The sequence below is a fragment of the Luteimonas pelagia genome (genome assembly GCF_054776035.1).
The window spans coordinates 223166-443651 of the sequence record NZ_BAAHCG010000002.1 but is presented as its reverse complement, the minus strand read 5'-3'; the positions used below and the strand labels follow the sequence as shown (position 1 = coordinate 443651).

Annotated in this window: 214 protein-coding genes, 9 tRNA genes, 1 other RNA gene, 1 pseudogene and 2 riboswitches (2 of these 227 cut by a window edge); of the genes and pseudogenes, 98 read left to right on the top strand and 127 right to left on the bottom strand. The window is 72.5% G+C overall.

Features of this window, described 5'->3' with window-relative positions:
- From tmk to ACYU7H_RS07235, 11 genes are all read right to left on the bottom strand, one after another.
- Nucleotides 1-220: the 5' portion of a dTMP kinase gene (gene tmk / locus ACYU7H_RS07285; RefSeq protein ID WP_460813518.1), read on the bottom strand. Its footprint begins 422 nt before the window's first position; the window shows 220 of its 642 coding nt (coding positions 1-220); the start codon lies at nt 218-220; the stop codon falls past the left edge of the window.
- Nucleotides 217-1278 (bottom strand): endolytic transglycosylase MltG, encoded by a 1062-nt coding sequence (gene mltG / locus ACYU7H_RS07280; protein ID WP_460813985.1) that lies wholly within the window; start codon nt 1276-1278, stop codon nt 217-219. Before mltG ends, tmk begins: the two co-directional genes overlap by 4 nt.
- Nucleotides 1257-2099: an aminodeoxychorismate lyase gene (pabC, locus tag ACYU7H_RS07275; RefSeq protein ID WP_460813517.1), complete on the bottom strand. Its 843-nt coding sequence runs from the start codon at nt 2097-2099 to the stop codon at nt 1257-1259. The genes mltG and pabC overlap by 22 nt, the downstream gene beginning before the upstream one ends.
- Nucleotides 2096-3451, bottom strand: a complete 1356-nt coding sequence (locus ACYU7H_RS07270; RefSeq protein ID WP_460813516.1) for an aminodeoxychorismate synthase component I — start codon at nt 3449-3451, stop codon at nt 2096-2098. The genes pabC and ACYU7H_RS07270 overlap by 4 nt, the downstream gene beginning before the upstream one ends.
- Before the next feature lie 48 nt (nt 3452-3499).
- A complete protein-coding gene (fabF, locus tag ACYU7H_RS07265) occupies nt 3500-4747 on the bottom strand; it encodes a beta-ketoacyl-ACP synthase II (RefSeq protein ID WP_460813514.1) in 1248 nt (415 codons plus the stop codon).
- Nucleotides 4748-4911: 164 nt separating this feature from the next.
- Nucleotides 4912-5151: an acyl carrier protein gene (gene acpP, locus ACYU7H_RS07260; protein WP_460813513.1), complete on the bottom strand. Its 240-nt coding sequence runs from the start codon at nt 5149-5151 to the stop codon at nt 4912-4914.
- A gap of 150 nt (nt 5152-5301) precedes the next feature.
- Nucleotides 5302-6048: a 3-oxoacyl-ACP reductase FabG gene (gene fabG, locus ACYU7H_RS07255; protein ID WP_460813511.1), complete on the bottom strand. Its 747-nt coding sequence runs from the start codon at nt 6046-6048 to the stop codon at nt 5302-5304.
- A gap of 38 nt (nt 6049-6086) precedes the next feature.
- Nucleotides 6087-7028 carry an ACP S-malonyltransferase gene (gene fabD / locus ACYU7H_RS07250; RefSeq protein ID WP_460813509.1) on the bottom strand — a complete coding sequence of 314 codons (942 nt, stop codon included), beginning with the start codon at nt 7026-7028 and terminating at the stop codon, nt 6087-6089.
- A gap of 103 nt (nt 7029-7131) precedes the next feature.
- Entirely contained in the window at nt 7132-8112 is a 981-nt protein-coding gene (locus ACYU7H_RS07245) for a beta-ketoacyl-ACP synthase III (RefSeq protein ID WP_460813507.1), read from the bottom strand.
- A 127-nt stretch (nt 8113-8239) separates the two neighbouring features.
- On the bottom strand, nt 8240-8434 hold the full coding sequence (gene rpmF, locus ACYU7H_RS07240) for a 50S ribosomal protein L32 (protein ID WP_460813505.1): 195 nt from the start codon (nt 8432-8434) through the stop codon (nt 8240-8242).
- A gap of 74 nt (nt 8435-8508) precedes the next feature.
- Nucleotides 8509-9042, bottom strand: coding sequence for a YceD family protein (locus ACYU7H_RS07235; protein WP_460813503.1), 534 nt, complete (start codon nt 9040-9042; stop codon nt 8509-8511).
- A 157-nt stretch (nt 9043-9199) separates the two neighbouring features.
- Between ACYU7H_RS07235 and ACYU7H_RS07230 the strand changes: the two genes are divergently transcribed.
- Together ACYU7H_RS07230 and ACYU7H_RS07225 are read left to right on the top strand one after the other, a co-directional pair.
- Nucleotides 9200-9562 (top strand): hypothetical protein, encoded by a 363-nt coding sequence (locus tag ACYU7H_RS07230; protein ID WP_460813501.1) that lies wholly within the window; start codon nt 9200-9202, stop codon nt 9560-9562.
- Nucleotides 9562-10158: a Maf family protein gene (locus ACYU7H_RS07225; RefSeq protein WP_460813500.1), complete on the top strand. Its 597-nt coding sequence runs from the start codon at nt 9562-9564 to the stop codon at nt 10156-10158. Before ACYU7H_RS07230 ends, ACYU7H_RS07225 begins: the two co-directional genes overlap by 1 nt.
- 9 nt (nt 10159-10167) lie before the next feature.
- On the opposite strand, the gene ACYU7H_RS07220 is transcribed toward ACYU7H_RS07225, so the two are convergent.
- Nucleotides 10168-12018 (bottom strand): glycosyltransferase family 39 protein, encoded by a 1851-nt coding sequence (locus ACYU7H_RS07220; RefSeq protein ID WP_460813498.1) that lies wholly within the window; start codon nt 12016-12018, stop codon nt 10168-10170.
- A gap of 80 nt (nt 12019-12098) precedes the next feature.
- Here ACYU7H_RS07220 and ACYU7H_RS07215 point away from each other — a divergent pair, with 80 nt between their 5' ends.
- Genes ACYU7H_RS07215 through ACYU7H_RS07200 form a run of 4 tightly spaced genes read left to right on the top strand, consistent with a single transcriptional unit; the run spans nt 12099 to nt 16518 of the window.
- Nucleotides 12099-13025, top strand: a complete 927-nt coding sequence (locus ACYU7H_RS07215; protein WP_460813496.1) for an AAA family ATPase — start codon at nt 12099-12101, stop codon at nt 13023-13025.
- Nucleotides 13006-14004 (top strand): DUF58 domain-containing protein, encoded by a 999-nt coding sequence (locus ACYU7H_RS07210; protein ID WP_460813494.1) that lies wholly within the window; start codon nt 13006-13008, stop codon nt 14002-14004. The genes ACYU7H_RS07215 and ACYU7H_RS07210 overlap by 20 nt, the downstream gene beginning before the upstream one ends.
- Nucleotides 14001-15995 carry a transglutaminase family protein gene (locus ACYU7H_RS07205; protein ID WP_460813492.1) on the top strand — a complete coding sequence of 665 codons (1995 nt, stop codon included), beginning with the start codon at nt 14001-14003 and terminating at the stop codon, nt 15993-15995. The genes ACYU7H_RS07210 and ACYU7H_RS07205 overlap by 4 nt, the downstream gene beginning before the upstream one ends.
- Before the next feature lie 37 nt (nt 15996-16032).
- Nucleotides 16033-16518 carry a Slp family lipoprotein gene (locus tag ACYU7H_RS07200; protein WP_460813491.1) on the top strand — a complete coding sequence of 162 codons (486 nt, stop codon included), beginning with the start codon at nt 16033-16035 and terminating at the stop codon, nt 16516-16518.
- A 66-nt stretch (nt 16519-16584) separates the two neighbouring features.
- Here the strand turns inward: ACYU7H_RS07200 and ACYU7H_RS07195 are convergent, their stop codons facing one another.
- Genes ACYU7H_RS07195 through dnaX form a run of 4 tightly spaced genes read right to left on the bottom strand, consistent with a single transcriptional unit; the run spans nt 16585 to nt 19814 of the window.
- Complete coding sequence (locus ACYU7H_RS07195) at nt 16585-16950, bottom strand: histidine triad nucleotide-binding protein (protein WP_460813489.1); 366 nt, start codon at nt 16948-16950, stop codon at nt 16585-16587.
- Nucleotides 16951-16996: 46 nt separating this feature from the next.
- The gene (gene recR, locus ACYU7H_RS07190; RefSeq protein ID WP_460813488.1) at nt 16997-17590 is read right to left on the bottom strand and encodes a recombination mediator RecR; all 594 of its coding nucleotides are present in this window, start codon (nt 17588-17590) and stop codon (nt 16997-16999) included.
- Between the two features lie 43 nt (nt 17591-17633).
- Complete coding sequence (locus ACYU7H_RS07185; protein WP_460813486.1) at nt 17634-17960, bottom strand: YbaB/EbfC family nucleoid-associated protein; 327 nt, start codon at nt 17958-17960, stop codon at nt 17634-17636.
- 45 nt (nt 17961-18005) lie between these two features.
- Nucleotides 18006-19814 (bottom strand): DNA polymerase III subunit gamma/tau, encoded by a 1809-nt coding sequence (gene dnaX / locus ACYU7H_RS07180; RefSeq protein ID WP_460813484.1) that lies wholly within the window; start codon nt 19812-19814, stop codon nt 18006-18008.
- Nucleotides 19815-19989: 175 nt separating this feature from the next.
- Between dnaX and ACYU7H_RS07175 the strand changes: the two genes are divergently transcribed.
- A tRNA-Ser gene (locus tag ACYU7H_RS07175) sits at nt 19990-20082 on the top strand.
- Nucleotides 20083-20130: 48 nt separating this feature from the next.
- Nucleotides 20131-20227, top strand: an RNA gene (gene ffs / locus ACYU7H_RS07170) — signal recognition particle sRNA small type.
- Nucleotides 20228-20270: 43 nt separating this feature from the next.
- Here the strand turns inward: ffs and ACYU7H_RS07165 are convergent.
- From ACYU7H_RS07165 to ACYU7H_RS07140, 6 genes are read right to left on the bottom strand one after another with little or no spacing between them, the layout of a single operon-like run.
- Nucleotides 20271-20696 carry a molybdenum cofactor biosynthesis protein MoaE gene (locus ACYU7H_RS07165; RefSeq protein ID WP_460813482.1) on the bottom strand — a complete coding sequence of 142 codons (426 nt, stop codon included), beginning with the start codon at nt 20694-20696 and terminating at the stop codon, nt 20271-20273.
- Between the two features lie 38 nt (nt 20697-20734).
- The gene (locus tag ACYU7H_RS07160; protein ID WP_460813480.1) at nt 20735-20986 is read right to left on the bottom strand and encodes a MoaD/ThiS family protein; all 252 of its coding nucleotides are present in this window, start codon (nt 20984-20986) and stop codon (nt 20735-20737) included.
- On the bottom strand, nt 20983-21471 hold the full coding sequence (gene moaC, locus ACYU7H_RS07155) for a cyclic pyranopterin monophosphate synthase MoaC (RefSeq protein ID WP_460813478.1): 489 nt from the start codon (nt 21469-21471) through the stop codon (nt 20983-20985). Before moaC ends, ACYU7H_RS07160 begins: the two co-directional genes overlap by 4 nt.
- A gap of 52 nt (nt 21472-21523) precedes the next feature.
- Nucleotides 21524-22558, bottom strand: a complete 1035-nt coding sequence (moaA, locus tag ACYU7H_RS07150) for a GTP 3',8-cyclase MoaA (RefSeq protein ID WP_460813476.1) — start codon at nt 22556-22558, stop codon at nt 21524-21526.
- Nucleotides 22555-23313, bottom strand: coding sequence for an MBL fold metallo-hydrolase (locus ACYU7H_RS07145; RefSeq protein WP_460813475.1), 759 nt, complete (start codon nt 23311-23313; stop codon nt 22555-22557). Before ACYU7H_RS07145 ends, moaA begins: the two co-directional genes overlap by 4 nt.
- Before the next feature lie 7 nt (nt 23314-23320).
- Nucleotides 23321-24070, bottom strand: a complete 750-nt coding sequence (locus ACYU7H_RS07140) for a 3-deoxy-D-manno-octulosonic acid kinase (protein ID WP_460813474.1) — start codon at nt 24068-24070, stop codon at nt 23321-23323.
- A 22-nt stretch (nt 24071-24092) separates the two neighbouring features.
- On the opposite strand from ACYU7H_RS07140, the gene ACYU7H_RS07135 reads away from it, so the two are divergent.
- Nucleotides 24093-25160 (top strand): glycosyltransferase family 9 protein, encoded by a 1068-nt coding sequence (locus ACYU7H_RS07135; protein WP_460813472.1) that lies wholly within the window; start codon nt 24093-24095, stop codon nt 25158-25160.
- A gap of 6 nt (nt 25161-25166) precedes the next feature.
- Here ACYU7H_RS07135 and ACYU7H_RS07130 read toward each other — a convergent pair whose 3' ends face one another.
- The gene (locus tag ACYU7H_RS07130) at nt 25167-25574 is read right to left on the bottom strand and encodes a DUF6165 family protein (RefSeq protein ID WP_460813471.1); all 408 of its coding nucleotides are present in this window, start codon (nt 25572-25574) and stop codon (nt 25167-25169) included.
- Nucleotides 25575-25709: 135 nt separating this feature from the next.
- On the opposite strand from ACYU7H_RS07130, the gene ACYU7H_RS07125 reads away from it, so the two are divergent.
- Both ACYU7H_RS07125 and ACYU7H_RS07120 read left to right on the top strand, forming a co-directional pair.
- A tRNA-Ser gene (locus tag ACYU7H_RS07125) sits at nt 25710-25800 on the top strand.
- A 162-nt stretch (nt 25801-25962) separates the two neighbouring features.
- Nucleotides 25963-26667 carry a PP2C family protein-serine/threonine phosphatase gene (locus ACYU7H_RS07120; protein WP_460813469.1) on the top strand — a complete coding sequence of 235 codons (705 nt, stop codon included), beginning with the start codon at nt 25963-25965 and terminating at the stop codon, nt 26665-26667.
- 20 nt (nt 26668-26687) lie between these two features.
- On the opposite strand, the gene dnaQ is transcribed toward ACYU7H_RS07120, so the two are convergent.
- From dnaQ to ACYU7H_RS07105, 3 genes are read right to left on the bottom strand one after another with little or no spacing between them, the layout of a single operon-like run.
- Nucleotides 26688-27437, bottom strand: coding sequence for a DNA polymerase III subunit epsilon (dnaQ, locus tag ACYU7H_RS07115; protein ID WP_460813467.1), 750 nt, complete (start codon nt 27435-27437; stop codon nt 26688-26690).
- The gene (rnhA, locus tag ACYU7H_RS07110; RefSeq protein ID WP_460813983.1) at nt 27434-27883 is read right to left on the bottom strand and encodes a ribonuclease HI; all 450 of its coding nucleotides are present in this window, start codon (nt 27881-27883) and stop codon (nt 27434-27436) included. Before rnhA ends, dnaQ begins: the two co-directional genes overlap by 4 nt.
- Before the next feature lie 34 nt (nt 27884-27917).
- On the bottom strand, nt 27918-28583 hold the full coding sequence (locus tag ACYU7H_RS07105; protein ID WP_460813466.1) for a methyltransferase domain-containing protein: 666 nt from the start codon (nt 28581-28583) through the stop codon (nt 27918-27920).
- A 47-nt stretch (nt 28584-28630) separates the two neighbouring features.
- On the opposite strand from ACYU7H_RS07105, the gene gloB reads away from it, so the two are divergent.
- The 3 genes from gloB (at nt 28631) to ACYU7H_RS07090 (ending at nt 31586) form a co-directional block, all read left to right on the top strand.
- On the top strand, nt 28631-29398 hold the full coding sequence (gene gloB / locus ACYU7H_RS07100) for a hydroxyacylglutathione hydrolase (RefSeq protein ID WP_460813465.1): 768 nt from the start codon (nt 28631-28633) through the stop codon (nt 29396-29398).
- A gap of 32 nt (nt 29399-29430) precedes the next feature.
- A complete protein-coding gene (locus ACYU7H_RS07095; RefSeq protein ID WP_460813463.1) occupies nt 29431-30693 on the top strand; it encodes a lytic transglycosylase domain-containing protein in 1263 nt (420 codons plus the stop codon).
- 95 nt (nt 30694-30788) lie between these two features.
- Complete coding sequence (locus ACYU7H_RS07090; protein ID WP_460813461.1) at nt 30789-31586, top strand: enoyl-ACP reductase FabI; 798 nt, start codon at nt 30789-30791, stop codon at nt 31584-31586.
- Between the two features lie 46 nt (nt 31587-31632).
- Here the strand turns inward: ACYU7H_RS07090 and ACYU7H_RS07085 are convergent, their stop codons facing one another.
- The 9 genes from ACYU7H_RS07085 to ACYU7H_RS07045 all read right to left on the bottom strand — a co-directional run bounded on the left by ACYU7H_RS07085 (nt 31633) and on the right by ACYU7H_RS07045 (nt 41747).
- Nucleotides 31633-33612: a SurA N-terminal domain-containing protein gene (locus tag ACYU7H_RS07085; protein ID WP_460813460.1), complete on the bottom strand. Its 1980-nt coding sequence runs from the start codon at nt 33610-33612 to the stop codon at nt 31633-31635.
- Between the two features lie 143 nt (nt 33613-33755).
- A tRNA-Asp gene (locus ACYU7H_RS07080) sits at nt 33756-33832 on the bottom strand.
- Between the two features lie 69 nt (nt 33833-33901).
- Nucleotides 33902-33976, bottom strand: a tRNA-Val gene (locus ACYU7H_RS07075).
- A 137-nt stretch (nt 33977-34113) separates the two neighbouring features.
- Nucleotides 34114-34422, bottom strand: a complete 309-nt coding sequence (locus ACYU7H_RS07070) for an HU family DNA-binding protein (RefSeq protein ID WP_460813982.1) — start codon at nt 34420-34422, stop codon at nt 34114-34116.
- Between the two features lie 217 nt (nt 34423-34639).
- Nucleotides 34640-37072: an endopeptidase La gene (gene lon / locus ACYU7H_RS07065; RefSeq protein WP_460813458.1), complete on the bottom strand. Its 2433-nt coding sequence runs from the start codon at nt 37070-37072 to the stop codon at nt 34640-34642.
- Nucleotides 37073-37351: 279 nt separating this feature from the next.
- Nucleotides 37352-38638 carry an ATP-dependent Clp protease ATP-binding subunit ClpX gene (gene clpX, locus ACYU7H_RS07060; RefSeq protein ID WP_460813457.1) on the bottom strand — a complete coding sequence of 429 codons (1287 nt, stop codon included), beginning with the start codon at nt 38636-38638 and terminating at the stop codon, nt 37352-37354.
- Nucleotides 38639-38801: 163 nt separating this feature from the next.
- On the bottom strand, nt 38802-39428 hold the full coding sequence (clpP, locus tag ACYU7H_RS07055) for an ATP-dependent Clp endopeptidase proteolytic subunit ClpP (protein ID WP_460813455.1): 627 nt from the start codon (nt 39426-39428) through the stop codon (nt 38802-38804).
- A gap of 73 nt (nt 39429-39501) precedes the next feature.
- Nucleotides 39502-40815: a trigger factor gene (gene tig / locus ACYU7H_RS07050; RefSeq protein WP_460813453.1), complete on the bottom strand. Its 1314-nt coding sequence runs from the start codon at nt 40813-40815 to the stop codon at nt 39502-39504.
- 173 nt (nt 40816-40988) lie between these two features.
- Nucleotides 40989-41747: a Bax inhibitor-1/YccA family protein gene (locus ACYU7H_RS07045; protein WP_460813451.1), complete on the bottom strand. Its 759-nt coding sequence runs from the start codon at nt 41745-41747 to the stop codon at nt 40989-40991.
- 210 nt (nt 41748-41957) lie between these two features.
- Between ACYU7H_RS07045 and ACYU7H_RS07040 the strand changes: the two genes are divergently transcribed.
- From ACYU7H_RS07040 to ACYU7H_RS07020, 5 genes are all read left to right on the top strand, one after another.
- Nucleotides 41958-42034 (top strand) — tRNA-Pro (locus ACYU7H_RS07040).
- 46 nt (nt 42035-42080) lie between these two features.
- Nucleotides 42081-42157: transfer RNA gene (locus tag ACYU7H_RS07035), tRNA-Arg, on the top strand.
- A 22-nt stretch (nt 42158-42179) separates the two neighbouring features.
- Nucleotides 42180-42256 (top strand) — tRNA-His (locus ACYU7H_RS07030).
- A gap of 57 nt (nt 42257-42313) precedes the next feature.
- Nucleotides 42314-42389 (top strand) — tRNA-Lys (locus ACYU7H_RS07025).
- Nucleotides 42390-42497: 108 nt separating this feature from the next.
- Nucleotides 42498-42583 (top strand) — tRNA-Leu (locus tag ACYU7H_RS07020).
- Between the two features lie 63 nt (nt 42584-42646).
- On the opposite strand, the gene ACYU7H_RS07015 is transcribed toward ACYU7H_RS07020, so the two are convergent.
- The 3 genes from ACYU7H_RS07015 to grxC all read right to left on the bottom strand — a co-directional run bounded on the left by ACYU7H_RS07015 (nt 42647) and on the right by grxC (nt 44460).
- Nucleotides 42647-43654 carry an isocitrate dehydrogenase gene (locus ACYU7H_RS07015; RefSeq protein ID WP_460813450.1) on the bottom strand — a complete coding sequence of 336 codons (1008 nt, stop codon included), beginning with the start codon at nt 43652-43654 and terminating at the stop codon, nt 42647-42649.
- A gap of 129 nt (nt 43655-43783) precedes the next feature.
- Nucleotides 43784-44185: a carboxymuconolactone decarboxylase family protein gene (locus ACYU7H_RS07010; protein ID WP_460813448.1), complete on the bottom strand. Its 402-nt coding sequence runs from the start codon at nt 44183-44185 to the stop codon at nt 43784-43786.
- Entirely contained in the window at nt 44182-44460 is a 279-nt protein-coding gene (gene grxC / locus ACYU7H_RS07005) for a glutaredoxin 3 (RefSeq protein WP_460813446.1), read from the bottom strand. Before grxC ends, ACYU7H_RS07010 begins: the two co-directional genes overlap by 4 nt.
- 173 nt (nt 44461-44633) lie before the next feature.
- Between grxC and ACYU7H_RS07000 the strand changes: the two genes are divergently transcribed.
- The 15 genes from ACYU7H_RS07000 to ACYU7H_RS06930 all read left to right on the top strand — a co-directional run bounded on the left by ACYU7H_RS07000 (nt 44634) and on the right by ACYU7H_RS06930 (nt 62207).
- Entirely contained in the window at nt 44634-46217 is a 1584-nt protein-coding gene (locus ACYU7H_RS07000) for a M48 family metalloprotease (protein ID WP_460813445.1), read from the top strand.
- Between the two features lie 119 nt (nt 46218-46336).
- A complete protein-coding gene (gene phoB / locus ACYU7H_RS06995) occupies nt 46337-47041 on the top strand; it encodes a phosphate regulon transcriptional regulator PhoB (protein WP_460813443.1) in 705 nt (234 codons plus the stop codon).
- A 47-nt stretch (nt 47042-47088) separates the two neighbouring features.
- Nucleotides 47089-48429: a phosphate regulon sensor histidine kinase PhoR gene (phoR, locus tag ACYU7H_RS06990; RefSeq protein WP_460813440.1), complete on the top strand. Its 1341-nt coding sequence runs from the start codon at nt 47089-47091 to the stop codon at nt 48427-48429.
- A complete protein-coding gene (gene ppk1, locus ACYU7H_RS06985; protein ID WP_460813438.1) occupies nt 48422-50515 on the top strand; it encodes a polyphosphate kinase 1 in 2094 nt (697 codons plus the stop codon). Before phoR ends, ppk1 begins: the two co-directional genes overlap by 8 nt.
- The gene (locus ACYU7H_RS06980) at nt 50512-52071 is read left to right on the top strand and encodes a Ppx/GppA phosphatase family protein (protein WP_460813437.1); all 1560 of its coding nucleotides are present in this window, start codon (nt 50512-50514) and stop codon (nt 52069-52071) included. Before ppk1 ends, ACYU7H_RS06980 begins: the two co-directional genes overlap by 4 nt.
- Before the next feature lie 87 nt (nt 52072-52158).
- Complete coding sequence (locus ACYU7H_RS06975; RefSeq protein WP_460813435.1) at nt 52159-53313, top strand: glycosyltransferase family 4 protein; 1155 nt, start codon at nt 52159-52161, stop codon at nt 53311-53313.
- A complete protein-coding gene (locus tag ACYU7H_RS06970; protein WP_460813434.1) occupies nt 53291-53842 on the top strand; it encodes a phosphatase PAP2 family protein in 552 nt (183 codons plus the stop codon). The genes ACYU7H_RS06975 and ACYU7H_RS06970 overlap by 23 nt, the downstream gene beginning before the upstream one ends.
- Before the next feature lie 51 nt (nt 53843-53893).
- Nucleotides 53894-54751 carry a 23S rRNA (adenine(2030)-N(6))-methyltransferase RlmJ gene (locus ACYU7H_RS06965; protein WP_460813432.1) on the top strand — a complete coding sequence of 286 codons (858 nt, stop codon included), beginning with the start codon at nt 53894-53896 and terminating at the stop codon, nt 54749-54751.
- An 86-nt stretch (nt 54752-54837) separates the two neighbouring features.
- Nucleotides 54838-55383: a GNAT family N-acetyltransferase gene (locus tag ACYU7H_RS06960; RefSeq protein WP_460813430.1), complete on the top strand. Its 546-nt coding sequence runs from the start codon at nt 54838-54840 to the stop codon at nt 55381-55383.
- An 83-nt stretch (nt 55384-55466) separates the two neighbouring features.
- The gene (gene mfd / locus ACYU7H_RS06955) at nt 55467-58967 is read left to right on the top strand and encodes a transcription-repair coupling factor (RefSeq protein WP_460813429.1); all 3501 of its coding nucleotides are present in this window, start codon (nt 55467-55469) and stop codon (nt 58965-58967) included.
- Between the two features lie 17 nt (nt 58968-58984).
- The gene (locus ACYU7H_RS06950) at nt 58985-59518 is read left to right on the top strand and encodes a SixA phosphatase family protein (RefSeq protein ID WP_460813427.1); all 534 of its coding nucleotides are present in this window, start codon (nt 58985-58987) and stop codon (nt 59516-59518) included.
- A complete protein-coding gene (gene nfi / locus ACYU7H_RS06945) occupies nt 59518-60219 on the top strand; it encodes a deoxyribonuclease V (RefSeq protein ID WP_460813425.1) in 702 nt (233 codons plus the stop codon). The genes ACYU7H_RS06950 and nfi overlap by 1 nt, the downstream gene beginning before the upstream one ends.
- Nucleotides 60220-60284: 65 nt before the next feature.
- Nucleotides 60285-60683 (top strand): hypothetical protein, encoded by a 399-nt coding sequence (locus tag ACYU7H_RS06940; RefSeq protein WP_460813423.1) that lies wholly within the window; start codon nt 60285-60287, stop codon nt 60681-60683.
- A gap of 84 nt (nt 60684-60767) precedes the next feature.
- Entirely contained in the window at nt 60768-61631 is an 864-nt protein-coding gene (locus ACYU7H_RS06935; RefSeq protein ID WP_460813422.1) for a pirin family protein, read from the top strand.
- Nucleotides 61632-61736: 105 nt separating this feature from the next.
- On the top strand, nt 61737-62207 hold the full coding sequence (locus ACYU7H_RS06930) for a hypothetical protein (protein WP_460813420.1): 471 nt from the start codon (nt 61737-61739) through the stop codon (nt 62205-62207).
- A 37-nt stretch (nt 62208-62244) separates the two neighbouring features.
- On the opposite strand, the gene ACYU7H_RS06925 is transcribed toward ACYU7H_RS06930, so the two are convergent.
- From ACYU7H_RS06925 to ACYU7H_RS06910, 4 genes are all read right to left on the bottom strand, one after another.
- Nucleotides 62245-63102, bottom strand: a complete 858-nt coding sequence (locus ACYU7H_RS06925; protein WP_460813419.1) for a pirin family protein — start codon at nt 63100-63102, stop codon at nt 62245-62247.
- A 118-nt stretch (nt 63103-63220) separates the two neighbouring features.
- Nucleotides 63221-65380: a bifunctional 23S rRNA (guanine(2069)-N(7))-methyltransferase RlmK/23S rRNA (guanine(2445)-N(2))-methyltransferase RlmL gene (gene rlmKL / locus ACYU7H_RS06920; RefSeq protein WP_460813418.1), complete on the bottom strand. Its 2160-nt coding sequence runs from the start codon at nt 65378-65380 to the stop codon at nt 63221-63223.
- A gap of 2 nt (nt 65381-65382) precedes the next feature.
- Nucleotides 65383-65907, bottom strand: a complete 525-nt coding sequence (locus tag ACYU7H_RS06915) for an alpha/beta hydrolase (protein WP_460813417.1) — start codon at nt 65905-65907, stop codon at nt 65383-65385.
- Nucleotides 65908-65917: 10 nt separating this feature from the next.
- On the bottom strand, nt 65918-66424 hold the full coding sequence (locus ACYU7H_RS06910) for an MOSC domain-containing protein (RefSeq protein WP_460813416.1): 507 nt from the start codon (nt 66422-66424) through the stop codon (nt 65918-65920).
- Between the two features lie 6 nt (nt 66425-66430).
- Here ACYU7H_RS06910 and ACYU7H_RS06905 point away from each other — a divergent pair, with 6 nt between their 5' ends.
- The 5 genes from ACYU7H_RS06905 to ACYU7H_RS06885 all read left to right on the top strand — a co-directional run bounded on the left by ACYU7H_RS06905 (nt 66431) and on the right by ACYU7H_RS06885 (nt 70918).
- Nucleotides 66431-67012 (top strand): N-acetylmuramoyl-L-alanine amidase, encoded by a 582-nt coding sequence (locus ACYU7H_RS06905; protein ID WP_460813415.1) that lies wholly within the window; start codon nt 66431-66433, stop codon nt 67010-67012.
- Nucleotides 67013-67185: 173 nt separating this feature from the next.
- Nucleotides 67186-68106 (top strand): acyl-CoA thioesterase, encoded by a 921-nt coding sequence (locus ACYU7H_RS06900; protein ID WP_460813414.1) that lies wholly within the window; start codon nt 67186-67188, stop codon nt 68104-68106.
- Nucleotides 68106-68915, top strand: coding sequence for a hypothetical protein (locus tag ACYU7H_RS06895; protein ID WP_460813413.1), 810 nt, complete (start codon nt 68106-68108; stop codon nt 68913-68915). The genes ACYU7H_RS06900 and ACYU7H_RS06895 overlap by 1 nt, the downstream gene beginning before the upstream one ends.
- Before the next feature lie 30 nt (nt 68916-68945).
- Nucleotides 68946-69701 carry an arginyltransferase gene (locus tag ACYU7H_RS06890; protein WP_460813412.1) on the top strand — a complete coding sequence of 252 codons (756 nt, stop codon included), beginning with the start codon at nt 68946-68948 and terminating at the stop codon, nt 69699-69701.
- A complete protein-coding gene (locus ACYU7H_RS06885) occupies nt 69698-70918 on the top strand; it encodes an endonuclease/exonuclease/phosphatase family protein (protein WP_460813411.1) in 1221 nt (406 codons plus the stop codon). Before ACYU7H_RS06890 ends, ACYU7H_RS06885 begins: the two co-directional genes overlap by 4 nt.
- 14 nt (nt 70919-70932) lie before the next feature.
- Here the strand turns inward: ACYU7H_RS06885 and ACYU7H_RS06880 are convergent, their stop codons facing one another.
- Entirely contained in the window at nt 70933-71421 is a 489-nt protein-coding gene (locus tag ACYU7H_RS06880) for a hypothetical protein (protein WP_460813410.1), read from the bottom strand.
- 22 nt (nt 71422-71443) lie between these two features.
- Nucleotides 71444-72685, bottom strand: coding sequence for a formate-dependent phosphoribosylglycinamide formyltransferase (gene purT, locus ACYU7H_RS06875; RefSeq protein ID WP_460813409.1), 1242 nt, complete (start codon nt 72683-72685; stop codon nt 71444-71446).
- 81 nt (nt 72686-72766) lie between these two features.
- Here purT and ACYU7H_RS06870 point away from each other — a divergent pair, with 81 nt between their 5' ends.
- The 8 genes from ACYU7H_RS06870 to ACYU7H_RS06835 all read left to right on the top strand — a co-directional run bounded on the left by ACYU7H_RS06870 (nt 72767) and on the right by ACYU7H_RS06835 (nt 78257).
- A complete protein-coding gene (locus ACYU7H_RS06870; RefSeq protein WP_460813408.1) occupies nt 72767-73690 on the top strand; it encodes a hypothetical protein in 924 nt (307 codons plus the stop codon).
- A gap of 85 nt (nt 73691-73775) precedes the next feature.
- Nucleotides 73776-74642 (top strand): SPFH domain-containing protein, encoded by an 867-nt coding sequence (locus ACYU7H_RS06865; RefSeq protein ID WP_460813407.1) that lies wholly within the window; start codon nt 73776-73778, stop codon nt 74640-74642.
- Nucleotides 74643-74652: 10 nt separating this feature from the next.
- Nucleotides 74653-74991 carry a hypothetical protein gene (locus ACYU7H_RS06860; protein ID WP_460813406.1) on the top strand — a complete coding sequence of 113 codons (339 nt, stop codon included), beginning with the start codon at nt 74653-74655 and terminating at the stop codon, nt 74989-74991.
- Entirely contained in the window at nt 74988-75176 is a 189-nt protein-coding gene (locus ACYU7H_RS06855; protein ID WP_460813405.1) for a type II toxin-antitoxin system antitoxin, read from the top strand. The genes ACYU7H_RS06860 and ACYU7H_RS06855 overlap by 4 nt, the downstream gene beginning before the upstream one ends.
- On the top strand, nt 75173-75343 hold the full coding sequence (locus ACYU7H_RS06850; RefSeq protein ID WP_460813404.1) for a hypothetical protein: 171 nt from the start codon (nt 75173-75175) through the stop codon (nt 75341-75343). The genes ACYU7H_RS06855 and ACYU7H_RS06850 overlap by 4 nt, the downstream gene beginning before the upstream one ends.
- 1 nt (nt 75344) lies before the next feature.
- Complete coding sequence (locus ACYU7H_RS06845; RefSeq protein ID WP_460813403.1) at nt 75345-76697, top strand: alpha/beta hydrolase; 1353 nt, start codon at nt 75345-75347, stop codon at nt 76695-76697.
- 129 nt (nt 76698-76826) lie between these two features.
- Complete coding sequence (locus tag ACYU7H_RS06840) at nt 76827-77429, top strand: PH domain-containing protein (protein ID WP_460813402.1); 603 nt, start codon at nt 76827-76829, stop codon at nt 77427-77429.
- 9 nt (nt 77430-77438) lie between these two features.
- Nucleotides 77439-78257: a M15 family metallopeptidase gene (locus tag ACYU7H_RS06835; RefSeq protein WP_460813401.1), complete on the top strand. Its 819-nt coding sequence runs from the start codon at nt 77439-77441 to the stop codon at nt 78255-78257.
- Nucleotides 78258-78264: 7 nt separating this feature from the next.
- Here the strand turns inward: ACYU7H_RS06835 and ACYU7H_RS06830 are convergent, their stop codons facing one another.
- The 6 genes and pseudogenes from ACYU7H_RS06830 to ACYU7H_RS06805 all read right to left on the bottom strand — a co-directional run bounded on the left by ACYU7H_RS06830 (nt 78265) and on the right by ACYU7H_RS06805 (nt 83027).
- Entirely contained in the window at nt 78265-78939 is a 675-nt protein-coding gene (locus ACYU7H_RS06830; protein WP_460813400.1) for a DNA-3-methyladenine glycosylase family protein, read from the bottom strand.
- Between the two features lie 2 nt (nt 78940-78941).
- The gene (locus ACYU7H_RS06825; protein ID WP_460813399.1) at nt 78942-79271 is read right to left on the bottom strand and encodes a DUF423 domain-containing protein; all 330 of its coding nucleotides are present in this window, start codon (nt 79269-79271) and stop codon (nt 78942-78944) included.
- A gap of 157 nt (nt 79272-79428) precedes the next feature.
- Entirely contained in the window at nt 79429-80622 is a 1194-nt protein-coding gene (locus tag ACYU7H_RS06820; protein ID WP_460813398.1) for a polyketide cyclase, read from the bottom strand.
- Nucleotides 80623-80796: 174 nt separating this feature from the next.
- Nucleotides 80797-80865: pseudogene (locus ACYU7H_RS06815) on the bottom strand (DNA-binding response regulator); the annotation flags it as partial.
- A gap of 235 nt (nt 80866-81100) precedes the next feature.
- Nucleotides 81101-81742: a response regulator gene (locus ACYU7H_RS06810; RefSeq protein WP_460813397.1), complete on the bottom strand. Its 642-nt coding sequence runs from the start codon at nt 81740-81742 to the stop codon at nt 81101-81103.
- A gap of 85 nt (nt 81743-81827) precedes the next feature.
- The gene (locus ACYU7H_RS06805; RefSeq protein ID WP_460813396.1) at nt 81828-83027 is read right to left on the bottom strand and encodes a sensor histidine kinase; all 1200 of its coding nucleotides are present in this window, start codon (nt 83025-83027) and stop codon (nt 81828-81830) included.
- A gap of 177 nt (nt 83028-83204) precedes the next feature.
- Between ACYU7H_RS06805 and ACYU7H_RS06800 the strand changes: the two genes are divergently transcribed.
- From ACYU7H_RS06800 to ACYU7H_RS06770, 7 genes are all read left to right on the top strand, one after another.
- A complete protein-coding gene (locus tag ACYU7H_RS06800; protein ID WP_460813395.1) occupies nt 83205-83840 on the top strand; it encodes a GNAT family N-acetyltransferase in 636 nt (211 codons plus the stop codon).
- On the top strand, nt 83837-84619 hold the full coding sequence (minC, locus tag ACYU7H_RS06795) for a septum site-determining protein MinC (RefSeq protein WP_460813980.1): 783 nt from the start codon (nt 83837-83839) through the stop codon (nt 84617-84619). The genes ACYU7H_RS06800 and minC overlap by 4 nt, the downstream gene beginning before the upstream one ends.
- A gap of 25 nt (nt 84620-84644) precedes the next feature.
- Nucleotides 84645-85454: a septum site-determining protein MinD gene (gene minD, locus ACYU7H_RS06790; RefSeq protein ID WP_460813394.1), complete on the top strand. Its 810-nt coding sequence runs from the start codon at nt 84645-84647 to the stop codon at nt 85452-85454.
- 3 nt (nt 85455-85457) lie between these two features.
- Nucleotides 85458-85742, top strand: coding sequence for a cell division topological specificity factor MinE (gene minE, locus ACYU7H_RS06785; RefSeq protein WP_460813393.1), 285 nt, complete (start codon nt 85458-85460; stop codon nt 85740-85742).
- 52 nt (nt 85743-85794) lie between these two features.
- On the top strand, nt 85795-86268 hold the full coding sequence (locus ACYU7H_RS06780; RefSeq protein WP_460813392.1) for a hypothetical protein: 474 nt from the start codon (nt 85795-85797) through the stop codon (nt 86266-86268).
- A gap of 12 nt (nt 86269-86280) precedes the next feature.
- The gene (locus ACYU7H_RS06775; protein ID WP_460813391.1) at nt 86281-86958 is read left to right on the top strand and encodes a YrbL family protein; all 678 of its coding nucleotides are present in this window, start codon (nt 86281-86283) and stop codon (nt 86956-86958) included.
- A gap of 97 nt (nt 86959-87055) precedes the next feature.
- A complete protein-coding gene (locus ACYU7H_RS06770; RefSeq protein ID WP_460813390.1) occupies nt 87056-89137 on the top strand; it encodes a M2 family metallopeptidase in 2082 nt (693 codons plus the stop codon).
- A 71-nt stretch (nt 89138-89208) separates the two neighbouring features.
- Here the strand turns inward: ACYU7H_RS06770 and ACYU7H_RS06765 are convergent, their stop codons facing one another.
- The gene (locus ACYU7H_RS06765; protein ID WP_460813389.1) at nt 89209-91113 is read right to left on the bottom strand and encodes a transglycosylase domain-containing protein; all 1905 of its coding nucleotides are present in this window, start codon (nt 91111-91113) and stop codon (nt 89209-89211) included.
- Nucleotides 91114-91222: 109 nt separating this feature from the next.
- Here ACYU7H_RS06765 and ACYU7H_RS06760 point away from each other — a divergent pair, with 109 nt between their 5' ends.
- Nucleotides 91223-92341, top strand: coding sequence for an aromatic ring-hydroxylating oxygenase subunit alpha (locus tag ACYU7H_RS06760; RefSeq protein ID WP_460813388.1), 1119 nt, complete (start codon nt 91223-91225; stop codon nt 92339-92341).
- 171 nt (nt 92342-92512) lie between these two features.
- On the opposite strand, the gene ACYU7H_RS06755 is transcribed toward ACYU7H_RS06760, so the two are convergent.
- Entirely contained in the window at nt 92513-93781 is a 1269-nt protein-coding gene (locus ACYU7H_RS06755) for a multidrug effflux MFS transporter (protein ID WP_460813387.1), read from the bottom strand.
- Between the two features lie 154 nt (nt 93782-93935).
- A riboswitch (glycine riboswitch) is annotated at nt 93936-94022 on the top strand.
- A 6-nt stretch (nt 94023-94028) separates the two neighbouring features.
- Nucleotides 94029-94133: riboswitch (glycine riboswitch) on the top strand.
- Between the two features lie 64 nt (nt 94134-94197).
- On the opposite strand from ACYU7H_RS06755, the gene gcvP reads away from it, so the two are divergent.
- A complete protein-coding gene (gene gcvP / locus ACYU7H_RS06750) occupies nt 94198-97110 on the top strand; it encodes an aminomethyl-transferring glycine dehydrogenase (RefSeq protein WP_460813386.1) in 2913 nt (970 codons plus the stop codon).
- Nucleotides 97111-97438: 328 nt separating this feature from the next.
- Entirely contained in the window at nt 97439-97642 is a 204-nt protein-coding gene (locus tag ACYU7H_RS06745) for a hypothetical protein (RefSeq protein WP_460813385.1), read from the top strand.
- A 78-nt stretch (nt 97643-97720) separates the two neighbouring features.
- Here the strand turns inward: ACYU7H_RS06745 and ACYU7H_RS06740 are convergent, their stop codons facing one another.
- From ACYU7H_RS06740 to lexA, 5 genes are all read right to left on the bottom strand, one after another.
- Nucleotides 97721-98347: an alpha-ketoglutarate-dependent dioxygenase AlkB family protein gene (locus tag ACYU7H_RS06740; protein WP_460813384.1), complete on the bottom strand. Its 627-nt coding sequence runs from the start codon at nt 98345-98347 to the stop codon at nt 97721-97723.
- A gap of 157 nt (nt 98348-98504) precedes the next feature.
- Entirely contained in the window at nt 98505-101654 is a 3150-nt protein-coding gene (locus tag ACYU7H_RS06735) for an error-prone DNA polymerase (protein WP_460813383.1), read from the bottom strand.
- A 100-nt stretch (nt 101655-101754) separates the two neighbouring features.
- On the bottom strand, nt 101755-103221 hold the full coding sequence (locus ACYU7H_RS06730) for a Y-family DNA polymerase (protein WP_460813382.1): 1467 nt from the start codon (nt 103219-103221) through the stop codon (nt 101755-101757).
- A 10-nt stretch (nt 103222-103231) separates the two neighbouring features.
- Nucleotides 103232-103879, bottom strand: a complete 648-nt coding sequence (imuA, locus tag ACYU7H_RS06725; RefSeq protein WP_460813979.1) for a translesion DNA synthesis-associated protein ImuA — start codon at nt 103877-103879, stop codon at nt 103232-103234.
- A 26-nt stretch (nt 103880-103905) separates the two neighbouring features.
- Nucleotides 103906-104559 carry a transcriptional repressor LexA gene (gene lexA / locus ACYU7H_RS06720; protein WP_460813381.1) on the bottom strand — a complete coding sequence of 218 codons (654 nt, stop codon included), beginning with the start codon at nt 104557-104559 and terminating at the stop codon, nt 103906-103908.
- Between the two features lie 413 nt (nt 104560-104972).
- On the opposite strand from lexA, the gene ACYU7H_RS06715 reads away from it, so the two are divergent.
- Complete coding sequence (locus ACYU7H_RS06715) at nt 104973-105791, top strand: spermidine synthase (RefSeq protein WP_460813380.1); 819 nt, start codon at nt 104973-104975, stop codon at nt 105789-105791.
- A 183-nt stretch (nt 105792-105974) separates the two neighbouring features.
- Nucleotides 105975-106433, top strand: coding sequence for a hemerythrin domain-containing protein (locus ACYU7H_RS06710; RefSeq protein ID WP_460813379.1), 459 nt, complete (start codon nt 105975-105977; stop codon nt 106431-106433).
- A 134-nt stretch (nt 106434-106567) separates the two neighbouring features.
- Here ACYU7H_RS06710 and ACYU7H_RS06705 read toward each other — a convergent pair whose 3' ends face one another.
- The 14 genes from ACYU7H_RS06705 to rlmE all read right to left on the bottom strand — a co-directional run bounded on the left by ACYU7H_RS06705 (nt 106568) and on the right by rlmE (nt 123020).
- Nucleotides 106568-107110, bottom strand: coding sequence for a lipocalin family protein (locus ACYU7H_RS06705; protein ID WP_460813378.1), 543 nt, complete (start codon nt 107108-107110; stop codon nt 106568-106570).
- A 70-nt stretch (nt 107111-107180) separates the two neighbouring features.
- Entirely contained in the window at nt 107181-108704 is a 1524-nt protein-coding gene (locus tag ACYU7H_RS06700; protein ID WP_460813377.1) for a sensor histidine kinase, read from the bottom strand.
- A gap of 204 nt (nt 108705-108908) precedes the next feature.
- Nucleotides 108909-110201, bottom strand: coding sequence for an adenylosuccinate synthase (locus ACYU7H_RS06695; RefSeq protein WP_460813376.1), 1293 nt, complete (start codon nt 110199-110201; stop codon nt 108909-108911).
- Nucleotides 110202-110469: 268 nt separating this feature from the next.
- Nucleotides 110470-110658, bottom strand: coding sequence for a DUF2065 domain-containing protein (locus tag ACYU7H_RS06690; protein ID WP_460813375.1), 189 nt, complete (start codon nt 110656-110658; stop codon nt 110470-110472).
- Nucleotides 110659-110660: 2 nt separating this feature from the next.
- Nucleotides 110661-111524, bottom strand: a complete 864-nt coding sequence (gene hflC / locus ACYU7H_RS06685) for a protease modulator HflC (RefSeq protein ID WP_460813374.1) — start codon at nt 111522-111524, stop codon at nt 110661-110663.
- A complete protein-coding gene (gene hflK / locus ACYU7H_RS06680; protein ID WP_460813373.1) occupies nt 111521-112648 on the bottom strand; it encodes an FtsH protease activity modulator HflK in 1128 nt (375 codons plus the stop codon). Before hflK ends, hflC begins: the two co-directional genes overlap by 4 nt.
- Before the next feature lie 114 nt (nt 112649-112762).
- On the bottom strand, nt 112763-114088 hold the full coding sequence (gene hflX, locus ACYU7H_RS06675; RefSeq protein ID WP_460813372.1) for a ribosome rescue GTPase HflX: 1326 nt from the start codon (nt 114086-114088) through the stop codon (nt 112763-112765).
- Nucleotides 114089-114485: 397 nt separating this feature from the next.
- On the bottom strand, nt 114486-114773 hold the full coding sequence (hfq, locus tag ACYU7H_RS06670; protein WP_460813371.1) for an RNA chaperone Hfq: 288 nt from the start codon (nt 114771-114773) through the stop codon (nt 114486-114488).
- Between the two features lie 182 nt (nt 114774-114955).
- Nucleotides 114956-115912, bottom strand: coding sequence for a tRNA (adenosine(37)-N6)-dimethylallyltransferase MiaA (gene miaA / locus ACYU7H_RS06665; protein ID WP_460813370.1), 957 nt, complete (start codon nt 115910-115912; stop codon nt 114956-114958).
- Nucleotides 115913-115938: 26 nt separating this feature from the next.
- Nucleotides 115939-117453 (bottom strand): sodium/proline symporter PutP, encoded by a 1515-nt coding sequence (gene putP / locus ACYU7H_RS06660; protein ID WP_460813369.1) that lies wholly within the window; start codon nt 117451-117453, stop codon nt 115939-115941.
- Nucleotides 117454-117664: 211 nt separating this feature from the next.
- On the bottom strand, nt 117665-118564 hold the full coding sequence (folP, locus tag ACYU7H_RS06655; protein ID WP_460813368.1) for a dihydropteroate synthase: 900 nt from the start codon (nt 118562-118564) through the stop codon (nt 117665-117667).
- Between the two features lie 56 nt (nt 118565-118620).
- Nucleotides 118621-120270: a TPR end-of-group domain-containing protein gene (locus ACYU7H_RS06650; RefSeq protein WP_460813367.1), complete on the bottom strand. Its 1650-nt coding sequence runs from the start codon at nt 120268-120270 to the stop codon at nt 118621-118623.
- Between the two features lie 133 nt (nt 120271-120403).
- A complete protein-coding gene (gene ftsH, locus ACYU7H_RS06645) occupies nt 120404-122254 on the bottom strand; it encodes an ATP-dependent zinc metalloprotease FtsH (RefSeq protein ID WP_460813977.1) in 1851 nt (616 codons plus the stop codon).
- A 109-nt stretch (nt 122255-122363) separates the two neighbouring features.
- On the bottom strand, nt 122364-123020 hold the full coding sequence (gene rlmE, locus ACYU7H_RS06640) for a 23S rRNA (uridine(2552)-2'-O)-methyltransferase RlmE (protein ID WP_460813366.1): 657 nt from the start codon (nt 123018-123020) through the stop codon (nt 122364-122366).
- A 63-nt stretch (nt 123021-123083) separates the two neighbouring features.
- Between rlmE and yhbY the strand changes: the two genes are divergently transcribed.
- Both yhbY and ACYU7H_RS06630 read left to right on the top strand, forming a co-directional pair.
- Nucleotides 123084-123401, top strand: a complete 318-nt coding sequence (gene yhbY / locus ACYU7H_RS06635) for a ribosome assembly RNA-binding protein YhbY (protein WP_460813365.1) — start codon at nt 123084-123086, stop codon at nt 123399-123401.
- 28 nt (nt 123402-123429) lie between these two features.
- A complete protein-coding gene (locus ACYU7H_RS06630) occupies nt 123430-123810 on the top strand; it encodes an Mth938-like domain-containing protein (protein WP_460813364.1) in 381 nt (126 codons plus the stop codon).
- A 19-nt stretch (nt 123811-123829) separates the two neighbouring features.
- On the opposite strand, the gene ACYU7H_RS06625 is transcribed toward ACYU7H_RS06630, so the two are convergent.
- The 4 genes from ACYU7H_RS06625 to surE are packed head-to-tail and all read right to left on the bottom strand — an operon-like array spanning nt 123830 to nt 126691.
- On the bottom strand, nt 123830-124627 hold the full coding sequence (locus ACYU7H_RS06625; protein WP_460813363.1) for a peptidoglycan DD-metalloendopeptidase family protein: 798 nt from the start codon (nt 124625-124627) through the stop codon (nt 123830-123832).
- A gap of 7 nt (nt 124628-124634) precedes the next feature.
- Complete coding sequence (locus ACYU7H_RS06620; RefSeq protein ID WP_460813362.1) at nt 124635-125216, bottom strand: YqaA family protein; 582 nt, start codon at nt 125214-125216, stop codon at nt 124635-124637.
- Nucleotides 125217-125897 (bottom strand): protein-L-isoaspartate(D-aspartate) O-methyltransferase, encoded by a 681-nt coding sequence (locus tag ACYU7H_RS06615; protein ID WP_460813361.1) that lies wholly within the window; start codon nt 125895-125897, stop codon nt 125217-125219.
- Nucleotides 125894-126691 (bottom strand): 5'/3'-nucleotidase SurE, encoded by a 798-nt coding sequence (gene surE, locus ACYU7H_RS06610; protein WP_460813360.1) that lies wholly within the window; start codon nt 126689-126691, stop codon nt 125894-125896. Before surE ends, ACYU7H_RS06615 begins: the two co-directional genes overlap by 4 nt.
- A gap of 166 nt (nt 126692-126857) precedes the next feature.
- Here surE and ACYU7H_RS06605 point away from each other — a divergent pair, with 166 nt between their 5' ends.
- Nucleotides 126858-127436 (top strand): Smr/MutS family protein, encoded by a 579-nt coding sequence (locus ACYU7H_RS06605; RefSeq protein ID WP_460813359.1) that lies wholly within the window; start codon nt 126858-126860, stop codon nt 127434-127436.
- Nucleotides 127437-127554: 118 nt separating this feature from the next.
- On the opposite strand, the gene ACYU7H_RS06600 is transcribed toward ACYU7H_RS06605, so the two are convergent.
- The 9 genes from ACYU7H_RS06600 to ACYU7H_RS06560 form a co-directional block, all read right to left on the bottom strand.
- The gene (locus ACYU7H_RS06600; RefSeq protein ID WP_460813358.1) at nt 127555-127764 is read right to left on the bottom strand and encodes a hypothetical protein; all 210 of its coding nucleotides are present in this window, start codon (nt 127762-127764) and stop codon (nt 127555-127557) included.
- A 140-nt stretch (nt 127765-127904) separates the two neighbouring features.
- Complete coding sequence (gene truD, locus ACYU7H_RS06595) at nt 127905-128969, bottom strand: tRNA pseudouridine(13) synthase TruD (RefSeq protein ID WP_460813357.1); 1065 nt, start codon at nt 128967-128969, stop codon at nt 127905-127907.
- Nucleotides 128966-129385 carry a 2-C-methyl-D-erythritol 2,4-cyclodiphosphate synthase gene (gene ispF / locus ACYU7H_RS06590; RefSeq protein ID WP_460813976.1) on the bottom strand — a complete coding sequence of 140 codons (420 nt, stop codon included), beginning with the start codon at nt 129383-129385 and terminating at the stop codon, nt 128966-128968. Before ispF ends, truD begins: the two co-directional genes overlap by 4 nt.
- A 59-nt stretch (nt 129386-129444) precedes the next feature.
- Nucleotides 129445-130143, bottom strand: a complete 699-nt coding sequence (ispD, locus tag ACYU7H_RS06585; protein WP_460813356.1) for a 2-C-methyl-D-erythritol 4-phosphate cytidylyltransferase — start codon at nt 130141-130143, stop codon at nt 129445-129447.
- Nucleotides 130140-130487 carry a cell division protein FtsB gene (ftsB, locus tag ACYU7H_RS06580; RefSeq protein WP_460813355.1) on the bottom strand — a complete coding sequence of 116 codons (348 nt, stop codon included), beginning with the start codon at nt 130485-130487 and terminating at the stop codon, nt 130140-130142. The genes ispD and ftsB overlap by 4 nt, the downstream gene beginning before the upstream one ends.
- Nucleotides 130488-130506: 19 nt before the next feature.
- Entirely contained in the window at nt 130507-131793 is a 1287-nt protein-coding gene (gene eno / locus ACYU7H_RS06575) for a phosphopyruvate hydratase (RefSeq protein WP_460813354.1), read from the bottom strand.
- A gap of 127 nt (nt 131794-131920) precedes the next feature.
- Nucleotides 131921-132751, bottom strand: a complete 831-nt coding sequence (gene kdsA, locus ACYU7H_RS06570; protein ID WP_460813353.1) for a 3-deoxy-8-phosphooctulonate synthase — start codon at nt 132749-132751, stop codon at nt 131921-131923.
- On the bottom strand, nt 132748-134436 hold the full coding sequence (locus tag ACYU7H_RS06565; RefSeq protein ID WP_460813352.1) for a CTP synthase: 1689 nt from the start codon (nt 134434-134436) through the stop codon (nt 132748-132750). The genes kdsA and ACYU7H_RS06565 overlap by 4 nt, the downstream gene beginning before the upstream one ends.
- A gap of 180 nt (nt 134437-134616) precedes the next feature.
- Nucleotides 134617-135222, bottom strand: coding sequence for a hypothetical protein (locus tag ACYU7H_RS06560; RefSeq protein ID WP_460813351.1), 606 nt, complete (start codon nt 135220-135222; stop codon nt 134617-134619).
- Between the two features lie 195 nt (nt 135223-135417).
- Between ACYU7H_RS06560 and parE the strand changes: the two genes are divergently transcribed.
- Nucleotides 135418-137307, top strand: a complete 1890-nt coding sequence (gene parE, locus ACYU7H_RS06555; protein WP_460813350.1) for a DNA topoisomerase IV subunit B — start codon at nt 135418-135420, stop codon at nt 137305-137307.
- 287 nt (nt 137308-137594) lie between these two features.
- Here the strand turns inward: parE and hutG are convergent, their stop codons facing one another.
- The 4 genes from hutG to ACYU7H_RS06535 all read right to left on the bottom strand — a co-directional run bounded on the left by hutG (nt 137595) and on the right by ACYU7H_RS06535 (nt 142381).
- Nucleotides 137595-138374: an N-formylglutamate deformylase gene (gene hutG, locus ACYU7H_RS06550; protein WP_460813349.1), complete on the bottom strand. Its 780-nt coding sequence runs from the start codon at nt 138372-138374 to the stop codon at nt 137595-137597.
- 47 nt (nt 138375-138421) lie between these two features.
- A complete protein-coding gene (gene gorA / locus ACYU7H_RS06545; RefSeq protein WP_460813348.1) occupies nt 138422-139777 on the bottom strand; it encodes a glutathione-disulfide reductase in 1356 nt (451 codons plus the stop codon).
- A gap of 64 nt (nt 139778-139841) precedes the next feature.
- Complete coding sequence (locus ACYU7H_RS06540) at nt 139842-141095, bottom strand: NAD(P)/FAD-dependent oxidoreductase (RefSeq protein ID WP_460813347.1); 1254 nt, start codon at nt 141093-141095, stop codon at nt 139842-139844.
- 26 nt (nt 141096-141121) lie between these two features.
- Nucleotides 141122-142381 carry a DUF418 domain-containing protein gene (locus ACYU7H_RS06535; RefSeq protein WP_460813346.1) on the bottom strand — a complete coding sequence of 420 codons (1260 nt, stop codon included), beginning with the start codon at nt 142379-142381 and terminating at the stop codon, nt 141122-141124.
- 255 nt (nt 142382-142636) lie between these two features.
- On the opposite strand from ACYU7H_RS06535, the gene ACYU7H_RS06530 reads away from it, so the two are divergent.
- Entirely contained in the window at nt 142637-143620 is a 984-nt protein-coding gene (locus tag ACYU7H_RS06530; RefSeq protein WP_460813345.1) for an FG-GAP repeat domain-containing protein, read from the top strand.
- A 181-nt stretch (nt 143621-143801) separates the two neighbouring features.
- Here the strand turns inward: ACYU7H_RS06530 and ACYU7H_RS06525 are convergent, their stop codons facing one another.
- Nucleotides 143802-144296 (bottom strand): FKBP-type peptidyl-prolyl cis-trans isomerase, encoded by a 495-nt coding sequence (locus tag ACYU7H_RS06525; RefSeq protein ID WP_460813344.1) that lies wholly within the window; start codon nt 144294-144296, stop codon nt 143802-143804.
- 96 nt (nt 144297-144392) lie between these two features.
- Here ACYU7H_RS06525 and ACYU7H_RS06520 point away from each other — a divergent pair, with 96 nt between their 5' ends.
- Together ACYU7H_RS06520 and ACYU7H_RS06515 are read left to right on the top strand one after the other, a co-directional pair.
- On the top strand, nt 144393-145010 hold the full coding sequence (locus ACYU7H_RS06520; protein WP_460813343.1) for a C40 family peptidase: 618 nt from the start codon (nt 144393-144395) through the stop codon (nt 145008-145010).
- Nucleotides 145011-145131: 121 nt separating this feature from the next.
- Nucleotides 145132-145809 carry a C40 family peptidase gene (locus ACYU7H_RS06515; protein ID WP_460813342.1) on the top strand — a complete coding sequence of 226 codons (678 nt, stop codon included), beginning with the start codon at nt 145132-145134 and terminating at the stop codon, nt 145807-145809.
- Between the two features lie 74 nt (nt 145810-145883).
- Here ACYU7H_RS06515 and ACYU7H_RS06510 read toward each other — a convergent pair whose 3' ends face one another.
- The gene (locus ACYU7H_RS06510; protein ID WP_460813341.1) at nt 145884-146369 is read right to left on the bottom strand and encodes an acyl-CoA thioesterase; all 486 of its coding nucleotides are present in this window, start codon (nt 146367-146369) and stop codon (nt 145884-145886) included.
- Nucleotides 146370-146494: 125 nt separating this feature from the next.
- On the opposite strand from ACYU7H_RS06510, the gene ACYU7H_RS06505 reads away from it, so the two are divergent.
- Complete coding sequence (locus tag ACYU7H_RS06505) at nt 146495-148111, top strand: alkaline phosphatase (protein ID WP_460813340.1); 1617 nt, start codon at nt 146495-146497, stop codon at nt 148109-148111.
- Between the two features lie 15 nt (nt 148112-148126).
- Here the strand turns inward: ACYU7H_RS06505 and ACYU7H_RS06500 are convergent, their stop codons facing one another.
- Nucleotides 148127-148549 carry a CopD family protein gene (locus tag ACYU7H_RS06500; protein WP_460813339.1) on the bottom strand — a complete coding sequence of 141 codons (423 nt, stop codon included), beginning with the start codon at nt 148547-148549 and terminating at the stop codon, nt 148127-148129.
- A gap of 239 nt (nt 148550-148788) precedes the next feature.
- Between ACYU7H_RS06500 and ACYU7H_RS06495 the strand changes: the two genes are divergently transcribed.
- The 6 genes from ACYU7H_RS06495 (at nt 148789) to ACYU7H_RS06470 (ending at nt 156162) form a co-directional block, all read left to right on the top strand.
- Nucleotides 148789-149388, top strand: coding sequence for a class I SAM-dependent DNA methyltransferase (locus ACYU7H_RS06495; RefSeq protein WP_460813338.1), 600 nt, complete (start codon nt 148789-148791; stop codon nt 149386-149388).
- Nucleotides 149389-149487: 99 nt separating this feature from the next.
- A complete protein-coding gene (locus ACYU7H_RS06490) occupies nt 149488-150750 on the top strand; it encodes a polyhydroxyalkanoate depolymerase (protein WP_460813337.1) in 1263 nt (420 codons plus the stop codon).
- Between the two features lie 187 nt (nt 150751-150937).
- The gene (locus ACYU7H_RS06485; protein WP_460813974.1) at nt 150938-151756 is read left to right on the top strand and encodes a peptidylprolyl isomerase; all 819 of its coding nucleotides are present in this window, start codon (nt 150938-150940) and stop codon (nt 151754-151756) included.
- 153 nt (nt 151757-151909) lie between these two features.
- A complete protein-coding gene (locus ACYU7H_RS06480; protein ID WP_460813336.1) occupies nt 151910-152203 on the top strand; it encodes a hypothetical protein in 294 nt (97 codons plus the stop codon).
- A gap of 27 nt (nt 152204-152230) precedes the next feature.
- A complete protein-coding gene (locus ACYU7H_RS06475; protein ID WP_460813335.1) occupies nt 152231-155185 on the top strand; it encodes an EAL domain-containing protein in 2955 nt (984 codons plus the stop codon).
- A gap of 65 nt (nt 155186-155250) precedes the next feature.
- Nucleotides 155251-156162, top strand: coding sequence for an SDR family oxidoreductase (locus ACYU7H_RS06470; RefSeq protein ID WP_460813334.1), 912 nt, complete (start codon nt 155251-155253; stop codon nt 156160-156162).
- 12 nt (nt 156163-156174) lie between these two features.
- On the opposite strand, the gene ACYU7H_RS06465 is transcribed toward ACYU7H_RS06470, so the two are convergent.
- Entirely contained in the window at nt 156175-156528 is a 354-nt protein-coding gene (locus tag ACYU7H_RS06465) for a GFA family protein (RefSeq protein WP_460813333.1), read from the bottom strand.
- Between the two features lie 113 nt (nt 156529-156641).
- Here ACYU7H_RS06465 and ACYU7H_RS06460 point away from each other — a divergent pair, with 113 nt between their 5' ends.
- The gene (locus ACYU7H_RS06460; RefSeq protein WP_460813972.1) at nt 156642-158459 is read left to right on the top strand and encodes a DUF885 domain-containing protein; all 1818 of its coding nucleotides are present in this window, start codon (nt 156642-156644) and stop codon (nt 158457-158459) included.
- A gap of 31 nt (nt 158460-158490) precedes the next feature.
- Here the strand turns inward: ACYU7H_RS06460 and ACYU7H_RS06455 are convergent, their stop codons facing one another.
- Nucleotides 158491-159381 (bottom strand): DMT family transporter, encoded by an 891-nt coding sequence (locus ACYU7H_RS06455; protein ID WP_460813970.1) that lies wholly within the window; start codon nt 159379-159381, stop codon nt 158491-158493.
- A gap of 205 nt (nt 159382-159586) precedes the next feature.
- Here ACYU7H_RS06455 and ACYU7H_RS06450 point away from each other — a divergent pair, with 205 nt between their 5' ends.
- The 4 genes from ACYU7H_RS06450 to ACYU7H_RS06435 all read left to right on the top strand — a co-directional run bounded on the left by ACYU7H_RS06450 (nt 159587) and on the right by ACYU7H_RS06435 (nt 163612).
- Nucleotides 159587-160546 (top strand): EamA family transporter, encoded by a 960-nt coding sequence (locus ACYU7H_RS06450; protein WP_460813332.1) that lies wholly within the window; start codon nt 159587-159589, stop codon nt 160544-160546.
- A 236-nt stretch (nt 160547-160782) separates the two neighbouring features.
- Complete coding sequence (locus ACYU7H_RS06445; RefSeq protein WP_460813331.1) at nt 160783-162414, top strand: ExeA family protein; 1632 nt, start codon at nt 160783-160785, stop codon at nt 162412-162414.
- The gene (locus tag ACYU7H_RS06440; RefSeq protein ID WP_460813330.1) at nt 162414-163169 is read left to right on the top strand and encodes a general secretion pathway protein GspB; all 756 of its coding nucleotides are present in this window, start codon (nt 162414-162416) and stop codon (nt 163167-163169) included. Before ACYU7H_RS06445 ends, ACYU7H_RS06440 begins: the two co-directional genes overlap by 1 nt.
- 44 nt (nt 163170-163213) lie before the next feature.
- Nucleotides 163214-163612 (top strand): DoxX family protein, encoded by a 399-nt coding sequence (locus ACYU7H_RS06435; RefSeq protein WP_460813329.1) that lies wholly within the window; start codon nt 163214-163216, stop codon nt 163610-163612.
- Nucleotides 163613-164152: 540 nt separating this feature from the next.
- Here ACYU7H_RS06435 and ACYU7H_RS06430 read toward each other — a convergent pair.
- The gene (locus ACYU7H_RS06430; RefSeq protein WP_460813328.1) at nt 164153-165925 is read right to left on the bottom strand and encodes a DEAD/DEAH box helicase; all 1773 of its coding nucleotides are present in this window, start codon (nt 165923-165925) and stop codon (nt 164153-164155) included.
- A 113-nt stretch (nt 165926-166038) separates the two neighbouring features.
- Here ACYU7H_RS06430 and ACYU7H_RS06425 point away from each other — a divergent pair, with 113 nt between their 5' ends.
- Genes ACYU7H_RS06425 through ACYU7H_RS06415 form a run of 3 tightly spaced genes read left to right on the top strand, consistent with a single transcriptional unit; the run spans nt 166039 to nt 168612 of the window.
- Nucleotides 166039-166257 carry an RNA-binding S4 domain-containing protein gene (locus ACYU7H_RS06425; RefSeq protein ID WP_460813327.1) on the top strand — a complete coding sequence of 73 codons (219 nt, stop codon included), beginning with the start codon at nt 166039-166041 and terminating at the stop codon, nt 166255-166257.
- Between the two features lie 55 nt (nt 166258-166312).
- A complete protein-coding gene (locus tag ACYU7H_RS06420) occupies nt 166313-166861 on the top strand; it encodes a LemA family protein (protein ID WP_460813326.1) in 549 nt (182 codons plus the stop codon).
- Nucleotides 166858-168612, top strand: coding sequence for a DUF2207 domain-containing protein (locus ACYU7H_RS06415; RefSeq protein ID WP_460813325.1), 1755 nt, complete (start codon nt 166858-166860; stop codon nt 168610-168612). The genes ACYU7H_RS06420 and ACYU7H_RS06415 overlap by 4 nt, the downstream gene beginning before the upstream one ends.
- On the opposite strand, the gene ACYU7H_RS06410 is transcribed toward ACYU7H_RS06415, so the two are convergent.
- From ACYU7H_RS06410 to ACYU7H_RS06395, 4 genes are all read right to left on the bottom strand, one after another.
- Nucleotides 168609-169925 (bottom strand): hypothetical protein, encoded by a 1317-nt coding sequence (locus ACYU7H_RS06410; protein ID WP_460813324.1) that lies wholly within the window; start codon nt 169923-169925, stop codon nt 168609-168611. The two genes, ACYU7H_RS06415 and ACYU7H_RS06410, sit on opposite strands and share 4 nt — an antisense overlap.
- Nucleotides 169926-170036: 111 nt before the next feature.
- Entirely contained in the window at nt 170037-171137 is a 1101-nt protein-coding gene (locus ACYU7H_RS06405; RefSeq protein ID WP_460813323.1) for a WD40/YVTN/BNR-like repeat-containing protein, read from the bottom strand.
- A gap of 10 nt (nt 171138-171147) precedes the next feature.
- Nucleotides 171148-171453 (bottom strand): MoaD/ThiS family protein, encoded by a 306-nt coding sequence (locus ACYU7H_RS06400; RefSeq protein WP_460813322.1) that lies wholly within the window; start codon nt 171451-171453, stop codon nt 171148-171150.
- 74 nt (nt 171454-171527) lie between these two features.
- Nucleotides 171528-172349, bottom strand: coding sequence for a DUF1206 domain-containing protein (locus ACYU7H_RS06395; protein ID WP_460813321.1), 822 nt, complete (start codon nt 172347-172349; stop codon nt 171528-171530).
- A gap of 144 nt (nt 172350-172493) precedes the next feature.
- Between ACYU7H_RS06395 and ACYU7H_RS06390 the strand changes: the two genes are divergently transcribed.
- Nucleotides 172494-173375 carry a substrate-binding periplasmic protein gene (locus tag ACYU7H_RS06390; RefSeq protein WP_460813320.1) on the top strand — a complete coding sequence of 294 codons (882 nt, stop codon included), beginning with the start codon at nt 172494-172496 and terminating at the stop codon, nt 173373-173375.
- Nucleotides 173372-174670, top strand: coding sequence for a GGDEF domain-containing protein (locus ACYU7H_RS06385; protein WP_460813319.1), 1299 nt, complete (start codon nt 173372-173374; stop codon nt 174668-174670). The genes ACYU7H_RS06390 and ACYU7H_RS06385 overlap by 4 nt, the downstream gene beginning before the upstream one ends.
- Here the strand turns inward: ACYU7H_RS06385 and ACYU7H_RS06380 are convergent.
- Nucleotides 174667-175350, bottom strand: coding sequence for a GNAT family N-acetyltransferase (locus tag ACYU7H_RS06380; RefSeq protein ID WP_460813318.1), 684 nt, complete (start codon nt 175348-175350; stop codon nt 174667-174669). The genes ACYU7H_RS06385 and ACYU7H_RS06380 overlap by 4 nt on opposite strands.
- Nucleotides 175347-176198: a class A beta-lactamase gene (gene bla / locus ACYU7H_RS06375; protein WP_460813969.1), complete on the bottom strand. Its 852-nt coding sequence runs from the start codon at nt 176196-176198 to the stop codon at nt 175347-175349. Before bla ends, ACYU7H_RS06380 begins: the two co-directional genes overlap by 4 nt.
- A 178-nt stretch (nt 176199-176376) precedes the next feature.
- Between bla and ACYU7H_RS06370 the strand changes: the two genes are divergently transcribed.
- Complete coding sequence (locus tag ACYU7H_RS06370; protein ID WP_460813317.1) at nt 176377-176859, top strand: META domain-containing protein; 483 nt, start codon at nt 176377-176379, stop codon at nt 176857-176859.
- Nucleotides 176860-176868: 9 nt separating this feature from the next.
- On the opposite strand, the gene ACYU7H_RS06365 is transcribed toward ACYU7H_RS06370, so the two are convergent.
- Together ACYU7H_RS06365 and ACYU7H_RS06360 are read right to left on the bottom strand one after the other, a co-directional pair.
- A complete protein-coding gene (locus tag ACYU7H_RS06365; RefSeq protein WP_460813316.1) occupies nt 176869-178335 on the bottom strand; it encodes an MATE family efflux transporter in 1467 nt (488 codons plus the stop codon).
- A 311-nt stretch (nt 178336-178646) separates the two neighbouring features.
- The gene (locus ACYU7H_RS06360; RefSeq protein WP_460813315.1) at nt 178647-179408 is read right to left on the bottom strand and encodes a glutaredoxin family protein; all 762 of its coding nucleotides are present in this window, start codon (nt 179406-179408) and stop codon (nt 178647-178649) included.
- A gap of 221 nt (nt 179409-179629) precedes the next feature.
- Here ACYU7H_RS06360 and ACYU7H_RS06355 point away from each other — a divergent pair, with 221 nt between their 5' ends.
- Nucleotides 179630-180055 carry a hypothetical protein gene (locus ACYU7H_RS06355; protein ID WP_460813314.1) on the top strand — a complete coding sequence of 142 codons (426 nt, stop codon included), beginning with the start codon at nt 179630-179632 and terminating at the stop codon, nt 180053-180055.
- Between the two features lie 68 nt (nt 180056-180123).
- Here the strand turns inward: ACYU7H_RS06355 and ACYU7H_RS06350 are convergent, their stop codons facing one another.
- Nucleotides 180124-180519, bottom strand: a complete 396-nt coding sequence (locus ACYU7H_RS06350) for a SpoIIAA family protein (protein WP_460813313.1) — start codon at nt 180517-180519, stop codon at nt 180124-180126.
- Nucleotides 180516-180986: a PepSY domain-containing protein gene (locus ACYU7H_RS06345; RefSeq protein ID WP_460813312.1), complete on the bottom strand. Its 471-nt coding sequence runs from the start codon at nt 180984-180986 to the stop codon at nt 180516-180518. Before ACYU7H_RS06345 ends, ACYU7H_RS06350 begins: the two co-directional genes overlap by 4 nt.
- 202 nt (nt 180987-181188) lie before the next feature.
- On the opposite strand from ACYU7H_RS06345, the gene ACYU7H_RS06340 reads away from it, so the two are divergent.
- Nucleotides 181189-181665: a hypothetical protein gene (locus ACYU7H_RS06340; protein WP_460813311.1), complete on the top strand. Its 477-nt coding sequence runs from the start codon at nt 181189-181191 to the stop codon at nt 181663-181665.
- Between the two features lie 129 nt (nt 181666-181794).
- Nucleotides 181795-182754 carry an SOS response-associated peptidase family protein gene (locus tag ACYU7H_RS06335; protein WP_460813310.1) on the top strand — a complete coding sequence of 320 codons (960 nt, stop codon included), beginning with the start codon at nt 181795-181797 and terminating at the stop codon, nt 182752-182754.
- Between the two features lie 22 nt (nt 182755-182776).
- Here the strand turns inward: ACYU7H_RS06335 and ACYU7H_RS06330 are convergent, their stop codons facing one another.
- Entirely contained in the window at nt 182777-183211 is a 435-nt protein-coding gene (locus ACYU7H_RS06330) for an Lrp/AsnC family transcriptional regulator (protein WP_460813309.1), read from the bottom strand.
- 100 nt (nt 183212-183311) lie between these two features.
- Here ACYU7H_RS06330 and ACYU7H_RS06325 point away from each other — a divergent pair, with 100 nt between their 5' ends.
- Both ACYU7H_RS06325 and ACYU7H_RS06320 read left to right on the top strand, forming a co-directional pair.
- Complete coding sequence (locus ACYU7H_RS06325) at nt 183312-183890, top strand: cysteine hydrolase family protein (RefSeq protein WP_460813308.1); 579 nt, start codon at nt 183312-183314, stop codon at nt 183888-183890.
- A gap of 120 nt (nt 183891-184010) precedes the next feature.
- Nucleotides 184011-184370 (top strand): DUF1428 domain-containing protein, encoded by a 360-nt coding sequence (locus tag ACYU7H_RS06320; RefSeq protein ID WP_460813307.1) that lies wholly within the window; start codon nt 184011-184013, stop codon nt 184368-184370.
- Nucleotides 184371-184389: 19 nt separating this feature from the next.
- Here ACYU7H_RS06320 and ACYU7H_RS06315 read toward each other — a convergent pair whose 3' ends face one another.
- The 4 genes from ACYU7H_RS06315 to ACYU7H_RS06300 all read right to left on the bottom strand — a co-directional run bounded on the left by ACYU7H_RS06315 (nt 184390) and on the right by ACYU7H_RS06300 (nt 188415).
- Nucleotides 184390-185043 (bottom strand): hypothetical protein, encoded by a 654-nt coding sequence (locus ACYU7H_RS06315; protein ID WP_460813967.1) that lies wholly within the window; start codon nt 185041-185043, stop codon nt 184390-184392.
- A gap of 197 nt (nt 185044-185240) precedes the next feature.
- A complete protein-coding gene (locus ACYU7H_RS06310; protein WP_460813306.1) occupies nt 185241-185510 on the bottom strand; it encodes a hypothetical protein in 270 nt (89 codons plus the stop codon).
- Between the two features lie 358 nt (nt 185511-185868).
- On the bottom strand, nt 185869-187110 hold the full coding sequence (locus tag ACYU7H_RS06305) for a threonine synthase (RefSeq protein WP_460813305.1): 1242 nt from the start codon (nt 187108-187110) through the stop codon (nt 185869-185871).
- Between the two features lie 72 nt (nt 187111-187182).
- Complete coding sequence (locus tag ACYU7H_RS06300) at nt 187183-188415, bottom strand: saccharopine dehydrogenase family protein (protein WP_460813304.1); 1233 nt, start codon at nt 188413-188415, stop codon at nt 187183-187185.
- Here ACYU7H_RS06300 and ACYU7H_RS06295 point away from each other — a divergent pair.
- Entirely contained in the window at nt 188402-189196 is a 795-nt protein-coding gene (locus ACYU7H_RS06295; protein ID WP_460813303.1) for an alpha/beta hydrolase-fold protein, read from the top strand. The two genes, ACYU7H_RS06300 and ACYU7H_RS06295, sit on opposite strands and share 14 nt — an antisense overlap.
- On the opposite strand, the gene ACYU7H_RS06290 is transcribed toward ACYU7H_RS06295, so the two are convergent.
- From ACYU7H_RS06290 to ACYU7H_RS06275, 4 genes are all read right to left on the bottom strand, one after another.
- On the bottom strand, nt 189177-190040 hold the full coding sequence (locus ACYU7H_RS06290; RefSeq protein WP_460813302.1) for an RluA family pseudouridine synthase: 864 nt from the start codon (nt 190038-190040) through the stop codon (nt 189177-189179). The two genes, ACYU7H_RS06295 and ACYU7H_RS06290, sit on opposite strands and share 20 nt — an antisense overlap.
- A 19-nt stretch (nt 190041-190059) precedes the next feature.
- On the bottom strand, nt 190060-191733 hold the full coding sequence (gene hutU / locus ACYU7H_RS06285) for a urocanate hydratase (RefSeq protein ID WP_460813301.1): 1674 nt from the start codon (nt 191731-191733) through the stop codon (nt 190060-190062).
- A gap of 127 nt (nt 191734-191860) precedes the next feature.
- Nucleotides 191861-192244 (bottom strand): hypothetical protein, encoded by a 384-nt coding sequence (locus tag ACYU7H_RS06280; protein ID WP_460813300.1) that lies wholly within the window; start codon nt 192242-192244, stop codon nt 191861-191863.
- A 444-nt stretch (nt 192245-192688) separates the two neighbouring features.
- Entirely contained in the window at nt 192689-193240 is a 552-nt protein-coding gene (locus tag ACYU7H_RS06275) for a YybH family protein (protein WP_460813299.1), read from the bottom strand.
- Between the two features lie 132 nt (nt 193241-193372).
- Between ACYU7H_RS06275 and ACYU7H_RS06270 the strand changes: the two genes are divergently transcribed.
- From ACYU7H_RS06270 to ACYU7H_RS06260, 3 genes are all read left to right on the top strand, one after another.
- Complete coding sequence (locus tag ACYU7H_RS06270) at nt 193373-194617, top strand: alkaline phosphatase family protein (RefSeq protein ID WP_460813298.1); 1245 nt, start codon at nt 193373-193375, stop codon at nt 194615-194617.
- Between the two features lie 353 nt (nt 194618-194970).
- On the top strand, nt 194971-196572 hold the full coding sequence (locus tag ACYU7H_RS06265) for an AlkA N-terminal domain-containing protein (protein ID WP_460813297.1): 1602 nt from the start codon (nt 194971-194973) through the stop codon (nt 196570-196572).
- Complete coding sequence (locus ACYU7H_RS06260; RefSeq protein WP_460813296.1) at nt 196569-197072, top strand: methylated-DNA--[protein]-cysteine S-methyltransferase; 504 nt, start codon at nt 196569-196571, stop codon at nt 197070-197072. The genes ACYU7H_RS06265 and ACYU7H_RS06260 overlap by 4 nt, the downstream gene beginning before the upstream one ends.
- 335 nt (nt 197073-197407) lie before the next feature.
- Here the strand turns inward: ACYU7H_RS06260 and ACYU7H_RS06255 are convergent, their stop codons facing one another.
- Nucleotides 197408-198682, bottom strand: a complete 1275-nt coding sequence (locus tag ACYU7H_RS06255) for a formimidoylglutamate deiminase (RefSeq protein WP_460813295.1) — start codon at nt 198680-198682, stop codon at nt 197408-197410.
- A gap of 297 nt (nt 198683-198979) precedes the next feature.
- On the opposite strand from ACYU7H_RS06255, the gene hutI reads away from it, so the two are divergent.
- Entirely contained in the window at nt 198980-200200 is a 1221-nt protein-coding gene (hutI, locus tag ACYU7H_RS06250; protein ID WP_460813294.1) for an imidazolonepropionase, read from the top strand.
- A gap of 67 nt (nt 200201-200267) precedes the next feature.
- On the opposite strand, the gene ACYU7H_RS06245 is transcribed toward hutI, so the two are convergent.
- Complete coding sequence (locus ACYU7H_RS06245; RefSeq protein WP_460813293.1) at nt 200268-200465, bottom strand: 30S ribosomal protein THX; 198 nt, start codon at nt 200463-200465, stop codon at nt 200268-200270.
- A 75-nt stretch (nt 200466-200540) separates the two neighbouring features.
- Nucleotides 200541-200942, bottom strand: coding sequence for a MerC domain-containing protein (locus ACYU7H_RS06240; protein WP_460813292.1), 402 nt, complete (start codon nt 200940-200942; stop codon nt 200541-200543).
- A gap of 95 nt (nt 200943-201037) precedes the next feature.
- Between ACYU7H_RS06240 and ACYU7H_RS06235 the strand changes: the two genes are divergently transcribed.
- Complete coding sequence (locus ACYU7H_RS06235; protein WP_460813291.1) at nt 201038-203221, top strand: TonB-dependent receptor domain-containing protein; 2184 nt, start codon at nt 201038-201040, stop codon at nt 203219-203221.
- Nucleotides 203222-203609: 388 nt separating this feature from the next.
- On the opposite strand, the gene ACYU7H_RS06230 is transcribed toward ACYU7H_RS06235, so the two are convergent.
- Genes ACYU7H_RS06230 through gltX form a run of 3 tightly spaced genes read right to left on the bottom strand, consistent with a single transcriptional unit; the run spans nt 203610 to nt 206777 of the window.
- Entirely contained in the window at nt 203610-204902 is a 1293-nt protein-coding gene (locus ACYU7H_RS06230; protein ID WP_460813290.1) for a succinylglutamate desuccinylase/aspartoacylase family protein, read from the bottom strand.
- Nucleotides 204881-205369 (bottom strand): transcriptional repressor, encoded by a 489-nt coding sequence (locus ACYU7H_RS06225; protein ID WP_460813289.1) that lies wholly within the window; start codon nt 205367-205369, stop codon nt 204881-204883. The genes ACYU7H_RS06230 and ACYU7H_RS06225 overlap by 22 nt, the downstream gene beginning before the upstream one ends.
- A 1-nt stretch (nt 205370) precedes the next feature.
- A complete protein-coding gene (gene gltX / locus ACYU7H_RS06220) occupies nt 205371-206777 on the bottom strand; it encodes a glutamate--tRNA ligase (RefSeq protein WP_460813288.1) in 1407 nt (468 codons plus the stop codon).
- A 221-nt stretch (nt 206778-206998) separates the two neighbouring features.
- On the opposite strand from gltX, the gene lpxH reads away from it, so the two are divergent.
- Nucleotides 206999-207730 (top strand): UDP-2,3-diacylglucosamine diphosphatase, encoded by a 732-nt coding sequence (lpxH, locus tag ACYU7H_RS06215; RefSeq protein ID WP_460813287.1) that lies wholly within the window; start codon nt 206999-207001, stop codon nt 207728-207730.
- A 161-nt stretch (nt 207731-207891) separates the two neighbouring features.
- Here the strand turns inward: lpxH and ACYU7H_RS06210 are convergent, their stop codons facing one another.
- From ACYU7H_RS06210 to ACYU7H_RS06175, 8 genes are all read right to left on the bottom strand, one after another.
- Nucleotides 207892-208713: a ferritin-like domain-containing protein gene (locus ACYU7H_RS06210; RefSeq protein ID WP_460813286.1), complete on the bottom strand. Its 822-nt coding sequence runs from the start codon at nt 208711-208713 to the stop codon at nt 207892-207894.
- Nucleotide 208714: 1 nt separating this feature from the next.
- Nucleotides 208715-210184, bottom strand: a complete 1470-nt coding sequence (gene purF / locus ACYU7H_RS06205; RefSeq protein WP_460813285.1) for an amidophosphoribosyltransferase — start codon at nt 210182-210184, stop codon at nt 208715-208717.
- An 18-nt stretch (nt 210185-210202) separates the two neighbouring features.
- Nucleotides 210203-210799: a CvpA family protein gene (locus ACYU7H_RS06200; RefSeq protein ID WP_460813284.1), complete on the bottom strand. Its 597-nt coding sequence runs from the start codon at nt 210797-210799 to the stop codon at nt 210203-210205.
- Nucleotides 210800-210806: 7 nt separating this feature from the next.
- A complete protein-coding gene (locus ACYU7H_RS06195; RefSeq protein ID WP_460813283.1) occupies nt 210807-211817 on the bottom strand; it encodes an SPOR domain-containing protein in 1011 nt (336 codons plus the stop codon).
- 106 nt (nt 211818-211923) lie between these two features.
- A complete protein-coding gene (gene folC, locus ACYU7H_RS06190) occupies nt 211924-213225 on the bottom strand; it encodes a bifunctional tetrahydrofolate synthase/dihydrofolate synthase (protein WP_460813282.1) in 1302 nt (433 codons plus the stop codon).
- A gap of 150 nt (nt 213226-213375) precedes the next feature.
- Nucleotides 213376-214020: a histidine phosphatase family protein gene (locus tag ACYU7H_RS06185; protein WP_460813281.1), complete on the bottom strand. Its 645-nt coding sequence runs from the start codon at nt 214018-214020 to the stop codon at nt 213376-213378.
- Nucleotides 214020-215585, bottom strand: coding sequence for a phosphoglycerate dehydrogenase (serA, locus tag ACYU7H_RS06180; protein ID WP_460813280.1), 1566 nt, complete (start codon nt 215583-215585; stop codon nt 214020-214022). Before serA ends, ACYU7H_RS06185 begins: the two co-directional genes overlap by 1 nt.
- Before the next feature lie 385 nt (nt 215586-215970).
- Complete coding sequence (locus ACYU7H_RS06175) at nt 215971-218058, bottom strand: S46 family peptidase (protein WP_460813965.1); 2088 nt, start codon at nt 218056-218058, stop codon at nt 215971-215973.
- Nucleotides 218059-218296: 238 nt separating this feature from the next.
- Between ACYU7H_RS06175 and tdh the strand changes: the two genes are divergently transcribed.
- A complete protein-coding gene (gene tdh / locus ACYU7H_RS06170) occupies nt 218297-219322 on the top strand; it encodes an L-threonine 3-dehydrogenase (protein WP_460813964.1) in 1026 nt (341 codons plus the stop codon).
- Between the two features lie 160 nt (nt 219323-219482).
- A protein-coding gene (gene kbl, locus ACYU7H_RS06165; RefSeq protein WP_460813279.1) for a glycine C-acetyltransferase crosses the window boundary here: on the top strand, nt 219483-220486 show its 5' portion. 190 nt of this gene lie beyond the right edge of the window; only the first 1004 of its 1194 coding nucleotides appear in the window; it begins with the start codon at nt 219483-219485; its stop codon lies beyond the right edge, outside the window.

Genomic DNA, 220486 nt, shown 5'->3' with positions numbered 1-220486 from the left:
GCAGCAGTTCGGTCTCCGGCGCGGGCGGCTCGTGGCGCGGGTCGAGCAGCAGGTCGCGGATCATCTCCGCGAGCGGCGTGCCGCCGGGCTCGCGCGTGCAGACCACCGGCATGCCGTCGGCGGCGAGCGCCTCGCGCAGCGCGGCGAGCACCGTCGACTTGCCGGCACCCTCGCCACCTTCGACCGTGACCAGTCGCGGCTGCGTCCGCAGGGCCGTCACTGGTTCCGCTGCCGGTAGCGCCGGACGTATTCGCGCACCGCGGCCTGGTGCTCGGCCAGCGTGCGCGTGAACACATGGCGCCCGCTGCCGTCGCCGACCGCGACGAAGTAGAGCTCCTCGCCGGGCGCGGGTGCGACGGCGGCGCGCAGCGCGTCGACGCCGGGCATCGCGATCGGCGTCGGCGGCAGGCCGTCGCGGGTGTAGGTGTTGTAGGGCGTGTCCGTCTCGAGGTGCCGGCGCGTGATGTCGCCGTCGTAGTCCGCGCCGATGCCGTAGATCACCGTGGGGTCGGTCTGCAGCCGCATGCCACGCTGCAGCCGGCGCGAGAACACGCCGGCGATGCGCGGCCGCTCCTCGGCGATGCCGGTCTCCTTCTCGACGATCGAGGCGAGGATCAGCGCCTGCTCCTTGTCGGCCAGCGGCGTGCCCTCCGCGCGCGCGGCCCACGCCTCGTCCAGCGCCCGCGCCATCGCGTCGTGCGCGCGCCGCAGGATGTCGAGGTCCGTGTCGCCCCGCGTGTAGACATAGGTTTCCGGCAGGAAGCGGCCCTCCGGGTGCTGCCCGGGCTGGCCGAGCGCGTCCATCAGGGCCGCGTCGTCCATGCCCCGGCCCGACTGCACCAGCGGCTCGGCGCGCGTCAGCGCCGCGCGCAGTTCGCGGATGTTCCAGCCTTCCACGATCGTGAAGCGGTAGTTGAGCACCTTGCCGTCGCGCATCGCCACCAACAGGTCGCGCGGCGTCGTGCCTTCCGGCAGCGGGTACTCGCCGACCTGGATCCGCCCCGCGGCGCCCATCTGCCGCGCCAGCAACTGCCATTCCAGGTCATGGCCGGCGTGGATGCCTGCCGCGCGCAACTTCCCGAGGACCGTGGCGAACGAATCGCCCTGCGCGACGACGAGGCTCTGTCCGGTCGCGCCCGGCAGCGGCGCGGCGACGAAGCCGTGGTAGCGGTCCCACAGGGAGAAGGCGAGGAAACCCGCGACCAGCGCGGTCAGGGCGAACAGGACGCGGAAGCGGCCCAGTTGGCGTCGGCGGGTCACGGAACCTCCGGGACGGATGGCGCGGAAAACGCGGGATGGGCCTGCGAGAGCGCCCGTTGCAGGGTGGCCACGCCCGGGTGCGTCGCCCGGTCGCGCCCCCCGAGGCGGGCCACCGGGAGGATACCGCGCACCGCATTGCACAGCGCCAGCGCGTCCGCCCCTTCGACCGCTTCGCGCGAGAGGACGCGTTCGGCCACCAGGCCGCGTTCGAGCAGCCAGCCGCGGCACGTGCCGGCGACGCCGCAGCCGTCCACGGACGGCGTCGTCCATGCACCGTCCCGCAGGACCAGCAGGTTGGCACTGGTGGCGGACACGACATGGCCATCGGCGTCCATCACCAGGCCCTCGTCGCAGCCGTCCGCATCGCACTCGGCGCGCGCGAGCACCTGCTCGAGCCGGTTGCAGTGCTTGATGCCTGCCAGCCGCGGCTGCCTCGCCCAGCGCAGGTCGCACCATCGCAATGCCAGCCCCGGGCCGGACGACACGGGGGCCGGATGGTGGGAGAGGATCCACGTGGGCACGGCCGCAGGCGGCGGCTTGTAACCCCGCCCGCCGCCGCCACGGGTCACGACGAGGCGGATCACGCCGTCGCCGCCCCGCGCCGCGAGCAACCCATCGATCCCGTCCTGAACGGCGCCCTCGTCGGGCAGGCGCAGGCCGAGGCGTTCCGCGCCCTCACACAGCCGCCGCCAGTGGCGCGGCCACCAGGGCAGCCCGCCGCCGTGCGCGCGCATCGTCTCGAACAGCCCGTCGCCATAGGCGATCCCGCGATCGTCGCCACGCACGCCGTCGACGAGGGCGTCGCCGGAGTACACGCGGATGGCGGTGTCCGCGGTCACCCCTCGACCCCCAGCGCCCGCAGCATCCCGCGCGCCTTGGCGCGTGTCTCGTCGAGTTCGCGCTCGGGATCGGAGTCGATCACGATGCCGGCACCGGCGCGGAAGCGCAGCGTCGCGCCCGACAGCTCGGCGCTGCGGATCAGGATGTTGAGGTCGAGGTCGCCGTCGCGGTTCAGCCACCCCATCGCACCCGTGTAGGCGCCGCGGCCGACCGTTTCCAGCTCGGCGATGATCTGCATGCACCGGACCTTCGGACAACCGGTGATCGTCCCGCCGGGAAAGGTCGCACGGATGACCTGGCCGGGCGTCGTCCCCGGCTTCAGGCGCCCGCGCACGTTGCTGACGATGTGGTGCACGTGGGCATAGCTTTCGACCGTCATCAGTTCGTCGACCTCGACGCTCCCCGGCACGCACACGCGGCCCAGGTCGTTGCGTTCGAGGTCGATGAGCATCACGTGCTCCGCGCGCTCCTTGGGGTGGCCGACCAGTTCGCCGATGCGCGCGGCCTCGTCGTCGTCGGGCAGCCGGGGGCGCGTGCCCGCGATGGGCCGCGTCTCGACCACGTCGCCACGGACCGACACCAGCCGTTCCGGTGATGCGCTGGCCACCGCCCAGCCATCGCCGGCGAACAGGCCCGCGAACGGCGCCGGGTTGTGCGTGCGCAGGCGATCGAACACGGCCGCCGGTTCGGGCGCGGCGTCGAAACGGGCCTGCCACGCGCGCGACAGGTTCACCTGGAACACGTCTCCCGCGGCGAGGTACTCGCGCACGCGCCGCACGCCCGCGAGGTAGCGGCCGGGTGGATCCTCGTCGATCCCGGCGGGGACCGCCCACGCAGGCAGGGGCGGATGGTCGCGCGCCCCAGCGGCGTCGCGCTCGATCAGGTCGAGCCAGTCGGCATGCGCGGTCTCAGCGACCGCGACGCACTCCCCGGTGGCATGGTCCCGCAACACCGCCGCGGGACACCGCAGGGCGATCGCGACGGGCGCCCTGCCCCCGGCGGACGGCAGGTCGAGCACGCGCTCCACCTGGCCGGCAACCTCATACGCGAGGAACAGGGCCCAACCACCGCGGAACGGCCAACGCGGTTCCTCGCGCGGCAGGCGCGACGCCTGCCACGCGGCGTCGAGCACGTCGAGGAAGTCGGTGCCGGCGCCGTTGCCGTCGAGGTCGCGCACGCGCCCGTCGGCATCGAGCCTGAATCCCTCGCCGTTCGTCCGCATGAGGATGTCCCAGCGTCCCTGCGCCGTGCCGTGCGCCGCCGAGGCGAGCAGCAGCGGCCAGCACGCCGGCGCCCCGCGGTGCAGCGCCAGCAGGTCGACGCCGGGGTCGAGCGGTCGGGTGGCGAGCATGGCGTCGTTCGCGCGGCCGTGCCAGAGCGGGCAGGCCGCGCGCGGGCGTCACATCCGGCGGAACACCAGCGTGCCGTTGGTGCCGCCGAACCCGAACGAGTTGGACAGGACCACGTCGACCTTCTTCTCGCGCGCCGTGTGCGGCACGTAGTCGAGGTCGCAGCCCTCGGACGGGTTGTCGAGGTTGATGGTCGGCGGGATCACGCCGGAATGGATCGCCATCGTGCTGAACACGGCCTCCACGCCGCCGGCCGCGCCGAGCAGGTGGCCGGTCATCGACTTGGTCGAACTGACCATCGTGCGGTACGCGTGCTCGCCGAGCGCGGCCTTCACCGCCATCGTCTCCGCCAGGTCGCCCGCCGGCGTCGAGGTGCCATGCGCGTTGATGTAGCCCACGTCGCCGGCGTTGATCCCGGCGTCGCGGAGCGCGTTCGCCATGCAGCGCGCCGCGCCCTCGCCGCTCTCGCTCGGCGCGGTCATGTGGAAGGCGTCGCCGCTCATGCCGAAGCCGGCGATCTCGGCATAGATCCGCGCGCCGCGCGCCTTGGCGCGCTCGTACTCCTCCAGCACCAGCACGCCGGCGCCGTCGCCCATGACGAAGCCGTCGCGGTCCACGTCCCACGGACGCGACGCCTTCTCCGGCTCGTCGTTGCGCGTGGACAGCGCCTTCATCGCGCAGAAGCCGCCCACCGACGTCGGCGTGGTCGCGAACTCCGCGCCGCCGGCGAGCATCGCGTCGGCGTCGCCGTGCTGGATCATGCGCACCGCCAGGCCGATGTTGTGCGTGGCCGTCGTGCACGCGGTGACCGCGGCGATGTTCGGGCCCTTGGCGCCGGTCATGATCGACACCTGGCCGGCGATCATGTTGATGATGGTGCTCGGCACGTAGAACGGCGAGATCTTGCGCGGGCCGCCGCTGGCGTACTTGAGGGTGGTTTCCTCGATGCCCTTCAGCCCGCCGATGCCGGCGCCCACCGCCACGCCGATGCGCTCGGCGTCGGCGCCGTCGATCTCGCGGCCCAGGCCGGCGTCGTCCATCGCCATCAGCGACGCGGCGACGCCGTAGTGGACGAACGGGTCCATCTTCTTGACGTCCTTGGGCGCGATCCACTGCGTCGGATCGAAGCCCTTGACCTCGCCGGCGATGCGCGTGGCGAAGCCGGACGCGTCGAAGTGCGTGATCGGCCCGATGCCGGACCGGCCGTTGACGATGCCGTCCCAGCTCGAGGCCAGGTCCAGCCCGAGCGGGGACAGGATGCCAAGCCCGGTGACGACGACGCGACGCGGATGACTCATGGAACGCTCCTGGAAGACTGTCGCCGGGCACCGCGCCCGCGGCGGACGCCTGCCCTGCAAACGCGCGAGGCCGCTCTCGCGGCCCCGGCATGGCGTGGCGTGTCCGTGGACGGGGGTCCGCGATCACGCCACCGATGCGACGCGGGCGCGGGCCCGCGGCGCGGTCACTCCTTGACGTGGGCCTTGACGTAGTCGATGGCCTGCTGCACCGAAGTGATCTTCTCCGCTTCCTCGTCGGGGATCTCGCACTCGAACTCTTCCTCGAGGGCCATCACCAGCTCGACGGTGTCCAGCGAGTCGGCGCCCAGATCGTCGACGAACGAGGCGCTGTTGGTCACGTCCTCTTCCTTGACGCCAAGCTGTTCGACGACGATTTTCTTGACGCGCTCTTCGATGCTGCTCATGGGTGTTCGCTCCTCCTGGGAGTCAGTTCAGACGCATAGTGTAAGGGAAAGCCGGGGCCGTCGCGCAGGTGCACAACACCTTCCGGGTCAAGGGGTTGCACGCGCCCGGAGCAGCCGAAGCCGCCCCTTCCGGACGTCGCGCGCGAAGCGTCACGGCATGTACATCCCGCCGTTGACGTGCAGGGTCTCGCCGGTGACGTAGGCGGCCGCGGGTCCCGCCAGGAAGGCGACCGCACGCGCGATGTCCGCCGGTTCGCCGAGGCGGCCCAGCGCGATCTGCTGCAGCATGCCGGCCTTGGCGTCCTCGGGCAGGTCGCGGGTCATGTCGGTGGCGATGAAGCCCGGCGCGACCACGTTCACCGTGACGCCGCGGCTGCCGATCTCCCGCGCCAGCGACTTCGAGAACGCGATGATGCCCGCCTTGGCCGCTGCGTAGTTGGCCTGGCCGGCGTTGCCGGTCACGCCGATCACCGACGCGATGTTGACGATCCGGCCCTTGCGCGCCTTCATCATGCCGCGTATCACCAGCTTCGACATGCGGTAGACGCTGGTCAGGTTGGTGTCGAGGATCGCCTGCCAGTCCTCGTCCTTCATCCGCATCAGCAGGTTGTCGCGGGTGATGCCGGCGTTGTTGACCAGGATGCCGACCGGGCCGACGTCCTTCGCGATCGCGTCGACCAGCGCCTCGCACGCGGCCGCGTCGGTGACGTCCAGCACGCGGCCCTGGCCGCCCTGCGCAGCCAGGCGCGCGCCGATCGCGTCCGCGCCGGACTGGGTGGTGGCCGTGCCGATGACCGTGGCGCCCTGCGCGGCCAGTTCGTCGGCGATCGCCGCGCCGATGCCGCGGCTCGCGCCGGTGACCAGGGCGATCTCGCCGGAAAGGGGAAGCGTGCTCATGCGTGTGTCCTCGTGTGCTGCCGGAAGCGGGGCGCGGTTCAGCGCCAGGCCGCCAATGCGGCGTCGAAGTCGTCGGGTTCGCCGATCGCGCGCGCGTCGAGGCCCTTGTCGATGCGCTTGGCGAGCCCCGCGAGCACCTTGCCCGGGCCGCACTCCGCCATGCGCGTCGCGCCATCGGCGGCGAGCGCCTGCACGCACTGGGTCCAGCGCACCGGCAGGTAGAGCTGGCGCACCAGCGCGTCGCGGATGGCGGCCACGTCGTCGTGCGCCTTGGCGTCGACGTTCTGCACGACCGGCAGCGCGGGCGCGCTCCACTCGACGTCGGCCATCGCGCCGGCGAGCCGGTCGGCGGCCTCGCGCATCAGCGGCGTGTGCGAAGGCACGCTGACCGGAAGCTTGACGGCCTTGCGCACGCCGCGTTCGGCCAGCAAGGCGATCGCGCGGTCGACGGCGACCGAATGCCCGCCGATGACGACCTGCCCCGGCGAATTGAAGTTGGCGGGCACGACCACGCCGTGGTCGGTCGCCGTGTCGCACGCCGCCGCCACGACCGCGTCGTCGGCGCCGAGGACGGCGGCCATCGCGCCCACGCCCGCCGGCACCGCCGCCTGCATGAGGCGGCCGCGCTCGCGCACCAGGCGCGCGCCGTCGGCGAGCGACAGTGCGCCCGCCGCGACCAGCGCGGTGTACTCGCCGAGGCTGTGGCCGGCCAGGCGCGCCGGGCGCGGACCGCCCGCGGCTTGCCAGGCGCGCCACGCCGCGATGCCCGCGGCGAGCAGCGCGGGCTGCGTGTACTCGGTCTGGTTCAGCCGTTCGTCGCCGTCGGCCGACGCGATCGCCCACAGGTCGACGCCGGCGCCTTCGGACGCCTCGTCGAACGCGGCGCGCACGTCGGCGTGCTGCTGCGCGAGCGCGGAGAGCATGCCGGCGGACTGGGAGCCCTGCCCCGGGAACACGAAGGCGAGTTCGGCCTGGTTCAAGCGGCGATCCTGTGTCGGTGCGGAAAGCCGGCCATGATACGCGGACGCGCCGGCCGGGCGTCTGTACCGCGGCGTAGGGTCGCGGGCTGCGCGCGGCCCCGCGTCAGTAGCGCAGCAGCGCGCTGCCCCACGTGAATCCGCCGCCGAACGCCTCGAGCAGCAGCAACTGGCCGCGCTGCACGCGACCGGACCGCACCGCCTCGTCGAGCGCGAGTGGCACCGAGCCCGACGACGTGTTGCCGTGGCGGTCGACCGTGACGACGACGCGCTCCATCGGCATGTCGAGGCGCTTGGCGGTCGCTTCGATGATGCGCAGGTTGGCCTGGTGCGGGATCAGCCAGTCGATGTCGTGCCGGTCCAGGCCGTTGGCCTCGAGGGTCTCCTCGACGACCGAGTCCAGCGCCTTGACCGCGTGCTTGAACACCTCGTTGCCCGTCATGAGCACGCGCACGCCCGCGTTGGGCTCCTCCGGCCTGAATCCGGCGGACACGCCGACCGGGTTCCAGAGCAGCTCCTTCTTGGCGCCGTCGGCATGCATGTGCGTGCTGAGGATGCCGGTCTCCGCGTCCGCCTTCAGGACCACCGCGCCCGCACCGTCGCCGAACAGCACGCAGGTGCTGCGGTCGTTCCAGTCGAGCATCCGGGTGAGCGTCTCCGCGCCGACCACCAGCACCGTGCGCGCGCTGCCGGCGCGGATGAACTTGTCGGCCACGCTCAGCGCGTAGACGAAGCCCGAGCACGCCGCGTTGACGTCGAACGCCGGGCAGCCGTTGGCGCCCAGCCGTGCCTGGAGCAGGCAGGCGGTCGACGGGAAGATCAGGTCCGGGGTGGTGGTGCCGACCACGATCAGGTCGAGCTCGCCGGCGTCGACGCCGGCCGCCTCCATCGCGCGCGTGGCCGCGTGGAAGGCCAGGTCGCAGGTCGTCTCGCCTTCGGCCGCCACGTGCCGCTGGCGGATGCCCGTGCGGGTGGCGATCCATTCGTCGCTCGTGTCGACGCGCTCGGCCAGTTCCTGGTTCGTCACCACGCGGGATGGCAGGTAGCTGCCCGTGCCCGCGATGCGCGCGTAAGTCGGTTCGTTCATCCCGTCCCCGTGGATCCGGTGGCGTCCCGGAGGACACGTGCGCGCCGCCACGGCGGGCGGGGCGCGGGGAGCGCGGCCGACGGCGCGGACCGCGCGATGCGGCGCCATGCAGGCGCCGCCAGGAGGGTCACTCCTCGTCGACGACCTTGCCGCGGACGTCCACGACCTTGCGGCCGCGGTAGTAGCCGTCGGCGGTGACGTGGTGGCGCAGGTGGGTCTCGCCGGTCGTCGGGTCGGTCGCCAGCTGCTTGGCGGTCAGGGCGTCGTGCATGCGGCGCATGCCGCGCTTGGACGGGGTCTTGCGGGACTTCTGGACGGCCATGGTGCTGCTCCGGCGTGTTGCTTTCGTGTGTGGATGTCGATGTCGCGGGTGTCACGCGGCCGCGGCCGCCGGGCTCAGTGCCCGTCTTTCTTGAGCGAGGCCAGCGCCGCGAACGGGCTCGCCTTGCGTTGTTCCTCGTCGTCCGGCGCCCAGTCGCGTTCCATCGCGTCCGTGCCCGGGGCCACCGGCACCACGGGCACCGCGAGGATCAGTTCGTCCTCGACCAGCTCCGCGGGCCGCAAGTGGCCGTCTTCCGGCACCAGCAGCGGCTCGTAGCCCTCCGGCAGCGCCGATTCGCCCGACTCGTCCCGCAGCAGTCCGAGCCGCTGCACGACGCGGACCGGCAGGTCGAAGCGGCGCAGGCTGCGCTGGCATTCCAGCGGCAGCGCCGTCTCGATCCGCAGTTCCACGTACGGCACGCCGAGCGTGTCGCGGTCGAAATCGAGCGTGAACCGCACCTCGCCCCCGCGGCCGTCGGGATGCAGGCTGTCGCGCAGCCGCCCGAAGGCGGACAGCGGCAGTTGCCCCTCGAAGCCGCGCCGTGCCGCGACCATGCGCCAGGCGTCCAGCACCTCGGGGACCGAAGTTCCGGGCAGGTCGGCGGACATAAGACGCGGAATGGTAGGCATGGGGCGGTGGGCTGTCAAACCGGCCCCACGGGCCAACTGCTTGGCCCGGCGGGGAAATCCCCATCCCCGGGCCGCCGATTTGCCCGGCCCGAGCGCCGCGGGGCAGACTGCCTGCCGCTTCCGCCGGATGGTGCCCGTGTCCCTCGTCCTCGCCCTGCTCTCGGCAGCCGCCCTCGTCGCCCTGGGGGCCTGGTACATCCGCCGGCGGGCGGCACGGCACGAGCGTGCCGTCAGCAACGTCCTCGATGCCGCCGATGCGCTGGAGGCCCGCCTGAGGGTGGCCCGGGCCGAGATCGAGGCGGTCGCGGGCGACGGGCGGGAGGACCCGGTGGGCGCCGCCCTGCGCGAAATGCTGCGCCAGCGGCTCTGGTTGCAGGAGCATGGCGCGCGCGCCTCCGTCCGGGAACTGGACACGGTGCGCGCGTCGATCGACACGGCCCGCGACCGCATCGAGCAGCAGCTGGACCGCATCGAGCGCGCCCGCGCGCCCCTCCACTGATGGGCGGCGCGCGCCCCCGGGGCGGCGGCCTGGTGCTGGCGTCCACGTCGCGATACCGCCGGGCACTGCTGGAGCGGCTCGGCCTGCCCTTCGAAGTGGCGCGTCCCGAGGTGGATGAAACGCCCGGGGCCGGCGAATCCCCCGCGGCACTCGCGATGCGCCTGGCCATCGGCAAGGCGCGGGCGGTGGCTGGCACGCATGGCGGGTGCTGGGTCGTCGGCTCCGACCAGGTCGCCGACCTGGCCGGCACGCCCCTGGGAAAGGCCGGCGGCCGGGATGCCGCCATCGGACAGTTGCTGTCGATGTCCGGCCGGACGGTCGACTTCCACACCGCGGTCTGCCTGGCGCATGGCGATGCCCCGCCCCGCACCGCGCACGACGTCACGCGGGTGGTGTTCCGCACGCTGGCGCGCGAGGAGGTCGAGCGCTACGTTGACGCCGAGCAACCCTGGGACTGCGCCGGCAGTTTCAAGTGCGAGGGCCTGGGCATCGCCCTGTTCGAACGGATCGAGTCGCGCGACCCGACCGCGCTCGTCGGCCTGCCGCTGATCGCGACGGCCGGCCTGCTGCGCGACGCGGGGTTCGCGGTGCCCTGACGCCCGCGGTCAGCGCAGGCGCAGGGGACGCGCCGGCCAGTCCTCGACGCTGCCATCGGCGCCGTGCAGGCGCAGCCCAAGCCAGTGCGTGCCCGCGGGCACGTCGTCGGGCACGACGACCTCGGCATGGAAGCCGACGCGTGGATGGTTGGGATCGGTCGATATCCGCCAGTAGGCGGCCACGCCGGGGTTCTCGATCCCGTACGTCGCCTCCGCCACCACGCGCCCGTCGAGCGTGGCCTCCACGCGCTCGATGCCCACGCCGTCCTTGAAGGCCCAGCCCGTGAGCTCGAAGCGCCGGCCGACGGAGGCGCCCGGCGCGGGCGTGTCCAGCCAGGCCATTGCTGGCAGCGTGCAGGCCCCCGCGGTCGCGGACTCCAGCGCGAACAGGAGGAAGCGCTGTCGGCCATGGTCCACGCTCACCACCGTCGGCGGCGGCAGCGGGCCGACGCGTTCGCAGAGCCCGTGCCAGTGCCGCAGCAGGTTCTTGTACTGGAGCTCGCTCGCGCCGACGACGAGGAGCACCGGCGCGTCGCCCCAGTCCTCGCGTCCGCGCGACTCCAGCTTCCAGAGCCGCAACTGAGGCGCGCGGCCGTGGGCGCGGTTCAACGGGTGGTCCAGCACGGCGATGCGCGGGTCGCCCAGCGCGAAGCCGAGTTCGGCGCCGATCTTGAAGTTGTCCGCGACCACCCGCGTGCCCGCGGGCATCTCCGACAGGCGCGCCGCGACAGCCTCCGACAGCGCGTCCCAGCCGGCGAAGTTGGCGGGGTACCACTTCGCGTCGGCCACGCGCGCCCGCAGGCCCGGGTCGGAGACCGCGGCGTAGTAGGCCAGCACCAGCACCAGCCCCGACGCCGCGAGGGTCCACGTGGCGGCACGCAGCCAGCGCGGCCAGGCCGCCAGCACGCCGGGCACCAGCGGCAGCAGGGCGAGGTAGCCGGGCAGCGGCCAGTGGAAGCTGACCCGCTCGACGTCCGCGAAGAAGCCGAGCACGAAGAAGCCGGCGATCACCATCCCGCCGAGCAGCGCGAAGTAGCGCGTGCCCGCGGCAGGGGACCGCCAGCCGCGCCATGTCGAGGCGAGCAGGGCGACGAACAGCAGCGGCGTCACCAGCAGCGACTGGACGAGCAGGAACCAGGCCCCCTCGCCGTGCAGTGCCCACGGGTGTCGCTCGACGAGCTGGAAGCGCAGCCCCGCCTCGGCATTTTCGATGTTCCAGAAGATCAGCGGCGCCCAGGCCGCCGCACCCAGCGCGATCGCGATCCACACGCGCACGTCGCGCAGCACGCGACGGCCTTCCGGCAGCGCGAGCAGGGCGATCGCGCCGACGCCGATCACCGCGATGAAGCGGTAGTGGCTCAGCGCACCGATCGACAGGCCGACCGCGAGCTGCAGCGCACCGGCGGCATCCACGCGTCGCAGCAGGCGCGCGCCGGCGTCGAGGCAGAGCAGCGTGGCGAGCGCCAGGCTCGCATCGGGCAACGCGAGCACGCCCAGGCTCCCCGCCAGCGGCAACACCATCGCCAGCAGGCCGGCCCGCCATGCCGGGCGCGGGCCGAACTCGCGCGCCGTGATCCGCACCACCAGCCACGGGATGGCCGCGGAGATCGCGAGGAACGGCAGTCGGACGCCCAGCGCGTGGCCGCCCAGCAGGGTCGTGCCCAGCCTCGTCAGCCACGCGGTGAGCCCCGGCAGATCGGAATAGGCGGCGGCGAGGTGCCGCCCCTCCTGCCAGTAGAACGCCTCGTCGACGAACAGGGGCAGTCGCGCGGCGACCACCAGCTTCACCGCGATCAGGGCGAGCCAGGCGGCGATGAACACCATCCGCGCATCCGGGCGCGACCGATCCGGGCTCCGCATCCTGTCGGGGACCTCGCTACACTCGACGAAGGGTTCCGCGAGGGCGAACGATGTCCGCACCCCCGGCGACGAAGGCGCCGATGCTATCCGATCGCCTGCGCGACTCGGTGAAAGCCGCGCAGGCGCAGGTCAACACGCTGGTGCTCGGGAAGCGGCGCGAGGTGGGGCTGGCCTTCACCGCGCTGCTGTCCGACGGCCACCTGCTGATCGAGGACCTCCCCGGCCTGGGCAAGACCACGCTCGCTCACGCGCTCGCGGCCACGCTGGGCCTCGGGTTCCAGCGCGTGCAGTTCACCTCGGACCTGCTGCCGTCGGACATCGTCGGCGTGTCGGTGTTCGACGCGCAGACGCGCCGGTTCGAGTTCCATCCGGGGCCGGTGTTCGCGCACGTGCTGCTCGCCGACGAGATCAACCGCGCCCCGCCCCGCACGCAGAGCGCGCTGCTCGAGGCGATGGCCGAGCACCAGGTGACGGTCGACGGCGCCACGCACCGGCTGCCCGACCCCTTCTTCGCCATCGCGACGCAGAACCCGGTCGACCTCGCCGGCACGTATCCCCTGCCCGACTCGCAGCTCGACCGCTTCCTGCTCCGCCTGGCGCTGGGGTACCCGGACGAGGACGCCGAACGGTCCCTGCTCGCCGGCGAGGACCGGCGCGCACTCATCGCGCAGGCCAGCCCGGTGCTCTCCGCGGATGACGTGCGCGCGCTGCGTCGCGTCGTGCTCGACGTGCACGCGAGCGAGGCGCTCGTCACGTACGTGCAGGCCCTGCTCTCGCGCAGCCGGCGCCACCCGGGGGTCCGCGTCGGGCTGTCGCCACGCGCGGGCATCGCGTTGCTCCGGGCGGCACGCGCGCACGCGCTGCTGGCCGGGCGCGACCACGCACTGCCCGAGGACGTGCAGGCGCTGTTCGTCGCGGTCGCCGCGCACCGGATCGTGCCCGAGGCCGACGCCGGTGACGGCCTCGCGCTCGCGAAGTCGATCCTGCATGCCGTCCCGGTGGACTGAGGGCGCGAAGGCCGCCGGCGGCGCGTGGCGCCGGCGGCTGGAACTGCTCGCGCGGCCGCGCGCGCCCGAGGCGCTGCCCGTCCGCCTGGACAGGCGCCGCATCTACGTCCTGCCGACCGGGTTCGGGCTGTTCTTCGCGGTGCTGGTGTCCGCGATGCTCGCCGGCGCGCTCAACTACAACAACAACCCCGCGTTCCTGCTCGCGCTGGCGCTCGCGGGCGCGGCGCTCTCCGGCCTGTTCCAGGCACACCTGCAGCTCAGTGGCCTGCAGGTGGTCGCCGCCAACGCGGACCCCGTGCCGGCGGGCACGCCGATCGGCGTGAAGCTGCACTTCCGCGGGGACGACGGCCGCCATCGCCGCGGCCTGTGCGTGGACGGTGCGCTGGAGCCGGTCGCGCTCTCGCTCCAGGACGGTGCCGGCGAGGCTTTGCTCTCGCTGCCCACGGAGCGGCGCGGCTGGCTGCGGTTGCCCCGACTGCGCATCTCGAGCACGCGCCCCCTGGGCCTTGTGCGTGCGTGGTCCTGGGTCTGGCCGGCCACGCCGGTGCTGGTCTATCCACGGCCGGAAGCCGGCGGCCCGCCACTGCCCGACGAGGGCGGGCAGCCGGTGCGCGCCCGGCTGCATCCGGCCGGCGAGGACGTCCACCACCTGCGCGTCTATCGCCGCGGCGATGCGCGCCGGGCGATCGCCTGGAAGCCGTCCGCCAAGCGCGACCAGCTCCTCGTGCGCGAATACGAGCAACCACTCGGCGCGGATGCCGAGATCGACTGGGCGTTCACCGACGGCCTCGCCTACGAGGACCGGATCGGCCGCCTCGCGCGCTGGGTCGAGGAGGCCGAACGCGACCGCCGGCGTTACCGGTTGCGCGTTCCGGGCCAGGCCGATGTCGGCCCGGGTCGCGGCGCGCCGCACAGGCATGCCTGCCTCCGCACGCTGGCGACGATGCCGCCCGCGCGCCACGGGACGCCGGCGCGATGACCGGGTCGGTGCCGGCCGCGACGATCGCCCGGCATGCGGGCCGGCTGCCGCTGGACGATGCGACGCGCGGGTGGACCTTCGCGGCGACCGCGGCGTGCCTGGCCCCGCTGCTCCTGCAATTGCCATTGCGGTTCGCGCTGCCGATCGCGGTCGTCTGCCTCGCGATGATGGCGGTGGCCTGGCGTCGCACGCTGCCCGGTGCGTTGCGGATGCTGCTCACGCTGCTGCTCGTCGGTGCCGTGCTGGTGCTCGCGGGCTTCTCGGTCGGCCGCGACACCGGCAGTGCGCTGCTGGCCGCGATGCTCGCCGTCAAGCCGCTGGAGACGCTGCGCCTGCGCGACGCGCGAAGCCTGGTCGGTTTCGCGCTGTTCGCACCGTTCGCCACCTTCCTGCTGGACCAGGGTCCGCTGTCGCTGGTCCTCGGGCTGGTTGCGGCGACGCTCGCGCTGGCGGCGATGCACCGGCTCGCCGATCTCGCGTCCGGCGTGGCCGGTCCGCGCCGGTCCGTGGCGCGCCAGGTCGTCCGCGTCCTGCGCCTGGCCGCGATGGGCCTGCCGCTCGCGCTCGCCGTGTTCTGGCTGTTCCCGCGCCTGTCGGCACCGCTGTGGGGCGTCCCCGACCGCGCCCTGTCGCGACCGGGCCTGTCGGGCGAGATGTCGCCCGGCGGCTGGATCGACCTGCTCAACGACGACACCCCCGCCCTGCGCGCCGAGTTCGACGGCGCGGCACCGGATCCCGCCGCGATGTACTGGCGGGGCCCCGTGCTCTGGGACTTCGACGGACGCACCTGGCGGCAGCCGGAATGGCTGCAGGGACGACCCGCGCCCGACGTGGCGTTCGGACGGCCGACCTGGTCCTACCGGCTCGAGCTGGAAGCCACCGAGGGTCACCAGCTCGTCGCCCTGGACGTGCCGCGCGCGGCGCCGGAGGGTGCGCGACTGTCGGCGGACTTCGGCCTCTACGTGCCCCGGCCACTGGTGTCGCTGACGCGCTGGGAGCTGCAGTCCGCGCCGGTCACGTCCCACGCGTCGCCCCTGTCCGCGCTCCAGCGCCGGCGCGCGCTCGCCCTGCCCGACGGCCTGAACCCGAGGGCGGTGGCACTCGGCCGGCAATGGCGCGAGGAGGCGGGCCCGGACGACCGGGCGATCATCGGGCGCGCGCTCGAATGGGTGCGGAACGACTTCGCCTACACGCTCGCCGTCGACCTGCCCGGACGGCATGCGGTGGACGAATTCCTGTTCGAAAGCCGCGAAGGCTATTGCGAACACTTCAGTTCCTCGTTCACGGTGCTGATGCGTGCGGCGGGCATCCCCGCGCGCGTGGTGACCGGGTACGCCGGCGGCTACTACAACCGGATCGGCGGCTACTGGCTGGTGCGGCGTGCGGACGCGCATGCCTGGAGCGAAGTCTGGCTCGACGGCCGGGGCTGGGTCCGCGTCGATCCCACGGCCGCCGTCGCGCCGGAGCGCGTGTTCGACACGATCGCGGACCGCGACCAGGCGGGCGGCCTGGCTGCGCTGGGTGGCGTGGGCGGCAGTCCCGCCCTCGACGTCGCCGACTGGCTGCGGCGCGGCTGGAACAACTACGTGCTCGGCTTCGACGCCGCGCGACAGCGCGACCTCCTGCGCCCGTTGGGCGTCGGCGCGTCGACCACCCAGATCGCGATGCTGTTCGTGCTGGCCGCCGTGCTTGCGCTCGGGGCCATGGCGTGGCTCGTCGCGCGCGAGCGGCGCGAATCCGACCCGGTCCTCCGCGCGTGGCACCGGCTGGGCGGACGGTACGGGGCGCTCGGGCTGGCGCGTCGCCCGGACGAGCCCGCGCTGCAGTGGGCGCGACGCGTCGCCGACGCCCGTCCGGGCCGGGTCAGCGAACTGAACGCGCTCACCCGTCGTTTCGTCGAATGGCGCTACGCTCGCGATGCCGGCGACGCCCGCGCGGCGCGCGACCTGGTCCGCGACCTGCGATCGCACCGCCCACGACGCACCGACTGAAGCCAACGACCACACGAACCCCGCACGGAGCCGAACCATGCGCATCCTCCAGTCCACCGCGATCGTCGCCCTGGCCGTGCTCGCCGGCTGCGCGAGCGTGCCCGCGCCCCTGCAGGGCGAGTACGCCACCGTCAGCCCGCGCGAGGCCATCGACACCGGCCGCACCGGCGTGCCCGTCCGCTGGGGCGGCCGCATCGTCAAGACAGAACCGCTCGCCGACCGCACCTGTTTCGAGATGGTGTCCACCCGGCTCGACCACACCGGCCGGCCCTACTGGGCCGCGGACGACACCGGCGGCCGCTTCATCGCCTGCCGTGCCGGCTTCTACGACCCCGCGATCTTCGCGGCCAACCGCGAAGTGACCTTCACCGGCAACCTGGCCGGCTTCGAGGACCGCCGCATCGGCGAATACTCCTATCGCTTCCCGCGCATGGATGCCAGCGTCGTGTACCTCTGGCCGGTGCGCGAGCGCGTGGACGTGATCACCCGTCCGGCGCCCTGGCCGTGGTGGGGGTACTGGTGAGCGGTCCCGCGTGAAAGCAGGAGCCCGCCGAACGGCGGGCTTCTTCGTTCCGGTTGCGCCGCGACGTCAGGCGGGCTTCGCGCCCTGCGGGGTGCCGAAACGCCCCAGCGGCGCGCCGGCCAGCAGGTGCAGGTGCAACTGGAACACGGTCTGCCCGCCGTGGTCGTTGCAGTTCATCACCAGGCGGTAGCCGTCCTCGGCCAGTCCTTCCGCCCGCGCCCAACGCGTCGCTTCGTGGACCAGCCGTCCCACGATCGCGGCGCGTTCGCCATCCACGTCGTCCAGGGTCGGGATGTCGACCTTGGGCACGAACAGGACGTGCACCGGCGCCTGCGGCGCGATGTCGCGGAACGCGATGACCTCGTCGGTCTCCAGCACGATGTCGGCCGGGATCTCCCGGCGGATGATGCGGTGGAAGATGGTGTCGCCCATCGCGGTGCCTCCGTTCGCGAAGATTGGATGCCGGGGACGCGCGCCGTCAGGCGAGGTCGCCGCGGCTGCCGAACGCATGCGCCAGGGTGCCGCGGTCGACGTACTCGAGTTCGCCACCCAGCGGCAGTCCGTGCGCGAGCCGGCTGGGACGCACGCCATGCCGCCGCGCGAGCTGGCCCAGGTAGTGCGCCGTCGCCTCGCCCTCCACGGTCGGGTTCGTGGCGACGATCAGTTCCTGCACCTCGCCTTCCGCCAGTCGCGCGTCCAGCCGGTCGAGGCCGAGCTCGGCCGGGCCGATCCCGTCGAGCGGCGACAACCGCCCCTGCAGCACGAAGTAGTGCCCGCGGTAGCCCGTGGCCTGCTCGATCGCATGCCGGTCCGCGGGGGTCTCGACCACGCACAGCAGGTGCGCGTCGCGCGCTGCACTGGCGCAGGTCGCGCACACCGGCGTCTCGCTGAAGTCGCGGCAGCGCTCGCAGTGGCCGATGCGCTCGATCGCCTGCGACAGCGCGTCGGCGAGGCGCCGCCCGCCGTCGCGCTGGCGCTCGAGCACGTGGTAGGCCATCCGCTGCGCGGACTTGGGGCCCACGCCCGGCAGGACGCGCAGCGCCTCGACCAGCTGCTCGAGCAGGGCGCTCATCGCGACGGCCCGTGCCCGCGCGGCGCCGGCACGCGGCGCGGCATCAGAACATCCCCGGCAGCTTCATCCCCGGCGGCAGCGGCATGCCCGCGGTGAGCGCGCCCATCTTCTCCTGGGACTGCTGGTCGACCTTGTTGGACGCGTCGTTGAACGCGGCGGCCACCAGGTCCTCGGCCATCTCCGGGTCGGACAGCACGCTCGGGTCGATGCGCACCTTGCGGCACTCCTTCCGGCCGGTGAGCGTGACGCTGACCATGCCACCGCCGGCGGTGCCGGTGACCTCGAGCTTCGCGATCTCCTCCTGCGCGCGCTGCATGCCCTCCTGGAGCTTCTGGGCCTGCTGCATCATCTGCGCGATGTTGCCTCGCATGGGTGGTTCCTCTGTCGTGTCGGGGGGATGCCCGTCGCGCCTGCCTCAGCCGGTCGCGTCGAGCGGACGGATGGATTCGGGGACGATCCGCGCGCCATGCCGGCCGACGAGGGCGCGGACGCCGGGGTCGCGCTCGAACGCCACCTCGGCCTGGGCCTGCCGCGCATCGCGCTCGCGGGACTGGCGCTGGTGCAGCGTCTCGCCCGTCGCGGGCGCGGATTCGAAGCGGATGCACGGCGCGGCACCGAGGCGCGGCGCGAGCGCCCGGGCCAGTTGTTCGACCAGCGACGGCGCCTGCAGGTGGTCGTCGCCCGGTTGCAGCGACAGGCGCAGGACGCCGTCTTCGTGACCGACGAAGACCGCGTGCGCCGCGAGCTCGCGGACCGGCCCGCCCAGGCCCGCGGCCTCGACGGCCTCGAGCCAGGCGTCGGCATTCGCGAGCGTCGCCGTCCGCTGCGGCGCCTCGCGCATCGTGTCGACCGGTCGAGCGTCGGCCTGCCGGTCCTGCGCCGCGACCGGCGGCGCCTCGAGCGAGGGCGCCGCGCGCGCCGCGTCACCGGCCGTCGATTCGACGCGTGCTGCAACGACCTGCCCGGCCGGGGGACGGGCTGGCGACGGCGGCCCGGCGTTCGCCCCCGCGGGCGGCGACGCCTGCAGTGCGGCGCGCGCGGCGGCCGCGGCGTCGCCCGCCGGGCGACGGGGCGCGGGCGTGCCCTTCGGTGCGGCCCCCCTGGCGCCGCCCGCCGGTTCGTCGTCGGCGCCCGGGCGGAACGCCAGCATGCGCAGCACGCCCATCTCGAACCCGGTCCGCGGCGACGGCGCAAAGGCCAGGTCGCGGCGGGCGGCGAGCGCCATCTGGTACCAGAGCTGGACGAGTTCCGGGTGGACGCGCGCGGCGAGCCCGGCGACGTCGATCCGGCCATCGCCTTCGTCGCCGGCGCCGGGGACGAGCTGGCGTACCTGGATGCGATGCAGCGCCGCGGCCATCGCGTCGAGGACGGCGGTCCAGTCGGGCGAGAACCCGGCCAACACCTCGACTTCGCCCAGCAGCGCGTCGCCGTCGCCGTCGGCGAGCGCGTCGAGCAGCGCGCCGACGCGCGTGCGGTCGACCGTGCCGAGCATCGCCTCGACGGCGTCGGCCGGCAGGCGGACGCCGTCCGCGTTCGCGCCGGTGTAGGCGATCGCCTGGTCCAGCAGCGACAGCCCGTCGCGGAGGCTGCCGTCCGCGGCCCGGGCGATGTGCGCGACCGCGGCGTCGTCCGCGTCGATGCCCTCGGCCGACAGGATCTTCCGGACCTGCCCCTCGATCTGCCCCTCGTCAAGCCGCTTGAGGTTGAATTGCAGGCAGCGCGACAGCACGGTGACCAGCAGCTTTTCCGGGTCGGTGGTCGCGAACAGGAACTTGACGTGTTCCGGCGGCTCCTCGAGCGTCTTGAGCAGGGCGTTGAACGCCGCCTTCGACAGCATGTGCACCTCGTCCACCAGGTACACCTTGTAGCGGCCGCGCGAGGGCATGTACTGCGCGTTCTCGATGAGCTCGCGGACGTTGTCCACGCCGGTGTTGGACGCCGCGTCGATCTCGAGCAGGTCGATGTACCGCCCGGCGTCGATCGCCAGGCACGTCTCGCATTCGCCGCAGGGGTCGCTGGACGTCCCGCGCTCGCAGTTCAACGACTTGGCGAAGATCCGCGCGATGGTGGTCTTGCCGACACCGCGGGTGCCCGTGAACAGGAACGCATGGTGGACGCGGCCGCTGTCCAGCGCGTTGGTCAGCGCGCGGACCACGTGCTCCTGCCCCACCAGTTCGGCGAAACGCTTGGGCCGCCACTTGCGGGCGAGGACGAGGTAGGACATGGGCCGGGGAGGTCTCGACGGTCCCGCGGGACCGCGCGTGAACGGACGGACCGCTAGTGTGCCACGCCGCCGGCGCGCGCCCGTGCCGCGCCGGCCTCGCTTGTCCGCCCCACCGCCCCCCGCTAGACTTGCGGCCCCTTGGACCGCGCACGAGCGGGGTCCGGGCCAGGTTCCCGGAGAGGTGTCCGAGTGGTTGAAGGAGCACGCCTGGAAAGTGTGTAAGCGGCTAAACCCCGCTTCGCGGGTTCGAATCCCGCCCTCTCCGCCAGTCAATCGATGGATGCCGGTCCCGCGGCATCCATGTCCATGGTGGCCCCGTTGGCGCCTCCGCGACGATAGATCGAAAACCCCGCCAGGGCCGGAAGGCAGCAACGGTATCGGTCGATTCGGGCGCCGGAGTCACGCTGGCGGGGTCGCCGCCTTTTCGCGACCCGCCTGCCCCTGCACAGCCCGTCCTCAGCCGCCCGGGCCCGGGTGCAGCCAGCGGTCGTCGCCCGCCGCGTAGCGCTCCCGCTTCCAGATCGGCACGCGCGACTTCACCTCGTCGATCACGTACCGGCAGGCGGCGAAGGCCGCGTCGCGGTGTGCCGCGGTCGCGCCGACCCAGACCGCCAGCCCGCCGATCCCGAGCTCGCCGACCCGGTGCACGCAGCGTACGTCGATCACCTCGAAGCGCGCCATGGCCTCGTCGATGATCCGCCCGCCTTCCGCGCGCGCCATCGCCCCGTACGCGTCGTAGGCCAGGCCGGAGACGGGCCGGCCGTCGTTGTGGTCGCGCACCCAGCCCTCGAAGCTCGCATAGGCACCCACGCGTGCATCGAGCATCGCCGCGCGCAGGCTGGCGGTGTCGAACGGCGTGGGCGAAAGGCTGAAGCGGTCCATGCGGGGATTGTCGCACCCGCCGCGCGGACGGCGACCGGTCAGCCGCCGGACACCGGCGGGATGAAGGCGACCTCCGCCCCGTCCGCCGGACGATCTTCCCAGCGCGCGAACGCGCCGTCGACGGCCACCCGCATGCGTTCCTCCGGCAGCGCGAACCCGTGCCGCCGGCGCAGCGCGTCGTACAGCGCGCGCAGGTCCAGGCCATCGGCATCGACCCGTTCGGACGCGATGCCCGCCGCATCGCGAAGGCTCGCGAAATAGAGCACGGTCACCGTCGCGGCGGCGCTCATCCCACGTCCGCCTTGCCGCCGCGCTTGGCCACCAGCCGTGCGGGACCGATCTCGATCGCGTGCGACAGCGCCTTGCACATGTCGTAGACGGTGAGTGCCGCCACGGTCGCGCCGGTCAACGCCTCCATCTCGACGCCCGTGCGGTGCACGGTGCGCACGCGGCATTCGATCCGGAGCGCCTCGTCGCCCGCCCAGTCGATCGTCAGGCTGCAGCCGTCGATCGGCAGGGGGTGGCAGAACGGGATGAGTTCGTGCGTGCGCTTGACCGCCATGGTGCCGGCGATGATCGCGGTGTCGACGATGCCGCCCTTCGCGCTGCGAAGGCCCGCGTCGCGCAACTGCAGCGCGACGCCGGCCGGGAAGCCGACCCGGCATTCGGCCGTCGCCTCGCGCGCGGTCGCGGCCTTGCCGGACACGTCCACCATGGCCGGCCGGCCATCGGCATCGATGTGCGTCAGCCCCTGCGTCTCGGGTCCGCTTGCCATGCCAGGTCCATGTGTCCGGGAGCGTGATCGTAGCGCGGGGCGTGCACCCGCCTCACCCGCCGACGAGGAACATCTCGACGTGGCGGCGCGGCGCCTTCGGCTGCCCGCGCAGCTCGCTGTAGCGATCGCCGCGGCGCGACCAGCGCGCCGCCACGTGGGCCGCCAGCGCGGACTCGCCCGCCTGCAGCACGCCGCGCAACGGCGTGCCGCGCGCCGCGAACAGGCACGTGTACAGCTGCCCGTCGGCCGACACGCGCGCGCGATGGCAGTCGCCGCAGAACGGCGCGCTGACCGAGCTGACGAAACCGACCTCGCCGCCACCGTCCTCGAACGCATGGCGCTCGGCCACTTCGCCGCGGTACGCGGGCGCCAGCGGGCGCATGGGCCAGCGCGCATGGATCCGCGCGTGCAGCTCGTCGGACGTGACGACGTCGTCGCGCCGCCAGCCGTTGCAGGTCCCGACGTCCATGTACTCGATGAAGCGCGGCGACAGCTCGTGCTCACGTGCATACGCGACGAGCGGCAGCACCTGGTCCTCGTTCACCCCGCGCTGGACGACGCAGTTGAGCTTCACCCGGCCGAAGCCGGCGGCTTGTGCGGCGTCGATGCCCGCCAGCACGGCGGGCAGGTCGCCGCGACCGCCGGTGAGCCGGCGGAACAGCCCAGGCTCCAGGGCATCCAGGCTCACCGTCACCCGCCGCAGGCCCGCCTGCTTCAGCGGCGCGGCGAGCGGCGCGAGCAAGGCGCCGTTGGTGGTCAGCGCCAGGTCCTCAATCCCGTCGATCGCGGCCAGCCGCGCGACGAGGTCCGGCAGCCCCTTGCGCAGGAGCGGCTCGCCACCCGTCAGGCGCAGCTTGCGCACGCCCAGCCGGACGAACGCACGCACCAGCACCTCGATCTCGTCGAACGTCAGGCGAGACGCGGCGTCCATGCCGTGGTCGTCCGGGATCCGGTCGGCCGGCATGCAGTACGGGCAGCGGAAGTTGCAGGCCTCGATGACCGACAGGCGCAGGTCGCGCAGCGGGCGCCCCAGCAGGTCGAGTGGCCGGGCATCGTGCGCCGCGCCCGTGTGGCGCACCGCGTTCATACCGTCTCCAGCACCACCGGGCGCGGTTCGCGCAGCGCGACGACGTCGCCCGGGCGGGCGACGCGGTACCCGCGCGCGGCCAGCGTGTCGCCGTCGCGGGCGCTCTCGTAGTGGTACAGCAGGCAGCGCTCGAGCAGCTCCCGGGGGTATTCGCGCTCCAGGTCCTCGATGCCCGAGTGGGAGGGGTTGCCTTCGACCGCGCAATCGTGCGCGACGAGTTCCCCGTCGTCGGCGAAGCGCGCGAGCTGCTCCGGGATCGGGCGCGTGTCGCCCGTCCACACCACGCTGCCGGGCAGTCGCAGGCCGAAGCTGGTGCCGGGCCAGTGGTGGCGCGTCGGGAACACCTCCAGGCGAAGGCCGTCGAGCCAGAAATGGTCCGACACGGGAGTCACGTGGAAGGCGTCCCAGAAGTTGACGCCGCCCTCGGCGAGCGCGTTGGGGTAGCTGGCGACGCGATCATGGAGCAGCGGCAGCAGGGTCACGGGCACGAACAGCCGGGTGCGCCCGCGCCATTCCGGATCGAACCACGACGAGACGAACAGGCGCTCGAAGCCCGCGATGTGGTCCAGGTGCGCGTGCGTCATGAACAGCACGCGCGGCACGCTGCCGTGATGCCGCTGGTAGGCGGTCAGGCCTTCCGCGCCGCAGTCGACCGTGAGCCAGGGCACGCCATCGCGTTCGATCGACGCCATCGCCGAACCGAGTTCCACCGCCGAGGCATTGCCCACGCCGTGCAACCGCAGCGACCAGCCCATACCGTCCTCAGTATCCGCGCGCCCAGTTGCCATCGTACGCGTTCCGCAGGCGCCGGAAGTCCGCCAGCACGTCGGCGGCGGCGCGCGGTCCGCGGAGCTTCAGCAACGACCGGCGCAGCCGGGCCAGGTTGCGCTCGCGCCAGCCCGTGGCCGGGATCCGCCGCCGCCCGCGGTCCAGGTCGATGAGCCACCCGCGGCCGGAAGGGTCGAACAGCACGTTGTGCGCGTTGAGGTCCGCATGGTCCAGGCCCGCGCGGTGGAAACGCGCCACCAGGCGCCCGGTTTCCTCCCAAGGCGCGTCGCGCCCCGCCGTCGCCACACGGTCGGCCAGCGAACGGACGCCGTCGATGCGCTCCACCAGGATCGCCGCGCGATAGGTCGCCCCCTGCCGCTGGTACCAGGCCGCGACGGGACGGGCGACGGGCAGCCCGTCGCCGTGCAGCTCCCGCCCGAGGCGGAACTCCGCCACGCTCCGCACGCGGTCGACGCCCCGCCAGAGGTACGCATCGCGACTGACATGGGCCGCCCAGCCGCCCCGCAGGTAATGACGCAGCACCATCGCGCCCATCGGCGCATCCACGAACCAGGCGCCGCCGCGCCCGCCACTGTCGACCGGTCGCGCGCGCTCGCCCCACCACGCGGGCGAGAACCATTCGGGACGTGCTTGCCCGATATGCGCGACGTCGTGCAGGATCGCCCCGAAGCCGCGGCCGTCGCGGAAGGGCGTCAGGCTCTCGGCGGCGTCGAAGGCGACCATCCCGCCGAGTCTAGCAAGCACCATGCCGCCACTTCCCTCGCCGCCCGGGTCGGTGTGCCTGCTGCGCCTGTCCGCGCTGGGCGACGTGACGCACGTGCTGCCGCTGGTGCATACGCTCCGGTCGGCCTGGCCGTCGGTCGACGTCACCTGGATCATCGGGCGCGGCGAACACCGCCTGCTCGCCGGCCTGCCGGGCGTCCGGTTCGTCGAGTACGACAAGTCGTCCGGCCTCCGGGGCATGGCTGCGGTCCGGCGCCAGCTGCCCGGCCGGCACGACGCGCTGCTGCAACTGCAGGTCGCGCTCCGGGCGAACGTGCTCTCGGCCTTCGTGCCCGCGCGCCGACGGATCGGTTACGACCGGTCGCGATCGCGCGACCTGCACGGGCTGTTCGTAGCCGAGCGCATCCCGGACCGGCCGGGCATCCACGTGCTCGACGCGATCGGCAGCTTCTGCGAACCGCTCGGCCTGCGCCAGGACACGGTGCGCTGGGACCTGCCCGTGCCCGACGCCGACCGGGCCTGGGCCGCGGCGCAGTGGCCGGACGATGGCACCCCGACGATGGTGGTCTCGCCCTGCTCGAGCCACGTGCTGCGGAACTGGCGGCCGGAGCGGCATGCCGCGCTGGCCGACCACGCCGCGTCGCGGGGCTGGCGCGTCGTGCTGTGCGGCGGCCGCAGCGCGCTCGAGCGCAAGACCGCGGATGCGATCACCGCGTCGATGCGCGCGACGCCGCTCGATCTCGTCGGCCGGGACACCCTCAAGCAGTTGCCCGCCCTGCTCGAGCGCGCCGACCTGGTCGTCTCGCCGGACTCGGGCCCGATGCACATCGCCAATGCCATGGGCACGCGGGTGCTCGGGCTGCATGCGGCCAGCAACCCCGCCCGCAGCGGGCCCTATTCGGACCGCCGCTATTGCGTCGACCGTTACGACGACGCGGCGCGGCGTTACCTCGGCCGCCCGGCGGCGGACCTGCGCTGGGGCACGAAGATCGAGCGCGAAGGCGTGATGGACCTGGTGACCGTCGACGATGCGATCGCGGCCTTCGAGCGGTTCACGGCCGACCAGGCGACCGGCGTCGCCACGGGCTGAGCCGGGTCAGCGTCCTTCGCCGGTCCCGTAGTCCTGGTAGGACTTCTCCTCGACGTAGGTCGAACCGAGCGCGAGATTGATGTCCTTCTTGATGCGCGCGCGGGTGTCGTTCTCGAAATAGACGCTGCGGGCGAGACGGATGAACCCCTCGTCGAAGGCCTGCGCCTTCTCCTTCACCCGGATGTCGTCCTCGATCTCCCACAGGCGCTCGTTGACCGCCTTGAGTTCGCTGCGGAGGCGAGAGATGTCGTGGCCCGCCGCCGGGTGGGCCATCCAGGTGGTCTCGAGCGCGGACAGCTCGCGGCGCACGTTGGCGAGCTTGCCGGGGTCGGTCATCCGCTCGGACTTGATCTGCAGGATCGCGATCTTGTCGAGCAGTTCGCCGTAGGAGACGGGCACCAGCAGTTCGGACATGGCGGCAGGCGGGCTGTCGGGGGCCTGCGAGTCTAACCGCTGCCCGCCGACGGGGTCCGCGCGGCTTGTGGCGCCCCGCCCCGGCCCGTATCATTTGCGCCCCCGCGCGGCCCCGCCGCCGTGCGGCCACCTTCCGGAGAGGTGGCAGAGTGGTTGAATGTACCTGACTCGAAATCAGGCAGGCGTTTATAGCGCCTCGGGGGTTCGAATCCCCCCCTCTCCGCCAGACATGCGAAGGCCCCCGGCAACGGGGGCCTTCGCGCATCCGCGGCCCGCCCCCCCGGGTCCGACCGCCCCGGCGGCGTCCTGAACGGAACCCCGTTCACGTTTCTCCCTGCATGGGCCGTCGGCGCCTGACGCGCCACCGCGAACAGGGCATGATCGCCGCATGATCGAATTCGGACACCTGACCCACGTCGGCCTGTGCCGGGAACTCAACGAAGACACGTATTACGGCGACAGCGAACTCGGGCTGTGGCTGGTGGCCGACGGCATGGGCGGCCACGAGTACGGCGAGGTCGCCAGCGCGCTGGCGCGCGACACGATCGTGCGCGAGGTGCGCGCCGGCAGGGCCCTGGCCGATGCCATCCGGATCGCCGACGAGGAGATCATCCGCGTGTCGCGGGGGCGGAACGACGCCTTGCCGATGGGCACGACCGTCGTTGCCGCGCGCGTTTCGGGCAACCGGTTCGAGGTCGCCTGGGTCGGCGACAGCCGTGTCTACCTGTGGCGCGACGGCCAGCTCGCGCAGTTGTCGCAGGACCACAGCTACGTGCAGGAGCTGATCGCCCAGGGCGCGATCACGCATGAGCAGGCCCGCAGCCATCCGCATCGCAACGTGGTGACCCAGGCCCTCGGCGTGACGGAGCCGGCCAACCTCAACGTCGAGACCATGACCGGCGAACTCAGGCCGGGCATGCAGCTGTTGCTGTGCAGCGACGGCCTCACCGAGGAGGTCGAGGACGGTGCGATCGCGCAGGTGCTGGCACACGACGACTGCAGCGCGCAGGAATGCGTGGACACGCTGGTCGCCTCGGCGCTGGACGGCGGCGGCTCGGACAACGTCACGGTCGTCCTCGTCCGCCGCAACTGAGCGCCCACGCCGGGCCCGCGTCAGGCCTCGGCGGTCGTCCCGGCGTCCGCGTCCTCGAGCGCCTCGCCCCAGAGTGCCCGCACCTCCAGGCGCGAAGCGCGCGCGATGGCGTCCAGGCGTTCGAGATGGCGGGCATGCTCCGCGGCCGGGACCACCACGCGCGGGCGCGGCCCCATGGGCGTGGCGGACAGCACGATCGCCGAGGCGGCGCGCGTCGTCCCCGCCGCCTCGGCCGCGAAGCCGATCTCGCATTGCCCCGAGGTGAGCGCGAGCCAGGCCTCGGCGAGCAGTTGCGCATCGAGCAACGCGCCGTGCAACTGGCGATGGGAATTGTCGACGCCCAGCCGCCGGCACAGGGCGTCGAGGGAGTTGCGCTGGCCGGGGAACCGCTGGCGCGCGAGCAGCAGCGAGTCCTCGATCCGGCACCGGTCCGCCAGGCGGCCGCGGTCCGCGCCGAGCCGCGAGAGTTCGTAGTCCAGGAAGCCGACGTCGAACGCGGCGTTGTGGATGATCAGTTCCGCGCCCTCGATGAAGGCGAGGAACTCGTCGACGACCTCTTCGAACCGTGGCTTGTCGGCGAGGAAGTCCAGGGTCAGCCCGGTCACCTCCTGCGCGCCCGGCTCGAACTCGCGGTCGGGATTGAGATAGCGCTGGAAGGTACGGCCGGTCGGCCTGCGCTCGACCAGTTCGACGCAGCCGATCTCCACGACCCGATTGCCCTTCTCCCACGACAAGCCGGTCGTTTCCGTGTCCAGGACGACCTGCCTCATGCCGCGCGCGCCTCCTTCTGCCGGACCGCCTCGTCCCGCGCGAGCTGGTCCACGCGCTCGTTGTCCGGGTCGCCGGAATGGCCCTTCACCCAGTGCCAGGCGATGCGGTGGCGAGCGCACGCGGCCTGCAGGCGTTCCCACAGGTCGCGGTTCTTCACCGCGCCGCCGCCCGCGGTCTTCCACTGGCGCCGTACCCACCCGGGCAGCCATTCGGTGATGCCCTGGCGGACGTACTGCGAATCGGTGGTCAGGTCGACGCGGCACGGCTCGGTGAGCGTCTCCAGCGCGACGATGGCCGCCATCAGTTCCATCCGGTTGTTGGTGGTCGCCGCCTCGCCGCCGGACAGTTCGCGCTCGCGGCTGCCGTAGCGCAGCAGCGCGGCCCAGCCCCCCGGCCCGGGATTGCCCAGGCACGCACCGTCGGTGTGGATCTCGACCCGTTTCATGTCCTCGCCCATCACGGGAAGTATGCCCGCCCGGTCAAGCCGGCAGTCCGGGTTGCCAGCGCAGCGCCGGCAGCGGGTCGGGCATGACCGGCGACGACACGCGCTTGCGCGCGCGGACGACGTAGGCGGCGCGCAGCCCCGCGCCCTCCTGCCGGTCGAGCGAAGTGGCGATCTTCCAGCGCGGCCCCAAGCCGGTGGTGACCGTGTCCGGGTGCAAGCCGGCCGCGCGCAGGCGCCGCCGCCAACCGATCGGCTCGCGCGAACGGATGCCCGTCCCCGACCAGTGCCGTCGATAGGGCGTCAGCGGGTTCAGGCCCAGCAGCCAGAGCGTTCCGCGCGGTTCGAGCACCCGCGCCGCCTCGGCCAGCAGTGCCTGCGGGTCGATGGCGAGGTCGGCGACGTGCTGGAGCACGACCGTGGCGATGCTCGCATCGGCCAGCGGCAGCGCCGAATCGCATCGGAGGGCGCCATCCCAGCCGTTGCCGTCCCCGAGCAGCGCCAGTCCGGCGCCGACGCCCTCGGGCCGGGGGCTCGCCGCGGGTGCGCACCACAACCAGGGCCGCCCCGGCCAGCCATGCAGGGCTTCGGACACCACCGCCGACTCGCTCTCGAGGATCGCGCGTCCGGCGGGTCCGTCGAACCAGCCGGCCGGGGATGCGGGCCGTGGCCCGGGTTGACGATCGGAAAGGGGGCCCGGCATGGTCGCGATTCTGCGGGAGCGCGCCCGCCGCCGCCACCGGACCGATCATGCGCCTGACACCGCTGCCGGCCTTCGAGGACAACTACATCTGGACGCTCGACGACGGGCGTGGCCACGGCATGCTCGTCGTGGACCCCGGGGATGCCGCTCCGGTCCTCGACGCCGTGGGCACGCACGCGCGGCCCGCGGCCGTGCTCCTCACCCACCACCACGGCGACCACGCGGGGGGCATCTGGGCCTTGCGTGAACGCTGGCCCGCCCTGCCGGTCTTCGCGCCGGCGGACGACCGGATCGGCCTGGACTGCACCCGCGTCGGCGCCGGCGACGTCGTGGCGGTGGCCGGCTTCCGGTTCGACGTGCTCGGGATCCCGGGCCATACCGTGAGCCACATCGCATTCCACGGCCACGGCCTCTTGTTTTGCGGCGACACCCTCTTCAGCCTCGGCTGCGGCCGGAGGTTCGAGGGCACGCCACCGCAGATGCTGGCGTCGCTGGACCGCCTGGCCGCCCTGCCCGGCGACCCCCAGGTCTGCTGCGGCCACGAATACACGTTGGCCAACGCCGCGTTCGCGCGCACGGTCGATCCCGCCAACGCCGCCCTGCGGCGCCATACGGAGCACGCTCGCGCCATGCGCCAGTCCGGACGCCCCACCCTGCCGAGCCGCCTGTCCCTCGAGCGCGAGGCCAACCCGTTCCTCCGCTGCGACGCGGAACCCGTGCGTTCGGCCGTGGCCGCGCGCCTTGGCCGCGCGCCCGTGGACCGCGTGGAGGTCTTCGCCGAGCTCCGGCGGTGGAAGGACGGATTCCGCGCATGAAGTGCGTGGCCCGGTCGCGGACGGCGCGACGCATGGCCCTCGTGGCGGCCCTGTTCGCGGTTGTTGCGCCCGCCGGCGCGGAGACCCCGGCCTCGCCGGAAGACCTGCCGGTCGGTGGCACCGTGGCCACGGCCGGCGACGCCGCGCCGGAGCACGCCGATCGGACCGCCGGGGCGACGGAATCGGTCACCTTCGTGGACACGCCGCCTGCGAACGTCCGCAGCGGCACGCAGATCGTGGACGCCTTCCTGGCAGGCCTGTCGGACGATGACTGTTCCGCGGGCGAATCCAGCGCGCGCTGGCGCCGCCACTTCGCGGCCAGTCCGCGCAGGCTGGCCGAGGACGACGACAAGCTGGCCCTGTTCGGCTACGTCGTCGAAGCGCTGGGCGACGCGCACCTGCCCAGCGAATACGCGCTCATCCCGTTCGTCGAGAGCGGCTACGCGCCGGGCGCGCGCAGCAGGGGCGGACCGGCGGGCATGTGGCAGTTCATCGCGCTGACCGCGCGCAACCACCGCATCCCGGTCCGCGCGGGCTACGACGGCCGCCTGTCGCCCGTCGCCTCGACCCGCGCGGCGGTCCGCTACCTGCGGACCCTTCACGGCATGTTCGCCGGGGACTGGCGGCTGGCGTCGATGGCGTACAACGCGGGCGAGTACCGGATCCTCGGCGCGCTGCGACGGGGCGGGATGGCGGCCGCCACGGCCGAGGCGGCGAAGCTGCCCGGCCTGTCCGGGATCACCTACGCCTACCCCCGCAAGATGCACGCACTCTCGTGCCTGCTGCAGGAGGCCGCGCGGGATCCCGCGTGGCGCGCGGCCCTGGACCGGCCGGTGCCGCGACTGGAAGCGGCGGAGCTGCCAGGCGACGTCCGCGACCTCGATGCATGGGCCCGCGAGCGCGGCCTGGACGGGGCACTCGTGCGCCGGCTCAACCCTGCCTGGCGCGGCCGGCACGTCCCACGTCGCGCCGGCGAGACGTTGCGCGTGCTGGTGCCCGCCGGCGTCCCGGTCCTGGCCGCGACGCAGGACACGGTGCCGTTGGCGGATCCGGCCGCCACCGCGGGGGCGGCGACCGTCGCGAACGACGCCGCAACGACGCACGCCGCCACATCGCCCGGCGACGCCACCGCGCGCACGCACGTCGTCCGCCGCGGCGATTCGCTCTGGACGATCGCACGGGCGCATGGCGTCACGCTCGAACAGTTGCGCGCACTGAACACGATCGGCGAACGCGCCATCCTGCAGCCGGGCATGACGCTGCGGATCGACGCCCCGGGCGCCGCGGGCCACTGAACCCGCGGGCCGCGGCCCGCCCGCGCCGCTACACTTGGCGCCCCCCACGGCCGCGGCGACGCGGCCAGGCAACGGCAGACGCACACGGAGGCACCATGGGATTCCTGCAGGGCAAGCGCGCGCTCGTCACCGGCATCGCGAGCGAACGCTCGATCGCCAGCGGCATCGCCGAGGCGATGCATCGCGAGGGCGCGCAGCTCGCCTTCACCTACCAGAACGAGAAGCTCAAGGGGCGCGTCGAGAAGGCCGCCGCGCAGTACGGCAGCGACATCGTGCTGCCGCTTGACGTGGCCGACGACGCGCAGGTCGCCGCGTGCTTCGACGGCCTGGCCGGGCACTGGCCCGACGGCTTCGACATCCTGGTGCACGCGATCGCCTATGCGCCGCGCGAGGCGATCGCCGGCCAGTTCCTGGACGGCCTGACGCGCGAGAACTTCGCGATCGCGCACGACGTGTCCGCCTACTCGCTCGCGGCGATGGCGAAGGCCGCGCGCCCGCACATGAAGGACCGACACGGCAGCATCCTCACGTTGACCTACCTCGGCGCGGAGCGCGCGCTGGCCGGCTACAACGTGATGGGCGTGGCCAAGGCGAGCCTGGAGGCGACGGTGCGCTACCTCGCCTACAACCTCGGGCCGGAAGGCATCCGCGTGAACGCGATCTCCGCCGGCCCGATCAAGACGCTGGCGGCCGCCGGCATCGCTGGCTTCAGGAAGATCCTCGGGCACGTCGAGGAGAACGCGCCGCTGCGGCGCACGGTGACCATCGAGGACGTCGGCAACGCCGCCGCGTTCCTCTGCTCGGACCTGGCCGCGGGCATCACCGGCGAGGTGACGTACGTCGACGCGGGCTACAACATCCTCGGCATGACCGGGATCGGCACCGACGACTGAGCCGTCGTCGCGCCCGTCACCTCGACGGGCGCGGCCTCCGGGGCGGCTAGAGCCGCTCCTCCGCGATCGACACCGACATCCGCTTGCGAAGCGCGTCGGTGAACGCCTGCGCGTCCGCCATGCCGTGGATCTCCGCGAGCTGCGCGCGCAGCCCTTCCCGCTGTTCCGGGGTGGCCGCCGCCGGGTCGCCCGGGGTCACGCCGCGCACGACGAACACCACCACGCTGCCGTCGTCGCGCGCCAGGCTGCCGGCGGCGACTTCGCCGGCGGCCGGCGGCGCGAGCGCGAACATGGCTTCCGACGTCGCCGCATCGGGCACCGGCGCGCCGCGCGGCACGCCCGGGACCTCGGCGACCTCGATGCCCTCGCCCGCCGCTTCGGCCAAGGAACCGCCGGCGCGCACCGCCTCGAGGATCGCGTCCGCCCGGGCCTGGGCGGCCTTCGCGGCGCGATCGGCGCGCACCGCCGCGACGACCTCCGCGCGCACGTCCTCCAGCGGACGTTCGCGCTGCGGCGTGTGCGCGGCCACGCGCAGGAGGACCCGTCGCCCGTCGGGCAGCTCGATCGGGTCGCTCACGGTCCCGTCCTCGATGAGCGCTTCGGAGAACGCGGCGCGCTGCACTTCCGGCAGGGCGGCGATGCCCTCGCCCCCGCCCCGCGCGAACGGGCCCGCCTTGGCCACGGTCTGCCCGGCCACCCGCGCCGCCGGCGCGAGGCTGTTCGGGTTGGCGTAGACCTCGTCGACCACCTTGCCGGCCATCTCGCTGAAGGCCCGGGCGCGGTCCGCCTCGGCCTGCTCGGCCGCGAGGGTCTCCCGCACGTCCTCGAACGACGCGCCGTCGCCGCCACGCACCTGCTCGAGCCTGATCACGTGCCAGCCGAAGTCGGTCCTGACCGGGGCGCTCACCTCGCCGGGCGACAGGGCGAACAGGGCGTCGTCGAAGGCATCGCTGCCCATCGTCCCGCGCTCGACCCACCCCAGTTCGCCACCGCTCGCCCGCGAGCCGGTGTCGTCGGAGTGTTCGCCCGCGATCGCGGCGAAATCGGCGCCCTCGGCGCGTGCCTGCTCCGCCAGTGCCGCGGCCTCGGCGCGCGCGGCTTCGACGGCCGCTTCGTTGTCGCCATCCGGAGTGACCAGGATGTGGCGTGCGAGGCGCTGCTCCGCATCGACGAACCGGCTGCGTTCCTGCTCGTACCGCTCGCGCAGCGCCGCTTCATCGGGCGCGGGCATCGCGGCCATGGCGGCCGGGTCGAGCACCAGGTACTCGATCGCCACGGTTTCCGGCGCGAGGAAGTCGCCCCGGTTCGCGTCGTACCAGGCCTGCAACTGGGCGGCGTCGACCTGCTGCCGCGCGGCATCCAGTTCCGGCGCGGTCACGGTCGCGAACGCGACGTCGCGCTGCTCCCCGAGCAGGGCGAGCAGGCGATCCACCTGCCCATTGGTGACCACGGCCGACTCGGCGATGTCGCTGGCCACCAGCGTCCGGGCCAGGCCGTCGCGGACCATCTGCTCGAACTCGCGCGGCGAGCGCTGCGGCACCTGCGCGGCGAGCGCCAGCCGGTAGCGTTCCGGGTCGAAGCGGCCGTCGACCTGGAAGGCGGGGATCCCCGAGATCGTCTCGCGCACCAGCCTGTCGCCCACGGCGACGCCGGCGACGTCCGACGCCAGCTTCAGGACGCGGTCCTCGATCATCGTGTCGAGCAGGCGGCGACGGTTCTCCGGCGTGTCGAACGCGGTCGGGTCGAACCCCTCGCCCTGCGCCGCCTGTGCCTGCTGGCGCGCCTGCGCCAGCCGTTCGTTGAAGTCGTCGACGTCGATGACCTCCTCGCGCCACAGCATCGACGCCGGCCACCACGACGGCGCGCCCGCCCACCACGACGGCGGCGCCTCGACCTTCGCCACCCAGGTGTCCACGCGCTGGGTCATGTACTGCTCCATCCCGAAGAAGGCGAACGGGACCGCGAGCAGCACCAGGATCACCTTGGCGATCCAGCTGGAGGACTTGTCGCGCAGTTTCTGCAGCATCGTGCGTTCCGTCGGGGCGTGGGCCGGGGATTCTATCGCGGGCGCGGGGCCGTGCCCGGCCGCCACGCGGGCACGGCGCGCGGGCACAAAAAAAGACGCCGTCGCCGGCGTCTTTTCCTGACCACTCGAAGGTGGTTCGCAAATGGCGGAGTGGACGGGACTCGAACCCGCGACCCCCGGCGTGACAGGCCGGTATTCTAACCGACTGAACTACCACTCCGCTGTCGGTTGCGAGCCGCGCATGATACAGGCGGTTTCGCGGTCGTGCAATGCCCGGATCGCTGTCGGATGGTGGGTGCTGAGGGGATCGAACCCCCGACCCTCTCCTTGTAAGGGAGACGCTCTACCGCTGAGCTAAGCACCCGCCGGGCGGCGCAAGGATAACCCGCGCCGGAGACACCATGACCGGCGCCGGCCGCCGCGCGCGACGGCGCCCCTGGAAGCGGAAAGCCCGGCACAAGGCCGGGCTTTCCGTCTCCTGGCGCATGGCGCCGGATGCGCTCAGTTGACCGCGTCCTTCAGCGCCTTGCCGGCCTTGAACGCCGGGTTCTTCGAGGCCTTGATCTTGATCGTCTCGCCGGTCCGCGGGTTGCGGCCGGTGCGGGCGCCGCGCTTGCGCACGTCGAAGGTCCCGAAGCCGACCAGGGTCACGCTGTCGCCCTTCTTCAGCGCCTTGGTGATCACCGCCACCATCGCGTCGACCGCACGGCCGGCGTCGGCCTTGGTCAGTTCCGCGGCGTCGGCCACGGCCTCGACGAATTCGCCTTTGTTCATTCTGGAAACTCCCTGAGCGGACGCGGTCCGCTGGATGCGTGTCGCTGGATGTTTTGACCAGTCGGCCGCGCTGCATGCGCGATGATGCACGCGTCCCCCCGGTCGACCTGGCCGCGTGCACGCACTCGGGTGCCGCGGGCCGGTTCGTTATACCAGCGGCCCCGCCGAAGGCGCAACACGGAAAGCAAGCACCGGCGCGGGTTCCAGCCGCATCGCGCGTCGCGCGCGTTACGTGGAAACCCGCGCGGAGCGGTCAGTGCTTGAGGTCGGTGCGCGCCACCGCCGGATCACCCTCGCGGACCGGCAGTTCCGGCGCGCCGCCCGGCGCGGGTGGCGCGAGCGGGCGTTCCAGCGCCAGGTCGAGCACTTCATCGATCCAGCGCACCGGCACGATCTCCATACCCTGCGTGACGTTGCGCGGGATGTCGGCCAGGTCCTTCCGGTTCTCCTCGGGGATGATCACCGTGCGGATGCCGCCGCGCAGCGCGGCCAGCAGCTTCTCCTTGAGGCCGCCGATCGGGAGCACGCGGCCGCGCAGGGTGATCTCGCCAGTCATCGCCACGTCCGCGCGCACCGGCACCTTGGTCAGCACCGACACGAGCGCGGTCGCCATCGCGATGCCCGCGCTCGGGCCGTCCTTCGGCGTCGCGCCCTCGGGCACGTGCAGGTGGACGTCGAGCTTCTGCAGGAAGTCCAGGTCGATGCCGAGGCGCTCGGTGCGGGCGCGCACCACGCTCAGGGCGGCGCTCGCCGACTCCTTCATGACGTCGCCAAGCTGGCCGGTGAGGATCAGCTGGCCCTTGCCCGGCACGAGCGTCGACTCGATCTGCAGCAGGTCGCCGCCGACCTCCGTCCAGGCCAAGCCCGTGACCAGACCGATCTCGTTGTCGGCCTCGGCGCGGCCGTAGTCGTAGCGGCGCACGCCCAGGTACTTCTCGACGTTCTTCGAGCTCACCGAGGTGGCCTTCGCCTTCTTCGCCTTCGGGCCGGCCAGCGCGATCTCCTTGACCACCTTGCGGCTGATCTTGGCGATCTCGCGCTCGAGGTTGCGCACGCCGGACTCGCGCGTGTAATAGCGCACGATGTCGCGGATCGCGCCCTCGGCGATGCGCAGCTCCCCTTCCTTCAGCCCGTTGGCCTTGAGCTGCTTGGGCACCAGGTAGCGCATGGCGATGTTGATCTTCTCGTCCTCGGTGTACCCCGGGATGCGGATGACCTCCATGCGGTCCAGCAGCGGGCCGGGGATGTTGAGCGAGTTCGAGGTGGCGACGAACATCACCTCCGACAGGTCCAGGTCGACCTCGAGGTAGTGGTCGTTGAACGCGTTGTTCTGCTCGGGGTCGAGGACCTCGAGCAGCGCCGAGGACGGATCGCCACGGAAGTCCATCGACATCTTGTCGATCTCGTCGAGGACGAACAGCGGGTTCTTCGTCCCCGCCTTGTTGAGGTTCTGCACGATCCGCCCGGGCATCGAGCCGACATAGGTCCGGCGGTGGCCGCGGATCTCGGCCTCGTCGCGCACGCCGCCCAGCGACATGCGCACGAACTTGCGGTTGGTCGCCTTGGCGATGGACTGGCCGAGCGAGGTCTTGCCCACGCCGGGCGGGCCGACCAGGCACAGGATCGGCCCCTTCATCTGCTTCACGCGCGTCTGCACCGCGAGGTACTCGAGGATCCGCTCCTTGACCTTCTCGAGGCCGAAGTGGTCGGCGTCGAGCACGTCCTGCGCGGCCTTCAGGTCCTTGCGGACCTTGCTGCGCTTCTTCCAGGGCACGCCCAGCAGCCAGTCCAGGTAGTTCCGCACGACCGCCGCCTCGGCGGACATCGGGGACATCTGCTTGAGCTTGTTGAACTCGCCCTTCGCCTTGGCCTCGACCTCCTTCGGCATGCCGGCCGCGGCGATCTTGCGGGCGAGCTCCTCGAGGTCGTTCGGCGCATCGTCCAGGTCGCCCAGTTCCTTCTGGATCGCCTTCATCTGCTCGTTGAGGTAGTACTCGCGCTGCGACTTCTCCATCTGCGACTTCACGCGGCCGCGGATGCGCTTCTCCATCTGCTGCACGTCGATCTCGCCGTCGACGAAGCCGACCAGCAGCTCGAGCCGGTCGCCGACCTCGAGGGTCTCCAGCAGTTGCTGCTTGTCGGCCAGGCGCACGCCCAGGTGCGCGGCGATGGTGTCGGCGAGTCGGCCCGGCTCCTCGATGCCGGACAGGGTCTGGAGCAGTTCGGGCGGCAGCTTGCGGTTGGTCTTGACGTACTGCTCGAACAGGCCCATCAGGGAGCGGACGATGGCTTCGACCTCGCGGGCCTCGCGGCCCTCCCCCGATTCGACGACCACGCCCGTGCCGGTGAGCGCCCCGTCGACCTCGGCCACGTGGTCCACGCGACCGCGCGCCACGCCCTCGACCAGCACCTTGATGGTCCCGTCCGGCAACTTGAGCAGTTGCAGCACCTGGGCGAGGGTGCCCACGCCATAGAGGTCCTCGGCCGTCGGGTCGTCGGTCTCGGCCGACTTCTGGGCGACCAGCCAGATGCGCTTGTCGCCCTCCATCGCCACGTCCAGCGCGCGGATCGACTTGTCGCGGCCGACGAACAGCGGGATGACCATGTGCGGGAACACGACCACGTCGCGCAACGGCAGGACCGGGAGGTCGAGGCTGTCGTGCACGGTGTGGAGGTGGTCGGTCATGGTGGTCTCCCTGGTTCTGGCTGGGCGGATCGGTCCGTCCGGGCGCCGCGCCCGGGCACCCGGCGGGATGGCCACCCGGCCGCCTGTCCCCGGTACGGGCAGCGACGCCGGATGGATGCCGAGGCACAGGTTATGGGGATCGGGGCCCGGTGTTGCAAGCAATGCGTGACGGGCGCGCGCGCGGGCGGCGGATTCCCTCGGGGAATCAAAAGGTTGCGGCGCGATCGCGCCGTCCGTTCAGGGTGTCGCCAAGGGGGCCGGCGGACGCCGGCCGCGACCCTACTCCGCCGAGGCGACCTTGGCGGCCGGGGGCGGGGTCTGGAAGATCAGGTACGGGTCGGACTTGTGCTCGATGACCGACTCGTCGACCACGACCTTGCTCACGTTCTCCTGCGACGGCAGGTCGTACATGGTGTCCAGCAGCACCGACTCGACGATGGTGCGCAGGCCACGCGCGCCCGTCTTGCGCTTGAGCGCCTTGCGGGCGATCGCGGTGAGCGCGTCGGGGCGGAACTCGAGTTCCACGCCCTCCATGTCGAACAGCTTGCGGAACTGCTTGGTGATCGCGTTCTTCGGTTCGGTGAGGATCTTCACCAGCGCGGCCTCGTCCAGCTCCTCGAGGGTGGCGACGACCGGCAGGCGGCCGACGAACTCGGGGATCAGGCCGAACTTGATCAGGTCCTCCGGCTCGACGTCGGCGAGGATCTTGCCGACCTCGGCCTTGCGCTCGGCGCTCTTGACCTTGGCGCCGAAGCCGATGCCGCCCGCCTCGGTCGAGCGCTGCTGGATGATCTTCTCCAGCCCCGCGAACGCGCCGCCCACGATGAACAGGATGTTGCGCGTGTCCACCTGCAGGAACTCCTGCTGCGGGTGCTTGCGGCCGCCCTGCGGCGGGACCGAGGCGATCGTGCCCTCGATCAGCTTCAGCAGCGCCTGCTGCACGCCCTCGCCCGACACGTCGCGGGTGATGGACGGGTTCTCGCTCTTGCGCGAGATCTTGTCGATCTCGTCGATGTAGACGATGCCCTGCTGCGCCTTGTCGACGTCGTAGTCGCACTTCTGCAGCAGCTTCTGGATGATGTTCTCGACGTCCTCGCCGACATAGCCGGCCTCGGTGAGCGTCGTGGCGTCGGCCATGGTGAACGGCACGTTGAGCATGCGCGCCAGCGTTTCGGCCAGCAGCGTCTTGCCCGAGCCCGTCGGGCCGACCAGCAGGATGTTCGACTTGGCCAGCTCGACCTCGTCGTTCTTCTGGCGGCTCTCGATGCGCTTGTAATGGTTGTAGACGGCGACTGCGAGCGTCTTCTTGGCGCGCGCCTGCCCGATGACGTACTGGTCCAGGACGTCGAGGATCTCGCGCGGCTTGGGCAGCGAGCTGCGCGCGGACTGCGCCTTCTCCTCGAGTTCCTCGCGGATGATGTCGTTGCAGAGCTCGACGCATTCATCGCAGATGAACACGCTGGGGCCCGCGATCAGCTTGCGGACTTCGTGCTGGCTCTTGCCGCAGAACGAGCAGTACAGGATCTTGTTGTTCTCGCCCGAACGGCCCTGGCGGTCGTCGCTCATTCCACGGAATCCCAGTGTGGCTGCGGGCCCTGCGCCCGGAAGGCGGCCGCCATCCGGCCGGTCCGGCCCGAGAATAGCACAGCGCCCGGGGCCGCGAACCCGGCCCAAGGCGGTGCGATTTCGTTATTCAGATCAATCGCTTGCGCGATCCCGGCCAACCCGGTCAAGCGGGCTGGATCGAATCGTCGGGTCGACGCTCGAGGACCTGGTCGACCAGGCCGTACTCGCGCGCGGCCTCGGCGGACTTGAAGTTGTCGCGCTCGGTGTCCCGCGCGATGGTCTCCAGCGCCTGCCCGGTGTGCTTGGCCAGGATCTCGTTGAGGCGCTGGCGCAGCGACAGGATCTCTCGGGCGTGGATGTCGATGTCCGTCGCCTGCCCCTGGAAGCCGCCCAGCGGCTGGTGGATCATCACCCGCGAATTCGGCAGCGCGTAGCGCTTGCCCGCCGCGCCCGCCGCCAGCAGCAGCGCGCCCATCGACGCGGCCTGCCCGACGCAGATCGTGCTCACGTCCGGCTTGATGTACTGCATCGTGTCGTAGATCGCCATGCCCGCGGTGACGATGCCGCCCGGCGAGTTGATGTACAGGCTGATGTCCTTCTCGGGGTTCTCCGCCTCGAGGAACAGCATCTGCGCGACGATCACGTTGGCCACGTGGTCGTCCACCCCGCCCACCAGGAAGATCACCCGCTCCTTGAGCAGGCGCGAGTAGATGTCGTACGCGCGCTCACCCCGGCTGGTCTGTTCGACCACCATCGGGACCAGGTTCAGGGCCTTCTCTCGGTTGTCCATCTGCATTCGGATCCTGCGGTGGTCACTGCTGCCTGCAACTTGCGGCCGCGCGCGGCGGAACGCAAGGGGCGGGTCAGCGGATGGCGTCCTGGAAGCTCAGCGCCTGGTCGGTGTGCGAGGCGCGCTCGGCGATCCAGTCGATGACCTGCTCCTCCATCACGCGGTTCTGCAGGCCCGCCATCAGCTGGCGGTCGTTGCGGTACATCTCGACCACCTGCTCGGGCTCCTCGTAGGTGGAGGCGATCAGGCGCAGCGTCTCCGCGACGCGGGCCTGGTCGAGCTTCAAGTCGTTGCGGCGCGCGACCTCGGTCACCAGCAGGCCGACCAGCGCCCGCTTGCGGGCGGCGTCCATGAACCCCTCGTGGGCGTTCGCGGGCAGTTCGCCCACCGCGCGGCCCAGGCGACGCGCCTGCTGCTCGTGCGCCTGGCGGGCCATCGCCCGGGCCTCGTTCTCGACCAGGCGGGGCGGCATGTCCACGCCGGCGTGCGCGGCCGCGAGCTTCTCGCTCACCTCGCGGCGCAGCTTCGCCATCAGCGCACCCTTGAGTTCGCGCTCCAGGTTGCTGCGGATCTCGGCGCGGAAGTCCGCCATGTCGCCCGACTTCACGCCGAAGCTGCGGATGAAGTCCCCGTCCGCCTCCGGCATCACCGGCTCGCTGACCTTCAGCGCCTTCAGGTGCACCCGGGCGGTCTGGCCGGCGAGCGGCTTGACGCGCCAGTCGGCGGGGAAGGCCACCTCGGCGGCCTTCTCCTCGCCGGGCTTCATGCCCTTGATCTGGGCGTCGATCGCTTCGAGCATCTGCCCGCTGCCCACCACGCTCCGGCCCTTCTCCATGCCCTCCTCGGGCAGGCGGGTGTCGCCGACCTGGCTCCAGGTCTCGATCTCGACCGCGTCGCCGTCCTTCGCGCCGCGTTCCACCGGCTGCCAGGTCCGGCGCTGCAGGCGCAGGTTCTCGATCATGCGGTCGATGTCGTCGTCGCCGACCTCGGCCACCGGGCGGACGACCTCGAGCTTCGAGACGTCGATCTCGCCGAACTCCGGCATCACCTCGAAGGTGGCGACATAGGCGAGTTCGTCGTCGCCGGCCGCGGGGTCGGGCTCGACGCGGGGGCTGCCGGCCAGGCGCAGGTCGTTGTCGCGAACCGCGCTGTCGAGGCGCTCGCGCAGCAGGCCGTCCACCACCTCGGCGCGCACCTGCTGGCCGTACCGCTGCTCGATGACCTTCGCGGGCACCTTGCCGGGACGGAAGCCCTTGATGCGCGCGGTCCGCGCGATCTCGCGCAGGCGGCCGCCGACGGTGGTGTCCACCTGGTCGGCCGGGAGCCTGAGGCTCACGCGGCGTTCGTGCTGTCCGAGGGATTCGACCGAGACCTGGCCTTGCGTCATTGCCCACTCCTGCCGCCGCGGCGCCGGCCGCGGCCTGAAATACCGGAAAGAAAGATGTGAAGTCCGCCCGCGCCCGGCTGGGGCCGAAGCCCGCCCCGCGGCACGACGGAACGCGATAGTTTCGCCGATTCCGGCGCCCGCCGCCAGCGACGTTGCCGGGTCGCCCGCCCCCGTCAGTCCCGGGACTGGAGCTTGGCCAGCAGCCTGAGGATCTCCAGGTACAGCCAGACCAGCGTCACCAGCAGGCTGAACGCGGCGAACCACTCCATGTGCTTCGGCGCGCCCTGCGCGACGCCCTGCTCGATGAAATCGAAGTCCAGCACCAGGTTCAGGGCGGCGACCACGACGACGACCGCCGAGAAGCCGATCCCGAGCCAGCCGCCCTCGTGGATGAAGCCCATGCCGTCGAAGCCCAACAGCCGCATCCCCAGGTTGACCATGTACAGCAGGAAGATCCCGCCGGTCGCGGCGACCACGCCCAGCTTGAAGTTCTCGGTGGCCCGCACAAGGCCGCTGCGGTAGGCGACCAGGAGCGCGGCCATGGTGCCGAAGGTCAGGCCCACGGCCTGCAGGACGATGCCGGGATAGCGGGCCTCGAAGAACGCGGACACCGCGCCGATGAACAGCCCCTCGAGGACCGCGTACGCCGGCGCCGTGTAACGCGCCCATGCCTTCCGGAAGATCGTCACCAGCGCGACCGCGAGGCCGCCCAGCGCACCGCCCCAGATGTAGGGGGCCAGTTCCGACGGCGTGGCGCCGCCGAAGGCCTTCGCCCAGGTGAACATCGCCGCCGCAAGCGTCAGCACCAGCAGGAATCCCGTCTTGTTGACGGTGCCTTCCAGGGTCATCGCCGCATCGCGGCTGCCGACCACCGCGCCGGTGCCGAGGTCGAGGAAGGTCCTGTCGTTCAGGGCTGGATTTCCGCTGCGCATGCTGCTCCCCGGGGCGAGGCCCGATTGTCCGAGTGGTGGCGCCGCCCGTGCCTGCGCGGCGCCGCCCGGAGCATACAGGCAGCCGCGGACCGGCCGCGCCGCGGTGCGCATGCGTTGACACGGTGCGGGGCGCTCCCGACAATACCCGCCCTTTCGCGGCGCTGGCGCGCAACGGAAGCCCGGACAGGCTCCATCGGGTCATGGCTCAATCGGGGCATAGCGCAGCCTGGTAGCGCATCTGCTTTGGGAGCAGAGGGTCGGGGGTTCGAATCCCTCTGCCCCGACCATCCCCGGACAGGCCGCCGGCACGGCATGCGAGAATCGCCGCGCGCCGCGCCCGTAGCTCAACCGGATAGAGCACCGGCCTTCTAAGCCGGTGGTTGCAGGTTCGAGTCCTGCCGGGCGCGCCAGCAACCCGCAAGTGTTCCCGTGGTGGCTGTAGCTCAGTTGGTTAGAGTACTGGATTGTGATTCCAGTGGTCGGGGGTTCGAATCCCCTCAGCCACCCCACCTTTTCCACCCGGCGGCATGCCACGCGGCGCGCGGTTCGGGTACAATGCGCAGTTCGGGCCGTTAGCTCAGTTGGTAGAGCAGCTGACTCTTAATCAGTAGGTCCAAGGTTCGAATCCTTGACGGCCCACCACCTACGCGACGCCCGGCCACGTGCCGGGCGTTTTCTTTTTCCGCGTTCTTTTGCGCGCGTCACGGCGCGCGGCGCGGCAGCGCTAGAATCCGCGTGCGCGGATCCCGGGCGAAAGTGGCGGAACTGGTAGACGCACTGGATTTAGGTTCCAGCGGGTAACCCCCGTGCGGGTTCGAGTCCCGCCTTTCGCACCATCCGGAAAGCAGGAAGGGCGCCTCGCGGCGCCCTTCTTCGTGTCCTGCCGGCCGACCGTCGCGTCACACGCGGCTGGCGATCGCCCTCGCGAAGGACATCGTGTTGCCGTCGCCACCCAGGTCCGGCGTCAGCGAATCCTTCGCCTCGAGCGTGGCGACGATCGCCCCGCGCAGGCGCGTCGCCTTTTCCGGCATGCCCAGGTGGTCGAGCATCTGCGCGGCCGCCAGCAGCAACGCGCACGGGTTCGCCTTGCCCTGCCCCGCGATGTCGGGCGCGGTGCCGTGGACCGCCTCGAAGATCGCCGCGTCCGCGCCGATGTTGGCGCCCGGCGCCAGGCCGAGCCCGCCGACCAGGCCCGCGCACAGGTCCGAGAGGATGTCCCCGAACAGGTTCGTGGTCACGATGACGTCGAACGACTCCGGCTGCATCACCAGCTTCATGCAGCACGCGTCCACGATCATCTCGTCGGAGGCGATGTCCGGGTACTCGGCGGCGACCTCGCGCGCGACCTTCAGGAACAGGCCCGAGGTCGACTTCATGATGTTCGCCTTGTGCACGATCGTGACCTTCCTGCGGCCGGTCCTGCGGGCCAGTTCGAAGGCGTAGCGCACGATCCGCTCGCAGCCCCGGCGCGTGGTGCGGATCAGCGAGGTCGCGGTCTCGCCGTCGGCCGACAGCTCCTGCCCTTCCGCGATGTACGCGCCTTCGGTGTTCTCGCGCACGGTGACCAGGTCCACGCCTTCGCTGAAGCGCGAGCGCGTGTTCGGGTGCGAGATCGCCGGACGCACGTTCGCGTACAGGTCGAAGCGCTTGCGCAGTTCGACGTTGATCGAGGAGAAGCCGCCGCCGACGGGCGTGGTGAGCGGGCTCTTGAGCGCGACGCGGTTGCGCCGGATGGAGTCCATCGTCGCGGCCGGCAGCAGTTCGCCGCTGGCTTCCTGCGCGGCCAGGCCGGCCTCCACGAACTCGTACTGCAGCCCGAGGTCCATCGCCTCTAGCACGTGCAGGGTGGCGTCCATGATTTCCGGGCCGATGCCGTCGCCGCGGATGACCGAGATCGTTTGCGTCATGGGGGATGTGTTCCGGCTGGGGGCGGCGTCGGGCGAGCCCTGGGCTTCCGTACGGCGCCGTGTGTGAGCCGGCCATTATGCCAAAGCCCGTCCCGCGGCCGGGCCGCGGGCGGGCGCCGACCGGCCGGATCAGGCGTGCTCGTGCGCGGCGGGCGCCTCGGCGCCCTGTTCCAGCTGGTCGAGGAAGTCCACCGCGCGCCGCAGGTGGGGGATCACGATGCTGCCGCCGACCACCAGGCCCACGGAGAACGCCTCGAACATCTCGTCGCGCGCCACCCCGGCCTCCCGGCACTGCGCCACGTGGTAGCTGATGCAGTCGTCGCAACGCAGCACCAGCGAAGCCACCAGGCCCAGCAGTTCCTTGGTCCGCAGATCCAGCGCGCCGGGCTGGTACGCCTGCGTGTCGAGCGCGAAGAACCGGCGGACGACCTGGTTCGGCTCGGCCAGGATCCGCTCGTTCATCCGCTTGCGGAACTCGGTGAAGTCCCGGACGCGATCGCTCGGCCCGTCCCCGGCGGTGGCGGTGCTCATGCGACGCCCGCGACGAGGGGCTCGAAGCGACCGTCCCGGTGCATCGCGATCATGTCGTCGTAGCCGCCCACGTGGGTCTCGCCCACGAAGATCTGGGGGACGCTGGTGCGGCGTGCGCGCGACATCATCGTGGCGCGGGCATCCGCGTCGAGGTCGATGCGGACCTCGTTCCAGGACAGGCCGCGACTCTTCAGGAAGTTCTTGGCGGCGACGCAGTACGGGCAGATGGCCGTGGTGTAGAGGGTGATCTCGGGGGACGACTCGGACGCGGACAAGGGGGGCTCCGGAACCTTCAAGGGAAGCGACGGTCGCAATATGCGGTCGCTTGGCGCGCATTTCCACCCGTGGCGCGCCACGCGACCGCCCATCCGGTTAACAGCCTGTTCACGCGCCCCCGGAGGCGCGCGTTCATGCTGCCGGCGTCCTCCGCGACAGACCCGGGAATCCCGTGCGCCTCCTGACCCTTGCCGCCGCCCTGACGCTTGCGATCGCCGCGCCCGCGTCCGTCCGGGACGCCCGTGCCCAGGACCTCCCCGACATCGGTTCCTCGGCCGGCACGCTGATCACGCCCGCCGAGCAGCAGCGCTACGGGCAGATGCTGCTGAGCCAGCTGCGCCACTACGGCTACACCCTGGAGGACCCTCTGCTGGAGGGCTGGCTCAAGCAGGTCGGCGCGCGCCTCGTGGCCTCCGGCGACCGTCCGGGCGACCCCTTCACCTTCTTCCTGCTCGACGACCGCCAGATCAACGCCTTCGCGACGCTCGGCGGCTACATCGGCGTCAACGCGGGCCTCGTCCTGCGTGCCGAACGCGAGGACGAGGTCGCGGGCGTGCTCGCGCACGAGATCGCCCACGTGACCCAGCAGCACGTGCTGCGCGGCGTGGAGCGCGCGCAGAAGGACCAGATCCCGATCCTGCTGGCGATGATCGGCGCGGTCGTGGCGGCGAACGCGGCGGGTGGCCATTCGTCCGACGACGCCGCGCAGGCCGCGATCGCCACCGGCATGGGCCTGATGCAGCAGCGCCAGATCGACTACACGCGGTCGAACGAGTCCGAGGCGGACCGCATCGGCATCCGCACGCTCGACCGGAGCGGCTACGCGCCCGAGGCGATGGCCGGCTTCTTCGAACGTCTGCTCGCCGCCAGCCGCGCGAACAGCGGCGGCTGGCAGGCACCGGACTTCCTGCGGACCCATCCGGTCACGACCACCCGCGTCAGCGAAGCGCGCCAGCGCGCGCGCCAGATCGGGCAGGCGCGGAAGCCCTATGTCCCGCAGGTGGCGCGAAGCGACAACCCCCTGCTCCCCGGCGGACTGTCGTTGCCGTCGGCACTGTCCGCGGCACCGGGCGGCGACCGATTCGAGTTCGCCCGCGAGCGCCTGCGCGTCCTCAGCGCGGAGACGCCGTCGGCCGCGATCCGCGAACTGCGCCAGATCGGCGACGCCGCCGACGGCCTTTCCACGGCGCAGACCTACGGCCTGGCCGTCGCGCACCTGCGCGACGGGGACGGCGAGGCGGCCGCCCGACTGCTTCGCCCATTGCACGAGGCCGACCCGGGCAACGCGTGGATCGAACTCGCGCTGGCCGAGGCGGACGCGCGCGCGGGACGCCGGGCGGCGGCCGACCAGCGGTTCGAGTCGCTCGTGTCGCGCATGCCCCACCATCGCGCGGTCGCGGTGACCTATGCCTCGCTCCTGGGCGAGCGCAACACCCCGGAGGCCGGGCGGCGGGCGCGCGACGTGTTGCGGCCGCTCATCCCGACATCGTCGGACGACCCCACGTTCCAGCGCGCGCTGGCGCGTGCCAGCGAGATCGCCGGGGAGCCGGTGCGCGCCGGCGAGGCGTGGGCCGAGGTGGCCCTGCTCACCGGCCGCCCGGAACAGGCCCTGCTCCAGCTGCAGACGCTCCGGCGGCATCCCGACGTCGACTACTACGCGCGGGCGCGGATCGACGCGCGGATCGCGGCGATCACCCCGGTCGTGCTCGAGCTGCGGCGCCAGGGCGTGCGCGACGAGACGCTGGAACGGGGCTGAGGACCCGCGGGCCGGGGCACGCCGGGCGCGTGTGACGCTGTCACGTCGCCGTCATAGAATCGTCGTCTACTGGCCCGGTCCCAGGGAGCAACGCGCCGGAACGCGCGCGAAGGGCCTGCATGCAGAAGCGCATCCTGATCGTCGACGACGAACCCGCCATCCGCGAGATGGTCGCGTACGCCCTGCGCAAGGGCGAGTTCGAGCCGGTCCACGCGGGGGACGCCCGCGAAGCCCAGACCGCCATCGCCGACCAGGTGCCCGACCTGATCCTGCTCGACTGGATGCTCCCGGGCACCAGCGGCCTGGAACTTGCCAGGCGCTGGCGCCGGGAATCGCTGACCCGGGAGGTCCCCATCATCATGCTCACCGCGCGCGGCGAGGAGAACGACCGGGTGGGCGGCCTCGAAGCCGGCGTCGACGACTACGTGGTCAAGCCGTTCTCGGCGCGCGAGCTGCTCGCCCGCATCCGCGCGGTCATGCGCCGCGCACGGGAGGACGACGAGGACGGCAGCGTGCAGGTGGGCGGCCTGCGCATCGACGGCGCGGCGCACCGGGTCTACGCCACGACCGGCGGCGGCGACGGACAGCCCGTGCAGATCGGACCGACCGAGTACCGCCTGCTGCACTTCTTCATGACCCACCCCGACCGGGTCTACTCGCGCGCCCAGCTGCTCGACCACGTGTGGGGCGGCAGCGTCTACGTCGAGGAGCGCACCATCGACGTCCACATCCGCCGGTTGCGCAAGACGCTCGAACCCCACGGCATGGACGCGATGGTGCAGACGGTCCGCGGCGCCGGCTACCGCTTCTCCGCCTCGTCCTGACGCCCCCGCCCGCCACGACGCGGGCCCCGCTCTGCCACAATCGCCCGATGACCCGCGACATCCGCTCCGCCTGGTCCAGGACGCTCGGCACGCTCGTGCTCGTGCTCGCCGTCGCGGTCGCCGCCGGGCTGTGGGCGGGCATGCTCGCGCCGGCGGTGGCCGTCGCGGCGCTGGCGATCGTGGCATGGCATTACTGGAAGCTGCGCGCGGTCATGGCGAGGCTGGGCGCGCGCAAGCGGCTCCCGCCCCCCTCGGGCAGCGGGATCTGGAACGAACTGGACCGAACCCTGCACGCGCGGCAGGCCGACATGCGCGACCGCAAGCGCCGGCTCGTCGACATGCTCCGCGCGTACCGCGCCGTCGCGGCCGCCCTCCCCGACGCCGTGGTGGTCATCGAGCGCGAAAGCCAGCGCGTGCAGTGGTTCAACGAGGCCGCGACGCGCCTGCTGGGCCTGCGCTATCCCAACGACATCGAAGCGCCGCTCGGCGACAGGCTGCAGCCGCTGGCCGTGGCGCGCTGGCTCGGGGCGGGCCGGCATGCGGAGCCGATCCTGGACGCCCCGTCGCCAGTCGATCCCGCGGTGCGCCTGTCCCTGCGCCTGATCCCCTACTCCGACCAGCACTGGCTGCTGGTCGCGCGGGACGTCACCAAGCTGATGCGGCTCGAGCACGTCCGCCGCGACTTCGTCGCCAACGTCTCGCACGAGCTGCGCACGCCGCTGACCGTCATCCACGGCTACCTGGAGATGCTCGAGCCCGAGGAGCACCCGGAACTGGGCGCGTTGCTGGGCGAGATGCAGCGGCAGTCGCAGCGGATGACCCAGCTCGTCGAGGACCTCCTGACGCTGTCGCGGCTGGAGGCGCAGGAGGGCCTGGACGAGGAGCCCGTCGCCATGGCACCGATGCTGTCCACGCTGCGCCGCGAGGCCGAGGCGCTCAGCCAGGGCCGGCACACCGTGACCGTCGAGGACGAGGCGCGGGTCGACCTGCTCGGCTCGACCCGGGAACTGCACAGCGCGTTCTCCAACCTGGTGAGCAACGCCGTGCGCTACACGCCCGCGGGCGGGCGCATCGCCATCGCCTTCCGGCTCGAAGCCGGGGAACCGGTGCTGAGCGTGCGCGACAGCGGCTACGGCATCCCCGCCGCGCACCTGCCGCGCCTCACCGAGCGCTTCTACCGCGTTTCGACCAGCCGCTCCCGGGAGTCAGGCGGCACCGGCCTGGGCCTGGCGATCGTGAAGCACGTGCTCAACCTCCACCAGGGCCGGCTCTCGATCGAGAGCCACGTCGGCGAGGGCAGCGTGTTCGCCTGCCACTTCGGTCGCGAGCGCGCGGTGGCGCGCGAACCGCACCTGGGCGCCGGCGCGCCGGAGCGCGCGCATGGATGACCGCACCCTCCCGCGCAACGACGACGCATCGCTGGCGGACCCGCTGCGGGACCCGGCGCTGTACCTCAACCGCGAGCTCTCGCACCTCGCGTTCAATTTCCGGGTGCTGGCGCAGGCGCGCGAAGCGCAGGTGCCGCTGCTCGAGCGGCTCCGCTTCCTGTGCATCAGTTGCACCAACCTCGACGAGTTCTTCGAGATCCGCGCCGCCACCGTGCGCCACGCGCACGACTTCGGGATGCCCGCGGCGGCCGACGGGCTCGCCCCGGCCGAGGTGCTGCGGCGGATCCACGACGATGCCGCCGAACTGGTCGCCGCCCAGTACGCCTGCTGGAACGACGAACTGCGCCCGGCGCTCAACGACGCCGGCGTGCGCATCTTCGCGCGCGACACGTGGACGGACGCGCAGTCGGACTGGCTGCGGCAGCACTTCCGCGAGGAGATCCTGCCGGTCCTGTCGCCGCTGGGCCTGGATCCCGCGCACCCGTTCCCGAAGATCCTCAACAAGTCGCTGAACATCGTCGTGGAGGTGCACGGTCGCGACGCCTTCGGGCGCGCCGGGCACCTGGCGATCGTGCGCGCCCCGCGCTCGCTGCCCCGGATCATCCAGCTGCCGCGCGAAGTGTCCGGCGGCCCGCACGACTTCGTGTTCCTGTCGGCGGTGCTCGCCGCGTTCGTGGACGAACTCTTCCCGGGCATGGAGGTCCGCGGGGCGTACCAGTTCCGGGTGACGCGCAACTCCGAACTGGTCGTGGACGAGGACGAGGTGGAGAACCTCGCGCTCGCCCTGCGCGACGAACTGATCGGGCGCGGCTACCTGCGCGCCATGCGCCTGGAGATCGCGGAACAGTGCCCGGACGACATCGTCCAGTTGCTGCTGGCGAACTTCGACCTGCCCGAGCACGCGGTCTACCGGATCAACGGCCCGGTCAACCTCAACCGCGCCATCCAGGTCTACGACCTGGTCCAGCGGCCGGACCTGAAGTACGCGCCGTTCCAGCCGCGCGTGCCGCGAGGCACCGACGCCATGTTCGACCGCCTCGCCGAGGGCGACATGCTGCTGCACCACCCGTTCGACTCGTTCGCGCCGGTGCTGGAGCTGCTGCGGCAGGCCGCCGAGGACCCGGGCGTGCTGGCGATCAAGCAGACGCTCTACCGCGCCGGGCGCGACTCGCCGATCGTCGAACAGCTGGTGCAGGCCGCCCGCAACGGCAAGGACGTGACCGCCGTGGTCGAGCTGCGCGCGCGCTTCGACGAGGAGGCCAACCTCGGCCTCGCCGACCGGTTGCAGGAGGCCGGCGTGCAGGTGGTCTACGGCGTCGTCGGCTACAAGACCCACGCCAAGATGCTGCTGATCGTGCGCCGCGAGGGCGCGCGCCTGCGCCGTTACGTGCACCTGGGCACGGGCAACTACCACGCGGGAACGGCGCGCGCGTACACCGACCTGGGCCTGCTGACGGCGGACCGGGACATCGGCGACGACGTGCACCTGGTGTTCCAGCAGGTCTCCGGCCTGGCCCCCGCGATCCGCACCCGCTGCCTGCTGCAGTCGCCGTTCACCCTGCACGCGGGCGTGCTCGAACGCATCGCCCGCGAGGCCGCGCACGCGCGCAGCGGCCGCGAGGGCCGGATCATCGCGCGCATGAACGCGATCAACGAGCCGCAGGTCGTGCGCGCCCTGTACGCGGCCTCGCAGGCGGGCGTGCAGATCGACCTCGTGGTGCGCGGGGCCTGCACGCTGCGCCCAGGCGTGCCAGGCGTCTCGGACAACATCCGCGTGCGTTCGGTCGTGGGCCGGTTCCTGGAGCACGGGCGCGCCTGGTGGTTCGCGAACGACGGCGACCCCGAACTGTTCTGCGCCAGCGCCGACTGGCTCGAGCGCAACCTGCTGCGGCGCGTCGAGGTGGGGTTCCCGGTGCGCGACCCGGGGCTGGCCGCGCGCGTGCGCGACGAGGCGCTCGACAACTACCTGGCCGACAACACCGATGCATGGCTGCTGCAGCCCGACGGCAGCTACGTGCGCGCCGCGCCCGGTGGCGATCCGCCGCACTCGGCGCAGGGCGCGCTGCTCGAGGCGGTGACCGGATGAACGACGCCGACAGCCCCTCCGTCGCCGCCCACGTCCGCGCAGGCGCGAGCGTGGCGCCGCTCGCGGAGGGCGAGCTGCTGGCCGCCGTGGACCTGGGCTCGAACAGCTTCCACATGGTCGTCGCCCGGCACCTGCTCGGCCAGTTGCGGGTCGTGGACCGGCTGCGCGAAGTCGTGCGCATGGCGGAGGGCCTGGACGGCAAGGGCGGCCTCCGCCCGGACGTGCGCGAACGCGCTCTCGCCTGCCTGGCCCGCTTCGGCCAGCGCCTGCGCGACATCCCGCCCGAGCGCGTCCGGGCGATCGCGACCAACACCGTGCGCCAGCTCGCCGCGCCGCAGGGTTTCCTGGTCCCGGCGGAGACCGCGCTGGGCCACGCGATCGAGGTCGTGTCCGGCCGCGAGGAGGCGCGCCTGATCTACAACGGCGTGGCGCATGCCCAGCCGCCCCGGCCGGGGCAGCGCAGGCTGGTCATCGACATCGGCGGCGGCTCCACCGAGTGCATCATCGGCCGCGGCATGGTGCCGCTCGAACGCGAGAGCCTGCAGGTGGGTTGCGTCGCCACCACGCGACGGTTCTTCCCGGACGGACGACTGACGGCGCGGCGCTGGCGGCAGGCACTGGCGGAGGTGGGCGTGGAATTCCAGCAGTTCGCCGCCGTCTACCGCGCGCTCGGCTGGCAGGAAGCCATCGGGTCCTCGGGCACCAACAAGGCCATCGGCGAGATCTGCGCGGCGATGGACCTCACCAAGGGCGCCGTCACTGCCGAGGCCCTGCCCGTGCTGCGAGACCGGGTGATGGTGGCCGGCCGGGTGGACCGGATCGACCTGCCCGGCCTCGACGACGACCGTCGCCCGGTCATCGCCGGGGGCATCCTCGTGCTGCAGGCGGCGTTCGACGCCCTCGGCCTGCAACGGATGGCGGTCAGCCGCGCGGCGATGCGCGAGGGCGTGCTGCACGACCTGGTCGGCCGCGCCAGCGACAACGACCCGCGCGACGCCTCGGTCGCCGCGCTCATGCAGCGCTACGCGATCGACGCGGCGCAGGCCGCGCGCGTGGAGGCGACCGCGTTGCGCCTGTTCGACCAGGTGGCCACGGGCTGGGGCCTGAACGCGGACGACCGCGCGATGCTCGGCTGGGCCGCGCGCCTGCACGAGATCGGCCTGGTCATCGCGCACAGCCAGCACCAGGTCCATGGCGCCTACCTCCTCGCGCACTCGGACATCGCCGGCTTCTCCCAGCAGGAGCAGCGTTTCCTGGCCGCGCTGGTCCGCGCGCACCGCCGGCGCATCCCGCGCACGGTGTTCGACGCCCTGCCCGACCGCCTGCTCCCGGCCGCCCGCCGCTCGACGGCCCTGCTTCGGCTGGCCGTGCTCCTTCACCGCGCGCACGAAGCCGACCCGGTGCCCCGGCTCGATGCGCGCGCCGCCGGCGACCGCCTGTCGATCGCGCTGGACCGCGCCTGGCTCGACGCGCGGCCCCTGCTCGCCACCGACCTGGAAAGCGAACCCGGCGATGTCGAGAAGCTCGACATCACCCTGGACGTCGCCGCGGACTGACGGCGCCCGCGGCTGTCATGCCGCGGTCACCCCATCGACATCGCGCTGGAACCGGCGCCCGCCACGCTGCGCGCACCGGAGGTCCCGATGCGCTACGCGATCGTCACCGAAACCTGGCCACCCGAGGTCAACGGCGTCGCCCTGACGGTGCGGGGCTTCGCCGACGCGCTCCGCCGGCGTGGCCGTGTCGTCGACGTGGTCAGGCCGCGACAACCGCACGAGCGGCTCGCGCCCCCGGCCGATGGCACGTGCCTCGTGCCGGGTTGCCCGCTTCCCCGCTATCCGGGCCTGCGGTTCGGGCTGCCGGCCACGGGCCACCTGCGGGCGCACTGGCGCGGCGCCGTGCGGCCCGATGCCATCTACGTGGCCACCGAAGGTCCCCTGGGGTGGTCGGCGCTGCGCGCGGCCGCCACCCTCGGCATCCCCGCGGCGACCGGGCTGCACACGCGCTTCGACGCCTACATGGGCGACTACGGGTTGCCATGGCTCGAGGCCCCCGCGCTCGCATGGATGCGTCGCTTCCATGCGAAAGGGAACTGCACGCTCGTTCCGACGGAGGAACTCGCGGCCTGGCTGACGGCACGCGGCTTCCGAAACGTCCGCCGCCTGGCACGCGCGGTCGACACCGCGCGTTTCGATCCCAAGCATCGCGACCCGGCGTTGCGGGCGGCATGGGACGCGCCGCCGGGCGCGCCCGTGGTCCTGCACGTCGGGCGCATCGCGGCGGAGAAGAACCTGGATCTCGTTGTCCGTGCGTTCCGGGCGCTGCAGGCGCGCCGCGCCGGCGCGCGCATGGTGTGGGTGGGCGACGGCCCCCTGCGCGAGGTGCTCGCGCGCGCGCACCCGGATTTCGTCTTCTGCGGCGTCCAGCGCGGGCCCGCCCTGGCGCGGCACCTGGCGAGCGCGGACCTGTTCGCCTTCGCTTCTCGCAGCGAGACCTTCGGCAACGTCACCCTCGAGGCGCTGGCCAGCGGCGTGCCCACGGTCGCCTTCGACCGCGCCGCCGCGCGCGAACACCTTCGCGACGGCATCCATGGCGCGCTGGTCCGCGATGGGGACGCGGACGCCTTCGTCGCCGCGGTCGTCGCCATCGGCACCGACGACCTCCGTCGCGACGCCATGCGCATCGCGGCGCCGCGGGCGGTGTCCCACCTGCAGCCGTCCCGCGTGGGCGCGGCGCTCGACGCGATCCTGTCCACGCTGTCCCGGGAGAAGCGCCATGGCGCGCCCGCTGCCGCGTGACCGCTGGCGCTCCGCGCTGGACCGCTTCGACACGGGCACCTGCCTTCGCGCGAACACGGTCTGCCTCAACCGGCTCGTGCGACGGGGCTTCGCGATCACCAGCCGCCTCGGCGACGGCGCGGCGTGGTACGCGCTGATGGCGGTGATGCTGCTGCAGGGCAGGCCCGGCATGCTGGCCGCCGCGCACCTCGCGGTGACCGGGGCGGTCTCGCTGGCGCTCTACCGGGCGATGAAGTCGCGACTGCGGCGCCCCCGGCCGTTCGCGGCCGACGCCCGCATCCGGCCGTGGGTCGCGCCGCTCGACGAATTCAGCTTTCCATCCGGCCACACCCTGCACGCGGTGGCGTTCACGACCGTGGCGGTTGCCCATGTCCCCGGGCTGGGGTGGGTGCTGGTGCCGTTCACGCTCGCCATCGCCGCGTCGCGCGTCGTGCTCGGGCTGCACTACCCGAGCGACGTCGCCGCCGCGACCGTGATCGGGCTGCTCCTGGGAGGGTTGTCGGTCGCGCTCCAGCGGGCGTTGGGCTGAGGCCGGTCCGCAACGCATACCATGGGCGGCCGCTCCGCCGGGCCCGCCCGCTTGAACTACCGCCACGCCTTCCATGCCGGCAACCATGCCGACGTGCTCAAGCACGTCGTGCTGCTCGCGCTGTGCGACGCCCTCGTGGCGAAGCCCGCGCCCTGCTTCGCGCTGGACACGCACGCGGGCCGCGGGCTCTACGCGCTCGGCGCCGACGAGGCCGCGCGGACCGGCGAGGCCGCCGGCGGCGTGCGGCGCCTCGACCCCCTGCCGCGTGGCGTGCCCGCGGTCGACCGTTACCTCGATGCCATCCAGGCCTGCCGCGTCGCGCACGGGCCGGAGGCCTATCCCGGGTCGCCCTGGCTGCTCGCGCATGCCCTGCGCGCGCAGGACGCGATCGCATGCTGCGAACTGCAGCCAGGCGAAGTCGCGGCCCTGAAGTCGGTGCTCGGGCACGACCCGCGCGTCGGCATCCACGCCCGCGACGGCTACGCCGCGATCCGCGCGCTGCTCCCGCCCGCCGGGGCCGCGGGGCGGATCGGCCGGGGCCTGGTGCTGGTCGACCCGCCGTACGAGGCCCAGCTCGCCGAGTTCGACGTCGCGTTCGATGCGATCCGCGACGGGCTGGCGCGCTGGCCCCAGGGCATCTTCGCGCTCTGGTATCCGATCAAGCAGGCGCGGGCGCTCCGGCCGGCGATGCGTCGCGCCGCGTCGCTGCCGGCGAAGGGCACGCTGTCGATCGAACTGCGGGTGCGGCCGGATGACTCGCCGCTGCGGATGAACGGCAGCGGGCTGTTCGTCTTCAATCCCCCCTGGCGGCTGGACGAGCGCCTCGCGCCCGCCCTGGACGCCCTCGTGCCGGCCCTGGACGAGGGCGGCGGAGGCGGCCAACTCCGCTGGCTGCGCGAATCCGCCTGACGTCCGGCCGATGGTCGTCCATGGCGCGCGGACGTGAAGGCCGTGTGCAACCGGGCTTCACCTCCGACATGGCACGCTCCGCGCCCATGGCTTCCCGCAACCGCCTGCCGCCCTGGCACGAGCGCCTGCGCCTGCGCGACGGTCGCGAGGTGCTGGTCCGCCCGATCCGACCCGAGGATGCCGCCGCGCTGCACGCCGGCTTTCCCCTTCTCCAACCCGAAGAGATCCGCCAGCGCTTCCTGCACTCCGGGCGCATCGAACTGCCCATGCAGGAGGCCGAGCGCCTCGCGCGCCCGGATCCCCGGCGCGAGTTCGCGCTGGTCGCCGCCGAACCCCTGCCGCCCGGCGACGCGCTGGTGGGCGCGGTGGCGCGGACCGCCGTGCTGGAGGGGACCCGCGAGGCGGAATTCGCGATCCTCGTCAGCCGCTTCATCGCAGGGCAGGGCCTCGGACGCCACCTCATGCGCCGCCTGGTGCGCTGGGCGCGTGGAAAGAAGCTCGCCCGGATGCAGGGCCACGTGCTGGCCGACAACACCCCGATGCTGTCACTGGCCGACTCGCTCGGGTTCCGTCGCGAAGCATCGTCCGACCCGGGACTGGTCCACGTCGTCCTCGACCTGCCCCGGGGTTGATCGCCAGGCGCCAGGCGGGCCCGCCCCGCGTCGACCACCCGCGGTCGCATGCGGGCCGCCCGGCCCCTAGAATTGCGCGCCTGATGGCCCCTCCCCCCGCTTCCCTCCCGCCGATGCCCGGCGCCGGGCGCCCGCGCGCCTGGTGGCGTGCGCCCGCCTCGCCGTCCGCGCTCGCCTGGCACGTCGCGCAGGCCGCCGCCGGCCACGACGGCCCGCTGCTGCTGGTCACCCGCGACAACCACGCCGCGCACCAGCTCGAATCTGACCTGCGCACGCTGCTGGGCGCGGACGCGCACGCCGATGGCGCCTGCCCCGTGTTGCCGTTCCCGGACTGGGAAACGCTCCCCTACGACCGCTTCAGCCCGCACCCGGACATCGTGAGCCAGCGGATCAGCGCGCTGCAGCACCTGCCGGCGCTGGCGCGAGGCGTCGTCGTGGTCCCCGCGGCCACGCTGATGCAGCGCCTGCCACCCGCCCGGCACGTCGTGGGCGGCAGCTTCGACCTGGCGACCGGCCAGCGCCTGGACCTCGACGCCGAGAAGCGACGCCTGGAAGCCGCGGGCTACCGCCACGTCCCGCAGGTGCTCGACCCCGGCGACTTCGCCGTGCGCGGCGGCCTGCTGGACGTCTACCCGATGGGCGCGGACCATCCGCTGCGCATCGAACTGCTCGACGACGACATCGACAGCATCCGCGCCTTCGACCCGGAGACGCAGCGTTCGCTCGAGCGCATCGACTCGGTCCGCATGCTGCCCGGCCGCGAGCTGCCGATGGACGAGGCCGCGGTCAAGCGCGCGCTCGACCGGCTGCGCGAACGCTTCGACATCGACATGCGCCGCAGCGCGCTGTTCCAGGACCTGAAGGCGGGCGCGGCACCGGCGGGCATCGAGTACTACCTGCCGCTGTTCCTGGAGCGCGGCGTCGACGACACCGCCACGCTGTTCGACTACCTCGGCGCGCGCGCCCTGCCCGTGCTGGGTCCCGGTGCCTCCGAGGCGATGGATGCGTTCTGGTCGCAGGTCGCGCACCGGTACGAGCAGCGCCGCCACGACATCGAGCACCCGTTGCTGCCGCCCGACGAGGTCTGGCTGCCGCCCGACGCCCTGCGCGAACGCCTGAACCGGGGCGACCGCGTCGAAGTGTGCGCGCCGGACCACCCGCAGCATGAGCGCGCCGCGGCGATGCCGAGCCAGCCCGCGCCATCGCTGCCGCTCGCCGCGCGCGACGCGTCGCCGGGCGCGGCGCTGAAGGACTTCCTGTCCAGCTACCCGGGCCGCGTGCTGGTGGCGGCGGACTCCCCGGGCCGGCGCGAGGCGCTGGCCGAAGTCATGGCCGCTGGCGGCCTCCAGCCGGCCACGCTCGACGGCTTCCCCGCCTTCCAGGCCGGTTCGGCGCGCTTCGCGATCGCCGTGGCGCCGTTCGAGGACGGCTTCGCGCTGGATTCGCCGCAGCTGGCGGTGCTGACCGAGCGGCAGCTCTTCCCCGAGCGCGCCGCGCAACCGCGCCGACGCGCGCGCGCCGGTCGCGAGCCCGAGGCGATCATCCGCGACCTCGGCGAGCTGGCCCAGGGCGCGCCGATCGTGCACGAGGACCACGGCGTCGGCCGCTACCGCGGGCTGGTCGTGCTCGAGGCCGGCGGCACGCCCGCGGAGTACCTCGAGATCGAGTACGCCAAGGGCGACCGCCTGTACGTCCCGGTCGCCCAGCTGCACCTGATCAGCCGCTATTCCGGCGCGTCGCCAGAGGCCGCGCCGTTGCACTCGCTCGGCGGCGAGCAGTGGACGAAGGCCAAGCGCAAGGCCGCGGAGAAGGTCCGCGACGTCGCCGCCGAGCTGCTCGAGATCCAGGCGAAGCGCCAGGCGCGGGCCGGGCTGGCGCTTGACGTCGACCGAGCCCTTTACGAGCCGTTCGCCGCGGCCTTTCCGTTCGAGGAGACGCCCGACCAGCACGCCGCGATCGAGGCGGTGATCCGCGACCTGGCGTCCAGCCAGCCGATGGACCGGGTGGTCTGCGGCGACGTCGGCTTCGGCAAGACCGAGGTCGCGGTGCGCGCCGCGTTCGTGGCGGCGACGGCCGGCAGGCAGGTGGCGGTCCTCGTGCCGACCACGCTGCTGGCCGAACAGCACTACCGCAACTTCCGCGACCGGTTTGCCGACTGGCCGATCCGTGTCGAGGTGCTGTCGCGCTTCAAGTCCGCCAAGGAGATCAAGGCCGAGCTCGAGAGACTCGAGCGCGGCGAGATCGACGTGATCGTCGGCACCCACCGGCTGCTGCAGAAGGACGTGCGCTTCAAGGACCTGGGCCTGGTCATCGTCGACGAGGAGCAGCGCTTCGGCGTGCGCCAGAAGGAGGCGCTCAAGGCGCTGCGCGCCAACGTGCACCTGCTCACCCTCACCGCGACGCCGATCCCGCGCACCCTGAACATGGCGATGAGCGGCCTGCGCGACCTGTCGATCATCGCCACGCCGCCGGCCCACCGGATGGCGGTGCAGACCTTCGTCACGCCCTGGGACGGCAGCCTGCTGCGCGAGGCCTTCCAGCGCGAGCTGGCGCGCGGCGGCCAGGTCTACTTCCTGCACAACGACGTGGAGAGCATCGGCCGGATGCAGCGCGAGCTGGCCGAGCTGGTGCCGGAGGCGCGCATCGGCATCGCCCACGGCCAGATGCCGGAACGCGAACTCGAGCAGGTCATGCTCGACTTCCACAAGCAGCGCTTCAACGTGCTGCTGTGCACGACGATCATCGAGTCGGGCATCGACATCCCGAACGCCAACACCATCGTGATGAACCGCGCCGACCGCTTCGGCCTGGGGCAGCTGCACCAGCTGCGCGGCCGCGTCGGGCGGTCGCACCACCGCGCCTACGCGTACCTGGTCGTGCCGGACCGGCGCTCGATCACTGCAGACGCGCGCAAGCGCCTGGACGCGATCGCGGCGATGGACGAACTCGGTGCCGGGTTCACCCTGGCGACCCACGACCTGGAGATCCGCGGCGCGGGGGAACTGCTCGGCGAGGACCAGAGCGGCCAGATGGCCGAGGTCGGCTTCAGCCTGTACACGGAGCTGCTGGAACGCGCGGTGCATTCGATCCGCCAGGGCAAGCTGCCCGACCTGGATGCCGTCGACCACCACGGCGCCGACGTCGAACTGCACCTGCCGGCGCTGATCCCCGAGGACTACCTGCCCGACGTGCACACGCGCCTGACGCTGTACAAGCGCATCAGCGGCGCACGCGACGCGGCGGCGCTGCGCGAACTGCAGGTCGAGATGATCGACCGCTTCGGGCTGCTGCCCGATCCGGCGAAGCACCTGTTCGCGGTGGCCGGCCTGAAGCAGCAGGCGACCGCGCTGGGCGTGCGCAAGCTGGACGTCGGCCCCGAGGGCGGCCGGCTGCAGTTCGTCGAGAAGCCCGCGGTCGATCCGAGGGCGGTGATCCAGCTGATCCAGGGCCAGCCCAAGCGCTACGCGATGGAGGGCCCGGACCGCCTGCGCCTGAAGCACGACCTGCCCACGCCGGGCGAGCGCCTGGATGCGGCCCGCGGGTTGCTCGCGGTGCTGTCGCCCGGCGAAGGCGTGCGCGCCTGACGACGAAGGAGGAGCCCATGCCCGATTCCGCCATGACCCATCGCGCCGCGGCTGCGCTCCGCCTCGCGACCGTGCTGGCCTTCGCGGTTCTTGCAGGCTGTGCGACCGGGACGACCGGCGCCGACGCGCCCACGATCGTCGTGGTCCGCCATGCAGAGAAGGCCGACGACGGCACGCGCGACCCGCCGCTGTCGCCGGAGGGAGAGGCTCGCGCCGCGGCGATCGCTGGGCGCCTGGCCGATGCACCGCTGTCCCTCGTGCTCGCGACCGAATACCGCCGGACGCGGATGACCGGCACGCCCGCGGCGGTCGCGCACGGCCTCGAGGTGTCGGTCCTGCCGGGCGCGACGCCGGCGTCCGCGGTCGCCGACCGGGCCCGCGCCGCCAGCGGCACCGTGCTGGTCGTCGGCCACAGCAACACCGTTCCCGGGATCGTCGCGGCCCTGTGCGCCTGCGAAGTCGCCCCGCTCGGCGAATCGGACTACGACCGCTGGTTCGAACTGCGGCCCGCCGCTGGCGGCGGATACGCGTTGCGCGATTCGCGCTACTGATGGCTTCGCACGGCTCCGCGGCGGAGGTGGCCGCCTCGGCGCGTGCGCCCTGGGACGGCGACGTGCGCGCGGCGCGCGAGCTGCAGGCGCGGCTGGCGGACGCCGTGGTCCTCAAGGACCGCTTCACCGACCCGCCGCGGACGATCGCCGGCTTCGACGTGGGGTTCGAGGATGGCGGCGCGACGACGCGCGCGGCGGTGGTCCTGCTCGACGCCGGCACGCTGGAGGAGATCGCCGCGGTCGTGGCGCGGCGACCGACCTGCATGCCGTACATCCCCGGCCTGCTCAGCTTCCGCGAACTGCCGGCGTTGCTCGATGCGCTCGAACGGCTGCCTTCGTCGCCCGACCTGTGCTTCCTCGACGGCCAAGGCATCGCGCATCCGCGCCGCCTCGGCATCGCCTCGCACTTCGGCCTGGCGACCGGGCTGCCCAGCATCGGCGTGGCCAAGAAGATCCTGGTCGGCACCGCCCGCAATGCGTTGCACGACACGCGCGGTGCATTCGTTCCCCTGCGCGACGACGGCACCCAGGTCGGCTGGCTGCTGCGCAGCAGGCCCGGCTGCAACCCGCTGGTGGTGTCGCCCGGCCACCGGGTGGCGATGCCCTCCGCGCCGCAGCTCGTGATGCGCTGGTGCGGGCGCTATCGACTGCCCGAGCCGACGCGCCTGGCAGACCGCCTCGCATCCCGGCGCGCCGATTGAACGGGTTTCATCGCCCGGCCACGGGGCCCGGCGCAGCCTCATGCGCCCCAACAGGTCGCCGATGCATGCATCCCCTGGCTGCCCTCCGCATCGCCCTGCCCGCGTGCCTTTCGCTGGCCGTGGTCGCGTGCGCCACCACCGGTGCCGCGCCGAGGCCGGCGCCCGTGGCCCCCGGAACGGCGTTCACGCTGTCGCCGGGCGACGTCGCCGGCCTGCCGGGCGGGGACCGCCTGCGCCACGTCGCGACGACCGCCGATTCACGCTGCCCGCCCGACGTGCAGTGCGTCTGGGCGGGCGAGGCGACGGTCGCGTTCGAATTCCTGCCCGCCGGGGGCCATGCCCGTGGCTTCGAGCTCGTCCTCCCGCGCGCGCCCTCGACCACCATGGCGGGCTGGCGCATCGAACTCGTCGCGCTGTCGCGGGGCGACCGCCCCGACGCGACGGTGCGCGTCGACCGCCACTGACGCAACGCTCCGGTGCACGGGCCGCGACGCCACGTCCGCGCGGACATGGCACGCTTGCGCCACACGGTCCCACGGAGCCCCGCCATGCCCGCGACGATCATCGCGCCCCGCGTCCACGACCTCGGCGGCTTCGAGGTGCGCCGCGCCGTGCCGAGCGTGCAGGCCCGCAGCGTGGGCCCCTTCGTCTTCGTCGACCACATGGGGCCGGCGATCTTCGACCCCGGCCACGGCGTGGACGTCCGCCCGCATCCGCACATCGGCCTGGCCACGGTGACCTACCTGTGGGCCGGGACCATCAACCATCGCGACAGCCTCGGGCACGACCAGGACATCAACCCGGGCGACGTGAACTGGATGACCGCCGGCCGCGGCATCGTGCACTCCGAGCGCACGCCGGGCCCACTGCGCAGCGACGCCCACCCGCTGCACGGCATGCAGACCTGGGTGGCCCTGCCGAAGGGCGACGAGGAGATCGCGCCGGCGTTCCACCACCATCCGGCCACGACCCTCCCGCGGCAGGTCGCCGGCGGCATGCGCCTGCGCGTGCTCGCCGGCCGCTCGCACGGCGAGGAGTCGCCGGTCCGCGTCCACGCCGACACCCTGTGCGTCGCGGTGGACCTGGACGCGGGCGCGGAGGTGGCGATCGACGACCGCCACGTCGAACGCGCCGTGTACGTGCTGGACGGGGACGTCCAGCTGGATGGGCGCGACCTGCCGTCGCGCCATCTCGCCGTGCTCGAGCGTGGCGGCACGCCCAGGCTTCGCGCGAAGACGCCCGCGAAGCTGATGCTGCTGGGCGGCGAGCCGCTGGACGCCCCGCGCACGGTCTGGTGGAACTTCGTGTCGAGTTCGAGGGAGCGCATCGAGCAGGCGAAGCAGGACTGGGTGGCGGGCCGGTTCGGCTCGATCGCCGGGGACGACGAGTTCATCCCGCTGCCCGAGCGCTGACGCATCCCGCCCCGGCCTGAATGCGCCCGATTTGTCAAGCGCCCCGGGCTTGACTATCTTCGGGACGGGCCGCCCGCCGGCCTGCCAGCTAGGGGGAAAACCAGCATGACCGCACGCAACCGGCTCTCGCCGCGGGCGACGGCGCTCGCACTGTCCTGCCTGCTCGTCGCTTCGGGTGCCGCGTCCGCGCAGGCCGCGGGCGGTCCCTGCCCGCGCCTGGAGGCCGACACCGGCCTCGCGTGGGAACACGTGGCCGGGCCGGACTTCGACTTCTGCAAGGCGCTGGATCCCGATGGTGTCCAGGCCCTCGGGGTGTTCATCGGCAAGGAGTCGCCCTTCGAACCGCAACGGCGCAACCGCGCCGAGGACGGCCGGATCGGCACCCGGGCGGTCACCTGGTACCGCGGCGAACTCGCCGGGCAGCCGGACGTCCATGTCCGGGAAACCCTGGTCGAGCTGCCTGACGGCCGCGTGGCCCACGTGTGGCTGCGCGCGGACAGCGCCGAGGAACTGGCGCTCGACCTGGAGATGGCCGCCGGCCTGGGCTTCGAGCCGGTCCGCCTCGGCAGCCAGTGACGCCCGCAGCGGGCGCGGGTCGAACGGGCCGGTTCGCCTAGAACCGGCCCTCCTGGTAGTCCACGAACGCCTGCATGAGCTCCTGCCGGGTGTTCATCACGAACGGCCCGTGGCGCGCCACGGGCTCGCGCAGCGGCCGGCCCGCGACGAGGATGAGCCGCGCGCCGTCGACGCCCGCGGCGACAACGAACCGGGCGCCGCCGCCGAGCACGCCCAGCGTGCGGTGCGCGAGCGGCCGGGCGTCGTCGCCCTCGCCCACCACCACGTCGCCCTCGAACACGTAGGCGAACGCGTTGTGCCCCTCCGGCAAGGCGTGCGACCAGGTGGCGCCCGGCGCGAGCGACACGTCCAGGTACAGCGGGTCGGTCGCCGGCTGCACGATCGGGCCGGCGACGTCGCCGACGCTGCCGGCGATCACCTTGGCCGACACGCCATCCGCGGGCGTCGCCACCGGGATCCGGTCCGGCGCGAACTCCTGGTAACGGGGCGCGGTCATCTTCTCGCGCGCGGGCAGGTTCACCCACAGCTGGAACCCGCGCATCCGCCCTGCCTCCTGCTCGGGCATCTCCGAGTGCACCAGCCCGCGGCCGGCGGTCATCCACTGCACGCTGCCGGGGACCAGCAGGCCCTCGTTGCCGTGGTTGTCGCGGTGGCGCATGCGGCCGTCGAGCATGTAGGTGACGGTCTCGAAGCCGCGGTGCGGATGGTCGGGAAAGCCGGCGAGGTAGTCCTCGGGCCGGTCGGTGCCGAACTCGTCGAGCATCAGGAACGGATCGAGCAGGTCGAGCTCGGGCGTGCCGATCACGCGCGTGAGCTTCACCCCGGCGCCGTCGGACGCGGCGCGGCCGCGCACGGTGCGCACGACGGTGGCGGCGCGGGTCGCTTCGGTGGCCATGGCGTCACTCCGGTGTGGACTGCCGGCAAGGATGGGGGTGCGCCGCGCCGGCGACAGCCCGGCGCGTGCAATCCATCGTTCCACCCGCGCACGTAATGCGGCGCGAAGCCGCCGACGCTCAGTCGGTGCGGGGCCGGAGCCGCCAGCAGCGATGGATCCGCGGATTGCGCTCGAAGTCCGGCGGGATGGTCTCCGGCGTGATCTCCTCGCAGCGCGCGAAGGCCGCGACGGCCGCCTCGTCCATCCGGAAGCGCCGGAAATTGTTCGAAAAGTACAGCACGCCGCCCGGCGCGAGCCGCGCCACCGCAGCACGGAGCAGGCGCAGGTGCAGCGCCTGCACGTCGAAGTCGTCGGCGCGCTTGGAGTTCGAGAACGTCGGCGGGTCGCAGAACACCAGGTCGTACGTGCCGCGATCGGCCTCGAGCCAGGCCAGCGCGTCGGCCTGCACCAGGCGATGGGTCCGGCCACCGAAGCCGTTCTCGCCGAGGTTGTCCGCCAGCCACTGCAGGTACGTCGGCGACAGGTCCACGCTGGTGGTGTCCGCCGCTCCGCCGGCGATCGCCTGCACCGTGGCCGCGCCCGTGTAGCAGAACAGGTTGAGGAAGCGTGCGCCGTCGGCTTCGCGCGCGATCCGGCGCCGCATCGGCCGGTGGTCGAGGAACAGGCCGGTGTCCAGGTAGTCGAACAGGTTCACCTGCAGGCGCGCGTCGCCCTCCCGCACCACGATGCGCGCGCCGGCCTCGCGTCCATCGGCGCGGAAGTGCGCGTACTTGCTGCCGCCCTTGCCCTTCGCGCGGGTCTTGAGCGCGACGCGTTCGCGCGGGACGGCGAAGACCTCGCGCGCCGCGGCCAGCAGGTCGTTGAGGCGACGGCGCGCGACCGCCTCCGGGATGTCCGGCGGCGGCGCGTATTCCTGCACGTGCAGCCAGGTGCCCTCGCCGGCGTCGACGTCGGCTTCGATGTACACGTCGATCGCGGCGGCGTACTCGGGCAGGTCGGCGTCGTAGGCGCGGAAGCAGTCGACGCCCTCGCGCGCACGCCAGGCCTTCAGCTTGCGCAGGTTCTTCCGAAGCCGGTTCGCGACCATCGTCGCGCCGTCCGACAGCTGCACCGGTCCGGCGTCGGCACGCTGCGGCGGCGCGACCGGATCGGCCACCAGCAGCGTGCACTCGAGCGCGCCGTTGAAGACCTGGTACGTCTTGCGTGCGCGCAGGCCCGTCGCCTTTGCCAGTTCGAGGTCGCCGCACAGCAGGCTGGCGCGCCACTCCGGCACGGCGAGGCGCAGGGCATCGCCGAGCGCGCGGTACAGCGCCGGGTCCGCCGCCAGGCGCGCGTCGTAGGGCGGATTGCAGGCCACGACGCCGCGCGCCGCGGCCGGCGCCTCGAGCGCGGCGATGTCCGCCACGCGCCATTCGATCGCATCGGCCACGCCCGCCGCCCCGGCGTTCCGGCGCGCGGCGTCGATCGCGGCCGGATCCCGGTCCGCGCCGATGAACGCCTGGCGCAATGACGCGCGCCCCGCCTCCGCGCGCGACACGGCGTCCTCGCGCAGCGTGGTCCACGCCGCGCGGTCGAAGCCCGCCCAGCGGGTCGGCGGCGCCTCGCCATGGCGCTGCAGCCCCGGCGCGACGTCCGCGGCCATCAGCGCGCCTTCGATCACCAGGGTGCCGCTGCCGCACATCGGGTCCAGCAGGCCGCCGCCGTCGACGTACGCGGCGGGCCAGCCGCCCCGCGCGAGCACCGCGGCCGCCAGCGTTTCCTTCAGGGGCGCCGCGCCCTGCGCGACGCGCCAGCCGCGGCGGTGGAGTGGACCCCCACCGAGGTCGATGGACACGACCGCGCGGTCCTTGCGGACGACCAGGCTGAGCCGTACGTCGGGCGACTCGAGATCGACGTCGGGGCGCGGATGGCCTGCCGCCCGCATCGTGTCGACAACGGCGTCCTTGACCCGTTGCGCGGCGTAGCGCGCGTGCGTGATCGCGCCGCCCGACACGTGCGCGTCCACCGCGATCGTCGCGCCCACCGGCACGTGCGACGCCCAGTCCACCGCCGCCGCACCCGCGTAGAGCGCGTCCTCGTCGGCGCAGGCGAATTCCGCGACCGGCCAGTGCACGCGGCTCGCCAGCCGCGACCACATCACCGCGCGCTGGGCGTCGGCCAGCGTCCCCTCGGCGTTGGCCCCCGCGCGCGCCGCAGTCGCGCGCATACAGCCGAGCGCCTGCAGCTCGTCGGCCAGCAGGTACTCGATCCCCTTGGCGCAGGCGGCGAAGAACCGCATCGTCACAGCGCCGCCAGCAGCGCTTCGAACGCGTCGGCGCTGGCTTCGACGTGGTCGGACAGGCGATGTCCGTCGTCGACCAGCAGCAACCGTGCGCGGCGGGTGCTCGCCCAGGCGACGACATCCTGCGCGGAAATCAGTTCGTCGTCCCAGCCGTGGATCACCGCGGTCGGCACGCGCGCGGCGTCGAGCGGCGGCGCTTCACCCATGCGCACCGGCGGCGCCATCAGGTACAGGCCGGCGACCGGCACTTCGAGCGACGCACGCGCGGAGATCCACGCACCGAGGCTCGACCCGGCCAGCACCAGCGGTCCGCGCGGCGCCGCGTCGCGCGCCAGCCCGAGCAGGCGTGAAAGCCGCGCATGCACGTCGCCGAGCTCGCTGACCGCGCGCATGGCGTCCAGGTCGGTGTAGTCCGGGCGCTCGTGGCTCCAGCCGAGCCGTTCGGCGACCTCGGCGAGCGCGGTCACCTTGGTGGCGTCGGGCCCGCTCTCGAAGCCGTGGGACAGGATGCAGTGGCCTTGCACGCGGAATCCTTCATTCGTGTCCGGCGACCACCGCGTCGCCGATGCGCAGCGTGCCGCCTTCGATGATCCGCGCGCACAGGCCGCCGTGGCCGCGCATCGCGTTGTAACCGCCCTCGCCCAGCGCCGCCTCCATCTTCGAGCACGGGTCGCAGGGCGCGGTGCCCTCCAGCAGCACGTCGCCGATCCGGAAGCGCCGGCCCTTGAGCGCGACGAGCGGGATGCCCGACACGACCAGGTTGCGCCGCAGCAGCGACGGCTCGACGGCGGGATGGCCCGACAGGACGGCGATCACCGGCAGGTGCTCGGCCTGGATGAGGGTCACGCCGCGCTTGCCGCTGCCGCCGGGCCGCGCATCGTACCGGTCGCCGGCCAGGCCGCGACCCGTGTGCGCTTCCACCTCGGCCACCGAGCGCATCGGCTCGTCGCGCGCGGGCCGCAGGCCGATCCAGTCCAGCCGGCCCGCCCGCGGCAGCGTGTCCATCAGGCGTGCCAGCGGCGAGTCGGGGTCGAGCGGCATCGCCGAATGCTAGCATCCGCGCCGATGCCCGCCCCGCCCGTCCAGGTCGACCCGCTGCCCTACGCCGGGCGCCTCCAGCCGCGCGACATCGCCGACATCGACCTGGTGGTCGTCCACTGCACCGAGCTGCCGGACCTGGCCGCTGCGCGCGAATTCGGCGAGCGCATCCACTACACCGGCAGCCACACCGGCAACAGCGGGCACTGGTACGTCGACCGCGACGGCTCGCTGCACCAGTTCGTGCCCCACGACCGCATCGCCCACCACGTGCGCGGCCACAACGCACGCGCCGTCGGCGTGGAGCTGGTCAACACCGGTCGCCACCCGCACTGGCTCGATTCCCGCCACCAGGCGATGACCGAGCCCTACCCCGAGGTCCAGGTCGACGCGTTCCTGCACCTGCTGGCGCGTTTGCGCGAAGAACTCCCCAACCTCCGCTACATCGCCGGCCACGAGGACCTCGACACCGAGGAGGTCGCGTCCACCGACGACCCCACCGTCTTCGTCCGCCGCAAGCTGGACCCCGGCCCGCTGTTCCCCTGGGATCAAGTCCTCGCCAGCTCCGGCCTTACGCGACTCCCCGACTGATCGGAGTTGGGTATGTGGGCTTCGGTACGCCCGGCCCCGCGGCCCGGGGTATCCCGCTTTTCGCGCGGCAGGGCGTCCTGCCGCGCGAAGAGCAGCACCCCCATGGCCCGCGGCCGTCCTTCCGGAGCCAGCCAACCATCAGCTGCCCCTTGCTGCGCACCTATAATCCCGCGATGCAGGACACCACCGCCCCGTCCCCAGTCGCCGAACTCGTGCAGCTGCTCTCGCTCGAGCGGCTCGAAGTGAACCTGTTCCGCGGCCAGAGTCGCGACATCGGCACCAAGTACGTGTTCGGCGGCCAGGTGCTCGGCCAGGCCCTGTCGGCCGCGCAGGCGACGCTCGACAACCTCGACCACCCGCGCACCGCCCACTCCCTGCACGCCTACTTCCTGATGGCCGGCGACATCGAGGCGCCGATCGTCTACCAGGTCGACCGCACCCGCGACGGCGGCAGCTTCTCCGTCCGGCGCGTCACCGCCATCCAGCACGGCCGCCCGATCTTCTTCCTCGCCGCCTCGTTCCAGCGCGAGGAGGACGGCGCCGAGCACCAGATCTCGATGCCCGAGGTGCCGCGCCCGGAGGACCTGGAGTCCGGCAGCGCCGTGCCCGCGGACGTCATGTCGTCGCTGCCGGAGAAGATCCAGCGCTGGCTGTCGCTCGAAGGCCCGTTCGAGTTCCGGCACGTGTATCCGCGCAACGAACTCAAGCCCACCAAGCGCCCGCCGTTCCAGCAGTTCTGGTTCCGCCTGGGCGAGCGCATCGGCGACGCGCCCGAACTGCACCGCGCGATGCTGGCGTACGCCTCCGATTTCCACCTGCTCGGCACCGCGACCTGGCCGCACGGGATCAGCTACTACCAGCCGAACGTGCAGATGGCCTCGCTCGACCACGCCCTGTGGTTCCACCGCGCGTTCCGCGCCGACGACTGGCTGCTGTACGCGATGGACAGCCCGGGCGCGCAGGGCGCACGTGGCCTCGCACGCGGCTCGATCTACAGCCGCGACGGCCGCCTGGTCGCCTCCACGGCCCAGGAAGGCCTGATCCGCGTGGTCGAGGACCCGGACGCCGCCACGCACGTCCCGGCGCGTCCCTGATGCGGCAGGTCTTTTCCAGTCCCCGCCTGCAGAACGTCGAAGGCGTCGCCGACCTGTTGCGCGAGGCCGGGATCGAAGTGCGGATCTCCGACGGGCGTTCGTACAGGAGCGGGTGGAGCGGCCGGCGCAGCTACCGCGAGGACATCGCGACCGCCCCGCAGGCGGCTGTGTGGGTGGTGAAGTCCGAGGACCAGCCGCGCGCCCGCGCGCTGCTGCGCGACGCCGGCCTTCTGCACGACACCACGATGCCGACCGACAGCTACCTCCCGGACGCGGCGCAGGCCAGCGAACGCACCGGATGGGCGGGTGGCGGGCGTGCGACGCGTTACAAGATCCTGCTGCTGGTCGCGATCGCGGTCGTGATCGCGCTGGCGTTCATCCGCGGGCCGGGCCTGCCCACGGGTGCCGAGGTCGCGCCGGCCACCGACGCCGTCGCGCCCGCCCCGCTGCCCGCCGCCCCCGCGCCACCGGCCGAATGGCGCGTGCCGGTGCCGACGGCGCTGGCGGTGGCGATGGCGCGCGGCGCGCTCGACGCATCGGGCGCCGACGCCGGCTGCCTCTCGGTCGACGGCGACGCGCCGGCCGCGCCCGTCCTCGACGCGCTCGCCGGCACGCCGGTCCAGGCCGGCGCGGCGTGCACCGCGGAAGCGGTCCGAGTCGACGTGCTCGACTACCGGACCGACGGGACGGGTCGGGGCACGGTGCGGGTCGCGACCACCCTCCCCGGGTCGGCGCCGGACGAGCGCCGCGTCGTGGTCCGTCGCCAAGGTGCCGACTGGCACGTCGAAGGCGACGCGGACGCGCCCTGACACGCGTCCGCGCCGCGCTATGCTGCGCGCATGGGCAGCCGTCCCGACCCGAACCGCGCCCCCGGCCGCGAGGCCCTGCGCCTGTTCCACAGCGGCGAACACGCCTGCGGCTACTTCGACGACCGCAGCGCCCGCGACCTGGTGCTCGACCCCGGTGACCCGCGCCTGCCGCAGCTCTACCCGCTCGTGCTCGACTGGGGCTTCCGGCGCTCCGGCGACCTCGTCTACCGGCCGCACTGCCGCGGCTGCCGCGCCTGCGTCGCGGTCCGCGTGCCCGTCGCGCGCTTCCGGCCCAACCGCAGCCAGCGCCGGTGCCTGGCGCGGAACCACGACGTGCAGGCCCGCGTGCTGCCCGCCGAACGCACGCGCGAACACCTCGCGCTCTACCGGAAATACCTCTCGACGCGGCATGCAGGTGGCGGCATGGATGCGCACGGCGGCGCGGAGTTCGACCAGTTCCTGCTCGGCCGCTGGTCGAACGGCCGCTTCATGGAACTGCGCCGGCGCGACGACCACGCGCTGCTGGCGGTGGCGGTGACCGACCTGGCCGGGGACGCGCTGTCCGCCGTCTACACCTTTTTCGATCCCGACGAGGCGGGGCGGGGCCTCGGCACGCTGGCGATCCTCGAGCAGATCGCCTGGGCGCGGCGCGAGGCGCGTGCCCACCTCTACCTCGGCTATTGGATCAACGGACACCCGAAGATGGACTACAAGCGACGCTTCCGCCCGCTGGAAGGATTCGACGGACGCCGCTGGGTGCCGTTTCCGGCCGAGGCCGCGCGATGAAGGCGGCCCTCGCCCTCCTGCTGCTGCTTGCCCTGGTCCTGCTGCTGGCGGGCTGCGTGCGCGTGTTCGTCCATGGGAATCCACCCGGGCCGCCGCCCCTGCGCGTCGCGACGTACAACACGTCGCTGTACGACGAGGCGGCCGGGGGCCTGGCGCGGCGGCTCGCGGCGGGCGACGCGGACGCCCGCAAGGTCGCCGCGGTGCTGCAGCGGGTGCGGCCGGACATCGTCCTGCTCAACGAGTTCGATTTCGACGCCTCGGGCCGCGCGGCGGACCTGTTCCAGCGCGATTACCTGGAGGTCCCGCAGCCGGGGGGCGGCCCGGCGATGCGCTATCGCCACCGCTACTTCGCACCGGTCAACACCGGCGTCCCGAGCGGGCTGGACCTGGACCGCGACGGCACCGTGGGCGGCGACGGGCGCGCGCGCGGGAACGATGCGTTCGGGTACGGCCTGCACCCGGGCCAGTACGGGATGCTCGTGCTGTCCCGCCACCCGATCGACGCCGCCGCCGTCCGCACCTTCCAGCGGCTGCCCTGGAGCGCGATGCCCGGCGCGCGCGCGCCGCGCGACCCGGCCACCGGCGGCGTCTGGTATCCCGAGGACACGTGGCGCCGGCTCAGGCTGTCGTCGAAATCGCACTGGGACGTGCCGGTGCGCACGCCGCACGGCACAGTGCACCTGCTCGCGGCGCATCCGACGCCGCCGGTGTTCGACGGGCCCGAGGACCGCAACGGTGCGCGCAACGCCGACGAGATCAGGTTCTGGGCGGACTACCTCACGCCATCGACTTCGGGTTGGATCTGCGATGACGCGGGACGCTGCGGCGGGCTCGATCCCTCGGCGTCGTTCGTCGTGGTCGGCGACTACAACGCCGACCCGGTCGACGGGGATTCGGCGCCGGGCGCGATCGCGCAGTTGCTCGACCATCCCCGCGTGCAGGCCGGCTTCGTGCCCCGCAGCGCCGGCGCCGTCGCGCAGGCACGGGCCCACGGCCTTCCGCGCCGGGGCGATCCGGCGACCCACACGGGCGACTTCGGGCCGAAGGCCGGCACGATGCGGCTGGACTACGTGCTCCCGTCGCGCGACCTGGCGATCGTCGACGGCGGTGTGTTCTGGCCGGCGCCCGGGCAGCCGGGCGAGGGCATCGCAGCAGGCTCGGACCACCGCCTGGTCTGGCTCGACCTGCGACGCGGCGGCACGCGACCGCGCGACTGACGCACGGGCAGGCGCTACGCCTTCTTCGCGCGATGGCCAGACCTGGACCCCGGTTTCGCGGACTTGGGTCCCTTGCCGCCGGCCGCTTTCTTCGTCGCCTTCTTCGCGCCCTTCTTCGCGCCCTTTTCCGCGACCTTCTTCGCGGGCCTGTCGGCCGGCTTCTTCGCCGGATGCGCCGGCCCGGGCGCCTCCTCGATCTCCGGCTCGGCGGCCGTGACTGGCGCCACTGCCGTGCGCGGGCCGAAGCCGAAGGCCTGGTCCCCGCGCGCGGACACGATCATCCGCACCATGTTGGTGGGGAACATCAGCTGCAGGTCGACGTGCTGGCCGCTGGTCGTGTGGCCGTCCATCACCAACTGGATCAACGGGCCGCCCGTGTCGACCTCGCGGCACAGGACGTACTGGCCGCCCTCCTCGCCCTGCAGGTAGGGCGTGATCGCGGCGCCGAGCGCCTCGATCGCCTGGGGGAAGAAGAACACCGCGTAGCCGTTGAAGTCGTTCATTGCCCGGCGCCTCCGCGCGCCCTCATTCGAGTGTGATGCGCAGCGCCGAGGCCGCGCCACGCGCCACCCGGCGCGCTTCCTCCACGTCGCCCGCGCGACCCAGCGCGACGCCGACGCGCCGCTTGCCCTCCACGCGCGGCTTGCCGAACAGCCGCAGGTCCGCGCGCGGATCGGCGAGCGCCGACTCCACGGCGCCGAACACCGGCACGCCGGTGCCTTCCGCCAGCACCGCGCACGAGGCCGCCGGGCCATGCCGCGGCACGAGGCCTTCGGCATCCAGGTGGACCGGCAGGCCCAGGATCGCGCGCGCGTGCAGCGCGAACTCGCTGAGCGGCTGCGATGCGAGGGTGACCAGTCCCGTGTCGTGGGGGCGTGGCGAGACTTCGCTGAACCAGACCTCGTCGCCGCGCACGAAGAATTCCATGCCGAAGACGCCCCAGCCCCCCAGGTCGTCGGCGACCCGGCGCGCGATGTCGCGCGCGCGCTCCAGCGCCAAGGCCGACATCGGTTGCGGCTGCCAGCTCTCGCGATAGTCGCCATCGACCTGGGTGTGGCCGATCGGCGCGCAGAACGCCGTGCCGCCCGCATGGCGCACGGTCAGCAGCGTGATCTCGTACTCGAAGTCGATGAAGCCCTCGACGATGCAGCGGCCCGCACCGGCGCGGCCGCCCGCCTGCGCATACGACCACGCATGCCCGATGTCGGCCTCCGAGCGCACCGTGCTCTGGCCCTTGCCCGAAGAGGACATCACCGGCTTCACGACGCAGGGGATGCCGACCGCGTCGATCGCCTCCCGGTACTCGGCCTCGGTGTCCACGAACCAGTAGGGCGACGTCGGCGCGCCGAGCGTCTCGGCGGCGAGCCGGCGGATGCCCTCGCGGTCCATGGTCAGGCGCGTGGCGCGCGCGGTCGGCACGACGCGCCGGCCGGCCCCCTCGGCCTCGAAGCCGCGCTCGAGGTCGACGAGGGTCGGCGTGTGGATCGCCTCGATCTCCGGCACCACCAGGTGCGGTCGCTCGCGCTCGACGAGCGCGCGCACCGCCGCGCCGTCGAGCATGTCCAGCACGTGGCTGCGATGAGCCACCTGCATCGCCGGCGCATCGGCATAGCGGTCGGCGGCGATGACCTCGGCGCCGAGGCGCTGCAGTTCGATCGCGACCTCCTTGCCGAGCTCGCCGGACCCGAGCAGCAGCACGCGCGTGGCGCGGGTGGACAGTGGCGTGCCGATCGTGACGGCGGCCGGCCTGGCGTGGGCGTCTGGCATGCATGCGGATCGCGTCGGGGGACGCGCAGTCTAGCCCGGCCCCGGGTGACCGCCGCCGCGTGCGCGTGCCATCCTCGCCCCATGCGTACGCCGACGAACCGCTTCGCAACGCCTGCCCGCTCGATGCTCGCCGCCGTCCTGGCCGCGGTCGCCACCGGCTGCGCCTTTTCCGAGGCGCCGCATGCCCAGCTGTCCGGCCTGCTCACCGACGACCGCCTGGACGAGGTGAGCGGACTGGCGGCATCGCGCCGCCACGACGGCACCCTCTGGGTGCACAACGACGGGGGCAACGGCCCGCACCTGTACGCCATCGGCGCGCGTGGCGCGCTGCAGGGCCGGCTCACCCTGGACGGCGCGGACAACACGGACTGGGAGGACATGGCGGCGTTCCGGCTGGACGGCCGGGACTACCTGCTCGTGGCCGACGTCGGCGACAACGGCGGCCTGCGCCACACGCTGCAGTTGCACGTCATCGAGGAGCCGGCCGAGCTTTCCGGCGCGATGCGCGCCGCGCCCGCGTGGTCGATCGCGTTCCGCTGGCCGGACGGCGCGCGCGACTGCGAGGCGGTCGCGGTCGATGCCGCCTCGGGCCGGGTGCTGCTGGTGTCCAAGAAGCGCCAGCCCCCGGAGCTGTTCGCCGTTCCCCTGCGTCCGGCCGGCGACGGCGTGCAGGTCGCCGAGGCGCTCGGCACGCTCGCGCACGTCCCCGCGCCCAGCGACCTGCCGGGCAACGGCACCACGGAAGCGGTGCGGGGCCAGGTCACGGCCGCGGACCTGTCCCCGGACGGCCGCGAACTCGCCGTGCTCACCTACGACGAAGCCCTCGTCTATGCCCGCCGCGACGGCGAGCCGTGGGCCGCGGCCGTCGCGCGCCCGCCCCGCCGCCAGCCGCTCCCGCTGCTGCCGCAGGCCGAGGCCCTCGCCTGGCGGAACGATGGCCGGCGCCTGCATGCGACCGGGGAGTTCCGTCCCGCTCCGCTGTTCCTCGTCGATCCGGCCGACTGAGCCGACGGACGGCATTGCACGACTGATATCAATTTGATATCAATTCCTCCATCGTCGCTCCGCGACCCCTCCGGAGGCCCGCGCCATGAAGGAAAACCCCATCCGCTCGTTCGCGGGCATCCCGGTCCTGCTCCTGCTGGTGGCGCTCATCGCCGCCAGCGCCTGGGGGCTCGTCCTCGCGGTCTCCGGCCAGGCAGGCATCGGCGCGCTCTGGGCGTCCATCCTCGTCGGCGCACTCGCGATCTTCAGCCTCGTCGGCCTGTACATGGTCGAGCCCAACCAGTCCGCCGTGCTCAGCCTGTTCGGCAAGTACGTCGGCACCGTCCACGAGAACGGCCTGCGCTGGAACAACCCGTTCTTCTCCAAGCGCAAGGTCTCGCTCCGGGTTCGGAACTTCGAGAGCGGCCGGCTCAAGGTCAACGAGCTCGACGGCAGTCCGATCGAGATCGCCGCGGTGATCGTCTGGAAGGTGGTCGATTCGGCCGAGGCGGTCTTCAACGTCGACGACTACGAGAGCTTCGTCCACATCCAGTCCGAGGCCGCCTTGCGCGCGATGGCGACGAGCTATCCGTACGACCAGCACGAGGAAGGCCAGGTCTCGTTGCGCAGCCACCCGGTGGAGATCAGCGAGCGCCTGAAGGAGCAGCTCGACGAGCGCCTGACCGAGGCCGGCGTGGACGTGATCGACGCCCGCATCAGCCACCTCGCCTACGCGCCGGAGATCGCCCACGCGATGCTGCAGCGCCAGCAGGCCAACGCGGTGATCGCCGCGCGCACGCGGATCGTCGCCGGTGCCTGCGGCATGGTCGAGATGGCGCTGGCCGAGCTGCAGAAGAGCGGCGTGGTCGAACTCGACGAGGAGCGCAAGGCGGCCATGGTCAGCAACCTGCTGGTGGTGCTGTGCGCCGACCGGAGCACGCAGCCGGTCGTCAACGCCGGCTCCCTGTACTGAGGCCGGGGCCATGCCGACCCACGCCATCGTCGCGCTGGTGTTCGCGGCGAGCAGCCTGCCCGCGTTCCTCGTGGCGCGCCTGCTGGGCGGTGGACGGCTGCCGTTGACGGGCAACCTGTCGGCGCTGCGCGACGACGCCCGGCGGGACCTCGACCGGCGACTGGCGGTGCTGATGCGCGCGGTCGGCTGGGCGATCCTGGTCACCGCCGGCGGCATCTGGTGGGCGGCCGGCGATACCACGCGGACCACAGCGGTGGTGGTGCTGATGGCGGTGGTCGTCAACGCGCTTGCGGTGCTGATGCTGGTGGCCGTCGCGCGCAGCCGCCGGCAGGGGACGCCGCGCCGATGAGCGAGAAGAAGGCCTTCCCGCTGCGCATCAACGCGGAGATCCTCGCCGCGACGCAGCGCTGGGCCGACGACGAACTGCGCAGCGTCAACGCGCAGATCGAATACGTGCTTCGCCACGCGCTGCGCGAAGCCGGGCGCCTTCCCGCGCCCAGGGACGAAAAGGACAGGAAGCAGAAGGGACGATGAGCACGCGCTGGACCTGCAAGGTGGTCGACGTGAAGGCCGGCTTCCTCGAAGTGAAGGCCGCCACGGTGCAGGAGACGCTCAACCCGCTCGGCCTGCAGGGCCGGGCGCTGGTGACCGCGCAGCAGATCGCCACGTGCGTCCGCCTCTACCTCAACAAGGAAATCTGAGATGACGATTCGGACCATCCATTTGATGCTGTCGGCATGCCTCGGCCTGCTGCTGGCCGCGACCACGGCGGTCGCGCAGGAGTCGGCCGCGGCGCCGGCCGACGCGGCCGGCCAGCGCGCGATCGCGACGGCGGCCACCCTGCTCGATCATCTCGACGCCGGGCGCTTCGACGCGGCCGAGGCGATGTTCACGAGGGAGATGGCGCAGGCCGTCCCCGCGGAGAAGCTTGCCCAGGTGTGGCGCGCGCTCCCCGCGCAGGCGGGCGCGCCGGGGCCGCGCGGCGCGGCCGGCGTGGAAGTGGCCGGCGACGGCCGCGCGATGGTCACCATCCCGCTGCCACACGCGAAGCTCGACCTGCTCGCGCGCATCGCGGTCACGGCCGACCAGCGCATCGCCGGCTTCCTGGTGCAGCCCGCGCCCCCGCCGCCCGCCGCGGCGCCTGCGGGGGACGCCGGCTTCACCGAACGCGACTTCGCGTTCGAAGGCCTCCCGGGGACGCTCGCGATGCCGGACGCCGCGGGCAAGGCATCGCCTGTGCCGGCGGTGGTGCTGGTGCATGGCTCCGGGCCGCACGACCGCGACGAGACGATCGGCCCGAACCGCCCGTTCCTCGACATCGCGCGCGGGCTGGCCGCCGAGGGCATCGCCGTGCTGCGCTACGAGAAGCGCACGAAGGCCCACCCCCGGCAGTTCACCGACGGCGACTTCACCATGGACGAGGAGACGACCGACGACGCGGTCGCCGCCGTGGACGCACTGCGCGAGGTGGAGGGCGTCGACCCCGACGCGGTGTTCGTCCTCGGCCACAGCCAGGGCGGGATGCTCGCGCCCCGCATCGCCGCGCGCTCGGGCAAGGTCGCCGGCCTCGTGCTGTTCGCCGCGCCCGCGCGCTCGCTGCTCGACCTGCTACCGGAACAGAACCGCTACCTGGTGTCGCTCGACGGCACGATCGACGCCGCGGAGCAGGCGCACTTGGACGCGCTCGACGCGCAGATCGCCGCGGTGCGAAGCGACCGCGCCGTCACGGCCGCGGACACCCCGCTCGGATTGCCGCCCGGCTACTGGCGCGCGTTCGAGGCGATCGATCCGGTCGCGGACGCGCGCGCGGTCGACGTGCCCATGCTGGTGGTGCACGGCGGCCGCGACATCCAGGTCGTCGAAGCGGACTGGACCCGCTGGCGGGACGCGTTCGCGGACGACGCACGGGTGGTGCTGAAACGCTATCCGTCGCTCAACCACCTCGGCATCGCGGGCGAGGGTCCCGGTTCAGCCGCCGAATACCAGACACCCGGCCACGTCGACCCGACGCTGGTCTCCGACATCGCGGCGTGGGTCCACGCACGCGCCGACTGACGGGAGGGTTCCGATGCTGCATATCGTCCGGATGATCCAGGGTCGCCACGGCGGCCGGCTCGTGCGCCTGCTGGTGGCGCTGAGCATCGCGCTGCTGGCCGCGGGCATCGCGTTGTGGGGACGCGGCTGATGGCCCGGTCCAAGGCGCTCGACAAGGCGGACTGGCAACTCGCGCCGGCGTCCGCGCGCGTCCGGGGCTGGCTCTTCGGTCTGGCGTTCCTGCTCCCGGTGGTGCTCGTCATCGTGGCCTTGGCCGCGACGATGGGCGGCGGGACATCGGGATCGTTGCTGGCCGGGAGCGTCGCGCTCACCTGGCTTGCTTCCGTGGGCGGCGTGGGGCTCGCCACCGGCGTGGTCTGGTTCGTGCTCCACCGGGCCCTCCGGCGCCATCGGATCGAGCTCGACGGCGCCAACCTCGTGGTCAGGACCACGTTCTACACGCGCACCATCCCGATCGCGGACGTGCGCGTCGACCAGGCGCGGAGCGTGGTGCTCGCGGAGCGGCCCGAGTACCGCCCGACGCTGAAGACGAACGGATTCGCCCTGCCCGGCTTCTCCAGCGGCTGGTTCCGCCTGCGCAACGGCGAGCGCGCGCTCGTCGCCACCTCGGGCGGTCCCCGCGCCGTCTGGTTGCCGACGACGCGCGACCATGCCGTGCTGCTGGAGCCCCGGCGTCCGCAGGCGCTGCTCGACCGGCTCGCGGAATTGGCGGCCGACCAGGCGCGCCGCTAACCTGCGGCCATGCGCCCCGCGCCCCGCCACCGCCGGCACCTGCTCAACACGACCGACATCGAGGTCTGGCCCGGCGGACTGCTGCGGGCGCGCAACAGCCACGACGACCGGCTGCTGGCGCGTGCCCGCCATGTCCTGCGGCGCAAGCGCGACGGACGCTACCTGGCGGCGGACACGGACGAGGGCCTGGTCCCGATGGTGCAAGGGCTTGCGGGCGAGCCGGGCCTGGCGCAGGCGCGGCATGCGCTGGCCCACCGCGTCCACCGCCGCGCGGGCGTCGAGCACGTCGGCACCCTGCCCCTCGGGCAGCTCGCATCGCGCCTGGCGTCGCTCGGGCTGGACGCGGACGCCTATGCCGACCGGACCGGACTGCCGCTGGTCCCCGAGCCGGACTGGCTGCAGTCCGCAGGCAGGGACCGCTACGCGCGCCCGCTCTGGCTGCACGTCGACGCTGCCGCCGCCTGGGCGCGCATGCGCGTGCACGCACTGCGCGACGGCGTCGTGCTGGAGGCGATTTCCGGTTACCGCAGCCACGACTACCAGCTCGGCATCTTCGAGCGGAAGCGTGCGCGCGGACTCTCGGTGGACGACATCCTCTCGGTCAACGCGGCGCCCGGCTTCAGCGAGCACCATTCCGGAAGGGCGCTCGACATCGGCACGCCCGGGGAACCGCCCGCCGAGGAAAGCTTCGAGGCGACGCCCGCGTTCGCGTGGCTCTCGCGCCACGCGCGCGGGCACGGCTTCGCGATGAGCTATCCGCGCGACAACCCCCACGGCATCGTCTACGAGCCTTGGCACTGGATGCACGGGGCCGACGCGACGGGTTGAGCGTCGCTCAGCCCTGCGACCGGGGCGTCGGCCTCGCCGCCTGCGCCGCGGTGTCGGCGATCCGCCAGAGATAGAGCGCGGCGAGCGTCCGGTACGGCGCCCAGCGCTCGCCCCGTTCGGCCAGCGAACGCGGGGGCGGCGGCGTGTCGAGGCCGTCGACGACCTGCACGCCCTTGCGGATGCCGAGGTCGTCGACCGGCAGCACGTCCGGCCGCCCGAGCCGGAACATCAGCATCATCTCGACGGTCCAGCGGCCGATGCCGCGGATGGGCACGAGTGCGGCGACGATCTCGTCGGCCGTCATCGTCGACATGCGGCGCGTCGTGGGAATCTCGCCACGCGCTTCGCGCGCCGCCAGGTCGCGCAGGGCGAGCGCCTTGTTGCCCGACACCCCGCAGGCCCGGAGGGCCGCGTCGTCGATGCGGGCCAGCGTGTCGCAGTGGAAGCGGTCGCTTCCGATCGCCGCCTCCACGCGCGCGACGATCGTGGCGGCGGCCTTGCCGGACAGCTGCTGGTACAGGATCGCGCGGGCCAGCGCGTCGACAGGATCGAACGGACGCCGCCAGCGCGGATCCGCCGGCAGCGGGCCCAGGCGCTTCATCCAGCCCGCGAGGCGCCGGTCCCGCCGCGCGAGGTGGGCGTGGGCCGCGTCGATGTCGAAGCCGCGGGCGTGGCGCGGCATGGTCAGCGCCGCGCCAGGTCCACGGCCAGCACGAGCCAGCCGACGATCATCAACATCCCGCCCCAGGGCGCGGCCATCGACGGCACCCCGAACAGGCGCGCGGCGACCAGGCTCCCGGCGAACAGCACGGTGCCCGACAGGAGCAGCAGCAGCGGCACGGCGCCCCCGGGACGGGCTGCGCGCGGTGCGAGCGCGGCGAGCGCGACGCCGTTGCCGAACGCGAACAGCGCGGCCATGTAGAGATGCGCGCGCACCTCGCCGTCCGCGCCGTGCGCCGCGTACGCGGCCAGCGCCGTGCCCGCCGCGGCGAGCATGGCGCCGGCGGCGCCCACGCCGCGGACAGGCCATCGAAGCGCGGAAGGCGGAGCGGTCACTGGAGACGGCATGCGCGGAACGATATCAGCCGGGACACGGAGTCCGGGAACGGAGGCCGGAAACGAACGCGCCGCGGCGAACCGCGGCGCGTCGATGCCTCGTTGGACGGTCGCCTTACTTGACCGGCCAGTACACGTCGAACTGGCCGTCGGCCTCGAAGCCACCGGCGATGCCGGACTTCCAGACTTCGAACGGACGATCCTGCGTCTCCAGGCCCTGGGTCAGCGCCCAGGCGCGCAGGGCGTCACGGACCGCCGGCAGGCCGGCCATGTGGCCGCGATGCGCGGTGACGACGACGCGGCGCGCTTCGACGTGGCGGTACACGGTCGGGTTGCCGTCGCCGGACACCTTGACCTCGATCTGCGCCGCATCCGGGCCACGGATCGCGACGATCGGGGTCGGCGTCTCGTCGGCGGCGTCCTCGTCCTCGCCCCCGGTGGCGTCGGCGTCCGCATCGGCGCCCTCGTCACTGTCGTCTTCCGCCGCGTCCGTGGCGGCCGGGCCCGTGCCCTTGCGGCGCACCGGCTGGGCGACGTCGAAGGTGTAGTTCTCGCTGCCGAACTCGGTGGTGATGATGCGCACCGGGCCGGCGGCCTCGAGGTTGTTGGCGTCCATGGTGCGGCGGATCCACTCCATGTTCGCGTTCATCTGGCGGCGCAGCACGTCGTTGTTGCGCTCGACGGTGGCCTCGACGACCAGCATGTTCTCGGCGGGCAGCTCGACCAGCGCCGGCTCGACCGGCAGGATCGAGTAGTCGAAGTTCGGCACCGTGGCCAGCATGTTGCTCAGGCGCTGCAGGCCGAACTTCATGCTGTCGCCGACGCTGCGCGGCACGTACAGGCCCTGGTAGCGGCCGAGGATGTCCCAGCCGTAGTCGACGTCGTAGGTCTGGGTGATCTTGACGTTGCGGTTGTTGCGGCCGGTGGGCTCCAGCGTGAACGTCATCGTCTTGTCCTGGCCGCGCAGCGGGTTCTCGAGGCGGTAGACGACGCGCTCGCCCGGCACGGCCTCGACGATCTCCCACTTGCCCGTGCCGACCTTCGGCTCGCTGGAGACGTAATTGAAGGTCGCGCCTTCACCCTGCTCCGGACCCGTCGTCTCGGTCCGCATGGCCGGATCCTGCAGCACGACCGGGTTCCAGTCGTCGAAGCGGCGGGTGCCGGAAATCGTGTCGTAGACGATCTGCATCTTGCGGTTGGTCTCGACCTCGGCCTCCAGGTGCCGCGAGGACGGCAGCAGGATGCCGACGACCAGGAACAGCGCGGCCACCATCGCCAGCGCAATCAGGATCTCGATCAGACGGGTCATTCAGGGTTCTCCAGGGGGTTCCGCCGCGTCTCCCCCGGGTCCGGGGCGCGCAGTCCGTCATCGTACCAAGGAACCCCGGCCCCGGTCAGCCCGCGCCGTTCACGGTTTCACGCGGTCCGCGCCGGCCCGCGGGGCCCGTGGGCCGGGGCCTGGTGGTGCCAGGCCAGCGGCCGCTCAGACCAGCTGCAGCTCGAAGGCCTTGAGGACCGCCCGGGTGCGATCGCGCACGCCGAGCTTGCTCAGGGTGAGCGGGCGCCGCTTGCGAGCCATCGGCTCGCGCGCCCGCGAACGCCCGCCGCGACGCGGCGGGCTGGGCATCCTGCCGATCAGACCAGCTGCAGTTCGAAAGCCTTCAGTACCGCCCGGGTGCGATCGCGCACGCCGAGCTTGCTCAGGGTGAGCGGGCGCCGCTTGCGAGCCATCGGCTCGCGCGCCCGCGAACGCCCGCCGCGACGCGGCGGGCCGGGCATCCTGCCGGTCAGACCAGCTGCAGTTCGAAAGCCTTCAGTACCGCCCGGGTGCGATCGCGCACGCCGAGCTTGCTCAGGATGTTGGACACGTGGTTCTTGATCGTGCCCTCCGCCACGCCCAGCGAATTGGCGATCTCCTTGTTGGAGAAGCCGGATGCCATGAGCCTGAGGATCTCGGTTTCCCGGTCGGTCAGCGGGTCCGGGCGGTCGAGGCTGACGAAGTCGTTGCGCATGTGCTCCAGGCCCGACAGCAGGCGCTGGGTCACCGCCGGCTGCACCAGCGAGCCGCCGGCGGCCACGGTCTTGATCGCGCCCACCAGCTGGTCGAGCGACACGTCCTTGAGCAGGTAGCCCTTCGCGCCGGCCTTCAGGCCGGCCAGCACCAGCTGGTCGTCGTCGAAGGTGGTCAGGATGATCGTCGGCGGCAGCTGGCCGATGCGCGACAGGGCCTGCAGCGCCTCGAGCCCGGACATGACCGGCATGCGCATGTCCATCAGCACCACGTCGGGCTTCTCGCGCGGGACGGTCTCCAGCGCCTGCTTGCCGTCGGCCGCTTCCGCGACGACCTCGATCTCCTCCGACAGCGCGAGCAGGGAACGGACGCCCTGGCGTACCAGGGTCTGGTCGTCGACGAGGCATACGCGGATCATCTGTCGCTCCTTGTGACGGCCCGCGCCGCGTCGACGCGGGTCCGTGGCGGTTCGATGGAAACGTGTCGCGGGGCCGGTCCGGACCTCATGCCGCTTCGCCCCGGGCCATGGCCGGCGAGGCCGCGGCGCCGCTGGCCGGCAGCCAAAGGGCCACGCGGAAGCCGCCCTCCGGCACGGTGCCGAAGTCGAGGCCACCGCCGGCCGCCAGCAGCCGCTCGCGCATGCCGCGCAGGCCGTTGCCCGGCGACGCCGCGTCGGCGCCGCGCCCGTCGTCCCTGGCCTCGATCGCGATGCGGCCGTCCTCGCGTCGCACGCGGATCCAGAGGTGGTCGGCCTCGGCGTGGCGCACCGCGTTGGTGATGATCTCCTGCGTGCAGCGCAGCAGGACATGTGCCCGCTCGGGGTCGTCCAGGGTGAGCGGTTCGTCGATGTCCATCGCGATCGACAGCGAGGGCACGTGCTCGGCGAGCGGCCGCAGCGCCGCGCCCAGGTCGATCGCGCCGCTCTCGCGCAGCGCGCTGACCGCCTCGCGCACGTCGGTCAGCAGCAGGCGCGCGAGCGTGTTGGCCTGCGTCACGTGCTCCCGCACCCGCCCCTCGGACAGGTGGCCGGCGACCTCCAGGTTGAGGCTGAGCGCCGTGAGGTGGTGCCCGAGGAGGTCGTGCAGTTCGCGCGAGATGCGGGTGCGTTCGTTGACGCGCGCGCTCTCGGCCAGCAGCGCGCGGGTGGCGCGCAGTTCGGCATTGAGCCGCCGCTGCTCCTCGCGCGCCTGCGCCTGCTGCCGCGCCACGAGGCTGGTGACGTAGATGAAGCCTGAGAAGCCGGCGTACATCAGCGACTGCATCAGCGCCTCGACCAGCGGGAAGCCCAGCGCGCGGACGAACACCGGCACGACGGCCAGCTGGCTCAGCAGCAGCCAGGGCACGCCCACGGACATCGGCAGCAGCCACGGCAGCACGCAGGCCGCGACCATCAGCAGGATGCTGCCCAGTCCACTGGAGCTGTAGTAGCTGACGGCGATCGCGCTCGCGGTCAGCACCACCAGCAACAGGTAGTCCAGCGCGGCCACCCGCCGCGCGCCGAGCCCGCGCGTCAGCCAGGCGTAGCTCAGCCCGAACGCGCCGTACGCCAGCCATCCGTGCCAGTCCCAGCGCGCGACGCTGGCGGCCTCGTCCACGCCGGGCACCGGCACCAGCCACGAATACAGCAGCGGCGCACCGACGACGGCCCAGGTGAACAGGCCGGCGTAGCGCAGCAGGCGGGTATGGGTGAGGCGCGCGAGCATGCCGCATCCTAGCGCCTGGAACGGGCGCGGCAGGCCGGTCGGAAGTCATGCCTCCAACGCCCCGGCGCGGTCTCGGGCGCGGCGCCGGACGCCCCGGACGTGCGATAATCCGCCGGAGCACCGCCGAGGCCGCGCAAGACGGTCCGGCCATCGCCACGGAGAGCCGGGAGCCTGGGAATGTCGATTGCCGTCCGCGACGTGCGCGAGCACGAGCTGGATTCCGTCCTTGCCCTGAACAACGCCGCCGGTCCCGCCATCCTGCCGCTCGACGCGGCCCGCCTGCGTCGCTTCTACGACAGCGCCGAATACTTCCGCGTCGCCGAGCGCGACGGGACGCTGGCCGGCTTCCTGGTCGGCTTCGGCCCGGACGCCGGGCACGACAGCAGCAATTTCCGCTGGTTCCGCGAGCGGCATCCGGACTTCTTCTACATCGACCGCATCGTCGTCGCGAGCCGGCGCCGCGGCGGCGGCGTCGGCCGCGCGCTGTACGCGGACGTGCAGAGCTACGCCGAGCTGCGCCACCCGCAACTGGCCTGCGAGGTCTTCCTGGACGAGGGCAGCGACCCGGCCCTGCTCTTCCACGGCAGCTTCGGCTTCCGCGAGGTCGGCCAGCACGTCATGGAGACCGCCGACGGCCGGCGCATCCGCGCGTCGATGCAGATGAAGGAACTCTGCAGCTTCGCCTGGGTGCGGGACACCTACGGCGGCCGCCTTCCTGACGTGTCCTGGCTGCCCGCGCCGCGCCGCGTGCACGCCGCGGATGCCGCCCCCGGCGCCGACGAGGCGCCGCGCCCGACGGGGACCTGCCGCTGATGTCGGCCCAGGTGGATTACGCCCAGGCCGGCGAACTGAAGATCGGGCAGGTCGGCATCGCCAACCTGCGCGTCACCACGCTCGACATCGACCGGCTCGCCGCGGAGATGCGCGATCGCGTGCAGCGTGCGCCGAAGCTGTTCGCGCGCGCCGCGGTCATCGTCGACTTCAGCCCCCTGCCCGCCCTGCCCGACCACGCGACGGCGCGGGCGCTGCTCGACGCCCTGCGCGACGCCGGGGTCATCCCGGTCGCGCTGGCGTACGGCAGCAGCGACAACGAACGCCTCGCCGAGTCCCTCGGCCTGCCGCTGCTGGCGAAGTTCCGAGCGCAGTACGAGCGCGCGGGCGATGCCGGCACGCCTGCCCCGGCACCCGCGCCGGTCGAGCGGGCACCGGAACCGGCCGCGCCCCGCGGCGCGCCGGCCCCGGCGCCGCAGGCCCCGGCCGGCGACCCCGGGATGATGCACGCCACGCCGGTGCGCTCGGGCCAGCAGGTCTACGCGGACAACCGCGACCTCACGGTCATGGCCACGGTGGGCGCCGGCGCGGAGGTCATCGCCGACGGCTCGATCCACATCTACGGCGCCCTTCGCGGTCGCGCGCTCGCCGGCGCGCAGGGCCACGAGAAGGCGCGGATCTTCTGCCGCGAGTTCCATGCCGAGCTGGTCGCCGTGGCCGGCCACTACAAGGTGCTCGAGGACATCCCGGCCGACCTGCGCGGCAAGGCCGTGCAGGTCTGGCTGGAAGACGGACAACTCAAACTCGCCGCGCTCGACTGAGCCGGCACCAACGGAGGACCACCACTTGGCCGAAATCATCGTCGTCACCTCCGGCAAGGGCGGAGTCGGCAAGACCACCACCAGCGCCAGCCTGGCCTGCGGCCTCGCGCGCCGCGGCAAGAAGGTCGCTGTCATCGACTTCGACGTCGGCCTGCGCAACCTCGACCTGATCATGGGTTGCGAGCGCCGGGTGGTCTACGACTTCGTCAACGTCATCCAGGGCGAGGCGTCGCTGCGCCAGGCGCTGATCAAGGACAAGCGCTTCGAGACGCTGCACGTGCTGGCCGCCTCGCAGACGCGCGACAAGGACGCGCTGACGAAGGAAGGCGTGGAGAAGGTCCTCAAGGACCTGGCCGACGACGGCTTCGACTACATCGTCTGCGACTCGCCCGCCGGCATCGAGAAGGGCGCGTTCCTGGCGATGTACTTCGCCGACCAGGCGGTGGTCGTGGTCAACCCCGAGGTCTCCTCGGTGCGCGACTCCGACCGCATCCTCGGCCTGCTCTCGTCCAAGACCCGCCGCGCCGAGAACGGCGAGCGGGTCAAGGAGCACCTGCTGCTGACCCGGTACAGCCCGCAGCGCGTGGGCACCGGCGAGATGCTGTCGATCGGCGACGTGGAGGAAGTGCTCGGCCTGAAGACGGTCGGCGTGATCCCCGAGTCGCCCGACGTGCTCAACGCCTCCAACAAGGGCGAGCCGGTGATCCTGGACATGGAATCCAACGCCGGTCAGGCCTACGACGACGCGGTCGCCCGCCTGATGGGCGAGGAGCGGCCGATGCGGTTCACCCAGCTGGAGAAGAAGGGGTTCTTCAGCAAGATGTTCGGGGGTTGATGCATGGGCCTGTTCGATTTCCTCAAGACCAAGAAGAACACCGCGTCCATCGCCAAGGACCGCCTGCGCATCATCATCGCGCAGGAGCGGACCACGCATGGGGGCCCGGACTACCTGCCGCTGCTGCGCCGCGAACTGCTGGAGGTGATCCGCAAGTACGTCAGCGTGGACGCCGAGGCGGTCAAGGTCGACCTGGTGAAGGACGGCGAGCACGACGTGCTCGACATCTCCGTCGCCCTGCCCGACTCGGACGAGGGCGAGGCGCGCGCGGCCGCCGCCGGCGGCTGACGGGCGCGCACGGCGCGGTGCGGCACCGGCCGCGCCGTCGCCCGGCGACACGATGCTGACGCTCGCCGACACCGGCTTCGAGGCGCCCGGCGCGCTGCTCGCCCGCTTCGGCGTGACGCTCCAGCGCGTGGCCGCGGGCGGCGACATCCCCGGCAGCTACTGGGGCCCGCCCGAGGCCGGGCTCGTCGGGGCGACCGTGTATGCCCGCGACGACACGCCGGTGCATTCGCTGCTGCACGAGGCGGCCCACCTGATCGTGCTGCCGCCGGCGCGCCGGGCCGCGGTGCACACCGACGCCACCGATTCGATCGAGGAGGAGGACGCGGTCTGCGTGCTCCAGTCGCTGCTGGGCGAGGCCCTGCCGGGCGTCGGTGCCGCGCGCGTTCTGTCCGACATGGATGCCTGGGGTTACACGTTCCGGCTCGGTTCGGCCGCCGCCTACGTCGAACACGACGCGGAATCCGCCTGGGCCTGGCTGCAGTCGCGCGGCCTGGTCGACGATGCGCGCCGCCTGCGCCTGCCCTGACGCCGACGACCGATGGCCACCGCCGAATCCGCCCGCCGCCTCGTCGCCGACCACCCCTGGCTGTCCGCGCGCGTGGCGCTGGGCCATGGCGCCAACCGCGTGGTCGTCGAGGATCCGGACCACGCGGGCTGCTGCCTCAAGGTGCCGCTTCCCCCCGAAGCACGGACGCGTGGCGGCCTGCGTGCGCGACTGCGTCGTCGCCTTGCGGCGCGGTTCCCGGGCCTGTCCGAGAACGCGACCGAGCTGCGCGCGTGGCGCCGCCTGCGCGCACGCATCGACGAGACCCGCCTTGCCGAACGCATCGCACCCGTGCACGGACTCGTGCGGACGCCCGCCGGGACCGCGCTGCGCTGCTCGCTGGTGCGCGACGACCGCGGCGATCCGGCGCCGAGCCTCTATGCCCTGCTGTCGGGCGTGCCGCGCTGGCCGGCCGACGCGCTGTGCGCGGCCGTCGACGACCTGGAGGCCTGGCTGCTCGCGCATCGCGTGCCGTTGTTCGACCTGAATGCGGGGAACTTCGTGGTGGTCGGCGACCGGGGCCGCCCGCGCCTGGTCTGCGTCGACGCGAAATCCACGGTCTCGGGCCGAGCATTGCTGCCGCTCGCACGCTGGTTCCCGGCACTTGGACGACGGAAGCTCGTCCGCCGCGCGGCCCGGCTGCGCGCGCGGATCCGCGCCGCGGGCGCCTGAACCGGCCCGCCGCCGGCTTGCGGCGGTCCCGGCCCGGCACTAGCCTGCCCCTCCACCCCCGACCGCGCCCGACCGGGCGCCTGCCCGAGGATTGCCCGTGAAACCACGCCATGCCCTGCTCGCGCTCGCCGTCGTCTCGGCGCTGAGCCTGTCCGCCTGCACCCGCGAACCGGCCGGTTCCGACGCCGCCTCCACCGGGTCCACCGCGTCGCGCACGCCCCCCGCCGACGAGACCGCCGACCAGTTCATCGCGCGCGTCAACGAGGAGTTCAAGTCGCTCTACGCGGAGCTGAGCGCGGCCCAGTGGATGTCCGCCACGTACATCAACGACGACTCGCAGATGGTCGCGGCCAAGGCCAACGAGCGCTGGTTGTCCCAGCTCAACGCCTGGATCGAGCAGGCCCGCCGTTTCGAGGGCCAGGACATGTCGCCGGAAACGGCGCGCGCCATCAACCTGCTCAAGCTCAGCACCGCGATGCCGGCACCGAAGGATCCGGCCAAGCTCGAGGAACTGACCCAGATCGTCACCCGCATGGAAGGCATGTACGGCTCCGGCGCGTACTGCACGGACAAGGACGACCCGGAGACCTGCCGCCAGCTCGGCGACCTGGAGGACGTGCTCCGCGGCGACCGCGACTACGACGCCCAGCTCGAGGCCTGGCGCGGCTGGCACACGATCGCGCAGCCGATGCGCGAGGACTACGCGCGGTTCGTCGAGCTCGTCAACGAGGGCTCCAAGGAAATGGGCTTCGCCGACGCCGGCGAGATGTGGCGCGCGGGCTACGACATGAGCCCGGCCGAGATCCACGCCGAGAGCGACCGCCTGTGGAACCAGGTCAAGCCGCTGTACGAGCAGCTGCACTGCTATACCCGCGCCAAGCTCGAGGAACAGTACCCGGGCCGCGGCACGGTCGACGGCGGCCTGCTCCCCGCCCACCTGATGGGCAACATGTGGCAGCAGGACTGGGGCAACCTCTGGGACATCCTGCAGCCGTACGAAGGTGCCGGCAGCCTGGACATCACGTCCGCGCTCGAAGCGCAGGCGCAGCGCAACTACACCGCGCAGCTGGCGAAGTTCCCCAACCCGACGCCGCAGCAGATCGTCGAGGCCGAGCGCGCGGCGCAGCTGCAGACCGCGAAGGAGATGACCGAGCGCGCCGAGGAGTTCTACACCGCGCTCGGCATGCAGGAACTGCCGGAGACGTACTGGGAACGCACGCAGTTCATCAAGCCGCGCGACCGCGACGTGGTCTGCCACGCCAGCGCCTGGCCGATGGACACCGAGGGCAAGGACGTCCGCACCAAGATGTGCATCAAGCCCAACGAGGAAGACTTCACCACGATCTACCACGAGCTGGGCCACGTCTATTACTACCTCCAGTACAAGGACCAGCCGCCGATCTTCCAGGCCGGCGCGCACGACGGCTTCCACGAGGCCATCGGCGACACGATCGTGCTGGCGATGACGCCCGACTACCTGCAGTCGATCGGGCTTGCCCAGGGCCAGGCGCAGAGCCAGGAGGCGCTGATCAACGCGCAGATGCGCATGGCGCTGGCGAAGGTGTCGTTCCTGCCCTTCGGCCTGATGATCGACCGCTGGCGCTGGGGCGTTTTCGACGGCTCGATCACGCCCGAGAACTACAACCAGGCCTGGTGGGACCTGAAGGCCCAGTACCAGGGCGTGGCGCCGGTGGAGGCGCGCGGCGAGGAATTCTTCGACCCGGGCGCGAAGTACCACATCCCGGGCAACACCCCGTACCTGCGCTACTTCCTATCGCACGTGCTGCAGTTCCAGATGTACAAGGCGCTGTGCGACGCGGCCGGCCACGACGGCCCGCTGTACGAATGCAGCTTCTACGGCAACGCCGCGGCGGGCGAGAAGTTCAAGGCGATGCTCTCGAAGGGCGCCAGCCAGCCGTGGCAGGACACGCTCAAGGAACTGACCGGCGGCGAGAAGATGGACGCTTCCGCGGTCCTCGAGTACTTCGCGCCGCTGCAGGCTTGGCTGACCGAGCAGAACGCCGGCCGCACCTGCGGCTGGACGGCCGATGCCGCGGGCGCCACGCCCGCGAAGCCGGCCGCCAAGCCGGCCGCCAGGGACGACGCGGCCAAGGCGGCCGGCGACGCCGACAAGGCCACGGGGGAAGAGGTGAAGCCGGACGCGGCCGACTCGGACTGAGTTCGCTTCAATCGCGATGACCTCGGCGGGCCGGCGATGCCGGCCCGCCGCATTTCCGCGTCCACGAACGCCTACCGGCCGCGTCCGCGCCCGCGCTTGAAGCGCTTCTTGAACTTGCCGCGGACGCGTTCCAGCGCACGCCTGACCGGACCGCTGCGCCGGGTCGCCGGCTCCGGGGTGCCCTTTGCCGCCGGTCCGGGATCGCCGAGCGCGAAGGCGGCCACGTCCCGCCACACGTCGGCGGGAAGGCCGCCCCCGGTCACGCCGTCCATCGGCGTGTTGTCGTCGTTGCCGATCCAGACACCGATGGCCAGGTCGCCGGCGAGCCCGACGAACCACGCGTCGCGGTGGTCCTGCGTCGTGCCGGTCTTGCCGAACACCGGCGTGCCCAGCCGCGCGGCGCGCCCGGTGCCCTGGTCCACCGCGCTCCAGAGCATGTCCAGGAGCATCGCGCGATGCGCGGGGTCCAGCGGCTTGCCGGCGTCCGCGTCGCCACGATCGCCTTCCCCGGCCGGGACGCCCCGCGGCCGGACCGGCGCCTGGCCGGCGGGCAAGGCGGCGAACGCGGCCACCAGCTCCATCAGGCCGACCTCCGACGTCCCGAGGGCGAGCGTCGGATCGGCGGAAAGATCGCTCTCGATGCCCAGGTCCCGCGCCGCACGCACGACGGCCCCCGGCCCGACGCGATCGATCAGCCGCACCGCGGCCACGTTGCTGGAGCGGGCGAAGGCGTCGCGGAGCGTCACCGTCCCGGCGTAATCATCCGAGTAGTTGGCGGGCTGCCAGCCGTCGCGCGACGCGAGCCGCGTGTCCTCGACCGTGTCATCGGGCGTCATGCCGTCGCGCAGTGCGGCGAGGTAGACGAACAGCTTGAAGACCGAGCCGGGCTGCCGCCGCGCCTGGGTCGCGCGGTCGAACTGGCTGTCCGCGTAATCGCGTCCCCCCACCAGCGCCAGCACCTCGCCGTGCCTGTCCATCACCACCACCGCGCCCTGGCCCGCGTTGGCCGCCGCGCCCCGCCCGTCCAGTGCCCGCCGCAGCACGGCCTCCGCGTGGCGCTGCAGGCGGCCGTCCAGGGTCGTGCGCACGGCCTGTTCGCCGTGGGCGACGCCCGCGGCCGACTTGGCCTGGCGCGACACCCAGTCCGCGAAGTAGCCGCCCACCGGCAGCTCGTCGCGGCCCGGCCGCACGCGCGCGTCTCCCGCGGCATCGGCCTGTTCGCGCGTGACCATGCCCGCGTCCACCATGCGGTCGAGCACCACGCGGGCACGGGCACGTGCAGCGGCCGGGTCGCGGGTGGGCGCCAGCGCGGACGGCGCCTTGATGAGGCCGGCGAGCATCGCCGATTCCGCCAGGTCGAGGTCCTCGGGCGCCTTGTCGAAGTAATGGCGCGCGGCCGCGCGCAATCCATGCACGCCATCGCCGAAGTAGACGGCGCTCAGGTACCTGGACAGGATCTCGTCCTTGTCGAGCCGCAACTCGAGCCACAGGGCACCGATCGCCTCCTGCACCTTCCGTCGCAGGGTCCGGTCGCTGTCGAGGTAGGCGACCTTCGCCAGCTGCTGCGTGATCGTGCTGCCGCCCTGCTCGATCCCGCCCGCGATTGCGTTCTCGCGTGCGGCGCGGGCGATGCCGATCGGGTCGACCCCGGGGTGCGACCGGAAGCGCCGGTCCTCGATCGCGACCACGGCATCGACCATGTGCCGCGGCAACGTGTCCACGGACACCGGGGTGTCCTTGTAGGCGCCACGGCGGGCGAACGGTTCGCCATGCCGGTCGAGCAGCACGATGGCGGGTTCTGCGAGCGGTTCGAAGGCGCGGTCCACCGGCATGAGCGCGGCGAACAGCACGAAGACGGCGGACAGGATGCCGACCGCCGCGGCGACGCGCCGCCTCCGGCGCGTCCAGCCACGCGGGTGCAGGGTCGCCCCGGGGGCGGGTTCGGATCGCAAAGGGAATTCGGTCGGGGCGTCCATGCGGCCGGCAGCGGGTCTGGACGTGCCGGTGTACCAGCGCGGGCGTGAATCCGGCGCCGATTCGATACACCCGATCGCGGCGAACCGGCGACTGCGCGATACTCGGCGCATGCACGCCACGCCCCTCTTCGACCGTTCCAGCCCCGATCTCCAGCCACAGCCAGCGGCGCGCGCCCGTGCGCTCGCCGCGCGGTTCTACGTCGATCCGGCGATGGTGGCGCTCGACCGCGCCGCGATCTTCGACCGCGGCTGGCAGCTGGTGGCGCACGTGTGCCAGCTGCGCGACGCGGGCGACCACGTGGTCGCGGACCTGGGCGGGTTGCCGGTGATCGCGGTGCGCGGGGCCGACGGCGAGGTGCGCGTGATGCACAACGTCTGCCGGCACCGGGCGGGCCCGATCGCCAGCTGCGACGGGCTGGCCGCGAAGTCGCTGCGCTGCCGCTACCACGGCTGGACCTACACCCTGGACGGCACGCTGCGCTCGGCGCCTGAAATGGGTGACGCCGTCGACTTCGAACCCTCCCAGGTGCGCCTGCCGCAGCTCGCGGTGCGCATCTGGCAGGGCCTCGTGTTCGCGGCCGTCGACGCGGCGAGCGCACCGCCCTTCGAGGCGTTCGTCGCCGGTATCGACGAGCGGCTCGGCGCGGACCGGGGCCTGCCGGAGTTCGGGCACCACCAGCGCGTTGGCTACGACGTGGCCTGCAACTGGAAGGTCTACGTCGACAACTACCTCGAGGGCTACCACGTCCCGCACATCCACCCCGGCCTCAACCGGCTGCTGGACTACCGCAGCTACGTGACCGAGACGGCCGACTGGTACTCGTACCAGTGGAGCCCGCTGGAGAGCGACGATGCGCTGTATGGCGGCGGGGACGCCCTCTACTACTGGCTGTGGCCGAACACCATGCTCAACATCCTGCCCGGCCGGCTGCAGACCAACCGCGTCGTGCCGAAGGGCGTGGACCGGTGCCGCGTGGAATTCGACTTCTACTACACGGTCGACGCGTCCGGCGAGGCGCGCGCGCGGCGCGACGCCGACCGCGCCTTCAGCGACGAGGTGCAGCTGGAGGACCTGACCATCTGCGAGGACGTGCAGCGCGGGCTGGCGTCCGGGTCCTACGTGCCCGGCCGGCTCAACCCGCTGCGCGAGAACGCCGTGCACCACTTCCACGAGCTGCTGCGCCGCACCTACCGCGAACACGCCCAAGGCGACGCCCCACCCCTGTAGGAGCGCCCCTCGGGGCGCAATGCCCGCGAAACCGGGGTTCGCGGGGAAAGCATCGCGGTGCGAGTCGCGCTCCTGCACGCTCGATCATGCCTTGTAGGAGCGGGCCTACGCCCGCGAATGGCGTGCCCACGGGAACGGGCTCTGGCCGGATTCGCGCGCGCAGGCGCGCTCCTACAATCTTTCGGTGGGCTCCAGCCCCGGCGCCTCGTCCGGCGCGCACTCGGGCACGCGCTCGCCGGTGTGCATCTCCCAGCGCCAGAACAGCCAGCCCAGCGTCGTGGAGAGCGCCGCCGCCAGCGCCAGCCAGAGCGGGTCGTGGCTGAGCAGCGGCGACAGCACGCCGGCCACGATCGAATGCAGCACCAGTCCGGTGAAGGCCTGCAGCGAGGACGCGCTCCCGCGCTGCCGCGGATACATGTCCAGGATCGCCAGCGTCAGGATCGGGAACACCAGCGCGATGCCGAAGGCATTGAGCATCATCGGCAACACGGCCCAGGGCAGTTCGGGGACCTCGAAGGCGAGGTTGTAGGCGACGTTGCCCAGCGCCGCGGCGCCGCAGCAGGCGAAACCGATGCGCGCCAGCTGGCGGCCGCTGATCCTGCCCGCCGCGCGCCCGGACATGTACGCGCCCAGCATCATCCCGCCAATCGTCGGCACGAAGAACCAGGCGAAGTCGCCCTCGTCCAACGGCTGGCCGTCGAGGCGCAGCAGGTCGAGCACGAACGCCGGCGCCGAGGCGATGTACAGGAACAGCGCCGCGAAATTGAAGGCGCCCGCCGCCGCCAGGCGCTGGAACCGTGGATTGACGAAGATCGCCGCGTAGTCGCGCAGCAGCCGCCGGGGCCGGAGCGAGATCCGCTGCTCCACCGGGTGCGTCTCGGGCAGGCCCAGCCACACCGCCGCCACAAGCACGATCGAGAACAGCACCAGGAACCAGAAGATCAGCGGCCACGCGCCCCAGCCGAGGATCCAGCCGCCAATCACCGGCGCGATCGCGGGTGCGATGCCGAAGATCATCGAGACCTGGCTCATGAGCCGCTGCGCGTCGTCCCCCGACAGCACGTCGCGGATCACGGCGCGGCCGACGATCAGGCCCACGCCGGCGCTCAATCCCTGCAGGGCCCGGAAGGCGAGCAACGTCGGCAGGTCCTGCGCCAGCGCGCAGCCGACCGAGGCCACCCCGAAGACCACCAGCCCGGGCAGGATCACCCGCCGACGCCCCAGGGCGTCCGACAGCGGCCCGTGGACCACGCTCATCAGGGCATAGGCGACCAGGTAGACGCTGATCGTCTGCTGCATCGCGACCTTGTCCGCGTCCAGCTGCGCGCCCATCGCCGGGAACGCGGGGAACACGGTGTCGATCGAGAACGGGCCGAACATCGCCAACCCGCCCAGCAGCACGGCCAGCCAGCGCAGCGAGGGCATGCGCGGGCCGTTCATTGGGCGGGCCGCCGGTCGGCGGCGTGGCGGGCGGGACGCTGGGGCATGGAACCCGTGGGGGCGCGGCGCGGCCGGCCATGTTAAGGCCCCGGCACCGGGATGCGGCCCGCGTCCGGCAGGCGCTTGCCGGGCGGGCCGCCCGGTATAATCGGCGGCGCACGCGGTGGGAGAAGCGGGGCCCGCCCCGCTGCCGAAGGCGCAAACGCCCGCAATCGCTCAGGCCCCGTACCGCCGCGCGCGACACACACTCTGGAGAGACCGGCCCGCCCCGCGGCGGCCACCGGCGCCGAAGGGGCACGAAGCAGGCGACCCTCCCCCCGCCGCTTCCAAACTCTCAGGCAAAAGGACAGAGGGGCCCTCCGCCGCGCGGCCGCGTGGCGATCCGTGCGCTGCGCGCACACCGCCCCCCATTCCGGATGCCCGCCATGTCCCACGCCGCCCCGCTCCGCGAGCTCGAGCACCACGACGCGTTCCTCGAGCGCCACATCGGCCCCAACGACGCCGAGATCGCCACCATGCTCGAGGTGGTCGGGCACGACTCGCTCGACGCGATGACCGACGCGATCGTCCCCGGCGGCATCAAGTCCCCCGCGCCGCTGGCGCTCGAGGCGCCGATGTCGGAAGTGGAGGCGCTCGCGCGGATCCGCGGCATCGCCGCGCGCAACAAGGTATTCCGCAGCTTCATCGGGCAGGGCTACCACGGCACGCACACCCCCAACGTCATCCTGCGCAACATCCTGGAGAACCCGGCCTGGTACACGGCGTACACGCCCTACCAGGCGGAGATCTCGCAGGGCCGCATGGAGGCGCTGATCAATTTCCAGCAGATGTGCGCCGACCTCACCGGCATGGAGATCGCGAACGCGTCGCTGCTCGACGAGGCCACCGCCGCCGCCGAGGCGATGACGCTGGCCAAGCGCTCCGCCCGCTCGAAGTCGAACGTGTTCTTCGTGTCGTCCGGCGTGCACCCGCAGACGATCGAGGTCGTGCGCACGCGCGCGGAACCGCTCGGCATCGAGGTCGTGGTCGGCGACGACGCCGCGGCGATGGATGCCGACGCGTTCGGCGTCCTGCTCCAGTACCCGGACACCGTGGGCCGCATCGGCGACCACAAGGCGCTGGCCGACGCCGTGCACGCCCGCAACGGCCTGGTCTGCGTCGCCACCGACCTGCTTGCCCTCACCCTCATCCAGGCGCCCGGCGAATGGGGCGCGGACATCGTGGTCGGCAACAGCCAGCGCTTCGGCGTGCCGTTCGGCTTCGGCGGCCCGCACGCCGCGTTCATGGCCTGCCGCGACGCCTACAAGCGCTCCATGCCCGGCCGCCTGATCGGCGTGTCGGTCGATGCCGAGGGCAACCCGGCGTACCGCCTGACGCTTCAGACCCGCGAGCAGCACATCCGCCGCGAGAAGGCGACCTCCAACATCTGCACCGCGCAGGTGCTGCTGGCGGTCATGGCGGCGATGTACGCCGTCTACCACGGCCCCGAGGGCCTGAAGCGCATCGCGCGCCGCACGCACCGCATGGCGACGATCCTGGCGGGGGCGCTGCGCGGCGCCGGCGCCACGGTCGGCACGGGCTTCTTCGACACGCTGCACGTGACCGGCGTCGATGCGCCGGCCATCCACCAGCGCGCGCGCGACGCGGGCATCAACCTGCGCGCGATCGACGACGCGTCGCTCGCGATCGCGTTCGACGAGACCACCACCCGCGAGGACGTGATCCGGGTCGCCGGCCTGTTCGGCGCCGAGATCCGCGACATCGACGCGCTCGACCGCGACGCGGGCGACGCCATCCCGGCCGCGCTGGTGCGCACCAGCGACTACCTGTCGCACCCGGTGTTCAACACCCACCACAGCGAGCACGAGATGCTGCGCTACCTGCGCACGCTCGCCGACCGCGACCTGGCGCTGGACCGCACCATGATCCCGCTGGGCAGCTGCACCATGAAGCTCAACGCCACCGCGGAGATGATCCCGGTGACGTGGCCGGAGTTCGCGAACATCCATCCACTGGCGCCGGCGGACCAGGCCGAGGGCTACCGCCAGCTGATCGACGAGCTCGAGTCGATGCTGGTGGAGATCACCGGCTACGACGCCGTCAGCCTGCAGCCGAACTCCGGCGCGCAGGGCGAGTACGCCGGCCTGCTGGCGATCCGCGCCTACCACCAGGCGCGCGGCGAGCCGCAGCGCGACATCTGCCTGATCCCCGAATCCGCGCACGGCACCAACCCGGCCTCCGCGCAGCTGTGCGGCATGAAGGTCGTGGTGACCCGGTGCGACAAGGACGGCAACGTCGACGTCGACGACATCCGCGCGCAGGCGGAGAAGTATTCCGACCGCCTCGCCGCGATCATGATGACCTACCCCTCCACGCACGGCGTCTTCGAGGAGGACGTGGTCGAGATCTGCGAGATCGTCCACCGCCACGGCGGGCAGGTCTATACCGACGGCGCGAACCTCAACGCGCTCGTCGGCGTCGCCAAGCCGGGCAAGTGGGGCTCGGACGTGAGCCACCTCAACCTGCACAAGACCTTCTGCATTCCGCACGGCGGCGGCGGGCCCGGCGTCGGCCCGTGCGCGGCGAAGGCGCACCTCGCGCCCTACCTTCCCCGGGCCTTCGGCGACGGCTTCCGCACCGGCGGCGTGGGCGACGGCCCGATGGTGTCGGCCGCCAGCTTCGGCAGCGCCAGCATCCTGCCGATCAGCTGGATGTACATCACCCTGATGGGCGCGGCCGGCCTGCGCCGTGCCACGCAGGTGGCGCTGCTCAACGCCAACTACGTCTCGAAGAAGCTCGCGCCGCACTACCCCACGCTGTACACGGGCCGCAACGGCCTGGTCGCGCACGAGTGCATCCTGGACCTGCGCCCTCTCGAGAAGGGCAGCGGCGTGAGCGCCGAGGACGTGGCCAAGCGCCTGATCGACTTCGGCTTCCACGCGCCGACGCTGAGCTTCCCGGTCGCGGGCACGCTCATGGTCGAGCCGACCGAGAGCGAGAGCCTGCACGAGCTGGACCGCTTCGTCGACGCGATGATCCAGATCCGCGACGAGATCCGGGCGATCGAGGACGGCCGCCTGGACCGCGAGGACAACCCGCTCAAGCACGCGCCGCACACCGCGACCCAGGTCGCCGGCGAGCAGTGGTCGCATGCCTATCCGCGCGAACTGGCGGCGTTTCCGCTGCCCGTGCTGCGCCGGCAGAAGTACTGGCCGCCGGTCGCCCGCGTGGACAACGTGCACGGCGACAAGAACGTGTTCTGCGCCTGCATCCCGATCAACGAGTTCAAGGGCGAGATCGAGGCCTTCAGCGAGCCGAACGTCGCCTGAGGTCCGGAGCGCCGCCGGCTTGCCGGCGGTGCCATGAGAAGCAGGTCCCTCGCTGCGCTCGGGACGACAGGATTCCGTGTCGTGCCGATCACAGCGAGGGGCCACCACCCCTGTCGTCCCGAGCGTAGCGAGGGACCTGCTCCTGGTCTGCGGCCCGACTGCAACCGACTGAACACGGCATCCACGCGCCCCGCGCTTCACCGCGGTGAACGGTGTAAAGCGGCCGTAACTTCCTGCTGGCGGCACGCTAACCGGTCGGGGCGGAAGCTTCGCCCGCGGTCGCGGTGTGCGACCGCCGGCCGCCACCGTCACGGCGGGATCCGGGACGATGTTCACGTCCCTCCAGGAGACGCCGCACATGCCGAACCCGCAGAACCCCAACCAGGACCAGAACAAGGCCAGGCAGGCCCCGGGCAACAAGCCGCGCCAGGACACCCAGCAACAGCAGGCGAAGGGCCGTGACCAGGCCACCGGCCGCCAGGACCGCGATCGCGACATCCAGGACAAGCACAGCGGACGTCGCGACCGCTGATCCCACCCTCCCCCCAACGTCGACGGGCCGCGCAAGCGGCCCGTCGCTTGTGCGTGCGCCCGCCACGGGCGGCACGCCTCAGCCGTTTCGCGGCGGCCGCACGCGGAACACGACGCTCATCCGCGGGCCCACCTGTCGCGTGGTCTTCGGGATCCCGTGGTCGTGGGTCTTCTGGCAGGCGTGGCTCATCACCAGCAGGCTGCCGTGCGACAGCGCGACGTCGACGCCGGTGCCGCCGCGCCGCTTCTCGCGCAACTGCATCCGCCGCGTGTCGCCCAGCGACACGATCGCGATCGGGTGCCCGGCGACCAGCGTGTGCAGCTTGTCGTTGTGCATCGCCACCGAGTCGCGGCCGTCGCGGTAGAGGTTCATGCCGACGGCGTTGAAGGGCGCCGGCACGCGCTCGCGCACGCGGTCGAGGATGGCGCGCAGCGGCAGGTGCGGCGGGAACGCGTCGACCCGGTAGCTCGACAGCAGCCGCGGCACGTCCACTTCGCGGTCGTACATCTGCCGACGCATGGTCCCCCAGTCCGCGCCTCCGCGCAGCGCCTCGAACCAGGCGTCCGCGGTGGCCGCGTCGACGAAGCCGGGCCAGCAGCGCACGCCGCCCTCGCGGTCGTCGACCAGCTGCAGGCAGTGCCCGGCCTCCGGCCCGCTGGCGAAGAGATCGCCGTCCAGGTCGAGCCGCCGCGCGATGCCCGTCATGTGCCCGCTCGATGCGTCGATTTCCTGTCGTCCCGAGCGCAGCGAGGGACCTGCTTCCACGCGCCGGCCGGATGCAGGGAAAGCAGGTTCCTCGCTGCGCTCGGAACGACAGTGGGCGTTGGAACGACTGGAGGCGTCGGAACGACGGGGGCGCCCATCAGTGGAAGTCCCGGGAATCCGCGCGCAGGCCGCCGAGCAGCGGGCTGAGATCGCGCATGTCGTTGGCCACCAGGTGCTCGATGCCGTCCACGCGCTCCCAGCGGCCGCCCACCTCCAGCAGCGTGGCGCCGAGCAGCGCGCGCCGGCCGCGGTCGGCCACCCGCGGCCACACGATCACGTTGACCATGCCGTGCTCGTCCTCGAGCGTGACGAAGATCGTGCCGCTGGCGGTCTGCGGCTTCTGGCGCATGGTCACCAGCCCGGCGATGCGCACGCGGCTGCCGTGGCGGCGTTCGCGCAGGTCCTTCGAGCCGAGCAGCCGGCGCGCACGCAACTGCCGCCGCAGCACCGCCAGCGGGTGCCGGCCCAGCGACAGGCCGAGCGCGCGGTAGTCCGACAGCAGGTCCTCGCCCTCGCCCGGCGCGGGCAATGCGACCGCCGCCTCGTCCGGGCTGCCGGGCAGCAGTGGCCGCTGGCGCTCGATGCCCGCCACCTGCCAGCGCGCGTCGTTGCGGTGCCCGGCCAGCCCCTGGAGCGCGCCGGCCTCGGCGAGCACCGCGCGCGCCTTCTCGTCCAGCGCGGCGCGCCGGCACAGGTCGGCGACGTCGCGGAACGGCGCCGCGGCGCGCGCGGCGACGATCGCGTCGGCGGCCTCGCGCGCCAGCCCGCGGACCTCGCGCAGTCCCAGCCGGATGTCCGGCTGCCGGCCCGCGTCGCCACCCGCCAGGGCGTGGTCCCAGGTGCTGTGTCGCACGTCCACCGGCAGGAACGCGACGGCCTTGCGGCGCGCGTCCTGCACGATCTGGCTCGGCGAGTAGAAGCCCATCGGCTGCGCGTTGAGCAGGCCGCAGGCGAACGCGGCCGGCTCGTGGCACTTCAGCCAGCAGCTCACGTACACCAGCTTGGCGAACGAGGCCGCGTGGCTCTGCGGGAAGCCGTACGCGCCGAAGCCGCGGATCTGCTCGAAGATCTGGTCGATGAACCGGGGCTCGTAGCCCTTGGCGGTCATGCGCACGCGGATGCGCTCGCGGTGCGGCTCCATGTCGCCGCCGCTGCGCCAGGCGGCCATCGAACGGCGCAGCTGGTCGGCCTCGCCGGGCGTGTAGTCGGCCGCGACGATCACCAGTTCCATCACCTGTTCCTGGAACAGCGGCACGCCCAGCGTGTCCTTCAGGATCGCCTCGATCTCCGCCGACGGATACGACACCGGCTCCTGTCCCATCCGCCGGCGCAGGTACGGATGGACCATGCCGCCCTGGATCGGGCCGGGGCGAACGATCGCCACCTCGACCACCAGGTCGTGGAAGCACCGCGGCTTGAGCCGCGGCAGCATCGTCATCTGCGCGCGCGACTCGATCTGGAACACCCCGATGGTGTCGGCGCGCTGCACCATCGCATAGGTGTCGGCGTCGCCCACCGGGATCGACGCCAGGTCGAGGTCGCGGCCGCGGTGGTCGCGCACCAGGTCCAGCGCCTTGCGGATGCAGGTCAGCATGCCCAGCGCCAGGCAGTCGACCTTGAGCAGGCCGAGCGTCTCCAGGTCGTCCTTGTCCCACTGGATGATGGTGCGGTCGGCCATCGCCGCGTCCTCCACCGGCACCAGCGACCACAGCGGCGTGTCGGAGATGACGAACCCGCCCACGTGCTGCGACAGGTGCCGCGGATGGCCCTGCAGCGCGCCGGCCAGCGCCAGCACGCGCGCGACCAGCGGGTTCTCCGGATCGAACCCCGCCTCGCGCAGGCGCGCGTCCATCGGCGTGTCGCCCTGCCCCCAGCTGAAGCATGCCGAGAGCATCGCCACCTGGTCCGGCGGCAGGCCAAAGGCGGTGGCCACGTCGCGCACCGCGCTCTTCCCGCGGTAGCGGATGACCGTGGCAGCGAGCGCGGCGCGCTCGCGGCCGTACTTGCCGTAGACGTACTGCAGCACCTCCTCGCGGCGCTCGTGCTCGAAGTCGACGTCGATGTCCGGCGGTTCGCGGCGCTCCTCGGAGATGAAGCGCGCCATCAGCAGGCGGCTCTCCTCCGGGTTCACCGCGGTGATGCCCAGCGCGTAGCACACCGCGGAGTTGGCCGCCGAACCCCGGCCCTGGCAGAGGATCCCGCGGCCGCGCGCGAAGCGCACGATGTCCTCGACGGTGAGGAAGAAGGCCTCGTAGCCGAGCTTTTCGATCAGCGCCAGCTCGCCGTCGATCCGCTCGGCGACCGCGGCCGGCGTGCCACCCGGCCAGCGCACCCGCATGCCGGCTTCCGTGAGCTTGCGCAGGTGGCTGGCCGGCGTCTCGCCATCGGGCACCAGCTCGGCCGGGTAGCGGTACTTGAGTTCCTCCAGCGAGAACGTGCAGCGGTCGGCGATCGCCACCGACTCGGCCAGCAGCGCGGGCGGGAAGATGTTGCCCAGCGCGCGCCGGGTACGCAGGTGGCGCTCGCCGTTGCGGAACAGGTGCGCGCCGGCGTCGGCGAGCGTGCAGCCGTGGCGGATCGCGGTCATCGTGTCCTGCAGCGGGCGCTGGCGGCGCACCGCCATGTGCGCGTCGCCGCTGGCCACCGCCGGCATCCCGAGCATGCGGGCCAACGCCTGCAGCTGCGCCAAGCGCGCGGCGTCGTCGCGCTCGCGGTGCAGTTCGACCGCCAGCCACGCGCGCGCCGGGAAGGTGTCGCGCACCCAGGCGCCCTGCGCGGCGTCGGGCGTGTCGCCCGGCAGCCACAGGGCGAACAGGCCGGCCAGGCCGGCATCGAAGTCCGTGCGCGCGATGCGGTACGTGCCCTTGCGCACGCCGCGGCGCGCACGCGTGATCAGCCGGCACAGGTGGCCGTAGCCGGCGGCCGTCTCCGCCAGCAGCACCAGCCGCAGGCCGCAGTCGAGCGTGAACTCGCTGCCCACGACGAGCTTCATGCCGGTCAGCCGCGAAGCCTCCAGCGCGCGCACGATCCCCGCCAGCGAGCACTCGTCGGTGATCGCCAGCGCCGAATAGCCGCAGCGCGCCGCGCGCGTGAACAGGTCCTCCGCGCTGGCCGCGCCGCGGAGGAACGAGAAGTCCGACAGGCAGTGCAGTTCGGCGTACGCCGGCCAGGGCCCGGCCAGGGTGTCGTCGTTCGCCGCCGCCGGCAGCGCCAGCGGAAGGACGCGCTGGAGCGCCCCCGCCGTCATGGCGCCGAACGCCCCGTAGGAGCGCGCCTACGCGCGCGATCCCCCGCCCCGCTCACGGATCGCGGCGGCATCACGTCCCGAAGACCTATGCCAAGCCAACTCACGCGAACCACCCGTGCAGCATCCAGTGGCCGCGCTCGCCGACCGGCGCGAACGCCCAGGCGCGCTGGCCCTGCCCGGTCTCGACGACGTAGTAGTCGCGGCGCGCGTCCTCGCCGTCCCACCAGCCGCTCTCCAGCCGCTCCGGGCCGGACAGGATGCGCACCGCCCCGCGCAACGGCATCGGCCGCGGCAGCAGCCACGCCGGCCGCGGCGGGCGCGGGCCACGCGGCGTGGCGACCGCATCGCGACCGTCGTCGCGCACCCAGGCGCGCTCGGGCCGCGGGTCGGCGGTGGCGCGCACGCGGTACACGGCGGCGTCGCCCAGCCGCGCGCGCAGGCGCTCGCGCAGGTGCGGCCAGTCCACCGCCTGCGCCGGGCGCGCGTCGAACAGGTCGCGTCCCGCCGGCACGAACGGGGGCAGCTCGCGCGCCAGCAGCCGCACGCCGACCACCGGCGCCGGCAACGCCACCTGCTCGAGCCGGTTGCGCGCCAGGTCGAACAGCAGCGTGGCGTCGCGCTCCGCCGACAGCATCCCGACCACGACCTCGGTGTACCGCGGGGCGGGCACGTGCAGGCGGTCGGCCTCGTGCGAGGGCAGCGCGTGCACCCGCTCGTGCTCGAGCTGCAACGCGAAGCGCTGCACCCCGCCGTCGCGCACCGAAAGGTACGTCGCCAGGTCGCCGACCAGCCGCCGCAGCGGGAACAGCAGCGCCTGGTGGCTGGACACCTCGTGGCCGAGCTCGAGGCGCGCGTCGAAGCGGTCCGGCGGCGCGTGGCAGGCGAGCGGATCGTCGGCCTCGCCGTGCAGCCGGTCGAGGTGTTCGAGCAGGTCGACCCCGAAGCGCCGCCGCAACGCGTCGCGCGGCAACCCGCGCAGCGCGCCGAGCGTGCGGATGCCCATGCGGTGCAGGCGCGTGCCCGCCTCGCCCGGCAGCGCGGCGCGCCGCACCGGCACCCGCGCCAGCGCCTCGCGCATCGCCCCGGCATGGGTCACCGCGAACCCGTCGCGCAGGCCCGCGAACACCAGCGCCGCGCGCGGCGTCGGCGCCAGCGCGATGCGGTGTCGGAAGCCGAGCGCGTCGAGTTCGACGCGCAGCCGCGCCTCGATCCGCGGCCACGGCCCGAACAGCCGGAAGCTCGCGCGCACCTCCAGCAGCACCGCGCCCGGCCACTGCACGCTGACCTGCGAACTGTGCCGGTACGCCCATGCGGCGAGGAACCGCTGCCAGCGCGCCTCGGCCGCCGGGTCGTGCTCGACCAGCGCCACGTCGGCCAGCAGCGCATGCGCCGCCGCCAGCCGCATGCCCGGCCGCAGGCCCGCCTCGCCCGCGGCCGCGTTGACCGCGTGCAGCGTGCGCAGGTGCGCCGGCCCCGACACCAGCGCCAGCGGCCGCGCGGGATCCGGCGTACGGCGGAGGACGGCGTCCAGCGCCAGCCGCGGCAGCGCGATGCAGGCCCACAACATGGCGCGGCCCTCAGTGCGCGTGCGCGGGCGGCGCCGGCACGAACGCCTGCGCCGGCGGCTGCCCGCCCCGGCACTTGCGCACCCGCCAGGCGCCGTCGACGTGCTCGACCCGCAGCGCCGCCGGCGACGGATTCGCCGCGTGCCGCCGGTCGCGCAGCGCGAAGCCCAGGCACTGCCCCTGGTCGGCCGCCACCTGCAACCGCCGCAGCGCCTGCGGGTCCGCGCCCTCGGGCCAGCCGACCACCGCCGCGCACGCCCCGCTGCGCAGGCACTGTTCGAACGCCCACAGCGCATCGCGCGGCGCCGCCTCCACGACCTCCAGCCGCGACAGCGCCACGCCCGCCGCCTGCCACGCGGGCGCGTACGGCACGTACGGCGGCGCGACCACCGCCACCACCCCGCCCGCGGCCGTCAGCCGCGCCAGCGTCGGCAACAGCAGCGACAGCTCGCCCACGCCATCGGCCGGCAGCAGCAGTTCGGTCAACGCCCGCCGCGGCCACCCGCCCTGCGGCAGCAGCGCATCGAACGTCGCATGCCCGGTCGGCTCGCCGCCGGCCGGCGCCCGCGCCGCGCGCCCGGCGCGCCACACCGACTGCGCCGACAGCAACGCATCGAGCCGCGCCATGCCCGACGCATGGCCGGACGCCTCGGCGGGCATCTCGACGGAGATGGCTTCGGCACCCATCAGTCGGCCCTGACCAGCCCGCAGTACAGCCCCTCGATCGCGAAGTCGCTGCCCGGCGCCACCACGATCGGCGCGTAGTCCGGATTGCGCGGCAACAGCCGGATCCGCGTCGCACCCCGCTCGAGGCGCTTGATGGTGATCTCCCCGTCCACCCGCGCCACCACCACCTGCCCGTTGCGCGCATCGCTGGCACGCTTCACCGCCACCAGGTCGCCGTCGAAGATCCCGTCGTCGCGCATCGAATCGCCGCGCACCCGCAGCAGGTAGTCCGGCGCGATCGAGAACAGCGCCCGGTCGAGCAGCACGTGCCGCTCCACCCCCGCATCCGCGCCGATGGGCGCACCCGCCGCCACCCGCCCCAGCACCGGCAGGCTCAACCGCGTCTCGCGCCGCTTCAGCCGCGCCCCCGGCGCATCCAGCCGGATGCCCCGCGCTTCGTGCGGCCGCACCGACAGGTACCCCGCCTCCCGCAACCGCCGCACGTGTTTGTGCGCCGCGCACGCCTGCCGGAACCCGAACGCATCGGCGATCTGCTGCAGCGTCGGCGGCACCCCCTCCGCCGCCGCATGCGCCCGGATGAAGTCCAGCACCGCCTGCTGGCGCGGCGTCAGGCCGGACGAATCGGAGGAATCAGGGGAGGGATCGCGCGGCATCATGGGTAAAAATCTATTTACCTTCGCGGGCGCAGGCAAGCCCGCCCGTCGGCCCGATTCCACGCCCCACCCGTCTCAAAACCCAAGACCCCCGCCCCATCAACCACTTGCCCCACACACCTCAACCGGATCCCGCCAGCGCCTCTCTCACGAGGGAGGCGCCCGTCCACCCGAGGGAGTGGCCGGGAGCCGGGCGGCGCGGGACCGTTGGCGACATGGATGTCGCCACCGAGCCTCCAGGGACGGATTCACGGCGTGTCCCGCGCCGCCCGGCTCCCGGCCGCTCCGCCCGCGACCCAGCCGCCGTGCCGCGTGAGTGAGCCACACCGCCCGGGCCCGCATGCCCCCAAGGGTTGATCGAACGCAACATATTGACGAACATGGGGAATTCCCTCCGGACCCCGGGAGCCGACATGCCCGCATCCACCGGACACCGTGCCGGCCTCCGCGACGAGACCCCCCGCCCCACCCAGGCCCCCGCCCGCCCCCGGCGCACCACCCGCCAGCGCGCGAAGAAGGCCCCCCGGCCCCTGCCGCCCCGCACCTACGCCGACGAACACTCCGGCCTGCAGCACATCACCATCAGCCGCCACCCCGTCTTCGGGCGCCAGCTGTTCCTGGACGGCGACCTGCAGGTGTCGGACTCGGACACCGCCTACGGCGTGGCCATGACCAGCCCCCTGCTGGGCCAGCTTCACCTCGGCCGCGTCGCCATCCTCGGCGGCGGCGACGGTGGCGTGCTGCACCAGCTCATCGGCACCCTCGAACCCCTCGGCGCCCTGCCCGCCGAACTCACGCTGGTCGAGATCGACGACCGCGTGATGGAACTGTCCCGCAAGCACCTGCGCGGCACCTGCGGCGACGCCTTCCGCAGCCCCCACGCCAGGATCGTCGTCGGCGACGCCTTCGCCTGGATCGACCGCGCCCGCAACATCGACGCCGTCATCTACGACCTGACGATGGACCCCGTGCGCGAGGACCAGCCACGCCGCGAATTCATCGCCCGGATCATCGAGCGCATCGCCCGCGCCCTGCGGCCCGGCGGCGTGCTGAGCATGCAGTGCTGCGGCCACGGCCTGCGCGACGAACGCGACCGCGCCGACCGCGACGAGGTCCTGCCGCTGATCCGCGAGGCCGTCGACGCGCATTTCGAATCGCGGACGGAACAGGACGTGCTGGTGCCGTCGTACCGCGATCTCTGGACGTTCCTGTCGGCGCGCAAGGCCGCTTGATCCGCAGCGTTGGCGTGGACGTCCATCCCTGGCAAGGCGCGTTGAGTGCACGGGGAATGCCTTCGCGCGCGTAGGCGCGCTCCTACGAGGACGGGGCGACCCGTTCCCGGTGGGGACGCGCACGGCGCATTCACGCGGCGCGGCTAGGCTGCAGGGCCGACCGCCGCCCCGCCGGAGCCCGCCATGCCCGAGACGATCTACGACGCCCTGCGCGAGTCGCACGAGATCCAGCGCATGCTGATGCGCAAGCTGCTGCGGTCCAAGCCCGGCACGCGCGAGCGGATCGACCTCTTCACCCAGGCACGGATCGAGCTCGAGGCGCACGAGGCCGCCGAGGAACGTTTCCTCTACGCCCCGATGCTGATGGAGGACACGGGCCTGTCCTCCGCGCGCCACGCCCTGCACGAACACCACGAAATCGACGAACTGGTCGAGGACCTGCAGGGCCTGGACCCCGCGGGCGACGCGTGGCACGAGAAGGCGAAGGAACTCTCCCACGAGGTGCACCACCACCTGCGCGAGGAGGAGAAGGCGTTCTTCCAGGTGTCCGGCAAGGTGCTGTCCGCCACGCAGAAGACCGCGCTGGCGAAGAAGTACCGGAAGGACTACGAGCGCATGAAGAAGAAGCTGGCGGCGGAGTAGCACCTGCGCGGTGGGCAACGTCCGCCGTAGGAGCGCCTCTACAGGCGCGAAGGCTTTCGCCGGAATTGTTCCTTCGCGGTCTTCGGATCCGATCGCGCGCGTAGGCGCGCTCCTACGGGTCGAACGCCCCCCGGCTACTCGACGGGGGCCATGAGCTCGAGCTTCTCGACGGGGTAGCCGCGCGCGCGGGCGTCGGCCTTCAGGCGCTCGAACAGCGCGCGCGACATCCGCGGCTCCCGCGACAGGATCCACAGCGCGTCGCGCCCCGGGCCGCCCACGACCGCCCACCGGTATTCCGGGTCGACGTCGAGCACCCAGTAGTCCGCCCACACGAACGGCAGCCACGACAGCCACGCCGGCGCGAAGCGGACCTCCAGCGCGCCCTGCGGGCCACCGGTAGTGCGCGCCTGGCCGCTGGCGGCGTCGAGCACGCCCTCCTTCGTCCGGCAGGCGTTGACCACTTTCAACGAGCCGTCCGCGTTGCGCGAATACTCCGCGGTGATGTCGCTGGCGCACTTGCGCTGGAAGAACTGCGGCAGGTGCGCGATCTCGTGCCAGGTGCCGAGGTAGCGTTGCAGGTCGAGCTGCTCGACCGGCCGGTTGACGGGCGCGGCCGTCGCGGGCGCGGGGGACGGCGCGGCGGCCATGGCCAGCACGAGGAGCAGGGAAGGCGGCATGCAACGGCGTCCGTCATCGGGCGGTGCAGGTTGGCCGGACCGCCGTCGGGGCGGCGTGACTTCCGCGGGTTCAGGCGTCCGCCGGTGGCGCGACCAGGGGCAGGCTGACGATGAATTCGGCCCCCTCGCCGGCCACGCCCGAGCTGAACGCACTGACGTCGCCGCCATGGTCGGTGACCAGGCGGTGGACGAGGCTCAGGCCGACGCCCAGCCCGCCGTGCATGCGCTTGGTGCTGTCGGGCTCGGCCTGCGCGAACAGGCGGAACACGTAGGCGAGGTGCTGCGGATCGATGCCCGGCCCGTTGTCGCGCACGCTGATCTCGGCGCGGTCGTCGTGGCGCGACAGGCGGATGGCGATCCGGCCGCCCGGCGGCGTGAACTTGGCGGCGTTGTGCAGCAGGTTGCTCGCCACCTGCACCAGCCTCGCGTGGTCTCCCATCACCCACAGCGGCGCGTGGGTGACGTCGATCGAGAGCGTGTGTTCGCCCGCCTCGACCTGCGGGGCGCTCGCCTCGACCGCCTGCTCGACTACCGACTGCAGGTGCACGGGCGCCTGCTCCATGTGCACGCGGCCGCTGGCGATGCGGCCGACGTCGAGCAGGTCGTCGACCAGCCGGCGCAACTGCACGACCTGGCGCACGAGGATGTCGCGCGCCGCCACCAGCCGGGGATTGTCGAGCGTCTCCATCCGCATCAGCTGCACGGCGTTGGCGATCGGCGCCAGCGGGTTGCGCAGCTCGTGGCCCAGCACCGCGAGGAACTGGGTCAACTGTTCCTGCTCGGCCTGCAGCGCGTCGATCCGCCGGCTGGAGGTCATGTCGCGCGTCACCTTGGCGAAGCCGATGTGGCGGCCGTTCGCGTCGTGCAGCGCGGTGATCACCACGTTCGCCCAGAAGCGGCTGCCGTCCTTGCGGATCCGCCAGCCCGCGTCCTCGAAGCGGCCGTCGCGCAGGGCGCGCTCGAGTTCCTCCTCCGGCCACTTGGCGTCGCGCTTGTCCTGCGGGTAGAAGACCGAGAAGTGCTTCCCGATGATCTCCTCGGCCAGGTAGCCCTTGTTGAGCTGCGCGCCGAGGTTCCAGCTCGCCACCCGGCCGTCGGGGTCGAGCATGAAGATCGCGTAGTCGCGCACGCCCTCCACCATGAGGCGGAAGCGCTCCTCGCTCTGGCGCAGCAGTTCCTCGTGGTTGCGCCGCTCGGTGAGGTCGCGGGTGACCTTGGCGAAGCCGCGCACCTCGCCGTTGGCATCGCGCAGGCAGGTGATCACGACGTTCGCCCAGAAGCGGCTGCCGTCCTTGCGGATGCGCCAGCCCTCGTCCTCGAACCGCCCGTCGCGGCGCGCGTACGCGAGTTCCTGCTCCGGCCAGCGCTCCGCGCGCTTGTCGTCGGGGTAGAACAGCGAGAAATGCCGGCCGACGACTTCGTCCTCGGCGTAGCCCTTCAGCTTCCGCGCGCCGCGGTTCCAGCTGCGGATGCGGCCGTCCGGGTCGAGCAGGAAGATCGCGTAGTCGGACACCGCCTCGACCAGCAGGCGGAAATCGGCGTCGGGGACGGATGCACCGGACCCGGACGTTGGCGACGGAGCGTGTTCAGGCATGCCGTGTCGGACGCGGTCCCGCGACAGGGGCGCACACGTTAGCGCACGGCCGGTCCGGCGCAAAATGCACCGCATCGCCGATCCCACGACCCACCCCGTGGGAGCGGGCCTGCGCCCGCGAATGGCGATCTCCGCGAACCATCGGTCCGGATTCGCGCCCGTAGGGGCGCTCCTACCGTGGGAGGGCGGTCAGGCCGCCGGGGCTCAGGCGAACGGGTCCCGCAGGACGATGTTGGCGTCGCGGTCGGGGCCCGTGGAGACGATCGCCAGCGGGCAGCCGGACAGCTCCTCCAGTGCGCGCAGGTAGGCGCGGGCCGCGGGCGGCAGCTTCTCCCAGTCGGTGATGCCGTGGGTGGACTCGCTCCAGCCCGGGAACTCCAGGTACACCGGCTCGCACTCGTCCCAGCCCTGCGCGTCGAGCGGCGCGTACTCGGTCTGCTTGCCGCGGTACTGGTAGCCGATGCCCATCTTGAGCGTCTCCATCCCGTCGAGGATGTCGAGCTTGGTGATGCACAGGCCGGTGATGCCGTTGATCGCCACCGCGCGCTTGAGCGCGACCAGGTCGATCCAGCCGCAGCGGCGCGGCCGGCCGGTGGTGGCGCCGTACTCCTGGCCGCGGTCGCGGATGCCCTGCCCCACCTCGTCGTCCAGTTCGGTCGGGAACGGGCCACCGCCCACGCGCGTGGCGTAGGCCTTGCAGATGCCCAGCACGTAGTCGATCGCGTCCGCGCCCACCCCGGTGCCGGCGAGCGCGCCGCCGACCGTCGTGTTGGAGCTGGTGACGTACGGGTAGGTGCCATGGTCGATGTCCAGCAGCGCGCCCTGCGCGCCCTCGAACAGCACCTTCTTCCCCTGCCGGCGCAGGTCGTGGAGGATGCCGGCGACGTCCTGCTTCATCGGCTCGACGTACTCGCCGAAGGCCAGCGCCTCGTCGAGCGTCTGCTGGAAGTCGACCGCCTCCACGCCCAGGTACTTCGTCAGCACGAAGTTGTGGTAGTCGAGCGCGGTGCGCAGCTTCTCCGCCAGTTCCTCGCGGTAGTGCAGGTCGGCCACGCGGATGCCGCGGCGCGCGACCTTGTCCTCGTACGCCGGGCCGATGCCGCGGCCGGTGGTGCCGATCGCCTTGCCGCCGGCGGCCTTCTCGCGCGCCTGGTCCAGGGCGATGTGGTACGGCATGATCAGCGGCGTCGCCGGGCTGATCTTGAGCCGCGAGCGCACCTCCACGCCGTTCCCCTCGAGCTCGGCGATCTCCTTGCGCAGCGCGCCCGGGTGCAGCACCACGCCATTGCCGATCAGGCACAGCGCGTCCTCGCGCAGGATGCCCGACGGGATCAGGTGCAGCACCGTCTTCTTGCCGCCGATGACCAGCGTGTGGCCGGCGTTGTGGCCGCCCTGGAAGCGCACGACCGCGCCGATGTCCCGGGTCAGCAGGTCGACGATCTTGCCCTTGCCCTCGTCGCCCCACTGGGCGCCCAACACCACGACTGACTGGCCCATCTCGGTCTCCTTTCGTCCCGGCGGTCGGCGGCGGCCGAGCATGGCGCGGGTTGTTGCGGGTCTGCGGCCGGCTGGACAGCAGGTCCCTCGCCTGCGGCTCGGGACGACAGGCGTCCATGCACGGAAAAAGCCGGCGGGTCGTTCGCTTGCGCGGGACCCCGTCCGGCTTTTGCGCATTATCCGGGTTTGTCGGCCCCGGGGCCAGCACCGGGGGGGGGGGGGGGGGGGGGGGGGTCTTCGTTCCCGCCGGCGCGGCGGATGCCGGGGGTCAGGCCTGGCGGACGAACCAGAGGGCCAGCAGGCCGGCGCCCAGGACCACCGCGCCGATCCGGCGGACCCGTCCGTCCGGCATCGCCACCATCTGCTCCGCGGCCCGCTTCCAGGCACCCGGGGCGGCGAACAGGAACAGGCCCTCCAGCACCGCGACCAGGCACAGGGCCGCCCACAGGTCGGCCATCGTCAGCGGGCGTCCTTGAAGTACTCGAGGAACGCGTCGTCCTCCTCCAGCACCACGACGCCACGGCCGTCCTCGAACGACTTGCGGTAGGCCTCGAGGCTGCGGTGGAAGGCGTAGAACGCCGGATCGTCGCCATAGGCGCCGGCGTAGATCCGCGTCGCCTGCGCATCGCCCTCGCCGCGCAGGCGCTGGGCGTCGCGCTCGGCCTGGGCCAGCAGCACGGTCTGCTCGCGGTCGGCCTCCGCGCGGATGGTCCGGGCCTGTTCCTCGCCCTCGGCGCGCAGCGCGGCGGCCACCTGCCGGCGCTGGGCGCTCATGCGCTCGTAGACCTGGGTGATGACTTCGCTGTCGGTCGGCAGGTCGATCTGCTTGATCCGCAGGTCGATGATCCGCACGCCCACGGTGGCGGCGCCCTCGTTGATCGAGGCGAGCTGCGCGGAGATCAGTTCGGAACGATCGCCCGACACCGCCTGCGACAGCGTGCGCGCGTTGATCTCGTTGCGCAGCGCGTCCTTGATGATCGGCGCCAGCCGCTGCACGGCGACCTCCTCGCTGCCGCCCGTGGCACGGAAGAACGCCACCGGGTCGCTGATCATGCCCAGGGCGAAGAAGTCCACGCTCACGTCCTTGCGTTCGGACGTCAGGTAGCGCTCGGGCTCGGCCGGCAGCACCTGCAGGCGGCGGTCGAACACCCGCGCGGTCTCGACCAGCGGGATCTTCAGGTGCAGGCCGGGGCCGATCTCGCTGCGCGCGACGCGGCCCAGGTTGAGGACGATCGCGGTCTGGCCTTCGCGGACCACGTAGGTCCCGCCCAGCAGCACGAGCACCAGGGCGACGATCGCGACGATCAGCAGGGTCTTCTTCATCGGGCGTCCTCCCCACGCGGCGGCCGCGGCGGTCGCGGCAGGTTCGAGGCGGCGTCATCGGACGCGGTGCTGTCCACGGTGGGCGACAGCATGTCCGGCGTGAGCAGCGGACGGCCCTGCACCGGCGTGGTCCCGCCCGCCCCGTCCATGGGCACGTAGATCAGCTGGCGCGAATCGCCGCCGACGACCTTGCGCGTGTCGGCCAGCACGTCCTCGATGGTCTCCAGCCACAGGCGGCGGCGGGTGACCTCCGGTGCGGCCCGGTACGCGTCGAGCAGCAGGCTGAAGCGCTGCGCGTCGCCCTCGGCGCGCGCGACGGCGGCTTCCTTGTAGCCTTCGGCGACCGTCCGGGTCCGCGCCGCGGCGCCGCGCGCCTCCGGCACGACCTTGGCCGCGTACGCGCGCGCCTCGGAGATCAGCCGCTCGCGCTCCTGCTGGGCGCTGTTGACGTCGTCGAACGCCGGCTTGACCTGGTCCGGCGGCCGGGCGTTCGGCAGGTTCAGTTCGGTCACGCGCAGCCCGGTGCGGTAGGCGTCGAGCGAGGCCTGCAACTGTTCGCGCGCGGTGACCGACATCGCGCCGCGCGCGCCGAGCACCGTGTCCAGGTCGGAGCGGCCCACCTGCTCGCGCACCGTCGACAGCGCGGCCTGCTGCAGGACCTCGTCCGCGTCGCGCGTGCCGAACAGGTACAGCTCCGGGTCGCCAACCTGGTACTGCACGTTGATCTCCACGCGCACGATGTTCTCGTCGGCCGTCAGCACCGGCACGGTCTCGCTGAAGGTCCGGACCTCGGTCGCGTTGACCTTGATCACGCGCTCCACCGGCCAGGGGAACTTGAAGTTCGGGCCCGGCTGCATCGTGCGGGCGTACTCGCCGAAGCGCAGGACCACGCCGCGCTGCTGCTCGGACACCAGGACGAAGCTGCTGAAGGCCAGCCACAGCGCGACGACGACCCAGATCCAGCGCAGGGGTCCGCCACCGCCGTCGAACAGGCCGCGAAGCGGTTCCAGCACGCGGTCGAAGCCGCCAGCGCCGCCCCGCGGCCTCCACGGGCCGCGGCCATTGCCGCCGCCACTGCCGCCGCTGCTTCCGGGTCGGTTGCTACCGGGCGTGTTCCAGGCCATGCCTGCTCCAGTCGAAGGGGTGTCGCGCCGACGCGGCCTGCGCCGGGCGCGGGGCACGGCGCGCGCGCTGGTCGCGCCCGCGGCCGGAGATTCTAAACGAGGCGGCCGACGCGTTCAGGCGGCGGCATCCGTGGCCGGCAGCAGGGACCGCAACGGGGCGCCGTAGGCCTGCGCCGCGAGCCGCTGCGCCTCCGCCTCGGCGATGTCGAGCTCGATGTGCCATCCATCGTCGTCATGGCGCTCGCTGCGGACCGCACCGAGGTCGTGCAGCCGCGCGCGCAGGCGCCCGGCGTCGTTGCCCAGCCGCAGCGTCCCCGCCACGCGCCGCAGCCCGAGCCGGGTGCCCAGCGCGTCGCGCAACAGGTCCAGGCCCGTCCCGTCCCGCGCGGAGACCCAGACCTGCTCCCGCATCGCCTGCCCGAGCGCATCGGCCAGCACCGCCTCGGCCCCGACGTGGCGCGCCGTCGCGTCGTCGAGCCGGTCGATCTTGTTGAACACCAGCAACTGCGGGATGTCGCCGGCACCCACCTCGGCGAGCACCGCGTCCACCTGCGCGATCCGCTCCTCGCGCAGCGGGTCGGACGCATCGACCACGTGCAGCAGCAGGTCCGCGTCGCGGGCCTCGCTGAGGGTCGACCGGAACGCGGCGACCAGCTCGTGCGGCAGGTCGCGGACGAAGCCCACGGTATCGGCCAGCACCGCCGCGCCCGCCGGCAGCTCGATGCGCCGCACGGTCGGATCCAGCGTCGCGAACAACTGGTCCGCCGCGTACGCCCCCGCGCCGGTCAACGCGTTGAACAGCGTCGACTTGCCCGCGTTGGTGTAGCCGACCAGCGCCACCCGCGGCAGCTCGCTGCGCAGGCGCGCACGCCGCATCTGCCCGCGCTGCACCTCCACCTTCTCCAACCGCCGCTGCAACTGGTCGACGCGCTTGGCCAGCAAGCGTCGATCGGTCTCGAGCTGGGTTTCACCGGGACCGCGCAGGCCGATCGAACCGCCGCGCTGCCGCTCCAGGTGGGTCCACCCCCGCACCAGCCGCGTGGCCATGTGCCTGAGCTGCGCCAGCTCGACCTGCAGCTTGCCCTCGTGGCTGCGCGCCCGCAGCGCGAAGATGTCCAGGATCAACCCCGTCCGGTCGACCACGCGGCGCTCGAGCGCCTTCTCGAGGTTGCGCTCCTGCACCGGCGTCAGCGGATGGTTGACCAGCACCAGGTCGGCCCCGGTCGCATCGCACGCCGCCCGGACCTCCTCCAGCTTGCCGCTGCCGATCAGCGTGGCCGGATTCGGCTTGTCGATCCGCGCGGTCAGCATCGCCGCCACGTTGGCGCCCGCCGACCGCGCGAGGTCGCCGAACTCCTCGACCAGCCCGTCGTCCGGCGGCCCACCGGCGTGGGGCTGGATCAGCAGTGCGTTTTCACCCTTGCGGGACCGTTCGAACATCAAGCGCGCCTGGACCGCCACCCTGGCGGAGAACCCACGGAATGGGGGCGACTGCCCGCCCTATCAAGCGCGGAAGACGGCTTCGACCAACCGGAGCACCGAAAGCCCGGAGCGGGCGGACGGACCGGAGGCTCGCGCCAAGCTGGCCAAGGATGGCCAGCGCCCGAGTCAGGGCAGGGTGAGCACGGACGGATTGCGCGGCACTGCCGCGCGTCCGTGCGAACGCCCGGCGCCATGCGCCGGGCCGGCCTCCCGAAGGGAGCCCTGATCGAGGGAAGAGCGAGCCTCCGGTTCGGCCGGCCGCGTACCCGCGAAACCGACCGAAGCCCGCGCCCAGCCCGGCCGGCCGCATGCTCGCGACACCGACCGTAGCCGTCTTCACCAGAACGACGCCGGACTACTCCGCTTCGTCCACAGCTTCCTCGTGCCCGTTGCCGTTGTCCGGCGCCGGCTGCACGTAGCCACCCCCCGGACCCACGCGCACGTTGCGCGCCGGGACCACTGTGGAGATCGCATGCTTGTAGACCATCTGGCTGACCGTGTTGCGCAGCAGGACCACGAACTGGTCGAACGACTCGATCGTGCCCTGCAGCTTGATGCCGTTGACCAGGTAGATCGAAACCGGGACACGCTCCCGGCGCAACGCGTTCAGGAACGGATCCTGCAAGGACTGCCCCTTGGACATCGGTGTTTCCCCAACTTGTATTTTGTTGTGTCCGGCGCGCCCCATCCAATCCCCTGGCGCGTCCGGGCCACCCGACCCGCTCCCCGCGGCGGCGGCCCGGCGATGGTACACAAATCCGGCCCGCCCGCAGGACCGCCGTCACGACCCGCGCGATCCGCAAGGCCGGCACGCGCGGCCGGACGCTAGCCACGCCCGGGCAGGAACAGATCGATCGCGCGCGCCAGCGGCGCCCCGTCGCGCGCAGGATCGAACCACCGCGCGTCGAGTTCCCCCCGCAGCCACGTCAGCTGCCGCTTGGCCAGCTGCCGCGTCGCCGCGATGGCCCGCTCCCGGAACGCCGCGGCGTCGCACGCGCCGTCCAGGTACTCCCAGGCCTGCCGGTACCCGACCGCCCGGATCGCCGGCAATTGCAACGGTGCCGGATGCCGCGCCAGTTCCGGCAACGCGCGCAGCCGCCGTACCTCGTCGAGGAAACCGTCCTCCAGCATCGCGTCGAAGCGGCGCACGATCCGGTCGTGCAGCACCGCCCGGTCGGCCGGCGCGACCACCAGCTTGAGCACCCGCAACGGCAACCGGTCGTTGGACGGCGCCTTCTGCCAGTCGCTGATCGGCCGCCCCGTGAGCCGGTGCACCTCGATCGCCCGCTGGATCCGCTGCGCATCCGTGGCGTGGATCCGCGCGGCCGCATCCGGGTCGAACCCGGCCAGCTCCGCATGCAACGCCGCCCAGCCGCGCGTGGCGGCGTCCGCCTCGATCCCGGCACGCACGCCCGGATCCGCCTCCGGCATCGGCGCCAGGCCCTCGAGCAGCGCCCGGAAGTACAGCCCGGTGCCACCCGCCAGGATGGGGATGCCGTCCCGCGCGACGATGCCGTCGATCGCGGCGCGCGCCCCGGCCGCGAAGTCCGCGGCCGAGAACGGTTCCCACGGATCCCGCACGTCGATCATGTGGTGCGGGACCCCGCCGCGCTCTGCGGCGTCGGGCTTGGCGGCCCCGATGTCCAGGCCCCGGTAGACCAGCGCCGAATCGACGCTGACCACCTCTCCCCCAAGCCGCTTCGCCCACGCGACCGCCAGCGCGGTCTTGCCCGAAGCGGTCGGGCCCATCAGGGCGATCGCGGGCGGACGCGCGTCGTGCATGGCGGCCCGCCCGCGGGGTCAGCGCATCAGTAGCCGGTCTGGCGCAGCGAGGCGCGGACCTGCTGGTGCAGCGCGCGGATCGACTGCGGCGGCGGCGCGCCGAGCCGGCTGACCAGGACGATCGCGATGGTCGCCGCGATGAAGCCCGGCACCATCTCGTAGAGTTCCGAGCCGAACCGTTCGACCGCGACGAGCTTCCAGGCGATGACCGTCGCCGCGCCGACCACGATGCCGGCCAGCGCGCCGTTGCGCGTCATCCGCTCCCAGAACAGCGACAGCAGCACCACCGGCCCGAAGGCCGCGCCGAAGCCCGCCCATGCGTAGGACACCAGGCCGAGCACGCGGCTGTCCGGGTCACGCGCCAGCCACAGCGCCAGCAGCGCGATCAGGGCCACCGAGACGCGGCCGATCCACACCAGCTCGCGCTGGCTGGCCTTCGGCCGCAGGAAGCCGCGGTAGAAGTCTTCGGTCATCACGCTCGAACACACCAGCAGCTGGCACGACAGCGTGCTCATCACCGCCGCCAGGATCGCCGACAGCAGGATGCCCGCCACCCACGGGTTGAACAGGCCCTTGGCCAGTTCGATGAACACCAGCTCCGCGTTGCCCAGCACGGGCGGTGCCGCCTCCGGATGGTTGGCGAAGTAGGCGATGCCGAAGAAGCCCACGCCCAGCGCACCGGCCAGGCACGCGATCATCCAGGACATGCCGATCCGGCGCGCCGGCTTGATCGTGTGGATCGTGTCGGCCGCCATGAAGCGCGCCAGGATGTGCGGCTGGCCGAAGTAGCCCAGGCCCCAGGCGAGCAGCGACACGATGCCGATGAATCCGAGCGCGCCGCCGTCGAACCAGTCCAGCCGGCTGGCGTCGAACGCGCGCACGACGTCCACGGTCGCCTCGAAGCCGCCGTTGTTCATCACCACGATGCTCGGCGCCAGGAGCAGCGCGAAGAACATCAGCGTGGCCTGCAGGGTGTCGGTCCAGCTCACCGCCAGGAACCCGCCGATCAGCGTGTACAGGATCGTCGCGCCCGCGCCCCAGAACAGCGCCTGGGTGTAGCCGATGCCCGGGAACACGGTTTCGAACAGGCGCGCGCCGGCGACCACGCCCGAGGCGCAGTACACGGCGAAGAACACCAGGATCACGACGGCCGACAGCACCCGCAGCAGCCGGCTCTCGTCGTGGAAGCGGCCGGTGAAGTAGTCGGGGATGGTCAGCGCGTTGTCCGCGCGTTCGGTGTACACACGCAGCGGGCCGGCGACGTAGCGCCAGTTGATCCACGCGCCGGCCACCAGGCCGAAGGCCAGCCAGCCCGAGGACACGCCGCCCTCGAACACCGCGCCGGGCAGCCCCATCAGCAGCCAGCCGGACATGTCCGAGGCGCCGGCCGCCAGCGCGACCACCCAGGGGCCGAGCGAGCGGCCGCCGAGGATGTAGTCGTCGAAGGTCTTGGTCCGCCACCAGGCAATCACGCCCAGGGCGATGACGGCGGTCAGATAGAGGCCGAAGGTGATGTAGAGCGGCGCGTTGATCTGGTCCATGCGCTGTCCCGTGCGGAAAACAGCGCGCAAGGTTAACGCAGCGTGGACGCGAACCCCAGCCGGCGCCCGGGACCCGCGCGGCGCGTCAAGGCCGCCGCCGTTTATTCACAGGCCCTGTGGACAACGCGGCGCACCAACCTGTGGACAACTTCCCGGGAGCCCGGCGGGCACTGGCCCGGCCCCGGGTTGGCGACGGATTCGCCACGCCGGCTCAGTCGTCGTCCGGCCAGGCGACGCGGCCGGTCTGGGTGGCGCGTTGCGTTTTCGGTACGCCTTCCAGGGCGGCGAGCACGCGCAGCGCGTCGACCGTGGCGGCCACGTCGTGCACGCGCAGGATCCGCGCGCCCCGCTCGGCCGCGAGCAGGTGCGCGGCGACCGAACCGTGCAGCCGGTCCCCCGGCGATTCGCGCCCCGTCAGCTCGCCGATCGTCCGCTTGCGCGACAGGCCTGCGAGCACCGGCACGCCCAGGTCGGCGAAGCGGCCCAGGTCCGCCAACAACGCGAGGTTGTGCGCCGTCGTCTTGCCGAAACCGAAGCCGGGATCGACGACGACCCGCTTCTTCGCGATGCCCGCCATCTCCGCCGCGAAGATGCGTTCGGCCAGGAACCGGTGGACCTCGGCGACGACGTCGTCGTAGCGCGGATCGTCCTGCATCGTGCGCGGTTCGCCCAGCATGTGCATGAGAACGACCGGGACGCCGAGCGCGGCGGCGGCCTCCAGCGCGCCGTCGCGGCGCAGGGCGAAGACGTCGTTGACCATGCCCGCGCCGGCCTCGACGGCGGCGCGCATCACCTCGGGCCGGGACGTGTCGACGCTGATGGCGACGCCGGTCTCCTTCGCCAGCCGTTCGATCACCGGCACCACGCGGCGCAGCTCTTCCTCGAGCGCCACGGCCGCCGCGCCCGGCCGCGTCGATTCGCCGCCGATGTCGAGGATGTCGGCGCCCTCATCCGCGAGCCGGAGCGCATGCGCGACGGCGGCCTCCGTGGTGGCGTGCGCGCCGCCGTCGGAGAACGAATCCGGGGTCACGTTGACGATGCCCATCACCCGCGGCCGGTCGAGCACCACGCGCCGGCCGGCGCAATCCAGGCTGGGAACGGTGTCGAACATGGATGGCTCCGCGGCGGGCGAGCCCGGATGATAGCGGCGCCGCCCCGCCGCGCTCGCTAGCCCGTGCGCTCGAGCAGCGCCTGGAAGCGGGGGTCGCCATGGAGGCTCTCGAGCTCCGAGTCGTGCGCGATCCAGTCGCGGAAGCCCAGGCCCGTGTCGACCGCGCGCTCCAGCAGTTCCAGCGCGCGCGCCTTCTCGCCTGCCAGCGCATGGAAGCAGGCCGCGTTGTAGAGCGTGTCGAAGTCCGTCCCGCGCACCGCGAGGGCCGCGTCGATCTCCCTGCGCCCCGCCTCCACCTCGCCCCGCCGGATCAGCAGCCCGGCAGCCAGGTAATGCGCCCGTGCGTTGCCGGGGTCGATCTCCGTGTGGTGCAGCGCGGCGCGCAGGCCCTCTTCGACCAGGCGTTCGGCCCGTTGCGGGTCGCCCGCCGCCTCGGCCGCCCCCACGGCGAGCGCGAGCGACTGGAATTCGCCCGGGTCGGCCGCGTGCGCCGATTCGAAGAGGTCGGCGGCGCGCTCGTACTCGCCGTTGGCGAAACAGTGCCGCGCGAAATAGTAGTGGGCGACGTACAGGGTCGGATCGAGCTCGAGCGCCTTCTCGAAGGACGCGCTCGCCGCCTCCCGACGCCCTTCCAGCGAGAGCACGTGCGCGTAGGCCACGTGCGCCTCGGCGAGCTCCGGCGCCAGTTCCAGCGCGCGCGCGGCCGCCGCCTTCGCCTCCCCGAGCACCTCGCCGGCCGGTTCCAGCCGCCAGAGCAGCAGCTCGACGAGCGCGTCGGCGAGACCGGCGTGGGCATGCGCGTACCCCGGGTCGAACTCGATGGCGCGGCGGAACATCTGTGGCGCCTTGCGCCAGCTCGCGGCGGTCGTGTGCTCCTCCAGCGAGCGCCCGCGCAGGTAGAACTCGTACGCGCGCATGTCGCGGGGCGCATAGCGTTGCAGGTCGAGCTCGACCGGCTCGCGCACGGTCGGGCGCATCCGCTCGACCACGCGGCGCGCGATCTCCTCCTGGATCGCGAAGACGTCCTCCAGCTCGCGGTCGAAGTTCTGCGACCAGAGGTGGTAGCCGCTCTCGGCGTCGATGAGCTGCGCCGTGACGCGCACGCGCTCGCCCGACTTGCGCACGCTGCCTTCCATGATCGCGGCCACGCCGAGCAGCCGGCCGATCTCGCGCGCGTCGCACTGCGCGCCGCGGAAGCGGAAGGAAGACGTCCGGGACGCCACGCGAAGGCCCCGCACCCGCGTGAGCGCGTTGATGATCTCCTCGGCGAGCCCGTCGCAGAAGTAGTCCTGGTCCCGGGTGTCGCTCAGGTCGGCGAACGGGAGGATGGCGACCGAGGCGCCGGGTGCGGCCGGTGCGGCCGGTGGCGCGCCAGCCGCGGACGCGACCGGCGCCGCGTCCGGTGCAGGCGCGGGCGACGCCGACGCGTCGGCCGCCGTCGACGCACCCCGGTCCGGCGCGGTCTTCTCGAGCCCGCCGGGACCGACGTCGTAGATCCACGCAAGCGCGAGCACCGGGAGGACCCCGAGCGCCAGCAGCACGATCAGCAGGCGCGCGGACCCGTCCGGAAGGCCGAGCGGTTCGAACGTCGCGTCCGCCACCTGCACCAGCACCCAGGCGACCAGCACGTAGACGATGAGCGCGCGGAACACGCGCCGGCGCCTGAACTCGCCGAACCCGCGTCGGATGGTCTCCCAGCTGGCCATCGCCGCCCTCGCCTCCGGGCCCGGCGGCCCGTCCTGCCCCGCGCGCCCGTCGCGCACGCGGCTTCCCACGGCGTGGAAACGGAAACGGCGACCCCGGGGGGCCGCCGTGCGTGGTGGTGCGCGCCGCGGCGCGTCAGGTCTGTGCGGCGGGCCCGCCGATCGGGGGCGCGGGCGGCTTGGCATCGCCCGCATCGTCGGCGGACGGCTTGCTCCAGCCGGCCGGCGGCGGCGGTTCGCGGCCGTCCATGATCGCGTCGATCTGCGGCGCGTCGATGGTCTCGTACAGCAGCAGGGCCTTCGCCATCGCGTGCAGCTTGTCCAAGTTCTCGGTGAGGATGCCCGTCGTGCGCTGGTACGCCTTGTCCAGGATGCCGCGCACGACCTCGTCGATCCGGCGCGCGGTGTCGTCGGACACGTTCTTGTGCTGCGTCACCGACCGGCCGAGGAACACCTCGTCTTCCTCCTCGCCGTAGGCGATCGGGCCGAGTTCGTCCGACAGGCCCCACTTGGTGACCATGTTGCGGGCCATCTTGGTCGCGCGCTCGATGTCGTTGGACGCACCGGTGGTGACCTTGTCGGTGCCGAAGATCAGCTCCTCGGCCACGCGCCCGCCGTACAGCGAGGCCAGCTGCGACTCGATCGCGGTCCGGTTGAAGCTGTACTTGTCGCCTTCCGGCAGGTACATCGTCACGCCGAGCGCGCGACCCCGCGGAATGATCGTGACCTTGTAGACCGGGTCGTGCTCGGGGACGAGCCGCCCGACGATGGCGTGGCCCGCCTCGTGGTAGGCGGTCAGCCGCTTCTCGTCCTCGCTCATCGCCATCGAGCGGCGCTCGGCGCCCATCAGGATCTTGTCGCGCGCGCGGTCGAAGTGCTCCATGCGCACGTCGCGGGCGTCCTCGCGCGCGGCGAACAGCGCCGCCTCGTTGACGAGGTTGGCCAGGTCCGCGCCGGAGAAGCCCGGCGTCCCGCGCGCGACCACCATCGCGTCGACGTCGTCGGCCAGCGGCACCTTGCGCATGTGCACCTTGAGGATCTGCTCGCGGCCCTTCACGTCCGGCAGGCCGACCACCACCTGGCGGTCGAAGCGGCCCGGGCGCAGCAGCGCCGGGTCGAGCACGTCCGGCCGGTTGGTCGCGGCGATCACGATCACGCCCTCGCCGCCCTCGAAGCCGTCCATCTCCACCAGCAGCTGGTTGAGGGTCTGCTCGCGCTCGTCGTGGCCGCCGCCCAGGCCCGCGCCGCGGTGGCGGCCGACCGCGTCGATCTCGTCGATGAAGATGATGCAGGGCGCGTGCTTCTTGGCCTGCTCGAACATGTCGCGGACGCGGCTGGCGCCCACGCCGACGAACATCTCGACGAAATCCGAGCCGGAGATCGAGAAGAACGGCACCTTGGCCTCGCCCGCGATCGCCTTGGCGAGCAGGGTCTTGCCGGTGCCCGGCGGGCCCACCATCAGCACGCCGCGCGGGATCTTTCCGCCCAGCTTCTGGAACTTGGACGGGTCGCGCAGGAATTCCACCAGTTCGGCGACCTCCTCCTTGGCCTCGTCGCAGCCGGCGACGTCGGAGAAGGTGACCTTGGTCTGGTCCTCGTTGAGCAGCTTGGCGCGCGAGCGGCCGAACGACATCGCACCCTTGCCGCCGCCCTGCTGCATCTGGCGCATGAAATAGATCCAGATGCCGATGAACAGGATCCACGGCGCGAAGTTGAGCAGGATGTAGAGCAGCGACGGGCCGCTGGAGGGCGGCGCCTGCTTGATCTCGACGCCATGGTTGATCATGTCGTCGATCATCCGGTCGTCGCGCGGCGCGATCGTCGAGCCGGCGCTGCCGTCGCTGCGCTCGAACGCGATGGTCTTGCCGTCCTCGTCGATGTCCACGCGCTCGATGCGGTCGGTCCGCACCTCCTCCATGAACTGCGAGTACAGGACCTCCTGGCTCCCGGCCGGGGTCTGCGGCGCGAAGCTCTGGAAGACGACCATCAGCACGACGGCCACCACCACCCAGAGCATCAGGTTCTTTGCCATGTCGTTCATGGTGCCGGGCCCCTCTTCGAGCCCAAAACTGCCGGTGTTGCGTGGGGAGGAAGCGCTAGCGCTTCGGCTCCGCGAGTTTACCCTGCGCGAGGGCGTAGACCTCCGGCGAACGGCGCCGCGAGGCGGCCGGCTTGCGGATCGACACCTTCGCGTAGCGCCTGCGGAGCTCGCGCACGTAGTCGTCGAAGCCGGTGCCCTGGAACAGCTTGATCAGGAAGACCCCGCCGGTGCGCAGATGGCGATCGGCGAAGTCCATCGCCAGTTCGGCCAGATACATCATCCGCGGCTGGTCGACCGCGTCCATCCCACTCTTGTTGGGGGCCATGTCCGACAACACAAGGTCGACCGGGGAGCCGCCGAGCATCGCCTCGAGCCGCGATAGGACGTCATCCTCCCTGAAATCGCCATGAAGGAACTCCACGCCGGCCAGCGGGGGCATCTCCAGGATGTCGACCGCCAGTACGCGGCTCGGCTCCGCGCGGCCCTTGTCCAGCGCGTCGAGCGCCTGCCGCACCCACTGCGACCAGCCGCCCGGGGCCGCACCCAGGTCCACTACGGTCATCCCGGGCTTGAGGATGCGGTCGCGCTCGACCAGTTCCTCCAGCTTGAACGCCGCGCGCGACCGCAGGCCCTCGGCCTGGGCCTTCTTCACGTACGGGTCGGAGAAATGCTCCTTGAGCCAGCGCTGGCTGGACTTGCTGCGCGAGGCCATCGGGGCGCCGGGCGGTGGGGGGCGCCATGATACCCTGCGCCCCCCGCGCCCCTTTCCGACCGCATGGCCACCCGCGAAGCGCCCCGGCTCACCGCCGCCCAGACCCGGTTCCTGCGCGGCCAGGCCCATGAACTGAAGGCGATGCTGCAGGTCGGCGGGAAGGGCGTCACCGAGGCGCTGGTCGCCGAGGTCGACGGGGCCCTCGAACAGCACGAGCTGATCAAGGTGAAGGTCGCCGGCGCCGAGCGCGGGGAACGCGACGCGATGATCGGCGACCTCGCCGGCCGTACCGGCGCCGCGCTCGTGCAGCGGATCGGCCACACCGCGGTGCTGTTCCGCCCGTCGAGCGACAAGCGCCGGATCGTCCTGCCCCGGCCGTGACGGTTGCCCGGGACGTCGGAGACCCGCCATGCAGCTGAGCTTCGAACGACCGGACTACACCTACTTCCTGCGCGCCGCCGATGGCGCGGGCGCGCTCGTGAACGACCGCCGCCTCGAACGCAGCTTCGTGATCGCCCCCGAGGCGCTGGTCGAGGGCTGGCCGGTGCGCGACGCGGCGACGCTCTCGCCCGACGACCTCGCCCCGCTGCTCGCCCTGGCGCCCGACGTCGTGGTGCTGGGCAGCGGCGCGACGCAGGTGTTCCCGCCGGCGGCCGTCATGGCGGCCTGCCTGTCGCGCGGCATCGGCATCGAGGTGATGGCCAACGCCGCCGCCGCGCGCACGTACCACGTGCTGGCCGGCGAGGGGCGCAAGGTGGCCTGCGGGATGATCCTGGCCGGCGGCGACTAGACCCGCGGGCCGCGCGGCGTCAGCGCGGCGGCAAGTAGCGCATCGGGTCGACCGGCTTGCCGTTGTGGCGCACCTCGAAGTGCAGCATGTCGCGCGACGCGCCGCTGCGACCCATTTCCGCGATCTGGTCGCCGGCCTTCACCAGTTGCCCCTCGTTGACCTTGCGCGCGCGGTTGTGTCCGTAGGCGGACAGCCAGGCGTCGTTGTGCTTCACGATCACCAGTTCGCCGTAGCCGACCAGGCCCGAGCCGGAATACACCACCACGCCGTCGGCCGCCGCGCGCACCGGGTCCCCCGCGCTGCCGGCGATGTCGATGCCCTGCCGGGTCGGCTCGCCGGCCTCGAAGCGCGCGACCAGCTGGCCCTCGGCCGGCCAGCGCCAGGCGATGCCGCTCGACGCGGGCGCCGGGGGCGGCGTCGCGGGCCGGGGGGTCGCGTGTGCCGTCGTGGAGGGCGTCCCGCCAGCAGTGGGGCGCGGCTGGGTCGTGCGCGGCTGGGTGGTCCGCGACGGCGTGGAGGCGACCGTCTCGCGCCGCTGCGCGCCGCCCGCGGGGTACAGGTGCAGCCGCTGGCCCGGGTAGATCGTGTACGGCGGGCGGATGCCGTTCCATGCGGCCACGTCGCGGAAATCCAGTCCGTTGCGGAACGCGATCCCGTACAGCGTGTCGCCACGCTGCACGATCGTCGTCGCGCCGTGCTTCGGCGACGAGGTGCCATGGCGCGCGTAGGTGCCCTCGCGCATCACGCGGGTACTGCCGCACGAAGCGAGCAGGACCAGCGACAGCAGAATCGCCAACGACGCCAGCAGCCTTCGCATCCTCACCTCAGCGCAGTTCCAGCCAGAGCAGCAAGGCTGCCACCAGGGCCACCATGAGCCAACCGAGCCATTCCACGTAGCGCCGCACCACCGCCTCGAGGCGATCGCCGCCCCAGGCCACGAGGCCGGCGACGAGGAAGAAGCGTGCCCCGCGGCCGATGAGCGACCCCAGCAGGAACGCCGGCCAGGCGACGCCCGTGGCGCCCGACGCGATGGTGAACACCTTGTACGGGATCGGCGTGAACGCGGCCAGGAACACGAACCAGAACCCGTAGCGGACGAACAGGTCCTGCACGTGGTGGAAGGTGTCGTCCCAGCCCATGCGCAGCATCCACGGCCAGATCGCCTCGAGCGCGAAATGACCCAGCACGTAGCCCAGCACGCCGCCGGCGACCGACGCGAGCGTGCACAGCAGCGCGAACCGCCACCAGCGCGCCGGCCGCGCGAGCGCCATCGGCGCGAGCATCACGTCCGGCGGGATCGGGAAGATCACCGACTCGGACGCGCTCAGCGCCGCCAGGTACGCCGGCGCGTGCCGGTGGCGCGCCCAGCCGAGTGCGCGCTCGTACAGCGGCCCGAACAGCCGCATTCAGTCGACCATCCCCGACAGCAGCGGGACGAACACCACCGACGCGAGCACCTCGCGCTCGAGCGTGCCGTCTTCGCGACGGGTCAGCCGCAGCAGTTCCTGGCTCCCGGCGCCGCCCACGGGCGCGACCAGCACGCCACCCGGCGCCAGCTGCGCCGACAGCGCATCCACCAGGGCGGGCGCCGCCGCGGTGACGATGATCGCGTCGTATGGCCCTTCCTCCGGCCAGCCGATGCGCCCGTCGTCGTGCTTGCTGCGCACGTGCAGGCCGAGGGAGCGGAACCGCTTTCGCGCGGTGCGCAGCAGTTCGCCGATGCGCTCGACCGTGTGCACCTCGATCCCCAGCGCCGCCAGGATCGCGGCCTGGTAGCCGGAACCGGTGCCGATCTCCAGCACCTTCTTCGGCATGCCGTCCGCGAGCAGCGCCTCGGTCATGCGCGCCACGACCCACGGCTGGGAAATGGTCTGCCCGTGGCCGATCGGCAGGGCATTGTCCTCGTACGCCCGGCCCGCCAGCGCCTCGTCCACGAACAGGTGGCGCGGCACGGTGCGGATCGCGTTGAGCACGCGTTCGTCCGCGATGCCCTTCTCGCGCAGGCGTTCGATCAGGCGGTCGCGCACGCGCTGGCCGGTCATGCCCATGCCGACCGCCTCGGGTTGCAGGCGCAGGCGCGGGGTCATGCCGCGCGCCCCGTGCCGGCGCGGCGCTCGAGCGACGTGCCGAGGCCGCCGACCCAGCTCGCCACCTGCTCGAGCGCCTGGTAGCGCGTCAGGTCGACGAGGATCGGCGTGATCGAGATGTGCCCCGTGCGCAGGGCGTGGAAGTCGGTGCCCGGCCCCGCGTCCTGCTCGGGCCCGGCGGGGCCGATCCAGGACCACTGGCGGCCGCGCGGATCCTCCTGCAGCACGCAGGGCTCAGCGCGGTGCCGGTTGCCCAGCCGCGCGACCTCGAACCCCGCGACCTCGCGCCACGGCAGGTCCGGCACGTTGACGTTGAGGATGGTATCGGCCGGCAACGGATCGGTCGCCAGCCGCGCGACGAGTTCCACCGCGGCGCGCGCGGCCGTGTCGTAGTGGCGCGCGTCGCCTTCGCCGGCCTGCAGCGACACCGCGATCGCCGGCAGGCCGAGGAAGCGCCCCTCCATCGCCGCGGCGACGGTGCCCGAGTAGATCACGTCGTCGCCGAGATTGGCGCAGGTGTTGATGCCCGAGACGACGATGTCCGGTTCGTCCTCGAGCAGCCCGGTCAGTGCCACGTGCACGCAGTCGGTCGGCGTGCCGTGCACGCACCACGTGTCGCCGTCGCGCCGTTCGATGCGCACCGGCGCATGCAGCGTGAGCGAATTGCTGGCACCCGAGTGGTCGCGCTGCGGCGCGACGACGACCACGTCGTGGCCCGCGGCGCGGAGCCCGTCGGCGAGACTGCGGAGGCCGGGGGCGTCGACGCCGTCGTCGTTGCTGACCAGTACGCGCATGGAAAATCCGGAGGGAAGTGCTTGCCGCGCCGGCATCGCCACGGCGTGTTGCCGGGCACGCGTCGCGCGCCCGGCCATGATAGCCGAAGGGGCGCGACGCGGCCCGCCCGTCGCACGCGCGCGCGACGATGCTTGCGCACCATCGCGACGCGGCTAGGCTTGCGCCATGCCTCGCCAGAAGCCGCCAACGCCGGAGGACGGCGACACCGACGACGCGGCGCTGTTCCGTGACGCCGTCGGGCCCGTCCGGGTGATCCCCGCGGCCCCGGCGCCGCCCGAACGCCCGCGCCCGAAACCGCGTGCGCGCATGGCCGAGCGCGACGAGGCCGAAGCGCACGCCGACTTCCGCCGCGCCATGGCCGATCCCCTGCTCGAGGCCGGCGACGCGCTCGCCTGGCGCCAGGCGCACGTGCCCCCGCGCGTGCTGCGACGGCTCGCGCGCGGCGAATACGCCGTGGAGGACGAACTCGACCTGCATGGCGCGGACGCGGCGAACGCCGAGGCGTTGCTGCGCCGCTTCCTGCACGACGCGCGCCACGCGGAACTCGGGTGCGTGCGCGTCATCCACGGAAAGGGACTGCACGCGCGTGAAGGCTTCGACGCTTCGGGGGCGCCCGTGATCAAGAACCTGGTGGACCGGCTGCTCCGGCGCCGCGCCGACGTGCTCGCCTTCCACTCCGCGCCGATGCGCGCGGGGGGCACGGGGGCGGTGCTGGTGTTGCTGGCCCGGCACCGCGAGCGCTGACGCCCCCCCCGGGCGGCGTGCTCCCGATCGAAATCCTCCCCTGCCCGGCCCGCCAGGCGCGGCCGGGTCCCGGTCGACCCGGCCGCCGGCGGGATCGCCGGCGCGCCGGGACGCGCGGTCAGTCGTTGCTGGCGACGATGCGGCGGTCCGGCGGGTTCACCCACTGGACGCGCACGCCGCGGCGCTTGGCGAGTTCCTCGACGACGGCGACGTATTCATCGTTCTGCACGATGCGCACGTTCTCGCCGGCGGCCATCTCGTCGGACGTGGCGCAGGCCGCGAGCAGCGAAACCGCGATCCCGCAGAGCATGATCCTGGCAACTTTCATGGCGTCGTCTCCCGTTGAAGGGCACGCCCCCGGCGTGCCGGGACAGGCCGCATCCGCGGTTCGCGGATGCCGGCATCCCGTTTATACGCCGCTGAATGGCCGCGACCAGTGCTGGCGGGACCAAGCCGACGAACGGGCGGTCAGGGCCGCCCGGCGTCCTCGACGGCGCCCAGCTGGGCCAGGAGCGCCGTCGCATAGCTGCCCGCCGGCAGCGAGAACGCCAGTTCGAGCGCCTCCCCGCCCGGCCAGTGCCAGGCCAGGTCCGCCACCCGGGCGCGCAGGGCGCGGCGCTCCTGCCGCAGGCCCGCGGCCTCGAGTCCCGCCCGGAACCGCTCGGCGTCGTCGCCCGACAGCGCCTGTAGTTCCACGTCCCGTGCCGCGCCCTGGACGCGCGGCGTTCCCCGGCCCCACAGCGGTCCGGTCGGGTGGATGTCCGATGCTGCTGCGCGTGCGGCCAGTTCGGACGACCCGGGCTCCGGGCCGAAGACGCTGTGGCTGCCCTCCAGCATCCAGACCTCGCCTTCCAGCCCGCGATCCCAGCTGCCGTCTTCGACCCGCGCCGCCAGCACCCGGTTGAACAGTTCGCTGCGCGCCGCCGAAAGCAGCAGCCCCCGCTGCTCCCGGCGCACGCGGCGCCCGTCGAACATCGCCAGCGCCGCGGCGAGGTTTCCGCCTCCATGCCCGAAGCGCTGTCCGCCGAACGCGTTGGGACACCCTGCCTCCCGGATGGCGTGCAGGCGCGCGTCGATTACAGCGCGGTCGCCGCGCACCTCGCGCAGCACGAGCACGAACCGGTTCCCCGCCAGCGCGCCGCGAGGCAGCTTGCGCGCGTGCCGAGCGGACGCGAGCACGCGCAGGGACTGGCCGGGGGCATCGCCCGCCATCGCTTCCAGCGCGTCGACCGGTGGCGGTTCCCGTCCGGGGACCTGCACGGTGAACCGCTGCACGGTGACCGCGTGCCGGTCCTTGAGGCCCGCGTAGCCGACCGCCGCGGCCGGCACGCCGGCCCAGCGCGCGAGCAGGTCGGCGACGAAGGCGGTGTTCATCCCGCGCTTCTCGATCGACAGGAGCACGTGCTCGCCGCTGCCCGACGGCTGGAACGCGTCGATTTCCCCGACGCGGAAGTCCTCGTGCGCGCATCGCATGCGCGCGGACAGGACCGGCGCGCCGAACGCGGCCGGCGGCGGCGTGGCGACGACGGTCACCCGCGCACGAGCAGGCAGACCGCGTGCGCGGCGACGCCCTCGCCGCGACCGGTGAAGCCCAGGCGCTCGGTGGTGGTGGCCTTGACCGAGACCGCGCCGGCCTCCACGCCCAGTTCGCCCGCCAGCGCCGCGCGCATCGCGTCGACGTGCGGGCCGACCTTCGGGCGCTCGCAGATGACGGTGACGTCCGCGTTCCCCAGCACCCAGCCGTCGGACGCCGCCAGCGCGCGGCAGTGGCGCAGGAACGCGCGGCTGTCCGCGCCCGCCCAGCGCGGTTCCGCGGGCGGGAAATGCCGGCCGATGTCGCCCTGCGCCAGCGCGCCGAGGATCGCGTCGCACAACGCGTGGATCACGACGTCGCCGTCCGAGTGCGCGACCACGCCGCGCTCGTGCGGCACGCGGACGCCGCCGAGCATGAGGTGGTCGCCCTCGCCGAAGGCGTGCACGTCGAAACCGTGGCCGATGCGGATGCCGGTCACGCCGGCGCCTCCGCTCGCCGCCCGAGCAGGCATTCCGCCATCGCCAGGTCCTCCGGCGTGGTGACCTTGAGGTTGTCGGGCCGCCCCTGCACGAGCAGCGGCCGATGGCCCTGCAGTTCCATGGCCATGGCCTCGTCGGTGGGCTCGCGGCCCGCGTCGCGCGCGGCCTCGAGGGCACGGGTCAGCTGCAGCCTGCGGAACATCTGCGGCGTCAGCGCGCGCCACAGGTGGTCACGCGGTTCGGTGCGGTCGATGCCGCCGTCGTCGCCGGCGCGCTTGAGGGTGTCGGCGACGGGCGCGGCCAGGATCGCGCCCACCGGATCGTTCCGGCCGAGATGCAGCAGCCGGTCGAGGTCCTCGCGACACAGGTTGGGGCGCGCGGCATCGTGCACGAGCACCCAGCCGTCCGGCCGCACGTCGCCGGGGAGCGCCCGGAGTGCCGCCAGCACGGAGCCCGCGCGGACCGCGGCGCCCTCGCAGGCGACCACCGGCTTGCCCTCCAGCGACGACCAGCCCGGCCAGCGCGCGTCGCCGGGCGCGATCGCCACGACCGCGCCCGCGACCGCGGGATGCGACAGCAGCGCGCGCAGGGCGTGTTCCAGCAGCGAGCGGCCGCCGATGTCGAGGTACTGCTTGGGCACGTCGCCGCCCATGCGTGCACCGCGCCCGGCCGCGGGGACGATCGCCCAGATCACTCGTCCGCCTCCGCGTCATCGTCGTCCACGGTCGACGCTTCGGCCGTGGTCGACGTCCCGGGGTCCGGGTCGACGACCCGGTAGAACGTCTCCCCGGGGCGGATCATTCCCAGCTCGCTGCGCGCGCGCTCCTCGACCGCGGCCTCGCCCGACTTCAGGTCCTCGACCTCGGCCGCCAGGGCGTCGTTGCGCTCGCCGAGGCCGACGTTGTCGCGCGCCTGCGCCTCGACCGCCTCGCGCAGGCCGGCAACCTCGCGCTGCCCGCCCGGGCCGAACCAGTAGCGGTACTGCAGCCAGCCCAGCATCAGGACCAGGACCACCAGCACCACGCGGAACGCGCGCATCGGGCGGGTCGCCTGGGCGTCAGCGCTTCAGCGACACGAACGCGTCGCGGCCGGCGTAGCGCGCCTCGCCACCCAGCTGCTCCTCGATGCGCAGCAGCTGGTTGTACTTGGCGACGCGGTCGCTGCGGCACAGCGAGCCGGTCTTGATCTGCGTGGCCGAGGTCGCGACCGAGATATCCGCGATGGTGGTGTCCTCGGTCTCGCCCGAGCGGTGCGACACGACCGCGGCGTAGCGGTTGGCGTCGGCCATCGCGATCGCCTCCAGCGTCTCGCTCAGGGTGCCGATCTGGTTGACCTTGATCAGGATCGCGTTGGCCACGCCTTGGTCGATGCCCTCGCGGAACACCTTCGGGTTGGTGACGAACAGGTCGTCGCCGACCAGCTGCACGCGCTCGCCCAGGCGCGCGGTGAGCTGCTTCCAGCCGGTCCAGTCGTCCTCGGCCATGCCGTCTTCGATCGTCACGATCGGGTACCGGTCGCACCAGCCGGCCAGGAAGTCGACGAACTGCTCGGCGGTCAGGCGCTTGCCCTCCCCGGCGAGGTTGTACTTGCCGTTCTCGAAGAACTCGCTCGAGGCCACGTCCAGGCCGAGCAGCATGTCCTCGCCGGCGGCGTGGCCGGCCTTGCCGATCGCCTCCAGGATCGTCTCGAGCGCTTCCTCGTTGCTGCGCAGGTCCGGCGCGAAGCCGCCCTCGTCGCCGACCGCCGTCGACAGGCCGCGGCCCTTGAGCACCGACTTGAGCGCGTGGAACACCTCGGCCCCCGCGCGCAGTGCCTCGGAGAACGAGGAAAAGCCCACCGGCAGCACCATGAACTCCTGCAGGTCGACGTTGTTGTCGGCGTGGGCGCCGCCGTTGACGATGTTCATCATCGGCACCGGCAGCGACACCTGGCGGCCGCCCGCCAGGTAGCGCCACAGCGGCTCGCGACGCGACGCGGCGACCGCGTGCGCGGCCGCCATCGACACGCCCAGCAACGCGTTGGCGCCGAGACGTCCCTTGTTCTCGGTGCCGTCCAGGTCGACCAGCCGCCGGTCCAGGCCGGCCTGGTCGGCGGCATCGAAGCCGTCGAGCGCCTTCGCGATCGCGCCGTTGACGTTCTCGACGGCCTTGCGCACGCCCTTGCCGAGGTAGCGGGTGCGGTCGCCGTCGCGCAGTTCCACCGCTTCCTTCGCGCCGGTCGAGGCGCCCGAGGGCACGGCCGCGCGGCCGAACGACCCGTCGGCGAGCGTGACTTCGGCTTCGAGCGTGGGATTGCCGCGGCTGTCGAGGATTTCGCGGGCGTGGATCTTCGCAATCTGGGTCATGGCATCCGTTCGTGTCGTTGGATCGTTTCGCGACTCTGGCTGTCGTCCCGAGCGCAGCGAGGGACCTGCTTCACTGCTGCCGGGCACGTTCAAAAGCAGGTCCCTCGCTGCGCTCGGGACGACAGGGTCAGGCGGATTCGAGGAATCCGTTCTTCTTGGTGGTGCGGTCGAGCTCGACCAGCGTCTCAAGCAGCGCGCGCATCTTCGGCAGCGGCCACGCGTTCGGGCCGTCCGACAGCGCCTTGTCCGGATCCGGGTGGGTTTCCATGAACAGACCGGACACGCCCACCGCCACCGCCGCGCGCGACAGCACCGGCACGAACTCGCGCTGGCCACCGCTCTTGCCGCCGGCGCCGCCGGGCAGCTGCACCGAATGGGTCGCGTCGAACACCACCGGGCAGCCGGTGTCGCGCATCACGCTCAGCGAGCGCATGTCGCTGACCAGGTTGTTGTAGCCGAAGCTGGCGCCGCGCTCGCACACCATGATGTCGCGGTTGCCGGTCGCCAGCGCCTTGTCGGCGACGTGCTTCATCTCCCAGGGCGAGAGGAACTGGCCCTTCTTGATGTTCACCGGCTTGCCGGCCCGCGCCACGTTCTGGATGAAGTCGGTCTGCCGGCACAGGAACGCCGGCGTCTGCAGCACGTCGACGACCGAGGCGACCTCGTCCATCGGCGTGTATTCGTGCACGTCGGTCAGCACCGGCAGGCCGAGCTGGCGCTTGACCTCCGACAGCACCTTCAGCCCCGCCTCCATGCCGGGGCCGCGGAAGCCCGACACCGAGGTGCGGTTGGCCTTGTCGAAGCTGGACTTGAAGATGAAGGGGATGCCGAGTTCCGACGTGACCTCCTTCAGCCGCCCCGCGGTCTCCATCTGCAGCTCGAGCGACTCGATCACGCAGGGGCCGGCGATCAGGAAGAACGGCTGGTCGAGGCCGACCTCGAATCCGCACAGCTTCATGCGCTGGCCTCCTTCAGCAGCCGGCCACCGGCCCTGCGCTCGCGCGCGGCGCGCACGAAGCCGATGAACAGCGGATGCCCGTCGCGCGGCGTGGACAGGAACTCCGGGTGCGCCTGGCAGGCCAGGAACCACGGGTGGGTGGCCTGCGGCAGCTCCACCATCTCCACCAGCAGGTCGTCCATGGACTTGGCGGAGATCACCAGGCCCGCGTCCTCCATCTGGCTGCGGTAGCGGTTGTTGAATTCGTAGCGGTGGCGGTGGCGCTCGCCGACCACGTCCGCGCCGTACATCCGGTGCGCCAGCGTGCCGGGCTTGACGCGCTGCTCCTGCAGGCCCAGCCGCATGGTGCCGCCGAGGTCGGATTCCTCGTCGCGGCGCTCCACGTCGCCGGTCGCCGTGCGCCACTCGGTGATCAGGCCGATCACCGGGTGCGCGCAGTGGCGGTCGTTCTCGGTGCTGTTCGCGTCCTCGAGCCCGAGCACGTTGCGGGCGAAGTCGACCACCGCCGCCTGCATGCCGTAGCAGATTCCGAAGTACGGAATGCCCTGCTCGCGCGCGTGCTTCGCGGTCAGCACCTTGCCGTCGAAGCCGCGGTCGCCGAAGCCGCCCGGCACCAGGATGCCGTCCACGCCGGCCAGCGCGACGTCCGCGCCCTGCCGCTCGACGTCCTGCGACTCGATCCACTTCAGGCGCACGCGCGTGCGCTGGCGCAGGCCGCCGTGCTTGAGCGCCTCGCCGACCGACTTGTAGGCATCCTTGTGGTCGACGTACTTGCCCACCACGCCGATCACCACCTCGTCGACCGGGTGCTCGGCCGCGTCCACGACCGCCTGCCACTCGGACAGGTCGGCCTCGTCGGCCGCCTTGCCTTCCAGCCGCAGCCGCTCGACGACCAGCTTGTCCAGGCCCTGGGCGTGCAGCCACATCGGGATCTTGTAGATGTCGTCCAGGTCGACCGCGGAGATGACCGCGCGCTCGGAGACGTTGGTGAACAGCGCGATCTTGCGGCGCTCGCTGTCGGGCAGCGGCTGCTCGCTGCGGCAGACCAGGATGTCGGGCTGGATGCCGATCGAGCGCAGCTCCTTGACCGAATGCTGGGTCGGCTTGGTCTTGAGCTCGCCCGCGGCGGCGATCCACGGCACCAGCGTGAGGTGCATGAACATCGCCTTGTCCGGCCCGCGCTCGGTGCGGATCTGGCGGATCGCCTCCAGGAACGGCAGCGACTCGATGTCGCCCACCGTGCCGCCGATCTCCACCAGCGCGACGTCGTAGCCGGCCGTGGCCGCGTCGACGCAGCGCTTGATCTCGTCGGTGATGTGCGGGATCACCTGCACGGTGGCGCCCAGGTAGTCGCCCCGGCGCTCCTTGCGGATGACGTTCTCGTAGATCCGGCCGGTGGTGACCGAGTGGTCGCGGCTCAGGCGGACCCGGACGAAGCGCTCGTAGTGGCCGAGGTCCAGGTCGGTCTCGGCGCCGTCGTCGGTGACGTACACCTCGCCGTGCTGGAACGGGCTCATCGTGCCCGGATCGACGTTGATGTAGGGGTCGAGCTTCATCATCGTCACGCGCAGGCCGCGCGCTTCGAGGATGGCGGCCAGCGAGCCGGCCGCGATGCCCTTGCCGAGCGAGGACACCACGCCGCCGGTGACGAAGACCAGGGGCGTCTGGGAGCTGGGGGACGTCATGGGGAAGCGGGCTTCCGGAAAGGCACAGTCTACCGGGTGGCGGTGGCAGCCGCGACCGTGCGGCGCCGCCGCACGGGCTCCTCCCTTTGCCTCGCGACGCGGCCGTCGCCCCACCGAGCACCCGCCCCGGACGGTGCCGGGGCGGGTGGCCGGGCCTGGATCACGGCCCGTTGCGGCGCGTTACGGCTCGTCGCGATCGCGCGGTTTCGGCCGAGCGCCGTCGTCGTCGGCGGCTTCGGCATCGTCCGCGTCGGAGGCCGCCGGGTCCGGACCCTCGCCATACCCCGCATCCGTCATCGCTTCCGCGGCGGCGCCGGCCTCGAGGACGACCTCGCCCGCGATGCCCGCCCCGGTTCCACCGTCCATGGCCGGAGGCACGGCCTCGGCGTCGGAAATGGCGTCCGACGCGCCGGCCAGGGTCCCGGACGCCGCCGCGCCGGCGCTTGCGCCGGCCTCGGCAGCACCGGCCAGGGCCGCGTCCGACACCTCGGAGGCGGCGCCGGCCGCGATGTCGGCCGCCCCGACCGCATCGGCCGAGGCCGACGCGCCGGCTTCGCCCGCGGCCTGCTTCGCGGCCTCGGCGCGCGCGCGCAGTTCCTCGGCGCGCAGGCGCGCATCGGCGTCGGCGCGGGCCTGGACGTCGGCACGGACGTCCACGCCGGCGGCGCGGGTCCCGACGTCGACGCGCGCACCGCCGCCGGCACCGATGCCGATCGACTGCGCGCCGACCGCCGGCGCGAACAGGGCCACGGCGAGCGCGGCGAACAGCGTGTGGGTCTTCTTCATTGGAGCTCCTCGTTGGATGGAATCAGCGAGTCGCACCCCCTTGCGACGGGCCGCATCCTCGGGGGCGGGCCATGACGTGGGATGAACGGGGGGACGCGCCTGGGTGGAAACACCGATTGACGCGATCGCGCGCGCCCCGCGCTTGACCACCCCCCGGCCCCGCCCCATCCTCGCCGCCTCGCAACGAGGCACCGCATGAACACGCGCTACAACGCCGCCGACATCGAAGTCCTGTCCGGCCTGGACCCCGTCAAGCGCCGCCCGGGCATGTACACCGACACCGCGCGACCGAACCATCTCGCGCAGGAGGTCATCGACAACTCGGTGGACGAGGCGCTCGCGGGCCACGCGAAGCTGCTCGAGGTCACGCTGCACCCTGACGGCAGCTGCGAGGTGGCCGACGACGGCCGCGGCATGCCGGTCGACATCCACCCCGAGGAAGGCATCCCCGGCGTGGAACTGATCCTCACCCGGCTGCACGCGGGCGGGAAGTTCAGCAACCGCAACTACACCTTCTCCGGCGGCCTGCACGGCGTGGGCGTGAGCGTGGTGAACGCGCTGTCCAAGCGCGTCGAGATCGCGATCAAGCGCGAGGGCAACGAGTACGCGATGGCGTTCGCGGACGGCGACCCGGCCTCCAGGCTCGAGGTGACCGGCAGCGTCGGCAGGCGCAACACCGGCACCCGCCTGCGCTTCTGGCCGGACCCGAAGTACTTCGACTCGCCGAAGTTCAACGTGCGCGCGCTGCGCCACCTGCTGCGGGCCAAGGCCGTGCTGTGCCCGGGCCTGACGGTGCGGCTCGACGACGTGGCCTCGGGCGAGACGCACGAGTGGCGCTACGAGGACGGCCTGCGCGACTACCTCAAGGGCGAGCTGGCCGGGACCGAGGTGCTGCCGCCGGAGCTGTTCGTGGGTGCGCTCGCGCGCGAAACCGAGACCGTGGACTGGGCGGTCGCCTGGGTCCCCGAGGGCGACCTGGTCCAAGAGAGCTACGTCAACCTGATCCCGACCGCGCAGCACGGCACCCACGTCAACGGCCTGCGCACCGGCTTCACCGATGCGCTGCGGGAGTTCTGCGACTTCCGCAACCTGTTGCCGCGCGGCGTGAAGCTGGCGCCGGAGGACGTGTGGGACCGCGTCGCCTTCGTGCTGTCGCTGAAGATGACCGACCCGCAGTTCTCCGGGCAGACCAAGGAACGGCTGTCGTCGCGGCAGGCGGCCGGCTTCGTCGAGGGCGCGGCGCACGACGCGTTCTCGCTGTGGCTCAACCAGCACGTGGAGCTCGGCGGCAGGATCGCCCAGCTGGCGATCGACCGCGCCAGCGCGCGGCTGAAGACCGAGAAGCAGGTCACCCGGAAGAAGGTGACCCAGGGCCCCGCGCTGCCCGGCAAGCTGGCCGACTGCATCAGCCAGGACCTGTCGCGCACCGAACTGTTCCTCGTGGAGGGCGACTCGGCCGGCGGCAGTGCCAAGCAGGCGCGCGACAAGGATTTCCAGGCGATCCTGCCGCTGCGCGGCAAGATCCTGAACACCTGGGAGGTCGGCTCCGGGCAGGTGCTGGCCTCCCAGGAAGTGCACGATCTCGCGGTCGCGATCGGGTGCGACCCGGGCAAGGACGACATCTCCGGCCTGCGCTACGGCAAGGTCGTGGTGCTGGCCGACGCGGACTCGGACGGCCTGCACATCGCCACGCTGCTGTCGGCGCTGTTCCTGCGCCACTTCCCGGCGCTGGTGCGCGCGGGCCACGTGTTCGTGGCGATGCCGCCGCTGTTCCGCGTGGACGTGGGCAAGCAGGTCTTCTACGCGCTGGACGAGGAGGAGAAACGCCTGCTGCTCGAAAAGATCGCGCGGGAAAAGACCAAGGGGCAGGTGCACGTGACCCGCTTCAAGGGGCTGGGCGAGATGAATCCGCAGCAGCTGCGCGAGTCGACCATCCATCCCGACACGCGGCGCCTGGTGCAGCTGACCGTCGACGACGGCGACGGGACAAGCGCGCTGATGGACATGCTGCTCGCCCGCAAGCGCGCGTCCGAGCGCAAGGCGTGGCTGGAGACCAAGGGCGACCTGGCGACGCTGGAGGTCTGATCGGTTCGGGATCTCCATCGCGGGCGGAGGCCCGCTCCTACGGGGGCGTGGAAGATTGGCCCCTCCCGTAGGAGCGCCTCTACAGGCGCGAACCCGTGTCGATGGGCACGCCCATGCCTTCCCGCATCGAGGGCGCCCCACCGAGGCGCCCCGCGTCACCCGCCGCGCTGCAGGAGCGCGCCTACGCGCGCGAAGGCGCCCAAGGCCGATGTGCCGCGGCGCGGCCCGTTCGCGGGCGTAGGCCCGCTCCTACAGGGCTGCGGCGATTTCGAGCGCCTGGACCGTCGTCATCCCAGCGTCGCCTCGAGGAGGCGGAGGATGAGCGGCTGCAGCCGCGCCGCCTTCGCGTCGTCGTACTCGAAGCTGTCCTCGTCCATGTAGGTGCGCTGGCTGGTCTCGAGCTGCACCGCCTGGACGCCCTGCTCGAGGTCGGCGTAGTGGCGCGTGATGTAGCCGCCCTTGAACCGCCCGTTGGCGACGAAGTCGTAGTCGTCCTGGCCCGCCAGCACCGCCTCCAGCCGCGCCTGCAGCGCCGGCGAGCAGCTGCGCCCGCCATCGGTGCCCAGGTTGAGGTCCGGCAGGCGGCCCTCGAAGAGGAACGGCAGGCCGCTGCCGCGGATGGTGTGGCCCTCCCACAGCACGACATGTCCGTGCGCGGCGCGCAGGCGCCCGATCTCGGTCTGCAGGTTGTCGTGGTACGGGCGCCAGTACGTCTCCACGCGGTGGGCCACCTCGTCCGCCGACGGCGCCTGCCCCTCCAGGTACACCGGTCCGCCATCGAAGCGCGTCGTGGGGCACAAGCCTGTGGTGTTCTGGCCCGGATACAGCGACGCGTCGTCCGGCGGCCGGTTGAGGTCCACCACGTAGCGCGAGAACCGCGGCACCAGCATCGACGCGCCGAGCGCGTTGGCCACCGCGTACAGCCGGGAGACGTGCCAGTCGGTGTCGGGCGCGCGTCGCGCCTCCGGCGCCATGCGCGCCGCCAGTTCGCGGGGGATGGCGCTGCCGTCGTGCGGCACGCTCACGAGCAGCGGCGCGTGGCCGCGATGCAGGATGCAGGTTTCCATCGGCGGGAGTCTATCGGCTCGCCGCGCGCGCGACCGTGCGCGGCGCCTCAGCGCATCAACACCACTTCCTCGGCGCTGGTGGGGTGGATCGCCACGGTCCCGTGCAGGTCGTCGAGCGTCGCGCCCAGCTTCATCGCCACGGCGAAACCCTGCAGGATCTCGTCGGCCCCCTCGCCCAGCAGGTGCAGGCCGACCACGCGGCGGTCGGGGCCGGCGCACACCAGCTTGAACAGGCTGCGTTGCGGCGAGTCCGCCAGCGCGTGCAGCATCGGCCGGAACCCGCTGCGCGCGACGTGCACCGCGTCGTCGCCGAACCGCCGGCGCGCCTCGACCTCGCCCAGCCCCACCTTGCCGATGGGCGGGTGCGAGAACACCACGGTCGGGATCCCGTCGCGGTCGAGCGTCCGGTCGACGCCGCCGTACAGGCGGTCCATCAGGCGGCGGGCCGCGGCGATCGCCACGGGCGTCAACGGGGGATCCGTGCCGACGTCGCCAACCGCGTGCACGCGTTCGACGGACGTGTCGTTGCGCGCGTCGATCACGACATGGCCCCGCGCGTCGGTCGCCACGCCGGCCGCGTCCAGGCCGAGGCCCGCGGTGTTCGGCCGGCGCCCGGTGGCGAACAGCACCCGGTCGAAACCATCGCTGGCGACGTCCACGCCGCCGGCGCGCGCGCGGACGCGGAACGTGTCGCCGGTCGCCTCCACCATCCGCACGTCGTGGCCGAAGTGCAGGTGGATGCCCGCCTGCCGGTAGTCCTCCGCGAGCAGGTCCGTCAGTTCCGCGTCGAAGCTGTCCATCAGCCGCGTGCCCCGCACGAACAGGTCCACGCGCACGCCCAGCGCCTGCAGCACGCCGGCGAGTTCGACCGCCACGTAGCCGCCGCCCACGATCGCGACGCGACCGGGGGCCCCGCTCCAGTCGAAGAAGTCGTCGGACGTGCCGGCGAGCGCGGCGCCGGGCAGGTCCGGCACGAACGGGTGGCCGCCCGTCGCGATGAGCACGCGGTCCGCGCGCAGGCGCACGCCCTCGTCGCACGCGATGTCGCGCGGGCCGATGAACCGGCCGCGCACCGGCAGCAGCGCGACGCCGGCCTCGTCGAGCCGCCGGCGGTAGCTGGCGTGGATGTTGCCGATGTAGCCCTCGCGGGCTGCGACCAGTTCCGCCCAGTCCGGGCACGAAGGCGTGACCGGGAAGCCCAGCGAACCGGCCAGGCGGATCCGGCCGGCCAGTTCCGCGGCCAGCCACATCGCCTTCTTGGGCACGCAACCGGCGTTGACGCAGGTGCCGCCGAGCTCGGCCGGCTCCAGCAATGCCACGCGTGCGCCGTGCTCCGCGGCGCGGAACGCGCCGGCCAGGCCGCCGCTGCCGCCGCCGAGCACGATCAGGTCGAAATCCGCCATGCGCCATCCGTGTTCCGGCAGGGCCGCCACGGGAACATGCCACGCGTTCGCGCGGCGTGTGCGGTCAGGCGAAGCGCAGCGGACTGTAGGGCGCGGGATCGATGGCCGGCACCGCGCCCGTCATCAGGTCGGCCAGCAGCTGTCCGGTGGCCGCGCTCATGCCCACGCCCATCATCCCGTGCCCGGTCGCCAGCCAGACGCGCCGGTGACCCGGCAGCCGTCCGAGGATGGGGATGTCGTCGCAGCTCATCGGGCGCCAGCCGTACCAGCGCTCGCGCACCTCCGGACCGACCGGCGTCCTCAGGTATTCGCGCGCGCCGCGCTCGAGCGCCGCGAGGCGGCGCACGTTGAGCCGGGTGTCGTAGCCGGAGAATTCCATCGTGCTGCCGAGCCGGTAGCCGCCGCCCCAGGCGGTCACGCAGACCGCGCGCTCGCGCAGCACGAGGGGGCGCGACGGCACCACCTGGGGACGCGTGTAGGTGATCGAATAGCCCTTGCCCGGCTGCATCGCCCGCGACAGCCAGCCGGCGCCGAGCGTCGCCACGAGGCGCGGCGTCCAGGCGCCGGCCGCGACCACGATCTCGCCCGCGTGGAGCACCCCGTCGGCCGTCTCGACGCGGACGCCATCGCGGTCGACACCGAGCGCCCTGGCCGCGCGCGATTCCTCCACGCGACCGCCGCGGTCGCGCAACGCACGCGCCAGTTCGGCCACGTACCGGTCGGGCCGCAGCGCCGCATCGCCGGCGAAGCGGATCGCACCGGCCACGCCCGGCAGCATCGCCGGCTCCATCGCTTCGTATGCCGGGCCGTCCACCACCTCCGCGCGGATGCCGAGCGATTCGAGCAGCGGCAGTTCCGAAAGCTCATGCTCGAACCGCGCACGGTCGCGGAACACGTAGTCCTCGCCGGACGCGGTGAACTCGCAGTCCAGGCCGAACTCGCGCACCCAGTCGTCGAGCCGTGCGCGCGAGTCGTGCAGCAACGCGGCCTTGGCGCGCGCGCTGGCCGCATGGTCGCCGGCGTTGCAGCGCGCCGCGAAGCGCCAGAGCCAGCGCCAGAGCACCGGGTCGAACCGCGGCCGGATGTACAGCGGCGCGTCCGGGCGCACCATCATGCGCAACGCGGTCGCGACCATCCCGGGCGCGGCCAGCGGGGGTGCGTGGCTGGGCGTGACCGTGCCGCAGTTGCCGTGCGAGCTGCCGGAGCCCACCCCCCCGGCGTCGAGCACGCGCACGCCGCGGCCGGCTTCGGCCAGCGCCAGCCCGCAGGCCAGGCCGACCACGCCGGCACCGACCACGATCACGTCATCGCGTTGCATGCGCGAAGTGTAGGGCGCGCAACCGGTCAGGCGGCGCGCGCCCGGCGCATCGGCTGCACGCGCGCATAGGTCACGCTGCGCCAGAGCCATTCCATCGGACCGAACCGGAACCGTGCGAGCCACCAGTGGCTGGCGGCGACCTGCAGCGCGAACAGGGCCGCCGCGAAGGGAATCTGCCACCCGCGCGGGAGCGCCTCGAATCCGCCCAGGCCGTGGCCGGAGAAGAGCCACGTGCACAGGACCGACTGCAGCAGGTAGTGGGTCAGCGCCATGCGGCCCGCCGGCGCCAGCAGGCGCAGCACGCGCCCGGCGCCACCGGAGGACTCGAGGCCGCGCAGCACCCACGCGAGATAGCCCAGGCACATCAGCAGCCCGGCGACGCCGGCGAGCGCCGCCGCCATGGCGGATACCGCATCCAGGCGGTCGGCCCGGACGGTGGGCACCAGCCCGAACGACAGCAGCATCAGCCCGAGCCCGGCCGGGAACGCGATCCAGCGCAGTCGCGCGTAGAGCCCCGCGAAGTCGCCCGGCCGGGCGATCGCGCCGCTGCGGACGAACCACGTGCCCAGCAGGAACATGCCCAGCACCGACGCGCCGGTCACGGGCAGGTAGCCGAGGACAAGGCGGACGTCCTCGACCCGGCGCGTGACGGCCGCCCAGTAGTCCGTCCCGCCCTGCGCGGCATGCTGCGCGGCGACCGCGTCGTCCATCGACCGCTGCAGCGCCGCCAGCTCGCGCGCCAGGTCGGCGGCCGCGGCCGGATCGCCCTGTGCAGCGGTCCCGGCCAGCCCGCCCGCCAGCGCGGCCGCCGCCGGCAGCAGGGCCACCACCACGCCCCAGCGCGGCAACCGGCGCACCGGCGTGTCCGCGAACACCGGCAGCACCAGCGCGACCAGTGCATAGGTCACGAGGATGTCGCCCGACCAGACCAGCAGCGCATGGGCCAACCCGATCGCCAGCAGCGACAGCGTCCTGCGCAGGTACGGCCCGGCGAACGGCCTGCCGGCGCCGCGGGCGCGTGCCAGCATCACCGCGAACCCCATCCCGAACAGCAGCGAGAACAGGGGGTAGAACTTCCCCTGCACCAGCACGTACGCGAGCGCGTCGGCGACCCGGTCCCAGCCGGTGAGCGCGGGATCCAGCCCCCCATAGGTGCCGAACACGGGGCCGACGAAGGCCTCGATGTTCATCAGCAGGATGCCCAGCAGGGCGAAGCCCCGGAGCACGTCGAGCGCCTCGATGCGCTCGCCGGGCGCGACCGGCGCCAGCCGGGTGGACGTGGACATGCGCCCTCCCCGGCGCGTCGCAGGACGGCGGATGTTGCCATCGCCCGCCGACGCCCACCACGGGCACCGGGACGCACTTCCTTCCGGGAGCCGTGCCGGGGGGAACCGCGGGCCCGTGACGGCTGGCCGCCCCGCCCATCGAGCGGCGTTGGCTGGCAGGACCGGACGCACCGTCGGCCTTGTCCCCTGCGGGACATCCCTGCCGCGGGGCGCCCGGTCGAGACCGCCGGGGGGCGACCACAAGGAACGTCGACGATGAGAACGATCGCAGCAGCCTTCACCCTGGCCGGCCTGGCCACGCTTTCGCTTCCCCTGCCCCTCGCCGGCGCCGATTTCAATGGTGACGGGAGATCGGACATCCTCTGGCGGCAACGCTTCAAGGGTGGCAACACCATCTGGCTGTCCGCGGACGCAACGACGCGCCAGGCCATCGCGGCGCTGTCCACCGACTGGATGGTCCAAGGCACGGGCGACTACGACGGCGATGGTCGGTCGGACGTCTTCTGGCGGAATACGTCCACCGGCGGGAACATCATCTGGCGTTCCGGCAACTCGGCGACGCCCCGGCGCGTCCCGGCGGTGACGAACCTGGAGTGGGCCGTCGTCGGTTCGGGCGACTACAACGGCGATGGAAAGGCGGATCTCCTGTGGCGGAACAACGCGACGGGCGCCAATACGATCTGGCGCTCGGCCGATCCCGCGAACCGCCAGAAGGTCCACGCCATGGTCGGGTGGTCATGGCTCGTGTTCGGGAACAGCGATTTCGACGGCGACGGGAGCGACGATGTCCTGTGGCACAACTACGACACGCGCGAGAACGTGATCTGGCGTTCCGGCGTCGCCGCCAATGCGCAGGACGTGACGAACGTGTCCGGAAACGCCTGGCTCATCTTCGGCACCGGTGATTACAACGGAGATGGCAAGGCGGACGTCCTGTGGCACAACGTCTATACCGGCAGGAACACGATCTGGCTGGCGGCGAATTCGGCCACGCAGCGCGCGGTCGCGACACAGGGTGGAAGCGACTTCCCCTTCTGGGACGTCGTCGGCTCCGGGGACTACGACGGCGACGGGCGTGCCGACATCCTGTGGCGCCGCTGCGACAACGGCGCGAACGTCGTCTGGCGCTCGGGCTACGCCGCGCTGCCCCTGGCGGTCAGCACGGTCCAGGGGCCATGGGACGTCGATGGCGTCCCCGCCGGCTACTTCGGCTGCTGGGGCCAACAGTGGGACTACTAGCCCGTTGACCTGACGCGTGCGCGTGCGCGCCGGCCTGCACCCGGCTCGACTGCCGCGCGGATGCCGACAGGGCACACGCAACACGACCGGGACCGCCGGGCCCCGCCCGCGCGGGTTCGGCCACGAAGCCGATGCGCCCCGCGACCTCGCGGAAGCGGGGCACCTTTCCCGGACGCGCGGATCAGTGCTGGTGGCCGCCCTCGCCGTGGACGTGCTTGTGGTCGATCTCCTCGGCCGTCGCCTCGCGCACCTCGACGATCTCGATGTCGAAATGCAGGTCCTTGCCGGCCATCGGGTGGTTGAGGTCGACGTCGACCACCGTCATGCCCACCTTCTGGATGGTCACCGCGCGCGGGCCGAAGTTGGTGTTCAGCACCACCTGGTCGCCCGGCGACAGCTTCTGCGCGCCGAAGTGCTTCTTGGGCACGCGCTGCGAGAGGCCGTCGCGGCGCTCGCCGTAGGCCTTGCCGGCGGGCACGTCCACGCCGAACTTCTCGCCCGCCTCGCGGCCTTCCATCGCTTCCTCCAGGCCCGGGATGATGTTGCCGTGGCCGACCAGGATCGCGAGCGGGTCGCGGCCCTCGGAGGATTCCATCGCCGGCTGGCCGGACGCGTGGGCGGCCTGCTCGTTGACGGAATAGTGGAAGCGGACGACGCGGTCCTTCTCGATCTTCATGCGGGGGTCTCGTTCGGGGATGGCGGAAGCCGGGCCGGCGACGGTGCTGCCGGGCCACTTGGCGGATCCGCGGGAGATCGGCCACACTCGGCCGCGATGCAGGCGAACCCGAAGGCCACCCGGGCCACGCATTATCCCGGCCCCCCACGCGCCACCGCAACGCGGGCGCGCCGCGCCGTTGTCTCCGTCCGCCCCTGCGCCCCGGCGATGCGCGCTGCCGCGTTCTTGGCGATTGGACTCCTGGCCGGCTGCGGCGGCGGCGAAGTGGTCCGCGCCCCGTCCCCCGCCACGTCGCACGCCGGCGGCGACTGGGCACGCGTCGCGCCGGCCGATCCGGCGGCGGCCAACGCGGTGCTGATCCGCGCCATCGGCCTGGTCGGCACGCCCTACCGCTATGGCGGCAACACGCCGGACGGCGGCTTCGACTGCTCCGGCCTGGTGAACTTCGTCTTCCGCGACATGCTCGACCTCCAGCTGCCCCGCACCTCGCGGGCCCTCGCCGCCTACCAGGGACCGCGGGTCGACGCCCGGCGGCTGGCGCCGGCCGACCTGGTGTTCTTCGGGCGCGGCGGCCAGGTCTTCCACGTGGGCATCTACGTGGGCGAGGGGCGCTTCGTCCATGCGCCCAGCACGGGCGGCACGGTGCGCCTGGACCACCTCGACGGGCCGTACTGGCGGGACCACTACACGGGCGCCCGGCGGGTCCTGGACTGACCCCGGCGATCGAAAAACGTGAACCGGGCCACCCTCGGGTTCACGAATTTTTAACGGAATTTGAACCCACGGGGCCGAAACCTCGGGCACCATCACGCCACTTTCATCAAGTGACCGCCGCGTGACGATCCTTTTCCGCCCCGGCCGCTCCGCCGCCCGCCAGGCCCGCCTGGCCCCGAACCGTCTCCTCCTCGCCGCCGCGCTCGCCGTCTTCGGCGCGCCCGCCGTCGCCGCGCCCGTCGTGCAGATGTCCGCCGACGAGGCCGCCGCGCTCGCCGCGCTGGCACCGGCCTACGGCGCCGACGCGCCCGCCCTGCCCGACCGCACCCCGATGGCCGGCGGCGACGTGACGCACATGCTGCCGTCCCAGACGACGTCGAGCACCGCCAATGCGGCCGGCACCGCCGAAGCGGGCCGCGTGCAGAGCCTGCTGCAGCGCGCCCTCGCCCTGCTGGGCACGCCCTATCGCTGGGGCGGCACGTCGCCGGACCGCGGCTTCGACTGCAGCGGGCTGGTGGGCTACGTCTTCCGCACCACCCTGGGCATCGACCTGCCGCGCGTGTCGCGCGACCAGGCCCGCACCGGCCAGCTGGTCGCCGAGCGCGGTGCGCTGGCCGCCGGCGACCTGGTGTTCTTCGGCCGCCGCGGGAAGGTCGACCACGTCGGCATCTACGTCGGCGAAGGCCAGTTCGTCCACGCGCCCAGCCGCGGCAAGGACGTGATGGTCTCGCGCCTGGACGGTGGCTACTGGGCGGGCCGCTTCATGTCGGGCCGCCGGATCGTCGCGACCGGCAGCTGACCCGCGCCGACGGGAATGCGCGAAGGCCGCCCACCGGGCGGCCTTCTTCGTTCCGGGCCCCCGGGCAGGTGGGGTCACGCCCCCGCCCTGGCCTGTTCGATCGTCTCCTCGATGCCCTTGCCCAGCGCCATGACCTTGCGCGCGTAGTCCGCGAGGCGGCGGTCCGCGTCATTGTCCGGCTGCCAGGACGGCACCTCGACAGGCGCGCCCTCGGCGCCGTCGAGCGCGACGAACACGATCATGCAGTGCGTGCACAGCCGCGCCGCACCAGGTTGCGCTGGGTCACGCGCCGAGACCTCGACCGAGAAGTGCATGCTGCTGCGGCCGGTGAGCACCAGCGTGGCGCGCACCGTCACCAGGTCGCCGATGCGCACGGGGGCCAGGAACCGGATGCCGCCCACCGCCACGGTCACGCAGTAGCGCCCGCTCCACCCGACCGCGGCCGCGTAGCCGGCCTGGTCGATCCACTTCATCACCACCCCTCCATGCACCTTGCCGCCGTAATTCACGTCGGCCGGCTCGGCGAGGAAGCGCATTTCAAGTTCGCGTTGGCCTGGCATCGGCGCCCCCGGCACTCGTGTGGGCGCCGATCGTCGCGTCACGCGCGGGAACGCGGCGTGCATGCCGGAACGGGCGCCGGCGACCGCCGGCATAATGCCCGGCCGCGAAACGACATGGATTTCCAATGCGTCCGACCCGCATCGCCCCGGCCGCGGCCGCTGCCCTGCTCGCCGCCTGCGCCGGCACGTCCACGCCGCGCGATATCGCAGCCGGCCCGCGGCAGGGCGGCGTCGCGCCCGTCGACGTCCCGGCCATCTCACGCCCGGGCGGCGAGAGCGCGGACTGGTGGTATCGCGCCGGCGCCGCACGCGCCGCCGCCAATGGCGCGATGCGCGGCGATGCGCGCAACGTGATCGTGTTCGTCGGCGACGGGATGGGCCTGCCGACCGTGGCGGCCGCGCGGATCCTCGCCGGGCAGCGCGGGGGCGCCCCGGGCGAGGAGCACCAGCTCGCGTTCGAGCGCTTCCCGCACACCGCGCTCTCGCGCACCTACAACACCGACGCGCAGACACCGGACTCGGCCGGCACGATGACCGCGATCGCGACCGGCGCGAAGACCCGCATCGGGCATGTCGGCGTCGGCCAGGGCGTCGCCGAGGGCGATTGCGCGGGCACGCCCGGCAACGAATTGCTGACGATCCTGGAGCTCGCCGAAAGCGCCGGCCTGGCGACGGGCATCGTCACCACGACGCGCCTGACGCACGCGACGCCTGCATCGACCTACGCGCACGTGCCGCACCGCGGCTGGGAGGCCGACAGTGGCATGGCGCCGGAGGCGCGCGCCGCGGGGTGCGCGGACATCGCGGCCCAGTTCGTCGGGACGCCGTTCGGCGATGGCCCGGAGGTCGCGCTGGCCGGGGGATGGGGCCCGTTCCTGCCTGATGGCGAGGTCCTCGTTCCCGCCGACCAGGACGGCTGGCGCCGCGACGGGCGTGACCTCCTCGCGGAATGGCGCGCGCGCCATCCGGGCGGCCGTCTGGTCGCGAACGCGTCGGAACTCGCCACGGCGTCGGGCGCGGACAAGGTGCTGGGCCTGTTCGCGCCGAGCGACCTGCCCTACGAGACCGAGCGGGGCGAGGGCGTCCCCAGCCTGGCGGACATGACGCGCGCGGCGATCGCGCGGCTGCAGCGCGACGGCGACGGTTTCGTCCTGCTGGTCGAGGGTGGACGCATCGACCACGCCAACCACGACGGCAACGCCCACCGGGCACTGCGCGAGACGGTCGCCTTTTCCGACGCGGTGGCCGTGGCGGACGCGATGACGGGCGACGACACGCTGGTGCTGGTCACCGCCGACCATTCGCACGTGATGACGTTCGCGGGCTATCCGGCGCGCGGCAATCCGATCCTCGGCACGGTGCGCGAGGCCGGCGCGGACGCGGCGGCGCTGGCGGACGACGGCAAGCCGTACACGACGCTGGGCTACGCGAACGGGCCGGGGGCGATCGCGGGCGCGCGCTCGGATCCCTCTGACGCGGACACCACGGCGGTCGGCTACCGGCAGCAGGCCACGGTGCCGATGCGCGCGGAGACTCACGGTGGCGAGGACGTCGGCGTCTGGGCGCGCGGGCCGGGCGCGGCGGCCGTGCGCGGGAGCGTGGAGCAGAACGTGCTGTTCCACTTCCTGGTGCAGGCGACGCCGGCCCTGCGCGACCGGCTGTGCGCGGCGGGCACGTGCAACGCGGACGGGGTGCCGGTCGAGTTGCCGCGGCCCGCCGACTTCGAGCGCGCCGCGCGCTGACGCGCGGCCCGGGGGTCAGAAGGGTTTGGAGAGCACGAGGTAGACGACGCCGACCAGCAGCAGCACGGGGATCTCGTTGAACCAGCGCAGGGTGCGCGTCGTGGGCAACGTCCGGCCGGCGGCGGCACCCTTGAGCCAGCGTCCGGCGACGATGAAGTGGGCGAGCAGCAGGGCGACGAGGGCGAGCTTGGCGTGCAGCCAGGCGCCGGTGATGCCGAAATGCAGCCAGAGGACGAGGCCCAGGACGAACGCGAGGCCGAACATGACGTGGCCGAAGCGGTAGAGGCGGCGGCCCATGAGGAGCAGGCGGTCGCGGACCTGGGGGTGATCGCCGGCTTCGACGAGGTTGATGAGGATGCGCGGGAGGTAGAAGCCGCCGGCGATCCAGGCCATGACGAAGACGAGGTGGGCGGTCTTGGTCCAGAAGTAGGCCTGCATGCTGTTGTCCCCGGTTCGTGGCGAGTGCTGCGCAGAGTTTGCACCGAGTCGCGGCACCGGTGACATTCCGGGGGCGAGGCCGTACGAAACCGCCACACGGGACACGCCGTGAATCCATCCATGGAGGCTCGGTCGCGACATCCATGTCGCGAACGGTCCCGCGTGGCGGTATCGCACGTCCTCCCCTGCCCGTTTTCGCGGCACACTCGATCAAGAGCGGCGGAATTTGGGCACGTCTGATGGCGAAGAAAAAGCAGTACGACAAGGCGTATTTCGATCGCTGGTACCGCGGGGGCGGGATCGGCGGGGCGGCGCGGTTGGCGCGGAAGGTGGCGCTGGCGGTGGCGACGGCGGAGTACCACCTGGAGCGGCCGGTGCGGTCGGTGCTCGATGTGGGGTGTGGCGAGGGGGCGTGGCGGGCGCCGTTGCGGAAGCTGCGGCCCGACGTGGCGTACCTGGGGTTCGATTCGAGCGAGTACGCGGTGCGGCGCTTCGCGGCGCGGCGCGGGGTGCATTACGCGCGGTTCGGTGACTTCGCGGAACTGCGGCCGTGCGGGCCGGTGGACCTGCTGGTGTGCAGCGACGTGATGCATTACCTGCCTGCGCGGGAGCTGGACCGTGGGCTGGCGGGTCTGGCCGAGCTGTGCGGGGGCGTGGCGTTCCTGGAGACCTTCGCGCGCGGGGACGGGGCGATCGGGGACGGGCACGGGTTCTTCGCGCGGCCGGCGGCGTTCTACCGGCGGCGGTTCGAGGCCGTCGGGTTCCGGCCCCTGGGATCGCATTGCTGGCTGTCGCCGGCGCTCGCCGGCCGCGTGGCGGCGCTGGAAGTGCCGGGCTGAATCCGCCGCGGCGGGCTTCCGGAACCGGGCACAGGTTCACAACGCGGTCGGCGCGATCGGTTATGTTGCGGCGCAGCACCCGTAGATCGACGGCCGCCGATGTTCCTCTACCAGTTCCACGAGTTCGGGCGCGCGTTCCTCGCGCCCTTCACGTATTGGGCCGACGCCAACGCGCGCGCGTTCTCCGAGGCGGGCAGCTGGATGTCCCGGCTGCCGGGGTCCGAGCGCGTGGCCGCGGCGAACGAGCTGCTGTACCGGATCGGCAAGGACTACGAGAAGCCGGAGTTCGGCATCCATTCGGTGGAGATCGACGGGGTCGCGCACCCGGTGGTCGAGCGCGAGGTGGACGCGACGCCCTTCTGCCGGCTGCTGCGCTTCAAGCGCTACACCGACCGGGACGCGGGCATCGGGCCGTTGCGCGGCCAGCCGAGCGTGCTGCTGGTGGCGCCACTGTCCGGGCACCACGCCACGCTCCTGCGCGACACCGTGAGGACGATGCTGCCGGACCACAAGGTCTACATCACCGACTGGGTCGATGCACGCATGGTGCCGGCGGAGGCCGGTGCGTTCACGCTTGACGACTACGTGGCGACCATCGAGCGCTTCCTGCGCGTGATCGGCGGGGCGGCGGGCATGGACCGCGTGCACGTGGTCAGCGTCTGCCAGCCGACGGTGCCGGTGCTGGCCGCGGTGTCGCTGATGGCCGCGCGCGGCGAGCCGGTGCCGCGTTCGCTGGTGCTGATGGGCGGGCCGATCGACCCGCGCGAGTCGCCCACCGCGGTCAACAACCTCGCCACCCAGAAGCCGATGTGGTGGTTCGAATCCAACCTGATCCACCTGGTGCCGCCGAACTATCCGGGGCGCGGGCGCCGCGTGTACCCGGGCTTCCTGCAGCACGCGGGTTTCATGGCCATGAACCCGGAGCGGCACTTCATGTCGCACTGGGACTTCTACCAGGACCTGGTCAAGGGCGACCTGGACGACGCCGACGCGCACCGCCGCTTCTACGACGAGTACAACGCGGTGCTCGACATGCCGGCCGAGTACTACCTCGACACCGTGCGCACGGTGTTCCAGGAGTTCGCGCTCCCGCGCGGGACGTGGCACGTCAGGGGCGAGCGCGTTCGGCCGGAGGCGATCGGCGACACCGCGCTGATGACGATCGAGGGCGAACTCGACGACATCTCCGGCGAGGGCCAGACACGCGCCGCGCACGCGCTGTGCACGGGCGTCGACGACGGCGCGCGCGACCACTACACCGTTCCGGGCGCCGGCCACTACGGCATCTTCAGCGGCCGACGCTGGCGCACGCAGGTCTACCCGCGGGTGCGGGACTTCATCGCCGCCGCCGACGGCGCCTGAGCCACGCGGCCGGGTCCGCCGGCCCGTCGTGCACAATGCGGCCTCCACGATCCGGAGCGCCGCGATGACCCGTCCCGCCGTCCACGCCCCCCTCGGCCTCGCCCTGGCCACCCTGCTGGGTGCGTGCACGGGCACGCAGGCGGCCACGATCGCGGAGCCCGCTCCGGACGCGACGCCCGCGCGCACGATGGGCGAGATCCTCGAGGCGGCCAGCGACGCGGACTGGCGCACGCCGGATCCGGACGACGTGCTGTACATGGAGCTCGACGCGGGCCGCGTGGTGATCGAACTGGCGCCGCGCTTCGCGCCAGCGCACGTGGCCAACATCCGCGCCCTCGCCCGCGGCGGCTACTGGGACGGGCTGTCGATCAACCGGTCGCAGGACAACTTCGTCGTCCAGTGGGGCGACGCGGCGGAAGCGGACGCCGACCGCAGGCCCCTGGGCGACGCCCGCGGCGCGCTGCCGGCGGAATTCACCACGCCCGCCGAAGGCCTGCCCTTCACGGTGCTGCCCGACCTCGACGGCTGGGCGCCGGAGGTCGGCTTCAGCGCCGGCTTCCCGGCGGCGCGCGATCCCGCCACCGGCCAGGCTTGGCTCGCCCACTGCTACGGAACGCTCGGCGCCGGCCGCGACATGGGCGCCGATTCGAGCAACGGCACGGAGCTGTACGTGGTGATCGGCCAGTCGCCGCGGCAGCTGGACCGCAACATCACCACGGTCGGCCGCGTGCTCCAGGGCATGGAACTGCTCTCGGTGCTGCCGCGCGGCACCGGCGCCCTCGGGTTCTACGAGGACCCCGCGCGCCGGACGCCGATCCGGTCCATCCGGCTGGCATCCGGCGTCCCGGCCGCCGAGCGCACGGACGTGCAGGTCCTGCGCACCGACACCCCGCTGTTCGCGGAACTCGTCGAGGCCCGCCGCAACCGGCGCGACGACTGGTACAAGCGCCCGTCCGGCCACATCGACCTGTGCAACGTGCCCGTCCCGGTGCGCGAGGCGCCCTGACGCGGAGATCGGCGGCACACATTGGCAGCGAAGGCCGGGCACCCGGTGCCGGGATGGCCAAAACTCCGGGGTTCGTCACATCGCATTTGCCCGCCGATCCCTAGCCTTTGATGTTCCACGCCGCGCACGGCGCGGCCCACAGAGGGTAGGACCATGCCGACATTGCGGTTGCGCGTCACGGGCAGCGAGGACCGGGCACGCGCGTTCATGAACCTGCTCCAAAGCCTGGACGGGATCGAGCACGTCGAGGAGGTCGACGACCTGATGCCCCACCTCGACGACGCGGACTCGAGTTCCGCCGGACTGAGCGACGTCGGCGGGCCGGACGTGCACGCGATCGAGATCGAGGCGCCGAATCCATCCACCGCCAGGAAGGCGCGCCAGACGGCCGAGGCGCTCGCCTTCGACATGGACCTGCTGCTGGAATTCGAGGAAGGCGAGGACTGACGTCCCGCCGCCTTCGGGGGGAGGCGCATGCAGACCACGCAGGATCGACGGCCGAATGCCCAACCGGCAACCACCGCGCCCCGGGGCCCGGTGCCCGCCGCCGTGCACGCGCTCGCGCATGAACTGCTGACCGCCACGACGCCCGCGGACGTCGCGCAGGCGGTGCTGCGCCACGCGGGACCCGACGCCCGCGTCCTGTGGGCCACCGACTGGCCCGGCGATCTCGACGCCCTGCCCCCGGGCGATCCCGCCGCGCTCCGCCATGCGGTGGCGGCGGCGCTGGAAGCGCATCGCGCCGGTGACGACGCGGACGCGGAGGCGTCGGTCGGGATGCGCGTGCTGCACGACGACGGCAGGGGCGGGATCGCCGTGCTGCAGGCGCCCCGCGGCGTGGCCTTGCCGCCGGAGGCCCGGGCGCTCGCCGGCGCGCGGCTCGGCGAAGTGCTCGCGGCGCAGGAACGGCAGGCGACCATCGCCCGCCTCGAGCAGGCCGAGCAGCTCCAGCGCGCGCTCTACGCGATCGCGGACCTCGCCGGCTCCGACCTGGACATGGACGAGATGCTGCGGCACCTGCACCGCATCGTCGCCGAGCTCATGTACGCGGAGAACTTCTACATCGCGCTGTACGACAAGGAGCGCGACAGCCTGCGATTCCTCTATTACGTCGACATGGTCGACGAATCCGGGCCCGTGCACGGGCAGGAGTTCCGGCTCGCGGACATCGAGCGCGGGCTGAGCTGGCACCTGGTGCGCGGCCGGCGCCCGCTGATGGGCCGTGCCAGCGAGCTCGCCACGCAGGTCGATGGCCCCCTGCACCTGCACGGCGCCGACAGCTTCGACTGGCTCGGCGTGCCCATGCTGCGCGACGGCGAGGTGCAGGGCATGCTCGTCGTGCAGAGCTACGAGCCGATCAAGCGCTACACGCGGGGCGAGATGTCCCTGCTGTCGTTCGTCGCCGAGCACGTGCTGACCGCACTTGAACGCCGCCGCGGCCGCGACGCGCTCGAACAGCAGGTGCGCGAGCGCACCGCGCGCCTGGCCGACACGAACCAGGAACTGCAGCGGCAGGTCGCCGAGCGCCAGCGCGGGGAACTGCTGCAGGCCGCGCTCTACCGGATCGCGGCGCTCGCGGGCGGCGACGCCGACGGCGAGACCGACAAGGAGGCCTTCTACCGCGAGGTCCATGCCGTCATCGGCGGCCTGATCGACGCCCGGAATTTCTTCGTCGCACTGCTTTCCGACGACGGACGCCTGGTGTCGTTCCCCTACGCGGAGGATGCGTTCGAGCGCGACTGGTCGCCCCGGGCGTCGGGCCGTGGCCTGACCGAATACGTTCTGCGCACGAACGCGCCGCTGCGCATCGGGCCGGCCGAAGGCCAGGCGCTGGTCGAGCGGGGCGAGATCGCCGCGTCGATGGTCGGCACGCCGACCCGCGCCTGGCTGGGCGTCCCGCTGCCGGGCGACAACGGCCCGATGGGCGCGATCGTCGTGCAGAGCTACGAGTCGGAGGACGCCTACGACCAGGGCGACGTCGAGCTGCTCACGTTCGTCGCGTCCCAGGTCGCCAACAGCCTCCAGCGCCGGCGGGCCGCGGAGCTGCTGCGCCGCGCCAATGCCGACCTCGAGCGCCGGGTCGAGGTCCGCACCACGGAGTTGCGCGAGCAGATCGCCGAGCGCGAGCGGATCGAGGCGCAGCTGCAGCACCAGGTCATGCACGACGCGCTCACGGGGTTGCCCAACCGCCGCTACCTGCATGACCGCATCGAACGGGCGCTGGCGCGCGTTCGCCGCGGCGATGCGGCCGGGTTCGGGCTGCTGTACGTGGACGTCGACCGTTTCAAGCTGCTCAACGACAGCCTCGGGCACGGCGCCGGCGACACGGTGCTCGAGGAGGTCGCGCGCCGGCTGGCGTCGTGCGTGCGCGAGCCGGACGTCGTCGCCCGGCTGGCGGGCGACGAGTTCGCGATCCTGCTCGAGCACGTGCAGATGCCCGAGACCGCGACCAAGGTCGCGCAGCGCGTGCTCGCGAGCATGTCCGCGCCGCTCGAGGCGGGCGGCCGGCGGCTGCAGGTGTCGGCCAGCATCGGGATCACGATCGTGGACGCGTCCTACACCGCGAGCGACCAGGTCCTGCACGACGCGGACATCGCCCTGTACCGCGCGAAGGACGCCGGGCGCGGCCGCTTCGAGCTCTACGACGAAGCGATGCAGCATTCGGCGATGGACGCGCTGGAGACCGAGCAGGCGCTGCGCCGCGCGATCGACGCGGACGAGTTCGAACCCTGGCTGCAGCCCGTCGTGCGCCTGTCCGACCGGACGACGATCGGCTACGAGGCGCTGGTGCGATGGCGCGATCCCGCGCGCGGGCTGCTCGCACCGGGCGAGTTCCTGGGCGTCGCCGAGGACAGCGGGCTGATCGAGGCGATCGACTGGAAGATGTACGCGGCGGCGATGCGCGGCGCCGCCGGGCTGGTCACGGGTGATGCGTGCCTGAGCCTCAACGTGTCCCCGCGCATGTTCCGGTACGACGATTTCAGCGACCGCCTGCTCGCGCTGGCGAAGGACACGGACTTCAGCCCGGCGCGGCTGCGCCTGGAGGTGACAGAGGGCACGCTGCTGCGCGAGCCGACGAAGGTCGTGGACACCCTCCACAGGCTGGACGCGGCCGGCGTCGGCGCGGCGCTCGACGATTTCGGCACGGGCTATTCGTCGTTGAGCCACGTCCACCGGTTCCCCCTGCGCGCGATCAAGATCGACCGCAGCTTCACCGCGGCGCTGGACTCCGACCCCAGGCGGGCGACGGCGATGATCGAGGCCATCCTCGCCCTCGGCCGCGCCCTGGACATCGAGATCGTCGCCGAGGGCGTGGAAACCGAAACGCAGCACGACGCCCTCGTGGCCATGGGATGCACCTGCGGGCAGGGCTTCCTCTACGGGCGCCCCCAGCCGGTCGCCCACTGGCAGGCGCTGCGCGACGCCTGAGCCTGTCACTCCGCGTTGCCGGGGCCGCATCCACACTGCGAGCGCCCCAATCCCGCGAGGTGCCCATGGCAGGCAGGTCCAAGCGCGAGCGCCCCGTCCGCAAGGACGCCGCGTCATCCACGGCGAAGCCGGCGCGGCAGCCGGCGCAGACGCAGCGGCGGCAACCCGGGCGCCAGTCCCGCATGCGGCCCGAACCGGTCACGATCCGCGACGGCTACGAGGGAAGCGGCCGCCTCGCGGGGCGGGTGGCCCTCGTCACAGGCGGCGACAGCGGCATCGGCCGCGCGGTGGCGGTGCATTTCGCCCGCGAGGGCGCGGACGTGGCCATCGCATACCTGTCGGAGGATCGTGACGCGCAGGAGACCCGGCGTCTGGTCGAGGCGGAGGGCCAGGCCTGCCTGCTGCTGCGCGGCGACCTGAAGCGGCCGGCGCAGTGCACGCGCGTGGTCGAACGCACGGTCAAGGGCCTGGGGCGCCTGGACGTGCTCGTGAACAACCACGCGATGCAGTTCCCGGTGGACGCCCCGGAGGAACTCACGCCCGCGCAGGTGCGCACGACCTTCGAGACCAACGTCTTCTCGTTCATCCACCTCTGCGGGGCCGCGACGCCCCACCTGGAAGACGGCGGCTGCATCATCAACACCGGCTCGGTGACCGGCACGCGCGGCCACGAAACGCTCATCGACTACGCGGCGACGAAGGGCGCGATCCAGGCCCTGACCTTCTCGCTGGCGCAGCAGCTGGCCGACCGCGGGATCCGGGTGAACGCCGTCGCGCCGGGGCCGATCTGGACACCGCTGATCCCCGCCAGCTTCGACCGCAAGCACGTCGCGCGATTCGGCAAGGACACGCTGATGAAGCGCGCCGGGCAGCCGGCGGAGGTGGCGCCCGCGTACGTGTACCTGGCCTCGGCCGACGCCAGCTACGTCACCGGGCAGATCATCCACGTCAACGGCGGCGGGCACATCTCCGCGTGACCGAATGCCGCCCTAGGCCGACGCGCCGTCGTACTTCCTGACCTCGAGCGCGTCCAGGTCGACGCCGGGCAGGCAGCGCACGTTCACCGCGGCCATCGCCTTGCCGCTGCGCGGGTCGGTGCCTTCGCCGAAGGGCGCGATGCCGCAGGTCGCGCAGAAGTGGTGGCGGATATGGCCCCTGTTGAAGGTGTAGGTCGACAGCGCCGTCTCCGGCGTCTTCAGCACGAGCGCTTCGCGCGGGAAGAAGGCGAGCAGTCCGCCGCGCCGCCGGCACAGCGAGCAGTTGCAGTCGATCACGGTGCCGATCTCGCCCTCGACTTCGAAGGCGATCGCCCCGCAGTGGCAGCTTCCGTCATGCCTGGCCATGGTCCCGTCCCGTCCGGCGTGGGACGCCGATGCTACCGCGCTGCACGATGCGCGGGCGGCACGCCCCGCCTATGCTGCGGGGCCGCCCGACCCGGACCGATGCCATGCACCCCATGCCGAAGCGCCTCACCGTGCTCGCCACCGCCCTGCTCGCCGCCATGACCGCCGGCTGCCAGACCGTGGGCACGCCCGCCGCGACGGGGGGCGACACGGTCGTCGCCGAGCCCGCCGAGTCCGCGGCGGATGCCGCGTTCGCCGCGCTGGCCACCCGCTACCTCGACGAAGGCCTGGCGCTGGCCCCCGTGGCCGCGACCGGGATCGGCGACCACCGCTTCGATTCCGAGCTGGACGACTGGAGCGCGGCCGGCCGGGCGCGCATGGCCGCGCTGGCGCGGTCCCTGCTCGCGGGCCTGGACGCGATCGAGCGCGACGCCCTGTCGCGCGAGAACCAGGTCGACGCCCTGATCATGCGCAACGACCTCGAAGGCCGGCTGTGGGAACTGGAGACCTTCGAGAGCTGGGCCTGGGACCCGCAGATGTACAGCGCGCTGGCGGGCGGTGCGATCTACAGCCTGATGGCGCGCGAGTTCGCGCCCCTGCCCGACCGCATGCGCTCGGCCACCGCGCGCATGGAGAAGCTGCCCGTGCTGCTGGCGCAGGCGCGCGCGAACCTCGATCCGGCGCGCGTCCCGCCGACGCACGCGCAGACGGTGGCGAAACAGAACAAGGGCGTGCTCACGCTGATCGACACGTTCATCGTTCCCAACGCGGACGCGCTGTCCGGCGACGAACGAACCCGGCTCGACGCGGCCATCGCCACCACGCGCGCCGCGGTCGAGGAGCACCAGGCCTGGCTCGACGGCACGCTGGTGCCGCACGCCGGCGGCGACTTCCGCATCGGCGCCGCGCTCTATGACCAGAAGCTGCGCTATTCGCTCAATTCCTCGCTGTCGCGGCAGGAGATCCGCCAGCGGGCGGTCGACGAACTGGCGCGCGTGCGCGCGGAGATGTACGACGTCTCGCGCCAGGTGCTGGCCGGTTCGCCGGATGCGCCCGCGATGCCGGACGCCCCGGACGCCACGCAACAGCAGGCGGTGATCGAGGCCGCCCTGGAACGCGCGTACGCCGACAAGCCCGACCGCGACAAGGTGGTGGAGTTCGCCACGCACACGCTGGACGTGGCCACCGGCTTCGTGCGGGAGAAGGACCTGGTCACCGTGCCCGAGGACCCGGTGCGGATCATCCTGATGCCGGAGTTCCAGCGCGGCTTCGCCGTCGCCTACGCGGACTCGCCCGGCCCGCTCGACAAGGGCCTGGACACCTACTACGCGATCTCGCCGATCCCGGAGGACTGGACGGACGCGCAGGTCGACTCGTTCCTGCGCGAGTACAACAAGCGCCTGATCCACGTGCTCACCATCCACGAGGCGATGCCGGGGCATTACCTGGAGGGCGCGCATTCGGCCGACCACCCGTCCGTCCTGCGCGCAGTGCTCCGCTCCGGACCCTTCGCCGAAGGCTGGGCCGTCTACACCGAGCGGATGATGGCCGACGCGGGATACCTGGACCGCGACCCGCTGTTCCGCCTGATGCAGCTCAAGTTCTACGCCCGGGCGGTGGCCAACGCGATCCTCGACCAGGGCGTGCATGTCGAGAACTGGACCAAGGAACAGGCCATGGACCTGATGGTCCGGCAGACCTTCCAGCAGGAGCGCGAAGCCGAGGGCAAGTGGACGCGCGCGCAGTTGTCGTCGGGCCAGCTGGCGACCTACTTCGTCGGCGCGCAGGAACATTTCGACACGCGCGCGGCCTGGGAGGCGAAGCAGGGCGCGGCCTTCGACCTGAAGGACTACCACGACCGCGTGCTGTCCTACGGCGCGCCACCGGTGCGCTTCGTGCGCCAGCTGATGCTGGGCGAGCCGATCCGCTGAGCGGCCCGCCCCGGCCGCCGGCGCGTCGCGCTCAGCGCGCGGCGCGCTGACTGAAGGCCACGCTGCCCAGGATCAGCGCCCCGGCGATCGCCATGGGCACCGTGAGCGGCTCGTCGAGCAGCCACCAGGCCCAGCCGACCGCGAACAGCGGCACCAGGTAGGTCACGCTCACCGCGCGCGCCGGCCCCACGCGCTGCACCAGGCGGTAGTACAGCGCGTACGCCAGCCCGGTGCAGAGCACGCCGAGCGCGAGCGCGGACAGCCACGAGGGCATGGAGACGGCACGCTCCGGCCATTGCCATGCGGCCATGGGCGCGAGCAGCAGCGCCGAGCAGGACAGCGTCGCCGCGGCCACCGCCGCCGGCGGCAGGCCGGCCAGGTGCCGGCGCAGCAGGTGCACGCCGATGCCGTACATGAAGGCCGCCGCGCATCCGGCGGCCACCGCCCAGCCGAGCGTCGCGCCCGCGGTCTTCCCGCCGGTGAGCACGACCACGCCGGCGAAGCCGACCAGCAGCGCGGCGCCGCGGCGCCAGCCGATCGCCTCCGAAAAGAACATGAAGCCGACGAGCGCGGTGAACAGCACCGCGGTGGCATTGGTGATCGCCACGATGCCGGCCGGGGCATGCTGCGAGGCCCACGCGAACAGCGCGAACGGCACCGCCGAGTTGATCGCGCCGATCAGCGCCAGTTTCGGCCAGAGGCCGGGCGCGATCGCGGCCCGGTCGCGCCACAGGAACGGCAGCAGGACGAGCGCGCCGAACGCCAGGCGCAGCTCGGCAAGGGCCATGGTCCCGAACTCGGGCGCGGCGATGCGCTGGAACATGAAGGACGCGCCCCAGATCGCCGCCAGGACCGCCAGCTCGACGGGCGTGAGCCAGGCCTGCACCGGGGCGACCAGGCCCGCGGCGGCATCGGCGGGCACCGGTGCGTTCGGCGTGGTCGCGGGGGTCGCCGCGCGGGGGTCGGCGCTGGGCATGTCGGACTTCCGGACGCGGGGCGGCGCATTGTCTCCCGGCACCCCGGGCGCGCGGTAGTGCGGCGACCGGTTCCGCGGCGGGAATCACCATTCCACGCATGGACGGGCCGGCGGCCGGGACCGGCGGCCGCGCCTCTGCAACACTATGCCGATGCCCCTGACCGACACCGCCCGCGCCCAGCTGCAGATCCACTTCTGCGTGCTGCTCTGGGGCTTCACCGCCATCCTCGGCAAGCTCATCACCCTGCCCGCCCTGCCGCTGGTGTGGTGGCGCATGCTGCTCGTGGTCGCCGCGCTCGCGCTGGTGCCGCGGGTGTGGCGCGGCCTGCGGGCGATGCCGACGCGGCTGCTGTGGGCGTACGTCGGCATCGGGGTGCTCGTCGGCCTGCACTGGCTGACCTTCTACGGCGCCATCAAGCTGGCGAACGCCTCGGTCGCCGCGACCTGCATCGCGCTGGCGACGGTGTTCACCGCGCTGGTCGAACCCTGGCTGGCGAAGACGCGGTTCCGGCCGCGCGACCTGATGCTGGGCATCGCGGTCATCCCGGGCGTGGCCTTCGTGGTGGGCGGCGTACCGGACGAAATGCGGCTGGGCATCGTGGTCGGTGCGCTGTCGGCGCTGTTCGTCGCCTTCTTCGGATCGCTCAACAAGCGGCTGGTGGACACGGTGGGCGACCAGGGCGATCCGCTGACCATCACCGCGATCGAGCTGGCCGCCGGCACCGCCGCGCTGACCCTGCTCGCGCCGCTGATGCCGGCGATCTTCCCGGCCTTCGCCGGTCCGCTGCTGGTCGTCCCGGCGGGCATGGACGCGGTGTACCTGCTGCTGCTCGCGCTCGCCTGCACGCTGTTCCCGTTCGCGTTGTCCCTGGTCGCGCTGCGGCACATGAGCGCGTTCTCGGCGCAGCTGGCGGTGAACCTGGAGCCGGTGTACGCGATCCTGCTGGCGATCGTGCTGCTGGGCGAGCAGCACGAGCTGGCGAACGTGTTCTACGTGGGCGTGGCGATCATCCTGGCCGCGGTGTTCGTGCATCCGCTGCTGGTGCGGCCCCGGCGGCTGGAGCATCCGGAAACGCTGGCCACCTCCGAGGCGAAGGCGATTGTCGACTGAAGCACCCGCATCACGGATGGCGCCTACGGGGCGATCGTCCAAACGTAGGAGCGGGCCTGCGCCCGCGAACGGGCCCGGCCCGCGACACCAGCCACCTGCGCCAAGCGCGCACGTAGGTGCGCTCCTACGGGGAGGCGGGGCCACGGGGCCCTGCAGGCGATCCGCGGGTGGCGCGGTGCGGCGCGCGATGTGGCAGGCTACCGGCCGGGCCTCCGTCCGCCCGTCCCGCCAGCCTGATGTACCTCGCGCACTACGGCCTCGACGCGCCGCCCTTCTCGATCACGCCCGACCCGCGCTTCGTCTTCCTCGGCGAGCGGCACCGGGACGCGCTGGCGCACCTGACCTTCGGCATCGACAAGGGCGGTGGCGGCGGATTCGTGCAGTTGACCGGCGAAGTCGGCACCGGCAAGACCACGCTGTCCCGCCTGCTGCTCGAGCAGTTGCCGGCGGACACCCGCGTGGCGCTGGTGCTCAATCCGCGCCAGGGCCCGGTCGAACTGCTGGAAACGATCTGCGAGGAGCTCCACCTCGACATCGCGGGCCGGCGCGGCAGCAGCAAGGCGCTCGTCGACGCGCTCAACGCCTACCTGCTCCGCGCCTACGCCGATGGCCAGCGCGTGGTGCTGATCATCGACGAGGCACAGGACCTGTCGGTCGATGCGCTCGAGCAGGTGCGCCTGCTGACCAATCTCGAGACCGACACCCAGAAGCTGTTGCAGGTGGTCCTGCTGGGACAGCCGGAACTGCGCGACCTGCTGGCGCGCCCGGACCTGCGCCAGCTCGCGCAGCGCATCACCGCGCGCTTCCACCTCACGCCGCTGGACGCCGACGAGACCGGCGCATACATGCGCCACCGCTTCCGGGTCGCCGGCGGCCAACGGTTCCCGTTCGACGCCCGGGCGGTCAGGTGCGTGCATGCGCGCGCGGGCGGCGTCCCCCGGCTGGTGAACGTGATCGCCGAACGCGCCCTGCTCGCGGGCTATGCGCGCGACCTGGCCACGATCGACGCGCGCACGGTGGACCGTGCCGCGGACGAGGCGCTGGGCGGGCCCCGCGATGTCCGGCCGCCCTGGCGCCTGCGTTCGGCCCTGGCCCTGGCCGGCGTCGCGCTGGTCGCGGCATCCCTCGTGCTGGCGCTGTCCAGGACACGCGGGAACGACGCGACCGCCGCCCCGGGTGCGGTGGACGTGCCGGGAGCGGCGGCGACGGCGCCCGCGACCGCAGCGGTGGCGCCGCCGCCCGCGATCGCCGCCTGGACCGTCGCGGACTTCGAGGAGGTGCTCGCCGGCGTACCCGCGCCCGAACTGGCGTGGCGCGCGCTGCTTGCCCGGTGGGACGCGGACGACGCCCGCGCGCCGCTGCCGCCCGGGCGCGCCTGCATCCCGGTACTCGCGCCGGGCCTGTACTGCGTCCAGGGCCGGGCCTCCGCCGAACGGATCGCGACGCTCGGGCGGCCCGCGCTGCTGGCGATGGACGACACGGCCGATCGCTGGGTGCTGCTCACGGGACTGGACGCGACCCGGGCGCGGGTGCGGCTCGGGGACGCCGAGGGCGAGGTCGAGCGCAGCGTGCTCGAGCGCGCCGGCGCATTGCGCTTCGTCACCGCCTGGCGAGGTCCGCAGGCGCTGGCGCCATGGGCGGACGGTTCGGCCACCGCGCCCACCGGACCCGCGCGCGACTGGATCCTCGCCCGGCTGGGCATGCCCGGCCGGGCGTTGTCGGACGCCGGACTGCGCCAGGCCATCCTGCGCTTCCAGCAGGCCCGCGGCCTGGCCGCGGACGGCATCGCCGGCCCGGAGACGCTGATGGCGCTCGGCGTGGCGGAAGACGGCCCGCGCCTGGCGCGTGAACTCGGGGATCCGCGCTGATGTCGCTGATCCTGGAAGCGCTGCGCAAGTCGGAAGCCGAGCGGCGTCGCGGCGAAGCGCCGGACCTGCAGACCGAACTGCCGCCGGTCGCCAGCCGCCATGCCATCGCGGCGCCGCGCTGGAACCGCGCATGGACGAGCGCTGCGCTGCTGCTGCTCGCGCTGGCCGTTGCGTGGCTTCTCGTGGCGCGTCCGTGGGGCACCGTGCCGTTGGAATCCGCGTCGCCGCCCGACACGGTCGACGTGTCCCCTGCCGCCGGTGCGACCGACACCGCGCCCGTGGCGGACATCGTCATCGCTCCGGGCGCGGGCGAAGTCCGCAGCGTCGCGACGCCGCCCGTCGCCGCCACCGCCGACACCGACGCGGCCGTCGAGCGCGACGCGGACAGGGACACCCGTGCCTCGCCGACCGTCGCCGACGCCGTTGCGGGGGCGTCCGGCCCGTCCACGGTGCCCGCGGCTTCCAGCGTGCGGCCACTCGCGGAGGCCGCGCCAGTCGCGCCCCCGCCTCCGCCAACCGCGACCGGCGCCCCGCTCACGCTCGCCGAGCTGACGCCGGTGCAGCGTCGCGCGCTGCCGCCGCTGAAGGTCAGCATGCACATGTGGTCGGAGGAACCCGCGCGTCGATTCGTGATCGTCGACGGCCAGCGCCTCGGCGAGGGCGATCGCGCCGGCGAACTGGTGGTCGACGCCATCCGGCGCGACGACGTGCTGCTGGCCTGGAACGGCATCCTGCTGCGCTTGTCGCTGCGCTGAGTCCGGGCGATCATCCGTCGCCAATCCAAGGGGGCCTGCACGACATGAGCAACGCGAGTACCGAACACGACGTGGGGCGGCTGGTGCTCCGCGTGGCACTCGGCATCCTGGTGCTGCTGCATGGCATCGCCAAGTTGCGCGGCGGCGCGGGCGGCATCGAGGACATGCTGGAAGCGCGTGGCCTGCCCGGCATGCTCGCGTGGGGCGTCTACATCGGCGAGGTGGTCGCGCCCTTGATGCTGATCGCCGGCTTCCATGCACGGATCGGCGGGACGCTGGTCGCGGTCAACATGCTGTTCGCGATCTGGCTGGCGCACATGGGCGAGATCGGCCGGCTCACGGGCAGCGGGGGCTGGGCGCTGGAGCTGCAGGGCATGTTCCTGTTCTCGGCCATCGCGGTCACGCTGCTCGGACCGGGACGCTTCTCCGCCAACCAGCGCTGAGCACCAGGCTTCACCGCAAGCGCCGATCGCGGGCGTAGGCCCGCTCCTACGGGATCCAGATACCACCACGCGCCCGCCTCCGCGCCGGCGCGACGGCGCGCCGCGGTCGTTCGCGCGCTTCGCGGGCGTAGGCCCGCTCCTACGGGGATTCGATGACCACCGTAGGAGCGCCTCTACAGGCGCGATCACCCGCGGAACCGTCGGTCGCGACGTCCGTGCTTAGGTCGGCGGCCGCTGCGGCCACGCGTCCCGGTCGTGCACGCCGATCGCGGGCGTAGGCCCGCTCCTGCGGGGATCCGATGACCACCGTAGGAGCGCCTCTACAGGCGCGATCACCCGCGGAACCGTCGGTCGCGACGTCCGTGGTTCCGTCGGCGGCCGCTGCGGCCACGCGTCCTGGTCGTTCGCGCACTTCGCGGGCGTAGGCCCGCTCCTACGGAGGTGCGTGCGCGGGTCGTCCATCGCGCCCCCAACCACCGTAGGAGCGCCTCTACAGGCGCGAACCCGCGACTGGCCGACTCGACCGCCACACGCCCGATGTCAACGGCGCGGCGGCCCCTTGCGATGGGGCCTCGCGGCGCGCGGCGGGCGGTCCGCGCCGCCGCCCGCGCTTGCATCACCCGCCAGCGCGATGCGCAGCGGCTGGCCGGCCACGCGCACCTTCTTCAGGTGCATCAGCAGCTCGCGCGGCATGCCCTCGGGCAGGTCGAGCAGCGAATGGTCGTCGTGGATGTCGATGCGGCCGATGTAGCGGCTTTCCAGGTCCGCCTCGTTCGCGATCGCGCCGACGATGTTGCCCGGCTTCACGCCGTGCCGGTGCCCAACTTCGATGCGGTAGGTTTCCATGCCCGCCTCGGGCGCCGCACGCGGCCCCTTGTCGATGCGGCGCTCGCGCGGCGCGGGGCGCTCGCGCGGCGGCCCGTCACCGCGGGGCGCACGCTCGGCCGGCTCCGGACGCGCCCGCTCCGGCGGCAGCAGCAGCGGCGTGCGGCCCTGCAACAGCTTCGCCAGCGCCGCGGCGATGTCGGCCGCCGGAACGTCGTGCTCGCGCTGGTACGCCATCACCAGGTCGCGGTACTGGGCCAGGTCGTCGGTGTCGCCGGCGCCCTGAAGCGTGTCGGTGATGCGGCCGAGGAACTTCGCCACGCGCCGGTCGTTGACCATGTCCACGCTCGGCAGCGCCATCTCGGTGATCGGCTGCCGCGTCGCGCGCTCGATCGCCCGCAGCATGCCCTTCTCGCGCGGGGTCACGAACAGGATCGCCTCGCCGCTGCGCCCCGCCCGGCCCGTGCGGCCGATGCGGTGGACGTAGCTCTCCGTGTCGTACGGGATGTCGTAGTTGAGGACGTGGCTGATGCGCTCCACGTCCAGTCCGCGCGCGGCCACGTCGGTGGCCACCAGCACGTCGATCTCGCCGTCCTTGAGCTGCTGCACCGTGCGCTCGCGCTGGCGCTGGTCGATGTCGCCGTGGATCGCGGCGGCCGCGATGCCGCGCGCGGCGAGCTTGCCGGCCAGTTCCTCGGCGCCGGACTTGGTGCGCGAGAACACGATCATCGCGTCGAACGGCTCGGCCTCCAGTATCCGCGTCAGCGCATCGAGCTTGTGCAGCCCGCGCACGAACCAGTAGCGCTGGCGGATGTTCGCGCCGGTGGTGGTCTTCGCCGCGATGGTCGCCTCGACGGGATCGCGCAGGTAGGTCTGCGCGATGCGCCGGATCGGCGGCGGCATGGTCGCGGAGAACAGCGCGACCTGGCGCGACTCCGGCGTCTTCTGGATGACGGCCTCGACGTCGTCGATGAAGCCCATCCGCAGCATCTCGTCGGCCTCGTCGAGCACCAGCCAGCGCAGGTTCGACAGGTCGAGCGTGCCCTTCCTCAGGTGGTCCACCACGCGCCCCGGGGTGCCCACGACCACGTGCACGCCGCGGCGCAGCGCCGACAGCTGCGGGCCATAGCCCTGCCCGCCGTAGATCGGCAGCACGTGGAAGCCGGGCATGCGCGCGGCGTAGGTCTGGAAGGCCTCGGCGACCTGGATCGCCAGCTCGCGGGTCGGCGCCAGCACCAGCGCCTGCGGGCCGGCCGCCGTGGCGTCGAGCATCGACAGGACCGGCAGCGCGAACGCCGCGGTCTTGCCGGTGCCGGTCTGGGCCTGGCCCAGCACGTCGCGGCCGCCCAGCAGCGCGGGGATGGTCGCGGCCTGGATCGGCGACGGCGACTCGTAGCCGACCGCGGAGACGGCCTCCATCACGGGGGGCGACAGGCCGAGGTCGGCGAAACGCGGCGACGGGGCCGCCTGGCCGGGGACGTCGGTCATGGGGAATCCAGCACGCGGGGGGCGCGTATTGTGCGCGCTCCGGGGTGAACATGCCGCGCGCTTGTGCCCGGGCGCGCCCGTTGCGACGCTGTACGCCCCGTCCGGAGCCCCAAATGCACGCGATCGACTTCAGCCTCGAGGGCCGCCCCTTCGTCGAGCTCAACCAGCTGCTCAAGCTGGTCGGGCTGGTGGACAGCGGCGGCGCCGGCAAGCACCTGGTCGCCGACGGCGGCGTGCGCGTGGACGGCGCGGTGGAATCGCGCAAGACCGCGAAGATCCGCCCCGGGCAGGTGGTCGAGGCGCTGGGCGCGCGGATCGCGGTGCGCGACTGAGCCACCGGGCCGCGGGCGTTAAGATCGGCCTCGCATCCAAGGGGGGACGCCGGTGATGTGGATCGTGCTGATCGTGGTGGCGGCCGTGCTCGCGTGGGCGGTGGCCGCGTACAACCGGCTGGTGCGCCTGCGCAACCAGGTCCGCACGGCCTGGGCGGACATCGACGTGCAGCTGCAGCGACGCCACGACCTGGTGCCGCAGCTCGTCTCGGCGGTGCGCGGCTACGCCGGGCACGAGCAGGCCACGCTGACGGCGGTGACCGAGCTGCGCTCGCAGGCGCTGTCGCTGCGCGATCCGGCGTCGCTGGGCCGGGTCGAGAAGGACCTGGAACAGGCCCTGGGCCGGCTGGTGGCGCTGGTCGAGGCGTATCCCGACCTCAAGGCCAACGAGAACTTCCTCGCGCTGCAGCGCGACCTGGTCGAGGTCGAGGAACACCTGCAGTACGCACGGCGCTTCTACAACGGCGCGGCGCGCGACCTGAACGACACGATCCAGCGCGTGCCCGACGTCGCCGTGGCGCGCGCCTTCGGGTTCGACGAGGCGGATTTCTTCCAGGCCGGCGACGAGGCCGACGCCGCGCCCGCCGTGGGATTCGATCGATGAGCGCCGCGCGCCGTGGACCCGGCCGCTGGCTCGCGCAGGTCGCCGTCGCCCTCGCGTTCGCCCTCGCCGCGGCATGCGCGGTGCAGGCGCAGGAACGGATCCTGCGCTACGACAGCGAGGTCGACATCCGCGCAGGCGGCGGCCTGGACGTCACCGAACACATCACCGTGCGCGCCGAAGGCAACCAGATCCGGCGCGGCATCTACCGCGACTTCCCCACGCGCTACCGCGACCGATTTGGCAACCGCGTGTCGGCCGGGTTCGAGATGGTCGAGGTGCTGCGCGACGGCCGCCCTGAGCCCTGGTTCACCGAACGACGCGGCAATGGCGTGCGCATCAACACCGGCGACGACGGGTTCCTCGACGTGCCCGCCGAGTACACCTACACGCTCCGCTACCGCACCACGCACCAGCTGGGGTTCTTCGAGGACCACGACGAGCTGTACTGGAACGCGATCGGCACCGGCTGGGCGTTCCCGGTGGAGGCTGGCACGGTGGTCGCGCGGTTGCCGGAACCGGTCCCGGTGGACCGCCTCTCCGCCGAGGGCTACACCGGTAGGCAGGGCGCGCGCGGCCAGGCGTACACGGCGGAATTGCCCGCACCCGGCACCGCGCGTTGGACGCTGACCGGACCGCTCGCACCCGGCGAAGGCTTCACCGTGGTGCTGACGTTCCCGAAGGGCGTCGTGACGGCGCCGACCGCCGTCGAGGAGACCGCTCGGCTGCTGTCGGACAACCTCGGCGTGCTCGTCGCGCTGGGGGCGCTCGCCCTGCTGCTGGCCTATTGCATCCGCACGTGGCGGAAGGTCGGGCGCGACCCGGCACCGGGCACGGTGATCGTCCGCTACGACCCACCCGAGGGCCATTCCCCGGCCGGCCTGCGCTACATGAAGCGCATGGGCCACGACACGCGCGCGGTGTCGGCCGACCTGCTGGCGCTCGCGGTCGCGGGGCACGTGGACATCGACCGCGACAAGGGCCTGTTGAAAGACAGGTGGACGTTGCAGCGGCGTCCGGGGGCGGGTGTCGCGGACGATCCCGCGCAACGGGCCCTGTTCGCAGGCCTGTTCGCCGGCGGAGACACGCTCGAGCTCGACGACGCGAACGCACGCACGCTCCAGGCGACGCGACAGGCGCATGCGTCCGGCCTGGCCCGGCGCTACCAGCCGGAGATGTTCCGGTTGAACGGGGGCAAGGTCGGCATCGCGGTCGCGATCGCAGTGGCCGGCGCGGTCCTGGCGGGCGTGACCAGCGGCGGGCATGGCGTGCCGCTGATCCTCGCGGTCGGCGGGCTGATGCTGCTCACGGTGATCGTGTTCGGCTTCGCGGTGCGCGCGCCGACGCCGGAAGGCCGGCGCCTCCTGGACACCATCGAAGGCTTCCGCCGCTACCTGGGCGTCGCCGAGCGCGACGAACTGGCGCGCATGGCCGGGCCGGATGCCGAACCCGTGCTCGACGCCGCGCGCTACGAAGCGCTGCTGCCGTATGCCGTCGCGCTCGAGGTCGAGGATGCGTGGACCCGGCATTTCACCGAGGCGGTCGGCGTGGAGGCGGCCCAGGCCGCGACGCGCGGCATCGGTTGGTACCACGGCACCCGGTTCGACAGCCTGGGGCAACTGGCCGGCGCGGTCGGCAAGACGATGGACGCGCGGATCGCGTCCGCATCGACGCCGCCCGGCAGTTCGTCGGGCAGCGGCGGCGGTGGCTTCTCCGGCGGCGGCGGTGGCGGCGGCGGAGGCGGCGGCCGCTAGCGCAGCCCGCCCTGCCCCGGGCGGTCCGCGTCCGCGCGCGCGTCGGCGTAGCGCTCTTCCAGGCGCACGAGCGCCGCCGCCTGGCTGGGCACGGGGCCGTCCTCCGGGCAACGGTCGTCGGGAAAGCCGTAGCGGTCGCCCAGGCCCGCGGCGCACGCGTTGACCTCGTCCACGCCGCCCTCGACCGTGTTGCAGCGCGCGCGGAACGCGCGGAAGAACGCATCGCGGCGGCGCACGAAGTCCTCGCCGCAGCGGCGCGCGAGCTCGATGCGCTGCAGGTCCTCTTCCGCCGCGTTGCGGCCGGTCAGGCCGAACGCGTCGAGCTCGGAGCCGGTCAGCAGCTTCAGGCCGTGGTTCGGCACCGTGGTCATCAGGTCCGCGATCGTGGCCGACGCACCGTTGCGCTGCAGGTAGTCGCGCATCTCCTGCAGCGTGTCGCGCAGCTCGCGGTCGAGTTCCGCGCGCGACGTCGCCGACGAACCGATGCGCACCATCCGGTGCACGCCGACTCGGCCGGCGACCAGGCGCATGTCGCCGCCGGCGAGCACGAGCACGCACGAACTGTGGCAGACAGCGCCTTCGCGGACCCGGATCGTCCAGCCGCCTTCGGCGATCGCGTCGCCGGAGCGGATCGCGTCCTCGATGTGGCCGCCGGTGGAATCGATGTCCAGCAGGCGCTGGCGGATGCCGGCCTCGTCGGCGACCTCGGCCACCCGCTGCATCAGCGCGGTGAAGTCGTGCTCGATCTTGCCGCGGTAGTGCAGGCGGATCGCCCCGGCGTCCACGCAGGGCACGAGCGCGGCCTCGATGGACTCGCGGTCGAGCGAGACCAGCGGCGAGAGCATCGCGTCGGGATCGGCCGCCGCGGTCCTCGCGCCCGCCTGCGCGGCATGCTCGCCCTCGCCGTTGCTGCCTTCGACCGCCAGCGGGCCGTCCACCGCGTCGCCGTCGCCGCCGCCGCTTTCGCCTTCGGGCGCCGCATCGGCCACGGCATCGCCGGGCGTCGCCGCGTCGTCCGCGGGCGCGTCGCCGGGCGCCGCGGCGCGCGGATCGTCCAGCGCGACGGTGCAGTCGATGCGCGCGGTGCCCGAGGCCAGCGGCACCTCGGACCAGTCGACCACGCCCGCCGGCAGCGCGATGGTGCCCTCGACGGGCTCGCTCGCCACCGCGCCCTCGTCCATCGGCGCGGCCGTCTGCGTGGCCACGTCCGCCGCGGCGTCGTCGCCGTACTGCGCACCACTTTCGACCTCGCGACCGTCGCCACAGGCGACGAGCAGCAGGGCGAAGGTGGTCACGAGGGGAAACTTCGACATCCGGGGTTCCAGGCACGACGGTCGGGCCGCGGACACGCCACGGCGCACGCCAGTCTATTCACGTTCCCCGGCCGGGGACCAAACCGCCGATGAACCGCGCCCGCGCCGCCCTCAGGTGGCGAACGCGACCGCATGGACCGGTGGCAACCGTTCCGGCAACTGGCGCCAGTGGTCGCCCCCGTCCTCGCTCGTCCAGACGCCGCCGGTGGTGGAGCCGAAGGCGAGCCGGTCGCCCGTGGCGTCGATCGCCAGGCCGTGCCGGTAGACCAGGTCGTAGCTGGCGGCGGCCGGCAGGCCTTCGGACAGCACCTCGAAGCTGGCGCCCCGGTCGCGGGTGCGAGCGACCACCAGGCGCCCGTCGACGGGGTAGCGCTTCTCGTCCTTCACCGCCGGGACGAACCACGCCGTCCGGGGGTCGGCGGGATGCACCGCGACCGCGAACCCGAACACCGAGGGGCGGACGGTGTCGATCTCCTCCCACGCGTCCCCGCCCGTGCTCCGGAACACGCCGTTGTGGTGCTGCACCCAGAACTCCTCCGGCATGTCGCGGCACTGGACCATCCGGTGCACGTCCTGGATGCCGGGCTCGCGGGCGCGCTCGGGCGGCATGTATTCCGCGCGCATGCCGTGCGCGCACTGGATCCATTGGCCGCCGGCATCGTCCGTGCGCCACACGCCGCCGGTCGAGACGGCGACGTGGAGGCGATCCGGATCGCGCGGATCCACGCAGATCGAGTGGATGCCGGGCCAGTCGTAGCCGCCGCCGAACCACTCGCCGGCCTCGGCATGGCGCCAGAGGTCGCGGACCAGTACCCAGCTGTCGCCGTGGTCGTCCGAACGGAACAGGCCACCGGGCAGGGTGCCGGCCCACAGCCGCCCACCCTGCGACGGGCCGCCGGGCTCCAGCGACCAGATCTTCTTCAGCGTGGCGGGTTGCGCCGGCTTGCCGTCCCCCAGGTCGACCACGTCGCCGGCGTCGTAGGCCGGCACGGCGCACTCGGACCAGGTCGCCCCGCGGTCCGCGGACCGGTGCAGCTTGGTCCCGAAGTGCCCGAGGTCGAGCGCCGCGTACCATTGGCCGTCGCGCGGGTCGGCCAGCGCCATCGACACGTTGTCGCCGAGGAAGTGCGTCGAGGCGACGCGCCACGGCCCCGCGCCGCGATCGAGCACGAACAGTCCCTTGCGCGTGGACAGCAGCAACGTATCGGCCATGGCGCGTCCCTCAACCCCCGGACAGGGCCTGCATCACGTGGATCTCGGCATCGGGACCCACCGGTTGCGACAGGTCGTGCTTGTCACGCAATGCCCGCCCGTCGACAAACACCGCCACGTGGTGGCGGACCACGCCCTGTTCGTCCAGCACGTACCCGCGGAGCTCGGGATGGGCCGCGAACGCGGCGGCCAGGGCGTCGGCGACGGTCGCCGCCTCCGCGCCGAGGACACGCTCGCCGGACAGCCCACCCGCGCCCGAGCCCGCCTCCGGCGGCAGCCAGCGCGAGAGCGCGGGCGCGAGCACGATCTTCGCCATCCCCGGACCTCCCGTCCTCCCGACGCCCCGCACCCGGGCCAACGCAGGCCCGCGGCGGGGCAGGCCGCCGGTCGTCAGGCCGGCCGGCCGATCCGCCGATGGAACGCCTTCAGCACCTGGTGGACGCCGTAGGCCAGCAGGCCGAGGCCGACGGCGGCCAGCAGCCATCCGCGCTCGAGCATCCGCAGCACTTCGCCGGTGTCCACCGCCTCGCTCGCGTTGTAGTAGCGCCCGGCCCGGAAGACGAACCAGCCGATCGGCAGCAGCACGAGGCCGCGCGCGCCGGTGCCGATGCGGCCGATGGTCCGGGCCCAGCCGCGCGTCGCCGCGTCCGCGCCCTCCATCCTGCGGTTCACGTCGCCCTTCCACGCCTTCACCAGCTGGTGCACGCCGTAGCCCACCACGCCCAGCCCCGCCAGCATCACCAGCCACGTGCCGAACGGCTGCGCGAGCAGCTTCGCGATCCAGATCTCCTGGCCGTCCCCGTCACCGCCCCCCGCGCCCCGCGAAAGGCGCCACGCGGTCCAGCCGAGCGCGCCGTACACCACGGCGGACACCACGTAGAACAGGCGCATGCCGACACGCTTGCCGTCGGCACGACCGGGATGTTCCGGATCGAGGATCGCCTGCACGAGCCGCCAGACGACGTGACCCAGCAGGCCGAGCGCGATCAGCAGCAGGACCAGCCGGCCACCCGGTTCGTCGGCCAGGGTCGCCAGGGCTTCGGTGCTGCCGCGCGGCCCGCCGCCCGCGGTCGCCGCACGCACGGCGATCACGCCGACGATGCCGTAGACGATGCCCTTCGCCGCGTAGCCGATGCGCGCCAGCGGCGGCACCCAGCCGGCGACTTCGCGTGCAGCCTGGCGGGCCGGGCCGGATCCGGGGATGGTGCTCATGGCGTGCCTCCTCGTCGAGAACAGCACCGCGTTGTCGCAACGCCCGCGTGCGACGGGCGTGAACGGTTGCTGCGAGGGCGGCCATCCGGTCGAGTCGAGATGCCCACCCCCAATCCTCCGCGCACGGTGCCTAGAATGCATCGCATGCGCCAGAGACACCCACGGATGCTGTGGCAACTGGTCGCGCTCCTGCTGCTCTGGTGCCCGGGCGCGGCGGCCGCGGCTGGTCCCGTCGTCGTGGTGCACCCGCTCCGGCAGTCCGCCCGTGACGTCCGCGAGATCTATCCGCTCGCCGTGCTCACGCTCGCGCTCCAGCGCAGCGGCGGCGACTACCGCCTCCGGTCGAGCCCCGCGGCGATGTCGCAGGCCCGCGCGCTGCGCCTGCTGGAGCGCGGCGAGCATCTCGACGTGGTCTGGTCGGTGACGTCGATTGCCCGCGAGGCCCGGCTGCGCGCGATCCGCATCCCGATCGACCGTGGCGTGATGGGCTGGCGCGTGCTGATGGTGCGCAAGGGCGACCAGCGGCTGGCGGCGGTCCGCGACCGCGACGACCTGGCGGCGCTGCTGGGCGTGCAGGGCCACGACTGGCCCGACCTGGACATCCTGCGCCACAACGGCATCCCCGTTGTCGCCAGCGCGACCTACGACGGCCTGTTCCGGATGCTCGACCTCGGCCGCGTCGACTACCTGCCCCGGGCGATCGGCGAACCGCACGCCGAACTGGCCGCGCGCCCGGGCATGGCGCTCCGCGTGCAGCCGGGCGTGCTGCTGACCTACCCCTCCGCGCTCTACTTCTTCGTGGCGCCCGACGACACCGCCCTGGCCGGCGCGATCGAGACGGGGCTGGAACGGGCGATCGAGGACGGCAGTTTCCAGCGGCTGTTCGACCTGACCTACGGCGCGGCGCTCGCCGAACTGGCACGGGAGCGCCCCCGCCGGATCGCACTGGACAACCCCGCCCTGCCCGAGGCGTTCCTGCAGGCAAGACCCGCGCTCTGGGAGCCCTTCCCCGGGGAAGGGCCGTGACCGCGCAACCCGTCCCGCGACGCCGTTCGCTGAGCCCGCGCATCGCGGCGACCATGCTGGTGGCGAGCCTGCTGGTGTCGTTCGTGGCCAGCGCGCTGCTGCTGGTGGATACCTACCGCGACCGGATCGCCGTGGCGCAGGCCCGCGTGGATGAAATGGGATCGGGCGCGGTGCCCAGCATCGCCGCCGACCTGTGGCAGGTCGACATGGGCAGCGTGCGGATGCAGCTCGAAGGCCTGACCCGCATCTCCGACGTGGTCTACGTGCGGCTGGACACCCGCGAGGGCGAACGCCTGGAGGCCGGCGACCCGGCCGCGCCGGCCCTGCGCGTGAGCACCTTCCCGCTCCGGTACGAACAGGGCGAGGTGTTCGAACTGGGCCTGCTTTCGGTCGTGCTCGGCGACGAACGCATCCTCGCGGTCGTGCGCCGGCAGGCGCTGGCGATCGCGCTGGTGATCTCCAGCACCCTGCTGGTCGGGGCCCTGCTGCTGCTCCGGCTGCTGCGGGTGAGCGTGTTCCGCCCGCTCGAATCGCTGGCCCGGCAGGTGCGCGGCGCCCACATCCGGGACGTGCACGTCCCGTTGGCCCTGACGCGACCGTCCCAGGTGCGCGGCGACGAGCTCGACGAGGTCGTCGCCGCACTCAACGCCATGCGCGGCATGGTCGTCCACGAACTGGCCCGCCGTGAAACGGTCGAGCGCGCGCTCCGCCGCCACCAGGAGGAGCTGGAAGTCCTGGTGATCGAACGGACGCGCGAACTCGAGGCCCAGGCGCGCGAGCTGCGACGGCTGGCGAACGTGGACGACCTCACGGGCGTGGCGACGCGCCGCTTCTTCGAGGAGGTGGCCGAACGCGAGCTGGCGCGCGGATACCGCACCGGCCGACCGTCGTCGCTGGTGATGCTGGACATCGACCACTTCAAGTCGGTCAACGACCGGCATGGCCATGCCGCCGGCGACCAGGCCCTGCAGGCACTGGCGATGGCCTGCCGCGAGACGCTGCGCGAGGAGGACCTGGTCGGCCGGATGGGTGGCGAGGAATTCGCGGTGCTGCTGCCCGAGACCGCGGCGGAGCGCGCCGTGCAGATCGCCGAACGCCTCCGCGCCCGCGTGGGTGCGCTGCGGGTCGTGCTGCCGGGAGGCGAGGCGATCGGCTTCACCATCTCGCTCGGCGTCGCCATCGCCGACCTCGCGCGCAGGGAATCGCTTGACCAGTTGCTCGCGCGCGCGGACGAGGCGCTGTACGCGGCCAAGCATGGCGGGCGCGACCAGGTCCGCGTGGCGACGGCCGCCTAGCCGGCCACGCGGCGCAGCGCGAAGAACGGGATCGTGCGCCGCCGCCGGAAACCGACCCGTTCGTAGAGCGCCACCGCCCGCGTGTTGTGCTGCGCGACGTGCAGGAACGGCAGGTGCCTGCGCGCGAGCAGGTCGTTGGCCAGGTGTGCCATCAGGCGCCGCGCCAGGCCGCGGCCGGTGCAGGCGGGATCGGTGCAGATCGCACTGAGTTCCGTCGCCGCGGCGGTGCCGAGCCGCTCGCCGATCATCGCCGACAGCCGCCCGTCCTCGCGGATGCCGAAATAGCGGCCGAGGTCCATCGTGCGTTCGCGGAAATAGTGCGGGTAGACGCGCGCGACGAGGTCGAGCACGTCGTCGCGATCCCGGTCGTCGAGCGGGACGATTTCGGGTCCGGCCGGCATCTCCAGTGGCGCGTCGCGGACCATCTGCGCGAGTTCGCCCTGCGGTTCCAGCACCCAGCCGGCGGGCGGACGGGGCACGACGCCGAGCAGGAGGACCGTTTCGCCGGGCGCCACCAGGGCCTCGAGTCCTTCGCCCGCATCGACGGCCGGGTCGGAGACGCCCAGGAACGGGGCGTACGCCGCCGGGTAGCGCGCGAGGTCGCCATGCCGTTGCGCGAGCGCGCGGTGGCGCGTGGCGAGCGCCGAGAAGAACGGATTGTCGAGGCCGTCATCGTTCAACGCGCGGCGACTCCCGCGCCTGCCAGCGAAGCCACCACGCGACCGACGTCGGCGATCACCGCGTCGCGCTGCTCCGGCGTCGCCGCGCGGCCGTCGTAATACGCGGTCACCAGCAGCGGCCCGCGGCCCGGCGGCCAGGCGATGCCGACGTCGTTGGCGATGCCGTTGCCGCTCGTCCCGGTCTTGTCGCCGACGCGCCATCCGCCTGGCAGGCCCGCGCGCAGGCGCCGGTCGCCGGTCCGGGTGGCGACGAGCCAGTCGACGAGCTGCGTGCGCGATGCGTCCGCCAGCACGTCGCCCAGCAGCACTTCGCGCATCGAGTGCAGCATTGACGCCGGCGTGGTGGTGTCGCGCGGATCGCCCGGCGCGGCCTCGTTGAGTTCGGTTTCCCAGCGGTCCAGGCGCGTGCGCGTGTCACCGATCCCGCGGGCGAACGCGGTGAGACCCGCCGGCCCGCCGGCACTCGCCAGCAGGAGGTTCCCGGCCGTGTTGTCGCTGAGCGTGATCGCAGCGTCGCAGAGTTCGCCCACGGTCATGCCCGTGTCGACGTGGTGCTCGGTCACCGGCGAGTAGCTGACCAGATCGTCCCGGCCGTAGCGGATGCGCCGCTCCAGCGATTCCTCGCCGCGATCCACCCGCGCCAGCACGTGCGCGGCCGCCAGCCACTTGAACGTGCTGCACATCGGGAAGCGTTCCTCGCCGCGGTGGTTGATGCGGCGGCCGCCGACGGTGTCGAGGATCGCCACGCCCAGGCGCCCGCCGTGCCGGCGCTCGAGGGCGGCGAGTGCGTCGAGCGGTCGCGGCCGCGCGGATGGCAGCGGGGGCTCGATCGCCCAGGCATCGGCCATCGGCACGAGCGCGAACGTGGCCAGCGAGGCGGTGACGAGGCGGCGGCGCGCGTGGTCGATCGGCATGGCGGTCCCGGCGAGTCGTGGGCCGCTGAAATTACCACCGACCCGCATGGTCTTGACCGGGTCTTACGGTGGCGATTGCCACGCTGCGCCCGTCCCACGAGGAAATCCGCCGATGCCCGCTGCGCCCGTCGCCGCCACGCTGCTCGCCACGTTCCTTCTCGCCGGCTGCACCGCCGGCGCGCCGACCGATCCGCCCCCGGGGGCACCACCCGGGCCGGATGCCCTCGCCCAGGTCGGGCGCTGGACCCTCCAGGGCGCGACCGGCCCGGACGGATCGCGCATTGATGCCGCGTTCCCGAACGGTCGCGCCGTGCACGCGGCGGTGTTCGCCGACGGCAACCTCGGCCTGCAAGGCGGCTGCAACCACATCGGCGGCGACTACCGCGTCGAAGGCGACGGCACCCTGGTGGTCGGCCCGATGCACTCGACGATGATGGCCTGCCAGGACACCGCGCTGATGGATGCCGACGCCGCGGTCTCGGCGCTGGTCGAAGGCCGCGCGGCCTGGCGCATCGCCGAAAGCTGGCCCGAGCAGCTCCACATGGACCATGACGACGGCAGCCGCAGCCACTGGGTCGCAGACCGTTCGGATTGACCGCGCGCCTCAGACGCTGACGGTCTTCCAGCGCCCGCGCGTGAACAGCCACAGCGTGAACAGGCCGACCGCGGTCTCCGATACGAAGGTGCCCCACCAGACGCCCGAGTGGCCCCAGCCCAGCGCGACCGCCAGCGACCAGCACAGCGGGATCTGGATCAGCCAGAAGAACACCACGTTGATCCAGGTCGGCGTGCGCGTGTCGCCGGCGCCGTTGTAGGCCTGCACCGAGACCATCCACCAGCCGTAGACGAAGTACGAGTACGACAGGATCCGCAGCCATTCGCCGCCGATGGCGATGATCCGCGGGTCGCTGGTGAACAGGCCGATCAGTTCGTCGTGCCAGAGGAAGAAGGCCGCCGACACCAGCACGGTGTAGGACATGTTGTACCAGCCGGTCCGCCACACCGCCGCCTCGGCGCGGTCGGCGTGGCCGGCGCCCAGGTTCTGGCCGACCAGCGTCGCGGCGGCGTTCGACATGCCCCAGGCCGGCATCAGCGTGAACATCATGATCCGGATGGCAATCGTGGCCGCGGCCACGGCCTCGCTTCCGATCGCCGCGAGGATCCGCATCAGGAAGATCCAGGAGGTCATCGCCACGATCATCTGGCCGACGCCGCCCAGCGAGGTGCGCACGATGTTCCAGGCCACCGCGCCATCCCAGCGCAGGTGTTCGCGCAGCACGCGCAGGTGCTTGCCGCCGCGCACCAGGATCCACAGCTGCATCAGCACGCCCGCGCCGCGGCCGAGGTTCGTGGCGATGGCCGCGCCCTCCACGCCCATGCCCGGCACCGGGCCCCAGCCGAAGATCAGCAGCGGGTCGAGCACGATGTTCAGCGCGTTGGCGAACCACAGCACGCGCATCGCCGCGGCGGCGTCGCCCGCGCCGCGGAAGATCGCGTTGATCACGAACAGCAGCATGATCACGGCGTTGCCCCCGAGCATCCACTGCATGTACGGCACGCCGTGCTCGAGTGTCCACGCGTCGGCGCCCATCAGCCGCAGCAGGTCCGGAGCAAACGCGATGCCCGCGATCGAGAACGGCAGCGAGGCGAGCACGCCGATGGCGATCGCCTGCACCGCGGACACGGCCGCCGCATCGGGCCGGTGCTCGCCCACGCGCCGCGCGACCACGGCGGTGACCGCCATCGCAAGGCCGATCGCGATCGCGTACAGCAGGAACAGCAGGGTCTCGGTCAGGCCGACGGTGGCGACGGCCGACGCGCCAAGCTTGGCCACGAACCAGATGTCCACGACCGCGAAAGTGGATTCGAGCACCAGCTCCAGCACCATCGGCACCGCGAGCAGGAACACCGCCCGGCGCAGCGGGATGGTGGTGTAGTCGGCGCCGGTGCCGCGGATCGCGTCGCGCACCTCCGACCACAGCGACGGCTTGGCCGCCATCGCGAGTCTGGCCGGCTGCGTCGCGGCGGCGTCGGTCGCGCCGCCCTCGATCGGGTCCTGCGGTGTGGTCATCCGTGCACGTCTCCAGCGTCGATCGGGCGGCCCGCGGACGCGGGTCGGCCAGCCGGCGCCGCGCAGACTACCGCGACGGCCTTCCCCGCCAATCCAACCGCCGCAGGCATCGCGCCCACAGGGGCCAACGAACGACGCGCGATCCCCGTAGGAGCGGGCCTACGCCCGCGATGGCGTGCGCCGCGAACCGGAATTCCGCGCAATGCCCCAGCCGGAGACCAACGGGTTCCAGGCGGATCGAGGGCGCCGAGAAGCCATGGCGCATGCCAATCGCGCCTGTAGAGGCGCTCCTACAGCGGAGGGTCCGGGGATTACCAGGCGGGGGCGTGCCTGGCGGCGGTGAGCATCCAGATCGCCATGCCGACCATCATCAGGTTCTCGGTGAGCGACACGAAGCCCAGCGGCACGCGGCTGTTGCCGCCGACGCACGCGCACTTGATGTCGCGCTTCTCGACGTACACCGCCTTGAACACCGACACCGCGCCGATGCCACCGATCAGCAGCGCCAGCGGCGCCGAGAACCACGTCAGCACCCCCGCCAGCATCAGCACGCCCGCGGTGCCCTCGGCGAAGGGATAGATGTACGAATACGGCACCCAGCGCTTCGCGAGCAGGTCGTAGCCGAGGAACATGCCGGAGAACGACTCCACGTCCTGCAGCTTCAGCAGCGCGAGCACGCACATGCTCATGGCGATGAACCACTCGATGGCCCGCCCGGTGAACGGGGTACCGAAGACCGCCTGGCTCGTCGCCAGCGCCATCAGCGCGGTCATCGAGAACAGCGCGATCACCGGCACGTAGCTGGTCGCCTTCGGGTCGCGCACCTCGAGCCCCAGGTGGCGGCGCAGGTCCTCGTAGCCGCCGATGCGCTCGCCGCCGATGAACACCTGCGGCGTGGTCCTGACGCCGTGTTCGGCCTTGAACGCCTCCGTCGCCTCGCGCGTGGTGAGGAGGCGGTCGTCGACCTCGAAGCCCTTGCGGCGCAGGAGGTCGACCATCTTCAGGCCCCAGGGGCAGGTGTGTTCGGGCGTGGCCATGCGGTGGACCACGGCGATGTCTCCGTTTGCGGACATTCGCGGACTCCTTGATCGCTTCCCAGACATCCTAAGCCGCACCCCCTGTAGGAGCGGGGCTCGCACCGCGATGGCTCTGCACGCGAATCCGACCGTCGCGCGCTTCGCGCCCCGAGGTGCGCTCCTGCAGGGGCCGGCCCACGGCGCCGGATCGGCGGGCGGCTTGCGGTGGTGGGCGCTCGGCGCGAAGCTGCCGGCCATCCAATCGACGGGGAAAGACCATGGGGCGCACCCTCCTTGCGGTCGTCTGCGGGATCGTGGTGGCGTGGATCACGATCACGCTGGTGCAGATGGCGGGCCACGCGATCTGGCCGCCACCCGCCGACCTCGACCCGATGGATCCGGCGCAGCTGGACGCCCTGGTCTCGACGTTGCCGGTCGGCGCCCTGGCGATGGTCGTGGTGGCGTGGCTGGCCGGCGCCTTCACCGGCGGATTCACGGCGGCGAAGCTCTCGCTGCGGCATCCCCGGGCCGCGGCCGCGATCATCGGCGCGTTCGTGGTCGTCGGCGTCATCGCGATGGTCACGATGATCCCGGCGCACCCCTACTGGGTGTCCATCCCCGGGCTGCTGCTGCCGATCCCCGTCGCACTGCTCGGCGCCCGCGTGGCGCGGCCGCGGCCGGTGACCGCCGCCCGGCCGTACTGAGGCCGACCCGCGGCTCCCCGGATCCACGGCGCGTTCGCCCGTCGTCGGAGCGCGGACGGCGCCTCGCCTCAGCCGGTCGGCTCGCCGCCGCCCGGAATCGGCCCGCTGGCCCACGCGAGCGCGTCGTCGTGCTCGCTGCCCGGGAACACGCGCATGTCGATGCGCGGGAAGAACGCCGAACCGAAGCGCACCAGCCCGGTGAGCCAGTCGCTGTCGGTGACCACGGCGCCGCGCGCGAAGCGATGCCACTCGCCGAGCTTGCGCACCGAGTACGCGACGTCCTTGCCGAAGGCGGCCGGCGTCATGCCGGACATCCCGCGCATGTCCATGAACACCGCGATGCGGTCGTTGGCCGACAGGCGCGACTCGAGCGCCTCGACGAGCTGGTCGTAGCCGTCCTCGGTGAGCTTGCCGTCCACGCGGAACGCGGCCACGTGGGGCGGTGCCGGGAGTTCGGTGATCATCGGTCGGCCTCCTCTTCCTCTTCGAGTGCCTCGTGGATCACCGCGCCGGTGCGCGCGTTGACGCGCACCTCGACCGCCGCGCCGGCCGCGTTGCGCGCATCCGCTTCCCACGTCGCCTCGTCCAGCTCGAGGTCGCGGATGTCGGAATAGCCGGCGGCCTTGAGCGCGGTGGTGACCTGCGCGGAATCCATCAGCACGGTGTCCTCGGCGTCGACCGCGAGCACTTCGCCGGTCGCCGCCACCACATGGACCTCGCCCCACAGGCCGTCGTCGCCCTTGACCTCGGCCTGCCACAACCCGTCCTCGTCGCGGTCGATGTCGCGGATCTCGGTGTAGCCGGCCAGTCGCAGGGCGGTCTCCACGTCCTCGGCGGTGGCCGCGGGCGCCGGCGCCTGGGCCAGGGCGGCGCCCACGATGCCGGCCAGCGTGAGTGCAAGCACGCATCGGGCGGGGGTGGGGAATTCCATGGGAGCCTCCGTCGTGTCCGTTTCGGGACGGCCATTGCACCCGCCCGCCCATTAAACCCGGGTCAACCCGGCCCCTTCGACCGGACCTTGGCCGCTCCGGAAAAGCGGCGGCGTTGCCTTCCCCGCGACCTCAACGATGCGGTACCGCCAAGACCCCTTGGAGACGGGAGGCGGAGGTCGCGCCCCTTGAAGGAGACCCTCCATGAACACCCGTCACCTGCTGCTCGCCGCCTCCGCGGCGCTGGCCCTGGCCACCCTGTCCCCGACCGCGTCCGCCGGCGACGAACACTACGAAACCTGCGACGAAGGCTGCACCCCGGGCTACTGGAAGCAGTCCCAGCACTTCGACAGCTGGCCGGCCCCCTATACGCCCGACAGCCGCCTCCGGGACGTCTTCGTCACCAGCCCGGTCACCCTGGTGCCCGACCACTCGTTCCTGCAGGCGCTCAACTACACGGGCGGCACCGGCATCCCGGGCGCGACGCGGATCCTGCTGCGGGCCGCGGTCGCGGCGTTGCTCAACTCGAGCGCGCCCGACGTCAACTTCGCCGTCAGCACGGGCCACGTGATCGACACCACGATCAACCGGATCGAGACGCAGTGGCGCCCCACCCTGCTCACCCGCGCGGCCTACTTCGACAGCATCAACAACGGACCCGACGGCTGCCCGTTGGATTGATGGGTTCGACCCCGGTTCCGCTCGCGTGCCGGGCGGAGCCATCGGTCGGCCACCCGATGGGTGCTGCGTGGACGGGACGGGCCCCGGCCGGGCGCTAAGCTGTCGCCCCCGAGCTTCGGGCCAGCCCCCATGTGCTACTCCGCCCAGGTCCTGCAGGACTACCGGCGCTACCTGCGCGAGCACGGTGCGAAGGTGGACCTGCCGACGTTCGCGAAGCTGTTCTGGGAACGGCACGCGCAGCCGAAGACGCGGCTCGGCAAGGCGATGGAACTCGCCTTTCTGGATTTTCCGGGCACCAGGGGTGACGACATCCGCGCCGCCATCGCCGCGTGGCAGCGCGACGAGGCCACGCGCCTGGAGCAGGAACTCTTCAAGCAGCGCAAGCGCCTGGCCGATGCCGAACGCAAGCTGGCCACCCGCACGACGAAGGCCGCGACCGAGAGCCGCCGCATCGCGACCGACAAGGTGCAATGGCTGCGCGGACGCCTGGACGACCTGCGACGGACGACACCCGAGCCACGCGATTCACGCATCTACCCGGGCCACTACTGCCCGGTGATGGTGTCCGAGGGCGGCCAGCGCGTGCTGCGCCCCATGCGCTACCAGTGCCGCCCCGAGGGCAAGCCCGCGTTCTACGACCGGAAATACCCGGGCACCTACAACGCGCGCCGCGACAACCTCGAGGGCTTCTGGAAAGGCCAGTTCGGCCACGCGCACGCGGTGGTGTCGATCAGCGCGTTCTACGAGAACGTCAGCCGGCATCGCGCGGAAGGCCGCGAGCTGGCCGAGGGCGAGGCGGAGGAGAACGTGGTGCTCGAGTTCCGGCCGGACCCGCCGCAGGAGATGCTCATCGCCTGCCTGTGGTCGCGCTGGACGGGCCAGGACGGCGAGGAACTGCTGTCGTTCGCGGCGATCACCGACGAGCCGCCGCCGGAGGTCGCCGCGGCGGGCCACGACCGCTGCGTCATTCCGATCAGGCCGGAAAACGTGGACGCGTGGTTGAATCCGGATCCGGCGGACCTGGGCGCGCTGTACGCGATCCTCGACGATCGCGAGCGGCCCTATTACGAGCACCGCATGGCCGCCTGAGGCGCGCGCGGCGGGACGCGCCTCAGCGCCGGTCGATCGGCGCCCGCAGCACGGTCATCGTCGTCACGTCGTCCACGCCCTTGAGCGCCGCGACCCTTTCGCGCAGTTCGGCGAGCGCGCCCGGCGTGTCCACCTGCACCAGCACCATCAGATCGGTCTCGCCGGCCACGCTGTGGCACAGCCGCACTGCCGGAAGCGCCACCAGGTGCGGGACCACGTCGTCGCAACTGAAGCCGTCCGCGTACCTGAGGAACAACCACGCCTGGAACGGGTCGCCGCCCTGCCCCAGACGGACGGTGTAGCGCTCGATCACCCCGCTGCGCTCCAGCCGCGCGAGGCGCTCCTGCACGGCGCTGCGCGACAGGTCGACCGCCTTGGCGAGCGCGACGGTGGACAGCCTCGCGTTGTCCTGCAGCAAGCGGATCAGGGCCTGGTCGATCGGGTCCAGCGACTTCATCGGGGGCGGCACTCCGTCGGCGCGGCCGGCATTTTGCCGGGTTGAGACCGGCGCGGGGGACGCCGCACCGTGTCGCACCTTCCACGCGAGCGCCCACCCCATGCTCCAGATCGACGCCACCGCCACCCTGGTCGCCATCGACGTCCAAGCGGCCTTCGACCTGCCTGCCAGCAGCAATCCCGCCATGGCGGACACCGGCCTGCGCCTCCTGGATGCGTGGCGCGCCGCCGGCCTCCGTGTCATCCACGTGCGCCACGACTCGGTCAAGCCCGGCTCGCCCTTCGCGCCCGGCCTGCCAGGCAACGCGCTGCTCGACGGGTACGCGCCCCGCGGCGACGAACCGCTGGTGGTCAAGTCGGTCAACTCGGCCTTCATCGGCACCGACCTGGACCTGCGCCTGCGCCGGGCGGGCGTGGGCCAGCTCGTCCTGTTCGGCCTGACCACGGACATGTGCGTGTCGACCACCGCGCGCATGGCCGCCAACCTCGGCTACCGCACGGTCGTTGTCGGCGACGCGACGGCCTGCTTCGACCTGGTGGACCCCGCCGGCCGCACGATCCGCGCGGCCGAGATCGAGCGGGCGCACCTGGCGACGCTGCATGCGGAGTTCGCCACCGTGGCCGGGACGGACGCGGTCATCGCCGGCCTCCCGTCCCGTGGACGGCTCCACGCCGCCTGAGGCATCGCTGCGCCGTCGCCCGGGTCGCTTTCACGCCGGGCGAAGCGGGCGGAGGACCACGATGTCGACCCCGGGCGCGCCGTCCGCCGCCCGGGACACCCACCCGACAGGAGCCCCGCCATGGCCTACATCGATGGTTTCGTCATCGCCGTCCCGACCGCCAACAAGGACAAGTTCATCGCCCACGCGCGCGAGTTCGACGCGCTCTTCCTGGAATGGGGCGCCACCCGCATCGTGGAAGGCTGGGGCGACGACGTGCCGGACGGCAAGCAGACCGACTTCAAGCGCGCCGTGCAGGCGAAGGACGACGAGACGGTCGCGTTCTCGTGGGTCGAATGGCCCGACAAGGCCACCCGGGACGCCGCGATGAAGAAGATGATGGACGACCCGCGGATGGACCCGGCGAAGAACCCGATGCCGTTCGACGGGGCGCGGATGATCTATGGCGGCTTCGCGCCGGTCGTCGACATCACGTCGTGACCGGCGGCCGTGCGCGCCTTCAGTCGTCGCGTTGCGCGGTCGCGCGGCTTTGCACGAATTCCGGGAAGGTCTCGGCCAGCGACGCCGTGTCCGGCAGGATGTAGAACACCCCGCCCCGCTCGAACGTCGGCTTGACGACGCCCTCGTAGAACCCGGGTTCGACGTTGATGCAGCCGTGGGTGACGCGGTTGTCCTCCGGCGTCGGCGAGGCGAGTCGCTCGGGACGCCGTTCGGCGGGCACGCCCGTCGCCGTCGGGTGCATGGAGACCGCGGACTCGTAGTCCACCCACAGCACGCGCCCCGCGTCGATCGACGGGCCGTAGCCGCCCACGAAGCGACCGGCAGGCGTGGTGCGGTCGCGGCCCGGGATCTCGCGCAGCGCGAGGCCGGCGACGCCGGGGGCCGAATGATCGCCGACCGCCGAGCCGAAAAGGCCGGGGGCCGCGCCGCGCAGCTTGCCATCGCCGCCGAAGACGAGGATCTGTGCCGCGTCCTTGTCCATGATCGCGAACGGATAGCCTTCGGTGTCCTTGGTGGCGACCACCCAGCCCGCGAGCTCGATCACCGTGGGGGACACTTCCTGGCCAGAGGGGAGCTGGTCGAAACCGGCCGCCGGTTGCGCGACGTCATCGTCGGCAGCAGCCACGCCGAAGCTCGCGAACCCGAGGGCCAGCGCCAACGCGGCCGAAGCGGCCCGGATCGAAGGGTGAATACGCGTATTGATGGGAAGTCTCCTCGAAACGGGCACGCTTGAAGCAAAGAAGACCGGTGGCCAGCGACGGCCACCAGTCCGGTTTCAAACCTCGACTACATGTCGAGCAAGAACAGGTCGAGCAAACAGTCGAGCAAATACAGGTCGAGCAAAACGGATCAGCCGCGCGGCACGCGGGCCGGGCCCGTCTCGAGCGCCTGGACGCGGCTCTCCAGCGAATTCAGCCGCTGGTTGGCCTGCTGCGCGGACTGGTTGGCGGCTTCGGCGCTCTGCGCGGCGCTCTGCACCTGCGCGTCGAGCGTATCGAGGCGCGTATTGATGCGCGCGAAGTCGTCGTCATAGGTCGCGCAGCCGGAAAAGCCGACGGCGGCGACGATCGCGACGCCGAGCGTGCGGGCCACTGTGAAATGCTTCTTGGTCAGGGACATGCGAGTTCTCCTTCGTCCGGGGGGATCGGGAATATAGCGATCTTCGGGCCCACGTCATGGCCCGCGTTCAGCTGACGTTGCCGCACGTAAACTGGCTGTGAAGAGTGGTATTTGATGCCTGTCACAAACGACGTGGTCGCCATTCGTGCCACTGGCGACCGCCCACTCGTTCGCCGCCGGCAGCAACGCTCGCAGATCGCGCGTCAAGATCATGACTAGGGCGGCGAGGGTGTCCGGTGACGGGCCGAACGACGCGCCGCGCATCATGGGCGCCGGCGAGCACCGAACTGGATCTGACCCCTTTTTCTCCTTTTCCTCCCAGGCAGCGCCATCACACTCGAGGAATCGAGGTCCAGCCTCACCCTGCGGGTGGTTCGAGGTACTTCTCCGCCGCCCCGGTATTCACCACCACGACGCGATCGCCGCGCTTGACCAGGCCGCGTTCGACGAGTTGCGCCAGTGCGGCGAGGCATGCCGCGCCCTCCGGGCCGATGCCGTCGTCGGCCGCCTGGTGGCGCGCGAAGGCGGCGGCGATCTCGGCCTCCGGCACCGCGACGGCCGCGCCGCCGCTGGCGCGGATGATCTGCAGCACGCGGAAGTGGCCGATGCCGCCCGGGACGTTGAGGCCGACCGCGACAGTGTGGCCCGCGGCAGCGGGCGTGGTGTCGTCGGCGCCGGCCTCGAACGCGCGCACCAGCGGCATCGTCGCGTCCGACTGCACGCACACCATGCGCGGCCGGCGGCCGTCGAGCAGCCCGAGCGCCTGCAGCTCGTCCCACGCCTTCCACATGCCGAGCACGCCGGTGCCGCCGCCGGTGGGATAGACCACCACGTCGGGCAGCGACCAGCGCGTGCCGCCCGGCGCCGGCTCCGCGAGTTCCAGCCCCAGCGACTTCTTGCCCTCGATGCGCCAGCCCGGCTCCTGGAACGTGGCCACGTTGAACCAGCCGTGCGGGATGTACTTCTCTTTCAGCAGCGCGCCGGCCTCGCGGATGGTCGGCCCGGCGAGCTCGAGGATGACCTGATCAGGGTGCGCGCGCGCAGCGGCAGCCACGTTGTCGCGGATGGGCGCCGGCGTGTCCGGCGGCATCGCCACCACCACCTGCAGCCCGCCCGCCAGCGCGTAGCGCACCAGTGAATCGCCGGCGTTGCCCTGCGTCGGCACGGCGAGCTTCCCGATGCCGAGCCGCCGCGCCTGCGCGACCACCATCGCCATGCCGCGGTCCTTGAAGCTGCGCGTGGGGTTGGCGCCGAAGCCGGGGTGCGGGCGGCCCTCGTCCTTGATCGCGAGAGCGAAGCCGGCGGATTGCGCGAGCGGGTGGTCAGGCTGCGGGAGCAGCGGCGTGGCGCCTTCGCCGAGGGGCACGATGTGCCTGGCGTCCTCGGGGTCGGTGATGTCCAGGGCCAAGAGGGCGCCGAAGCGCCACAGGTCGCGGCGCGTGGCGTCGTACCACGCCGAATCCGGCTTCTCCGCAGCCAGTCGCTCCAGATCGATCAGCATCTCGAGGGGTCGGCCATCCGCCGGATCCAGGTTCATCGGCTGGTCGATCGCGTACTCGACACCGGAGGCCAGGCCGCGCGCGCACCGGACGTATCCCATGCCATCCCCCGCTTGCTGAAAGCAGCCGTCTGCGTGACGCCGGACTGTACCCGACCCCTTTTCCGCCCTTCGCTACGCCCCTTCGATCTGGAGTTCGCCCGATCCCGGCAACTGACTGACCAGATCCTGCCCAAGCAGCGTGGCCGGCGTGTAGGCCCCCGGCCGTGGCGGGTTGGCCAGCACGTGGTCGACCACATGCAGCGCGCCGTCGACCGTCAGGGTGTAGCCGTTGGCCGTGCGGATCCGCGCGGTCCGGCGTTCACCACGCGCGTTGGCCACCTCCCCCCAGACAAAGGTCGGCATGGCGTTGCGCTGGGCTTCGCTGGGACCCTTCACCGATTTCCGGATGCGTGCCTGGACCAGGTTCCGCACCCACTTCATCGCAAGCAGCGGCCGGATCCAGTTTGCGCGCCTGGCGTTCGCGATCATCCGCGGCGAGGCGGGGATGAACACGCGGATGTCGGGGATGCCGGTCGTGTGATACGCGGTGGCCACGTCGCCCCAGGGAATGGTCATCGCCGTCTTCTCGCCATCGCCGAAGTCGATGCGCCGGACCTCCCAGGCCAGCGGCACGGTCACGATCCTTCCGCCGGACCGCACCTTGCCGCCGGCGGCCAGGCCCTCGATCGACGTCTTGGCGGTGCCCGGCGACAAGCCCGAACGGGAGTCGAATCCAAGGGACAGGTGCGTGGCATCCGGCAGCGCGGCCTTGAGCGCCGCGGCCACGCAGTCGGTCGGGATGACGTCGAAGCCCACGCCCGGGCACAGCACGATGCCGGCGGTCTTCGCGCGTGCGTCCAGCGTGTGTGCAAGCTCCAGGACCGCGATTTCCCCGGTGATGTCGAGGTAATGCGCCCCGGCCGCCAGGCAACCCTCCATCATCGGCGCCGCGGTCGCGGAAAACGGCCCGGCGCAGTTCAGCAGCAGCGCCTGGTCCTGCAGCTGCGCAACCAGTGCCTGCGGATCGTCCAGCCCGAACACGCGCGCCTCGAGATCCAGTTCGCGGGCCAGCGATTCGATCGACGCGCTGTTGCGCCCCGCGAGCACCGGCGCGAGGCCACGCCGCACTGCCTCGCGTGCGATCAACTCGCCCGTGTAGCCGTTGGCGCCGTAGATCATCCACTGCGTCTTCATGCCTCGACTCCCGGGCGGCCATCCGCCGGATCCAGGTTCATCGGTCGCTGGACGGCGTACTCGACGCCGAACTGTACCCGCCCCCCTTCCGATGCACCGCCGGGCGCCGGGCACGTGATCGGCTACGCTGGCGTCCCGGATGCCTCGGGAGAGCCCGATGACGATCCGCATGACACGTCGCGCGTCCCGGGCCACCGCGCGGCTGCTGCTGGCGGCCCTCCTGCTCGGCCCTGCCGCCGGCGCGCAGGCCGGTCGCGAGGTCCTCGAATTCGAGATCGAAGGCCAGACGCGCAGCGTGCTGCTGGTCGTGCCCAACACGCCGAGTGACGAACCGCCGCCGCTGGTGGTGGTGTTCCATGGGCGCGGCGACGACAGCGTGGCGTTCGCCAATGCGGTGCAGTTGCACCGGGACTGGCCCGAGGCGATCGTCGCGTATCCGCGCGGGGAGGTGCGGCCGGGCACGTCGATGCGCGGCTGGCAGTACCGCGCCGGCGACCAGGACGACCGCGACTTGAAACTCGTCGACCGGCTGCTGCCGGTGCTCGCCGAACGCTTCGGTACCCGCCCGGAGACCACCCACGCGGCCGGCTTCTCGAACGGCGGCCACTTCGTGTTCCTGCTGATGTCCGAGCGCACGGAGGCGTTCGCGACCTACACCGTCATCGGCTCGGTGCACCCGAAATTCGCAAGCGACGCGCCGCCCAGGCCCGTGCTGTACCTGTTCGGCCGGCACGAAGGCCGGCACTACAAGGACGACTGGGCGAAGACCGTCGAGGCGCTGGTGCGCCACAACCGCACGCGCGGGCCGCTGGCCGAGTGGAAGGGCTGCTGCCACCTGCAGTCGCCCGGGCCCGGAGGCGCGCCGCTGGTATTCGGCCTCTACGGCGCCGGCCACATCTGGCCGCACCAGGGCAACGAATGGCTGCAGGCGTTCATTCGGCGCGAATGGTGAAGCGGCTTTCGAACCGGCGCTCGGTACCGTCGAGCGGATCGATGAAGGCCAGCGACCTGGCCAGCAGCTTCAACGGCCTGTCGCCATCGTCGGGCGCGGCCGCGGCGAGCTCCGGATACCACCGGTCATTGGCGATCGGCGCACCCAGGCCCGCCATGTGCACCCGCAACTGGTGCTTGCGCCCGGTCACCGGTTCCAGCGCATAGCGCCACCACGCCCCCGCGTGCTCGAGCACCTCGATCCGCGTCTCGCTGTTGGGCACGCCCTCGACTTCCTGCATGCGGAAGAACGGCTCGCCCCGCACCAGCCGGCTGGCCCGCACATGCGGGAACGCCACATCGGGCAAGGCCGGCGCGATGGCCTCGTAGTGCTTGCGGATGCGGCGTTCGCGGAACAGCGCCTGGTAGGCCGCGCGGGTCGCGGGGTTGGCGGAGAACAGCACCAGCCCGGCGGTGTCGCGGTCGATCCGGTGCAGCGGGACCAGGTCGGGATTGCCCAGCCGTTCCACCAGCCGCGCCAGGAGGGTCTCGCGCACGAAGCCACCGGCGGGCGTCACCGGCAGGAAGTGCGGCTTGTCGGCGACGACCAGGTCCGAGTCGGCGTGGAGGACCGACTCGGTGTACGGGATGACCGGTTCGTCGGCGACTTCGCGGAAGTAGCTGATCTCGGCGCCCGGGCGGTAGGGCGCGTCGAGCGCCAGGGCCGTGCCGTCCGCGTCCAGCACCCGGCCACGTGCGAAGCGGTCGATCCATGTTTCGCGGGGGATGGCCGGGAAGCGGGCGCACAGGCCGTCGAGCACCGTAGTCCACGGGCCGGGCGGGAGTTGGAGTCGGCTTGCGGTCACTACCGATGACTTGGCGCGCTCAGGCCATCGGCAGCTTCAGTCCTTGCGTCTCCGCACACTGCAAGGCGAGTTCATAGCCGGCATCCGCATGGCGCATGACCCCGGTGCCCGGATCGTTCCAAAGCACCCGCGCAATCCGCTTATCCGCCGCCTCGCTGCCATCACAAACGATCACCACGCCTGAGTGCTGCGAATACCCCATCCCCACACCCCCACCGTGATGCAGCGAAACCCACGTCGCCCCACCGGCCACATTGAGCATCGCATTGAGCAGCGGCCAGTCGCTGACGGCATCACTGCCGTCCTTCATCGCCTCGGTCTCGCGGTTCGGTGACGCCACCGACCCCGAATCCAGGTGGTCACGCCCGATCACCACCGGCGCCTTCAGCTCGCCGTTGCGGACCATCTCGTTGAACGCCAGGCCCAGCTTGTGGCGCTGGCCCAGGCCCACCCAGCAGATGCGCGCGGGCAGGCCCTGGAAGGCGATGCGCTCGCGGGCCATGTCCAGCCAGCGGTGCAGGTGCGGGTCGTCGGGGATCAGTTCCTTGACCTTCGCGTCGGTCCTGTAGATGTCCTCCGGGTCGCCCGACAGCGCCACCCAGCGGAACGGGCCGATGCCCTTGCAGAACAGCGGGCGCACGTACGCGGGCACGAAGCCGGGAAAGTCGAACGCGTTCGTGCAGCCCTCGTCCTTGGCCATCTGGCGAATGTTGTTGCCGTAGTCGAAGGTCGGCACGCCCATCCGTTGGAACGCAAGCATCGCCTCGACGTGCACGCGCATGGACTTCTTGGCCTCGTCGCGCACGCGCTCGGGGTTCGCCTTCTGCTCCGCCTCCCACTGCTCGACCGTCCAGCCGATCGGCAGGTAGCCGTTCACCGGGTCGTGCGCGGAGGTCTGGTCGGTCACCGCGTCCGGGCGCACGCCGCGGCGCACCAGCTCCGGCAGCACCTCGGCGGCGTTGCCCAGCAGCGCGATCGACTTGGCTTCGCCGGCGTCGCAGTACTTCTTCAGGCGCGCCAGCGCGTCGTCGATGTCGGTCGCCTGCTCGTCCACGTAGCGCGTGCGCAGGCGGAAGTCGATGCGCGACTGCTGGCATTCGATGTTGAGCGAGCACGCGCCCGCCAAGGAGGCGGCCAGCGGCTGCGCGCCGCCCATGCCGCCCAGGCCCGCGGTGAGGATCCACTTGCCGGTGAGATCGCCGCCGTAGTGCTGGCGCCCCATCTCCACGAAGGTCTCGTACGTGCCCTGCACGATGCCCTGCGAGCCGATGTAGATCCACGAGCCCGCGGTCATCTGGCCGTACATCATCAGGCCCTTCCGATCGAGCTCGTGGAAGTGCTCCCACGTCGCCCAGGCCGGCACCAGGTTGGAGTTGGCGATCAGCACGCGCGGCGCGTCCGGGTGCGTGGGGAACACGCCCACCGGCTTGCCGGACTGCACCAGCAGAGTCTCGTCGTCCTCGAGCTCCTTGAGCGTGGCGAGGATGGCGTCGTACGACGGCCAGTCGCGCGCGGCGCGGCCGATGCCGCCGTACACCACCAGGTCCTCCGGCCGCTCGGCCACCTCGGCGTCGAGGTTGTTCTGGATCATCCGGAACGGGGCCTCGGTGAGCCACGATTTGCAGGTCAGTTCGCTGCCGCGGGGGGCGCGGATCTTGCGGGACGGGTCGTGGCGGGGGTCGGCGGAAGACATGCGGGGCTCCGGAGGCACAAGGCCGGGATTATCGCACCGGCGTGCGGGCGGACTTTCCGCGTGCTGGGGCCCGGAAATGGAAACGCCCGGCGGGGCCGGGCGTTTCGTGTCGCGATGGATGCCGGGTTCAGAAGACGCGCGGGTCGAGGCGCTCGAGCGCTTCCTTGATCGTGGTGGCGCCGGTGCGGTCCAGATCGTCGCGGTCGTAGGCGGTGCCTGGGGCGTGCGCGCACTGGACGCGGCCGCTGGCGTCGGTGCGGGCGCGCACGACGCGCGAATGGCGGGCCGCGCCGGTGACCCGAGATCCGGTGTGCTGCAGGCAGCGCGCATCGGGCTGGATTTCCGCGCCGGCAAGGGTGACGGTGTCGGCGGGCACGGCTTCGTCGAGGGTGGTTTCGGCGGCGATGTCGGCCTCGGGCGCGGGGTTGGCCACCTGCGCCGCGGCTGGCAGGGCCAGGGCGGCCAGTGCGGCGAACAGCAGCGCCTGGCGACGGGTGGGGATTCGGGTCATGGGGGGCCTCCGGGCGGCCGGGGTTCGGCATCGACAGTACGCCGGCGGGCGTTCAACCGTCGCGAACGGGGTGACACATCCCCTGCAGGAGCGCGCCTACGCGCGCGATGGGTCACGCCGGCATGGCAAAGGCGCAACGCGAAATGGATCCCCGCCTTCGCGGGGATGACGGCGTGGTGGCGGATGGGGGCGCGACATGGACCCCCCGCCTTCGCGGGGATGACGGTGAGGTCGCTGTTGGGGGCGCGATGTGAATCCCGCCTTCGCGGGGATGACGGGGTGGTAGTGGGTGGGAGCGCGACATGGATCCCCGCCTTCGCGGGGATGACGGGGTGGTGGTGGGTGGGGGCGCGGGATGGATGCTCGCGTTCGCGGGGATGACGGTGTGTGGGGGCGGATGGGATGACGGTGTGGTGGGGGGTTGTGGGCGGCGTCGTCCCCTGTTCAGCCCTGGGGGCAGGTGTCACGGCGGGCGGTGCGGAAGGCTTCGGCTTCCGCTTCGGTGACGGGGCGGGGGTGGGTGCCGTCGTCGAACAGGACGCGCCAGGTGCCGTCGGTGTCGCGCATCCACAGGGAGGTGTACTGGCTGCGGGTGTAGCGCGGCTCCGCATCCGGCGCGAGGTTCTCGAACAGTGCCGGACCGGTGGACCAGGCGATGTCGGGGTTGGCCGGGCTGATGGTGGTGCGCTGCGGATACCACAGCAGGCGCGTGCCCTTCCCTTCCACCAGTTCGCGCCAGGCCCCGGCGATCGTCTCGCGCGTGCGCAGCGGCTCGGGCCGGCTCACGCCGAACGCGGCCTGCGGGTGGATGTGCTCGGCGAACGCGGCCTGGTCGTGCGCGGCGAGCGCGTCGGCGAAGGAGAGTTCGCGTGCCCAGACCTCGCATTCGGCGTCGGTGTGGACGGGTGCCGGCGGCGGCGCCGGCGGGGTCTGCGCGGCGGCGGTGGTGGCGACGCAGGCGGCAAGCAGGACGGCGGGCATGGCGACGCGTGGCATGGCGTGGGTCCCCGATCGCGCGGGTGGTGCGCGGCAACGGGAGATTACGCTTCACCCGCGGCCGCGCGCGCGCCGGAAGTCATGTCCCCGCTGCCATCGAAGCGCCATGCCAGGCGGATACCATCCCGGCCCATGACCCCGATCCTCCGGTGCGCCGCCGGCGCCCTCCTCGCCGCGGTGCTGGCGGCCTGCGCGTCGCCGCCGGCGGCCCCGGCTGCGGCGCCACCTGCCAGCGTGCTGCTGGTCTCGATCGACGGCCTGGGCGCCGCCCACTACGAGCCCGCGCAGATGCCCAACCTGGCGCGGCTCGCCCGCGAGGGCGTGCGTGCCGAAGCGATGCGGCCGTCGTATCCCTCATTGACCTTCCCCAACCACTACACGCTGGTGACCGGCCTGCGGCCCGACCGGCACGGGATCGTGCACAACACGATGGCCGATGCCGGCCTCGGGCGGTTCTGGCTCGGCGGCGAGGCGGTCGGCGACGGACGCTGGTGGGGCGGCACGCCGGTCTGGGTGGCGGCCGAACACGTCGACCTGCCCACGGCGGCGTTCTTCTGGCCGGGCACCGAAGCCGACATCGGCGGCGTGCGGCCGACCCGCTGGCACGCGTACGACCACGGCGTGCCGATGGCCACGCGCGTGGACACGGTGCTCGGCTGGCTGTCCGAACCGGCGGCGACGCGGCCGCGGTTCGCGGCACTCTACTTCGAGCATGTCGACCATGCGGCGCACGACCACGGGCCGGATTCGGTCGAAGCCGGTGCGGCACGGCGTGAAGTCGACGCGGCGATCGGGCGGTTGCTGGACGGGCTTGCCGCGCGCGGGATCGACGATGCGGTGAACGTGGTGGTGGTGTCCGACCATGGGATGGCGCCCGTGCCGCCGGACCAGGTGGTCGCGGTCGAGGACATGGTGGATCCTGCCGACGCCGAACTCGTGACCGCCGGGCAGAGCGTGGGGTTCGTGCCGAAGCCGGGGCGCGAGGGCGTGGCGCATGCGCAACTGCTCGGCCGGCATGCGCATTACGAGTGCTGGGAGAAGTCCGCCCTGCCCGATCGCTGGCAGTACGGCGCGCATCCGCGCGTGCCGCCGGTCGTCTGCCAGATGGACGAGGGCTGGGATGCGCTGACGCGTGAGCGGCTAGCACGTCGCGGCGACGCCGGAATGCGGGGTTCGCACGGGTTCGATCCGGCGCTGCCGTCGATGCAGGCGGTGTTCTTCGCGCGTGGGCCGGCGTTCCGTAGGGGGGCGGTGCTGCCAACGTTCGACAACGTGGATGTGTATCCGCTGCTGATGCACCTCATCGGCCTGCCGCCCGCCCCCAATGACGGTGACACGGACGCCCTCCAGGCCTTGGACCCGGCCAATTCCCCGTAGGAGCGGGCCTACGCCCGCGATTTCCTGGCGGGGGCGTCGGCTCCGGACCCATCGCGCGCGTAGGCGCGCTCCTACGGGGGGCGGGGCCTCGGGACGGAAAGGTTTGATTCAACCATCGCGGCTGCGGACGCATCGCGCGCGTAGGCGCGCTCCTACGGCAGGCGCGGGCGACTCGTTGGCGGCGCGGAGCCATCATCGGCGCCTGATACCCCGTAGGAGCGGGCCTACGCCCGCGATGGCGTTCCCCGCGCATCCGGACGACCGCGCGCCCCTGCCTTGCGGCCGAAAACACCCGCGGCAACGATGTCCGGAAATGGCCAGTCCGGCACCCGCCCCGGTGCTAGCCTGCGTCCATGCCGTCCACCTCCGCCCGCGCCGACGCACCCGCTGCTGCCGTCCCCGGCCTGCCGGATCCGCGCACCTGCGAACAGGCCCGCCTGAGCCGTGACGCCCGCTTCGACGGCCTGTTCTTCACGGCGGTCGCGACGACGCGCATCTACTGCCGCCCCGTCTGCCCCGCGCCCGCGCCGAAGGCTTCGAACGTCCGCTACTACCCGACGGCCGCCGCGGCCGAGGCGGCCGGCTTCCGGCCCTGCCTGCGCTGCCGCCCCGAACTTGCGCCCGAGGCCGGCAGCTGGCGCCGCGGCGACGCGGTCGTCGCGCGCGCGCTCAAGCTGATCGACCAGGGCGCGCTGGTCGACGCGCCGCTCTCCGCGCTGGCCGACCGCGTGCACGTGGGCGAGCGCCACCTGCGCCGCCTGTTCGTCGAGCACGTCGGCGCCGCGCCGGTCGGCGTGCATGGCACGCGCCGGCTGCTGTTCGCCAAGCAGTTGCTGACCGAGACCGCGCTGCCCGTCACCGGCGTGGCGATGGCCGCGGGGTTCGGCAGCGTGCGGCGCTTCAACGACGCGCTCCTCGCCGCGTACGGCATGGCACCGCGCGAACTGCGCAAGCGCGAACCGCGCGCCGACGGGGAAGGGCTGTCGCTGCGCCTCGGGTATCGGCCGCCGTTCGATTTCGCGGCGACGCTTGCGTTCCTGCGAGGACGCGCACTGCCCGGTATCGAGTGCGTGGACGACGCGGCGTACGCGCGCGTGTTCGAGACGTCATCCGGGCCAGCCTGGCTGCGCGTTTCCACGTGGCCCCGCCGGGGTACGGAGCCAGCGCATGCTCTGCGCCTGCAGTTGCAGGGCGTGCCGGCGGGCGATTTGCTGGGTGTGGTCGCGCGCGTCCGCCGCATGTTCGACCTCGATGCGGACCCGCGTGCGATCGCCGACGGCCTGCGCGGCGACCCGCGCCTGCGCCCGCTCCTGCGACGTCGGCCCGGGCTGCGCATCCCCGGCGGCTGGGACGGCTTCGAGGTGGCGGTGCGCGCGATCGTCGGACAGCAGGTCAGCGTGGCCGCGGCACGCACGGTGGTCGCGCGGATCGCGGCGAAGTTCGGCACGCCGGTGCCCGCGCCGCTGGCGGCGCACGGGTTCACGCACGTGTTCCCGGCGCCAGACGTGCTCGCGGATGCGGATTTCGCCGGTATCGGCCTGACCGGCGCGCGCGCTTCCACGATCGGCCGCGTCGCGGCCGCCCTCGTCGCGGGCGAGGTCGACTTCTCGCCGGAAACCACGCTGGACGACTTCGTCGCGCGCTGGACGGCGCTGCCCGGCATCGGGCCGTGGACCGCGCAGTACCTGGCGCTGCGGGCCTTCGGACATCCCGACGCCTTCCCCGCGGAGGACCTGGTGCTGCAGCGCGCGGTGCCCGGGGACGGTACGCGCATGACCACGGGCGCGCTCAGGATGCGTGCCGAAGCCTGGCGACCGTGGCGCGGCTACGCGACCTTGCAGCTCTGGCACTCGGCATCGGATGCCGACGCGACGGGCGGCAAGGCCACGCGGTCGCACAAGACGCTTGCGGCTGCACGGCGCGATTCCACCCGCACTCCGGAGACTTCGCCATGACCGTCCACTTCCGCACCATCGACAGCCCGGTCGGCCCGTTGTTCCTGGCCGCGGATGACGGCGGACTGCGTGCGATCGAGTTCGCCAGCAACCGGCACCCCGTCAAGCGCGGCGACGACTGGCGCGAGGGCGACCATCCCCTGCTCGACCGCGCGGAAGCGCAATTGCGCGAGTACTTCGCCGGCAAGCGGACGACGTTCGATCTGCCGCTGGCGCCGCATGGGACCGCATTCCAGAGGGCAGTCTGGGCGGCGCTCGAGTCGATCCCGTACGGCGAGACGTGGAGTTACGCGCAGCTCGCCTCGCGCATCGGCAAGCCGTCCGCCGTGCGTGCGGTGGGCGCGGCGAACGGGCGCAATCCGTTGCCGATCGTGCGCCCGTGCCATCGCGTGATCGGCGCGGACGGCAGCCTCACCGGCTTCGGCGGCGGCCTGCCGACCAAGCAGTTCCTCCTCGACCTGGAAAGCGCCCGCCACCACCCAACCCCGCACCTTCCGTAGGAGCGGACCTACGTCCGCGATTGGCGTGGTCCGCGATTGGCCGGCATCGCGCGCGTAGGCGCGCTCCTACACGGCGTTGTTGCCCTTCCGTAGGAGCGGACCTGCGTCCGCGATTGGCGTGGTCCGCGATTGGCCGGCATCGCGCGCGTAGGCGCGCTCCTACACGGCGTTGCCGCCCTTCCGTAGGAGCGGACCTGCGTCCGCGATTGGCGTGGTCCGCGATCGGCCCGGCATCGCGCGCGTAGGCGCGCTCCTACACGGCGTTGCCGCCCTCTTGTAGGAGCGGGCCTACGCCCGCGATGGTTGGCGGCGCATAGGGGTGTCGGTGCCTGTGGTCAATCCGCGAGCAGTGCCTGCATGGCAGCGCGGAAACGCGCGGCGATTCGTTCGCCGTCACGATGGCGCCCGTCGCTGACGACGGTCTCCCCGGCGACGCTCACTTCCCGCACCAGGGGCCGGTTGCCGTTGAAGATCCAGCGGTCGACGAGGTCCTCAGGCGTCGCGCCCACGAGCTGCGGCGCATCGGCGTCGAGGGCGATCCAGTCGTCGCCCAGGTCCTGCCGCGTCGCATCGGGCGCGCTTTCGACGACGGCGGCCAGCAGCGTCTCGCCCACCGAGGTGCGCGCCTCCGACGACGCGACATTCCGCCGTCCGGTCGCCAACCGCTGCCCGTACTCCAGCCACCGCAGCTCCTCGACCGGCGACACCGACACATGCGAGTCCGACCCGATGCCGATCCGCCCGCCGGCATCCAGGTAGTCGCGCAGCGGGAACAGGCCGTCGCCGAGGTTGCCCTCGGTCGTCGGGCAGATCGCCACGACCGCGCCGCTGCGTGCGACGCCCTGCACTTCCTTCGCCTCCAGGTGGGTGGCGTGCACGAGCGTCCAGTACCGGTCGACGGGGGCGTGGTCCAGCAGCCATTCGACCGGGCGCGCATTGCGCACGGCGAGGCTGTCCTGCACTTCGCCCACCTGCTCGGCGATGTGGATGTGGCGCGGCATGCCTTCGGGCAGCGCGGCCTCCACGGTGGCCAATGCATCCCGCGGCACGGCGCGCAGGCTGTGGAAGGCGCAGCCGAGTCGGAACGTGGCGTCCTGCAGCGGGCGCAGCGCGTCGAGCAGGCGGAGGTAGCCGTCGACATCATGGCCGAAGCGCTTCTGCCGTTCGGACAAGGGGCGGCCGTCGAAGCCGCCGGTCATGTACAGCACCGGCAGCAGGGTCAGTCGGATGCCGGTCTCGCGCGCCGCGTCGACCAGCGCCTTCGACATCGCGGCCGGGTCGTCGTACGGGCGGCCGTCGGGGGCGTGGTGGATGTAGTGGAACTCGCAGACCGTGCCGTAGCCGGCCTCGAGCATCTCGACGTAGAGCTGGGCGGCGACGGCGCGCAGGGTGTCCGGGTCGAAGCGGCCCGCCATGCGGTACATGGTGTCGCGCCAGGTCCAGAAGGAGTCGCCGGCGTCGGCGCCGCGGCGTTCGGCGAGGCCGGCCATGGCGCGCTGGAACGCGTGCGAATGGAGGTTGGCAATCGCGGGGAGGCGGCAGGCGTCCAGTTCGTCGGTGGGCGCGGGGTGCCAGCCGTCCGGGGTCCAGAGGGTGTTGGGGGCGTTCATCGCCGCGATTCTATTCGGTGCATGGAATTGGTTCCGCGGGGCGTTCGAGGGGCCGGCAGTCCGGGCAGGACACGCCGTGAATCCCCGCTACGCGGGTCCGGCCGCCGTCGCAGACGGCGTGCGTTCGGCAGCGCACGAGGCAGTGCCTCGTAAGCGCGCTGCCTCACCCATGTAGGCTCGATGGCGACATCCATGTCGCCAACGGTCCTGCCCGGACCGCCGGCCCCTCGCCCGCGCCCAACGTTCGCGGCACGCGCTGGAAACATGCACGGGTGCGCGCGCACGTAATATTCCCGGATGGACGAGACGATGTGGGACGGGCTGCTGGTCGGGGCGTCGCTGGCGACGCTCGAGGGCGATGGTTACGGCGCGGTCGTGGACGGGGCGCTCGGGTGGAAGGACGGGTGCATCGCGTACGCCGGTCCGCGCGACGGGTTGCCGGGGGTGCCCGAGGCGCTGGCGCGCGAGGTGCTCGCGGTCGACGGCGGGTGGGTGACGCCGGGCCTGGTCGATTGCCATACGCACCTGGTGTTCGCGGGGGATCGCGCCAAGGAGTTCGAGCAGCGGTTGGCGGGCGCGAGCTACGAGGCCATCGCGAAGGCCGGCGGCGGGATCCTGTCGACGGTGAGGGCGGTCCGCGCCGCAAGCGAGGACGAGTTGCTCGCCGAGTCGCTGCCGCGGGCGCGGGCGCTGGTGGCCGACGGGGCGACGACGCTGGAGATCAAGTCGGGCTACGGGCTGGATTTCGAGAACGAGCGGAAGATGCTGCGGGTGGCGCGGCGCGTGGGCGAGGACACGGGCGTGACCGTGCGCACCACGTACCTCGCGGCGCATGCGTTGCCGCCGGAGTTCGCCGATCGCGCCGATGACTACATCGATGCGGTGATCGAGTGGCTGCCCCGGCTGCATGGCGAGGGGCTGGTGGATGCGGTCGACGCGTTCTGCGAGGGCATCGGCTTCAGTCCGGCGCAGACGCGGCGGGTATTCGAGGCGGCGCGGGCGCTCGGCCTGCCGGTGAAGCTGCATGCCGACCAGTTGAGCGACCTCGGCGGCGCGGGGCTGGTGGCGGAGTTCGGCGGCCTGTCCGCCGACCACGTCGAGCACACCGGCGATGATGCGGTGCGGGCGATGGCGGCGAGCGGCGCGGTGGCGGTGCTGCTGCCGGGCGCGTTCCACGTGTTGCGCGAAACCAAGCTGCCGCCGCTCGAGGCATTCCGCGAACACGGCGTGCCGATGGCGGTCGCCACCGACTGCAATCCGGGCACGGCGCCCCTGCTGTCGCTGCGCCAGGCGATGCAGCTGGCCTGCACGCATTTCAGGCTGACGCCGTGCGAAGCGCTGCGCGGTGCGACCGTGCATGCCGCGCGCGCGCTCGGCTTCGACGATCGCGGCCTGCTGCGTGTCGGGCAGCGCGCCGACTTCGTGCACTGGGACGTCCGCGAGCCGGCCGAACTCGGCTACTGGCTCGGCGGGCGGTTCGCCCGGTCCGTGCATGCCGGCGGGCGGCGGATCGCCTGAGCTGGCGCCCTGAACGACGAAGCCCCGCGCATGGCGGGGCTTCGGTCGCGTCACGCCGGTGGCGTGGTCACTCCTTCGCGGCGGCCTTCTTGGCGACCTTCTTGGCCGGCGCCTTCGCGACGGTCTTGGTCGCCTTGGTGGCGGCCTTCTTCACCACCGGCCTGGAGGTGGTGCCGGCGGCCTTGGCCGCGGCCTTCGGACGGGCCTTGCCGTAGCTGCTGTTGTAGCGCTTGCCCTTGGCGGTCTTGCGGTCGCCCTTGCCCATCTGCGTGCTCCTGGATCTGCTGTGCTTGGCCTGCGCGCGGCTGCGCGCGAAGCCGCGCATCCTATCACGACGCGGTCAGCAGGGCGCCCCGTCGCCATCCGCGACGACCGGCGCCGCGGCGTGCGTCAGCCGCAGGTTCACCAGGTGCGCGGCCGCCAGCAGCAGGCCACCGGCCACCATCAGCGCGAGGTGCGCGCCGCCATGGTCGTGCAGGGGCGTGAACGAGCCCAGCCAGACCATCGCCAGCGCGGGCAGCAGCAACGCCCAGGCATGGAAGGCGCGGTGGCGGCGGTAGCCGATCGCCAGCGTGGTCGCGCCCAGCACCGAGGCGAAGACGACGAAGGCCTGGTCGACGTCCATCCAGCCACCCACCTTGAAGCCCAATGCCGGCAGCGCCGCGGCCACGACCGGCAGCAGCGCGCAGTGGATCGCGCAGGCGAACGACGCGGCGAAGCCGACGCGGTCCGCGGTGCGCAAGGCTGAACGTGGGCGGTGCGACATGACCTGTGGGGGTGGACGCCAAACTGAAACATTATAACATTTCGCGCCCGTCCAGCTTAACCGGAGTCGACGTGAACCCACCGTCTGCCGCCCGCGCCCCCCTCGCCCTCGCGCTGGCCCTCGCCCTCGCCGCGCCCCAGGCCTGGTCCGCGCCGCAGGACGAGACCCGGCACGACCAAGCCGTGGATCTCGACCGGGTGGTGGTGACGGCCAATCCCCTGCCCAGCACCGCCGAGGTCCTCGCGCGCCCGGTCGAGGTGCTGGCCGGCGCGCGGCTGGACGAGGCGAAGTCGAACTCGCTGGGCGAGACGGTCGAGGGGCTGCCCGGCGTGCAGTCGTCGTACTTCGGGCCCGGCGTCGGCCGGCCGATCGTGCGCGGCCTGGACGGCGCGCGCGTGCAGGTGCTGAGCGACGGCCTGGCCTCCGGCGACGTGTCGACGGTCAGCGTCGACCACGCGGTGTCGATCGAGCCGTTCCTGGCGGACCAGATCGAAGTGCTGAAGGGCCCGGCCACCCTGCTCTACGGCAGCGGCGCCATCGGCGGCGCGGTGAACGTGGTGGACGGGCGCGTGCCGCAGGTGACCACGGCGGACCCGCTCGAGGGCCGCGCCGAATTGCGTGCGGGCACGGTCAACGACGAGCGCACCGGCATGTTCCGGCTGGACGGCACCGCGGAAGCCGGCGCCGGCAACGTCGTGTTCCACGTCGATGCGCTGCATCGCGGGACCGGGGACTACGCCATCCCGGGCTACGCCGAACTGCACGGGGCCGAGGAAGCCGCTGACCACGCGGCGGATCCCGATGCGCACGAAGGCGAGCGGCAGGGCGTGCTGGAGAACAGCGCTCTGCGGACGGATGCCGCGGCGCTGGGCGTGTCGTGGATCGGCGAGCGCGGGTTCGTCGGCGGCGCGGCCAGCCTGTTCAACACCGGGTACGGCGTCCCGGGACACGCACACGGGGAAGGCGACGAAGGCGCGGAGGAGGAAGGCGACGTCCGCATCCTGATGGACCAGCGTCGCGGTGAACTGCGCGGCGGGCTCGACGACCTCGGCGCGTTCGAATCCCTGCGCGTCAAGCTCGCGCGCACCGAGTACACCCACACCGAGTTCGAAGGCGACGCGGTCGGCACCGTGTTCGAGAACGCCAGCACCGAGGGCCGCGCCGAACTCCGGCACCGCACCTGGGGTGGCTGGGACGGCGCCTTCGGCCTGCAGGTGGCGCGCCGCGACTTCAACGCGATCGGCGACGAGGCCTTCGTGCCCGCCAGCCGCAGCCGCGATGCCGGCCTGTTCTGGATCGGCGAGCGCGACCTGTACGACGGGGCCGCCGGACCGGTGAAGCTGGAGCTGGGTGCGCGGCACGATCGCCTGTCGGTGGACGTGGATCCGGGCGAGGCGATCGGCCCGTCGCGCGACTTCGATACCACCAGCCTGTCGGCGGCCCTGAAGTGGGATGCCAGCGAGGCGTTCCACCTCACCTTCGGCGTGGACCGCGCGCAGCGCGCGCCGGTCGCCGAGGAGCTGTATTCCGCCGGCGAGCACGTCGCCACCCGGAGCTTCGAGTTCGGCGATCCGGACCTTGGCGTCGAGACCGCGAACCGGGCCGAGCTCGGTGCGCACTGGCACGCGGGTCCGGTCGAGGTCGGCGCGAGCATTTATCACGTCGCGTTCGACGACTTCATCTACCTGGCCGACACGGGCGTGCTGGAACACGACCTGCCGATCCGGGCCTGGAACCAGGCGGATGCGCGGTTCACGGGCGCGGAGGTCGAGGTCGACTGGACGATGGCGGACAACGACACCGGCCGCTGGCGGCTGCGTGGATTCGGCGACGTCGTGCGTGCACGCCTGGCCGGCGAAGGCACGCGCGACGTGACCGTGGCCATCGAGCACGAAGGGGAAGCGGAGCTGGTCGACGTGTCGCTCCCGCAGACCGGCGACCTGCCGCGCATCGCGGCACCGCGCGCGGGCCTGGAGCTGCGTTGGGACCGCGGACCGTGGCGCGCGTCGCTCGGCGCCACGCACACCTTCGAGCAGGACCGCACGGGCGCGAACGAGGAAGCGACCGGCGGCTACACGCTGGTCGACGCGAGCCTGGCCTGGCACGTGGACACCGCCGGCGGCAACGCGTGGGAGGTGTTCATGGACGGCACGAACCTGCTCGACGAGGAGGCGCGCCCGCACACCTCGTTCCTCAAGGACCTCGCCCCGCGGCCGGGTCGTGGCGTGGCGTTCGGCGTGCGCGCGTTCTTCTGACGCGTAAGAGTCCGGCCTTCGCCGGCATGCCGATCGCGGGCGCAGGCCCGCTCCTACGGATGCGCCCCCCTCGCGGGCGCATGCCCGCGCCCACGGGATCCCTGCCTGCCCCGTAGGAGCGCCCCTACGGGCGCGATCCCGCGCGGCCCGAATCAATGCGGGAGACCACGTCATGCCGGGCGTGCCCATCGCGGGCGTAGGCCCGCTCCTACGAATGCGCCCCCATCACGGGCGCATGCCCGCGCCCATGGGATGCCTGCCTGCCCCGTAGGAGCGCCCCTACGGGCGCGATCCCCCGCAAGCCGGGCCAAGGCGGGAGACCACGGGATGCGGGGCGTGCCATCGCGGGCGTAGGCCCGCTCCTACAGGGGTATTTTCCGGAGGACGGTCAGTCGCGCGACTCGGTCTGCGCGGGGTCTTCCTCTTCCGGCACGTCGGCGTCCTCGGGGGCGACCTCCGCTTCCTGCACGGCCTCGGCCTCGCTGGTCTGCTCGCCGAGGTGGAACAGCGCGTAGCCGGGCAGCACCTGCCGGTTCTGCGACATGCCGAGCACGCGGCCCTGGAACGGCGAGCGCACCTCGACCTCGCGGTCGGTGATCGGGTCGACCACGCGCCCCAGCCGCTGCCCGGGCGCAACCCGCTGGCCGAGCTCGACCTCGCTCACCAGCAGGCCCGGGCTGTCCGAGCGGATCCAGCGCGATTCGTAGAACACCGGCTGCGGCTCGGCGGCGTTCGCGTCGCCGGCGGCCTCGCGCATGCGCAGGTGCGCCATCAGCCGTTCGATCGCCGCGACCGCGACCTCGATCATCGGCGGCTGCAGCACGCCCGGCGCGCCGACCTCGAACGTCGCCGCCGGCACGCCCGCCTGGCTCGCGGCCAGCCGCAGCATGCCCTTCGCACCGGGACTGTGCAGCACCAGCGTCGCGCCGAAGCCGCGGGCCAGTTCCAGCGATTCGGGCTTGCGCAGGTCGGCGCGCAGCTGGGGCAGGTTGTCGCGGTCGAACGAACCGGTGTGGAAGTCCACCAGCGCGTCGCAGCGCCCGACGATGTCCTCGAACAACGCGTGCGCCAGGCGCGACGCGGCACTGCCACGCGGGCTGCCGGGAAACGCGCGGTTGAGGTCGCGCCGGTCCGGCAGGTAGCGCGATCCGCGCACGTAGCCACCGAGGTTCACCACCGGCACGCCGACCAGCGTCCCCGCGAGCGTCTCGGCCCCGGTCCGCTTCAGCACCTGGCGGACGGCCTCGATGCCGTTGATCTCGTCGCCGTGGATCGCCGCGAACAGGCAGAGCGCGGGGCCGCGTTTGGCGCCATGCACGACGGTGACCGGCAGGCCGCGGCCGTCGCCGTCGCGCGGCGCGCCGGTCCACTCGATGGTCTTGCGCGTGCCCGGTTCGACGGTCTCGCCGGCGATCAGGAACGGATCGGGCGGCGGCGACGGGAGCGGCACGCAGGTCTCGATGCCGGTGGCCTCGTCGATGGCGCAGTCGAGGACGATCTCCGCCTCTTCCGCCGCCTGACCGGCCTCGGTATCCGCGGGCGCGTCACCCGCCGGCTCGCCCTCGACTGGCGCGACCTCTTTGGGCGTGGCCGCCTCCGCTTCCGACTGCGCCAACGCGCCCGGGCTGGCCAGCAGCCAGCCCAGCGCAACCGCCAGCGTCAGCCGCTGCAGCGCGCGCACAGGCCGTGCACCTCGAGCGTCTGCGCCTGCGGTTCGAAGCCGAGCGCGCGCGCGCGTTCGTCCAGCAGCGCGACGACCTTGCGGTCCTCCAGTTCCACCGCCGAATGGCAGCGGTTGCAGATCAGGAACGGCACCGAGTGCTGCGCCTGGCTGGGGTGGTGGCAGGCGACGAAGGCGTTCACCGATTCGAGCTTGTGGATGAAGCCGTTGGCCAGCAGGAAGTCGAGTGCGCGGTAGACCGTCGGCGGCGCCGCCGCGCCCGGGGCGGACGCATCCGCGCGCAGCTGGTCGAGCAGGTCGTAGGCCTTCAGCGGCGTGTCCGCCTTCGCGATCAGCCCCAGCACCTGCGCGCGCACCGGCGTGAGCCGAAGGCCGCGTTCCCGGCAGGCGCGCTCGACCGCCGCGACGAAGCCGCGGGCGTCGTCGACGTGGTGCTCGGGATGGGTGCAGGCGGGGGCGTGGGCCATGTCAGGCGTCGGCGGGGATGCGCCCCAGCGCGGCGTCGATGCGCGCCAGGGCCCGGTCACGCCCCGCAAGATACACGGTGTGCCCGATGTCCGGGCTGACCTGCGTGCCGGTGATCGCCACGCGCAGCGGCTGGGCGATCTTGCCCATGCCCAGGTCCTGCGATTCCGCCACCGCCTGCAGCACCGCGGTGATCGATTCCGGCGTCCACGCCTCGAGCGCGGCCAGCCGCGCGCGGGCGTCGCCGAGCGGCGCGCGGGCCGCGGGCTTCAGGTGCTTGGCGACGGCGGCCTCGTCGTACTCGGTCAGCTCGCCGAAGAACACGGCCGACTTTTCCGCCATCTCGCCCAGCGTCTGCGTGCGCTCGCGCAACGCGACCACCAGGTCGGCCGGCGCGGGGCCGTCGGCGGGGTCCAGGCCCGCGGCGCGCAGGTGCCATTCCAGGTGCCGGCCGACGTCGGCCGGATCGTCCGACTTGAAGTACTGCTGGTTGAGCCAGCCGAGCTTGGCCGCGTCCAGGCGCGCGGCCTTGGCGTTGACGTCCTTCAGGTCGAACAGCTGCTGCAGCTCGGCGATCGAGAAGATCTCCTGGTCGCCGTGGGACCAGCCCAGCCGCGCCAGGTAGTTGAGCAGCGCGTGCGGCAGGTAGCCGGCGTCGCGGTACTGCATCACGTCGGCGGCGCCGGTGCGCTTGGACAGCTTGGCGCCCTGCTCGTCCAGGATCATCGGCAGGTGCGCGAACGCCGGCACGGGCGCGCCGAGCGCTTCATAGATGTTGATCTGGCGCGGGGTGTTGTTGACGTGGTCGTCGCCGCGCACGACATCGGTGATGCCCATGTCCAGGTCGTCGACGACGACCGCGAAGTTGTAGGTCGGGTGGCCGTCCGGGCGCAGGATCACCAGGTCGTCGAGCTCGCTGTTGGCGATCTCGATGCGGCCCTTGACCTTGTCGTCCCAGGCCACCGTGCCGTCGAGCGGGTTCTTCAGGCGCACCACGCGGTTCGGGTCGTCGCGGAACGGCAGGCCGGCGTCGCGCGCGGTGCCTGCGTAGCGCGGCTTCTCCCCCTTCGCCATGGCCGACTCGCGCATGGCGTCGAGTTCCTCGCGGGTTTCGTATGCGTAGTAGGCCTTGCCGGCGTCCAGCAGCTGCTGCGCCACCTCGCGGTACCGGTCGAGGCGGTGCGTCTGGTAGATCGGGCCCTCGTCGTAGTCCAGGCCCAGCCAGTCCATCGCCTCGAGGATCGCGTCGATCGCGGCCTGCGTGCTGCGCTCGCGGTCGGTGTCCTCGATCCGCAGGATGAACTGGCCGCCGCGGCGGCGCGCCTCCAGCCAGCAGTACAGCGCGGTGCGCGCCCCGCCGATGTGCAGGTAACCGGTGGGACTGGGGGCGAAACGGGTACGGCAGGCCATGTGGACGGTGAGGCGCGGGGGAAAGGCGGCGATTTTAGCCGGTCCACCCCGACCGGTCCCCGCCCGCGCACCGCACCCGCCCACCCTGTCGTCCCGAGCGCAGCGAGGGACCTGCTCCTGCCCTTGGCGCCAGAAAGCAAAAAGCAGGTCCCTCGCTGCGCTCGGGACGACAGGGTGCGGTGACGGCGCCGTCCGGCGGACGGCCGGCCTACAATGCCGCGATGGCCACGCTGTTCGTCTCCGACCTGCACCTCGACGCGGCGCGCCCGCACATCACGGAACTGTTCGGCCGGTTCCTCCGCGAGGAGGCGATGCATGCCGACGCGCTGTACATCCTGGGCGACCTGTTCGAGGCGTGGATCGGCGACGACGACCCGTCCGAGCCGGGCGCCTTCGTCGCGGCGCGGCTGCAGGAGGTCGCCGATGCCGGCGTGCCCGTGGCCTTCATCCGCGGGAACCGCGACTTCCTGGTCGGCGACGCGTACGCGCGCCGCGCCGGCATGGCGATCCTGCCCGACCCCGCGGTCGTGGTGCTGCATGGCAGGCCCGTCGTGCTGATGCACGGCGACACGCTGTGCACCGATGACACCGCCTACCAGGCGTTCCGCGCGCAGACGCGCGACCCGAAGTGGCAGGCCGGGTTCCTGGCGCAGCCGCTCCAAGCACGCGAGGCGTTCGCCCGGCAGGCCCGCGAGGCCAGCCGGGTGCACCAGGCCGGGTTGCAGGGGGCGGGCACGATGGAGGCGATCACCGACGTGTCGCCGGGGACCGTCGCGGCGACGTTCTCGCAGTTCGGCATCGACACGCTGGTCCACGGCCACACGCACCGCCCCGCCGTGCACGAAACCGAGGTGGACGGCCGTGCCTGCACGCGCGTGGTCCTGGGGGACTGGTACGAGCAGGGATCGGTGCTACGCGCCGACGCCGGCGGGATGCACCTCGAGACACTCTGACGCCAGCGATGGCGCCGTCCCCCGTAGGAGCGCGCCTACGCGCGCGATCCGGACCCAATCCATGAATCCGCGGCGCAAGCGTTCGCGGGCGTAGGCCCGCTCCTACGGGGGCATGGTTTCGTGCACGACCGAGCACGGCATTGAATCTCGTAGGGGTGCGCCTACGGGTGGGGTGCGTCGTCCAGGCGTTCGAGTGCGTCGAGTTCTTCGATGTCGAAACCCGCGGCCAGGCGCGCCTCGCGGTTGAACGGGCCATGCAGCACGGGTCGGGCGTGCTCGCGAAGGAGCCGGCGGAAGGTGGGGCCCGGCGCGACGCCGGCGCGTTCGCAGTGCCAGCGGTACCACCGGCTGCCGGCGGCGACGTGCGCGACCTCCTCCCGGAGGATCAGTTCCAGGATCTCCGCTGTGCCGTCGTCACCGAGCGCACGCAGCTTCGCGATCATCCCCGGCGTGACGTCCAGGCCGCGCGCCTCGAGCACCCGCGGCACCAGCGCCATGCGTGCCAGTGCGTCGTCCGCGGTTTTCTCCGCCATCTCCCACAGGCCGTTGTGCGCGTCGAAGTCGCCGTAGTCGCGGCCCCATCCGCGCAGGCGATCGCGCAGCAGCACGAAATGGCGCGCCTCGTCGGCCGCCACGCCCACCCAGTCCGCGTAGTAGTCGCGCGGCATCCCGCGGAAGCGGTAGACCGCGTCCCACGCCAGGTCGATCGCGTTGAACTCGATGTGCGCGATCGCGTGCACGAACGCCGCACGCCCCTCGTCGCTGCCCAGCCCGCGCCGCGGCAGCTCCCGCGGATGCACCAGCCGTGGGCGCGCCGGCCGGCCCGGCATGCGGATCGCTTCGGGTGGCGGCGCGTCGTCGGGGATCGCGAGCGCGCCGTCCGAGAACGCCCCGGCCGCGGCCAGGGTCCGCTCGACCTTCTCTTCGAGCGACGCGGCATCGAGGCAGCGGCGCGCCGCCTCGAACAGGCTCGCGCCCGCCACGTCAGGACGCGCGGCGCGCGTGCTTGGCCTGGTCGGAGCGCTGCGTGTCGATCTTCTCGAAGTAGCCGTCCTCGATGCCGGTGATGTACTGCCCGTCGAAGCACGACGCGTCGAACTGCCCGATCCGGTGCTTGGCGCCCGAGACCGCCTCCTTGAGGTCCTCCAGGTCCTGGTACACCAGCCAATCGCAGCCCAGCAGCGCCTCGATCTCCTGCTCGGTGCGGCCGTGCGCGACCAGCTCCGACGGCGACGGCATGTCGATCCCGTACACGTTCGCGTAGCGCACCGGCGGCGCGGCCGAGGCGAAGTACACCTTGCGCGCGCCCGCCTCGCGGGCCATCTGCACGATCTGCTTGGAGGTGGTGCCGCGCACGATCGAGTCGTCGACCAGCAGCACCACGCGGTTGCGGAACTCGAGCGGGATCGGGTTGAGCTTGCGCTTCACCGATTTCACCCGCTCGGTCTGCCCCGGCATGATGAACGTGCGGCCCACGTAGCGGTTCTTGATGAAGCCCTCGCGGTACTTCACGCCGAGCACGTTGGCGAGCTCCATCGCCGAGTCGCGCGAGGTGTCGGGGATCGGGATGACGACGTCGATGTCGTGGTCCGGCCGCTCGCGCAGGATCTTCTCGCCCAGCTTCATGCCCATGCGCATGCGCGCCTTGTGCACCGACACGTCCTCGATCATCGAGTCGGGCCGCGCGAGGTAGACGAACTCGAAGATGCACGGCGCGTGCGTGGCCGGTTCCGCGCACTGGCGGGTGTGCAGCTCCCCGCGCGCGGTGATGACCACGCCCTCGCCCGGGGCCACGTCGCGGATCCGCTCGAAGCCCAGCACGTCGAGCGCGACCGATTCGGACGCGACGATGAACTCGTCGCCCGCGGGCACCGTGCGCTTGCCGATCACGAGGGGTCGGATGCCATGCGGGTCACGGAAGGCGACCACGCCCAGGCCGAGCACCAGCGCGACGCCCGCGTAGCCGCCCACGCAGCGCCGGTGGACGCCCTCGACGGCCCTGAACGCCGCCTCCGGGTCGAGCGTACGCTGCGTGTCGAGCTCGTGCGCGAACACGTTGAGCAGGACTTCCGAGTCGGACTCGGTGTTGATGTTGCGGCGGTCCTGCTCGAACACCTCGCGGCGCAGCGCGTCGGTGTTGATCAGGTTGCCGTTGTGGCCGAGCGCGATGCCGTAGGGCGAATTGACGTAGAACGGCTGCGCCTCGTCGTCGCCCTCGGCGCCGGCGGTCGGGTAGCGGCAGTGGCCGATGCCCACGCGGCCGGTGAGCAGGCGCATCGTGTGCGCGTCGAACACGTCGCGCACCAGGCCGTTGCCCTTCTGCACGCGCAGGTGCGCGCCGTCCGCGGTGGCGATGCCCGCCGCGTCCTGGCCGCGGTGCTGCAGCACGGTGAGCGCGTCGTAGAGCGCGCCCGCGACTTCACTGGTTCCGACGATGCCGACGACGCCACACATCTGTTCCGATCCTGGCGCTCAGGCGCCGGTTGAAGGAGTGGCCGGCGGCGAGATGCCGTCCGGTCCCGAATCGATCCCCGCCGCGGGCGGCGCCGGGATGTCGCCCGCCTCGATGGCCGGGCCGTCGCCGAGGTCGACCTCGGCGGCCGCCCATTCGGGCAGCCAGCCGCGCATCCATTGCGCGCCCGGCAGGAACACCGGGAGGGTCCGCGATTCGCGCCACTGCGGTTCCCGCGGCAGCGCGGTGAAGCCCATCAGCAGCACCAGCGCGCAGGCGACGAACGCGCCGCGCGCCACCCCGAGCACGAAGCCGAGGAAGCGGTCGATCCCGGACAGGCCGATCGACTGCACCAGCTTGCGCACGCCCCAGCCGACCAGCCCGACCACCACCAGCACGACCAGGAAGCTCAGCGCGTAGCCGCCGAACAGGTGCGTGGCGCCCGGTGTATCGCCACCGGAGAACGCCAGCGCGACCTGACCGCCGAACCGCCACGCGGCCCATCCGGCGAGCAGCCACGCGAGCAGCGAGGCCAGCACGCCGATGAAGCCGCGCATCAGCCCGAAGCCGGCCGACACCACGACCACCGCGAGCAGCACCCAGTCGGTCGGGGTCATCGCCCGCTCACGGGTAGCTGCGCACCAGGCCGTCGATGCCCAGCCGCGACTGCGCGCGCGCCTTCAGCGCGTCCGCCGCGGCGCGATCGAACGCCGGCCCGACCAGCACGCGCGTCAGCCGGCCGCCGTCCGTCTCCACCGGCTGGGTCGAAACGTTGAAGCCCGCGGCGCGCGCGCGTGCCACCAGCGCGTCCACGTCGCCCTGCTTGCTGAAGGCGCCGAGCTGGACGACGAAACCGGTGCCGGACGTCGGCGTCTGCGCAGGTGCCGGTGCCGGCGCGGGTTGCTCGTCGTCGGCGGCTGCCGGCGCGGCGGCCACGGGCGCGTCCCGGGCGGCGTCCAGCGCGATGACCCGCGCGCCGACGTCGTCGCGCACGTGGGCCGCGCGCAGCCGCGCCGCCTGGGCCGTGGCCTCGCTGTCGTAGGGGCCGATGCGCACGCGGTGCACCTGGCGACCGTCGACCGTCGCCTGTTCGCGGAACCCGGGCAACTGCGACGCCCGCAGTTGCGCCACGACGCGATCGGCCGCCGCACGGGTGGAGAAGGTGCCGAAGCTCACCGCCCAGTCGCCACCGGCCACAGGCGCGGGCGTCATTTCCGCCGGCGTGGCTTCGGAGACGCGATTGTCGGCGGTGTCGCGAGCCTCAGGGGCCGGCTCTTCCGGTCGCGTCGCGTCGGCGGGATCGGCCAGGTCGGCCGCCAGCGGTCCCTCGAGGATGCCGTCGCCATCGCTGTCCGCGGGGGCGACGTCCGCCGTGTCGACGGTGGGCAGGTCGCCGTCGTCGCGCTCGTCGCGCGCATCGAGTCCGACCACGCCTTCCGACGGCGCGGCGCCGGGGGCCACCAGCGGCAGCTCCCGCGTCTCGAAAACGTCGCCGGGGGCCGCGGGCACGTCGAGGGACACGTCGGCCGCGCCGCTCTCGGGCGCGGGGCCCTCGATCAGCATCGGCAGGAAGATGACCGCGAGCGCGACCAGCACGACCGCGCCGACCAGGCGCTGTTTCAGGGCAGGTTCCATCGGGAGGCGCGGACCGCGGCGGAAGGCGCGCGGATTATACCGCCCGGCCCCGTCCCGCCCCTGAAGCATCGCGCGCGGACGCGACGACGCGCGCCGGCCGCCGGTGTCAGGACGACGGCGTGTCCCCGCCCAGTGCGAGCAGGGCGTCGGCGACCGTGTGGAACGACCCGAAGACGAGGACGCGCCCGCCCGCCCCGGCGGCGTGGAGCGCGGCCTCGAGGGCGGCCGCCACGCTCGCATGGCGCGTTCCATCGGCGGCGGCGGTGCCGTGAAGTCGCGTGGCAAGCGCGTCCGCGGACTGGCCGCGGCCGCCCACGTCCAGCCCGGCCAGGTGCCAGGCGTCGACATGCGGGGCCATCGCGCCCGCCACGCCGGCGACGTCCTTGTCCGCGAGCGCCGCGAAGACCGCCAGCGTCGGGCCGTCGGCGGGCGAAGCGCGGGACCACGCCGCCAGTTCGCGCGCCGCCTGCGGGTTGTGGCCGACATCCAGCACCACGTCCACCCCGCCCCGGGACAGGCGCTGCAGCCGCCCCGCGACGCGCGCCCCGGCCACGCCTGTCGCGAGCGCATCCTTCGGCAGGCGCCGGCCGAGCGCGCGCAGGGCGGCGATGGCGGTGGCCGCGTTGCGGCGCTGCGCGGGCGCGTCGAGCCACGGGCGCGGCAGCACCGCCTGGAAGCCGGGCTCGCGCCATCGCCAGTCGCGCGCGTCGGTGCGGGTACCGGGGGCCAGCGGCTCGAAGAAGAAGTCGCAGTTGGCGCGGATCGCCGGCGCGCCGAGCGCGTAGGCATGCCGCAGCACGCTCGCCGGTGGGTCGTCCTCGCCCATCACCACGGGCCGCTGGGCACGCATGATCCCGGCCTTCTCGCGCCCGATCGCCTCGCGGTCGTCGCCGAGGAAGGCCTGGTGGTCGAGGTCGACGGTGGTGACCACCGCCACGTCAGCGTCGACGAGGTTGGTCGCGTCCAGTCGGCCGCCCAGCCCGACCTCGAGCACCGCCAGGTCCAGGTCGGCGCGCGCGAACAGCCACAGCGCGGCAAGCGTGCCGTATTCGAAATAGGTCAGCGTCGTGTCGCCGCGCGCGGCCTCGACGGCCTCGAAGGCCTCGACCAGCGCATCGTCCGCGGCGTCGCGCCCGTCGATGCGGACGCGCTCGTTGTAGCGCAGCAGGTGGGGGGAGGTGTACGCGCCCACGCGCCAGCCCGCCGCGCGCGCGATGGCCTCGATGAAGGCGACGGTCGACCCCTTCCCGTTCGTGCCGGCGACGGTGATGACCTGGCGGGCCGGGCGCGGCAGGTCCAGGCGGGTCGCGACCGCGCGCACGCGGACCAGGCCCATGTCGATCGAGACGGGGTGCTGGCGCTCGATGTGGGCGAGCCATTCGGGGAGGGTGCGGGGTCTAGGTGTCACTTGGGGGGCCAGGAGCAGGTTCCTCGCTGCGCTCGGAACGACAGTTGGGGGGGTGGAGCGACAGGTGGGGGTGGAGCGACAGGTGGGGGTGGAGCGACAGGTGGGGGTGGAGCGACAGGTGGGGGTGGAACGACAGGTGGGGTGGCGGCCTCAGAGGGCGCGGTGGACGGCTTCGCCGAACAGGGCGGTGTGGTGGCTGCAGTCGTTGAGGCGGACGACCTCGAGGGTGTCCGGGCCGGCGCCCTCGAGCAGGTTCAGCGTGGTGGGTGCCTGGCGGAAGGTCCAGAGGCGGTCGAGCGGGATGCCGAGCACGCGGCAGAGCAGCACGCGGTTCACGGCGTCGTGGGCGACCAGCAGCAGCGTGTCGTCGGCCGCCAGGCCCTCGCAGGCACGCTCGAGCGCGGACCAGGCACGCCCGGCGACGTCGCCGATCGACTCGCCCCCCGGCATCACGACCGACGCCGGCGCGTCGCGCCACGCGCGCAGGCGGTCCGGGTCGCGTTCCCGGATCTCGCTGGCGAGCAGGCCTTCCCACTCGCCGTGCGCGATCTCCATCAGGCCCGCGTCCAGCCGGAGCATGCCGGCGCGCGCCTCGCCCAGCGCGAGCTCGGCGGTGCGACGGGCGCGGGAGAGCGGCGACGCCAGCGCGCGGTCGATCGCCACCTCGCGCAGCCGTTCCCCGAGCGCGCGCGCCTGCGCCTCGCCCACGGGCGACAGCGCGATGTCCTCCTGCCCCTGGTAGCGGCCCTCCGCGTTCCAGGGCGTTTCGCCGTGGCGGGCAAGCAGCACGCGCATCAGATCGCTTCCAGCGACAGCACGCCCGGGATGCCGCGCAGCGCGGCGACCTGCGCCTCCGGCACCGGCCGGTCCACGGTGATCGCCGCGCGCGCCTGCCCGTCCCCGGTGGCACCGAGCGAGAAGTTGACGATGTTCACGCCGGCCGCGCCCAGGTGCGAGCCGACCAGGCCGATGATGCCGGGGCGGTCCTCGTTGCGCATGAGCAGCAGGTCGGCCTGCGGATCGAAGTCGAGCTCCACGCCGTCGAGGCGCACGACGCGCGGACCGCGGTGCAGCGTCGCCTCCATTTCGCGCGCACGCCCCGATTCGTCCTCGACCTTGAGTTTCAGCAGCCGGTCGAACCCGTCGCCGTCGCCGCCGACGGTCTCCGCGACATCCAGGCCACGTGCGTTCGCTTCGGCCAGCGCGTTCACCGGCGTGACGCGCGAGGACGCGCCGCCGATCAACGACGCGACCAGCAGGCGCGTCAGCGGGCGCGGGTCGAGCCCCTCGCTGCGACCGGCGTAGGTGATGTGCAGCCGCACCGGCGCCGGCACCAGTCGCGCCGCCAGCCGCCCGAGCGCGGTCATCAACGGCATCCACGGCCCGACCTCGCGCGCGGCCTCCGCCGACAGCGGCGGCAGGTTGACGCAGCCGGCGACCGCGCCGGTCTCCACGTAGTCGATCACCTGCCGCGCCAGGATCGTGCTGACCGCCTGCTGCGCCTCGCCGGTCGACGCACCCAGGTGCGGCGTCAGCACCAGCTTCGGATGCGCCCGCAACTTCGAATCGGCCTGCAGCGGCTCGGTCGCGAACGTGTCGAGCGCCGCGCCCGCGAGCTGCCCGGAATCGAGCGCCTCGAGCAATGCGTCCTCGTCGACGAGCCCGCCGCGCGCGGCATTGATCAGGTACGCGCCCTTCTTCATGCCGGCCAGGCGCGTGGCGTCGATCAGGTGCGTGGTTTCCTTCGTGCGCGGCACGTGCAGCGTCACCACGTCGGCCCAGGCAAGGAGTTCCTCGAGGGTCTTCAGCGGCACGCTGCCCCGCCCGGCCGCCGCGGCGGGCAGGAACGGATCGAATGCCGCGACGTCCATGCCGAGCGCCCGGGCCTTGCGCGCCACGGTCCCGCCGATGCGGCCCAGCCCGATCACGCCCAGCTTCTTGCCCTCGAGCTCGAAGCCCGTCAGCCCCGCCTTCGGCCACTCGCCCGCCTTCATGCCCGCGTCCGCGCGCGGCACGTGGCGCGCCAGGGCGAACAGCAGGCTCAACGCATGCTCCGCCGCCGCCAGGGTGTTGCCGTCCGGCGCGTTCATCACCGCGATGCCCTTGGCAGTGGCCGCATCGACATCGATGGTGTCGACGCCCGCGCCGGCGCGACCGATGACCTTCAGCGACGCGGCCGACCCGATGACCTCCGCGGGCACCTTGGTCGCCGAGCGGACGAGCAGCGCATCCACGCCCTCGAGCGCGCTGGACAATGCGGCGGAGTCCTTGATCGGCTCGGAGGCGACGACCTCCCATCCCGCGTCGCGGAACAGGTCCAGGCCGTCGTCATGGATGCCGTCGCAGGCGAGCACTTTCATGGGCGTGTCTCCGGTCGCGTGGGTCGGGACCACGGATCACACGCCAGCCGGTGCAACGGCAACGTCACCACCCTGGGGTGGCGGGACCCCGGCTCGGGGCCTGGGTCGGATATCGCTCGGGGAATCGCTCGGAAACGGGGCCGGCTGGCATGGGAATCCGCGATGGGCGGAGCCTAGCACCCAACTGACCAGGACGGAGCGTCACGGGCTATCAGCGCCAGATCGGCACCCTCGTCGCACTCGACCGCCCGCCGCGGGGGTAGCGGGAATTCGCTCTTCCCTCGGTCAGGGCATCCTGCCCTGACTCGGGCGCAGGCCATCCCTGGCCTGCTTGGCGCGAACACCCGCTACCCCCACGTCGGGCTACGTCCCGGGGGCTTCGGGATCACTCGGCCTCGGGAACGCCCATCTCCTCCAGCAGGCGCGGGGCCGGATAGACCTCCTGCATCACCCACCGCATGTAGCGCTGGTCGACCGCGATCACCCGCGTCATGTCCGGGTCGAACACCCAGTTCGAGCTCACGCTCTCCCAGTTCATGTCGAACACCAGCCCGACCAGCTCGCCGCGCGCATCGAGCACCGGCGAACCGGAATTGCCGCCGGTGATGTCCAGGTCCGCCATGAAGTTGACCGGCACCGTCCCGAGCGCCTCGCTCGCCAGGCCCGCGTGGTTCTTCGCGGCGATCGCATCGAGCTGCGCCTGCGGCGCATCGAACGGATCCTCGCCGGTGGCTTTCGCCGCGACCTGCTCCAGCGTCGTGAACGCCGGCTGCCGGCTGCCGTCGGCCTTGGTGTAGCCCTGCACGTTGCCGAAGGTGATGCGCAGCGACCCGTTCGCGTCCGGATAGACGAAACCGCCCTGGCTGGCCTTGTGGTCGGCCACCGCCTGCAGGAAGACCGGGCGCGCCGCGAGCTCGATGCCCCTGCGCGCGTCGGCCTCGTCCTCGAGCGCCAGCAGCGTGGGCATCACCGCGACGGCGAAGCGCACGGCCGGATCCCCGCTGCCCTCGAACGTCGCTCGGTCGGCCTCCAGCAGCGCCATCCGCGCGTCGAGCGTGCCGAGCTGCGTGCCCGCGAGCCGGTCGAGCGCACGCTGCACGGCGGCCTCGTCGTTCCCGCCCAGCCAGCCGTCGATCGCCTCGACGCGCTGCGCCGCCGGGAGCTTGACGTACTGCCGCAGCCAGTATTCCTGCAGCTGGCGGTCCATCGCCGGGTGATAGCGACGCTCCATCTGCTCGATCGAACCCTTGAAGCCCGGCAGGTCGCGGTCCTGGTAGCCCGGCTCGCGCGCCGCATCCGGCTTCGCGCGCTCGAGGGCCAGGCGGTACAGCTCGACGGCGGTGCCGATCGCGCCCGTGCGGCGCAGCTGCGACAGCACCAGGTCGCGCTCGCGCGTCGCCTTCTCCTGCGCGTGCACGTCGAGGAGCTGCGCGTGGGCGGCCAGCGCCGCCTCGCCATCCGCGCCCTGGCCCCGCAGCCACGCGAGGACCGCGGCTTCCCCGGCGCGCTTGGTCGCGGCCGCATCGATGCGCTCGAAGCCCTCGAGCTGGCCGCCGTAGTTCTTCATCGCGTTCTGGTAGCCGCGGATGGTGCTGGCGTACTTGACCTCGATGTCCTTGTCCGCGTCGCCGGCGGCTTCGATCAGCCCCACGACGGCCTCGTAGTGCGCCTTGAGCGTCGGATACGTCCACTGCGCCGTCTGGTCGAACTCGTCCGCCAGCGCGTACCGCGCCGTCCGGCCCGGGTAGCCCGCGACCATGACGAAATCGCCGATGCCGAGCGGGCGGCTCGCGATCTTCAGCCAGTGCGCGGGCCGGTACGGAACATTGTCTTCGTCGTAGGCGGCGGGCTTGCCGTCGGGACCCACGTAGGCACGGTAGAAGGAATAGTCGCCGGTGTGGCGCGGCCACATCCAGTTGTCGACCTCGCCGCCGTAATTGCCGATGCTGCGGGGCGGCGCGTGGACGAGGCGCACGTCCTTGATCTCGAGGTTCCGGAACAGGCGGTAGGCATTGCCACCGGCGAACGAATAGAGCGTGCAGCGGTAGCCTTCGGCTTCGCAGTCGGCGACCAGTGCCTTCTCCAGCGTCTCGACGGCGCGCGTCCGGGCGGCCGGATCCGATTCGCCGGCGATGGCCTCGCGGAAGCGGCCGGTGACATCGTCGATCCGGTCGAGCACGTAGATGCGCGCGTTCGGGCCGGCGCTCACCTCGTCGGCCAGCGTGGCCGCGTTGAAGCCGTCCTCGATCAGGTTGTCCTCGGGCGTCGAGTTCAGCTGGATCGCGCCGTAGGCGCAGTGGTGGTTGGTGACCACCAGGCCCTGCGGCGAGACGAAGCTGGCGGTGCAACCACCCAGCGACACGACCGCGCCCATCGGGTCGCCGGTAAGGTCGGCGAGCTGTTCCGGCGGAAGCTCCAGCCCGGCCTTGCGCAGCGGTCCGGCGATTTCGGGAAGCTGCTGGGGCACCCACATGCCCTCGCCGGCCATGGCGACCGTCGTCGGGCAGGCGAACGACAGGGCGATCGCGGTCATCAAGCGGGTGCGCATCGGCTCGGATCCTCGGGCGGCTGGACGGCCCGGCAGTCTAACCGCAGGCCCCGGGCGGCTCCGCGGCCACGGACGGGCCGTCCACGGCGGCCCCGTATAATTCGCGGCTTCCCCGCGCGTCCCGCGGGACTCCCACGCGAAGGCCCCCATGACGCAGAAGACGATGAAGGCGCTGGTCAAGCGCGAGACCGGGAAAGGCATCTGGATGGACCAGGTCCCGGTCCCGGAACCCGGCCCGAACGAGGTCCTGATCCGGGTCGGGAAGGCCGCGATCTGCGGCACCGACCTGCACATCTACCTCTGGGACGAGTGGAGCCAGCGGACGATCAAGCCGGGCCTGGTGATCGGCCACGAGTTCGTCGGCACGATCGCCGCGCTCGGGCCGGGCGTGGCGGGCTACGAGGTCGGGCAGCGGGTCTCCGCCGAGGGCCACATCGTGTGCGGCCACTGCCGCAACTGCCGCGGCGGGCGCCAGCACCTGTGCCCGAACACGGTGGGCATCGGCGTGAACCGCAACGGCGCGTTCGCCGAGTACGTGGTGATGCCGGCCAGCAACCTGTGGCCGATCCCCGACGGGATCCCGAGCGAACTGGCGGCCTTCTTCGACCCGTACGGCAACGCGGCGCACTGCGCGCTGGAGTTCGACGTGGTCGGCGAGGACGTGCTCATCACCGGCGCCGGCCCGATCGGGATCATCGCCGCCGGCATCTGCAAGCACGTCGGCGCGCGCCACGTCGTGGTGACCGACCTCAACGACTACCGGCTGGGCATGGCGAAGGAGATGGGCGCCACGCGCACCGTCAACGTCGGCAGGGAATCCATCGCGGACGTGATGGCCGAACTCGGCATCGACGGCTTCGACGTCGGCCTGGAGATGAGCGGCGCGCCGCGCGCGTTCAACGACATGCTCGGCGCGATGTACCACGGCGGCAAGGTGGCCCTGCTGGGCATCCTGCCGAAGGGCGCGGGCATCGACTGGGACCGGATCATCTTCAAGGGCCTGACCGTGCAGGGCATCTACGGCCGGCGCATGTACGAGACCTGGTACAAGATGACGCAACTGGTGGTCGGCGGGTTCCCGCTGCACAAGGTGCTGACGCACCAGTTGCCCGCGGACGAGTTCCAGAAGGGCTTCGACCTGATGGAATCGGGCGAGTCCGGGAAGGTCGTGCTCGACTGGACCGCGTGAGTGTCTTGAGCAGGCACCTGACCGGCATGGGACCGGTGCGGGTCCGCCGCGACACGCCGTGAATACATCCATGTAGGCTCGGCGGCGACATCCATGTCGCCGACGGTCGCGCCGGACCCGCACCGGCCCCATGCCTGCATCACCCTGACGGAGAGCTGCGATGTCGCTGACCGAGCGTTATTCGGACACCCTCGACGAGATTCGCGACGCCGGGCTGTTCAAGTCCGAGCGGATCATCACCAGCCCGCAGGCGGCCGAGATCACCCTGGCCGATGGCCGCCGGGTGCTGAACTTCTGCGCCAACAACTACCTGGGCCTGGCCGACCACCCGGAGATGATCCGGGCGGCGAAGGACGCCCTCGACACCCACGGCTTCGGCATGGCCAGCGTGCGCTTCATCTGCGGCACGCAGGACCTGCACAAGCAGCTCGAAAGGACCATCGCGGACTTCTTCGGCACCGAGGACACGATCCTCTATGCCGCCTGCTTCGACGCCAACGGCGGGCTGTTCGAGCCGCTGCTCGGGGAGGAGGACGCGATCATCTCCGACGCGCTCAACCACGCCTCGATCATCGACGGCGTGCGTCTGTGCAAGGCGAAGCGCTACCGCTACGCCAACTGCGACATGGCGGACCTGGAGAAGCAGCTCAAGCAGGCGCGCGCCGACGGCGCGCGAACGATCATGGTCACCAGCGACGGCGTGTTCTCGATGGACGGGTTCATCGCGCCGCTGGACGAGATCACGGCGCTGGCACGCAAGTACGACGCGCTGGTGCACATCGACGAGTGCCACGCGACCGGGTTCCTGGGCGCCACCGGCCGTGGCTCGGCCGAGGTGAAGGGCGTGATGGACCGGATCGACATCTTCACCGGCACGCTCGGCAAGGCGATGGGCGGCGCGCTGGGCGGGTTCACCACGGCCAAGGCCGAGGTCATCGAGCTGCTGCGCCAGCGGTCGCGTCCCTACCTGTTCTCGAACTCGCTGCCGCCGCACGTGGTGGCCGCGGGGACGAAGGCGTTCGAGATGCTGGACGCCGCCGGCGAGCTGCGGGAGCAGCTGGCGGACAACACGCGCCACTTCCGCGAGCGCATGACCGCCGCGGGCTTCGACATCAAGCCCGGGGTCCATCCGATCTGCCCGGTCATGCTGTACGACGCCCCGCT

Coding starts and splice junctions, on each gene's coding strand:
- ACYU7H_RS06605 (WP_460813359.1), top strand. CDS start 126,858: ATGCCTCGCCAGAAGCCGCCAACGCCGGAGGACGGCGACACCGACGAC.
- ACYU7H_RS06200 (WP_460813284.1), bottom strand. CDS start 210,799: ATGACCCCGACCGACTGGGTGCTGCTCGCGGTGGTCGTGGTGTCGGCC.
- ACYU7H_RS06765 (WP_460813389.1), bottom strand. CDS start 91,113: ATGGACGCCCCGACCGAATTCCCTTTGCGATCCGAACCCGCCCCCGGG.
- ACYU7H_RS07165 (WP_460813482.1), bottom strand. CDS start 20,696: ATGGACCGCTTCAGCCTTTCGCCCACGCCGTTCGACACCGCCAGCCTG.
- ACYU7H_RS07160 (WP_460813480.1), bottom strand. CDS start 20,986: ATGAGCGCCGCCGCGACGGTGACCGTGCTCTATTTCGCGAGCCTTCGC.
- ACYU7H_RS06500 (WP_460813339.1), bottom strand. CDS start 148,549: ATGCAGGCCTACTTCTGGACCAAGACCGCCCACCTCGTCTTCGTCATG.
- ACYU7H_RS06365 (WP_460813316.1), bottom strand. CDS start 178,335: ATGACCACACCGCAGGACCCGATCGAGGGCGGCGCGACCGACGCCGCC.
- mfd (WP_460813429.1), top strand. CDS start 55,467: ATGGCCCCTCCCCCCGCTTCCCTCCCGCCGATGCCCGGCGCCGGGCGC.
- ACYU7H_RS06330 (WP_460813309.1), bottom strand. CDS start 183,211: ATGAAGTCGCTGGACCCGATCGACCAGGCCCTGATCCGCTTGCTGCAG.
- ACYU7H_RS06890 (WP_460813412.1), top strand. CDS start 68,946: ATGGGCAGCCGTCCCGACCCGAACCGCGCCCCCGGCCGCGAGGCCCTG.
- ACYU7H_RS07270 (WP_460813516.1), bottom strand. CDS start 3,451: ATGCTCGCCACCCGACCGCTCGACCCCGGCGTCGACCTGCTGGCGCTG.
- ACYU7H_RS07135 (WP_460813472.1), top strand. CDS start 24,093: ATGCCGCCACTTCCCTCGCCGCCCGGGTCGGTGTGCCTGCTGCGCCTG.
- ACYU7H_RS06400 (WP_460813322.1), bottom strand. CDS start 171,453: ATGGCGAAGATCGTGCTCGCGCCCGCGCTCTCGCGCTGGCTGCCGCCG.
- ACYU7H_RS06390 (WP_460813320.1), top strand. CDS start 172,494: ATGCGCCAGAGACACCCACGGATGCTGTGGCAACTGGTCGCGCTCCTG.
- ACYU7H_RS06300 (WP_460813304.1), bottom strand. CDS start 188,415: ATGCGGATCGTCATCGGGCTCTCCCGAGGCATCCGGGACGCCAGCGTA.
- ACYU7H_RS06465 (WP_460813333.1), bottom strand. CDS start 156,528: ATGGCCAGGCATGACGGAAGCTGCCACTGCGGGGCGATCGCCTTCGAA.
- ACYU7H_RS06735 (WP_460813383.1), bottom strand. CDS start 101,654: ATGACGGCGGGGGCGCTCCAGCGCGTCCTTCCGCTGGCGCTGCCGGCG.
- ACYU7H_RS06490 (WP_460813337.1), top strand. CDS start 149,488: ATGTTCCTCTACCAGTTCCACGAGTTCGGGCGCGCGTTCCTCGCGCCC.
- ACYU7H_RS07140 (WP_460813474.1), bottom strand. CDS start 24,070: ATGGTCGCCTTCGACGCCGCCGAGAGCCTGACGCCCTTCCGCGACGGC.
- ACYU7H_RS07235 (WP_460813503.1), bottom strand. CDS start 9,042: ATGTCCGCCGACCTGCCCGGAACTTCGGTCCCCGAGGTGCTGGACGCC.
- ACYU7H_RS06620 (WP_460813362.1), bottom strand. CDS start 125,216: ATGCGGCTGTTCGGGCCGCTGTACGAGCGCGCACTCGGCTGGGCGCGC.
- ACYU7H_RS06810 (WP_460813397.1), bottom strand. CDS start 81,742: ATGATCCGCGTATGCCTCGTCGACGACCAGACCCTGGTACGCCAGGGC.
- ppk1 (WP_460813438.1), top strand. CDS start 48,422: ATGGATGACCGCACCCTCCCGCGCAACGACGACGCATCGCTGGCGGAC.
- ACYU7H_RS06805 (WP_460813396.1), bottom strand. CDS start 83,027: ATGCTCGCGCGCCTCACCCATACCCGCCTGCTGCGCTACGCCGGCCTG.
- ACYU7H_RS06800 (WP_460813395.1), top strand. CDS start 83,205: ATGTCGATTGCCGTCCGCGACGTGCGCGAGCACGAGCTGGATTCCGTC.
- yhbY (WP_460813365.1), top strand. CDS start 123,084: ATGGCCACCCGCGAAGCGCCCCGGCTCACCGCCGCCCAGACCCGGTTC.
- nfi (WP_460813425.1), top strand. CDS start 59,518: ATGGCTTCGCACGGCTCCGCGGCGGAGGTGGCCGCCTCGGCGCGTGCG.
- gcvP (WP_460813386.1), top strand. CDS start 94,198: ATGCCCGCCATGTCCCACGCCGCCCCGCTCCGCGAGCTCGAGCACCAC.
- ACYU7H_RS06830 (WP_460813400.1), bottom strand. CDS start 78,939: ATGCCGCGCCACGCCCGCGGCTTCGACATCGACGCGGCCCACGCCCAC.
- phoR (WP_460813440.1), top strand. CDS start 47,089: ATGACCCGCGACATCCGCTCCGCCTGGTCCAGGACGCTCGGCACGCTC.
- ACYU7H_RS06760 (WP_460813388.1), top strand. CDS start 91,223: ATGCACGCCACGCCCCTCTTCGACCGTTCCAGCCCCGATCTCCAGCCA.
- ACYU7H_RS06820 (WP_460813398.1), bottom strand. CDS start 80,622: ATGACCCGTCTGATCGAGATCCTGATTGCGCTGGCGATGGTGGCCGCG.
- moaC (WP_460813478.1), bottom strand. CDS start 21,471: ATGGCAAGCGGACCCGAGACGCAGGGGCTGACGCACATCGATGCCGAT.
- ACYU7H_RS06260 (WP_460813296.1), top strand. CDS start 196,569: ATGACCGTCCACTTCCGCACCATCGACAGCCCGGTCGGCCCGTTGTTC.
- ACYU7H_RS06775 (WP_460813391.1), top strand. CDS start 86,281: ATGGCCACCGCCGAATCCGCCCGCCGCCTCGTCGCCGACCACCCCTGG.
- ACYU7H_RS06280 (WP_460813300.1), bottom strand. CDS start 192,244: ATGACCCGAATCCCCACCCGTCGCCAGGCGCTGCTGTTCGCCGCACTG.
- ACYU7H_RS06730 (WP_460813382.1), bottom strand. CDS start 103,221: ATGTTGTGGGCCTGCATCGCGCTGCCGCGGCTGGCGCTGGACGCCGTC.
- ACYU7H_RS06475 (WP_460813335.1), top strand. CDS start 152,231: ATGCAGACCACGCAGGATCGACGGCCGAATGCCCAACCGGCAACCACC.
- ACYU7H_RS06895 (WP_460813413.1), top strand. CDS start 68,106: ATGCGGCAGGTCTTTTCCAGTCCCCGCCTGCAGAACGTCGAAGGCGTC.
- ACYU7H_RS06745 (WP_460813385.1), top strand. CDS start 97,439: ATGTTCACGTCCCTCCAGGAGACGCCGCACATGCCGAACCCGCAGAAC.
- putP (WP_460813369.1), bottom strand. CDS start 117,453: ATGGACCAGATCAACGCGCCGCTCTACATCACCTTCGGCCTCTATCTG.
- tig (WP_460813453.1), bottom strand. CDS start 40,815: ATGACGCAAGGCCAGGTCTCGGTCGAATCCCTCGGACAGCACGAACGC.
- ACYU7H_RS06885 (WP_460813411.1), top strand. CDS start 69,698: ATGAAGGCGGCCCTCGCCCTCCTGCTGCTGCTTGCCCTGGTCCTGCTG.
- ACYU7H_RS06440 (WP_460813330.1), top strand. CDS start 162,414: ATGTCGCTGATCCTGGAAGCGCTGCGCAAGTCGGAAGCCGAGCGGCGT.
- gltX (WP_460813288.1), bottom strand. CDS start 206,777: ATGGCCTGCCGTACCCGTTTCGCCCCCAGTCCCACCGGTTACCTGCAC.
- ACYU7H_RS06480 (WP_460813336.1), top strand. CDS start 151,910: ATGCCGACATTGCGGTTGCGCGTCACGGGCAGCGAGGACCGGGCACGC.
- ftsH (WP_460813977.1), bottom strand. CDS start 122,254: ATGGTCGTCTTCCAGAGCTTCGCGCCGCAGACCCCGGCCGGGAGCCAG.
- ACYU7H_RS06960 (WP_460813430.1), top strand. CDS start 54,838: ATGGCTTCCCGCAACCGCCTGCCGCCCTGGCACGAGCGCCTGCGCCTG.
- ACYU7H_RS06560 (WP_460813351.1), bottom strand. CDS start 135,222: ATGAAGAAGACCCACACGCTGTTCGCCGCGCTCGCCGTGGCCCTGTTC.
- ACYU7H_RS06405 (WP_460813323.1), bottom strand. CDS start 171,137: ATGGCCGATACGTTGCTGCTGTCCACGCGCAAGGGACTGTTCGTGCTC.
- ACYU7H_RS07085 (WP_460813460.1), bottom strand. CDS start 33,612: ATGCTGCAGAAACTGCGCGACAAGTCCTCCAGCTGGATCGCCAAGGTG.
- ACYU7H_RS06225 (WP_460813289.1), bottom strand. CDS start 205,369: ATGGCCCACGCCCCCGCCTGCACCCATCCCGAGCACCACGTCGACGAC.
- rpmF (WP_460813505.1), bottom strand. CDS start 8,434: ATGGCCGTCCAGAAGTCCCGCAAGACCCCGTCCAAGCGCGGCATGCGC.
- ACYU7H_RS06295 (WP_460813303.1), top strand. CDS start 188,402: ATGACGATCCGCATGACACGTCGCGCGTCCCGGGCCACCGCGCGGCTG.
- miaA (WP_460813370.1), bottom strand. CDS start 115,912: ATGCACGACGCGCGTCCGCCCGCGATCGCCCTGATGGGCCCGACCGCT.
- ACYU7H_RS07145 (WP_460813475.1), bottom strand. CDS start 23,313: ATGGGCTGGTCGCTGCGGTTGCACGGCGTGGGCAATGCCTCGGCGGTG.
- ACYU7H_RS06905 (WP_460813415.1), top strand. CDS start 66,431: ATGCTAGCATCCGCGCCGATGCCCGCCCCGCCCGTCCAGGTCGACCCG.
- ACYU7H_RS07210 (WP_460813494.1), top strand. CDS start 13,006: ATGCCGTCCCGGTGGACTGAGGGCGCGAAGGCCGCCGGCGGCGCGTGG.
- ACYU7H_RS06340 (WP_460813311.1), top strand. CDS start 181,189: ATGAACACCCGTCACCTGCTGCTCGCCGCCTCCGCGGCGCTGGCCCTG.
- recR (WP_460813488.1), bottom strand. CDS start 17,590: ATGAGCGCCCTGCTCGAGCAGCTGGTCGAGGCGCTGCGCGTCCTGCCG.
- ACYU7H_RS06245 (WP_460813293.1), bottom strand. CDS start 200,465: ATGGGCAAGGGCGACCGCAAGACCGCCAAGGGCAAGCGCTACAACAGC.
- surE (WP_460813360.1), bottom strand. CDS start 126,691: ATGCGCGTACTGGTCAGCAACGACGACGGCGTCGACGCCCCCGGCCTC.
- parE (WP_460813350.1), top strand. CDS start 135,418: ATGAACACGCGCTACAACGCCGCCGACATCGAAGTCCTGTCCGGCCTG.
- ACYU7H_RS07090 (WP_460813461.1), top strand. CDS start 30,789: ATGGGATTCCTGCAGGGCAAGCGCGCGCTCGTCACCGGCATCGCGAGC.
- ACYU7H_RS06865 (WP_460813407.1), top strand. CDS start 73,776: ATGAAGGAAAACCCCATCCGCTCGTTCGCGGGCATCCCGGTCCTGCTC.
- hflX (WP_460813372.1), bottom strand. CDS start 114,088: ATGTTCGAACGGTCCCGCAAGGGTGAAAACGCACTGCTGATCCAGCCC.
- ACYU7H_RS06625 (WP_460813363.1), bottom strand. CDS start 124,627: ATGCGAAGGCTGCTGGCGTCGTTGGCGATTCTGCTGTCGCTGGTCCTG.
- acpP (WP_460813513.1), bottom strand. CDS start 5,151: ATGAGCAGCATCGAAGAGCGCGTCAAGAAAATCGTCGTCGAACAGCTT.
- ACYU7H_RS06450 (WP_460813332.1), top strand. CDS start 159,587: ATGCCCCTGACCGACACCGCCCGCGCCCAGCTGCAGATCCACTTCTGC.
- hflK (WP_460813373.1), bottom strand. CDS start 112,648: ATGGCCTGGAACACGCCCGGTAGCAACCGACCCGGAAGCAGCGGCGGC.
- hutU (WP_460813301.1), bottom strand. CDS start 191,733: ATGTCTTCCGCCGACCCCCGCCACGACCCGTCCCGCAAGATCCGCGCC.
- ACYU7H_RS06255 (WP_460813295.1), bottom strand. CDS start 198,682: ATGAACGCCCCCAACACCCTCTGGACCCCGGACGGCTGGCACCCCGCG.
- ACYU7H_RS06195 (WP_460813283.1), bottom strand. CDS start 211,817: ATGGAACCTGCCCTGAAACAGCGCCTGGTCGGCGCGGTCGTGCTGGTC.
- ACYU7H_RS06840 (WP_460813402.1), top strand. CDS start 76,827: ATGGCCCGGTCCAAGGCGCTCGACAAGGCGGACTGGCAACTCGCGCCG.
- ACYU7H_RS06270 (WP_460813298.1), top strand. CDS start 193,373: ATGACCCCGATCCTCCGGTGCGCCGCCGGCGCCCTCCTCGCCGCGGTG.
- ACYU7H_RS06355 (WP_460813314.1), top strand. CDS start 179,630: ATGGGGCGCACCCTCCTTGCGGTCGTCTGCGGGATCGTGGTGGCGTGG.
- ACYU7H_RS06505 (WP_460813340.1), top strand. CDS start 146,495: ATGCGTCCGACCCGCATCGCCCCGGCCGCGGCCGCTGCCCTGCTCGCC.
- ACYU7H_RS06525 (WP_460813344.1), bottom strand. CDS start 144,296: ATGAAGATCGAGAAGGACCGCGTCGTCCGCTTCCACTATTCCGTCAAC.
- phoB (WP_460813443.1), top strand. CDS start 46,337: ATGCAGAAGCGCATCCTGATCGTCGACGACGAACCCGCCATCCGCGAG.
- ACYU7H_RS06565 (WP_460813352.1), bottom strand. CDS start 134,436: ATGACGTCCCCCAGCTCCCAGACGCCCCTGGTCTTCGTCACCGGCGGC.
- ACYU7H_RS06310 (WP_460813306.1), bottom strand. CDS start 185,510: ATGTCCCTGACCAAGAAGCATTTCACAGTGGCCCGCACGCTCGGCGTC.
- hutI (WP_460813294.1), top strand. CDS start 198,980: ATGGACGAGACGATGTGGGACGGGCTGCTGGTCGGGGCGTCGCTGGCG.
- ACYU7H_RS06900 (WP_460813414.1), top strand. CDS start 67,186: ATGCAGGACACCACCGCCCCGTCCCCAGTCGCCGAACTCGTGCAGCTG.
- eno (WP_460813354.1), bottom strand. CDS start 131,793: ATGACCCAGATTGCGAAGATCCACGCCCGCGAAATCCTCGACAGCCGC.
- ACYU7H_RS06780 (WP_460813392.1), top strand. CDS start 85,795: ATGCTGACGCTCGCCGACACCGGCTTCGAGGCGCCCGGCGCGCTGCTC.
- ACYU7H_RS06870 (WP_460813408.1), top strand. CDS start 72,767: ATGCGTACGCCGACGAACCGCTTCGCAACGCCTGCCCGCTCGATGCTC.
- ACYU7H_RS06950 (WP_460813427.1), top strand. CDS start 58,985: ATGCCCGATTCCGCCATGACCCATCGCGCCGCGGCTGCGCTCCGCCTC.
- ACYU7H_RS07205 (WP_460813492.1), top strand. CDS start 14,001: ATGACCGGGTCGGTGCCGGCCGCGACGATCGCCCGGCATGCGGGCCGG.
- ACYU7H_RS07185 (WP_460813486.1), bottom strand. CDS start 17,960: ATGCGAGGCAACATCGCGCAGATGATGCAGCAGGCCCAGAAGCTCCAG.
- ACYU7H_RS06345 (WP_460813312.1), bottom strand. CDS start 180,986: ATGGAATTCCCCACCCCCGCCCGATGCGTGCTTGCACTCACGCTGGCC.
- lexA (WP_460813381.1), bottom strand. CDS start 104,559: ATGCCGCGCGATCCCTCCCCTGATTCCTCCGATTCGTCCGGCCTGACG.
- ACYU7H_RS07195 (WP_460813489.1), bottom strand. CDS start 16,950: ATGGGCGACACCATCTTCCACCGCATCATCCGCCGGGAGATCCCGGCC.
- ACYU7H_RS06980 (WP_460813437.1), top strand. CDS start 50,512: ATGAACGACGCCGACAGCCCCTCCGTCGCCGCCCACGTCCGCGCAGGC.
- ACYU7H_RS06695 (WP_460813376.1), bottom strand. CDS start 110,201: ATGGGCCAGTCAGTCGTGGTGTTGGGCGCCCAGTGGGGCGACGAGGGC.
- ACYU7H_RS06420 (WP_460813326.1), top strand. CDS start 166,313: ATGTGGATCGTGCTGATCGTGGTGGCGGCCGTGCTCGCGTGGGCGGTG.
- ACYU7H_RS06360 (WP_460813315.1), bottom strand. CDS start 179,408: ATGTCCGCAAACGGAGACATCGCCGTGGTCCACCGCATGGCCACGCCC.
- ACYU7H_RS06430 (WP_460813328.1), bottom strand. CDS start 165,925: ATGACCGACGTCCCCGGCCAGGCGGCCCCGTCGCCGCGTTTCGCCGAC.
- ftsB (WP_460813355.1), bottom strand. CDS start 130,487: ATGCGCGCGTTCCGCGTGGTGCTGGTGGTCCTGGTCCTGATGCTGGGC.
- ACYU7H_RS06835 (WP_460813401.1), top strand. CDS start 77,439: ATGCGCCCCGCGCCCCGCCACCGCCGGCACCTGCTCAACACGACCGAC.
- ACYU7H_RS06275 (WP_460813299.1), bottom strand. CDS start 193,240: ATGCCACGCGTCGCCATGCCCGCCGTCCTGCTTGCCGCCTGCGTCGCC.
- ACYU7H_RS06935 (WP_460813422.1), top strand. CDS start 60,768: ATGCCCGCGACGATCATCGCGCCCCGCGTCCACGACCTCGGCGGCTTC.
- ACYU7H_RS06510 (WP_460813341.1), bottom strand. CDS start 146,369: ATGCCAGGCCAACGCGAACTTGAAATGCGCTTCCTCGCCGAGCCGGCC.
- ACYU7H_RS06305 (WP_460813305.1), bottom strand. CDS start 187,110: ATGGGATACGTCCGGTGCGCGCGCGGCCTGGCCTCCGGTGTCGAGTAC.
- ACYU7H_RS07245 (WP_460813507.1), bottom strand. CDS start 8,112: ATGAACGAACCGACTTACGCGCGCATCGCGGGCACGGGCAGCTACCTG.
- ACYU7H_RS07225 (WP_460813500.1), top strand. CDS start 9,562: ATGGGCGGCGCGCGCCCCCGGGGCGGCGGCCTGGTGCTGGCGTCCACG.
- ACYU7H_RS06325 (WP_460813308.1), top strand. CDS start 183,312: ATGCTCCAGATCGACGCCACCGCCACCCTGGTCGCCATCGACGTCCAA.
- hflC (WP_460813374.1), bottom strand. CDS start 111,524: ATGAAGAAGACCCTGCTGATCGTCGCGATCGTCGCCCTGGTGCTCGTG.
- ACYU7H_RS06460 (WP_460813972.1), top strand. CDS start 156,642: ATGCCGAAGCGCCTCACCGTGCTCGCCACCGCCCTGCTCGCCGCCATG.
- ACYU7H_RS06850 (WP_460813404.1), top strand. CDS start 75,173: ATGAGCACGCGCTGGACCTGCAAGGTGGTCGACGTGAAGGCCGGCTTC.
- ispF (WP_460813976.1), bottom strand. CDS start 129,385: ATGCTCGGCGGCGTCCGCGTGCCGCACGAGCGCGGCGTGGTCGCGCAC.
- ACYU7H_RS06470 (WP_460813334.1), top strand. CDS start 155,251: ATGGCAGGCAGGTCCAAGCGCGAGCGCCCCGTCCGCAAGGACGCCGCG.
- ACYU7H_RS06495 (WP_460813338.1), top strand. CDS start 148,789: ATGGCGAAGAAAAAGCAGTACGACAAGGCGTATTTCGATCGCTGGTAC.
- ACYU7H_RS06925 (WP_460813419.1), bottom strand. CDS start 63,102: ATGGCCACCGAAGCGACCCGCGCCGCCACCGTCGTGCGCACCGTGCGC.
- clpX (WP_460813457.1), bottom strand. CDS start 38,638: ATGAGCGACGACCGCCAGGGCCGTTCGGGCGAGAACAACAAGATCCTG.
- ACYU7H_RS06185 (WP_460813281.1), bottom strand. CDS start 214,020: ATGCGCGTGCTGCTTGCCCGCCACGGCGAAACGCCCTGGAACGCGGAG.
- rlmKL (WP_460813418.1), bottom strand. CDS start 65,380: ATGCGGTTCTTCGCCGCCTGCGCCAAGGGGATCGAGTACCTGCTGGCC.
- kdsA (WP_460813353.1), bottom strand. CDS start 132,751: ATGAAGCTGTGCGGATTCGAGGTCGGCCTCGACCAGCCGTTCTTCCTG.
- lpxH (WP_460813287.1), top strand. CDS start 206,999: ATGGCCACGCTGTTCGTCTCCGACCTGCACCTCGACGCGGCGCGCCCG.
- ACYU7H_RS06930 (WP_460813420.1), top strand. CDS start 61,737: ATGACCGCACGCAACCGGCTCTCGCCGCGGGCGACGGCGCTCGCACTG.
- rlmE (WP_460813366.1), bottom strand. CDS start 123,020: ATGGCCTCGCGCAGCAAGTCCAGCCAGCGCTGGCTCAAGGAGCATTTC.
- ACYU7H_RS06615 (WP_460813361.1), bottom strand. CDS start 125,897: ATGACCCCGCGCCTGCGCCTGCAACCCGAGGCGGTCGGCATGGGCATG.
- ACYU7H_RS06700 (WP_460813377.1), bottom strand. CDS start 108,704: ATGCCTGAACACGCTCCGTCGCCAACGTCCGGGTCCGGTGCATCCGTC.
- ACYU7H_RS07220 (WP_460813498.1), bottom strand. CDS start 12,018: ATGCGGAGCCCGGATCGGTCGCGCCCGGATGCGCGGATGGTGTTCATC.
- ACYU7H_RS06715 (WP_460813380.1), top strand. CDS start 104,973: ATGCCCGCATCCACCGGACACCGTGCCGGCCTCCGCGACGAGACCCCC.
- ACYU7H_RS06320 (WP_460813307.1), top strand. CDS start 184,011: ATGGCCTACATCGATGGTTTCGTCATCGCCGTCCCGACCGCCAACAAG.
- ACYU7H_RS06970 (WP_460813434.1), top strand. CDS start 53,291: ATGGCGCGCCCGCTGCCGCGTGACCGCTGGCGCTCCGCGCTGGACCGC.
- ACYU7H_RS06705 (WP_460813378.1), bottom strand. CDS start 107,110: ATGCCGCCTTCCCTGCTCCTCGTGCTGGCCATGGCCGCCGCGCCGTCC.
- ACYU7H_RS06710 (WP_460813379.1), top strand. CDS start 105,975: ATGCCCGAGACGATCTACGACGCCCTGCGCGAGTCGCACGAGATCCAG.
- minE (WP_460813393.1), top strand. CDS start 85,458: ATGGGCCTGTTCGATTTCCTCAAGACCAAGAAGAACACCGCGTCCATC.
- dnaX (WP_460813484.1), bottom strand. CDS start 19,814: ATGTCCTACCTCGTCCTCGCCCGCAAGTGGCGGCCCAAGCGTTTCGCC.
- ACYU7H_RS06910 (WP_460813416.1), bottom strand. CDS start 66,424: ATGCCGCTCGACCCCGACTCGCCGCTGGCACGCCTGATGGACACGCTG.
- ACYU7H_RS07215 (WP_460813496.1), top strand. CDS start 12,099: ATGCTATCCGATCGCCTGCGCGACTCGGTGAAAGCCGCGCAGGCGCAG.
- ACYU7H_RS07010 (WP_460813448.1), bottom strand. CDS start 44,185: ATGAGCACCGCCACCGCCGGGGACGGGCCGAGCGATCGCGTCCGGGAC.
- serA (WP_460813280.1), bottom strand. CDS start 215,585: ATGAAAGTGCTCGCCTGCGACGGCATCCATGACGACGGCCTGGACCTG.
- hutG (WP_460813349.1), bottom strand. CDS start 138,374: ATGGAAACCTGCATCCTGCATCGCGGCCACGCGCCGCTGCTCGTGAGC.
- rnhA (WP_460813983.1), bottom strand. CDS start 27,883: ATGAAACGGGTCGAGATCCACACCGACGGTGCGTGCCTGGGCAATCCC.
- ACYU7H_RS06535 (WP_460813346.1), bottom strand. CDS start 142,381: ATGTCCACGTCCACCCGGCTGGCGCCGGTCGCGCCCGGCGAGCGCATC.
- ACYU7H_RS06755 (WP_460813387.1), bottom strand. CDS start 93,781: ATGAACGGCCCGCGCATGCCCTCGCTGCGCTGGCTGGCCGTGCTGCTG.
- gorA (WP_460813348.1), bottom strand. CDS start 139,777: ATGGCGGATTTCGACCTGATCGTGCTCGGCGGCGGCAGCGGCGGCCTG.
- dnaQ (WP_460813467.1), bottom strand. CDS start 27,437: ATGAGGCAGGTCGTCCTGGACACGGAAACGACCGGCTTGTCGTGGGAG.
- ACYU7H_RS06435 (WP_460813329.1), top strand. CDS start 163,214: ATGAGCAACGCGAGTACCGAACACGACGTGGGGCGGCTGGTGCTCCGC.
- ACYU7H_RS06350 (WP_460813313.1), bottom strand. CDS start 180,519: ATGATCACCGAACTCCCGGCACCGCCCCACGTGGCCGCGTTCCGCGTG.
- fabF (WP_460813514.1), bottom strand. CDS start 4,747: ATGAGTCATCCGCGTCGCGTCGTCGTCACCGGGCTTGGCATCCTGTCC.
- ACYU7H_RS06410 (WP_460813324.1), bottom strand. CDS start 169,925: ATGTCGAAGTTTCCCCTCGTGACCACCTTCGCCCTGCTGCTCGTCGCC.
- ACYU7H_RS06855 (WP_460813405.1), top strand. CDS start 74,988: ATGAGCGAGAAGAAGGCCTTCCCGCTGCGCATCAACGCGGAGATCCTC.
- clpP (WP_460813455.1), bottom strand. CDS start 39,428: ATGGACAACCGAGAGAAGGCCCTGAACCTGGTCCCGATGGTGGTCGAA.
- tdh (WP_460813964.1), top strand. CDS start 218,297: ATGAAGGCGCTGGTCAAGCGCGAGACCGGGAAAGGCATCTGGATGGAC.
- folP (WP_460813368.1), bottom strand. CDS start 118,564: ATGTTCGACACCGTTCCCAGCCTGGATTGCGCCGGCCGGCGCGTGGTG.
- ACYU7H_RS06530 (WP_460813345.1), top strand. CDS start 142,637: ATGAGAACGATCGCAGCAGCCTTCACCCTGGCCGGCCTGGCCACGCTT.
- ACYU7H_RS07095 (WP_460813463.1), top strand. CDS start 29,431: ATGGCCCTCGTGGCGGCCCTGTTCGCGGTTGTTGCGCCCGCCGGCGCG.
- ACYU7H_RS06600 (WP_460813358.1), bottom strand. CDS start 127,764: ATGAAAGTTGCCAGGATCATGCTCTGCGGGATCGCGGTTTCGCTGCTC.
- ACYU7H_RS06175 (WP_460813965.1), bottom strand. CDS start 218,058: ATGTGGGTGCCCCAGCAGCTTCCCGAAATCGCCGGACCGCTGCGCAAG.
- ACYU7H_RS06485 (WP_460813974.1), top strand. CDS start 150,938: ATGGGCGAGATCCTCGAGGCGGCCAGCGACGCGGACTGGCGCACGCCG.
- ACYU7H_RS06880 (WP_460813410.1), bottom strand. CDS start 71,421: ATGAACGACTTCAACGGCTACGCGGTGTTCTTCTTCCCCCAGGCGATC.
- moaA (WP_460813476.1), bottom strand. CDS start 22,558: ATGAACGCGGTGCGCCACACGGGCGCGGCGCACGATGCCCGGCCACTC.
- ACYU7H_RS06630 (WP_460813364.1), top strand. CDS start 123,430: ATGCAGCTGAGCTTCGAACGACCGGACTACACCTACTTCCTGCGCGCC.
- bla (WP_460813969.1), bottom strand. CDS start 176,198: ATGGCCGATGCCTGGGCGATCGAGCCCCCGCTGCCATCCGCGCGGCCG.
- ACYU7H_RS07200 (WP_460813491.1), top strand. CDS start 16,033: ATGCGCATCCTCCAGTCCACCGCGATCGTCGCCCTGGCCGTGCTCGCC.
- ACYU7H_RS06445 (WP_460813331.1), top strand. CDS start 160,783: ATGTACCTCGCGCACTACGGCCTCGACGCGCCGCCCTTCTCGATCACG.
- ACYU7H_RS06690 (WP_460813375.1), bottom strand. CDS start 110,658: ATGGCCGACCTGTGGGCGGCCCTGTGCCTGGTCGCGGTGCTGGAGGGC.
- ACYU7H_RS07105 (WP_460813466.1), bottom strand. CDS start 28,583: ATGCCGGGCCCCCTTTCCGATCGTCAACCCGGGCCACGGCCCGCATCC.
- ACYU7H_RS06520 (WP_460813343.1), top strand. CDS start 144,393: ATGCAGGCGAACCCGAAGGCCACCCGGGCCACGCATTATCCCGGCCCC.
- ACYU7H_RS06740 (WP_460813384.1), bottom strand. CDS start 98,347: ATGACGGGCATCGCGCGGCGGCTCGACCTGGACGGCGATCTCTTCGCC.
- ACYU7H_RS06650 (WP_460813367.1), bottom strand. CDS start 120,270: ATGGCCAGCTGGGAGACCATCCGACGCGGGTTCGGCGAGTTCAGGCGC.
- ACYU7H_RS06540 (WP_460813347.1), bottom strand. CDS start 141,095: ATGCAACGCGATGACGTGATCGTGGTCGGTGCCGGCGTGGTCGGCCTG.
- ACYU7H_RS06335 (WP_460813310.1), top strand. CDS start 181,795: ATGTGCTACTCCGCCCAGGTCCTGCAGGACTACCGGCGCTACCTGCGC.
- ACYU7H_RS07120 (WP_460813469.1), top strand. CDS start 25,963: ATGATCGAATTCGGACACCTGACCCACGTCGGCCTGTGCCGGGAACTC.
- imuA (WP_460813979.1), bottom strand. CDS start 103,879: ATGCCCGCCGAGGCGTCCGGCCATGCGTCGGGCATGGCGCGGCTCGAT.
- ACYU7H_RS06265 (WP_460813297.1), top strand. CDS start 194,971: ATGCCGTCCACCTCCGCCCGCGCCGACGCACCCGCTGCTGCCGTCCCC.
- ACYU7H_RS06395 (WP_460813321.1), bottom strand. CDS start 172,349: ATGAGCACCATCCCCGGATCCGGCCCGGCCCGCCAGGCTGCACGCGAA.
- ACYU7H_RS06860 (WP_460813406.1), top strand. CDS start 74,653: ATGCCGACCCACGCCATCGTCGCGCTGGTGTTCGCGGCGAGCAGCCTG.
- purF (WP_460813285.1), bottom strand. CDS start 210,184: ATGTGTGGCGTCGTCGGCATCGTCGGAACCAGTGAAGTCGCGGGCGCG.
- ACYU7H_RS06370 (WP_460813317.1), top strand. CDS start 176,377: ATGCCCGCTGCGCCCGTCGCCGCCACGCTGCTCGCCACGTTCCTTCTC.
- ACYU7H_RS06415 (WP_460813325.1), top strand. CDS start 166,858: ATGAGCGCCGCGCGCCGTGGACCCGGCCGCTGGCTCGCGCAGGTCGCC.
- ACYU7H_RS06975 (WP_460813435.1), top strand. CDS start 52,159: ATGCGCTACGCGATCGTCACCGAAACCTGGCCACCCGAGGTCAACGGC.
- lon (WP_460813458.1), bottom strand. CDS start 37,072: ATGACCGACCACCTCCACACCGTGCACGACAGCCTCGACCTCCCGGTC.
- hfq (WP_460813371.1), bottom strand. CDS start 114,773: ATGTCCAAGGGGCAGTCCTTGCAGGATCCGTTCCTGAACGCGTTGCGC.
- ACYU7H_RS06940 (WP_460813423.1), top strand. CDS start 60,285: ATGCATCCCCTGGCTGCCCTCCGCATCGCCCTGCCCGCGTGCCTTTCG.
- ACYU7H_RS07045 (WP_460813451.1), bottom strand. CDS start 41,747: ATGCGCAGCGGAAATCCAGCCCTGAACGACAGGACCTTCCTCGACCTC.
- fabG (WP_460813511.1), bottom strand. CDS start 6,048: ATGAGCACGCTTCCCCTTTCCGGCGAGATCGCCCTGGTCACCGGCGCG.
- ACYU7H_RS07015 (WP_460813450.1), bottom strand. CDS start 43,654: ATGACGCAAACGATCTCGGTCATCCGCGGCGACGGCATCGGCCCGGAA.
- purT (WP_460813409.1), bottom strand. CDS start 72,685: ATGCCAGACGCCCACGCCAGGCCGGCCGCCGTCACGATCGGCACGCCA.
- ACYU7H_RS06845 (WP_460813403.1), top strand. CDS start 75,345: ATGACGATTCGGACCATCCATTTGATGCTGTCGGCATGCCTCGGCCTG.
- ACYU7H_RS07130 (WP_460813471.1), bottom strand. CDS start 25,574: ATGTCCGAACTGCTGGTGCCCGTCTCCTACGGCGAACTGCTCGACAAG.
- gloB (WP_460813465.1), top strand. CDS start 28,631: ATGCGCCTGACACCGCTGCCGGCCTTCGAGGACAACTACATCTGGACG.
- ACYU7H_RS06425 (WP_460813327.1), top strand. CDS start 166,039: ATGCACGCGATCGACTTCAGCCTCGAGGGCCGCCCCTTCGTCGAGCTC.